The 230,686-nt window shown below is 45.3% G+C and carries 193 protein-coding genes, 1 other RNA gene, 3 pseudogenes, 1 riboswitch and 1 other annotated feature (2 of these 199 running past the window's edge); of the genes and pseudogenes, 116 read left to right on the plus strand and 81 right to left on the minus strand.

Translation table 11 applies throughout. From position 1 onward, the window contains the following. The 4 genes from KCTCHS21_RS31450 to KCTCHS21_RS01445 all read left to right on the plus strand — a co-directional run. Nucleotides 1–445: the final stretch of an ATP-binding protein gene (locus KCTCHS21_RS31450; protein WP_179952654.1), read on the plus strand. Its footprint begins 797 nt before the window's first position; 445 of the gene's 1,242 nt are visible here — the last part of the coding sequence; its start codon lies beyond the left edge, outside the window; the stop codon is at nucleotides 443–445. Between the two features lie 139 nt (nucleotides 446–584). Further along, nucleotides 585–2,135: an ABC-F family ATP-binding cassette domain-containing protein gene (locus tag KCTCHS21_RS01435; RefSeq protein WP_130604797.1), complete on the plus strand. Its 1,551-nt coding sequence runs from the start codon at nucleotides 585–587 to the stop codon at nucleotides 2,133–2,135. A gap of 298 nt (nucleotides 2,136–2,433) precedes the next feature. Beyond that, a complete protein-coding gene (locus tag KCTCHS21_RS01440; protein WP_130604798.1) occupies nucleotides 2,434–4,065 on the plus strand; it encodes a hypothetical protein in 1,632 nt (543 codons plus the stop codon). A gap of 156 nt (nucleotides 4,066–4,221) precedes the next feature. Then, a complete protein-coding gene (locus tag KCTCHS21_RS01445) occupies nucleotides 4,222–5,799 on the plus strand; it encodes an ankyrin repeat domain-containing protein (protein ID WP_130604799.1) in 1,578 nt (525 codons plus the stop codon). 148 nt (nucleotides 5,800–5,947) lie between these two features. On the opposite strand, the gene KCTCHS21_RS01450 is transcribed toward KCTCHS21_RS01445, so the two are convergent. Next, nucleotides 5,948–7,006 carry a 2,3-butanediol dehydrogenase gene (locus tag KCTCHS21_RS01450; protein WP_130604800.1) on the minus strand — a complete coding sequence of 353 codons (1,059 nt, stop codon included), beginning with the start codon at nucleotides 7,004–7,006 and terminating at the stop codon, nucleotides 5,948–5,950. Nucleotides 7,007–7,298: 292 nt separating this feature from the next. Here KCTCHS21_RS01450 and KCTCHS21_RS01455 point away from each other — a divergent pair, with 292 nt between their 5' ends. From KCTCHS21_RS01455 to KCTCHS21_RS01470, 4 genes are all read left to right on the plus strand, one after another. Then, nucleotides 7,299–8,330 (plus strand): LacI family DNA-binding transcriptional regulator, encoded by a 1,032-nt coding sequence (locus KCTCHS21_RS01455; RefSeq protein WP_130616293.1) that lies wholly within the window; start codon nucleotides 7,299–7,301, stop codon nucleotides 8,328–8,330. 258 nt (nucleotides 8,331–8,588) lie between these two features. Beyond that, nucleotides 8,589–11,594, plus strand: coding sequence for an S-layer homology domain-containing protein (locus tag KCTCHS21_RS01460; protein WP_130604801.1), 3,006 nt, complete (start codon nucleotides 8,589–8,591; stop codon nucleotides 11,592–11,594). 172 nt (nucleotides 11,595–11,766) lie between these two features. Further along, a complete protein-coding gene (locus KCTCHS21_RS31880) occupies nucleotides 11,767–13,815 on the plus strand; it encodes a LuxR C-terminal-related transcriptional regulator (RefSeq protein ID WP_269472738.1) in 2,049 nt (682 codons plus the stop codon). A 97-nt stretch (nucleotides 13,816–13,912) separates the two neighbouring features. Next, on the plus strand, nucleotides 13,913–14,599 hold the full coding sequence (locus KCTCHS21_RS01470; protein ID WP_130604802.1) for a stalk domain-containing protein: 687 nt from the start codon (nucleotides 13,913–13,915) through the stop codon (nucleotides 14,597–14,599). Between the two features lie 78 nt (nucleotides 14,600–14,677). Here KCTCHS21_RS01470 and KCTCHS21_RS01475 read toward each other — a convergent pair whose 3' ends face one another. The 3 genes from KCTCHS21_RS01475 to KCTCHS21_RS01485 are packed head-to-tail and all read right to left on the minus strand — an operon-like array spanning nucleotide 14,678 to nucleotide 17,311. After that, entirely contained in the window at nucleotides 14,678–15,481 is an 804-nt protein-coding gene (locus KCTCHS21_RS01475; RefSeq protein ID WP_130604803.1) for an ABC transporter permease, read from the minus strand. Between the two features lies 1 nt (nucleotide 15,482). Next, nucleotides 15,483–16,292 (minus strand): ABC transporter permease, encoded by an 810-nt coding sequence (locus KCTCHS21_RS01480; protein WP_130604804.1) that lies wholly within the window; start codon nucleotides 16,290–16,292, stop codon nucleotides 15,483–15,485. Further along, nucleotides 16,289–17,311: an ABC transporter ATP-binding protein gene (locus tag KCTCHS21_RS01485; RefSeq protein ID WP_130604805.1), complete on the minus strand. Its 1,023-nt coding sequence runs from the start codon at nucleotides 17,309–17,311 to the stop codon at nucleotides 16,289–16,291. Before KCTCHS21_RS01485 ends, KCTCHS21_RS01480 begins: the two co-directional genes overlap by 4 nt. 256 nt (nucleotides 17,312–17,567) lie before the next feature. On the opposite strand from KCTCHS21_RS01485, the gene KCTCHS21_RS01490 reads away from it, so the two are divergent. The 7 genes from KCTCHS21_RS01490 to KCTCHS21_RS01520 all read left to right on the plus strand — a co-directional run bounded on the left by KCTCHS21_RS01490 (nucleotide 17,568) and on the right by KCTCHS21_RS01520 (nucleotide 24,102). Further along, on the plus strand, nucleotides 17,568–18,524 hold the full coding sequence (locus KCTCHS21_RS01490) for a hypothetical protein (protein WP_130604806.1): 957 nt from the start codon (nucleotides 17,568–17,570) through the stop codon (nucleotides 18,522–18,524). An 84-nt stretch (nucleotides 18,525–18,608) separates the two neighbouring features. Continuing rightward, nucleotides 18,609–19,175 carry a sigma-70 family RNA polymerase sigma factor gene (locus tag KCTCHS21_RS01495; protein WP_157993913.1) on the plus strand — a complete coding sequence of 189 codons (567 nt, stop codon included), beginning with the start codon at nucleotides 18,609–18,611 and terminating at the stop codon, nucleotides 19,173–19,175. After that, nucleotides 19,147–19,929, plus strand: coding sequence for a hypothetical protein (locus KCTCHS21_RS01500; RefSeq protein WP_130604808.1), 783 nt, complete (start codon nucleotides 19,147–19,149; stop codon nucleotides 19,927–19,929). The genes KCTCHS21_RS01495 and KCTCHS21_RS01500 overlap by 29 nt, the downstream gene beginning before the upstream one ends. A 292-nt stretch (nucleotides 19,930–20,221) precedes the next feature. Continuing rightward, entirely contained in the window at nucleotides 20,222–21,367 is a 1,146-nt protein-coding gene (locus KCTCHS21_RS01505; protein ID WP_130604809.1) for a serine hydrolase domain-containing protein, read from the plus strand. A 160-nt stretch (nucleotides 21,368–21,527) separates the two neighbouring features. Next, nucleotides 21,528–22,232, plus strand: coding sequence for an aminoglycoside phosphotransferase family protein (locus tag KCTCHS21_RS01510; protein ID WP_130604810.1), 705 nt, complete (start codon nucleotides 21,528–21,530; stop codon nucleotides 22,230–22,232). An 11-nt stretch (nucleotides 22,233–22,243) separates the two neighbouring features. Continuing rightward, nucleotides 22,244–22,948, plus strand: coding sequence for a CD3324 family protein (locus KCTCHS21_RS31590; RefSeq protein WP_232058027.1), 705 nt, complete (start codon nucleotides 22,244–22,246; stop codon nucleotides 22,946–22,948). A gap of 212 nt (nucleotides 22,949–23,160) precedes the next feature. Further along, nucleotides 23,161–24,102 (plus strand): NAD-dependent epimerase/dehydratase family protein, encoded by a 942-nt coding sequence (locus KCTCHS21_RS01520; RefSeq protein WP_130604811.1) that lies wholly within the window; start codon nucleotides 23,161–23,163, stop codon nucleotides 24,100–24,102. Nucleotides 24,103–24,148: 46 nt separating this feature from the next. Here the strand turns inward: KCTCHS21_RS01520 and KCTCHS21_RS01525 are convergent, their stop codons facing one another. Both KCTCHS21_RS01525 and KCTCHS21_RS01530 read right to left on the minus strand, forming a co-directional pair. After that, nucleotides 24,149–25,018 carry a helix-turn-helix transcriptional regulator gene (locus tag KCTCHS21_RS01525; RefSeq protein ID WP_130604812.1) on the minus strand — a complete coding sequence of 290 codons (870 nt, stop codon included), beginning with the start codon at nucleotides 25,016–25,018 and terminating at the stop codon, nucleotides 24,149–24,151. A gap of 166 nt (nucleotides 25,019–25,184) precedes the next feature. Further along, nucleotides 25,185–26,138: an aldo/keto reductase gene (locus tag KCTCHS21_RS01530; RefSeq protein WP_130604813.1), complete on the minus strand. Its 954-nt coding sequence runs from the start codon at nucleotides 26,136–26,138 to the stop codon at nucleotides 25,185–25,187. A gap of 335 nt (nucleotides 26,139–26,473) precedes the next feature. Between KCTCHS21_RS01530 and KCTCHS21_RS01535 the strand changes: the two genes are divergently transcribed. Beyond that, nucleotides 26,474–27,661, plus strand: a complete 1,188-nt coding sequence (locus KCTCHS21_RS01535) for a serine hydrolase domain-containing protein (RefSeq protein ID WP_157993914.1) — start codon at nucleotides 26,474–26,476, stop codon at nucleotides 27,659–27,661. A 102-nt stretch (nucleotides 27,662–27,763) separates the two neighbouring features. On the opposite strand, the gene KCTCHS21_RS01540 is transcribed toward KCTCHS21_RS01535, so the two are convergent. Further along, nucleotides 27,764–30,397, minus strand: coding sequence for an RCC1 domain-containing protein (locus KCTCHS21_RS01540; RefSeq protein WP_130604815.1), 2,634 nt, complete (start codon nucleotides 30,395–30,397; stop codon nucleotides 27,764–27,766). Nucleotides 30,398–30,602: 205 nt separating this feature from the next. Here KCTCHS21_RS01540 and KCTCHS21_RS01545 point away from each other — a divergent pair, with 205 nt between their 5' ends. Both KCTCHS21_RS01545 and KCTCHS21_RS01550 read left to right on the plus strand, forming a co-directional pair. Beyond that, entirely contained in the window at nucleotides 30,603–32,156 is a 1,554-nt protein-coding gene (locus tag KCTCHS21_RS01545) for a histidine kinase N-terminal 7TM domain-containing diguanylate cyclase (RefSeq protein WP_232058028.1), read from the plus strand. A gap of 204 nt (nucleotides 32,157–32,360) precedes the next feature. Then, nucleotides 32,361–32,858 carry a DinB family protein gene (locus tag KCTCHS21_RS01550; RefSeq protein ID WP_130604816.1) on the plus strand — a complete coding sequence of 166 codons (498 nt, stop codon included), beginning with the start codon at nucleotides 32,361–32,363 and terminating at the stop codon, nucleotides 32,856–32,858. Between the two features lie 87 nt (nucleotides 32,859–32,945). Here the strand turns inward: KCTCHS21_RS01550 and KCTCHS21_RS01555 are convergent, their stop codons facing one another. Next, a complete protein-coding gene (locus KCTCHS21_RS01555; RefSeq protein ID WP_130604817.1) occupies nucleotides 32,946–34,061 on the minus strand; it encodes a hypothetical protein in 1,116 nt (371 codons plus the stop codon). Between the two features lie 336 nt (nucleotides 34,062–34,397). Further along, the gene (locus tag KCTCHS21_RS01560) at nucleotides 34,398–35,897 is read right to left on the minus strand and encodes an Ig-like domain-containing protein (protein WP_130604818.1); all 1,500 of its coding nucleotides are present in this window, start codon (nucleotides 35,895–35,897) and stop codon (nucleotides 34,398–34,400) included. A 306-nt stretch (nucleotides 35,898–36,203) separates the two neighbouring features. On the opposite strand from KCTCHS21_RS01560, the gene KCTCHS21_RS01565 reads away from it, so the two are divergent. The 4 genes from KCTCHS21_RS01565 (at nucleotide 36,204) to KCTCHS21_RS01580 (ending at nucleotide 40,614) form a co-directional block, all read left to right on the plus strand. Continuing rightward, a complete protein-coding gene (locus tag KCTCHS21_RS01565) occupies nucleotides 36,204–38,126 on the plus strand; it encodes an AraC family transcriptional regulator (protein ID WP_130604819.1) in 1,923 nt (640 codons plus the stop codon). Next, nucleotides 38,126–39,178: a FecCD family ABC transporter permease gene (locus KCTCHS21_RS01570; protein ID WP_232058029.1), complete on the plus strand. Its 1,053-nt coding sequence runs from the start codon at nucleotides 38,126–38,128 to the stop codon at nucleotides 39,176–39,178. Before KCTCHS21_RS01565 ends, KCTCHS21_RS01570 begins: the two co-directional genes overlap by 1 nt. Then, nucleotides 39,175–40,179, plus strand: coding sequence for a FecCD family ABC transporter permease (locus KCTCHS21_RS01575; protein ID WP_130604821.1), 1,005 nt, complete (start codon nucleotides 39,175–39,177; stop codon nucleotides 40,177–40,179). The genes KCTCHS21_RS01570 and KCTCHS21_RS01575 overlap by 4 nt, the downstream gene beginning before the upstream one ends. A gap of 108 nt (nucleotides 40,180–40,287) precedes the next feature. Next, a complete protein-coding gene (locus KCTCHS21_RS01580; protein ID WP_232058030.1) occupies nucleotides 40,288–40,614 on the plus strand; it encodes a hypothetical protein in 327 nt (108 codons plus the stop codon). Nucleotides 40,615–41,064: 450 nt separating this feature from the next. On the opposite strand, the gene KCTCHS21_RS01590 is transcribed toward KCTCHS21_RS01580, so the two are convergent. Together KCTCHS21_RS01590 and KCTCHS21_RS01595 are read right to left on the minus strand one after the other, a co-directional pair. Then, complete coding sequence (locus tag KCTCHS21_RS01590; RefSeq protein WP_130604822.1) at nucleotides 41,065–42,072, minus strand: cell wall hydrolase; 1,008 nt, start codon at nucleotides 42,070–42,072, stop codon at nucleotides 41,065–41,067. 189 nt (nucleotides 42,073–42,261) lie between these two features. Next, nucleotides 42,262–46,167, minus strand: coding sequence for a discoidin domain-containing protein (locus tag KCTCHS21_RS01595; RefSeq protein ID WP_130604823.1), 3,906 nt, complete (start codon nucleotides 46,165–46,167; stop codon nucleotides 42,262–42,264). Between the two features lie 368 nt (nucleotides 46,168–46,535). On the opposite strand from KCTCHS21_RS01595, the gene KCTCHS21_RS01600 reads away from it, so the two are divergent. After that, nucleotides 46,536–48,065 (plus strand): MORN repeat-containing protein, encoded by a 1,530-nt coding sequence (locus tag KCTCHS21_RS01600; protein WP_130604824.1) that lies wholly within the window; start codon nucleotides 46,536–46,538, stop codon nucleotides 48,063–48,065. A 19-nt stretch (nucleotides 48,066–48,084) separates the two neighbouring features. Here KCTCHS21_RS01600 and KCTCHS21_RS01605 read toward each other — a convergent pair whose 3' ends face one another. Together KCTCHS21_RS01605 and KCTCHS21_RS01610 are read right to left on the minus strand one after the other, a co-directional pair. Further along, nucleotides 48,085–48,702, minus strand: a complete 618-nt coding sequence (locus KCTCHS21_RS01605) for an NAD(P)H-dependent oxidoreductase (RefSeq protein ID WP_130604825.1) — start codon at nucleotides 48,700–48,702, stop codon at nucleotides 48,085–48,087. Between the two features lie 45 nt (nucleotides 48,703–48,747). After that, the gene (locus KCTCHS21_RS01610) at nucleotides 48,748–49,287 is read right to left on the minus strand and encodes a TetR/AcrR family transcriptional regulator (protein WP_130604826.1); all 540 of its coding nucleotides are present in this window, start codon (nucleotides 49,285–49,287) and stop codon (nucleotides 48,748–48,750) included. Nucleotides 49,288–49,523: 236 nt separating this feature from the next. On the opposite strand from KCTCHS21_RS01610, the gene KCTCHS21_RS01615 reads away from it, so the two are divergent. The 5 genes from KCTCHS21_RS01615 to KCTCHS21_RS01635 all read left to right on the plus strand — a co-directional run bounded on the left by KCTCHS21_RS01615 (nucleotide 49,524) and on the right by KCTCHS21_RS01635 (nucleotide 52,198). Further along, nucleotides 49,524–49,787: a VOC family protein gene (locus KCTCHS21_RS01615; protein ID WP_232058031.1), complete on the plus strand. Its 264-nt coding sequence runs from the start codon at nucleotides 49,524–49,526 to the stop codon at nucleotides 49,785–49,787. Nucleotides 49,788–49,994: 207 nt separating this feature from the next. Continuing rightward, a complete protein-coding gene (locus KCTCHS21_RS01620) occupies nucleotides 49,995–50,444 on the plus strand; it encodes a GNAT family N-acetyltransferase (RefSeq protein ID WP_232058032.1) in 450 nt (149 codons plus the stop codon). A 42-nt stretch (nucleotides 50,445–50,486) separates the two neighbouring features. Further along, a complete protein-coding gene (locus KCTCHS21_RS01625) occupies nucleotides 50,487–50,969 on the plus strand; it encodes a VOC family protein (protein WP_232058033.1) in 483 nt (160 codons plus the stop codon). A 151-nt stretch (nucleotides 50,970–51,120) separates the two neighbouring features. Continuing rightward, a complete protein-coding gene (locus tag KCTCHS21_RS01630; RefSeq protein WP_130604827.1) occupies nucleotides 51,121–51,768 on the plus strand; it encodes a DUF975 family protein in 648 nt (215 codons plus the stop codon). Between the two features lie 7 nt (nucleotides 51,769–51,775). Further along, a complete protein-coding gene (locus tag KCTCHS21_RS01635; RefSeq protein WP_130604828.1) occupies nucleotides 51,776–52,198 on the plus strand; it encodes a GNAT family N-acetyltransferase in 423 nt (140 codons plus the stop codon). A gap of 156 nt (nucleotides 52,199–52,354) precedes the next feature. On the opposite strand, the gene KCTCHS21_RS01640 is transcribed toward KCTCHS21_RS01635, so the two are convergent. The 3 genes from KCTCHS21_RS01640 to KCTCHS21_RS01650 form a co-directional block, all read right to left on the minus strand. After that, nucleotides 52,355–53,335: a hypothetical protein gene (locus tag KCTCHS21_RS01640; protein WP_130604829.1), complete on the minus strand. Its 981-nt coding sequence runs from the start codon at nucleotides 53,333–53,335 to the stop codon at nucleotides 52,355–52,357. Further along, nucleotides 53,296–53,871: an RNA polymerase sigma factor gene (locus tag KCTCHS21_RS01645; RefSeq protein ID WP_130604830.1), complete on the minus strand. Its 576-nt coding sequence runs from the start codon at nucleotides 53,869–53,871 to the stop codon at nucleotides 53,296–53,298. Before KCTCHS21_RS01645 ends, KCTCHS21_RS01640 begins: the two co-directional genes overlap by 40 nt. Nucleotides 53,872–54,061: 190 nt before the next feature. Continuing rightward, nucleotides 54,062–54,676: a carbohydrate-binding protein gene (locus KCTCHS21_RS01650; protein WP_197726498.1), complete on the minus strand. Its 615-nt coding sequence runs from the start codon at nucleotides 54,674–54,676 to the stop codon at nucleotides 54,062–54,064. 243 nt (nucleotides 54,677–54,919) lie between these two features. Between KCTCHS21_RS01650 and KCTCHS21_RS01655 the strand changes: the two genes are divergently transcribed. Then, nucleotides 54,920–55,813 carry an alpha/beta hydrolase gene (locus KCTCHS21_RS01655; protein ID WP_130604831.1) on the plus strand — a complete coding sequence of 298 codons (894 nt, stop codon included), beginning with the start codon at nucleotides 54,920–54,922 and terminating at the stop codon, nucleotides 55,811–55,813. 95 nt (nucleotides 55,814–55,908) lie between these two features. Further along, nucleotides 55,909–57,243, plus strand: coding sequence for an outer membrane protein assembly factor BamB family protein (locus tag KCTCHS21_RS01660; protein ID WP_130604832.1), 1,335 nt, complete (start codon nucleotides 55,909–55,911; stop codon nucleotides 57,241–57,243). Between the two features lie 6 nt (nucleotides 57,244–57,249). On the opposite strand, the gene KCTCHS21_RS01665 is transcribed toward KCTCHS21_RS01660, so the two are convergent. After that, on the minus strand, nucleotides 57,250–58,086 hold the full coding sequence (locus tag KCTCHS21_RS01665) for a GGDEF domain-containing protein (RefSeq protein WP_331871680.1): 837 nt from the start codon (nucleotides 58,084–58,086) through the stop codon (nucleotides 57,250–57,252). 171 nt (nucleotides 58,087–58,257) lie between these two features. Then, entirely contained in the window at nucleotides 58,258–59,064 is an 807-nt protein-coding gene (locus KCTCHS21_RS01670; protein ID WP_130604833.1) for an alpha/beta fold hydrolase, read from the minus strand. Nucleotides 59,065–59,196: 132 nt separating this feature from the next. On the opposite strand from KCTCHS21_RS01670, the gene KCTCHS21_RS01675 reads away from it, so the two are divergent. Together KCTCHS21_RS01675 and KCTCHS21_RS01680 are read left to right on the plus strand one after the other, a co-directional pair. Further along, nucleotides 59,197–60,768 carry an ABC-F family ATP-binding cassette domain-containing protein gene (locus tag KCTCHS21_RS01675; protein ID WP_130604834.1) on the plus strand — a complete coding sequence of 524 codons (1,572 nt, stop codon included), beginning with the start codon at nucleotides 59,197–59,199 and terminating at the stop codon, nucleotides 60,766–60,768. A gap of 188 nt (nucleotides 60,769–60,956) precedes the next feature. Beyond that, a complete protein-coding gene (locus KCTCHS21_RS01680; RefSeq protein WP_130604835.1) occupies nucleotides 60,957–61,415 on the plus strand; it encodes a cupin domain-containing protein in 459 nt (152 codons plus the stop codon). A 709-nt stretch (nucleotides 61,416–62,124) separates the two neighbouring features. Here KCTCHS21_RS01680 and KCTCHS21_RS01685 read toward each other — a convergent pair. From KCTCHS21_RS01685 to KCTCHS21_RS01710, 6 genes are all read right to left on the minus strand, one after another. Then, the gene (locus KCTCHS21_RS01685; protein WP_130604836.1) at nucleotides 62,125–63,102 is read right to left on the minus strand and encodes an NAD(P)-dependent alcohol dehydrogenase; all 978 of its coding nucleotides are present in this window, start codon (nucleotides 63,100–63,102) and stop codon (nucleotides 62,125–62,127) included. Next, nucleotides 63,099–63,326 (minus strand): helix-turn-helix transcriptional regulator, encoded by a 228-nt coding sequence (locus tag KCTCHS21_RS01690; RefSeq protein ID WP_130604837.1) that lies wholly within the window; start codon nucleotides 63,324–63,326, stop codon nucleotides 63,099–63,101. The genes KCTCHS21_RS01685 and KCTCHS21_RS01690 overlap by 4 nt, the downstream gene beginning before the upstream one ends. Nucleotide 63,327: 1 nt before the next feature. Next, nucleotides 63,328–63,774 carry a hypothetical protein gene (locus KCTCHS21_RS01695; protein WP_130604838.1) on the minus strand — a complete coding sequence of 149 codons (447 nt, stop codon included), beginning with the start codon at nucleotides 63,772–63,774 and terminating at the stop codon, nucleotides 63,328–63,330. Nucleotides 63,775–63,976: 202 nt separating this feature from the next. After that, on the minus strand, nucleotides 63,977–70,264 hold the full coding sequence (locus KCTCHS21_RS01700) for a phosphodiester glycosidase family protein (protein WP_130604839.1): 6,288 nt from the start codon (nucleotides 70,262–70,264) through the stop codon (nucleotides 63,977–63,979). A gap of 224 nt (nucleotides 70,265–70,488) precedes the next feature. Next, nucleotides 70,489–71,502 carry a hypothetical protein gene (locus tag KCTCHS21_RS01705; RefSeq protein WP_130604840.1) on the minus strand — a complete coding sequence of 338 codons (1,014 nt, stop codon included), beginning with the start codon at nucleotides 71,500–71,502 and terminating at the stop codon, nucleotides 70,489–70,491. After that, a complete protein-coding gene (locus KCTCHS21_RS01710; protein ID WP_232058035.1) occupies nucleotides 71,499–72,044 on the minus strand; it encodes an RNA polymerase sigma factor in 546 nt (181 codons plus the stop codon). The genes KCTCHS21_RS01705 and KCTCHS21_RS01710 overlap by 4 nt, the downstream gene beginning before the upstream one ends. A 338-nt stretch (nucleotides 72,045–72,382) precedes the next feature. Between KCTCHS21_RS01710 and KCTCHS21_RS01715 the strand changes: the two genes are divergently transcribed. Both KCTCHS21_RS01715 and KCTCHS21_RS01720 read left to right on the plus strand, forming a co-directional pair. Continuing rightward, nucleotides 72,383–78,208, plus strand: a complete 5,826-nt coding sequence (locus KCTCHS21_RS01715; RefSeq protein ID WP_130604841.1) for an S-layer homology domain-containing protein — start codon at nucleotides 72,383–72,385, stop codon at nucleotides 78,206–78,208. Nucleotides 78,209–78,421: 213 nt separating this feature from the next. Beyond that, nucleotides 78,422–79,165: a serine hydrolase domain-containing protein gene (locus KCTCHS21_RS01720; protein ID WP_269472759.1), complete on the plus strand. Its 744-nt coding sequence runs from the start codon at nucleotides 78,422–78,424 to the stop codon at nucleotides 79,163–79,165. Between the two features lie 224 nt (nucleotides 79,166–79,389). Here KCTCHS21_RS01720 and KCTCHS21_RS01725 read toward each other — a convergent pair whose 3' ends face one another. Then, on the minus strand, nucleotides 79,390–80,244 hold the full coding sequence (locus KCTCHS21_RS01725) for an ABC transporter substrate-binding protein (RefSeq protein ID WP_232058037.1): 855 nt from the start codon (nucleotides 80,242–80,244) through the stop codon (nucleotides 79,390–79,392). Between the two features lie 115 nt (nucleotides 80,245–80,359). Beyond that, nucleotides 80,360–81,967: pseudogene (locus KCTCHS21_RS01730) on the minus strand (helix-turn-helix domain-containing protein); the annotation flags it as partial. Nucleotides 81,968–82,271: 304 nt separating this feature from the next. Between KCTCHS21_RS01730 and KCTCHS21_RS01735 the strand changes: the two are divergent. The 4 genes from KCTCHS21_RS01735 (at nucleotide 82,272) to KCTCHS21_RS01750 (ending at nucleotide 86,346) form a co-directional block, all read left to right on the plus strand. Beyond that, nucleotides 82,272–82,664 (plus strand): GNAT family N-acetyltransferase, encoded by a 393-nt coding sequence (locus KCTCHS21_RS01735; RefSeq protein ID WP_232058038.1) that lies wholly within the window; start codon nucleotides 82,272–82,274, stop codon nucleotides 82,662–82,664. Nucleotides 82,665–82,774: 110 nt separating this feature from the next. Continuing rightward, nucleotides 82,775–83,053 carry a transporter suffix domain-containing protein gene (locus KCTCHS21_RS01740; protein WP_130604844.1) on the plus strand — a complete coding sequence of 93 codons (279 nt, stop codon included), beginning with the start codon at nucleotides 82,775–82,777 and terminating at the stop codon, nucleotides 83,051–83,053. 679 nt (nucleotides 83,054–83,732) lie between these two features. Then, the gene (locus KCTCHS21_RS01745) at nucleotides 83,733–84,725 is read left to right on the plus strand and encodes an ABC transporter substrate-binding protein (RefSeq protein WP_157993915.1); all 993 of its coding nucleotides are present in this window, start codon (nucleotides 83,733–83,735) and stop codon (nucleotides 84,723–84,725) included. Next, nucleotides 84,718–86,346 (plus strand): AraC family transcriptional regulator, encoded by a 1,629-nt coding sequence (locus KCTCHS21_RS01750; RefSeq protein WP_130604846.1) that lies wholly within the window; start codon nucleotides 84,718–84,720, stop codon nucleotides 86,344–86,346. The genes KCTCHS21_RS01745 and KCTCHS21_RS01750 overlap by 8 nt, the downstream gene beginning before the upstream one ends. Here KCTCHS21_RS01750 and KCTCHS21_RS01755 read toward each other — a convergent pair. Continuing rightward, on the minus strand, nucleotides 86,343–86,909 hold the full coding sequence (locus tag KCTCHS21_RS01755; protein WP_179952679.1) for a nucleotidyltransferase family protein: 567 nt from the start codon (nucleotides 86,907–86,909) through the stop codon (nucleotides 86,343–86,345). The two genes, KCTCHS21_RS01750 and KCTCHS21_RS01755, sit on opposite strands and share 4 nt — an antisense overlap. A 173-nt stretch (nucleotides 86,910–87,082) precedes the next feature. Here KCTCHS21_RS01755 and KCTCHS21_RS01760 point away from each other — a divergent pair, with 173 nt between their 5' ends. Together KCTCHS21_RS01760 and KCTCHS21_RS01765 are read left to right on the plus strand one after the other, a co-directional pair. Further along, nucleotides 87,083–87,973: a DMT family transporter gene (locus tag KCTCHS21_RS01760; RefSeq protein WP_130616302.1), complete on the plus strand. Its 891-nt coding sequence runs from the start codon at nucleotides 87,083–87,085 to the stop codon at nucleotides 87,971–87,973. Further along, nucleotides 87,970–88,491, plus strand: coding sequence for a hypothetical protein (locus KCTCHS21_RS01765; RefSeq protein ID WP_130604848.1), 522 nt, complete (start codon nucleotides 87,970–87,972; stop codon nucleotides 88,489–88,491). Before KCTCHS21_RS01760 ends, KCTCHS21_RS01765 begins: the two co-directional genes overlap by 4 nt. 79 nt (nucleotides 88,492–88,570) lie before the next feature. Here the strand turns inward: KCTCHS21_RS01765 and KCTCHS21_RS01770 are convergent, their stop codons facing one another. Further along, nucleotides 88,571–89,245, minus strand: a complete 675-nt coding sequence (locus KCTCHS21_RS01770) for an MIP/aquaporin family protein (RefSeq protein WP_130604849.1) — start codon at nucleotides 89,243–89,245, stop codon at nucleotides 88,571–88,573. 116 nt (nucleotides 89,246–89,361) lie between these two features. Next, nucleotides 89,362–90,735 (minus strand): MFS transporter, encoded by a 1,374-nt coding sequence (locus tag KCTCHS21_RS01775; RefSeq protein WP_331871689.1) that lies wholly within the window; start codon nucleotides 90,733–90,735, stop codon nucleotides 89,362–89,364. A 188-nt stretch (nucleotides 90,736–90,923) separates the two neighbouring features. Here KCTCHS21_RS01775 and KCTCHS21_RS01780 point away from each other — a divergent pair, with 188 nt between their 5' ends. The 3 genes from KCTCHS21_RS01780 (at nucleotide 90,924) to KCTCHS21_RS01790 (ending at nucleotide 93,758) form a co-directional block, all read left to right on the plus strand. Beyond that, nucleotides 90,924–91,598: a helix-turn-helix transcriptional regulator gene (locus KCTCHS21_RS01780; protein WP_130604850.1), complete on the plus strand. Its 675-nt coding sequence runs from the start codon at nucleotides 90,924–90,926 to the stop codon at nucleotides 91,596–91,598. Nucleotides 91,599–92,170: 572 nt separating this feature from the next. Beyond that, complete coding sequence (locus KCTCHS21_RS01785; RefSeq protein ID WP_130604851.1) at nucleotides 92,171–92,836, plus strand: GntR family transcriptional regulator; 666 nt, start codon at nucleotides 92,171–92,173, stop codon at nucleotides 92,834–92,836. Between the two features lie 73 nt (nucleotides 92,837–92,909). After that, entirely contained in the window at nucleotides 92,910–93,758 is an 849-nt protein-coding gene (locus KCTCHS21_RS01790; RefSeq protein ID WP_130604852.1) for a gluzincin family metallopeptidase, read from the plus strand. An 81-nt stretch (nucleotides 93,759–93,839) separates the two neighbouring features. Here KCTCHS21_RS01790 and KCTCHS21_RS01795 read toward each other — a convergent pair whose 3' ends face one another. Together KCTCHS21_RS01795 and KCTCHS21_RS01800 are read right to left on the minus strand one after the other, a co-directional pair. Continuing rightward, entirely contained in the window at nucleotides 93,840–94,784 is a 945-nt protein-coding gene (locus tag KCTCHS21_RS01795; RefSeq protein ID WP_130604853.1) for a hypothetical protein, read from the minus strand. Nucleotides 94,785–94,824: 40 nt separating this feature from the next. Then, nucleotides 94,825–96,396 carry a histidine kinase N-terminal 7TM domain-containing diguanylate cyclase gene (locus tag KCTCHS21_RS01800; protein WP_130604854.1) on the minus strand — a complete coding sequence of 524 codons (1,572 nt, stop codon included), beginning with the start codon at nucleotides 96,394–96,396 and terminating at the stop codon, nucleotides 94,825–94,827. 202 nt (nucleotides 96,397–96,598) lie between these two features. On the opposite strand from KCTCHS21_RS01800, the gene KCTCHS21_RS01805 reads away from it, so the two are divergent. From KCTCHS21_RS01805 to KCTCHS21_RS01840, 8 genes are all read left to right on the plus strand, one after another. Continuing rightward, a complete protein-coding gene (locus tag KCTCHS21_RS01805) occupies nucleotides 96,599–97,198 on the plus strand; it encodes a TetR/AcrR family transcriptional regulator (protein WP_130604855.1) in 600 nt (199 codons plus the stop codon). Nucleotides 97,199–97,364: 166 nt separating this feature from the next. Then, nucleotides 97,365–97,811 (plus strand): OsmC family protein, encoded by a 447-nt coding sequence (locus KCTCHS21_RS01810; protein WP_130604856.1) that lies wholly within the window; start codon nucleotides 97,365–97,367, stop codon nucleotides 97,809–97,811. 501 nt (nucleotides 97,812–98,312) lie between these two features. Continuing rightward, a complete protein-coding gene (locus KCTCHS21_RS01815; RefSeq protein ID WP_130604857.1) occupies nucleotides 98,313–99,959 on the plus strand; it encodes a helix-turn-helix domain-containing protein in 1,647 nt (548 codons plus the stop codon). Nucleotides 99,960–100,069: 110 nt separating this feature from the next. Beyond that, nucleotides 100,070–101,035: an ABC transporter substrate-binding protein gene (locus tag KCTCHS21_RS01820; protein WP_232058039.1), complete on the plus strand. Its 966-nt coding sequence runs from the start codon at nucleotides 100,070–100,072 to the stop codon at nucleotides 101,033–101,035. Next, complete coding sequence (locus KCTCHS21_RS01825) at nucleotides 101,036–102,064, plus strand: NAD(P)/FAD-dependent oxidoreductase (RefSeq protein ID WP_130604859.1); 1,029 nt, start codon at nucleotides 101,036–101,038, stop codon at nucleotides 102,062–102,064. It abuts the gene before it with no gap. Nucleotides 102,065–102,278: 214 nt separating this feature from the next. Next, entirely contained in the window at nucleotides 102,279–104,156 is a 1,878-nt protein-coding gene (locus tag KCTCHS21_RS01830) for an ABC transporter substrate-binding protein (protein ID WP_130604860.1), read from the plus strand. Nucleotides 104,157–104,330: 174 nt separating this feature from the next. Beyond that, nucleotides 104,331–104,720 (plus strand): BlaI/MecI/CopY family transcriptional regulator, encoded by a 390-nt coding sequence (locus KCTCHS21_RS01835; RefSeq protein WP_130604861.1) that lies wholly within the window; start codon nucleotides 104,331–104,333, stop codon nucleotides 104,718–104,720. Beyond that, on the plus strand, nucleotides 104,717–106,579 hold the full coding sequence (locus tag KCTCHS21_RS01840) for a M56 family metallopeptidase (RefSeq protein ID WP_130604862.1): 1,863 nt from the start codon (nucleotides 104,717–104,719) through the stop codon (nucleotides 106,577–106,579). The genes KCTCHS21_RS01835 and KCTCHS21_RS01840 overlap by 4 nt, the downstream gene beginning before the upstream one ends. Nucleotides 106,580–106,714: 135 nt before the next feature. Here KCTCHS21_RS01840 and KCTCHS21_RS01845 read toward each other — a convergent pair whose 3' ends face one another. The 7 genes from KCTCHS21_RS01845 to KCTCHS21_RS01875 all read right to left on the minus strand — a co-directional run bounded on the left by KCTCHS21_RS01845 (nucleotide 106,715) and on the right by KCTCHS21_RS01875 (nucleotide 114,649). Further along, a complete protein-coding gene (locus tag KCTCHS21_RS01845) occupies nucleotides 106,715–108,841 on the minus strand; it encodes a DNA topoisomerase III (protein ID WP_130604863.1) in 2,127 nt (708 codons plus the stop codon). 210 nt (nucleotides 108,842–109,051) lie between these two features. Continuing rightward, a complete protein-coding gene (locus KCTCHS21_RS01850) occupies nucleotides 109,052–110,332 on the minus strand; it encodes a M56 family metallopeptidase (protein ID WP_130604864.1) in 1,281 nt (426 codons plus the stop codon). After that, nucleotides 110,329–110,709 carry a BlaI/MecI/CopY family transcriptional regulator gene (locus KCTCHS21_RS01855; protein ID WP_130604865.1) on the minus strand — a complete coding sequence of 127 codons (381 nt, stop codon included), beginning with the start codon at nucleotides 110,707–110,709 and terminating at the stop codon, nucleotides 110,329–110,331. The genes KCTCHS21_RS01850 and KCTCHS21_RS01855 overlap by 4 nt, the downstream gene beginning before the upstream one ends. Nucleotides 110,710–110,929: 220 nt before the next feature. Continuing rightward, nucleotides 110,930–112,387, minus strand: coding sequence for an MDR family MFS transporter (locus KCTCHS21_RS01860; RefSeq protein ID WP_130604866.1), 1,458 nt, complete (start codon nucleotides 112,385–112,387; stop codon nucleotides 110,930–110,932). Nucleotides 112,388–112,463: 76 nt separating this feature from the next. Continuing rightward, the gene (locus KCTCHS21_RS01865) at nucleotides 112,464–112,703 is read right to left on the minus strand and encodes a hypothetical protein (RefSeq protein WP_130604867.1); all 240 of its coding nucleotides are present in this window, start codon (nucleotides 112,701–112,703) and stop codon (nucleotides 112,464–112,466) included. Nucleotides 112,704–113,270: 567 nt separating this feature from the next. Continuing rightward, a complete protein-coding gene (locus KCTCHS21_RS01870; RefSeq protein ID WP_130604868.1) occupies nucleotides 113,271–113,489 on the minus strand; it encodes a hypothetical protein in 219 nt (72 codons plus the stop codon). Nucleotides 113,490–113,623: 134 nt separating this feature from the next. Beyond that, nucleotides 113,624–114,649 (minus strand): S-layer homology domain-containing protein, encoded by a 1,026-nt coding sequence (locus tag KCTCHS21_RS01875; protein WP_130604869.1) that lies wholly within the window; start codon nucleotides 114,647–114,649, stop codon nucleotides 113,624–113,626. 397 nt (nucleotides 114,650–115,046) lie between these two features. Between KCTCHS21_RS01875 and KCTCHS21_RS31885 the strand changes: the two genes are divergently transcribed. Together KCTCHS21_RS31885 and KCTCHS21_RS32015 are read left to right on the plus strand one after the other, a co-directional pair. Further along, on the plus strand, nucleotides 115,047–115,232 hold the full coding sequence (locus KCTCHS21_RS31885; RefSeq protein ID WP_269472760.1) for an S-layer homology domain-containing protein: 186 nt from the start codon (nucleotides 115,047–115,049) through the stop codon (nucleotides 115,230–115,232). 218 nt (nucleotides 115,233–115,450) lie between these two features. Further along, nucleotides 115,451–115,750 (plus strand): winged helix-turn-helix domain-containing protein, encoded by a 300-nt coding sequence (locus KCTCHS21_RS32015; protein WP_331871698.1) that lies wholly within the window; start codon nucleotides 115,451–115,453, stop codon nucleotides 115,748–115,750. A 64-nt stretch (nucleotides 115,751–115,814) separates the two neighbouring features. Here KCTCHS21_RS32015 and KCTCHS21_RS31605 read toward each other — a convergent pair. Continuing rightward, nucleotides 115,815–116,569: pseudogene (locus KCTCHS21_RS31605) on the minus strand (ABC transporter ATP-binding protein); the annotation flags it as partial. Nucleotides 116,570–116,897: 328 nt separating this feature from the next. On the opposite strand from KCTCHS21_RS31605, the gene KCTCHS21_RS01895 reads away from it, so the two are divergent. From KCTCHS21_RS01895 to KCTCHS21_RS01925, 5 genes and pseudogenes are all read left to right on the plus strand, one after another. Then, nucleotides 116,898–120,134: a bacterial Ig-like domain-containing protein gene (locus tag KCTCHS21_RS01895; protein WP_130604871.1), complete on the plus strand. Its 3,237-nt coding sequence runs from the start codon at nucleotides 116,898–116,900 to the stop codon at nucleotides 120,132–120,134. A 100-nt stretch (nucleotides 120,135–120,234) separates the two neighbouring features. Continuing rightward, nucleotides 120,235–121,563 (plus strand): S-layer homology domain-containing protein, encoded by a 1,329-nt coding sequence (locus tag KCTCHS21_RS01900; protein WP_130604872.1) that lies wholly within the window; start codon nucleotides 120,235–120,237, stop codon nucleotides 121,561–121,563. 254 nt (nucleotides 121,564–121,817) lie between these two features. Beyond that, nucleotides 121,818–121,940, plus strand: a pseudogene (locus tag KCTCHS21_RS31610) (mRNA-degrading endonuclease); the annotation flags it as partial. 618 nt (nucleotides 121,941–122,558) lie between these two features. Continuing rightward, on the plus strand, nucleotides 122,559–123,731 hold the full coding sequence (locus KCTCHS21_RS01920) for a response regulator (protein WP_130604873.1): 1,173 nt from the start codon (nucleotides 122,559–122,561) through the stop codon (nucleotides 123,729–123,731). 14 nt (nucleotides 123,732–123,745) lie between these two features. Beyond that, nucleotides 123,746–123,985 (plus strand): hypothetical protein, encoded by a 240-nt coding sequence (locus KCTCHS21_RS01925; RefSeq protein WP_130604874.1) that lies wholly within the window; start codon nucleotides 123,746–123,748, stop codon nucleotides 123,983–123,985. On the opposite strand, the gene KCTCHS21_RS01930 is transcribed toward KCTCHS21_RS01925, so the two are convergent. The 3 genes from KCTCHS21_RS01930 to KCTCHS21_RS01940 form a co-directional block, all read right to left on the minus strand. After that, nucleotides 123,958–124,380 carry a VOC family protein gene (locus tag KCTCHS21_RS01930; RefSeq protein ID WP_130604875.1) on the minus strand — a complete coding sequence of 141 codons (423 nt, stop codon included), beginning with the start codon at nucleotides 124,378–124,380 and terminating at the stop codon, nucleotides 123,958–123,960. The genes KCTCHS21_RS01925 and KCTCHS21_RS01930 overlap by 28 nt on opposite strands. Before the next feature lie 43 nt (nucleotides 124,381–124,423). Continuing rightward, nucleotides 124,424–125,194, minus strand: a complete 771-nt coding sequence (locus KCTCHS21_RS01935; protein ID WP_130604876.1) for a ThuA domain-containing protein — start codon at nucleotides 125,192–125,194, stop codon at nucleotides 124,424–124,426. Nucleotides 125,195–125,337: 143 nt separating this feature from the next. After that, complete coding sequence (locus tag KCTCHS21_RS01940; RefSeq protein ID WP_130604877.1) at nucleotides 125,338–126,420, minus strand: LacI family DNA-binding transcriptional regulator; 1,083 nt, start codon at nucleotides 126,418–126,420, stop codon at nucleotides 125,338–125,340. Nucleotides 126,421–127,126: 706 nt separating this feature from the next. Between KCTCHS21_RS01940 and KCTCHS21_RS01945 the strand changes: the two genes are divergently transcribed. From KCTCHS21_RS01945 to KCTCHS21_RS01990, 10 genes are all read left to right on the plus strand, one after another. Continuing rightward, a complete protein-coding gene (locus KCTCHS21_RS01945) occupies nucleotides 127,127–128,107 on the plus strand; it encodes an ABC transporter permease (RefSeq protein ID WP_232058041.1) in 981 nt (326 codons plus the stop codon). A 19-nt stretch (nucleotides 128,108–128,126) separates the two neighbouring features. Continuing rightward, on the plus strand, nucleotides 128,127–129,011 hold the full coding sequence (locus KCTCHS21_RS01950) for a carbohydrate ABC transporter permease (RefSeq protein WP_130604878.1): 885 nt from the start codon (nucleotides 128,127–128,129) through the stop codon (nucleotides 129,009–129,011). Between the two features lie 108 nt (nucleotides 129,012–129,119). Next, a complete protein-coding gene (locus KCTCHS21_RS01955) occupies nucleotides 129,120–130,694 on the plus strand; it encodes an extracellular solute-binding protein (protein ID WP_162309246.1) in 1,575 nt (524 codons plus the stop codon). Between the two features lie 128 nt (nucleotides 130,695–130,822). Further along, entirely contained in the window at nucleotides 130,823–131,464 is a 642-nt protein-coding gene (locus tag KCTCHS21_RS01960; protein WP_157993917.1) for a ThuA domain-containing protein, read from the plus strand. A 40-nt stretch (nucleotides 131,465–131,504) separates the two neighbouring features. Continuing rightward, nucleotides 131,505–132,305 carry a sugar phosphate isomerase/epimerase family protein gene (locus tag KCTCHS21_RS01965; protein WP_162309247.1) on the plus strand — a complete coding sequence of 267 codons (801 nt, stop codon included), beginning with the start codon at nucleotides 131,505–131,507 and terminating at the stop codon, nucleotides 132,303–132,305. Between the two features lie 10 nt (nucleotides 132,306–132,315). After that, entirely contained in the window at nucleotides 132,316–133,401 is a 1,086-nt protein-coding gene (locus KCTCHS21_RS01970; protein WP_130604882.1) for a zinc-dependent alcohol dehydrogenase, read from the plus strand. A gap of 54 nt (nucleotides 133,402–133,455) precedes the next feature. Beyond that, the gene (locus KCTCHS21_RS01975; protein ID WP_130604883.1) at nucleotides 133,456–133,866 is read left to right on the plus strand and encodes a VOC family protein; all 411 of its coding nucleotides are present in this window, start codon (nucleotides 133,456–133,458) and stop codon (nucleotides 133,864–133,866) included. A 73-nt stretch (nucleotides 133,867–133,939) separates the two neighbouring features. Next, nucleotides 133,940–134,896 (plus strand): ROK family protein, encoded by a 957-nt coding sequence (locus tag KCTCHS21_RS01980; RefSeq protein ID WP_130604884.1) that lies wholly within the window; start codon nucleotides 133,940–133,942, stop codon nucleotides 134,894–134,896. 22 nt (nucleotides 134,897–134,918) lie between these two features. Beyond that, the gene (locus KCTCHS21_RS01985) at nucleotides 134,919–137,318 is read left to right on the plus strand and encodes a glycoside hydrolase family 9 protein (RefSeq protein ID WP_170211417.1); all 2,400 of its coding nucleotides are present in this window, start codon (nucleotides 134,919–134,921) and stop codon (nucleotides 137,316–137,318) included. 131 nt (nucleotides 137,319–137,449) lie between these two features. Next, nucleotides 137,450–138,535: an SIS domain-containing protein gene (locus KCTCHS21_RS01990; protein WP_130604886.1), complete on the plus strand. Its 1,086-nt coding sequence runs from the start codon at nucleotides 137,450–137,452 to the stop codon at nucleotides 138,533–138,535. A 269-nt stretch (nucleotides 138,536–138,804) separates the two neighbouring features. Here the strand turns inward: KCTCHS21_RS01990 and KCTCHS21_RS01995 are convergent, their stop codons facing one another. Then, the gene (locus tag KCTCHS21_RS01995; RefSeq protein ID WP_232058042.1) at nucleotides 138,805–139,260 is read right to left on the minus strand and encodes a GNAT family N-acetyltransferase; all 456 of its coding nucleotides are present in this window, start codon (nucleotides 139,258–139,260) and stop codon (nucleotides 138,805–138,807) included. Nucleotides 139,261–139,473: 213 nt separating this feature from the next. Here KCTCHS21_RS01995 and KCTCHS21_RS02000 point away from each other — a divergent pair, with 213 nt between their 5' ends. From KCTCHS21_RS02000 to KCTCHS21_RS02005, 3 genes are read left to right on the plus strand one after another with little or no spacing between them, the layout of a single operon-like run. Continuing rightward, nucleotides 139,474–140,196: an SDR family NAD(P)-dependent oxidoreductase gene (locus KCTCHS21_RS02000; protein ID WP_130604888.1), complete on the plus strand. Its 723-nt coding sequence runs from the start codon at nucleotides 139,474–139,476 to the stop codon at nucleotides 140,194–140,196. A 5-nt stretch (nucleotides 140,197–140,201) separates the two neighbouring features. Beyond that, nucleotides 140,202–140,342: a hypothetical protein gene (locus KCTCHS21_RS32020; protein ID WP_331871704.1), complete on the plus strand. Its 141-nt coding sequence runs from the start codon at nucleotides 140,202–140,204 to the stop codon at nucleotides 140,340–140,342. A 14-nt stretch (nucleotides 140,343–140,356) separates the two neighbouring features. Continuing rightward, complete coding sequence (locus KCTCHS21_RS02005) at nucleotides 140,357–141,211, plus strand: S66 family peptidase (RefSeq protein WP_331872293.1); 855 nt, start codon at nucleotides 140,357–140,359, stop codon at nucleotides 141,209–141,211. 1 nt (nucleotide 141,212) lies between these two features. On the opposite strand, the gene KCTCHS21_RS02010 is transcribed toward KCTCHS21_RS02005, so the two are convergent. From KCTCHS21_RS02010 to KCTCHS21_RS02020, 3 genes are read right to left on the minus strand one after another with little or no spacing between them, the layout of a single operon-like run. Then, nucleotides 141,213–142,277: an LLM class flavin-dependent oxidoreductase gene (locus KCTCHS21_RS02010; RefSeq protein ID WP_130604889.1), complete on the minus strand. Its 1,065-nt coding sequence runs from the start codon at nucleotides 142,275–142,277 to the stop codon at nucleotides 141,213–141,215. Nucleotides 142,278–142,319: 42 nt separating this feature from the next. Then, on the minus strand, nucleotides 142,320–142,805 hold the full coding sequence (locus KCTCHS21_RS02015) for a MarR family winged helix-turn-helix transcriptional regulator (RefSeq protein WP_130604890.1): 486 nt from the start codon (nucleotides 142,803–142,805) through the stop codon (nucleotides 142,320–142,322). A gap of 15 nt (nucleotides 142,806–142,820) precedes the next feature. Beyond that, entirely contained in the window at nucleotides 142,821–143,174 is a 354-nt protein-coding gene (locus KCTCHS21_RS02020; RefSeq protein ID WP_130604891.1) for a DoxX family protein, read from the minus strand. A gap of 207 nt (nucleotides 143,175–143,381) precedes the next feature. Here KCTCHS21_RS02020 and KCTCHS21_RS02025 point away from each other — a divergent pair, with 207 nt between their 5' ends. Next, nucleotides 143,382–143,855 (plus strand): VOC family protein, encoded by a 474-nt coding sequence (locus tag KCTCHS21_RS02025; RefSeq protein WP_130604892.1) that lies wholly within the window; start codon nucleotides 143,382–143,384, stop codon nucleotides 143,853–143,855. Nucleotides 143,856–143,864: 9 nt separating this feature from the next. On the opposite strand, the gene KCTCHS21_RS02030 is transcribed toward KCTCHS21_RS02025, so the two are convergent. The 3 genes from KCTCHS21_RS02030 to KCTCHS21_RS02040 all read right to left on the minus strand — a co-directional run bounded on the left by KCTCHS21_RS02030 (nucleotide 143,865) and on the right by KCTCHS21_RS02040 (nucleotide 147,430). After that, a complete protein-coding gene (locus tag KCTCHS21_RS02030) occupies nucleotides 143,865–144,653 on the minus strand; it encodes a (2Fe-2S)-binding protein (RefSeq protein WP_130604893.1) in 789 nt (262 codons plus the stop codon). Nucleotides 144,654–144,667: 14 nt separating this feature from the next. Beyond that, nucleotides 144,668–145,663 carry an ABC transporter substrate-binding protein gene (locus tag KCTCHS21_RS02035; protein WP_130604894.1) on the minus strand — a complete coding sequence of 332 codons (996 nt, stop codon included), beginning with the start codon at nucleotides 145,661–145,663 and terminating at the stop codon, nucleotides 144,668–144,670. 126 nt (nucleotides 145,664–145,789) lie between these two features. Beyond that, nucleotides 145,790–147,430: an AraC family transcriptional regulator gene (locus KCTCHS21_RS02040; RefSeq protein WP_130604895.1), complete on the minus strand. Its 1,641-nt coding sequence runs from the start codon at nucleotides 147,428–147,430 to the stop codon at nucleotides 145,790–145,792. A 38-nt stretch (nucleotides 147,431–147,468) separates the two neighbouring features. Between KCTCHS21_RS02040 and KCTCHS21_RS02045 the strand changes: the two genes are divergently transcribed. Continuing rightward, nucleotides 147,469–147,675 carry a hypothetical protein gene (locus tag KCTCHS21_RS02045; protein ID WP_130604896.1) on the plus strand — a complete coding sequence of 69 codons (207 nt, stop codon included), beginning with the start codon at nucleotides 147,469–147,471 and terminating at the stop codon, nucleotides 147,673–147,675. A 35-nt stretch (nucleotides 147,676–147,710) separates the two neighbouring features. Here the strand turns inward: KCTCHS21_RS02045 and KCTCHS21_RS02050 are convergent, their stop codons facing one another. Continuing rightward, nucleotides 147,711–148,301, minus strand: a complete 591-nt coding sequence (locus tag KCTCHS21_RS02050; RefSeq protein WP_130604897.1) for a TetR/AcrR family transcriptional regulator — start codon at nucleotides 148,299–148,301, stop codon at nucleotides 147,711–147,713. A gap of 96 nt (nucleotides 148,302–148,397) precedes the next feature. Here KCTCHS21_RS02050 and KCTCHS21_RS02055 point away from each other — a divergent pair, with 96 nt between their 5' ends. From KCTCHS21_RS02055 to KCTCHS21_RS02070, 4 genes are all read left to right on the plus strand, one after another. Then, nucleotides 148,398–148,919, plus strand: coding sequence for a hypothetical protein (locus KCTCHS21_RS02055; RefSeq protein ID WP_130616305.1), 522 nt, complete (start codon nucleotides 148,398–148,400; stop codon nucleotides 148,917–148,919). A 68-nt stretch (nucleotides 148,920–148,987) separates the two neighbouring features. Continuing rightward, the gene (lepB, locus tag KCTCHS21_RS02060) at nucleotides 148,988–149,566 is read left to right on the plus strand and encodes a signal peptidase I (protein WP_408621752.1); all 579 of its coding nucleotides are present in this window, start codon (nucleotides 148,988–148,990) and stop codon (nucleotides 149,564–149,566) included. Nucleotides 149,567–149,778: 212 nt separating this feature from the next. Continuing rightward, entirely contained in the window at nucleotides 149,779–152,928 is a 3,150-nt protein-coding gene (locus KCTCHS21_RS02065) for a hybrid sensor histidine kinase/response regulator (protein WP_232058043.1), read from the plus strand. Further along, entirely contained in the window at nucleotides 152,909–154,042 is a 1,134-nt protein-coding gene (locus KCTCHS21_RS02070) for a response regulator (RefSeq protein WP_162309248.1), read from the plus strand. The genes KCTCHS21_RS02065 and KCTCHS21_RS02070 overlap by 20 nt, the downstream gene beginning before the upstream one ends. A gap of 11 nt (nucleotides 154,043–154,053) precedes the next feature. Here the strand turns inward: KCTCHS21_RS02070 and KCTCHS21_RS02075 are convergent, their stop codons facing one another. Beyond that, nucleotides 154,054–154,821, minus strand: coding sequence for an exodeoxyribonuclease III (locus KCTCHS21_RS02075; RefSeq protein WP_130604899.1), 768 nt, complete (start codon nucleotides 154,819–154,821; stop codon nucleotides 154,054–154,056). A gap of 180 nt (nucleotides 154,822–155,001) precedes the next feature. Between KCTCHS21_RS02075 and murI the strand changes: the two genes are divergently transcribed. Both murI and KCTCHS21_RS02085 read left to right on the plus strand, forming a co-directional pair. Next, nucleotides 155,002–155,796 carry a glutamate racemase gene (gene murI, locus KCTCHS21_RS02080; protein ID WP_130604900.1) on the plus strand — a complete coding sequence of 265 codons (795 nt, stop codon included), beginning with the start codon at nucleotides 155,002–155,004 and terminating at the stop codon, nucleotides 155,794–155,796. A 197-nt stretch (nucleotides 155,797–155,993) separates the two neighbouring features. Continuing rightward, the gene (locus KCTCHS21_RS02085; protein ID WP_130604901.1) at nucleotides 155,994–156,605 is read left to right on the plus strand and encodes a M15 family metallopeptidase; all 612 of its coding nucleotides are present in this window, start codon (nucleotides 155,994–155,996) and stop codon (nucleotides 156,603–156,605) included. Here KCTCHS21_RS02085 and KCTCHS21_RS02090 read toward each other — a convergent pair. From KCTCHS21_RS02090 to fabV, 5 genes are all read right to left on the minus strand, one after another. Next, nucleotides 156,597–157,430, minus strand: a complete 834-nt coding sequence (locus tag KCTCHS21_RS02090) for an HAD-IIB family hydrolase (RefSeq protein WP_179952655.1) — start codon at nucleotides 157,428–157,430, stop codon at nucleotides 156,597–156,599. The genes KCTCHS21_RS02085 and KCTCHS21_RS02090 overlap by 9 nt on opposite strands. A gap of 61 nt (nucleotides 157,431–157,491) precedes the next feature. After that, nucleotides 157,492–158,805 carry a globin-coupled sensor protein gene (locus tag KCTCHS21_RS02095; protein WP_130604903.1) on the minus strand — a complete coding sequence of 438 codons (1,314 nt, stop codon included), beginning with the start codon at nucleotides 158,803–158,805 and terminating at the stop codon, nucleotides 157,492–157,494. 6 nt (nucleotides 158,806–158,811) lie between these two features. Beyond that, a complete protein-coding gene (locus KCTCHS21_RS02100) occupies nucleotides 158,812–160,893 on the minus strand; it encodes a sensor domain-containing protein (protein ID WP_130604904.1) in 2,082 nt (693 codons plus the stop codon). Nucleotides 160,894–160,934: 41 nt separating this feature from the next. Further along, the gene (locus tag KCTCHS21_RS02105) at nucleotides 160,935–161,222 is read right to left on the minus strand and encodes an STAS domain-containing protein (RefSeq protein ID WP_130604905.1); all 288 of its coding nucleotides are present in this window, start codon (nucleotides 161,220–161,222) and stop codon (nucleotides 160,935–160,937) included. Between the two features lie 220 nt (nucleotides 161,223–161,442). Continuing rightward, nucleotides 161,443–162,633, minus strand: coding sequence for an enoyl-ACP reductase FabV (gene fabV / locus KCTCHS21_RS02110; RefSeq protein ID WP_130604906.1), 1,191 nt, complete (start codon nucleotides 162,631–162,633; stop codon nucleotides 161,443–161,445). Nucleotides 162,634–162,858: 225 nt separating this feature from the next. On the opposite strand from fabV, the gene KCTCHS21_RS02115 reads away from it, so the two are divergent. From KCTCHS21_RS02115 to KCTCHS21_RS02125, 3 genes are all read left to right on the plus strand, one after another. After that, the gene (locus KCTCHS21_RS02115; RefSeq protein WP_130604907.1) at nucleotides 162,859–163,899 is read left to right on the plus strand and encodes a hypothetical protein; all 1,041 of its coding nucleotides are present in this window, start codon (nucleotides 162,859–162,861) and stop codon (nucleotides 163,897–163,899) included. Between the two features lie 162 nt (nucleotides 163,900–164,061). After that, nucleotides 164,062–164,787, plus strand: a complete 726-nt coding sequence (locus KCTCHS21_RS02120; protein WP_130604908.1) for an RDD family protein — start codon at nucleotides 164,062–164,064, stop codon at nucleotides 164,785–164,787. Between the two features lie 166 nt (nucleotides 164,788–164,953). After that, nucleotides 164,954–166,249, plus strand: coding sequence for a hypothetical protein (locus KCTCHS21_RS02125; RefSeq protein ID WP_130604909.1), 1,296 nt, complete (start codon nucleotides 164,954–164,956; stop codon nucleotides 166,247–166,249). A gap of 88 nt (nucleotides 166,250–166,337) precedes the next feature. Here KCTCHS21_RS02125 and KCTCHS21_RS02130 read toward each other — a convergent pair whose 3' ends face one another. Beyond that, nucleotides 166,338–167,111 carry an MBL fold metallo-hydrolase gene (locus KCTCHS21_RS02130; RefSeq protein WP_232058044.1) on the minus strand — a complete coding sequence of 258 codons (774 nt, stop codon included), beginning with the start codon at nucleotides 167,109–167,111 and terminating at the stop codon, nucleotides 166,338–166,340. 773 nt (nucleotides 167,112–167,884) lie between these two features. Then, nucleotides 167,885–168,655, minus strand: coding sequence for a 3'-5' exonuclease (locus KCTCHS21_RS02135; protein ID WP_130604910.1), 771 nt, complete (start codon nucleotides 168,653–168,655; stop codon nucleotides 167,885–167,887). 181 nt (nucleotides 168,656–168,836) lie between these two features. Here KCTCHS21_RS02135 and KCTCHS21_RS02140 point away from each other — a divergent pair, with 181 nt between their 5' ends. Then, nucleotides 168,837–169,592 carry a class I SAM-dependent methyltransferase gene (locus KCTCHS21_RS02140; protein WP_130604911.1) on the plus strand — a complete coding sequence of 252 codons (756 nt, stop codon included), beginning with the start codon at nucleotides 168,837–168,839 and terminating at the stop codon, nucleotides 169,590–169,592. 75 nt (nucleotides 169,593–169,667) lie between these two features. Here KCTCHS21_RS02140 and KCTCHS21_RS02145 read toward each other — a convergent pair whose 3' ends face one another. Further along, nucleotides 169,668–170,624 (minus strand): DUF5050 domain-containing protein, encoded by a 957-nt coding sequence (locus KCTCHS21_RS02145; protein WP_130604912.1) that lies wholly within the window; start codon nucleotides 170,622–170,624, stop codon nucleotides 169,668–169,670. Nucleotides 170,625–170,816: 192 nt separating this feature from the next. Between KCTCHS21_RS02145 and KCTCHS21_RS02150 the strand changes: the two genes are divergently transcribed. The 4 genes from KCTCHS21_RS02150 to KCTCHS21_RS02165 all read left to right on the plus strand — a co-directional run bounded on the left by KCTCHS21_RS02150 (nucleotide 170,817) and on the right by KCTCHS21_RS02165 (nucleotide 175,553). Then, entirely contained in the window at nucleotides 170,817–171,350 is a 534-nt protein-coding gene (locus tag KCTCHS21_RS02150; RefSeq protein ID WP_130604913.1) for a sigma-70 family RNA polymerase sigma factor, read from the plus strand. Next, nucleotides 171,340–172,620 carry a hypothetical protein gene (locus tag KCTCHS21_RS02155; RefSeq protein WP_130604914.1) on the plus strand — a complete coding sequence of 427 codons (1,281 nt, stop codon included), beginning with the start codon at nucleotides 171,340–171,342 and terminating at the stop codon, nucleotides 172,618–172,620. Before KCTCHS21_RS02150 ends, KCTCHS21_RS02155 begins: the two co-directional genes overlap by 11 nt. Before the next feature lie 363 nt (nucleotides 172,621–172,983). Further along, the gene (thrS, locus tag KCTCHS21_RS02160; protein ID WP_130616309.1) at nucleotides 172,984–174,900 is read left to right on the plus strand and encodes a threonine--tRNA ligase; all 1,917 of its coding nucleotides are present in this window, start codon (nucleotides 172,984–172,986) and stop codon (nucleotides 174,898–174,900) included. A gap of 89 nt (nucleotides 174,901–174,989) precedes the next feature. Next, nucleotides 174,990–175,553, plus strand: coding sequence for a 5' nucleotidase, NT5C type (locus KCTCHS21_RS02165; protein ID WP_130604915.1), 564 nt, complete (start codon nucleotides 174,990–174,992; stop codon nucleotides 175,551–175,553). Nucleotides 175,554–175,566: 13 nt separating this feature from the next. Here the strand turns inward: KCTCHS21_RS02165 and KCTCHS21_RS02170 are convergent, their stop codons facing one another. From KCTCHS21_RS02170 to KCTCHS21_RS02185, 4 genes are all read right to left on the minus strand, one after another. Beyond that, nucleotides 175,567–176,241, minus strand: a complete 675-nt coding sequence (locus tag KCTCHS21_RS02170; RefSeq protein WP_130604916.1) for a DUF7948 domain-containing protein — start codon at nucleotides 176,239–176,241, stop codon at nucleotides 175,567–175,569. A 111-nt stretch (nucleotides 176,242–176,352) separates the two neighbouring features. Continuing rightward, complete coding sequence (locus KCTCHS21_RS02175) at nucleotides 176,353–176,859, minus strand: hypothetical protein (RefSeq protein ID WP_130604917.1); 507 nt, start codon at nucleotides 176,857–176,859, stop codon at nucleotides 176,353–176,355. 19 nt (nucleotides 176,860–176,878) lie between these two features. After that, on the minus strand, nucleotides 176,879–177,553 hold the full coding sequence (locus tag KCTCHS21_RS02180; RefSeq protein WP_130604918.1) for a hypothetical protein: 675 nt from the start codon (nucleotides 177,551–177,553) through the stop codon (nucleotides 176,879–176,881). Between the two features lie 22 nt (nucleotides 177,554–177,575). Next, entirely contained in the window at nucleotides 177,576–178,355 is a 780-nt protein-coding gene (locus KCTCHS21_RS02185; RefSeq protein WP_130604919.1) for a hypothetical protein, read from the minus strand. Between the two features lie 268 nt (nucleotides 178,356–178,623). Between KCTCHS21_RS02185 and KCTCHS21_RS02190 the strand changes: the two genes are divergently transcribed. Continuing rightward, nucleotides 178,624–180,774 carry a methyl-accepting chemotaxis protein gene (locus KCTCHS21_RS02190; RefSeq protein ID WP_130604920.1) on the plus strand — a complete coding sequence of 717 codons (2,151 nt, stop codon included), beginning with the start codon at nucleotides 178,624–178,626 and terminating at the stop codon, nucleotides 180,772–180,774. 84 nt (nucleotides 180,775–180,858) lie between these two features. Here KCTCHS21_RS02190 and KCTCHS21_RS02195 read toward each other — a convergent pair whose 3' ends face one another. Continuing rightward, a complete protein-coding gene (locus KCTCHS21_RS02195; RefSeq protein ID WP_130604921.1) occupies nucleotides 180,859–181,308 on the minus strand; it encodes an SRPBCC domain-containing protein in 450 nt (149 codons plus the stop codon). 145 nt (nucleotides 181,309–181,453) lie between these two features. On the opposite strand from KCTCHS21_RS02195, the gene KCTCHS21_RS02200 reads away from it, so the two are divergent. Beyond that, nucleotides 181,454–182,260, plus strand: coding sequence for an AraC family transcriptional regulator (locus KCTCHS21_RS02200; protein ID WP_130604922.1), 807 nt, complete (start codon nucleotides 181,454–181,456; stop codon nucleotides 182,258–182,260). Here the strand turns inward: KCTCHS21_RS02200 and KCTCHS21_RS02205 are convergent, their stop codons facing one another. Together KCTCHS21_RS02205 and KCTCHS21_RS02210 are read right to left on the minus strand one after the other, a co-directional pair. After that, on the minus strand, nucleotides 182,261–183,100 hold the full coding sequence (locus KCTCHS21_RS02205; protein WP_130604923.1) for an aminoglycoside 6-adenylyltransferase: 840 nt from the start codon (nucleotides 183,098–183,100) through the stop codon (nucleotides 182,261–182,263). Between the two features lie 83 nt (nucleotides 183,101–183,183). Next, nucleotides 183,184–183,615 carry a universal stress protein gene (locus KCTCHS21_RS02210; RefSeq protein WP_157993919.1) on the minus strand — a complete coding sequence of 144 codons (432 nt, stop codon included), beginning with the start codon at nucleotides 183,613–183,615 and terminating at the stop codon, nucleotides 183,184–183,186. 126 nt (nucleotides 183,616–183,741) lie between these two features. Here KCTCHS21_RS02210 and KCTCHS21_RS02215 point away from each other — a divergent pair, with 126 nt between their 5' ends. The 3 genes from KCTCHS21_RS02215 (at nucleotide 183,742) to KCTCHS21_RS02225 (ending at nucleotide 186,526) form a co-directional block, all read left to right on the plus strand. Then, nucleotides 183,742–184,248 carry a DUF1648 domain-containing protein gene (locus KCTCHS21_RS02215; RefSeq protein ID WP_157993920.1) on the plus strand — a complete coding sequence of 169 codons (507 nt, stop codon included), beginning with the start codon at nucleotides 183,742–183,744 and terminating at the stop codon, nucleotides 184,246–184,248. Nucleotides 184,249–184,383: 135 nt separating this feature from the next. Beyond that, on the plus strand, nucleotides 184,384–186,309 hold the full coding sequence (locus KCTCHS21_RS02220) for an ABC-F family ATP-binding cassette domain-containing protein (protein ID WP_130604926.1): 1,926 nt from the start codon (nucleotides 184,384–184,386) through the stop codon (nucleotides 186,307–186,309). Nucleotides 186,310–186,343: 34 nt separating this feature from the next. Beyond that, complete coding sequence (locus KCTCHS21_RS02225; RefSeq protein WP_130604927.1) at nucleotides 186,344–186,526, plus strand: hypothetical protein; 183 nt, start codon at nucleotides 186,344–186,346, stop codon at nucleotides 186,524–186,526. Between the two features lie 561 nt (nucleotides 186,527–187,087). On the opposite strand, the gene KCTCHS21_RS02230 is transcribed toward KCTCHS21_RS02225, so the two are convergent. The 4 genes from KCTCHS21_RS02230 to KCTCHS21_RS02245 all read right to left on the minus strand — a co-directional run bounded on the left by KCTCHS21_RS02230 (nucleotide 187,088) and on the right by KCTCHS21_RS02245 (nucleotide 190,885). Continuing rightward, the gene (locus KCTCHS21_RS02230) at nucleotides 187,088–187,465 is read right to left on the minus strand and encodes an antibiotic biosynthesis monooxygenase (RefSeq protein WP_130604928.1); all 378 of its coding nucleotides are present in this window, start codon (nucleotides 187,463–187,465) and stop codon (nucleotides 187,088–187,090) included. Between the two features lie 47 nt (nucleotides 187,466–187,512). Beyond that, nucleotides 187,513–188,484, minus strand: a complete 972-nt coding sequence (locus KCTCHS21_RS02235; RefSeq protein WP_232058045.1) for a 2,3-diaminopropionate biosynthesis protein SbnB — start codon at nucleotides 188,482–188,484, stop codon at nucleotides 187,513–187,515. Nucleotides 188,485–188,616: 132 nt separating this feature from the next. Then, nucleotides 188,617–189,570 carry a 2,3-diaminopropionate biosynthesis protein SbnA gene (sbnA, locus tag KCTCHS21_RS02240; protein ID WP_130604929.1) on the minus strand — a complete coding sequence of 318 codons (954 nt, stop codon included), beginning with the start codon at nucleotides 189,568–189,570 and terminating at the stop codon, nucleotides 188,617–188,619. A gap of 94 nt (nucleotides 189,571–189,664) precedes the next feature. After that, a complete protein-coding gene (locus tag KCTCHS21_RS02245) occupies nucleotides 189,665–190,885 on the minus strand; it encodes a phenylacetate--CoA ligase family protein (protein WP_232058046.1) in 1,221 nt (406 codons plus the stop codon). 167 nt (nucleotides 190,886–191,052) lie between these two features. Here KCTCHS21_RS02245 and KCTCHS21_RS02250 point away from each other — a divergent pair, with 167 nt between their 5' ends. From KCTCHS21_RS02250 to KCTCHS21_RS02285, 8 genes are all read left to right on the plus strand, one after another. After that, a complete protein-coding gene (locus tag KCTCHS21_RS02250) occupies nucleotides 191,053–191,844 on the plus strand; it encodes a YheC/YheD family protein (RefSeq protein ID WP_130604931.1) in 792 nt (263 codons plus the stop codon). Between the two features lie 138 nt (nucleotides 191,845–191,982). Further along, nucleotides 191,983–192,321, plus strand: coding sequence for a TFIIB-type zinc ribbon-containing protein (locus tag KCTCHS21_RS02255; RefSeq protein WP_130604932.1), 339 nt, complete (start codon nucleotides 191,983–191,985; stop codon nucleotides 192,319–192,321). Nucleotides 192,322–192,581: 260 nt separating this feature from the next. Continuing rightward, entirely contained in the window at nucleotides 192,582–193,454 is an 873-nt protein-coding gene (locus KCTCHS21_RS02260; RefSeq protein ID WP_130604933.1) for an ABC transporter ATP-binding protein, read from the plus strand. A gap of 104 nt (nucleotides 193,455–193,558) precedes the next feature. Then, the gene (locus KCTCHS21_RS02265) at nucleotides 193,559–194,521 is read left to right on the plus strand and encodes an AAA family ATPase (RefSeq protein WP_130604934.1); all 963 of its coding nucleotides are present in this window, start codon (nucleotides 193,559–193,561) and stop codon (nucleotides 194,519–194,521) included. A 2-nt stretch (nucleotides 194,522–194,523) separates the two neighbouring features. Beyond that, on the plus strand, nucleotides 194,524–195,621 hold the full coding sequence (locus KCTCHS21_RS02270; RefSeq protein WP_130604935.1) for a DUF58 domain-containing protein: 1,098 nt from the start codon (nucleotides 194,524–194,526) through the stop codon (nucleotides 195,619–195,621). Further along, the gene (locus KCTCHS21_RS02275) at nucleotides 195,621–196,904 is read left to right on the plus strand and encodes a hypothetical protein (protein WP_130604936.1); all 1,284 of its coding nucleotides are present in this window, start codon (nucleotides 195,621–195,623) and stop codon (nucleotides 196,902–196,904) included. Before KCTCHS21_RS02270 ends, KCTCHS21_RS02275 begins: the two co-directional genes overlap by 1 nt. A 297-nt stretch (nucleotides 196,905–197,201) precedes the next feature. Then, nucleotides 197,202–197,927 (plus strand): helix-turn-helix domain-containing protein, encoded by a 726-nt coding sequence (locus KCTCHS21_RS02280; protein WP_145988916.1) that lies wholly within the window; start codon nucleotides 197,202–197,204, stop codon nucleotides 197,925–197,927. Between the two features lie 72 nt (nucleotides 197,928–197,999). After that, nucleotides 198,000–198,380 carry a VOC family protein gene (locus tag KCTCHS21_RS02285; RefSeq protein WP_130604938.1) on the plus strand — a complete coding sequence of 127 codons (381 nt, stop codon included), beginning with the start codon at nucleotides 198,000–198,002 and terminating at the stop codon, nucleotides 198,378–198,380. 85 nt (nucleotides 198,381–198,465) lie between these two features. On the opposite strand, the gene KCTCHS21_RS02290 is transcribed toward KCTCHS21_RS02285, so the two are convergent. The 5 genes from KCTCHS21_RS02290 to KCTCHS21_RS02310 all read right to left on the minus strand — a co-directional run bounded on the left by KCTCHS21_RS02290 (nucleotide 198,466) and on the right by KCTCHS21_RS02310 (nucleotide 205,458). Then, nucleotides 198,466–198,963: a hypothetical protein gene (locus KCTCHS21_RS02290; protein WP_130604939.1), complete on the minus strand. Its 498-nt coding sequence runs from the start codon at nucleotides 198,961–198,963 to the stop codon at nucleotides 198,466–198,468. 648 nt (nucleotides 198,964–199,611) lie between these two features. Beyond that, entirely contained in the window at nucleotides 199,612–200,115 is a 504-nt protein-coding gene (locus KCTCHS21_RS02295) for a C40 family peptidase (RefSeq protein ID WP_232058047.1), read from the minus strand. 4 nt (nucleotides 200,116–200,119) lie between these two features. Continuing rightward, a riboswitch (cyclic di-AMP (ydaO/yuaA leader) is annotated at nucleotides 200,120–200,259 on the minus strand. A 209-nt stretch (nucleotides 200,260–200,468) separates the two neighbouring features. Next, on the minus strand, nucleotides 200,469–201,284 hold the full coding sequence (locus KCTCHS21_RS02300; RefSeq protein ID WP_130604940.1) for a hypothetical protein: 816 nt from the start codon (nucleotides 201,282–201,284) through the stop codon (nucleotides 200,469–200,471). Nucleotides 201,285–201,296: 12 nt separating this feature from the next. Next, nucleotides 201,297–203,291 (minus strand): M1 family metallopeptidase, encoded by a 1,995-nt coding sequence (locus KCTCHS21_RS02305; RefSeq protein WP_130604941.1) that lies wholly within the window; start codon nucleotides 203,289–203,291, stop codon nucleotides 201,297–201,299. Between the two features lie 73 nt (nucleotides 203,292–203,364). Continuing rightward, nucleotides 203,365–205,458 carry a HelD family protein gene (locus KCTCHS21_RS02310; RefSeq protein ID WP_130604942.1) on the minus strand — a complete coding sequence of 698 codons (2,094 nt, stop codon included), beginning with the start codon at nucleotides 205,456–205,458 and terminating at the stop codon, nucleotides 203,365–203,367. Between the two features lie 236 nt (nucleotides 205,459–205,694). Here KCTCHS21_RS02310 and KCTCHS21_RS02315 point away from each other — a divergent pair, with 236 nt between their 5' ends. Beyond that, complete coding sequence (locus KCTCHS21_RS02315) at nucleotides 205,695–206,198, plus strand: YwhD family protein (protein WP_130604943.1); 504 nt, start codon at nucleotides 205,695–205,697, stop codon at nucleotides 206,196–206,198. A gap of 85 nt (nucleotides 206,199–206,283) precedes the next feature. Here KCTCHS21_RS02315 and KCTCHS21_RS02320 read toward each other — a convergent pair whose 3' ends face one another. Genes KCTCHS21_RS02320 through KCTCHS21_RS02330 form a run of 3 tightly spaced genes read right to left on the minus strand, consistent with a single transcriptional unit; the run spans nucleotide 206,284 to nucleotide 209,201 of the window. Then, nucleotides 206,284–207,285 (minus strand): SGNH/GDSL hydrolase family protein, encoded by a 1,002-nt coding sequence (locus KCTCHS21_RS02320; protein ID WP_130604944.1) that lies wholly within the window; start codon nucleotides 207,283–207,285, stop codon nucleotides 206,284–206,286. 40 nt (nucleotides 207,286–207,325) lie between these two features. Then, a complete protein-coding gene (locus KCTCHS21_RS02325) occupies nucleotides 207,326–208,309 on the minus strand; it encodes an alcohol dehydrogenase catalytic domain-containing protein (protein ID WP_130604945.1) in 984 nt (327 codons plus the stop codon). 1 nt (nucleotide 208,310) lies between these two features. After that, complete coding sequence (locus tag KCTCHS21_RS02330; protein WP_157993922.1) at nucleotides 208,311–209,201, minus strand: alcohol dehydrogenase catalytic domain-containing protein; 891 nt, start codon at nucleotides 209,199–209,201, stop codon at nucleotides 208,311–208,313. Between the two features lie 274 nt (nucleotides 209,202–209,475). Here KCTCHS21_RS02330 and KCTCHS21_RS02335 point away from each other — a divergent pair, with 274 nt between their 5' ends. Next, a complete protein-coding gene (locus KCTCHS21_RS02335; protein ID WP_130604947.1) occupies nucleotides 209,476–210,315 on the plus strand; it encodes a helix-turn-helix transcriptional regulator in 840 nt (279 codons plus the stop codon). Between the two features lie 681 nt (nucleotides 210,316–210,996). Here KCTCHS21_RS02335 and KCTCHS21_RS02340 read toward each other — a convergent pair. Then, the gene (locus KCTCHS21_RS02340) at nucleotides 210,997–213,045 is read right to left on the minus strand and encodes a transglycosylase domain-containing protein (protein ID WP_130604948.1); all 2,049 of its coding nucleotides are present in this window, start codon (nucleotides 213,043–213,045) and stop codon (nucleotides 210,997–210,999) included. 225 nt (nucleotides 213,046–213,270) lie between these two features. Between KCTCHS21_RS02340 and speB the strand changes: the two genes are divergently transcribed. Then, a complete protein-coding gene (speB, locus tag KCTCHS21_RS02345; RefSeq protein ID WP_130604949.1) occupies nucleotides 213,271–214,143 on the plus strand; it encodes an agmatinase in 873 nt (290 codons plus the stop codon). Nucleotides 214,144–214,232: 89 nt separating this feature from the next. On the opposite strand, the gene argS (KCTCHS21_RS02350) is transcribed toward speB, so the two are convergent. Then, on the minus strand, nucleotides 214,233–215,933 hold the full coding sequence (gene argS, locus KCTCHS21_RS02350; RefSeq protein ID WP_130604950.1) for an arginine--tRNA ligase: 1,701 nt from the start codon (nucleotides 215,931–215,933) through the stop codon (nucleotides 214,233–214,235). 41 nt (nucleotides 215,934–215,974) lie between these two features. Continuing rightward, nucleotides 215,975–216,189 (minus strand) — a binding site (T-box leader). 123 nt (nucleotides 216,190–216,312) lie between these two features. Here argS (KCTCHS21_RS02350) and KCTCHS21_RS02355 point away from each other — a divergent pair. Together KCTCHS21_RS02355 and argS (KCTCHS21_RS02360) are read left to right on the plus strand one after the other, a co-directional pair. Next, complete coding sequence (locus KCTCHS21_RS02355) at nucleotides 216,313–216,735, plus strand: YwiB family protein (protein ID WP_157993923.1); 423 nt, start codon at nucleotides 216,313–216,315, stop codon at nucleotides 216,733–216,735. Continuing rightward, on the plus strand, nucleotides 216,732–218,408 hold the full coding sequence (gene argS, locus KCTCHS21_RS02360) for an arginine--tRNA ligase (RefSeq protein ID WP_130604952.1): 1,677 nt from the start codon (nucleotides 216,732–216,734) through the stop codon (nucleotides 218,406–218,408). Before KCTCHS21_RS02355 ends, argS (KCTCHS21_RS02360) begins: the two co-directional genes overlap by 4 nt. Before the next feature lie 2 nt (nucleotides 218,409–218,410). Here the strand turns inward: argS (KCTCHS21_RS02360) and KCTCHS21_RS02365 are convergent, their stop codons facing one another. Further along, nucleotides 218,411–219,559, minus strand: coding sequence for a S8 family peptidase (locus KCTCHS21_RS02365; RefSeq protein ID WP_232058049.1), 1,149 nt, complete (start codon nucleotides 219,557–219,559; stop codon nucleotides 218,411–218,413). 582 nt (nucleotides 219,560–220,141) lie between these two features. On the opposite strand from KCTCHS21_RS02365, the gene rpoE reads away from it, so the two are divergent. From rpoE to KCTCHS21_RS02420, 11 genes are all read left to right on the plus strand, one after another. Beyond that, entirely contained in the window at nucleotides 220,142–220,732 is a 591-nt protein-coding gene (rpoE, locus tag KCTCHS21_RS02370) for a DNA-directed RNA polymerase subunit delta (protein ID WP_130604953.1), read from the plus strand. A 264-nt stretch (nucleotides 220,733–220,996) separates the two neighbouring features. Beyond that, nucleotides 220,997–222,601: a CTP synthase gene (locus KCTCHS21_RS02375; RefSeq protein WP_130604954.1), complete on the plus strand. Its 1,605-nt coding sequence runs from the start codon at nucleotides 220,997–220,999 to the stop codon at nucleotides 222,599–222,601. A 227-nt stretch (nucleotides 222,602–222,828) separates the two neighbouring features. Beyond that, a complete protein-coding gene (locus tag KCTCHS21_RS02380; RefSeq protein ID WP_130604955.1) occupies nucleotides 222,829–223,224 on the plus strand; it encodes a response regulator in 396 nt (131 codons plus the stop codon). Nucleotides 223,225–223,359: 135 nt separating this feature from the next. Then, nucleotides 223,360–224,214, plus strand: a complete 855-nt coding sequence (gene fba / locus KCTCHS21_RS02385) for a class II fructose-1,6-bisphosphate aldolase (RefSeq protein WP_130604956.1) — start codon at nucleotides 223,360–223,362, stop codon at nucleotides 224,212–224,214. A 114-nt stretch (nucleotides 224,215–224,328) separates the two neighbouring features. Continuing rightward, nucleotides 224,329–225,579: a UDP-N-acetylglucosamine 1-carboxyvinyltransferase gene (locus KCTCHS21_RS02390; protein ID WP_130604957.1), complete on the plus strand. Its 1,251-nt coding sequence runs from the start codon at nucleotides 224,329–224,331 to the stop codon at nucleotides 225,577–225,579. Between the two features lie 39 nt (nucleotides 225,580–225,618). Beyond that, on the plus strand, nucleotides 225,619–226,938 hold the full coding sequence (gene rho, locus KCTCHS21_RS02395; RefSeq protein ID WP_130604958.1) for a transcription termination factor Rho: 1,320 nt from the start codon (nucleotides 225,619–225,621) through the stop codon (nucleotides 226,936–226,938). A 38-nt stretch (nucleotides 226,939–226,976) separates the two neighbouring features. Beyond that, on the plus strand, nucleotides 226,977–228,221 hold the full coding sequence (locus KCTCHS21_RS02400) for a radical SAM family protein (protein WP_130604959.1): 1,245 nt from the start codon (nucleotides 226,977–226,979) through the stop codon (nucleotides 228,219–228,221). Nucleotides 228,222–228,358: 137 nt separating this feature from the next. Further along, nucleotides 228,359–228,556, plus strand: coding sequence for a 50S ribosomal protein L31 (gene rpmE, locus KCTCHS21_RS02405; RefSeq protein WP_130604960.1), 198 nt, complete (start codon nucleotides 228,359–228,361; stop codon nucleotides 228,554–228,556). A gap of 157 nt (nucleotides 228,557–228,713) precedes the next feature. After that, entirely contained in the window at nucleotides 228,714–229,118 is a 405-nt protein-coding gene (locus tag KCTCHS21_RS02410) for a hypothetical protein (RefSeq protein ID WP_130604961.1), read from the plus strand. A gap of 71 nt (nucleotides 229,119–229,189) precedes the next feature. Continuing rightward, nucleotides 229,190–229,455: signal recognition particle sRNA large type (gene ffs / locus KCTCHS21_RS02415), an RNA gene on the plus strand. A gap of 191 nt (nucleotides 229,456–229,646) precedes the next feature. Beyond that, on the plus strand, nucleotides 229,647–230,686 hold the 5' portion of the coding sequence (locus tag KCTCHS21_RS02420) for a two-component system sensor histidine kinase NtrB (protein WP_130604962.1). It continues 91 nt past the right edge of the window; 1,040 of the gene's 1,131 nt are visible here — the first part of the coding sequence; it begins with the start codon at nucleotides 229,647–229,649; its stop codon lies off the right edge, out of view.

A 230,686-nucleotide genomic window follows, 5' to 3' on the forward strand; every position in this document is an offset into this window, starting at 1 on the left:
GACTGATCAAGTGCTTATTATTGGCGCAACGAATATGCCCTGGGACGTGGATAATGCGTTAAAGCGACCGGGACGCTTTGATCGCTTGGTTTTTGTAGCTCCGCCTGACGAAGATGCGCGGGAAAGCATATACCGGCTTAAGCTCCAAGATCGATTGGCCGAAGGCGTCAATTACGCTGCTCTAGCGAAGAATAGCGAGTTTTTCTCTGGGGCGGACATTGAGCACGTGTGCGAGAGAGCGGTTGAGAGGGTGCTGGAGGAAATTCTCGACACAGGCGTGGAACGTCCGGTCCAGATGGCTGATTTAGAGTACGCTCTCGGAAGTATGACTGCATCTACTCTAGAATGGCTAAAAACCGCAAAAAATTACGTTCGATACGCAAATCAGAGCGGTGTTTATAATGATATTGAAGATTATTTAAGGGTATATGGGAAAAGACTTTAGAAGCGACTGAATCCAGAGTGTGGCGAGATAACCGCTATTGCTCTGGTTTTTTATATTTGAAGTTGTGATACAATGATTCGGGTAATCGAGAGATTTGCAAGTAATAATTAAGGTTCATAATGAATGGAGATATAGAAAAATGAGTTTGTTGACAGTTGAGAGCTTATCGCACTCGTTTGGCGATCGGGTATTGTTTAAAAATGTGTCCTTCCGTTTGCTTGCGGGGGAGCATGTCGGGTTGGTTGGTGCGAATGGCACAGGAAAATCGACACTTATGAATATTTTGACAGGAAAGCAGTTGAAGGACGAAGGTAAGGTGGAATGGACGCCGCATATTCGTTACGGTTACTTGGACCAGCATACGAAGCTTGAAGCAGGTAAAACCATTCGTGATGTTTTGAGAGATGCGTTTCTACCTTTACTCGTATTAGAAGAAGAGCTTAACGATGTTGCTGTGCAGATGGGCGATGCCGATCCGGATACGCTGGAGCAGTTATTGGTCCGTATGGGAGAGATTCAAGAGGAGCTTGAAATTGGTGACTTCTATTTAATCGACGTGAAGGTTGATGAAATGGCAAATGGTTTAGGTCTGAATGCGATTGGGCTTGACCGAGATGTTACGGCGCTTAGCGGTGGACAGCGGACGAAGGTTCTGCTTGCCAAGCTGTTGCTAGAGAAACCGGGCGTTTTATTGCTGGATGAGCCGACGAACTATTTGGATGAAGAGCATATTAATTGGCTGACGAACTATTTGAAGAATTATCCCTACGCGTTCGTTCTTATTTCTCATGAAACAAGCTTTATGAACCAGATCGTTGATGTTATTTATCACCTTGAATTTACGAAGATGACGCGATATTCGGCCAATTACGAGAAGTTTCTGGAGATGGCTGATCTGAACAAAACGCAGCATATCGACGCCTACGAGAAGCAAAAGGAATATATTAAAAAGCAAGAAGAATTCATTAATAAAAATAAGGCGCGTGCTTCTACCTCGGGACGAGCGAAGAGCCGCGAGAAGCAGCTCGACAAAATCGATCGCATCGACAAGCCGGAGGAATCGGCAAAGCCGACCTTTAACTTTAAAGAATCTAGGCCGAGCGGTAAGACTGTATTTGAAACAGATGGAATGGTGATCGGCTATAGTAAGCCGCTTCTACCCAAGATGAACATGGTCGTTGAGCGAGGCGATAAAATAGCGATCGCAGGCTGCAACGGTGTCGGTAAATCAACTCTCCTGAAGACGATTCTAGGCGTTATTCCTCCGCTCGAAGGCAAGACGTATCAGGGCGATTATTTATCTCCCGCTTATTTTGAGCAGGAGGCTAAGGCTCCAACGATGACTCCGCTAGAAGACGTATGGGATGAGTTTTCCTTTATGAAACAGCATGAGGTACGTGCAGCGCTTGCTCGCTGCGGTCTAAAGAATGAGCATATTACGCGCCCTCTCAATCAGCTCAGCGGTGGAGAGCAAGCGAAGGTTCGTCTTTGCAAGCTGATGATGCAAGAAAGCAATTGGATTCTGCTTGATGAGCCGACGAACCATTTGGACGTCGTCGCCAAAGCCGAGCTGAAGCGAGCGCTACAAGCCTACAAGGGTACGGTTGTTCTCGTCTCTCACGAGCCTGATTTTTATGAGGATTGGGTAACAAAAACGTGGGATGTAGAAGCCTGGTCTATGCGGGGCTAGAGGGCAAGGAGTAAATCCGCGCCGAATGCGGGTTTTGAGGGCTGTGACAGGTTGCCGATGGGCAGGTTGTTGCAGCCCTCTTTGGCGTTCTGTTCTTGTTCGACAGCTAGCAAACAAGAAACACGGTGAAAGTTAGTCGTAAACCCAGAATATTGACAGATATAGGTATTAGTTGTAGATTTATGGCGATACATAACTCAATAAACTAGAGTTCTGCAAAGGGGAGTAGCTGAGGAGCTGCGGCAGAGCTTGAGGGGACGAAGTCAAGTTAAGTTAGCCAATGATTAGGGGCGATAAAATGGGCACTACCTTTGCTAACCTGCAGGTACGAGAATGTTCAACCGATGAAATCGAGAAAGCATTACCCGGTAGCAGGGCAACTCAGTTATCGGATTATTGGACTACCGTCGTAAGTGAGCAATTTCAGGTCGGCACTCTTGAGAAAATGGCGAAAAAACTATCGAAAGAGATCAACCGAAGCGTTCTATCCATCGAATATTTCGACGATGATGTGCTAAGGATTGCGGTCTACAGAAACGGAAAAGTTATTGACAGCCATATTAATGAAAATGGATATGGATTGCCTAAGAAATCCGGCAAGCCTAAACTGTTTATCGAAGAACTTGGATTCGATTCGGTCGAGGTTAAGTATCTTAAAGAGATATTCGCTTGCGAGGATTTAGGTAAAAAGTTGCAATTACTTCAATATTTCCTGGGGGTTACGCTCTGGATCGATCATCGAATGATTTCCGAGGTTAAGGAAACCGATTTTCGATGTGAACGAAATCTCTCCTTAATAGATGAATATATCGCCGAGACTAACAAGAGAAGCCGTATTAAGAATCAAACGAAAGCAACACTGTTGACAGAATTCGAGGGTGCATTAATTCGATCCTTAGGCGACAATAAATACTTAATTGGCATACCTCCATATGATAGGAGCAGCGGGGCCTATAAGGAAGAAAGTATCTATACCTATCTTCCGAACTGCACGCTAGAGTATAACTTTGATATAAGCTCATTCCAATATAACAGTCATACAGGCAATTTAAGTGCATCCGACGGCTATCTCTTGTTTTTCTGCTTTATTCGGTCAAAATATTATGTGTTCGATTATGAAGGAAACAGGATTTCCGAGACGCCCTTGAATGGCGCAAGGTTGCATCCAGTTCATCTACTTGAGAATGGAGCTTTTCTTGCATTTAATAATGCGTGGAATAAGCTCAGGGCATATGAACCAGGCTTGAGTAAAAGGTGGGAGATTTATTGCACGACTTTTCTCTGTAGTCGAAATCAATCCTTTTATGTGAGCAAAAGTACTGAAGGACAGTCACCCGAATTCTTTAAAATAAATAGTAATGGAGAGATCGAAGCAATCTTCAAGTTGGAAAATAACGTTCCAAGCGGAACAATCATATTTGATGAAATCGGAAGGAGCTTTTATTTTTCAACAGTTTTTTCCCCCGGAGTCATTCGTACTAGGGTAATATATTTGACCGAAAATTTTGAGCGGGTAGCGGAAATCGAGTTGGAAGGCTGGATTACTTCTTCGGCAGTAGATACTAAAAATCAAAAGTTGTTTCTGCATCTCTCTGAGAGGGAACTTGTAGTAATAGATACTGCATCCTTTCACATTGTGGCGAGAAAGAAGCAGGAAGCAGAATTAACTTTATTAACTGTAGATTCTTTAGGGAGAGTCGTGATTCAATTTGGATTAAGCAGCATCGCGATCATGGATAGTAAGTTAAACGATATTTCACGCCATCGGCTAAAAGGAGACATCGTAAGCTATATGATAAATGAAACAGGCACACTCTCTATCCTTACATCGACTCTTGGTGCACACGAAGAAGGAGGGGGAGCAAGCAAGATGATGATAAGATTATATGAAATCCGAGATATGGGCGATTACAGGGCTCAGAGAACTTGAAAGCAGCCAACGAGCCCAAGAGAACGAAAAATTCGTTTGCGGTGGCATTGGGCAAAAGGAAATTGCACAGGACATAAGCTGGAGGCGTCCCTTATAATTGAATGAGAACTCGGTGAATGTATGCCGGAAGCATGGATTTGGGGAGGTCGGTAGGTCATGTCGTCGGAACGGAAATGGATTTCTTGGATCGGAACCGCTTTGTTGGCGATTGTGGTGGTGACGGGAGGAAGCGGTATATCCACCGCAGCTGGGAAAACGCAATCCCCAATCAATGTCATTGTAGACGGGGAGAAAACGAGTTGGCCGGTTAAGCCTTATCTGGAAAAAGGGGGCATCATGCTTCCTTACGCTACTTTGTTTCAAGCGTTGAAGTTAGACGCGAGACTAGATCGCAAAACTCTCGTCGTACGCCGGGCCAATACGGTATACAAGATCGAAATCGGTAGCACGAAACTATTGATCGGCAATCGACAAGTACGGTTGACAGCGGCACCGGTCATCGTGAACGGGCGAGCCTACGTACCGGAACGTTTTGTGGAGTTAGTATTGGATAAAGAAGTTACCTATGACGCAAAGCTTAACCAGGTGACGATCGGGTTAACGGAGAAAGCTAGGCTGGAGCTTCAAAAAATGTTGTTCAAAGCGGCCAGTCTAGGTGATGCGGCGACGATCGAAAAGATCGTAAAGCAAGGTGCTGATCCTAACGGCAAGTTGAAGCAGATTTATTTGGACAACACGGCACTTGTGTACGCGGTTAATAATAACCGGACTGAAGCGGTACGGGCTTTGATCAAGAGTGGAGCCAAGTTGATTGAGTCGGAGCGCTATCTTGGAGCGATGGCTATTTCGCTTCAGAATGCCGAAATGCTTGGTCTTCTGCTTGACGCTGGACTTGATCCGAACTATCACGAACGAGACAGTACGTTATTGGAGCTGGCGTCTACGATATCAGGTACCGTATTGGAAATATCGGAAGTGACCCAAGGACCTTCTCCCGCCGTCGTAGAGATGTTGCTGAAGCATGGGGCCGATCCGGGACTGGACGATTCTTTGGCCCGCGCAATTAGTTCACAAAACTATTCAATTATGCAGCTGTTGCTCCGTGCAGGAGCGAAGACGGACAAGCAGGACCGGTTTGGACGGCTTCCGTATGATATTGCCGCGAGCTATAACTTACAGCGCTGGATGAGCATTCAGGACGTGCAGCCAAAGATCCCAACTTTCGCTATGGAGAACGATCAAGGCATCTCAATCGATAGCGGAGTCGTTTCTTTCCGATCCCTGAGCGCGCCGTCTGCCAGAAGTTATTACACGAACTGGTTGTTAGGGACGATTTACGCGGATGTGCCAGACGGAAGCTATCAAGTGACCGAGCATCATAAGTTTGGCCAGTCGACAGTTTTTCCAAGCTCGATGACGTTTACGGTTAAGGACGGAGTTATCAGTCCCTCCATTCTTCGGCTTCCGACGCCAAACGTAGCCGGTAAAATTGTAGCCGGTCCATTCGGGAAGGCGACCGGAGGTCTTCTGGAGCTGACGAACGAGCAAGCTTCTTTTCGCATCTTAATCGAAGTGGATAGGGATCATTTCAAGCTTAGCATCCCGCCAGGACAGTATAAGCTGGCGCAATACACGAACAGCGACGGCAGAGTTTATCCCTTGAACCAAGCGATCACCATAGAGAATAAAGAAGGCGTACAGGATTTGATTGTTCAGATCGACGAAAATCTCTAGAACGAATGCGGTTAGTCCTTGGGGCTGACCGTTTTTTTACTTCCGAGGGTTATAACTCGATAACTGAACATTGCAAATCAGATGTAAAAGTCGGGAATCCTCTTTAATAGGGATGCCCGACTTTTGTTGTATCGATACAATGCAATTTCTAGGTGTGGCTACCTGGGGAGACAATAATCTTGATCTGGTTCTTTTCCTTAATTAGTGCTTCGAACCCTTCCTCGACAATGTCACCGAGACCAATACGCTTGGTAACCAGCTTCTCTGCTGGGAAGTAGCCTTGCTGCATCAGCTTGATGACCGCCGGGAAAACATTGCGGTAGCCGATAATGCCCGCAATATTGCGCTCCTTCAACACAAGCTGGTTCGGATGGATCGTCGCCTGGCGCTCGAAAATGCTGACAATCATTATTTGTCCGCTGATTTTCGTTGCTTCGATGGCCTGATTCAACACTGCGGGCACACCAGTAACTTCGTAGCACACATCCGCACCTCCATCGGTCAATCGCTGAATCTCGGCGACGACGTCTGTTTCTGCGGGATTGAGAACCACTGCACCAAGCTCGGCGGCTTTGTTCCGGCGTTCGGCGGATAGTTCCACGGCATAAATCTCGGAGGCTCCGGATGCCTTCAGCGCTTCGATCAGTAGCAGACCGATTGGCCCGGTTCCGAATACGACGGCACGATCACCAACCTTGAATTGGCTGGAACGTACCGCGTACAGAACGACTGCGGAAGGCTCTACCAACGCACCCTGCTCATAGGAGAGGCTGTCCGGAATTTTGTGGACCATGTGTTCGTCCGCGGCCACATATTCGGAGAAGCCGCCACCCCCTCCGGCTAGACCGAGGAAGCCCATTTTATCACATAAATTATATTTGCCCTGCTTGCAAGCTGCGCACGTGCCGCATGAGAAGATCGGTTCGACGACGACTCGGTCGTTAATCTGGAATCGCGTAACGCCTTCTCCAACCTCCACGATTTGTCCTGAAAATTCGTGGCCCATAACGATAGGGGCTTGCTCTTTCGTGAGTGGATGGGGGGCTCCCTCCGGTATGAATATTGGCCCGGCTGCGTATTCGTGCAGATCACTGCCACATATGCCGCAGGCTTCGACTTTGATTTTGACTTGACCCCGCTTTGGGGCAGGGGCTTCAATCGTCTCCAGGCGTAAATCCTTCAGACCATGCCATCTTAACGCTTGCATATCGGTCATCTCCCTAATTAGAACTATAGAATGAAAAAATTATTTTCCGGAATAATAGGAAACGTTTCCGGAAACTATCATGTCACGAATTTTACATGCTGTCAATCGCATTTTAAGTCCTGTATTCTCGGAATTTTGAGTGAAATGGCGGATTGCTCGATTATGTTACAGTTTGCTTAGAAATCTGCTAAACCTGCGATCGAGCATGCTGGAGCTATGATATAATAGGTGTAGAGATCGTGCATGAAAGAGGTTTAGGAAACGATTCCGATTTTGAAGGGAACAACGAATGATGAAGAGGGCCAAAAAGGCGACGATTGAGGATGTGGCAAGGGAAGCGGGAGTCGGAATTGCTACCGTCTCCCGTGCACTTAATAATAGTGAAGGCATTAGTACCAAGACCCGGGAAAAAATCATGCGCGTCATTGAGGAAATGGGCTTTACGCCCAACACATCCGCGCAGAGTCTGAAGATTCGCCAAACCCGCCAGATCGCACTGGCCGTCCCGGATATTCGCAATGCAATCATTCCGGATATTGCGTGGTCCGTCGAGCAAGCAGCTAAGCAGCATGGCTATCGCGTGGTGCAGATCAATACGCTTGGCAATGCGATGCAGGAGTTGGAGACGCTGCGTGAGCTGAAGAAGCTGCATGTGGACGGGCTAGTCATCATGCCTCTGGCCTACCCTAAGCAGCTTGAGGGATTGGTTAATCAGGCAGGTATTCCGGTGTCCATTATCAATTATGGCAAGCGGCTGAGCGAAGATATTAAAGCCGATATCGTAGGTATGGCGCGTCAGGAAGGCAGACTGGTCATGGAACATTTGCTGCAGATCGGACGAACCCGGATTGCCTACGCAGGCGCGCCCAAAGACAAGATTGAGGAACGCTATTTTGCTTATGAGCAGTCTTTGGAGCATGTGGACCCGTCGTTGGTCTACTTTGGCGAGGACTTTTCTTTCGAGACAGGCAGGCAAGCGGCTAACTATTTCTATAGTCTGAAGCGGATGCCGGATGCCATTTATGCGGTCAACGACATGGTGGCGATTGGGTTAGTCAATCGTATGAAGGAGCTCGGTGTACGGGTTCCCGAGGACATTGCGGTTGTAGGTATTGATAATAACTTATGGGCTACAGTAACCACACCGCAGATTACATCCGTCTCTATCATGGGTAGCGAGGTTGGACGACTGGCTGCGGAATTGCTGCTCAAGCGGATTCAATATCCAGGCTCCAGCGATTACGAGCGTGTGGAGTTCGAGCCGCGGCTCATCGTTCGGGAGTCTAGCGTCTCCATGAATTCAAATAGCAAGCATGGCAATTAAGAAAGGGCATATTGGTTCGCCATCGACTGGTAAACACGATCAATTGATTGCCGGTATACTAATGAAATTCGATCTATAAGCGTCGAGGAATTCAGGGCTGTAATAGGTTGCCGGAAGGCAAGCTGTTGTGGCCCTTTTTGACGTTCTTGTTCGATTTCTACATCTTTAGGAGAATATAGGTCTTTTTATGGGTGTGATATCATTGGGGCAACTAATTCATTGGGGGGTGTTATTATTTTTAGAAGAGGCTATAAATCATTGATCTGGTTATCCATTTTTCTGATGCTGCTAAGTATAATTTCTCCATATCTTGCCACTGCTGCTGAGAGCGATAACAAGGGAGTGGGGCAAGCTTCAGCCTTCAGAGATATTCAATCTCATTGGGCGCGCAAAGATATTATTGAGCTTTCCGCAGCGAACATCGTGGCGGGTTTCAAGGACGGATCGTTTCAGCCCAATGGCAATGTAACACGGGAGCAGTTTCTGAAGATGCTCGTAGAGCTAAGGAAGCTTCCGCTAAGCTCCAGCGATGTTCCGTTCAAAGACGTTGAACAGGGGCGCTGGTCTGCACCCTATATAGCTGCAGGATTAATGAACGGCGTATTGCTTCCCGCCGATTTTCCAGACGGTTTTAAGCCGAGCCAGCCCATTACGCGTTACGAAATGGCGGTATGGATTGTAAGAGCGCTACAGCTTCCACCCCCAAAGGAAGAGAAATTACTTGGAAAAGTGAAGGATCAGGCGGATATTAAGAACAATCGTGACTTGATCGAAGCAGCGTTAGGAACGGGTATTATTCGAGGGAATCCAGATGGCTCGTTCAAAGGCGGAAATAATTCTACTAGAGCGGAAGCAGCGGTTATGTTAGTGCGAGCGCTTCATTATTCACCTGGGCAATTGCCGACTACGGAGTCAGAAGCGACCCGTAAAATTGTCGAATACAAACCTGAGGTGAAGCAAAGCAAAAGTACGATTTATTCGAAAAGAGATGACGTTACGTGGGTCATTAACGACCCGAATTTGAAATTAGATGTTGGCGATGTGTTCGTCATGCCTCCGAATGATAAATATTATGGCGGGATTGCGAAAAAAGTGGAATCCGTTACTAAGGAGAACGGTGTTCTTGTTGTGAAAACATCCGTTCCGAAGCTTAGAGAAGTTTTTTCCAAGCTCGACGTGCATACGACAGAGGCCATAACTTCTAAGATGCTCGTCCCAGCTAACTCATCTATCCAAATTACGACGAATGATGTAGCCATACAGAGTACAGCCGTAACCTTGCCATGCAGGAATATTGCTTTGAATAATGTAAATTACGAAGGGATTGTTCTCGATGCTCGGATGAATTTCTGTAACTTAGGGGTAATTGCAGATATTGGTCTTGATGTTGATATTGGTTGGTTTGATTTCGATTTGGATTTCTATTCAAAACTTGTACTTACTGGAGATATAACAACTAATGTGACAGTGAAAGCCGATACAGGAAAAGGGGCATTAACTAAGCCCAAGTTTATTCCGTTGACAGCTCCATTTTATGTGCCCGTCTTTACTGGCGTATTCATAAAAGGACAACTGAATCTGAGAATCGATCCTAATTTTAAAGCTTCAGTAGTCATTAAATTTGAGGATCGATTCCATCTTGAAGAAGGCTTCAGCTATTCGCTTAGTAATGGCTTCCGAGCAATTGATAAAACAACGAACACAGCCACGTTAGATGTGAACTCAAAGGCTGATGCCAGTATTGCTGCTGGTCCGGATTTTCAATTGACGCTGACTTTATTAGACATTGCATATGCTGGTATTGAGCTTTATCCCGGGATTCAGGCAGGCTATAATCGGCATTATGAACAGGGGCGATGTGATTCTATCAACGTTGACGCTTTTCTCAAATTGGATGTGATCGCAGGTTATGACGTATGGGTAGCAAAAGATAAAATCTCGAAAAATTTGCTCAACTTGAAATATCCGCTGTATCAGCTAGAAACTAATTGCCCACCACCGCAATCGCCTACTAACTTGAATGCCAAGCTTATTCGTGTGATAGGTGAATTGGGTAAGTATAATGAAGTTCTATTGAACCGAACTGATGTTCAGCTAAGCTGGGCCACGGTTAACGATGCAACGAGCTATAACGTGAAGCGCGCGGATGCTCCTGGAGGACCGTTTAATACAATACGCTCCAAAATAAAAGGTACTACGTATACGGATGTAAAAGCTATCAAAGGGAATACGTACTATTACCAAGTCACAGCAGTGAATGAACATGGCGAAAGTGCATCTTCCCGTACTCTAGCGGTTACTATTGTGGAGCCGCCACCGCCATCACCTCAGAATTTAACCGCAGTAAGAGAGGGCTCAACAGTCACTCTCAACTGGAACAAAATTAGTAGCTTCATCGTGTACAACGTGAAACGATCTGAAGGTTCCAGCAAGCCCTATGAGACGATAGGTTCAAATATTGACGTTACTACATTCACAGATATAACGGCTTCTTTTCTCAAAGGATATAGCTACATCGTTACAGCGGTTGATAAAAGTGGAGAAAGCGAAGGCAGCAATATCGCATCTGTTAAAAAGGGGGAATTCACAGAAATAATCACAGTTACCCCACAAGTTCCTGTAGACCTGTTGGTCATACCTCCTGCTCCGGACAATTTTATCGCTGAGCCGCATAGTGGGAAGGTCATCCTCAGATGGAACACGGTTAGCAATGTTATAGGCTACAATGTAAAGCGCTCGAATGCATTCGACGGTAACTATGAAACAATAGTCTCCAAGGTTACCGATACGACGTTTATAGATACAACGGCTGAAAACGGCAAAACGTACTACTATAAGGTCACAGCGGTGAATAGCATGGGTAAAGAAAGCAAGGACTCCCTTATCAAAGAGGCTAAGCCGCTGGCAAGCGATCTTAAAGACATTATAATATCACCAATTAAGCCCGTAATACCGATAAACCCAATACTTGTGCGAATGCTTGCTCCAGGGAATTTCAATGCGAGTACAGACGTTGGCAGCGGGAAAGTTATCCTCAGCTGGAACTCGGTTGAAGGCGCTACAGGTTATAACGTGATGCGCTCGGGTTCTACGAATGGTACTTACCAGACGATAGGCTCACAAGTTAGCGGTACGAAGTTCACAGATACAACGGCTGCCATTGGTACAACGTATTACTATAAGGTTACGGCAGTGAATAGTAAGGGCGATGAAGGCAACGCTACTTCTGTCAAATCGGCAACACCGAGTAATGGTATAAGGTAAGTATCTATTGAATACAGAGCATGGCGAGAAGACCGCCTTGCTCTGTATTTTTGATTACATACAATGCTGTGATTCTACACCTTTCTAGAAAAAAGTAGTATAAAATAAGTTATAAATAAAGGAAAAGTATGGTTGGCTCTTCCAGATTGTATCGGAAGTGAGGTGAAGTCCTGTGTCCAGAGAAGAAAGGTACTTAAAAGTGGCTGGTGAGAGTGAAGTGACGAGGGAGCTACAAGAATTGCTTGGCAGGGAGCAAGAAATTCTAATCTTCACGAAGCAATTATCAGAAGTATCGGACATAAGACGAATTCTCAACATTTACGGGACGGGCGGCGTCGGGAAGACTACGCTGCTGCACGAGTTCCGGCGCCAATCCGAACTAGCGGAAATCCCATTCCTGCTCTTGGACTGCCGCATATTTTCCTGCACACCCGTCGACTTTTGTTTATATCTGCTCCGCTTGCTTCATTTTCCCATGCCTAGAATTGAGAACTCGCTGGACCTTGCAACCTTAAAGGAGTTATGCCGGAAAGCGATTCAGGAAACGCCAGCAAACGGGAAATGCGTTATTGCGCTGGACACGTTCGAAGAAATTGGGGAGATGGAGCATTGGCTTAGGGAAAGCTTTCTTGAGCTCATGCACCCAGAGGTGCTGATCATCCTATCAGGGCGATCCCCTCTACAGCCTTCGTGGTATGCAATGCCCGTATGGAGGCAGGTGGTTTATCGGCTACCGCTTGCGGACTTGGACTTCGCTGTCACCAAATCTTATTTAGAACGCTCAGGTATCGTTGACGAGGAAATAATCCGTCATATCTGGAGTCGAACAAGAGGGCATCCTTTGTCTTTGGCGCTGCTGGCTTCAACTACGATATCCCAGGTGGAGAATGTACCGCATGCCGCGGATAATGACGTATTGTTCGAGCATATTGTGCGTACATGGTTAAGAGAGGTACCCGATTCGGAAATGCGAGAGCTGGTGGAGTCGGCGGCCGTCGCACGCTACTTCAATCAGGAGTTGCTGAGCATCTTACTTGGAAAGCCAGTTCAGACGGAGCAATTTCAACAATTGGCTTCCTTTTCCTTTGTCCAACGAATCGATCGCGGATGGCTGCTCCATGAATTGCTTCGGGAAGCCATCGCTAACGATTTACGCCTTCGCATGCCTGAACGCTACAACCAGCTCTGGAAACGCTGTGTGTTGTATTACTCGAACAAACTGAAGCAGTCAGCGAGGAAAAAGTCTGTATCGTGGGAAAATGCCGAGTTTCTGTATTATATCGGCAATCAATTCGTTCAATTTTTATTGAAGGGTCATTGGATTTCCTATAGCGTAGAGCCGCTTAGCCAATCAAATTGGATGGAGGCAGAGCAGTACATTGAGCGTAGGCGTCTCACAGTGAAGGCTGCTCAAATTATATTCGTGAATCAAGATACTCACACGCAGGAGAGCTATCTACTAACTGAGCATGAAAGCCTCCAGGTGCTGAACCAAATCAGGTTCAAAGAATTGTACGAATTGGATACGAGCTGCCTGAAGTTGATTCGTAATGCAAAGGGAGATATTAATGGAATCATAGAGATTATTCCTATTAACGAGAGGACCATGGATTATTTGTTAACCGAGCCGCTGTCCTCTCCCTATTTTAATGCTTTATCTGAGACGGTAAGGCAAGACTTAATGGTTACCGAGAACCGAAAATCCGGATTTTTCGTTAAGACGCTCGATGTATTTGATTTTTCCGATATTGCGATGATGCATGCATCCCTAACGACGTTGATCAACCATATTCTCACGACCGGCTATATCGTTGCTGCCCCAATCAGCAATCCGATCTCGCACGCCATCTGCACAAGTTTGGGGCTTGACAAGGTAGAAGGCATCTTCCATCGAGAATATGACGGTATAACGCCTACATCTTATTATTTCCTAGACACTCGCGGGAACAAAGTGCTTAATTATGTGAATAAAATGATCGCTTCGTTCGGATTGCAAGAAGATGACGAAAAAAAGGAAAGTACCTTGGACGAATTGACTCAGCGGGAAAAAGAAGTCGTGGAACGGTTATTAATGGGTCGATCTAATCTGGAAGTCGCGATGGACCTGGTCATAAGCGAGGCTACCGTGAAAAAGCATATTTCTAACATATTCCAAAAATTAGATGTCAAAAGCCGATCACAGCTCATTCATAAAGTATCGCGCCCCTCAACCCTCCAATGATGCGAGTTTAACATGATTTCTACTACTTTCGAGTAATAGGCGTGTTCGTAGAATCATGCTAAATTTGGGAAGAATCAACCAATAGGAGGAGTTCAAAGTGAAAAAATCGATGTTGCTGCTTCTGATCTTTGTCATGGCGCTTGTCGTATTTACAACTGGGGCTTTTGCGGCAACGAAAATAACAGCAATTAAGGCTTTTTTGGACGGGGACCTTACGCTTGTGAAGGATGGTGAAGTCTGGCAGCCGGTCGATGCCAATGGAAAAATTGCTCTGCCAGTCACTTATAACGGAACGACCTATTTGCCGATACGCGCCATATCGGATGCATTCAATATCCCTATTCAATATGAAGGTAAGACGAAGACGATCCGACTTGGAGAGAGTGAAAATGTGAGTTTCTATACGTCTGGAATCAAGCCGGAGACTGCGACCTGGACGTTCCAGGATATTATTGATAAAAAGCAGCTGGTGTTCGGAGGTAAGCAATATAACGGGGCGTTCGCAATGGCAGCTAGCGATACGGAACGATATTCCTTGAGCATTGATTTGGGGAGAAAGTATGCATCGCTGCATCTGATAATTGCCGGAGACAAAGACTTGAAATTCAAGCTATATAACGACAAGCAGCAATTACTTACTCGGGAATTGACGGTGAAAGAAGGCCAAGTGACCGTTTACGATATTGATCTGCAAGGCAGCAAGGGAATCACGATTCATCCTTATGGCGCAGCGATAGGAGCTTCACCGCTGGTTTATATTTTGAAAGACAGTTACCTCAAGTGATCGAATATCGATCACAACAAGAAGGCCAGAATTCCTCGTTAGAGGATCTGGCCTTCTATTCCAATCCAATCGCTCCAGCTAGCTTCCCGTACCTTGATACCGATTCAATCCCGCATTCCAAACCCGATAAGCGATGAAGAACAGGAGCAAGCCGATGATCGGAGTGGCGTAAGGCAGCCATGATGCGAACAGCGAGCCTCCTTCCTTATCGAGGATCAGATGGGATGGATAGAAATTGACGAAGCCGTAAGGAATGATAAAAGTTAATATAACCCGCAAAAACTTACCGTAGATTGAAATCGGATAATCGGCAAAGCCCCGAATGCCGAAAATAACGATATTCACAACCGATCGGGCGCGAACAATCCAGAAGCACATCGAGCCGGTTATGACGATGAAAGAAGCTTGAACGAGCACTGCTCCGAGCAACATAAACACAAAGCTGACATAAGTGCCCAAGTCGGGATGAATATCCAGACGACTGAAGCAGAAACCGAGCATAATGATCGCAATGGCAATGTCACCGAGAAAAAAATGGCCGAAGCTACGAATGATCATATGGATAAATGGATTGATTGGCTTGACGAGCAGACTGTCGAAGGAGCCTTTATGCACATCCTCTTCGACATCATTCATTTGGAAAAAGAAAAATACAGCCGCTATAGCATATGTAAGCATATTAAGCGTGTAAAGAAGCATGACCTCATACATACTCCAACCGTTTATCGTCTGAAACCGGCTCATTAACGCCCAAATGACCGTATAGCTGACGATATGAGTGAGCGCAAAGCCGACAAAATCCATATAAAAGCCAAAGCCGTGCTCGGTTTTACTTTTGAAATAAATCGGGATAAATCGCGCATAAAGCTTCAAGCTTCTCATATTAGCCTCCCTGAACGACAAGCCGGGTAACGGCTTTCGACCACATCCATTTTTGCAACAGTAGAAAACCAGCCATCCAGGCTAATTGCTGGACAATGATTGAAAGCAGGTCCTGCCAGCCAGTTACTTTACCCAAGAAGACAGAGATTGGTTCATAGTAAATAAGGCGGAACGGCAGAAAGTACGAGAGCTTCACTAGCGAATCAGAGAAAAACCAAATCGGAATAAAAGCTCCGGAAAATAGTCGGATCAGCCCATTCAGTACCGTATTGACCTGCCAAACAAGAATGTACCAGAAGGCGATCAGGCCGACCGTATACGTAATCAGGAAATTGAGAATCAGGCCACAGATGACAAGAATAAGGAAGGCAAGACCATTTACCAGAGAGGGTAGCTGTATGTGGAAGAATAGCATGCTGACTATAACTAAAGGAATTAATTCAAACAGCATTCGGTACAAATTCGTGCCGAAAGCCTGACAGAAAATAACGGATCGAAAGCTCATTGGCTTAATCAGATCCATCCCGATTTCGCCCGATGATACTTTGTTGCTTACTCTGAAAATGACGTCATTCGTAGCGAATACCGAGATGACCGAGCTGATCACGACATACGTTATCATTTCTTGAATGGTAACTGTGCCAGATTTCGAGATTAAACTGTCCGAATCGCCAAATAAAGCATACCAAATATACACTTGCACGAAGATTCTAAATAGTTGCCCGAACAGGAATAGTAAAACTTCGGCCCGAAAAGCAAGCAGTGATCGGAAGGCATTCAACGTCATTTCCCGATAGAGTGCGATTCTCATACGATCACTTCCTGCCGCTCGTGCTCTTCCTGGCTAAAGCCGGCATAGAGATTTCGAATAATTTCTTCGATCTCGGTTTCCTTAACCTTGAAATCACGAACAGAATAACGATCCATAATATACTTGATGACCACAGAGGAGTTAACATTTTTCTTGTCGTAGAGGAGCTGGTTTCGGGCATCTTCAGTTCGGCTGAACGTAATCCCCATGCGCAAAAGCGCATCGTCCATGATGAAGTTCTCCTCCGTATCCAGCTCCATTGTTTCCATATTACCGTAATCGCTCTTCAGCGTGTTCAGGTTGCCGTCATACATAAGCTTGCCGTGATCAACGACCATAACGCGGCTGCACAGCTTCTCAATGTCGGACATGTCATGTGTCGTCAGTATGACTGTCGTTCCTCTTTCCCGATTAATCTCGCGAATGAATTCGCGAATTCTTTCTTTTACAACGACATCGAGCCCAATTGTCGGTTCGTCGAGATACACAATTTCAGGATCATGCAGCAGTGCCGCGCAAAGGTCAGCTCGCATCCGTTGGCCGAGGCTTAGCGAACGGACGGCAACATTTTTGAATTCATCCAACCCAAGAATGTCACCGAATAGTGCCATGTTCTGAAGATAACGATCCTCCGGTATATCATACATATACTTCGTTAATCTCAATGATTCGATGACTGGCGTATCCCACCAAAGCTGGCTTTTCTGGCCGAAAACAGCCCCGATTCTCCGCGCATTCTCAATGCGGTTCTCGAAAGGCACGAGCCCATTCACACGCACAACGCCGCTGGTTGGTACGAGGATGCCGACCATCATTTTAATAGTTGTCGATTTTCCCGCCCCATTGGGCCCGATGTAACCGACAATCTCACCTTGATCGATCGAAAATGAAATGTCCTCGACCGCAACCTTCTGCTCATATTCCCTGTATACAAGACTTTTCATCAATGGCCAGAACCCGTCTTTTCGCTTCTGCCTTTTGAATTCCTTACGCAAATGCTCTACTTGAATCAGCGGCATGATTTACCTCCCTCGAATTATCCAATAAGTATAAAATGTGGATGTAAATATAGGAATGAGGTATTCTACTCTTTTTCAGTGTTATACCAATGATTTATGTCATCAAACGCCTGCGGTCATAGGAGATCCCACATGAGTAGCGATGAGGACTACCTTCGTCGTCATACTTCCACCATGTTCATGAGCATTCTTCTCAAACATAATACAGTTAACCAATACGGATGGTGGTTTTGCTGCCCTATAAGGAGGAATGGGCATGTTTGATAAAACGGTGACTCTGAAGCCTTTTGCCGATATTTCAGAGTATACTAGGGGCTACGATGTTGTCTCAGCTCAATTCGGCACCGATGGCTGCATCTATGTCTTGCTAATTAATCATATCCCAGAACGGGAGCGGGGCATGTTCATCCCCTCGGCTCTAAAGAAAGCACATACCTACAAGGTGCTAATTATAGAAGATAAATATAAGGTACTAGTCATGGAGGATAAATATATTGAGGAGTTAGTGATAGAGGATCAGCATTTTAACTATCATTATGTCCAGCCGCTTAAGAGACATCTGCTGTTGGTTGGAGCGCGCTGCTCTTATTATGGCTCAGACAAGTATGACTTGAACGCCAAAGTACTTGATTATAAAGGAAATACCGTTCGAGAGTTTCTGCTTGGAGATGGGATTCAGAGTGTTCAGGTGACGGAAAAAGGGATCATCTGGACAAGTTATTTCGACGAAGGCGTTTTCGGAAATAACGGTTGGAATAAAAAACCCATAGGTGCGCAAGGACTTCTAGCCTGGGATGAGCATGGCAACAAAATATACGAAGATCACGCGGCAAATATTGCCGATTGCTATGCGTTGAATGCAGTGAATGACGAGGAAATCTGGTTTTACTATTATACGGACTTCTTGTTGGGCTGTATCTCAGGCGGACCTCGGCAAGCTAAGGTCACGTTTATGAATCCTGAGATTTCAGGCTCATCCGGGTTTTGTACAGATGGCTATCACTTTTTGTTCGACGGGGGTTACGGGAAAAGTAGAACCTATATACTCAAAAAAAAGGAGAAACCGGGGAGCTTAACCAAAGGGCACACGATACATTTTCTAAATGAAAAATCCGAACCGCTTGTACCACGAACACAAGACTTCCGAGAAGATAGAGTGCTGTTCTGTGAAGGTAACTTGCTGTACCAGGTGTCCGTTGAAGAATTGGTCTAGTCTAATTAAAATATCCTGTTCGGTTTGCAACAAAACATCAAAAATTTGGATATATACTTACGACGGCCGTCAGGAGGTGTTTGGTTGGAAGAGAAAATACTCATTCAACAGTTAAAGCATAAATCTCAACCTGCATTGGAACACTTGATTGACCTTTATTCTGCTTATGTGAGCACAATTGTAAGAAATATAATAGGCGCTCAAATGAGGATCGAGGATATTGAGGAGGTCGTATCTGATGTATTCGTCTTGCTTTGGAATAACGCGACACAGATCCAAGAGAACGGTTCATTAAAGTCATATATTGCCGCGATCGCAAGAAATCAAGCGCTGAAAAAGTTAAGAAACCTTGACCCTCAGTTTTGTTTGCTTGAGGAGGACATATTAATTGTGAGGGACACCAATGATCCTCTTAAAGAATCTGAAAACAAACAAGAGTTGGAATGGATTTTTTCCACAATGGAGAAGCAAGATAGAGAGATTTTTCTTCGCTACTATTTTTTCTTCGAGAAGACAAAGGATATAGCTTTGCAGTTGAAAATGAACGAATCGACAGTTAGAAGCAGACTGCTTCGTGGACGAGCATTTTTGAAGCAGCGCTTAATAGAAGGAGGGTATGAATTTGAAAATAAACATATCCAAAATGGTTGAACATGCAGGAATTTATACGGATGAGATTCAAATTGAAGAGGATACAGAGGTTAACAAAAATAAAATTCGCCAGCTTGTACTGCATAAAATCAATGAACAATCTGCAGGACAAGGGAAGCATTTCTCTCGTAAGAGAAATCCCTCGGCCAGAATAGCTTCTATTATTGCCGTAATTGTAGCCCTAATGACTTCAGCTGTGGTGGTAAATGCGGCTACCGGCGGTAAATTTTTCGGAGCGATCCTATTGAATGATGAAAACAGAAATATTGCTAAAAATTCGAATTACGCCTCTATGGAGGAAGCCACTATTGGAGCTTCGATCCCGAAAAGAACAAGTCCCATTGTGACGAGCAACATTCTGAATGAAGACCAGCTCAAATCTCTTCCAGGCAACTCGGTTACTCCTATTGTGGTGAAGGAGAAGAGTGGGACATACAAGATACCAGAGGTGCTCACAAACAATGGTGATATCGTCATTTTTACTAAGGATAACGAATATGGTTGGCAGTTAAATGAAGGGGAAAAGCTGACCATACATTATGCGCTTGATTTGGAGACAAACAAGAATAGCGACAAAGCTGGAGAACGAATGGAGATTGGATTCGTTCATAATGGAGCGCTAGTTAAAGGCCAGTTCAATAAAAGCAAGGAATTTTCTTACACCATTACGGCACCAGAAGCTGGGGAGTATTACTTCTACATTGAAAATTATTCCGCAGGTTACATTATCATCTCTTCGGGATCAATTGAGTAATTATGGGGACATTCTGTATGACTATTCATATACAATCTTATGATGACAAGCAGGAGATGAAATTTTGGTTCCTTGGATCGTTGCATATGGCTGTTAGCATATCTTCCTGTGAGTTTTGGAGCGAGTGTTCTTGTCCATGACGGATGCGAAGCTGGTGTAATGAATCGGCCAACGGAGCGCGTTAAGCTAAATTCAGACTAGTTAGTTTTGTTTTGCCTCATTACAATTTGCAATCTAGATTCTATCATAGGAGTTAGACTCATGAGTCGGATTGTATTGGAGGAGGCACGTTATGAATTTCGATAAGCTGACAGCTTACTTGAATCGGTTCTACGAAGAGAAGAACATACCCGGCGTCGGACTGGCGATGTATTACAAGCATGAGCCAGTGTTCGAGCATTATACCGGCTATGCGGACGTGGATAATCGAATCGTGTTCGGGCCTGACACGATATTCCGGTTGTACTCCGCGACCAAAGTCATTACATGTACGGCGATGCTGCAGTTGGTAGAGTCGGGCCGGGTGAAGCTTAGCGATCCGCTGTACGCTTATATTCCGGAATATGAACATGTAACCGTGCGTCATCAGCTGCCGGACGGTGCACAAGAGCTCCGACCGTCGACTGTGCCAATTACGATAGAGCATCTGCTCAGCATGACGGCCGGCATCGAGCAATATGACACGCCGGAGGCGCGGCGCGTTATCGCGGAGTCAGGCGGCGAAGGTCGAACACTCGATGTGATTCGGGCGCTGGCGAAGGAGCCGCTGCTGTTCGAGCCGGGAACGCGCTTCAAATACACGGTCTGTCACGATGTGTTAGGCGCGGTTATTGAAGTCGTATCGGGTAAGCCACTTGGTGCGTACATGCAGGACCATATTTTCGATCCGATCGGGATGACGGATACTTCTTTCGACTTGAAGGATGAGACGCGGTTCGCGAAGCTGTACAATCGGTTCAACGGCAAGACGCACAAGGCGGAAAGTATTGGAGAGTCGTTCAACTTGAAGCCCGGTCGGGCGTACGAAAGTGGCGGGGGCGGACTGTATTCGACCGTGCCGGACTATACTCTGTTCGCCGAAGCGCTGTGCAATTACGGACTTGCGCCAAGTGGGGAGCGTATTCTGCGGCCCGAAACGGTGAACGATCTGCGCAAGCGGCGGCTGCACGCAGAGGCGCAGCAGGATTTTGCAAGCTTCGGCGGTGTGAGCAAAAGCGGCTATAGCTACGGACTCGGCGTGCGTACCTTGGTCAACCCAGAGGATAACAATGCGCTCAGTATGAAGGGCGAATTTGGCTGGGATGGTGCTCGCGGCTGCTACGTCGTCATCGATCCGGATGCCCAGATCACGCTATTCTACGCGCAGCAGGAGGCCGGATCTCCATGGTATCAATGGCACGGCTCGGTGCGCAATTACGCGTACGCCAGCGTGTGGTGACACGATCAACGCGATCGCCTTTCAGCGTGGGTTCTACATTGTGCAAAATTCGTTTTAAATCGTGATTGCCTATTTTCCACGAATCTCCAATGCTATGATTTTCCCAGATCAGATGCGCGCCTGAGACTACTGGGATGAGGATCATAAAGGAGATGACAAGATGAGCAGGGACAATTTTCTTAGGTCGATACTGTCCGAGAAGGTCAATATGACGCCCGACGGGTTCGTGGCCGATCAGCTGACCCCGCAACAGTTCTGGGACTGCCACGAATTGTTTTTCGATAAAATTCTCGAGATTCATTCATCGGATATATCGGGAATAGAAGGTTATGGAAACTTCAATGAGGAATGCCGAACGGGAAACGCGACTTATAGGGATTATCTAATCGACGACTTCGCTGACGATAAGGAAGGTTACTGGTACAATTGGAGGGAAATGTTCGATACGACGCTCTTAAAACGGGAGTTCTTCGAACAATATTACAAGGAAATCGAAGACAGAATTCCTTATTGCGAAGATAAGCGTTACTTGGTCAATAACTTCATGTTCTTCACAAACATGATTACGGATGGCAACATAATGGTCGGGTTTCCAGATTGGACGTTTGCCGGCATTGGCGACTTCCTGACGGACATCGCGATTATGGACTTAAATAAGCCTTACATGCGTATACCGGAATTATTTGTCCCGTATTGCAAGAAGCGGGGAATCGACATTCCGGACTTCAAAGAAAGATTCTTATGCGTGGCGTATTGGAACGGGCTTAACGGATTGCGTTGGCATGCATCGATCGACGATGAGGAGTCCTGCACGTCGATTATTAAGTCCGTCAGCGAGCTGAAAGATCGAATCTACGCCCTATAGACGGTGATCGAATGAAATACGAGAATGCCGGCGACTTGATTCCGGCCGAGTTATTGAGGGAAATTCAGAAGTACGCGGCGGGCAAGCTGCTGTATATTCCTTCCGGGGATGAGAAGAGGGCATGGGGGGAAGCCTCGGGGTACCGGGATCAGTTGCATAGACGCAATCGAATGATCCGCAACAAGTACGCCCATGGGCTCACGGTGTCGGAACTCGCGGACGAGTATTTCTTATCGTTGGACTCCATCAAGAAGATTATTTACTCCAAAAAAAATAACCATGGATACGCGACATATACGCCGACGATACATTCGGCCGTCCAATATGCGAACGCGGGGATCCTCGAAGAGTGGATTCACTGCTATGTGCAGTTCACCCGAAAAGCCGGGCCTGATTCACGCGAGTTCGGTAAAGATCATCTCTATTTCGGCGTTGTTAAGTTCCCTTTGCGTCTTATTCAAGCGGAGGGTATTGAGAGCGATCAACGCCAGGTCGACGAAGACAATGAACAGGCATCCGCAAGTCTGCCGCTCCTTATTCAGTATGAGCAAGGAAAGTTTTATTGTGCGGAACAGAAGGAAATGTTGGCGGGATTAAAACAGCGCAAGATAAATGCGTATCCATCCATCATCGTATTGAAAGAGAATGCCGATTATAAACGGTTTATGAATCATTATGGTACGGTTTTGTTTTTCGTTGGCAGTAGCAGTATATAACATTTAGATACATCGCCTTGTGTGGTTATACACTATTGGCGATGTCTTTTATGCATCTGGCACTATTTAATGTAACGGTGGTCACAATAGTTTTCTCATTTTTGTGATAATATCTATTTGCTCAATGACAGATGAACGCTGACAAATACCGATTCTATGATATTGAAAAGCGATGATTTGATATATTATGACAGAGTAAAACGGAGGATAATATGAACATTCTTATAACTGGTGGGACAGGTTACATTGGGACAGTGCTCGTGGAAGAGTCAGTAAAGGCTGGGCACAATACATATGTTTTAACGAGAAATAGAGAAAAATCAGAGGCTTTAGAGAAGCAAGGCGTCAAAGTCATTGTTGGAGATATATTGCAGGATGGACAGTGGCAGCAAAAGATAAATGATATGGACGCAGTTATTCATTTGGCAGCTCCACCAACGTGGGGGAAAAAAGTAACTAAAAAAGTGGCACTTTCCTATGCGGATGGGCATTTGGAGTTAACAAAACGTCTTTTTGCAGCAATTGATCCCAAGCATCTTAAGCGTCTTATTTTTGTTGGTGGTACAAGTTATTTTGGTGATTCAGGTAATGAAGCGCCTAGAACAGAATCCTTCCAAGCTGAGCCAAAGGGTTGGGGACCGTATATTTCACCTTCAATTAAATATGCCAAAGAAAAAATTGCTGAAGGATATCCTGCTTCAATTGTGTTTCCTGCACAAATATATGGACCTTCTTCATGGATGGAGCAGCTATTTTTTCAGCCGTTGTATACTAATAAGCCGATTACATCTTTGAAGGGCTACAGTCCTTATTTTTCACCTATTCATATTGAAGATTGTGCACGTGCCCTTTTACATTTAATTGAGAAGGGTGAGATTGGAGAAGATTATATCATTTCTGATTTACAGCCGCTGAAATCCACAGTATTTAGAGATGAAATTATAAAGCTAATGGGTGTGAGAAACCCTAAATTCCGGGAAGTACCTCGCTGGCTGTGTCAATTATTGTTAGGACCAGTGCTGACAGAATATGCAACAGCTCACACTAACTTTTCAAGTAAAAAGCTTCAGGAAACAGGGTTTAAGTTCCGTTATCCAACATATATAGAAGGTTTGCCTCAAGTAGTTGACGCATGGCTTAAGCTGCAATCATAGCAAATTGACAGTGTGCGGAGTGATTTGGGTAAGAGGGATCAGGCGATTATGATTGATACACAAAAGTAGGCTCACTGTTCTTATGCTCTGTTTCTAGCAGCAGTCTCAGCTTATGGCGAGTATCCGTATCGATCGACGGTGTGTTAACATACATCTTCAGGTTGTTGTCTTCGGATACGAGAAAGCTGGTTAGCTCAAAGCTCAGCGGTCCAATCACGGGATGATTGAGCAATCTGTAAGTGTTCCGGTCTTTATTGAGCTGATGCATAGGCCACCATTGATCGAATTCCTTGCTGGATGCTCGAAGCTCTTGCACGAATTCTGTAAGCCAAGGATCTTCAATATATTGACTGCAATCGGCTCTGAACTTCCCAATCATCGACTGTGCACTAGTATCCCAATCCGGGAAGAGGCTTGCAAAGTTCGGATCTGTGAACATGATTCGCATCATGTTGCGGTTACTACATTCTAATTGGTTGAAATCATAGAACACAAGCTCAGCTGCCCGATTCCATGCGATGACATTCCAGCGATTGTCCACGATCATGGACGGCGATTCCACCAGATCGTCCAGCACATGCTGATGCATCGGGTTTACCTCATTATAGCTAGGAAAATAGGAAGGAGGGACATGCTGGGCGAGGGTATACATATGCACAATCTCTACGCGATTTAGTCTAAACACTCGAGAAAGACTCTCGAGAATTTGCGTAGAAACCTGAATCGGACGTCCTTGCTCAAGCCAGGTGTACCAGGTTACGCCTATTCCCGCCAGAGTAGCAACCTCTTCACGCCGCAAACCCGGTGTTCGACGGCGTAGTCCTGCGGGCAAACCTGCCAGCTGTGGGGATATTTTAGCTCGACGTGTTTTAAGAAAATCCCCCAGCTCTTTATAACGCTGCTTCTCATGATTCATTCAAAGGCCACCAGCCCTTCAGTACGTAATAGCTTTCGTGACAAAATGTAATCCTACATCTTGCCGAAGGATGCTAGTAGTATAAACGAATGGTTTTTCAATAGCAAAAGGAGCAATGCCATCACAGTTAGAATGTGATGGCATTGCTCCTTTATATAATGTTTGCTTAGTAGCGGGAACCGAAGACAATGCCTTGTGGGGCAATAGCATCGATTTGAGCGAGGTCAGCATTTGTCAGTTCAACGTCCAATGCGCCAAGATTTTCCTCAAGGTAAACAGTACGTTTTGTTCCTGGAATTGGCACGATATTGTCGCTTTGAGCGAGTAGCCACGCTAAAGCTAACTGGGATGGCTTACAGTTCTTCTCTACCGCAAGTTCTTTTATTTTGACCACTAGATCAAGATTTTTTTGGAAGTTATCTCCTTGGAATCTTGGTGAAGTACGGCGGAAGTCATCCGGCTCGAGATCTTCGTAGCGCTGAATCTGTCCTGTTAGAAATCCACGGCCAAGTGGACTATACGGTACGAAGCCGATGCCTAGCTCACGGCATGTCGGCAGAATAGAATCCTCGACATCACGATCCCATAATGAGTATTCAGTCTGTAGTGCTGTTATAGGATAAACTGCATGTCCACGGCGAATAAGGTCTGAGGATGCTTCCGACAGCCCGATGTATCGGATTTTCCCTTCCTTAACAAGCTCTGCCATTGCACCTACAGTTTCTTCAATTGGAGTATCTTGATCGACTCGATGCTGGTAGTAGAGATCAATATGATCGACACCGAGACGTTTTAGACTGGCCTCACATGCTGCCTTCACATATTCAGGACGACCACTCACGCTTATGGAACCATCTTCTCCTACGACAGCGCCAAACTTTGTCGCTAAGACAACACCATCTCTGCGGCCTTTAAGAGCACGCCCGAGAAGCTCTTCGTTTTCTCCCAAACCATAGACATCAGCAGTATCAAGAAGAGTCACGCCAAGCTCCAATGCGCGGTGAATAGTACGGATCGACTCCGCCTCATCCCGCCCGGCATAGAAGTCAGACATGCCCATACATCCAAGTCCTAAGGCAGATACCTCCAGTTTGCTGTTTCCAAGTGTTCTTGTTTTCAAGTCAGTCTCCACCTTTCGCATTCGGAAATATCAATATCAGGCTCACGTATTTTACGAGAAAAAATGATCCCTAAAAGCATCATACAGAGTACTACGGGATGTAGACAGAAGCTTGTTTATACTGGTATTCATACTACTATGATGCAGTAGGTGTGTTTTTTGTATGCATAATTTATCCAATAATTAATAGATTAATCCAAAAATAATTATTGAGGCGGCTTCTAGAAAGAATTTTATGTAAATAATTGGATTCATGTTATCCTTTTATATAAATATAGATTATCAATAATGATAGAAAAATTAAAAACAATGGAGGCTCTATGATCCCGAAAAGGTTGAAAGGATATTGGATAAAATCTATTGCGATGATGGTTGCGGTTTTTTTGTTCTTAGTGGTCGGATGTGCTGAAGAGAAAAAAGACATAAGCGAAAGCACGGTAACGCAAATCAGTTTAGCGGAAATAGATCTACCAAAGTTGTTAGAAGAGGAAATCCCAAAGTTGATGAAACAAAATAAAGTTCCAGGCGCTGCAATCGCGATTATCCATCAAGGGCACTTAGAGTGGGCAGAAGGATTCGGATACGCCAACGTAAAAAAGAAAATTGCAGTTGATGAGAAAACTATCTTTCAAGTAGCATCAAATTCGAAGTCCGTAAACTCTTTGGGAATATTAAAGTTAGTTGAGCAAGCAAAGCTTGATCTAGATAAGCCGGTAGAAAGCTATCTTTCCCGATGGCATATTCCCGATAGTGACTATGACAAGGAAAAAGTAACGATAAGAAAATTGTTAAGCCATACGTCAGGTCTATCCTTACATGGTTATCCAGGCTATCCCAAAGGGAAGAAACTGCCGACACTGGAGGAGTCATTAAGCGGTAAGAATAGCGCGAAAGAAAAGGTTAAGTTGATTTTTGAGCCGGGAAAGCAATATCAATATTCAGGTGGGGGTTACACGTTACTTCAATTAGCAATAGAGGAAATAACAAAGCAATCCTACTCGGAATTTATGAAAAGCGAGATATTAGACCCTTTAGGTATGTCCAATAGTTTGTTTGCTTTACACTCCGAAGAGGTGCCGAATCTTGCAGTTGGCTATAAAAAATCGGGAAAAGCTTACCCAATCATTTCTTACCGTGAATTGGCGGCGGCGGGTCTACATACATCAATAGTCGATTTTGCAAAATTCGTCGCTTCTATAGTTGAAGATAAAATCGAGATGAAGCCTGCTGGGAGAGAGGTATTGTCCAATAAATCTTTAGATATGATGTTTACGCCAGTGTTGAATGGGTATGGATTGGGGTTTGTTATTATTTCCCGTCAAGGCAAAGAGCTAATTACCCATGGGGGTGCGAATTTAGGTTACCAAAGCAACTTCTATATTAATAGAGACAGTGGGGATGGAATAGTCATCCTAACGAACAGCGATTCAGGGTTAATTATGATACAAGAAACGATTAATCTGATAAAGAAGTGGGAAACAGAAAACCAGAATAGCTATCAATTTGGTTTTGAGGCGATTTAACTGGAAAGCTGATAAATGGCTGATGCGCCTGATAATGAACTAAGAAATATTAAAAAAAACCAGAAGCCCCTCAGTTTCCTGAAGGGCTTCTGGTTTTCATGCCTATTTTACTTTGAGCGTTGCTCCTTGCGCAGTTTTCACAGCTTGAGGTTGATCATAATAGGACTTCGTGCCGTTGCCCAATTGGCCTGAGGTGTTATTTCTGCCATAGACGTACAGCTTTCCGCCGATGATCCAGTACATATTGCTGTCTTGAGCTTCGGCGAAGGTTACGTTCTGATACAGTTTTTTGGCTTGTAATGGATAGGCTGGGTAGCCCATAAACAGCATCTCGTTGTCGTTGGTCAGAAACAATGCTCCGTTGCGCGAAGCGCTTATGGAACGGTAGTTAAGCTTTTTGCCTACGTAAGTGAGAGTATAGCCGCTGATCCGGAACGGTTCATTCGTAACCTTGACCGGAGAGGTCAGCTTCTGCTTCATTCGATGGCTAATCTGATTAGCTGAATTATCGCCCCAGCCCCAAACATCTCCATTTTTGTCCAGTGCAAGCAAGTATTCGTCATTGGCGGTTGCTGCAGCAAGCTTGGTAATGTTTTTGAATCCGCCAAGCTGCTTTGCAGCAGTTATACCTTCTGTCACAACATTGCTCCAATACCATACGGAACCGTCCTTACGAACGGCATAGCCCCGCAGGCTACCCATGGAGATGGAGGAAGCGTCGGGAATTTGGGCAATAGTGCGAACAAAGTTGTCTTTATTTTCTGCCGCTGCACTGCCTATATAAACAGTTCCGCCAAGCTGATAAACAGTTCCCGATGCGCCTAGCACCGCTACGCTGTATCTCTGTACATCGATATCCTTAATAGCTTCTGGAATAAGCGTGATTCGTTCCGGCTTTGTTGAAGGCTCCATGCCAAGCCTACTTAGGTTACCCCAGCCGTAAAGCTCCCCCTTCTTGTTCAGGTACAAGGAGAAGCCTTGTCCTGCGGCCAGCTTTTTGACGTCCTGCGTCTTGCTGATAAGGATCGGACTAAGGATTTCTGTGTGATTGCTGCCGTTAATCTGCTTGCTTTCATTTTTGCCCCAGCCATAGATGGAGCCGTCGCTACTGAGTGACAGGACATGATCGCTGCTAGTGGAAACGGCAACGGCATTAGCTACCTTCGTAATAACGGACGGAGAGGATGGTAGCGGAGCAGCTGCACTGACACCCAGCTGTCCGAAGGCATTGCCGCCCCAGCCCACAATCAAGCCTTCGGCATTCACAGCCAGCATATGATCGGCGCCGCTTGTCATTGAGCTTCCTGCGGCGATCGTCTGCATCCCATTCAGCATAAGGTCCGGCTTGTAAGAAAGCGCCTCACTGCCAGTGTCCCACTTATAATACTGGCCGTCATTCATTAGTACATAGGGGCTGTTTCTAAAAACAGCAGCGGCTCCTTGCGACACTTTGCCTGGCTTCTTGATAAATGTATCCTCGGTCGATACGTAAGACCACAGCTCCGCCTGCTCGCTGATCATCAGTGGATAACCTCCCAGCAGCGAAATCTGGCGAATAGCCGGAAATCCCTTAAGCTGCTGAGGTTTTTTCGTCTCAACAATCTCGAACATATATTTGCCCAACCCGATCTGGCGCTCTTTGTTCTTGTTTGTATTTCCGGCTTGACTCGAGCTGGATATAACGCTCATGTTACCCCAGGCCCACACATTTCCGTTGCTTTGCAGAGCAAAATAGGTTTGCCCATAAAAGCTTTGACTGGCGGTCATGATGCTGGTTATACCGGACAGCGCGGAAAGCTTCGAAATGGCAATTTTAGGAGCTGGATAGATGCCATTTGAATTGGATTCGCCATAGGTCAAGGTCCAGCTATGGACGGTGCCGTCTTTTTTGAGAATTAGGCCATCGCCTGTATCATCCACGACAATTTCCCGCACTCCCGATATTTTACCGATACGGACGAGCGCACGGTTTTCTGATCTATGGTCCCATTGCCAGATTTCGCCCTGCTTGGTGAGCAGCGCTCCGGTTCTGCCGCCTGTGCTCACCTGCGCTATATCGGAAACTGCGGAAATGATTTTGGGCTGTCTCCATACAGCTTGAGAGCCTTCGGTGGTGGATTTGTCGAACACACCTGGAATACGCCCCCAGCCCCATAGCTTTCCTTGGTCATCTAGGAAATAAGAGACGGAGTCACCGGTGACGACACGCTGCGAGAGCTTAACGGCGGCCTCACCTAGCTTTCGGGAATCCTCCGGAGTAATGGCCAACTGCGAGCTGTCCATGTACTTGGCGTATTTATTGTTTCGGCTAAACAAGTCTGGATCGTTCGCCTTCAGCTTTAACGGAAATTTATCGGTATAGCCTGTTTTTTGACCAGATTGGTCTATCAAGATAATTTTTAGCTCATTATTTTTCAGTAGTTCTGGGTTGATGGGGGGCGTCTGCAAGCGGAAGTACCCTTTGGAATTTGCCGTTCCCTTGGTCTCGGAAAATACGATTTCTACAAATTCCTTTCTTCCGTTTACCGTTTCAAAGTCCCCCGTTGATAGTACGACCTTGACCTCTTCCCCCTCGGTGGCCTTTTCTAACAAACCGTCAATGGTAAGTGAATTATCGTCATGCTGTATAGCTCTGAATTCCATAAATCTCCACTGCTGTCCATTGACCGATGCCTGCCCTATCGGCACGAGCAATAGAACAACCGCTAGTATGATGGATAACCAACCTTTTCTCATCTCTGCCCACTCCAGTTGCGTGTAAATTTTTTTATCTGTTTTATATTGGCATTTGACAGGGGTTTTGGACAGGAAATTTTTAACTGCTTAAACTCTGCTAGATAGCAGAAATGGCACCATTATTTGTGAAAGAGCTCAGAATAGTAAACTGTCGAATTTTGCCTATGTTATAATTATTAATTATAACTTTGAAGGCGGGCATGCCGTGGTTTCGCAAACGACGATGTATATTACACTTGTCGGTCTTTCGGGAGCATTTAACCTATTTTTTTGTTACTATGTATTTTCCAGAAGATCAGAGATCCCTGCTTATCGCACCTATATTCTTTATACGTTAGTACTGTCGATTTACTCTTTCGGTTATGCTTTCGAGTTGGCTAGCGATACGATCGAGCAAGTGAAGGTATGGACAAGAATCGAATATATTGGAATTGCTACCTTTGCTCCATTGGGCTTGGTCATTATTCATCAATATCTCGGGCGTGAAATATCTGGTTTTATAAAAATACCGCTATTCTTCATACCGGCTATTACGTTCATTATGGTCATCACGAGCGATTATCACGATTTGTTCTACAAAGTGTTTGAGTTTAAAGAGGGTGTATCTCCTCACATTCTTTATATTGAGATCGGTAAGTGGTACATCGTACAAGATACCTACATGTTTTGCTGCACGGTAGCTGGAATATTATTGTTGCTCAGCAGGTGGAAGCAAACGCAAAGAGCGTATCGATTGCAACTGATCACATTAATTTGCGGTCTGTTGATTCCGATGATTGCCGGATTTTCTTATCGATTTGGCGTAACGCCCACGGGGCTCGACCCTGTTCCAATCAGCTTGTGCATCACATCTGCCCTGTACATATGGGCCACCATGTCTACAAAAATGCTGACCGTTATTCCGATTGCCAAGGAGACGATTTTCGACAGCATGGAGGAAGGCTTCATTGTTCTGGATTTATCGGACAGGCTCATCGACTACAATCGGGCAGTCAGCCGGATGATTCCTGCACTGAATCCTTGTACGATTGGCAAAAACCTGTATCAATCATGGGCAGAGCTTACGAGTGCTCCAGTTCCCTTCAATCATCATTTGGACCAAAATATTGAGGAATTCAATTGGGCTGATGGTGCGAGTAAGGAAGTTTACGAGGTTCGTTCTTCGGCTATGCGAAATCGGAACGGAGTTGTTGTAGGCAAATTGCTCATGTTCATCAACGTGACTGAACTGAAGCGGCTTCAGCAAGAGCTTGAGCAACGGGCTCATTATGACGGGCTTACGCAGATATTCAATCGTTCGGAATTCATTCATCGCGGTCGAGAGCTACTGGAACGATCTCGGGTGAATCAAAATCCATTCTCTGTTATTTTATTGGATATTGATTATTTCAAGCGGGTGAATGACAATTTCGGCCATGAAACGGGGGATAAACTGCTCATCCACGTTGCCGCCATCTGCCAGGCGATGCTTCCCGAGGGAGGATTGTTCGCTCGTTATGGAGGAGAGGAATTCGTATTGGCACTATCGTCTCCTCTTCGAGAAGCAAGTGAGCTTTCCGAGCGTCTACGTGCCACTTTGGAAAATACACCTCTAAATACCTCCAAAGGAACTGTCGGTGTAACTTCCAGCTTCGGAGTTGTAGAGGCCACTCATCGTCTCGATGAAACGCTAGAAGTTCTGCTTCGGAAAGCTGATGAGGCGTTGTATAGAGCTAAGCGTGAAGGGCGTAATCGTATAAGTATTGCTAATTCCCCTTAGCTGGGGCGATCCCTGCCCAAAAAGAACAAGCTGACGTTATATTGTCAGCTTGTTCTTTTTGATATGATGACCTTTTGCCATAGGACAGTTTCTTCGACTTAATCAGTTTCAATATCTGGATATGAACATCTTGACTTAAAGTACACTTTAAGGGGTATAATTTGAAACTTAACGTTCGAATTATGCGTAGCAAAGGGGATTCTTATGGAAAATAGAGAACAATTAGTGCATGAATTTGAGCAGCTTATTGCATATGCAGAAGGATTAAAATTGTATTCTGAGGCGGAGTTATCAAGTCCGATTGCACCAGGAAAATGGTCCCCTAAGGAAATCATGGCTCATATTATGGTCTGGGATCAATATTATTTTGAGTACGCAATTACTCCAGTAGCAATGCAGCAGGAAAACGCTATTATTACATCAAGCGATTTGATAGATGTTGAGAGTTTCAATCAGAAATCTACGCAAATTGCTAAGGAGCGAGCTGGTAGTGAGCTTTTTGATCTTGTAATTGAAACAAGAGAGCAGTTCATACAAAAGCTGAACCAAATTTCAGAGCAAAGTCTAAGGCATCCTTTCGTGGACGCAGATGGGGCAACCTTTGTCATATTTGATTTTGTTGTTGGCTTGATTGAGCATGATCAGCATCACATAAACCAGATTGAGAATTTATTAACGTCAACCAAAAGCGTAGTTAAGTAGCTGTCCGTATCTTGTTACGTGCCTGTATGTACTCGGCAGATAAAGATCTTCCCTCTGTCGCTTGCAAAGCCATCTTTTATTGAAGCCTTATGCTGCTTTGACCGGTTTGACCTCATTGGAAAAATTGTATTTTACCGGTCTGGCATACACAAACCCCTTTGTCTTGGGGTCGAAGGCGTACACGGTTAACGTTAGCTTCGAAGCGAGAAAGTCTCCGGAAATAACCAGCGATGTTGTGCCTGTCTTAAGCGGTGAAAAGTCGATCCAAGAGTCGTCCTCTTCGTCGGTCCAGTACACGATATACTGCAGACGGCGTGCCACGTCCGGTATTGCAGAGGCTGCGGCGAACGTCAGCTTGTAATTATATCCCCCGCTGCCGTCTGCAAGTGCCTGCACACCTGTAATCTTCGGCTCTTTGAAGACTAGCGGCTGCAGATCCTTGAGCCCGCTTAGCTTGAGCCAGTAGGACCGTACCTCCTGGAGTGACATAACGGGAGGTACGATCGTGTTCTCAATTTCCCCGTAGAAACCGAGACCGTCGTCCTGCCGGAGCGAATCCGCCATGGCCTGCTTGGCCGTAGGGGAGCCGAATAACGCCATGTAATCGTCCGCCATGATTTCGGTTGCATCCCACATATGTGTGTATCCGGGCTCGGACCCATCTTCGGAAAAGACGACCGGGTAGTTCTTGATTCCTCTCAGCGACGCCCATTTGGTGTTCGAACTGCTCGGGAGCTTGCGCTCCTTTTTGATCAGCCAGTAATGGGTAAAATGATGCCCGTATTCATGGCTCAGTGTCGCGGACAAGCTTTCGACCGTCTTCAGGCTGTCGGCATCGTAGAGGACGATCTCGGTCCCTTTGTCCATGACGATGTCGGACATGTCATCCTCCGACCAGGAGTAGGCCATGTTCGCGACGCCCGCTTCGCCTTCCTTTTTCTTCGGGGACAGGACGACCTTGCCTAGGTATGCCAATTCCTCGCCGTGCAAATTGCGCATCAAGTCGGCATACAATGATTTGAGCTTAGTCTGATTCCAGCTCTTGCTGTAGCTGATAAATTGGATGCGCTCGGGCGACAGATATGTAGCAACCGGCTTTGCGGCTGCTGCATCGGCTATCGGAACCCACGTACCTCCTATGGCCGTGACCACGAGAATCGCCATCATGACAACCCATAACTTGCGATAATGCTTCATCCCCACAACATAACGCCCCCTCTACCTTGGTGTACAGAACCTTTGAGAGAATTATCGGTTGAAACGGCAGATAAATGAAGCTTACGATTTCGACGATTCGGCATAGAGTGATTTGTTAGAAATTACGTTTATTTAATGAGCGCCGACCAATCAAGCGGGATAATGCGGTTGGTTCTTACAGCTATTAGCATAACGAGGAGAACCGGTGGCAGCGGTGGAAGAGTAAGGGCTTTACAACGTGGGATGGGGCCTAACTCCCTTTAATAGTAAGCCGAGACACCCAGATTCAACCGAATAGAAAAGACCCGCTATGCATCACACATAGCGGGTCTTCATAATGAGCTATTTTACAGTAACTTCAATGTTTGCAAACTTACCTTTGTATTTTACTGTAATGATTGTTTTGCCTTTTTTCAATGCAGTTAAAGTGCCGCCGTCAATCTCTAATATGCTATCATTTTTAACAGTCCAGACAGCGCGCTCGGTCACATCAATTTTAACGTCATCGATATATTGTGCTTCTGCAATCAACTGTTTCTCGGATCCTTTTTTAACTTCAATTTTTGATGGACTTGAGATAATAGCTTTGACAGCCTTTTCTTTTATTACCTCTACATTGAATGAAAGCTCCGTCGAGCCATGGCTTACATAAACAACTGCCTTACCTGGTTTGCCCGCGGTTAAAATGCCTGAATCTGCATCAACTACGTCACTTTTACTAGTTTGCCACACAACTTCATCTGTGACTTCTACTTTCTGACCATCCTCTGTTAAACCATAAATACGAATTGTTTTCTCGTCACCAGGAAGAAGCTTAATGTTCTTATTAGAAGCTACAAGAGACACATATTGAGTCGCTTCCTCCTCTTCTTCTGAGATAACGGTTACTTCAATAGCTACAGTAAGACCATTGTAATTAGCAGTTATAGTTGTCGTTCCTTCAGACACGGCTTCAATTTCGCCACCATCAATGTCGGCTATGTCACTGTCGTCCGTTGTCCAAACTGCTAAATTCGTTATATCTTTAACTTTGCCATCTGAATAAGTGCCTGTTAGCTTAATTTGCTTCGTGTCGCCAACGGTTAGTGTTGTTTTCTTAGAGGAGGCTTTAATAGATACAGCAGCATCTTTTGTTACCTTAACGGTAATCGTTAACTTCTTTCCTAAATAAGAAACGACCAGATTCGTTGAACCTACTTTGTTTCCGGCAGTGATTATCCCTTTTTTGATATCGGCTATAGCAGCTGATTCAGAACGAACAACTAACCCCTTGTCAGCAGTTATTTCCTTTTCTTCACCGTTCGTATATACAGCATACACTTTTAACTTTTGGGACTTACCTACTCCAAGAACAATTTCTTGCTCGGTAGCTTCCAAGTGATCTAATGTTGCATGACTAGCAGAACCCGGAGAGCCAGCATCAGGAGTGGTTTGTGTAAATTCAATTTTTCCAATGTGATAAGCCAATGGCATGTTATCTGCGTCATACAAGATAGTCATAGGATAATAAGTACCTGGTTGAGTTAACCCGGATCCATATCCTCTTGAATCATCATATAGACTAGACGTGGTAATGAAATCTGCCCATTTATAACGAGAAACATCGGGTTTAACGCCCCCATAGCTAGAAACGCCAATTCGTCTAAAGTTATCTGCCACATCTTTTGGTAGTTCATCTATATTCACATAAGTTACGAAGCCTCTCTCGTTAAGCTTGTACTCTATCCCTTTTGTTAATTCGACAATTTCCTTACCATCTGATCGAGCAGCTGCATTGCTAACACCCGGTAATACACTGAATACTGCTGCAAATAACATCAACATAATAATTGCTTTTTTCAATTGAATTCACTCCTACAGGTATTATGTCTCATAGACTAGAACGATCTGACTATATCATAAAACTGGTAAATTTTATATTTAAATTTGCTGTGAATTTCTATTGAAGGCCATAGATGAATGAGTTGTTATTTTTTCAAGGAGAAACATACCGTGAACTCGTTATAGCTGTACTATTTGCCCTCAATAATACCTTTGAGAACAGGAGCGTCATAAAATCAGTTATAATAAAGCCGTGGAAACGCAACCAATCAGCGGGAGATCATTGTCACTCCCAGCATACGTTCAATAGAAAGGAGATTTTCTTTGTTGAACCTGCACTTTAAAGCGGCGTGGAGCAGCGAAAAATGGGATAAAGCCCTGACCATCTGGGAGAACGCGTCGATATCGATATTGGACATTCGCCATCGCTTAATCGAGGGACAAACGTCATTGCAGGAATTCAAGCTGCCAGCCCATGCGTTCTTATTCGCTCTTAATGGTCCGGGTATCCTGCGTCTTGGCGAAATTGCCTACGAGATGGAACGATTCGCCATGCTTCATCTGTGCAAAGGTACAAAAATCTCGATCGATGCGCTGGGAGGATGGCTTGATTTTTATCTGATCCTATATCAACCTTCCTATAATGCTTCCACCTTTACTAGCGGAAGAAACATAGAGAGCAACCCGCTACTTTATCCCCTTGCTGTTAGTGTGAGCAATCCGCTTTTCTACGCGAATTGCTTCCGCAGCATGCATGATCAGTGGCAACATGCATCAAACCATCGGCAACTCCATGCAAAAAGTGGTTTTTATCAGCTCGTCGAGCAATTAAGCATCGATTGCAAGCATGACCACATCGCTGCATTGCCGTTAGATATCGTTCAGAACGCGATTGCGTTCATGGGTCAGAATTATCACCTGTCATTAACAATACAGGGCATCGCCGAATCGTTCGGCATCAGCAGTAGTCAGCTGAATCGGCTTTTTAAGCAGAAATTGAATGTAGGGCCGCTCGAATATTTGAAAGAACTGCGCATTCAGGCGGCAAAGCGATACTTGGAATTATATCCGGTCAGCTTAAAAGAAGTAGCCAGCGCCACAGGCATTTGCGATGAGTTCTACTTGAGCCGCCTGATCAAGCAGCGATTTAATAGGACAGCCGAGCAGCTGAAGCAAAAATTTACAAGCCGGATGCGCGATATGTACATGGAACAAGAAGATCAATTCCCTTATACTCATTCATTGAGTGAGAATAATTATCATTATCAAAATAAGGGAGAACAGATCATGTTGAACAAATGGAAAAGCAAGCTGCTACTCACCGGTGCGCTCAGTGTCATGCTCACCGTAACTGCTTGCGGAAACAATACTGGCGCCAACAACGCGCAAACTAACAAAATACCAGAGGAAAGCTCTCCGTCCGCAGAAACGCGCATTGTAACTACAGAAATGGGAAATGTCGAAATACCGATCCATCCTCAGCGTATCATTATACCTTACCAGCAGGGAGATCTGCTTGCGCTTGGTATTAAACCAGTCGGTACTTCTTTCAATGATGATGCCGTGTTCCAAGAGGAGATGGGGGATACGGCGATTGGGATTCCATGGGAGACTGATCTAGAGGCGATTATGGCATTGGAGCCGGACTTAATTATTTATACCAATGAGGAAGATTACGATAAGCTCAGCTTGATCGCGCCGACTGTCATCATTCCTAAGCTTTACAGCCTGAACCCGCTGGAGCGCCTCACCTTGCTAGCCGACCTGGTTGGTAAAGCAGAAAAAGCAGAAGAATTAATTGCGCAATTTCATAAAAAAGTAGCGGATAGCAAATTAAAGCTGGAGCAGGGCGGGCTAATGGACAAGACTGTCGCTCTAATTGAATTCAATGAACCCGGCAGCGTCTTTATTTACGGCAATAAATATGGACGAGGCGGAGAATTGCTTTACAATTACCTAGGGATAAAGGCGCCTCAAAAAGTGATTGACGACATTATTGAGCATCCCAAAGATCCACGTTATTTGGAAGTTTCTAAAGAAGTCATGGCTGATTACCAAGGTGATTTTATTTTCTCGGACAAGAATTGGCTTAAGATGGAGAACGATCCGATCTGGAAAAGTCTAACGGCAGTTAAAGAAGGAAAAGTGATTCAGACCAACTCCGGGATGTTCTGGTTCAATGATATTTTGTCATTGAATGCCCAATTAGAATTTATTACGGAGCAGCTGCTGGAACACGCGAAGAAGTAATGGGGAAAGGACTCTCGCATATGCCTTCAACTCACTCTAAAGCCGATCGCCATAGGGGCGGTCGGCATTTCTCGCTATATATGCTGCTTGGAGCTGGTCTACTTCTACTGGGTATGGCAGCCTCTATTTCATTAGGTGCAGCAAGGATAAATATCGCAACTGCCTGGCAGGCGCTGTTCCAGTATAATCATGATTTCAGCGAGCATCAGGTTATTAGGTTCCTACGGCTGCCGCGCACGATCGCCGATATTATCGTTGGTGCAAGTCTAGCTGTCTGCGGTGCGGTTATGCAGGGGTCGACGCGCAATCCACTAGCTGATTCCGGTTTAATGGGTATCAGTTCCGGCGCTGCTTTCGGCATGGCGGTTTGCTTCGCCATTTTCCCAAACTCGCCCTACATGATCAACATTCTCTATTCCTGCATGGGTGCTTCTATCGCTACTTTGCTAACGTATACGATTGCCTCTGTCGGAGCACGCGGTATGACACCACAGCGGCTTGTACTAGCAGGGATGTCGATTTCGATGCTGTTCGGAGCGCTCACAACTGTAATTGTAATCAAGTATCGCATTGGCAAAAGCATGCTCCATTGGTCATCGGGCTCTACAGCAAGCGCTGGATGGGTAGAGCTTGCGGTCGTCACACCTCTCTTCCTTGCCAGTATTGCTGTAGCTATATCCATTTCGCGTTCGATAACGATGCTAAGCATGGGCGAGGAAGTTGCATCAGGGCTTGGGCTACATACGAAAAAAACGCGTCTTATGGCTACCTTAATTATACTTGTACTGACTGGACTCGCCGTTGTCATCGTAGGGCCAATTGGATTTGTCGGGCTTATTATCCCGCATGCTGTGCGATTCTTGATCGGCGTCGACTATCGTTATATCATTCCGATGTCCGCTTTGTACGGCGCTGCGTTTCTCTTAATTGCTGATATATTTGGCCGACTGTATAACCGGCCGAGTGAAACGCCGCTCGGTATTATTTTCGCAATCGTAGGCGTTCCCTTCTTTCTGTATATCTCTCGCAAGATCAGGAGGGATGGGGTATGAGGCGCTCGACCTTAAATGGGCTCTGGATAAATCTCATCATGGCAGCCTTGTTGCTAATTATGACGCTCATCAGCCTAACAACGGGTAAGATGGGTCTGTCAATTGGGGAGATTCTAGATGTGTTCCTTGGAATGGGCACTGGACGCAATGAGGCAATCATCTATCATTTTCGCATGCCTCGCATCGTGCTGGCGATTCTGGTCGGCATTGGCATGGGGCTCTCAGGGGCGGTTATGCAGACGTTGCTGCGAAATGACATGGCGAGCCCCGGAACTCTCGGTATCAGTGCGGGCTCCGGACTGTTCGTCATGCTCGTTATCACGGGCTTTCAGATTACGTCTCTGGCAAGCCACTTTTTGCTGCCTGCGCTTGCCTTTATCGGCGGAATTACCGCAGCGCTGATCATCTTCTTGCTTGCTTATCGACATCGCACTGATCTGTCGCCGACTAGCCTGATTATGACAGGGGTTGCCGCCGGCACGGGCTATAACGCGCTTTCGTTAATGATTACGCTTAAGATGGATGAATATCAAATGGAGTTTGCCTTGCGGTGGAGTGAAGGCAGCTTATGGGGAGATAAATGGGACTTCATTGGCATCATGCTGCCGCCGATTGTGCTGATCTCGCTCTACATATACAAACAATATCGCAGTCTCAATGTGTTCGCGCTCGGTGCGCCTATGGCCAAAAGTCTGGGAATGCGTGTCCGCTTCAAATTTATAACGCTAGCTATCGCTGCGGTCACGCTATCGTCAGTCAGTGTCGCCTTCGGTGGAAGCTTTTTCTTCGTCGGACTGATTGCTCCGCACATTGCCCGCCGCATTTGCGGCAGTAATCATGGCATATTCTTGCCCGTGTCCGCTCTCGCAGGTGCCTTGCTTGTACTCACAGCGGATACGCTTGTTCGCTCCACCTTTCCGACATTCGGTGTCCCCACTGGGGTCATTATCACCTTGATCAGCGCGCCGTATTTCTTGTATTTGCTTACGAGGGCCAGATAGTTGCAGCCAGCTTTCATCATGGTGGTGGGTTAGGAATGCGTGAATTGCTAGTGTCACACCGAAATGGGCTTTCGCATAGGATAAATCAAGTTCCAACTGGAGGTCTGCATGATGAACATCCCAAGCGCGGTTCAGCCCAAGCTGACGCCGATTTATCAATGTCATTCCAAGGTTCGCGAAGTGCTGCGTTCGGTGAATGACCATCTTCATCAGTTATGCGGCAAGTATGCTGATCGGCTAGTGAAAGTCGAGACGGTAGATGGTGATGTCTTCGAGGGGCACATCGTTCATTGCGACAGAGGCATACTCTATCTAAATCTGTCCAACGAGGGCTACGTCCGCGCTTTTTTTCCAGGATTCCCAAACCCCAATGCTAAAAGTAATGTCGTACTGCCTCTGGTGCTATTTAATCTTCTCGCGATTTCGCTACTTTAAGAACGAAGGCCATTTAATTAGATAGGAGTGATCCATTTGGCCATTGTACCTCCTCCTGGACCACCGGGCGGGCCAGGATCGCCATTCGGTCCGTCTGGCGGACCTCAACCGCCAGCTTCTCCTCCGCCACAAGCCATTCCACCTAAGCCTCTTTCAGCTACTCTTGCCGTCGATCCGGGAGCTATTTCAGGTTGCCTGTTTCGCTACACTTACATTTGGCCGCGAGGAGGAGCCGGCTTCTGGTTCTACCCCGTTTTCGTCGGCCGCACGTCTGTCTCGGGCTTTCGATGGAACGGTTTTTTCTGGATGTTCTCCGGCTTGGATCTCCAACGAATTGAGTCGTTCTCCTGTTTCTAACCAGCCACACAGCAAAAACCGGACATTACCGCCTAAATGGAGGTAATGTCCGGTTTTTGTGGTTAGCTATTGAAGACCGGAACGCCTTGCCGCCTATTTCGCAAAGCGATGGCTCCCAACCGTATCGATAACGGTAAGACTGGACCAGAATTCTCCTTTGGACACTTTAGGGTTAAAGAAGTAGACGGCGTCCTCCACGTTGTTTTTGCCGTTCAATGCGTCTTTGGCGGCACGCAGCGCATCGGCTTTCGGCACGCTTTTATCAAGTAGCCCGTTATGCGCCGGAGGAAACTGCTTGCCGGAGTAGATTACATCCCGGATTGTATCGGGAAACCGGGAGTCCTTCACCCTATTCAGAATGACATTGGCAACCGCCAACTGGCTGTCATAAGATTCTTGCCCAGCCTCTACCTGAGTAATCTTGGCCAGCAGCAAAAGATCCTTCTCGGTGAATGGAGCTGCTTTATTGCTCAGAATCGAGGGAACGACGACGCGAAGCTTCGTTCCTGCTTTTATAGCGTCTTCTGCGGTTAGACCGTTGCGAGCCAGTAGCTTGCGATTGCTGCTGTCCACTTGACGACTAATTTCCGTCAAGTCCACTTCTTCCGTCACTACGGCAAGTGGAACGGACTCCAGCGAAACGGTCTGGGTCTTCTTCTCCCAGGCCATCTTAGCGTGCAGCATCTCTACAGCCTCGCGAAGAGGAACGTAAAGCTTTCCGTCTACTTGAAACGGTAACGCTTCCATCAAGTATCGCTCGTCGTTGAAATAGACAACCGGAACGCTATCGCCCAGAACGATGCGATCTCCGTGGGCCGAGCTCACCGTTGCTTCATCGTTTTTGGCGTCCCAGCGGACTTTTGCCCCGAATAGTTTGGCCAATAACGTGACAGGTACATACAGCCTATCCGCCTTTACTTTCACGGAATCCGTCAGCTTAACGTCTTTTCCGTCCAATTTGATTTTTATTTGATCCGCTAAACTTGCTTTTTCTTCAGCAGCCGTAGCCGCAAGCGGTAAGCTTACTGCCAACAGCAGTGCCCAGAATGCTATAAATATAGGCTTGCCAATCCGCTTATTGATCTTATATCCCAGACTCATATCGGACTCCTTTGACAAACTTTGCTTTTCCCAGCGTAGCGGAATCGTAAGAATCTGTAAAGTTTTATGAGAGTTATTTCATTTTCAGCCGGTGTACGAGTAACTGATATAGCCCGTCTACTAATCGCTGAGCAAAAACAGCCCACTCGAGTAACCGAGTGAGCTGCTTGCCATTATAACGCTGTCACATTACCAGTTGTTGCCCGAAACTCTTGTGACTTTAAAGTTCGGGTTTTTGTCTTCGCCATAAATGGCTTTGACACCAGGGTTATTAATCTTCACGTTCGTAAAGCTTGCTCCACCGTATGCTGGTCCTTGCCCTTGTTCTGCACTGGCAACGATTTTGATACCGTATCGAGTTGGATTGTTAATGTTGACGTTCTCGATACGAACGTTCTGCATGACAAGGTTTTCTGGTGATTTGGATTGGAACATTAGACCAAAGTAGACTGAATTATTAATATCCACGTTTTTAACCAAAATATTTTTGAAAACCCTATCTCCTCCGAAGAACCAGATAGCTCCGAAGTTCTGATAGTCGTTGATCTTGTCATCCGCTCCGACGCTGGTCCAGAAATCTCCGCCCGTGCGGTCTAGAGTGATGCCATCGAATACCGTGTCTACATCGCCAAAGCCTAAGGTATTGTAACCGAAGCTCAAGCTACTGATCGTAAGACCCGGATATGTCAGCGTATCTGCAGCGTAAAGGTTCTGGAACAAGTTGTTCGAACCGCCATAAGCAGCAAAAGCTGCAGCGCGTCTTACGGCAACTGCCGTAAGGTTAGTGAACTTATTGCCTACGTTGTATGAACCGCCGGAATCAACTGCACTGAACTCTGCGAAGGAATCATCACCAGTTCCCCTTGCATAGTTGTTGTCGATCACGTTGTTGTTGGAACCATTGGTCATGTTGATTCCATCCGCGAACATGTTTTTAATCCGGTTGTCTTTGAACGTATTGTTAGAAGCGCCGACGCCCCAATACAAGCAGACGAAATGCTCTGACCAAACGTTCTGAATCGTTACGTTCTGCATGCCGTTACCATCGATGAATTTACCAGGTCCGTCTACGCGGTACTGATAGTTGCCCCAAGCGGACAAGTCCTTGATGGTAGATCCGTTCGCAGACGAAGCGATATTAAAGCCGACATCCGTATTAGATTGGGATTGTGGGGCTGTCAGCTTCGTGTGCCATGGACCCGCGCCGATGATTTCGGTTGCACGGCCGTAAATAAAGATTTTGCTATTAATCGTCCAAGTGCCGGCAGGAATGAAAATCCCTTTTTTAGTTGCGTCTTGTCTGAACTCATTCAGTGCTTGCTCGATTGATTTCGAAGCCGAAACCTCTACGTACTTGCTTGGATCGGGGTTAGAGGCCGCTGGTGCGACGTTTTCCGTTTCGATCATGTCTACGTAGATCCAAGAGACGTCACCGGCGTCTTTTTGGATTTTGATCTTCGTTCCCGCCGGATAGACTTGGTCGAGCATCAACTGGGAATCTTCATACAGCCAGTAAGCTTTCGTACCCGTATTATCATAACCGAGTCGTCCAAGCGTAGAAGGCGTTGCATACACGTAAGAGAATTTGGAGGAAACATTGAATTTACCTTTGCTTACTCCATTGGCATAAATACTGACGGTTCCCGTCGTATTTTCCGCTACGGCATTACGCAAGACGAATGCGTTAGCTGGGGCGGTCAGCGTAAACTCAACGTATTGGCCATTTGTGTCTAGATATACAGCGGAACGTCCGGAAGCTTCGCCGGCAAAGTCGCCAGGAGTGAAGTTCGGAGCTAATCTTGTTCCATTCGTAGCGTTGGTAGGTAGCTCTGCCTCAATTACGGTAAAAGGCATGTTAGCGCCACGTCCGGAATAAAGGCTTGTCGTGCTTGTGTTGTTCGCTTGCTTGATACTGACCTCGTTCGCATCGACCGCAACTGTCGTAGTCACCGTGTAACTGCCATTAACAGCTGTCCACGTTCCTAGGCTGACATTGACGGATTGGCCTGGTGTTAATACACCGTTATAGGAACCATTCAAGGTCTGAACAGTTGCGCCGGCAGCGGTCTTAAGAACCAAGGAGACAGCATGAGCGCCGCCTGCGGAAGCGATGTTGCCTTGATTACTTAAGTTGACCGTAAAGGTGACCGTATTGCCTGCGCTTGGATTGCTTGGGTTCCATGTTGCCGTTGTGATCAAGTCGGAGCTTGGCACAGGAGCGACAATAAGCGACGACGTACTCGTAAAGGAGTTGTTCGCTTTGTTCTGCTCGATGATTGCGTTGCTCTCGTCAACCTTGGAGCTGACGGCGTATGTTGCCGCATTAATGGCTCCGATGTTCAGAGATACCGTTGTCAATTGACCAGCTGTAAGCGCAATCACCGGAGCGGTGCCTGCCAGTTGGTTGTTCAGATAGAAGTTGACAGTAGAGGCAGGAGAGCTGGCGGTCCCGATGTTCGATACGTTTGCGTTAAGTGTAATCGGACTCGTTTCGAGTGGAGAAGAAGGAGTCCAGGACATACCCGTGATCGTTAGGTCTGGGTTCGGTGCAGGTGTGCCATAAACTTGGAATTCTGCGACTTGACCAGCCGGAGCACCCGAGTTGGACGTTATGTTCAGCTGCAGACGTTTTACCGTGGCCGTAACCGGAATCGTGACGGAGTTACCGTTAGCCGGATTGAACGTATACGTTTGCGCTGAAACCAAGTTACTGAAAGCTGTTGTATTCTGGTCGTGGCCGAAAACCTGAATAGTTTGGGTCCGCGTCGACCAAGCCGAAGCCGGGTTCAATTTCAGTACTATGGAGGTGATATTATGATTGGCTAACAGGTCGAGCGTCAGTTGGCTTGGATTTCCGCCACCTTCCCAGTAAGTGTTGGTGTCGTTGTCGTTGGCGTTCGTGGCTACGAACGTGAACGTGGAGGAAGATGCGGTAATCGGTTTGCCAGGAGCAATGTTGATGCCGCCCGGTGATGGTGTTGGTGTAGGCGTTGGAGTAGGCGTTGGTGTAGGTGTAGGTGTTGGTGTAGGTGTAGGTGTTGGTGTAGGTGTTGGAGTAGGCGTTGGTGTAGGTGTTGGAGTAGGCGTTGGTGTAGGTGTAGGTGTAGGTGTAGGTGTAGGTGTAGGCGTCGCTGCTGTTGGGTCTAAAACAATTTGGTCAAGGTTAACGTTGGCTGTGTCACCCGAGTCGAATTTGTACGCGATCGTGTTATTGCCAGCATTCAACGTAATATTCTCAACCTTATTGCTCCAGGTGTCCCAATTCGCCAAGCTAGGTAAAGAGGATTGGCGGATTTTCGTTCCGTTGACGTAGAGGCTTATCGTCCTTGCGTTGCCGTTCGCATTACCGTATTTCAGTGTCGCATTGTAGTTTCCTGCAGCTGCTACGTTAACCGTGAAGGTCGTTGTCGCACCTTGCGTCCAGTATCCGTCGACGAATCCCGTCCCTGAATATCCGGTATGGTCCGTGTTTACTTTCGCTCCCCCAGACAATGCTGCGGATTCGGCTTGGTAATCGTTCGAAGGAGAAGGTGTTGGTGTCGGTGAAGGCGTCGGAGTCGGTGAGGCCGTGCCATAAATTTCGAATTCAGATAATTGCCCGGCTGGCCAGCCTGTATTCGCCGTGATGTTCAGACGAACGTAACGCGTGCTCGTAGCGGTAAAATTGATTGTGACGGAATTGTTCGCAACCGTAGGGTTAAATACATAACCAGTGGAGCCTACGATGTCCGTGAACGTTGAGCCGTTTGTACTGCCTTGAACGGCCAGCGTTTGCGTCCGCGTTTCCCACCCGGCAGGGATTTTCAGCACGATCTGATCGATGTTCGTATTTGCGCCAAGATCGACCTGAATCCATTGAGGGAACGAGTTATTCGTGCTTTCCCAGTACGTGCCTTGATTGCTGTCTTTTACATTATTCGGCGTGTAAACGTCGGCATAGCCGCTAGCCGTAATGGTTTTGCCAAGCGTGAGATTAGTTCCGCCTGCAGCTGAAGTCGAGGAAGGATACAACGTAAGCTGGGCTAGAAGTGTAACGAATGCTAAGAACATAATGACGATGGGGTTCCTTTTCAGCGATTCGTTTATTGATAACATAAACAACCTCCTGGTAAGATATTTTACTACATTAATGCGCTTTCATTTTTCCGCAAGGCTGTATGCCTTTTCTTATAACCTCCTTTACTGTGTATTTTGTGAGTCTCATCCAATCATCAAAATCTCTTGAAGTGAACTTAGCATATTCCAGTTGTATTTCTACCTAAAGATGTATTACTACGCATATCGTGTGTAATTATATTGAGAAAAAAACGCTGTGAACGCTCAAAACCAAGGCTGAAGATATATTTATGACATATGGAAGAAGATTCAATTATAATAGATAAAATATATGCCTTTTCGACATATTCACGCCAATTAATGCAAATCCAATAAGAATATATTGTGATATGAGGAGCACCTAACTAATGAATTCTGAGCAGACAACACACCGCCTCTTATATCCAGATGGAAGGACGAAATACGAGGGGGGTTGGAACAATAACCAAGAAAATGGCTTCGGCCGACTCTACTATGATAATGGAAGCTTAAATTACGAGGGGCAATGGCTGAACGGTCGTATGCAAGGATCAGGAAAATGGTATCGTCCGAACGGCAAGCTACAATACGAAGGTCTATTTCTAGATAATCTTCCTCATGGGGAAATTATTGAATATCGCGAAACCGGGAACCGACTGTACATGGGTACGATTGAGCGGGGCGTTTTGAACGGACACGGAACGATTTTCTATGATACAGGAGTCATTTGCTACGAAGGTATGTTTAGCAACGGCCTGATGAACGGAATCGGCAAGTCCTATGATCGTAGTGGAAAGCTAGTGTATGAGGGTCCTTATAGGAATGGAAAAATAAACAGCTCAGGGGCCAAAATAAAGCGGATTTTCTCGGTTTTGGTCATTCTCTTTGTCGTAATCGCATTAGGCTACAAATTCTATCCCGATATTCAGGGTGTACTCGGTCAAGGGGAATCCCATAAAGCGATACGCGCAGCTAAAAAGATCATGGAAAAAAATCTGGACAGCCCCTCATCGGCGAAGTGGGTATCCAGCGATATTGTCGATCAAAGCGACCCTTACTATATGATTCATCTCGTCGTTGAAGCGAAAAACAGCTACGGTGTAACTGTTAAGACGAGCGCACTTGTGTCCGTTACAATGGGATCGGGTAACGAGTTTACTTACAATCAACTCACTTCGATATCGGAGTCTAGCGATCCGCCGCAAGACTTTGAGATTCTAATAATGAAGCAATTTAACCAATGGCCGGGTTTTGTTAGCTTAAAGAACGACCGCAATGTGAAAGATGGGACAGCTTTTAAGGACTCAGAAGCGAATAAAGCCTCTGAAGAAAGTGACGTTGGCGTGCTCGTGCCCGATGTGAAAAAAGCTGCGGAAGAGAAGAGTAGTATTCCTCTTCAAGATTCGCTTGTACGCGGTGGCGGCGGATCTTTAGCTATGGTAGACTGGCAGCGATTTGACGACCCTGATGTCGTGCTTCCGCTCACTTTCGGTAACACCGAACTGGAGCTCGTTATCGGCATGGATCACCCGAATGGGATGAAGAAGCTTATCCGAAATCCTCAGGACGGTACAATACGTACTCTAGATAATGATTTTTCTGGAAGTGGCTTTGATGACTATGGAACGCTTATGGACGATTATCGTGTACAGGCGGGAACCTATGACTTTGACGGCGACGGTGTTGATGAGTTGTGGATCGCTAGCGGTAATTTAATATCTGAAGCTACCATTACGGTGTATGCCTATAAAGAAGCTAAAAATCTAAAAAATGACGTTCCGTTCGAAGAGAAGCTCGTTGCGAAGGGACAAATTGCATTTATTTTTGAAAATAACCAAGTACAGGTTCCGATTGGCTCTGCCGGCGTGGATCATGGCTATGTGTATAAGAATAATAAATTTACGGAAGTTGTTTACTAGAATAAAATTAATCTGATACTTAAAGTGAAACAAATTTTTGTTCTGTTTTCTTTAGAAATTTTGATCTTTCCTCTAAGCTTCGATTTGCCATTGCGGTGTAGTTGTACCAGCGGAGCTTATGGAATCCCATCTTCCGAAAAGTACCACGAAATAAAATCTTAGTAACAGGGTTGCCAAAAATCCATCTATAGAAGAAGTTTGGTGTAGCCATCACCGTAAGCAAAGAAACGCCTTTAAGTTTAGTAAGCTTGTTTACAAAAGGACGACCAGGCTTAGGCTCTTCGTAAATAATACCTTTAGCGAATACCTTATCAATAAACCCTTTTGTCATAGCTGGCATAGCTTCCCACCAAATAGGGAAAATGAAGATGATATGATCCGCTGCCATAAGACGGCTTTGGTATTCCATAGCCAACGGGTCTATCGTCTTCTTTTTGCGCCATGCGGCAAGCTCTTGTGCGGACATAACCGGATTAAATTGGTCCGCATGTAAATCAATCAAATCTATTTGATGCCCAGCCGAGGTGAGTCCTCGTTTGGTGGCAGCAAGTAGAGCTGCTGCGTAGCTTCTTTGATGAGGAATATTTTCGGATGCTTCAGCGCCGTATGGATGGTCAAAAATGATAAGAACATTCATGTGTTTTCCTCCTGTTCAATATTTCTTAGTTGTCGTTAAAGTTGATTATGGATGACGTTTAAAATCTAAGATTAACTGTGCCATTTCTTCTTCGCTTTCGGCCATGCCGCTACTCACCCATTCAATAAGAAGCTTGAACAATCCACCAGTGAAAAAATACTGCATATAGCGAGATTGCTTTTTCGAAAGGTCTTCATCCTGAACGACCTTATTAAATATGACCTGAATATAAGTATCAAAACGATCAAGAAGTAAAAAAGATATTTTAGATCTTATAAGACTATCGATCAGGACATGCTCCTTCTTAAAGTAAGAAAAAAACTGTTTGGCAAACAAATACGTATCCATCTCAGTTAAATCCTTAACATCCTCCAGATAAATTCCAAATAACCGGTCCAGATATTCACTTATAATGCTTTCTTTGGAGTTATAATTTCGATAATAAGCCATTCGAGACACGCCTGCTTTTCTGGTGATTTCCGATACGGAAATATGATGAAAGCTTTTGGTCTCCATTAAAATAATAAGGGCTTGAAAAATACATTCTTTGACCAGTTCATTTGGTGAGTTAGGTGAACTATTCAATGAGTGCCCCCTTATAAATGACGTCAAATGCACGTGCTGGAAATTACACTGACCAATGAAAGTAATATCCCCTTACACATTGCCTTATCATACGTTGTTACATCTGTAACGTCATAGTGGCATTTTAAGAATAGTTAATGTCCCTAGCACTTTCAATAGGGTTGGCCGCTAGTGTGACAAAACAGCCCTTTTTGTATCAGAGGAGAAAAAATATGAAGGGTTAAGGAGATGTTGCTATGACGGTTGTCACAACTAATTTTGCAGTAGTTAAATTACCGATTAAGGATCTGGAGGCTTCAGCTCGATGGTATCAGGATGTTATGGGAATCCCTTTTACCTTTGATTTTAAACCTGGGGATAACGAGGCCTGGTTAGACGTCGGAGGGATAGGATTAGGGCTAATCCGATGTCCTAACGTTCCAATGCTAGAGCCAGATGTACTACTTGCCAAGTGGAGGATACAGCTTCGAGCTTCGAGATCCGGACGGGCATCTATCTAGCTTATGGGGAGGATGGCTATCGGCTGAGGACGAGGCTGCGAATAAGTAACAATGTCCCATTTAAATCGGAGACGATGAGAATTGAAAGGCATGAGAAAATACAGAGCTTTGTGGGCTAACCGCCATTGCTCTGTATTTTTTATTTGCCAGGTAAACACCATATCATGGTAATGTTGTTAGTGACCTTTATTACAGGAGGTAATCGCTTTGAATCCAATAACGATTAGAAAAGCAAAAACTGATGATGTTATTGAGCTTTCCGAATTGTTCTATGAATTTATTGGAGTAGGATCGGATTTAACTGCTATGAAAATCCAAATTGAAATAACATCTAATAACCCCAATTATTATGTTGCAGTTGCGTGTGATGGGAATAGAGTTGTCGGGACAGCAATGGGCATAGTTTGCTATGATTTAGTTGGAAATTGCAATCCATTTATGTTGGCTGAGAACGTGGTTGTTTCCTCTGAGTATCAGGGCCGAGGTATAGGGAAGTTACTGATGCAGGCTCTTGAAGACTTTGGACAAATGAATCAATGTAATTATGTCATTCTTGTATCGGGAAGCAAGCGCGAAACAGCTCATAAATTTTATGAGTCAATTGGTTATTCTCCGGACCATAAAGGATTCAAAAAACGTTTGAAGCAGCAAATATAACAATATCGATAAGAGTATAAATAAATCGTGGGGGTCATACATATGAAAATCGAAGTGGAAGGTGTCTCCGAAATTGTACTCGAAGTAAAATCAATGAATCGTGCTGTTGAGTTTTGGACAAAAACATTAGGTTTTCCGATTGTCGAGCAGTGGGGATACGAAGAAAGGCAATTTACCAATAATGCTGACAATGTATGGGCCACTTGGCTCTACATTGGAGGGAACACAAGATTAGGGCTGTGGCTGCCTAGAGAATTTTCGGAAGAAGATTTAGTAAATAAAGAAATGCCTGTTTCACGGTGGAACGGTTTTTACGATGAAGGCGGGATTCATGTCCACTTTGCTTTACATATAAAAATAGAGAGCTTTGAGAGTGCGATATCCATACTTAAAGAGGAGGGAGTAGACATAAAAATAGTTAAGGATAGTAATGAAAGAAGACTCTACTTTAAAGATACTGAGGATAACGTAGTGGAGTTTTATACTTTGGATATGAAAAAGGATTATCTAAAGAGAATTATCTAATAGAATAAACTAATCAGTAGCATCAGAAAATATGTTGAAAGTTGTATTATTTTGTTAGATTATGGATTGTAAAAAAACGGAATTGGAAGTAGAATTACGGTATTAAATTAACCTGTGGTAATAAATAACATGAAAAGGTGGAATAAAACACGTGCCAACTAGCGCAGAGATTCGAGCAAGAGCTAGAGCAAGCTTGTCAGGTAAATGGACACCTGCGGTACTTCATTTCTTATTGTATTATGTGGTTATTTTCGCAATCGGATTATTTAGCTTAATTCCATTCATTGGCTGGATTGCGAGTTTGTTGTTGACAGGGGCTTTGACATACGGAGTTATGGCTTTCTATTTGGCGCTTTCTCGTGGCGAAATTGCATCTACAGAAACGTTATTTAGTGGATTTTCAAGATTCGTTGAAACCTTTGTACTCTCCTTACTGGTTGGTATCTTTACGCTTTTATGGTCGTTACTGCTTATTATTCCGGGTATTATCGCTGCCCTCAGTTATTCTCAAGCTTATTTCATATTAAAAGATAATCCAGGAATCGGGGGACTTGAAGCGATTCGTCGTAGCAAGGCGCTGATGGTTGGACACAAGGGCAGGCTGTTTGTACTGTATCTTACGTTCATCGGGTGGTTTTTACTGGCAGGTATTACATTTGGAATCGGTTATTTATGGCTTGCTCCTTATATTTATACCTCATTGGGGCACTTTTATAATGATCTCATCAATCGTTCAGCTTCCGTATCGCCTCCGCCTAGTCCTTATGGTAACGATCCTTATGCGGGCATTATTGTTTAAGGTGAGCATGGAATATCGTTATAAGGATTATGTTATTAGTGATGATCGAGGACGAATTCACATACCAACAGTATTAGATTTCTTAGCTACAAGTTACTGGGCAAATAGAAGACCCGCTGAGAAAATCGAGAAATCTATTGAGAACTCTATTTGCTATGGCGTGTATGACAGAGATAAAATGATCGCATTTGCAAGGGTCATTACTGATGGAGCTACTATGTATTATTTATGTGACATTTTTGTCATAGAAGAATACCGCGGACAGGGTATCTCTAAGCGACTTGTAGAGGTCATAACAAATGCCCCAGAGTTCGAGTGGATGACAGGGGTATTAGGCACTAAAGATGCTCATAGCCTATATGAGAAGTATGGTTTTGAGAGTGATAAGGAAAGGTTTATGAAGCGACTACCACAGGCTCGAAAGCTCTAAAATTCATTCGAATAGTCGACAACTGAAGAGCAAGCAGGGTTCAGCCACAGCGAGGTTACTCGCTACTCAGCTTCCCTTGCTTGCTCTTGTTTTTCATTGAATCTATTGGTAGTCATCATGGTAAATAAATGTGGGGATAACCATTCCACTCAGTAGTTAACCCTTCACCAAGTTTTCTACAATGAGCTTAAATTGCTTCTCTGTAAGATCCACTTTCCCTGATGCTGTTACATGATAGTGTATATCTTGATTCTCGTCATACCAGACAGCTTCATAGCTCTTTGAACCAAGCATGCTGGCTTTAGCAAATATGGCTTCTGTCCCGCCAAAAGTCATTGTTTCCTGTGTAAATTCAGATGAGAAGGCAATCTCCATTCCGATCATATTTTTCATTGCCTGAATACGAAGGTTCATTGAGTCCTTCTCGTATTCAAGCTCCGATATATTCGCTTCTGACCACTTCGCTTCTTCTACGAATAAGTTCAGATTCTGCTCAGCCGAGGCCCTCTGTTGGAATAGCTCAAGTAGCCTAGCATGCTCTGCTGAAGTCCGATCGTCATACTCGTTAGGAAGAATAGGCATGACACTGCCATATTTGAATTTAAACCCGTCAGGAAGATTCGTTGGCTCTTTAATAATAGGTGCAGAAGTGCGAAGTAAGAGCTCCTTAAAATCGTTATAGGAAGTGAATATATTAGTATCATGGAGAAACTGTATATTAGGGTTTGAGCCACTGTTTCTCACGTAATAGGCTAGCACTTGTCCAGACTTAACTAATTCCAGCACCTGATCCCTATAAGTCGGTTTAGGCGCAGAATTCTCCTTCTCGTACGGTGTAATTTTAGCTTCTTGATCAAGAACAACGGATTGTATTTTTACATCTCCAGCATGATTACGAATTTGAATGAATTCACTCGCGGCATATACGGATGCGGATGCCAATAGCACAATGAATAGAACAGTCATATAGACCGTTAATCGTTTAGCTGGTCGGAAGCTCCGGTTTACTCCTCCAGATTGCAATGGAACAATTCGAGTCATGATAGAGTCGATTACATTGATTTCTTCAATTTGATGATCAGATATAGAGTGGTGCTTTAAGTTTTTAACTGAATCGGTTCCTTCTCCTCGTCCCATAACATATCCTCCTGCCATTGCTCCATTTTTTTCTTAACCTTTTCCTTAATCCTGTTTACTCTCTTCTTGGCGGCTTCAGGTTTGCACCCCATAATTTCACCCAACTCTTCGTAGGTCCGTTCCTCAAAAATACGAAGTATGAGTAAGGAACGGTTGTCTGGAGACAGCGCAGTCAATGCAAACCCTAATTGCGGACTGAATAGTCGCTTATCCATGGCCTGCTCTGGACCTTCTGTGGTCACTTCAGGACTAAACAATCTTGGCAGCAGAAGACGTTGATATTTTCGCTTACGTAGCAGGTTTAGACAATGACGATATGCAATTTTGTATAACCATGAAGAGAAATTAACGGTGTGCTTGTATTGCATAATGGACTCGAAAGCTTTAATAAAAATATCTTGGACGGCATCTTCCGCATCCTGTCGATTTCCTAATATCCGCAAGCAATATCGGTAAATCGGTTGCTGATAATTCTTAACGACCTCAGCATATTGAATGGCGTGACCGTTCTGTATCTGAGCAATTAATTGTTCTATTTTGTGGTCTTCCGATGAGTTCTCCTCCCTTCATGAATTCTGCTTTCTAATCTATATAACACATGGGATCAGCCAAACGGGACATTCTCTGAATTCGCTTACGGAAAAAAGTAAGAGCAAGCAGGATTCAGCCGCAGCGTGGTTACTCGCTACTCGGCTTCTCTTGCTTGCTCTTACATTTCTATTATTTCTACTCTTTAAGAACAAATTCGAGATAGGCGTAATTCATCTGTCCTTGCTCTACGGTGTGAATAGTGAGAACCTGGGTTCCTTGCTTGAGTTGCAGGTCGACCAGTCCCTTCGCGATGTTCCAATGGTGCCATTGGCGCCACTCTATCTCGTCATCATCGCGGTAAGTAGATAGTATGGGAAGCGGGCCAGTAACGTCTTGGTCGTTAACAGACAGTGAGATCGCACCGCCTTTATTCGAAGTGTACAGAAGATTAACAGTATATATGCCGTCCTGCGCAACCTCGACTGTATATTTCAACCATTCTCCGGGCTCTGTCCAACCGACATATGGGATTCCTAGCTCAGGCTGGACGAGGTTAAAGGAGCTGTCATCTATACCATTCGGCTTCGTATAAGAGATATCTACGCTTTCATCTTTCCGGAACTCGTTTAAGTAAGTACCATCAAGGGGATTGAGCATGCCGCTACCCTGATTTTGCTCAATTGTATCGTGATAAGCGATGCCTTCTCCCCCGAAATCGTAATAGGCGCACATTAGTGTGCCAGGAATACTCTGCGGACCTCCCGAATATTTCGAATCCTTGTAGGGCTGTCCCTTATAATTTGTCGTCAATGCGATCGCTCCTTTGGAATAATCGGCATCGTTGGGTGATTGCCGTGTAAGCTACGTATCTACTTTTTAGTCTACTTTGCTTCAGTGCAGATGTCCATTTCATTTGAATGTATTAACTCATTAAGAAGTGGGGGTAACACTACTTATTTTTACTTTTTTAACCAGTTTACCTACGTGGTAATAATATTTTGGTAAAATAACAATATATATGCTTTTATCCTACTAAAAAAGAAGGGGAAAGCTATGAAGTCTAGATATATGGTAGTTGCCTGTTTTCTGCTGTTGGTTGCTTTGGTGACGGGGTGCGCGAGTGGAAGTAAAACCACAGCAACAACGAGTAAGCCGACTATTAATGAGCCCACTCAGCAGCCGGTGAGTACTCCAGGGTCATCAAGCGTTCAAAAGATTAGCTTTAATAGCGAGTCGCTAGGTAAGGATATGAAATTTAATATTTACTTGCCGCCAAACTATGAGGTAAAGAACAAATACCCCGTACTATACATTATTCATGGATATGGCGGGAACGAAGACTCATGGATACAAGGGCTGGGTATAGATAAATCTGCGGATAAGCTGCTTAGCGAAGGCAAAATAAAACCGCTAATTATCGTTTCTCCTGAAATCGATAACAGCTATGGCTTCAACTCTGCATTGGGTAAATATAACGACTATATTGTCAAAGATCTCGTTCAATATGTAGATAGTCATTTTAGCACTGATGCCACTAGAGGAGGTCGATATATCGGTGGTTTATCAATGGGCGGATGGGCAGCACTACATAGTGCATTCCAGTATCCCGAGCTTTACAGTAAAGTGGGAGGCCATAGCCCGGCTGTATGGATGGACTTCTGGGCGGACACGGGGGGATTGAAGAATTGGATATACCCTTCCGAAGAGATTCGAAAGCAAAGAGATCCTTTGGCGCTGGCGGAAACTCAAAACTTAGATGGTCTATCGGTGTACCTAGATTCTGGAGACCAGGACGGCTACAGATTTTATCAAGGCGCGGAGGCGCTCAACCAACTATTGCTTAGCAAAAAGGTAAACTCACAATATCATCACTCACCGGGCGGGCACGATGGCGACTATTGGAAGAAAAATATGGAGGCTTACCTGCTTTTTTATAGTGGTACATAGAAACGAAACTTTCCATGTCGCCACACGTCTATAGAACCATCAGAAATTATCCAAATAATTCCTAAACAGGATGAATCGGAAGGTGGTTTTTATTGATGTATCGTTATGCCCCAAGTGAAGGCGTAGCTAGACTGCTTCGAAGCACCGTTGTTATTGTTCTTCTGTTAGCTATGGTTTGGGTGACCTTGCCGTTAACTGTAGCTAATGCGGAGAAACCCGTCGTATCGTCTAAGGGCTCGTCATCAAGCTACACTATTCAGGCTCCTGAAGTTACACCCAAGTGGACTGCCGTTGTAGATACAGTCGATGAAGGAGCAACGCTTGCGGAAGATGGCCTCGTTTTTGCCTTCTCAGGCAAAAAATTGATTGCAATCAACGCTACCACGGGAAAGGTTCTTTATCGTTATGGTAGCAAGCTGAAACCAACCGTCTCTTATCAAAAGGGAATCGTATATGGCGCAACTGAGGATGGGAAGGTGTATGCTTTGGATGCCAAAGCTGGTTCCACAAAGTGGCTATCCGTTTCTGGAATCGCTTCGAAAGGGAATCCTCTGCCCTTAGGAGATACAGTCTACGTCACTAAGGATAACCAGACCTATGCATTAGAGGCAGCGACAGGTAAGGTTCTGTGGAAATCTGAGGAGCCGCAAGCGGATGGAGCGGGAATCATCAGTGAGGAAAATAACGGGATTGTGTACCAGGTGTTTTCGGTCCAGGGAGCGCTTAGCTCTACTCAATTGGACGCCTTTGATAAGAAGACGGGCAAGAAGCTATGGGGACATTTTGCCCAAAGTGCGCCGTTAACCATTCGGAATGGAATCGTGTATTCCGTGGCCGACTCCTATCAGATTCCGGACGCTGGTGATCCCAATCGTAATATTACCATTAACGCGTACAACAACAAGACCGGGGAACTGAAAGAGTCGAGAGTGTATTCCTGGTCCTTGTCTGGCCAGCCTCCCTACAGTCCTTGGAGCGGTTCCACGGTATTGAATGGAAACGATTTGTACATCGCTACCGACAGTAATGTAGTGAAGTACGATTTTAATGCTTACGAAAAAGGCGGCAAACCACTTAAGCAGTGGGTTAAGCCTTCAAGCACAGAAATCACAGGCTCCGTATATAGCGAGAGGCTGTTCCTTGTTGATCAGAGCTCCGGCATTGTACAAGGACTGAAGCTATCAACTGGTCGATTGGTAGGGTGGTCGACAGATAACCCCGCAGTACAGACGGACATTTATGGAAATGGTGTGTTTATCGGTCAAAGCGACGGTGTTTTTCATGGTTATAATCTACAGACCGGGAAGCCGATATTCACTGTTCATACCGGCTCGCGGCAATACGGTCAGACGCTCAAAAGCGGAAGCACCCTTATTATTCAGACAGCAGGCAAGCTAACAGGGGTAACCATTCCAAAGTCTATATTGTAAAGTGGTTTATACCATATCGACCGCATGTGTGACTCGATTTCTTCCATTGGTCTTAGAGAAATAGAGCGCTTGGTCGGCCTTGCTGATCAAGGTTTGATCCGTATCCTCTGACTTAAACGTCGCGATGCCGATGCTCGTCGTAATACTGAGGTCTCCCATAGGTGTGGCTTCGATCTTGGCACGGTAACGCTCCGCAATAAGCTTAGCATTCTCTTCGGTCGTATTTGGAAGGATAAGCACGAACTCTTCTCCACCGTACCGAGCAACGATATCGACTTCCCTCGATTCGGCCTTAAGCAATTGAGCTAGCCCATGTAGAACCAGATCACCGACAGGATGTCCATAGGTATCGTTAATGAGTTTAAAGCGATCAATATCGATAATGAAGAGGGAAAAAGGTAATTGCGATAGCTGGAATAAGGCGATGTTAGCTAACAAGCTCTCTTGGAAAAATCGGCGGTTGTTCAGTCCGGTTAAGGCATCAGTTAATGCCATCGTCTCCAACTGGTGATTGACGTTGATGAGCTCCTGCTGCTTGATCTCGTATTCCTGGTGCAGGAGCTCAAGCTTTTTATTCGCTTCGTTCGTCGCTTGATAGAGCTCCTCCAGCTTTTTTTTCGTCTGGAGGATGTCTTTCTCGTGTTCTAGCCGCTTGCGCATTTCAACAACTACGCAATCCAAATAAATCTCACCGTCACGCTCCTGCCGAATTCCGTTAAGAAGCACGGGCACGTCTAGCTGGGTGCTTGCGCGAAATGAGAGGTAGATCTCGTTCACATGCCCGTATAGCTGAATGAACGGGTAAAAATAGGTATGGAAAAACAGCTTGTTAGTGACGGACATGAAGGATTCTATATGCTTGCCGAGCATATCGTCCCTTTCGTAGGCAAGCATAGTTGCTAGAGTCCGATTGGCGGATTGTATGATCCCCGCGTACCCGAGGTGGAGAAGTACCCGCAGGGAGCGTAATCTAATTGGGTATTCATGAAAGACTGCCTCTCTCCTGATCCTAACTTAATGGCTGGCTAAATAGCTCTTGATTAAATCCGTCGTTTCATCGGGATGGCTGAGCTGTGGGTAATGGCCTTTGGCATTCATCAGTTTCAGTGTGCTATCCTTCAGATGAGCATGCAAGTAGTTGCCCACTTCAATTGGAGCGATGCTATCATCTGAGCATTGCAGAATAAGCGATGGAACCGACACAGCATCGAGATCCCTGCGACAATCGGACATGAAGGTGACCTCTGCGAATTGCCTAGCGATATGAGGGTCTCTGGAACAGAAGCTTTTTTCCAGCTCGTCCGATAGCTCCCGACGCTCAGAGTTCTGCATCGCAATGGGTGCCAGATAGCTGGCCCAGCCGATGAAATTCATCTGCATCATTGTGAGTAATTCATCAATTTCTTCTCTATTGAAACCCCCGAAGTAGTCAGGGAGATCGTTAATATAGCGAGGAGAAGGTCCAAGCATGACAAGGCGTTCGAAGTATTTGGGATCGCGGTTCGAAGCTAGTAATCCAATCATACTGCTGACCGAATGGCCGACGAATATCGCATTCCTTAATTCTAGCGTCTCCATGATCTCGAGCACGTCTTGGGCATATCCTTGTAGATCGTTGTATTTTTCCGCATCGTAGTAGTCAAGCTGTGATCCTCCGGAACCAACATAGTCAAATAGAATGACACGATAGTCGTTCTCGAAGCTGGGGACGATGTAACGCCACATGTCTTGGTCGCAACCGAATCCATGCGCGAATACGATGGGCCGGGTGCCTCTGCCGGATATTTTAACATTATTGCGTTCCAGAATGTTGATCGTCATGGATAGTCCCCTCTCTAATAAAAGCTTGTAGGTTATTGAGATTATTATATTCGATAAAAGTCGACAAAGCATCAGCCTGCTAATCTAGTGTTATAATTACGCTATACTGACAGAGTTAGAAGGGTGATAGCGATGAGCGTAATTCGTTTGGAGAACGTCACTAAGAAATATGAAGATGCTATGATTTTTCGCGATATTTATTTTCGGCTTAGCCAAGGTGAGCGTGTTGGGCTAATTGGACGGAACGGCGCCGGTAAATCGACGGTGTTCAAGCTAATAATGGGCAAAGATGAGCCAACCTCGGGGAAAGTGGAAATAGATCCGCAGGTTAAAATAGGGTATTTCTCACAGTTCTCGGAAATGCGAGGAAGCCTGTCCGTTCAGCAAGAGCTAGAAATGTGCTTTGAGCAGGTTGCTCTTATTGAACGGGAGCTACAGGAGGTTGGGGAAAAGCTTGGTACGGTTACCGATGACGGCGAAATGGATAGGCTGCTCACGAGACAGGCGGAGCTATTCGAACAGATGGAGCATTTGGACGGTTGGAATGTATCCGTTGAGATTAATACAGTGCTTACGAAGCTTGGCTTCAACGAAAGGTCACGCAATCAACCGATAGACGAGCTGTCGGGAGGCTGGAGAAACCGTGCTGCTCTTGCGAAAATGCTGATCGAGCTCCCAGATGTCGTCTTGCTCGATGAACCGACGAACTACTTGGATATCGAAGGTATAGCGTGGTTGGAGCAGTGGCTGTATCGGTTCAAGGGTGCGATGATTCTGGTGTCACATGACCGGCAATTCATCGACAAAGTGGTCACGCGGACGATTGAGATTGAGAATTATCATTTTCAGGAGTACGAAGGGAACTACACCGATTACATCCGCAAGAAGAAGATGCGCAAGAAGGAGCTGGACCGCCAGTTCGAGTGGGAGGAGGAGCTTCTCCTCATGGAGTCCGAAGCGATAGATAGCCGCGCAAGCAGGAAAAACTCTAAGGATCGGCTGTCCCGTCAATTGGCTGATAACAAGAAGCGTATTGAGCCGCACCCTGTAAACGTGCTGATCACCGACATTTACGAGAGACTGCGTTTTCCGGATAAGCTGTGTGAAGTTAAGAGTATCGGGCAGACCTATGACGATCGGAAAATTTTCGAGAATATTAGCTTCGATATTCAGAAGGAAGATCGTTTGGTCATTGCGGGTCCGAACGGAAGCGGGAAATCGACGCTCATTAAGGTGCTAACGGGACAGGAGAAGCCTGAAGCCGGTGAGGTAGTCTGGGAGAAGGGCGTTAGCTACGCGTATTTCAACCGAATGTGGGAGGAGCTTAATCCTAAGGATACCGTTAGCCATGCGGTAAATACTTACGGATTGGGCTTGGACGCTCCGCGGAAAAAGGTAAACAAATTCCTATCGATGCTGCAATTTTCGGAGGCGGATTTAAGCAAGTTTATCGGGAATCTGTCCGGTGGGCAGAAGGCCCGGGTTGCGCTCGCTAAATGTCTTCTTTCAGGCGCTGCCGTCATCATATTGGATGAGCCGACTAACCATCTGGATCTCACCAGTATTCAAGTTATGGAGCAGGCGCTGATTCATTTTCCGGGGGCAGTCATTACAGTTAGCCATGATCGTTTCTTCATCGACAAGATCGGGACGAAAATGCTGACCTTTGACCCGGTAACGGGGATAAGCGAGCAGAGTCTGTAGTTGAAAGTTGGAAGGGAAGTCCCTTCAAGTTAATGAATGGAGCGAAACCCACCTTGGTCGGAAGACTAGGGTGGGTTTTTGTTGCTGGGATTAAGTGTAGGAGTTTATCGTAGAATCGATATGGGAACATATGTTTGATTATGTAAATTGTAGTGATAAAATAGAAGTAAAAAGGAGGTAATGTTACTTTGGGAAATATCTATAATATCAACAATGTTCCGAGTGAGTTTATGAGTGATTTTCTTGGGAAAGCAAGCACACTGTATTTGGGAAACGCTGCTGGAAGTGAGAAGATATACGTCAACGTCGATAAAATTCAGCCTGGTTCGAAGAGCGCAAAGTATCATAGCCATTCCAAACAAGAGGAATTTTTCTTAATACTTAGCGGAAGTGGAACATTGAGAAAGAATGGGGAAGAGTATCAGGTTTCTCAAGGTGATTTCGTAGCCAAGCCAGCAGGGAAAGGGAACACACATCAATTTATTAATACAGGTAGTGATGTGCTCGAAATATTGGATATTGGCACGATTGAGAAGGGGGATGTTGTTCATTATCCGGACGAGAATATGTACTATTTAAGAGATCAAAATCTCATGTTCAATGGACAAGATGCTGTAAGCGACTGGGACACAGAGCCTAACAAATAAAGCGCGAAGCGGCGGAATGGTGGGGAATTAAGCGGAGCTGCCGACTAAATGGGCGTCCACGGAGGCGGAATGGTGGTGAGATAGACGGAGAAGCCGACTAAATAGCGTCCGCGGAGACGGAATGACAAAGAGATAGGCGGAGATACCGACTAAATGGTGTCCACGGAGACGGAATGACGAAGAGATAGGCGGAGATACCGACTAAATGGTGTCCACGGAGACGGAATGACGAAGAGATAGGCGGAGAAGCCGACTAAATGGTGTCCACGGATGCGGAATGGTGGGAAGATAGGCGGAGATACCGACTAAATAGCGTCGGCGGAGGCGGAATGGCGGGAAGATAGGCGGAGGTACCGACTAATTGGCGTCCACGGAGACGGAATGACGAAGAGATAGGCGGAGATACCGACTAAATGGTGTCCACGGAGACGGAATGACGAAGAGATAGGCGGAGAAGCCGACTAAATAGCGTCCGCGGAGACAGAATGGCGGGAAGATAGGCGGAGGAACCGACTAATTGGCGTCCATGGAGACGGAATGACGAAGAGATAGGCGGAGTTGCCGACTAAATAGCGTCCGCGGAGACAGAATGGTGGGAAGATAGGCGGAGCTGCCGACTAAATAGCGTCCGCGGATGCGGAATGGCGGGAAGATAGGCGGAGGAACCGACTAATTGGCATCAAAGGATGAAGATAGGCGAGGTAGTGTGTTAGGAATCATGATGCCCCATTGTGACGACCACATTTCCCTTTTTGTGTCCCTTTTCAACATACTTATGGGCTTCGGCCATCTGTTCCAACGGATAGAGTCTATCGATGACGGACTTTATCTTTCCTGCCTCAGCAAGCTCCGTTAGGAAGACCAGATTTTCTTTGTTCTGCCTCAATCCCGCAGCAGTAAACATGGCCTTTTTACTACCGATCTTTGAAGTCCATAATACTTGAAGCATCGTTCCTAGTGCTGGGACTGTTGTGAGATAGACACCACTTTTCTTTAGCGCGCCCTTACACCGTGAAAATGAACTTTTACCGATCGCATCGAAAATAACGTCGTAGGACTGGTCATTACGAGTAAAGTCCTCTTTGGTATAGTCAATTACCTTATCCGCTCCCAGTGATTTCACTAATTCCACATTCGAGGCACTACATACTCCGGTCACTTCCGTACCATAATATTTAGCAAGCTGTACAGCATAAGCTCCTACCGCTCCAGAAGCGCCATTGATAAGAACTTTTTGTCCCCGCTGAACCTTCGCCTTATCTCTCAGGAAAATCAAAGCCGTTAATGCTCCGTCACAGACGCTGACTGCTTCTTCATAGGTCATATTGACCGGTTTGATAGCGAGAGTGTCGCTTTCGGACAGACATTTGTACTCGGCATAAGCACCGAAGCTTTTGGGACTTACACCATAAATCTGATCCCCCTTTTTGAATGATTTCACATCTTTACCCACGGATTCGATTTCTCCGGCTAGCTCAACCCCTAATATTGAATATTTGGGTTTAGTGAGACCATATATAAATCGGATCATAAAGGGATTCGCCTTTCTAAACGAACAGTCCGATGGAGTTACGACCCCCGCATATACTTTGATCCGCACCTCATTGTCCTTGGGAGTAGGTGTTGCAACCTCTTCGAATTGAAGAACATCTGGTGTTCCGTATCTAGCGCATATTATTGCTTTCATATGATTTCCTCCTTATTCTCGATGAAGAAAATTTCATCCAACGACAAGTTGAAGACGAGAGCAATGCGAAAAGCCAATTCGAGAGATGGGGAGTACTTTCCTTGTTCAAGAGCTACGATCGTTTGCCTTGTTACTCCGGCTTTTTCAGCCAGTTGTTGCTGGGTCATTTCATCATGGTTGAAGCGTAGTTTCCGAATATGATTGCTAATCAGTATTTTACCCATCTCAGACTCCTTTCCGATAAAGGTAGAGCTGAGTGATAACTCCAACCATCTCGGACATAAGCCCAGTTAGTATAAGAATGATAAACATTGCAGAGTGCGGCATATCCACAACCAGTGATCCCATAGCTAAAAGAAAGCCGAGAGTAAACACGTAATGAGAATTTTTGGTTGCTTTTAATTCAATTAGTTTGTCTAGCTCATCAGAAAAGGAAGGCTCTTTTTCATTAGTCGTTATTCTAAAAATGATATTAAACACAATAGTGATGATGATTTTGGCAACAATCGATACCGGGATTAAGATTAAGATGAAAGCACCCCAGAAGCTGAAAATATCTGTTGACTCAACGCTCCCAAATGGGTGCTTTTGAAATACATACAAGCTATACAATCCAAAAACCAATAGCGAGCCAATCAAAGACATAATGCTCTTTTTTTCTTGATAGGACATTTATTGCTCCTCCTGTACGGTAATTTATACTTTTAGTAAAATAATATATACATAATGTAATATAAATCATACATTGTGTCAATTAAACATTACATTATGTAGGGACACAATACACAAAATAAAAAGACCCGAGAGAGGTCACTTTTCTTAAAGTGTCCATCTTTCGGGTCTTATTTCGGAATCTGATGCTTGATCGTAATGATTATTTCGAAGAAAGCTTCACAAACAAATTGTATATAGCTTGCGCGCTCTCTGCTCTGGATGTGATACCTCTCGGGGAGAACGCAGTCTCGCTTCGGCCCTGCAAGAGTCCGAGCGTGTTTGCTGCAATTATTGAATCTCTTGACCATGGAGCGGCGTTATTCAAATCCTTATAGCTGTTACTATTTGAGGATTTCTGAGCTTTCTGTTTGGTCGCATACTCGTAAGCACGAACCATCATAACGGCCATTTCCTCACGTGTAATGGATGCTTCCGGCTTGAACGATGTCGAGCTTACGCCGCTGGCGATCCCTGCTTTCACAGCTGCTACAACTGCTTCTGCATACCAGATATGCTCAGGTACGTCGATAAAGCTGGTTGAGCCCTGATCTTCAATTCCTAATATACGGACAAGCATGGAGATAAACTCTGCTCTTGTCACAATTCCCGCCGGGGAGAATTCGGTTGAGCTAACGCCATTGACTAGCTGTTTCGCAGCAAGCTCATTTATGACGTCCTTCGCCCAGAAGTCGGGTTTAATATCGGCGAAGCTTTTGTTGAATTCAAGTACGACATATTTACCAGCGCGGTCTACATTAGCCAGAATGTGACCTTCTTTTATCGTACCACCAACGTAGAGAAGCTTGCCGTTGTCTAGGATTTCATAAATACCTACCAGCTTCGAATTCTGAGAACGATCGACAGAGAGCTTTAGCTGTAGTGAAGGTGAATAAGACGTTATTGCTTTGGTCTTACCGTCTTTAGACTTCAATTCCATTCCGACTGTGAAAGCCTGTCCAGATGCATGAAGCTGTGCAAATGCTTGTTGGGATAAACTTGAAATAGTTTGCTTAGTTGTCTCTGCCGTGTCTTGATTAAAGCTAAGTGAAATTAAACCATTCTGGGATTGTTCTTTAATGAAAGCGAATGGAATGGTTAAAGTGACATTAGGTGCAATGAGTTGAAGCGGCGCACCATTCAAAATATCCCCAGCATCCACTGGAAGCTGTATTCTCTGAAGCGGGTTATCTGTTGTCAGAGTCGCAACTCCGTTCTGCAGCGATTCCCTTAATTCATCAGACGTCACGATCGAATCCTTATCCCAAGGAACGGGAGTACTGACAGGAGGCAAAGCTCCAGAACCAGCAGGATAATCGTTAACGGTTATCATTTTTTCACCATACACGCTATCAATTACGCTAGTTGCACGAACAATCGCTGTTCCTGGTCGTACGGCAGTTAAGCTGCCCTCTGCACTAATTGAAATAGCGCTAGTATCAGATCCATTTACGATAGACCATGTGACGTTTTTATTAAACGCATCCTCAGGCATAACTGTCGCTGTCAGTTGCATCTGTTGTCCTGCGTACAAGCTCTCGCTAGGGGAGTTAATAATAACGTTGTTAGGATTAATCACCGAAGGTGCGGTAACCGTAATGTTACTCTCGCCATATACGCTGTCAATGACACTTGTTGCACGAACAATGGCCATCCCCTCGCGTATGCCAGTAACTGTACCGTCTTGGCTTACCGTTACTGCGTCATCGGGCGAGCTATCGACAACAGACCAAGTGACGGCTTTGTGAGTTGCATTATCTGGAAGTACCGTTGCTGCAAGCTTCACCTTGCTGCCGACGCTAAAGCTTAGGTTTTCTTGATCAATCTTAACCTGAACAGGATCCGTAACTGGATCTGTTATCGAACTGATGACGATACTGCTTTCACCGTATACATTATCTAAAACACTTGTTGCTCGCACAATTGCTGTTCCTTTGTGAACACCCGTTACTTTACCATCTTGGCTCACAGTAACTGCGTCATCAGGAGATGCCTGAACAACGGACCAAATGACATTCTTGTTGACGAGATTGTCCGGCTTAACAGTCGCTCGGAGCTGCAACGATTCTCCCTCAGTAATGGTGGCATTCGGTGTATCGATGGTTACCTCAGTCGGTACTACTGTCTTTTGAAGTGTGAACTGGTCTACAATGCGTCCTTGAACGGTTTTAGTAATAAACGTTAATTGATTGCCCACAATTTCAACAGAGGAATACATTTGAGTTTGTTCCTCGTCGGTTTTGTCGTGCCATGGTCGAGCTGTTAAGGAGTAGAATTTGGGCCCGGTGGATCCGCCAACGACATAAGCTGTTCCGCTGCCCTGCTCTACCTTTTTACCATTTTTCATTTGAGTCCTCAAGTAGATATGATCATGTCCGTTCATGACCAAATCAACGCCATTTTCCTCGAAAACAGGGGCCCATAATTTCCTTACGATCTCCGTATCGTAAATACTGCCGTAAGGCCCACGATGGAAGAAAGCAATTTTCCACTTTTTATTCGTGCTTGATAGATCCTGCTTTAACCAATCTGCCTGTTCTTGGTACTTCTCTTCACTGTTCAATACGACAAAATGTGCATCTCCGTAGTCGAAGGAGAAATTGCTACCCTTAAGTGAAGGGAGTCCGTTTCCGGGCTGATTGAAATGGGACATGAAATCGTTATTGCCATTCTGCATAGCTTCATGGTTACCTATCGCCGCTACAAGCGTCGTATTCAGTAATTGCTGCTGAACGGCACCGAACCACATGTTCCATTCCGTTTCCTTAAAGCCACTGTCGACCATGTCGCCAACATGCATCATAAATTTTGAATCAGGATTGTCTTCAAGAGCCTTCTTTACGGTATTTCCCCACAGAGTGTAACCCGCTTGATCTGCTGCTTGCGAATCAGTAAAGTATAAGAACTTCAAAGGGTCTTCTGCACTTCCAGCGGTATGGAATGCTCCTTGTTGGCTGTAATTTCCTTGACCGTCGCCGACTCGGTATACATACGTGGTACCAGGCTCAAGCCCTATCGCTGATGCTTTATGAACGCGAACAGTACCAATGTCATAAGTATTGTACAAGCTGCTCGTCCCTGAGAATGACTTAACGTTCGGCTGGTTGAAATCCGTGAATTCAGATTGCTTTACAATATCCACGACAGTCCCGGTAGTTGTTGGAATGGTCTGCCATGTAAAAGCACGGGATACAGAAGGGTCCTCGCCCATTGAAATATTAATGTTTTTTGGGTTTGGAGTACCGGATAGAGCTGATACTTTGAAAGGCATGACTGAGCTGTAAGAAATGCCTTCATTCGCTTGCAGTTGGTAGCTTTTAACGACTTTAGTTAATGCGTCAGTCGTAAGAATACCCTCAGCATTGGTCGTGCCTATGTCTACGCCATCAGCACTTAGCTTGGCATCGGCCACTGGCTTCCCGTTCTCGTCAATGACCTTAAACTCAGTGTTAAAGCCCTGAACAATGCCATCATAGTTCCAAGATAACTGTAGCTTATTCTTGATAGTTGACTGAATTGGCAATCCGAAGAATGGGAAAATAGTATTACCGGTATTCGTAAATGCGATGTTGCCCGCTTTAAAGCCAAGAACATGCATTTCAGTGGCATTTGGTTTCACAAGGTATTTAATTTGTGCGAGATTATCTTGATCCGTTAATCCTAGTGAGCTTAAGTCATTGATATTCAACGAGACTGTGCCTGAGATAGAGTCTACTGTGGGCGTTAATTCCCCACTGGATAATTTGTTTCCGATGACGACTTGCAAATTATCTACTTTCGAAGGATCAAAATTAAATGAAATATTCGCGCTCTTAATCATTGAAGCATTCTTTGCTTTAATATCAACCGTATACGTTTCACCTGTATACAGCGCAGTCGGCGTCGTATATAGAAGCTTTGAAGCACCAGTGTCGACTTGGAAGGTCCATATTTTAGTAGTTTGGTTGCCCGAAAGATCCTTCACCTGAACTTTCGCCTGATGAACGCCATCAGCAAGAGGGACTGCTGGTGTATAAAAAATACGACCTTCTGGTGGGTATAGCGTTGGATGAACCTGACTACCATCTATATACATACGAATTTTATCCGGATCGATTAAAGTCGTTCCGGGATGCTTAGATTTGTCGTAGCCAAAGTCCTCGGCAATAACGGAAATCTCCGGTTGATTTTTTGTAATAATAGCTCCTTCAGCAGGTGTTATATTCCTAATAATCGGCGGATCCATATCATCGTTGGCAGGCCCGTACAACGCACGAATTTGGTCAATATAGATAGTTCCTGCATCCTTCTTAGCAGCAGAAGTTTCCATATAACGAACCGGCATATCCATCGTCAGCGGAAGCTCTCTTCCTTTAGGGACAGCCGCTTCTAAATACTTCCACCCTGTAAAGTTGATGCCTGTTGTTTGATCTACAAAATCAAGAGCTATCGCACCCTTGGCGTCTCTAATCTGAGAACGTAACCAGTGTTTTTTGCCATCCCCGTACACCCACATACTTATTTTTTCGGGGTAACCCTGAATTTCGATGTTGTTAGCTGTACTGCTAGTTTGTAAATAAGAGCCTGAAGTTCCCGGTGTACCGGTAAAATCATAATCCAGCTTCAAGGATCCCTTACCAAATCGAATGAAATCTTCATTTTCTGTCTCGATGCTTGCGATCGATTTTACATATTGTGCACCGGAAGTTATTTTATATCTGTCCAGACCTTTCTCGAAATCCTCTAGGATAACGGGCGGAATTCCGACATTGACGTCCAGGCTAGCCGAAACTCCTTTATAGGCAACTGTTATTTTACCTGTTTTCTCAGTGCCAGTAGTGGCAGTGAATACTCCATTTGAATCGATGGTGCCAATGCTTGGATCGGCACTCCATTGAAGCAGGCTGTTGTCGGCTTGAATGACTTGACCCTCTTTTAATGCGGCGACTTTAAGCTTCTCTGATTTTCCTGGTGAGAAGGTTTTAAGCTTATCAGGGAATTGAAGCTCCGTCAGATGGTCCACGACTTCGACCTGAGCTGTGCCAGATATCCCGTTAGCGGTTACGGAAATAGCTCCGATTCCTGGCAAATTACCTGCTGTAAGCCGCCCTGTAGTAGAATCGATGGTTCCGATAGCTGGGTCGGCCGACCATACGGGCGTGCCCGTTGAAGTAGCGGGGTGAATATTATTATCTACTCCAAGAGATAAAAATAAGACAGAGGTCGTTCCAGTCAGGACGCGTTCCAGATTCGGTGTGACAACAAGCTTGGTTGCTGGACCTTCCGCAGCCTTGTTGACTAATAAAATACCGTTGGAGGTAGAACGTTCTCCGCCGTCTGAGGGGCTGTTCATTATTTTACGCATGATCTCGCCTGCTGGGCGAACGACCATGGTGGAAGATCCACCTCCATCCAGATTCATAGCGGTAACGGCACCCATATCTTTCATGAGTTGTCCCAGCTGTTGTAAAGTAACCCCCTCGCTGAAGCCTGGCTGTCTGCCATCAACCTCGAATAAGATAACCTTCCCATCGGCTTTCGTTCCAATTGCTGTACGTGGAGCAACAGTGGGATCTGCTATAGCTGGAACGACGCCATCTATGACCAGCATTGTACTACCACCAATTGACATGATTACATCATTCCAACTGGAGCTAAGCTGCAGGCTTATAGTCACCTGATCTCCAGGCTTTAGAGCATCAAGGAAGGAGCGCGAGGTTCCTGCGGCAGACAGAACAACTTGCCCAGCTACCAAAGGAGTATCTCCTTTTCCCTTTTTAACACTAGCAACTTCAAGTGCTAACGTTTGACCGCTTCTCATATCTCCGCTAACAATGTTCAGAACGACTTCATCGCCAAGGTCGGAAGTCGCAGTTGAGCTGTTGTAATCGAAAGTGTATAAATTAAGACTATTGGTCCCGCGAGTACGGTTTATATCAGTAATGGATTTAGTTTGGCCATTAATCTTTACTGTGCGGGTTAATGTAGGACTTGGACCGTACATTGTCGTACCATCCGCTTTTACGGCGAATGCATTCCAATCAGAAGGGGGACTGATCAGGATTCTGCCGTCTCCCATAAAGAACCCGAGTGGTACACCGTTAGCTAAATCGTAGAAGTCACCATTAATACCGGCAATGACTTTGTTGCCAGGCTTATCGGCATTGTTCGCCATTTTGGTGACACCTGTCATGCCATACACTTTACCATTGCTCTTCAAGCCAGGCTGTAGCTGAAGGGCAGGGTTAGCTGGATCGAATTCAATAGTTTCTATCTTTTGTAGACCATTTGAGTCTTTCAGATTATACCAATTGTAAGTAGCCCCTGGACCAATCTCAGAGCTTCTCTTGTCTAAGATTTGACCGTAGCTTCCACTCGAATCTGCAAAAGCTTGCCCAAATGGAAAAAATACGGACAGCATCAATAGTGTGGATAGGAGTAAAGCGAATTTTCTTTGAAGATTTCTAATCATTGTTGTTAGTTCCTCCTCATGAGATCATCAAGAAATTTAAAACCAACTTTTAACAATCGGTCTCTGGACTAACAAATTATAGAATTACAGTGTTAAATCTAGTGGAACAATTTCAAGATTTTGTGTTAAATTTTTTTTCAATAAAATGGAATAAAGTGGAGGGGCGAAAGAAAAGACCGAGTGCAAATGCACTCGGTCTTTGTGTGTCACTCAGTATAGATCCGTTAATCTTCCAGCTTAATAAGCTTGTTCTCTCCTTCTGCATAACGGTACATAGTGACAGATTTCTCTTGTCCCGTATCGGAAGATTGTACGGTAAATATTCCTCGGGAGTCATCGTAGTTAATAACGTCTTCTTTGCCGACGTTCAAAGCTTTTCTTACACTAGACCACTGTAATTTTCCGTCCTGTTCCTTAAATATGTAAATCTGATTTTCTTTATGGGTAATAACAATAGCCTCTTCCCTTCCGTCACCGTCCAAATCCTTCTCGTAGCTAGCGGATTCAAATGTGAGATACGTCGACATTCCTTTTCCATCCTTTTTTATATACCACACGCATGCTTCGCCATCTGTTCTGCATACTTGCATGTCAACCTTTAACACATCTTGGCCAGACAACCGCGTTGTACTAAGCTCTGCATCGTACAAAGGGCTGAAACCATAATGAAAGAGTGTATTTGCTTGTGAAATACCATCAGCGATAAAACCAAAGTACTCAAACTTCTCGTCGCTTCCAGGCTTGGTCTCTTTATCATGCACTAGTGTATAATGTAATGCCGTTCCAAAGCCTATGATCTCCTTCTTATCTATAAGATTGATATCCGAAAGTGGAATCTGCTCAATGAAATCGTTGGTTCTTAGTGGGTTGTACTGGTTAGATAATCCTGGAAGAATATTGGCAATTTGATATGGCGAATCAAGGTCCTTCATGTTATCTCCTTCTAGAAGCTTGAACGTAAGGGGTAACTCCAAACCGAATCCCTCTGTTCCTTCAGTCAGGGCAGGGTGATTGGATGGCGATGTCACTGTGTTATCACCTGACCAATAAAGCATCATTATTCCAGCAGTTATACAAACCATGACCGCTCCCGCAAGCTTCTTCCATCTTCGGAAAAAATAATTTGGTTTATGATCTACTGCCTCTAGCACCGACATCCGCATCTCATTAGTAAAAGTTTCTTCTCCAAACAAACCATCCTTAACTTTGCTTTGCCATTGTGATTGATACTCACTCATTGTTCCGTCCCCTTCCATTTATTGTCAACAGCTTTGCGCGCCCGATGTAATCTTGATTTGACCGTGCCTTCCGAAATATTCAATAGCTTTGCTATCTCTACCATTGTCAGTTCATGCTCCAGTGTTAGAATCAGAACCTCTCGAAGCTTAATGGAAAGGCTCATAATAATCTCTCTGATCTCTCGGGTGGATTGCTCTCCAAGAAAGACCGACTCTGCCGACTCTCCCATCCCTTGCGGCTTTACCCAGTTAAACAGAACAATACGGCGCATATAGCTCGACTTCATCTCATTAATAGCTAAGTTTCTTGTAATTGTGAAAAGCCAAGTTTTAAGAGAGGACTGGCCTTTGAACGAGCCTACATTATGAAATACTTTAATGAATACTTCCTGTGCAATATCCTTTGCCTGCTCTCGGTTTTTGGTGATGGCATACGCATACTTCCTCACATCGTCACCATACTGCGTCATCAAATTATAAAGCTCGGTCTTATCAAGGTGCTCCGTAAACGCCAAATATTGAAATTCCGGTTGAGACTCCATCTTTTCACCTCCACCCTATTAGACAGGAGTCAATAATGAATCGTTCCCTTTTTAACTCCATGGTGTCATATTCTTCTCGCAGCATCCAGTAAATTGTGGAAAAAATGTTCGGTTGTGTGGGGTTAAAATAGAGGGGGTGTCTCAAATAAGCTATGGTCGAGTGGCTGTAGTGGTTTGAAGCCACTTTTTTTCTCGTATTGTGCGAAAGTTGGAGAAAAATTCAGTTTTTCGGCAGAGTATGTCGGAATTGTTCAGAAGTTGTATAGAATTACCTGTTAAAATTTGTTAGATAGGGTTTTCTAACATTACAAATATCAAGAAAAGATGGAGGTTTACTAATGAAAGTATGGTTTAGAAAGTCATTAGTCCTACTGCTAGCGATACTCGTTCTTGTGTCGGGTTTTCCATTCGCGAATCAGTTAAAGGCGGAGGCAGCGGGAGTTGTCGATACAGTGAAGGATAGTACCTATCTTTCATTAAAATATGACAATTTCTTACCGTCTCATCCACTGAAGGATCAGATTCAGTATAATTCGAACGTGGTCAAGCCTGATCTGGGCTGGATCGAGGAGAGTGGACAAGGGAAACTGCGTCTAGCTGGACAGTACAATACTACAGGTGGATCTGCCTTTAATAAGGAGCGGATATCTTTATCCAATGATCGCTCCTTTAGTACTTATTTTAACTTTCAGATGAAACGAACGATTAGTGGAGGCCGAGCAGCCGATGGTATCGTGTTTGTTGTACAAACGGCTTCTAACGCAGCGGGATCTACTGGCGGCGGACTTGGTTATGAAGAAGTAGGAAGAAGTATTGGTATTGAGTATGACACTTATTATAATCCAGAGAAAAATGATCCACTAGCAATAGGTGGAGACGATAAAATTGCGAGCCATATCGCATATGATAAAAATGGGATCGTGACACATCCAGATGCTAGCAATGTTGCTGGCAAAGCGGAGCGTAACGAGATTCTGGCGAATTTGAAATCTAGTGATATGGATCTATCTAATGGGGTTTATCATTCATGGATTGAGTATGACGGGGTAGCGGATAAACTTCGTGTCTATTTGATCAAAGAAGAAGCAAATGGAAAATATCTTGTTCCAATTATGGGGCCAGGTACTAATGAAAAGGAACAGGATACAACTGTCACAATTCAAGGATTCCCTACATTGGGTACTAGTAAGGGATTAGTAGGTGTTAGAGCAAGCGATAGCGCAAGTATTGATATTAAGCCAGTATTAGATATTTCGGGTGTGGATCTATCAAGCATACTAACCCAAGATGAAGCTTATGTCGGTTTTACTGCCTCAACTGGGGGGATGAACCAAAACCACGATCTATTGAAGTGGTATTTTAATAATGACAGTGGATTAATTGTTCCTAATAGTGGCGGTACTAATATTGAGCAGGCACCAACAAAAATAAAAATACTTAATAAAGAAGCGTTTGAGTATCAGACCCCGTATCAAGGAAAAGACCATCAAGGAATTAAAGTAAATGAAGCTAAAGCATCGGTTACTGCTCAGGTGTATACGGCTGAAAATGAAATGATTAAGGGTTACCCAGTCACATTCTCGCTTTATTTAGTTGACGGAATTGTGAATGTTCCGATTGGGACTGGTGCTCCGGTCCGAACTGAAGTCAGGAAAGACGACCCTGAGATTCTCATGAAAGCCCTTGGCTATACTAGAGTCAAAAAGTCTTTTGTGCATAGTAGTGATGACGAGACGCAAGAAGTATGGGAAATTACTGTTCCTACGGACGAGAATGGACAAGCAAGCATCGATCTTTACAATCTCGGTATACCACATCTCACTAACGTAAAAGCACGTATCGGCGGCGATTTGAAGGGGTATAGCGCTCCACACGGCGGTGGACGTTATGATGAGGCCCCCGTGTTGTTTGGTGCTGAAGAGCCTAAGGTAGTTAAGTCTGAAGTCAGTGACGATCGCCGTAAGGTGATTGCCGATTTCGACATCCCGGTTAAATATGATCCGACTAAACCAGGCGGGTTTTGGCTTGAGATTCCGGGCTCAGATCCAATCCCCCTTATTATTGAGGATTATGTTATTACAAATGGAGATAAAGATCCGTTTAAGCTTGTTCTGAAGCTGGATCCAGATAAAGTATCTCCAAATACGATTATTCCGCCTAATGTCGTTCCAGTTCTACATTATGACGGAGATCCGAAAGACCCAACAACTCCGGGCTCAGGATCGGTAACAGACCGCTCGGGAGAAAAGACATTGAAAAATTTTCCTGACGGGAATGGAACACCGATCTCTGTTATTAACCGTTTCGCACCAGAAAGTCAGACCGTTGTTAACGATGCAGGGCGGAACACGATTAAAGTGACGTTTCCGAATAAACTTGTTAATCCCGATCTCGGTGTTAAGGCTGCGTTTGAAGTGGTAATAAATGATGGTAAGAATCCGCCGGTTAAAGTTGGCGTGACTAACGTGGTTAAAGATTCATCTGACGGCAAGATATTAGACCTGACAATTGATCCGAATAATCTTAACTCAGCTTGGGAGGGCAAGATTCCAGCAGATGCCGTAGTAAGCTTAAGTTATGATCCAGCTAAATTGCCTGCTGGTGTAACAGGTATTAAACGTGAGCCGATTCTTGGTGAAACTAATGAAAATCTGGACAGATTCATCCATCCAGTTGTGAATCAAATAGAGCCATTATCAGCTAATGTTATCAATGATGAAGCACGTAATAAAATAACAGTGAAGCTACCGTCAGCATTAAAGCAGCCTGCCAACAACATTAAAACAGCATTTAAAATTTTTTCCGATGGTAAACCTATCAGCGTGGATAGTGTTGTTTGGGATCCGCTACATCCAGACGTTCTGGTGCTTGCTCTTGATCAGCAGGATCTGAATACCGTATTCAAAGATGGAAAAATTCCATACGAGGTTAGTGGCTCTCCTACATTAACGTTGGAATATAATCCAGCACAAACAGGCACTACTCCGATAGTTGATATTCATAATCAGCAATTACGAGCTCTTGGTTCAGCTGTATACACTGGGGACTACGCAATTAATAATCAGACGGCTTTCGAACCGACAAGTGCTACGGTCAACGACGATAACCGTAAGCAAGTAATTGTTAAGTTTCCAAATAAGAAGATTATTAGCGGTCAACCTGAACTTCAGATTGTCGTGGGTGGAGATTTTAACAATCCGATTGACGTCACCGATATTGGTGGCAGCGGATCGGATACGTTTATCCTGACGTTAGATACGAAAGTTGACTATAACAAAGAAGTACAGCTTATTTACAAGCCTTCGGTAAACGGAAGTATTGTAGATCAAGTTAACCCGAATGGAAACGTACTCCGCCCACTTGGTCCAACAACAGCTGATTCTAAAGATTATCCAGTTCAAAATCAGTTCGGTCCGAATAAAGCGGTTGTTATTGAAGATAACGGTGGACGTAATAAGGTGGAACTGACGTTCCCAAGTGCCATTACGAATCCGCAATCGGTACCGCCGGGCAGCTTTACCGTCGTTATTACACCTGATATTGCCCACCCAGAAATTTCTGTTACAGCTACCGTCTACCATTTAGACTGGAATGGAACAAGCCCTAGTAAATTAGTACTTAAATTTGATCCTACTGATTTAGCGAATCGTGGGTTAACTAATGGTATTCCGCCAGAGGCTGATGTAAAGCTTAACTATACGCCTCCAGGCGCTAATCCCGTTACGACTGGTACGCAAAACCTTGGTAAACTCGTTCTATTCCCCGTAGAGAACGGAGACTATGACAATGCCAAGCTCAAGCTGACTGCTAGTCCAGATTCTATCTTGGGTGATGGACAATCATTCTCGACGTTGACAGCGAAGGTGACGAAGCAGAACGGAGATCCCGTCGCTAATACGAAGGTTGTATTCAATGTACCTCCGAGTCAATCAGGCTACTTCGTTGATCCAATAACCAGTGCGCATGTGACTTCAATTGAAGTGCTCACGAATGGTAATGGTATTGCAACAATTCCTTATTACTCGGAGAAAATTATCGGTACGAATGAAGTAGCAATTACAGTTACGGCTAAAGTCCGGGATCATGTCCTGAAACTGAAGGCAGAGGATGATATTACCGTTACTTTTGCACCAGCGACAGTTAGTGGTGTCGTCATTCATGAAGGTGTTAAAGTGGCGGGTGCCATAGTAAAGATCACTGATCCGGCCACGGGTTGGACGAAGAGCTTTACTACAACTGCAGATGACAATGTGGGCAGCTATCGTTTTGTTGTTCCAGAAGGCGACAAACAGTATAAAATTGAAGTCACAATTCCTATTCAAAGTAGCGGACAATCAGTACCAGTCAAGTTTACACAGAACGTTAATGTTGGAACTGTGACAGGAGCTGGTAGCCAGGAATTCCCGTCTACGCAAACTGTTACCGGTTTGGTCGGACTTAATCTTCCAGTAAACGGAGAGTCCAGATGGTTCGGCAACAGCGCGGTGAGTAATCTGAAAGTAAAATTGAAGGATTCAACTGGCGCTTATCTGCACAACGATGCTATCAATCAGGATTGGTTCCTGCTAGAAGGAACCGGTACAGGAATATTCACAGCAGACAACCTCATAACCAACAAGGATTACCAAATGGAAGTTTGGTATCAAATGGAGATTTACGATAAGAATGGACCTACAGGTGTGTTTAAGGAAATCCTGATCAACGGCAAGCCAGACCCGCTTGATCCTTCGAAGATTAAGTATCCTGTTATTAAGGTTACGGAATCGGGTGAGCTGAACATTGTTCAAGATCTGGTAGATCCTTACGGAACAGTAATGAATGGTTCCGATGGCAATAAGCCAATTCCAGGAGCCAAAGTTACATTGTACTATTGGGGAACGACCAATGAAGTGTATTTGCCCCCAATTGCAGGGTTTGAGCCTAATGATAACGCAAGCCCTACCCAGTATACGGATGTTCTAGGTAATTACGCGTACATGGTATATCCGAATACGGACTACGAAGTAGTTGTTGAGGCTCCAGGCTTCCCTAGATATTCAAGCGGCAAAATATCCGTTGGTACTGATATTGTCAGACATGATGTGGTGTTATATGCGTTCTCTAACAACGGGCCATACATTCCGGCGATCCCACCAGTAACACCGCCTACAGAAGGTAAACCTAACTTGACGGTTAATTTGACGACAAGTAGCAGCCAGTATGAAGAAGAAAGCACGGGTACGATCGTAGTAGACTATAGTAATAATGGAAATCTACTATTAAAGTCAGGAGAAATTTCGATCACGATTCCTGCTGGAGCTGAGGTAATTGATGCTGACGGAGGGAAGGTTTCAGGCAATACGATTACTTGGCTAGTTAAGGATTTAGGTATTAATCAGCAGGGCTCTTATAAGGTCAAGCTCAAATTCCCTAAAGCGAATGCAGCTGAGAAAATCGTCCAAGTTACAGCTCAAGCCAAATCAGCAGACGGCGAATGGGCTAACCCAGAATATGCGAAGTCTTCCTTAAAGCTTCTGATTTTCTCCAACAGATACGGAGATGTCGAGCATATACGCTATATTCTTGGTTATCCAGATGCGAAATTCAAGCCTAAAAATACGCTATCTCGTGCAGAGCTTGCGGCAATCGTAGCCCGTTTAATTAATGGAGGAAATACGAATGATAAAGCAAATTATTCAGATGTTCCGTCCAAGCATTGGGCAAGCGGGTATATTCGAATCGTGACCGATAACAAAATCTTTACAGGCTTTAATGACGGAACATTCCGTCCTGAAGCTCCGGTTACACGTGAGGAATTAGCTGTCGTTATGCTTCGTTTCCTGGAGATAGATGGTTCAAATCCGATTAAGCCACAATTTGAAGATGTTAAAGGACGTTGGTCCGCGGCGGCAATTGAGGCCTTGTATCGGAATGGATTAATTAATGGATATCCGGATGGTACCTTTAAGCCGGGCAGTAACATTATCCGTTCAGAAGCTGTTTCATTAATTAATAAAATGCTGTTCAGAGGACCACTGACGAATGTAACGCCTTCGTTCCCTGATGTATCAAGCAGTCACTGGGCATTCGGGCAAGTTGAAGAGGCTTCCCACTCCCATAAGGCGACCCGCAAAGAGAACGGAAGCGAAGTGTTTGTGAAAACTCTGGACGACACAGTGAAATAATAAATAGATATAAACACAAATATTTTCGCTGTAACAAGTAGAAAAGCAAACTCACATAGCTGGTCAAGCCTTCGTCCAAAAAGACAGGGCTTGACCAGCTTTTTTCTAATCTATAAGCCTAACCAAAAGAGATCGTGATACATTGAGCTAAGAGAATATCAATAAGGGGGAAGGTATTCTGAGCAAGGGCTAATCCAAAGTATTGATCATGAGATTGGTTTCTATTTGAATGAATTCAAGTCTATTGCGGCAGGAGTAACTCTGCGACATTTACTTACTCATACCCATGGTTTAATTGAAAAGGATGGAGAAATCATACGAGAGTTTAGGCCCGGGGAAGATTGGGCTTACAGGAATGTGGGCATAAACATGCTTATCCAATTAGTCTCACATGTGTCGGGGCAGACCTTGAGTGTTTTTATGCAAAATCAGCTTTTTGAAAATTGTAACCTTAATGAAACAGGATGGAGAACTAAGCAACATGAGCACCTCATCTACAGCTACTACGAGGAGAAGGACACTTGGGTAGGGCCTAATAACAGTGATGCTGGAGATCAGGGGAATCTCTTTATAAGTGCAAGAGATTTGGCGAAGTGGGGTAATTTACATTTAAGAAAAGGTTATGTAGAGGGTAGACAGATAGTGTCCCAGAAGGTGTTCGAACGTATAACGACCTTTCAAACACCAGATAACATTCCGGCTCATCAGCCAAGAAACGGATTTATTTGGTCGTTACAAAGCGACTCCCCTCTAAGCCAGCTAGGGGGACGATTACCGAGCTGCTCTTACCAAACACTCGGAATTACAGGATGCGCTTGCTTAGTAATTCCGAAATATGAGGCAGTCGTAGTTAGAATGTTTAATCAGTTAAGCAATCCTATTGGCTACGATTATCTAAGCGATATCAGAAAATTTGGAGATCTGGCTAATGATCTTCTAATGAGTAATGAGAAATAGAGTTATAAGAAGGTGGCTGATCTGGAGGTTAATCCAATTCAGCCACCTTATACTCATTTCTATTTCCCCAATTGGGAGAGCCAGTTGGCTAGCTCTTCGGTCTGGGCAAGAACAGCCATAGGGTCATAATACCAGGAGCGTTCTTCTGGCCATGTGTATATTTGCCCCTTCTTCACGGCAGGGATATTTCCCCAAATTGTATCAGCTTGAAAATCCTCAGCTTTTCAATTGTTGGAGGTTATAACAATATAATCCCCTGAGTATTTATCAAGCAATTCGGGTGATATTTCAGCCCACTGCTTGGTCATGATTTCTTCGGCAACTCCAGAAGGGGGCTTACGCCCTAAAGCTTGATAAATCGGCTGACCACCTCGACCAAAATTATCACCATATGCCCAAGTAGTCTTACCACCGTCCTCCATAATAGAGAAGGATGCATCGGCTGGGATGGCGGCATCGACTTTAGCTTTGGCTGCAGCAATGCGGCTATCAAATTCAACTAGCCATGTCTTGGCTTCTTCTTCTTTACCGAGCAGGGAGCCGAAATAAGTCAGCTCTTCGTGAGCATTTTTCAAATTACCATAAGGAATGACCAAAGTTGGTGCAATCTTACTAAGCAACTCGTAACTATCTCCGTTGGCGGTAATGATGAGATCTGGATTCAGAGCGAGAATGCTTTCGGCAGAGGGCTTTCCATAAACACCGGTATCCGCCACGCCAGTTAGTGCCTCTTTGTAATAATAATTTTGCAATGTTAGTCCTGGAGCGCCTATTGGAATAACATTCAAGACAATTAGGCTGCCCAAATATTCTTCAGCCACAATCCGCTTCGGGTGAACTGGGATTTCAATATCTCCGTTAACGGTAGAGACGGTTTTAAATTTTGCCGTATCCGGTGAAGCCTGTCCAGTCTCTTCCGATGGAGCGACGGAGGCACTTGCCGAAGGCGGCAAGGTGCTTGAATTCTCGCTGCTATTGGAGTTGGTAGCTCCGCAAGCGGATACTATAATGGTGAGCAGGAGCAATAATGAAACCATAACGGATAGGCGACGCTTGTCGTGCGGTTGTCTAGAAAACATTTTTTAATCCCCCTTAATATGATAACGATTATCATTATCAAAATAACTTTACAATATAAAGAGGGAAATTTCTATGCCTTGAAATGATACGAGGTTATGCAAATTTGTGATGTTATGTCAGCGCCTTTAGTAACTCCTTAAGCTGCGCCTGTGAAGAAATCGGATCGTAGCCATAGAACATTTCAGGCTGGTTCAATAGGTATACCCGATTATGTCGGACAGCCTCTAAATTTGCCCATTTTCTAGAGCGGAACAGTCGATTGATACGTTGTTGGCCGCTAGGATAGGAAGGTAGATCGGTAATAAAGATATGGTCAGCTGGGTAGGAGGCTATGGATTCAATCTCGGCTTCTATATACCCACGGAAGGCTATTCCTTGATCCAACAGCTGGGATGGAGGACGAAAACCGATGTCATCATATAGGATTTGGCAGCCTCTGCCGTAATTACTACTGAAGCAATAGGCTGATTTCGGACCGATTTCCCAGACAATAGCTGTTCCTCGATTGCCGAGCTCATGGTCAAGTTTTTGATTGATTTGGCCGAGTAGTTCATCGTATTCTGCTAAGCGGTCCTCTGCTTTATGTCTTCTTCCGACCATATCTGCGATTAAGCGGAACTGCTCGCGCCAGTTCATGGTCATATGTGGCAGCTCCAGTACAGGAGCGAGTGGAAGTAAGCTCTTATTTTCTTTCGCCTTGCTATAGCTGATAATAACATCCGGTCGGGCGGCGGCGATTACTTTATAGTAGGCAGATGGTGTGTGTTCGTAGGGATTAAGCTTTTGATCGATATGAATAGTTTTACTGCTTTGTGTATTTTCCAGCCACGGCGTGTAGACGCCAAGATCGGGAATGATGCCTAGTGCCATTAAACTTGCTGTATGATTAAAGTTTAGTGCAACGATTCGTTTAGTCTTTTGCTGATAGGCGGTGGGTGACAGTCCGGTAAGCTCCTTAAATCTGCGGCTTAAATAGGAGCCTTCCTTATAGCCAACCTCCTGCGCAAGAGTATTCAAATCGGGGGGTGCTCCGGATAAAATACTGCGCTGAGCACTACGAATCCGAAGGAGAGTCAGATGAGCATTGAAGGTACGCCCAGTATGCTTACGGAACATACGTGAGAAATGCTCAGGGCTTATGTTGGCTATATCGGCCAGCTGTTCCCGTGTTAGATCTTTGTGGTAATGAGTTTCTATATACAATAAAGCCTGATCAAGCCATGAAAGGGTCTGCTCTTTCCTGGCAGCCTGCTCATTGTGCAGCTCTGTAAGAAGCTCAATAAAGAGCTGCTGTACCCGGAAGGGTTCACTGAGCTGTGGCTCTCGCCACATACTTTCTAATTCGCTTGCCAACCTCAAAGTCCCAGCTGGACAGCGATGCAGAGGGGAGGAGCACGTCAGTCCATATGGTTTAGAGCCATTAGAGGTCAAGCACTGGTACTCGATTTGAATTCCCCGGAGTGGGGATAGTGACTTCTGCTGTATTTTTAAGTAGGGCAGGGAATCGCATAGAAATACACTTCCCCGGGATATCTCATGCGGCTGGTTATTAATATATAATGTTCCTTCTCCACCCCAAACGATAAGAACACGATAATACGGTGTAGCTTCTTCCCATGTATTGTTCGCGATTAATTGATCTAAAGTGGTCAGGCGAATGGGCATAAAGAAGGAATGGGGATAGGGGTATGCTTGTGCGCAAGCAGGGCGGGACGATGGCATAGTTATCTCTCCCATTTAATGATAATTTCTTTAATAGAGCTAAATAAGCTTATTACATTCTATCACGTTAAACCGCCTCCTTCCGTACTGGGAGAAATTCATATTTTCGTAAAGAACACATGACTTTTAGTAGATTGAACATTGCAGTCGTCCTTTGAGCCGCGACAGATATTTAAGTTTGGTTAGCTTTGAAAACAAAAAATGGTTATAGTTAATGAGGATACGAAGAATGTCTTTTTCTGGAGGGATGCGGTTTTTATACGGTCCTGCTTAGTATTTATTTTCCGTCAGGGGGATGTAGTAAATGATTATCGATAGAGCAGCCCTATCTGATGCAGAAGAGATACGTGCACTTCAAAAAATCGCTTATGTAAGTGAAGCAGAAATATATAATGACTATAGCATCGAGCCAATGGTGCAGCCTCTGGCGGAAGTTCAGGAGCAATTCGAAAATTATATCTTCCTTAAAGCTGTTGTGAATGGTTCTATTGTTGGTTCAGTGAGGGGTCTTTTAAAAGAGAGGACTTGCCATATTGGTAAGCTTATCGTTCATCCTAATCACCAGAACTTGGGAATTGGCGAACAATTGATGTTAAAGATCGAATCGTTTTTTGATAGGCCTATAAGATATGAATTGTTTACTGGAAACAAGAGCGAAAAAATCTTCGACTATATGAGAAAATTGGCTACAAAATAGTAAAGACGGAAATAATTAATACGCGGTTGAGTATGATCTATTTGGAGAAACTTGATCTTTAATAGCAATTTAGAATGATACAACGAGTAGCCACCATGGAGGTTTTTTTGATGAAAAGCAAGAAAAGCATTTTTTATAAGCTGGGGCTTACCCTTATTATCGTGTCTATGCTACTATGGATCACTCCTGTTGTAGTTCCCTTTATTCCAATTAGCGTTAAAGCAAGAACGGGAATCATCACTGTCGCTCTCATTGTTTCAGAAATACTGTTCTGGACCGGCGTTCTGCTAGCAGGAAGAGAAGTTGCCAAAAAAATTAGAGGCTACATCAACCCTAAGAACTGGAGAAAGAAGCAGCCAAGCGAAGAGGGTAGTCATAAGGAAGAGTGACTCGTCGCGGGCCTCATTATGCGAAAAAACCGAGTAACGCACCTCAAGAGAGCCACGAGAGGATCTCGTTGTACGAAAAAATCGAGCAACGCGCCCCGAGAGAGCCGCCAGCAGACCCCGATGTACGAAAAAATCGAGTAACGCGCCCCAAAAGTGCGACCAGCGGACCCCATTGTACGAAAAAATCGAGTAACGCACCTCAAGAGAGCCATCAGGGGAGCCCGTTGTAAGAAAAAATCGAGTAACGCGCCCCAAGAGAGCCACTAGTGGACCCCATTGTACGAAAAAATCGAGTAACGCGCCCCAAGAGAGCCACTAGTGGACCCCATTGTACGAAAAAATCGAACAACGCGCCCCAAGAGAGCCACTAGTGGACCCCATTGTACGAAAAAATCGAGCAACACGCCCCAAGAGAGCCATCAGAGTACCCCGTTGTACGAAAAAATCGAGCAACGCGCCCCAAGAGAGCCATCAGAGTACCCTGTTGTAAGAAAAAATCGAGCAATTACACCCCAAGGGTACCATTTTCCACCAGTCGTGCCCTCCAAACAGCCACAGAAAACAATTATGCTGTGAAATTAAAAAAGAAAGCACGATCCATTATTCACAATTAGGCTGAATACCCCTATAATCAGTAGAGATAATGATAATCAATATCAACGATAGGGGTCATACAAAAATGAAATTAATTACACGCTTTACGCAATTGGCACTAACTGTCGTACTCATTTCCTTCTTAGCCGCCTGTGGCAACTCGAACAACGATGCTAAACCAACCTCCTCGGCTGCTGTAGAAGAGCCGTCGAATACTGCTGAGACTGGCGCTTCACCTTCCGCTTCTGCAGAAGAAGAGGCTTTCCGTATATTGACAGACGCAGTGGGTCACGAGGTTAAAGTGCCTACTCACCCACAACGTGTTATTGCAGCATTTATGGAAGATCCACTTTCCGCAATGGGTATTAAACCCGTAGCCCAATGGGGAGTAGCTGGTGTGCCTCAGCAATATTTGCAAGATAAGCTGGGAGACATACCGGTTCTGGATATGAACGGTGGTTTGAAGCCTGAAGAAGTACTCTCGTATTCCCCGGACTTGATTATTTTCCTAGCGCCTACATATATACCTAATGACAGCTATGATCAATTCTCCAAAATTGCTCCAACATTCGTGTTATCTGATAATGCGATGGATTGGCGGGGAAATGTTCAGAAGCTTGGTGCTTTAATGAATCAAGAGGATGCGGCTAAGCAAGCGTTGGAGCAATACGATAAGAAGCTTGAAGAAGCGAAAAGCCAACTTGGTAGTCTCCCAGCTGAGAAGACAGCTATTCTTATACAAACGGGTGATGAGAAAACCTTTAAGCTGTTTGGTCCGAACTTTTACGGTGGTGAAACGCTCTACAATACACTGGGCTTCAAGCAGCCAGCTTTACTTAATGGTGATTATGAATCCTACTCGATGGAAATGCTTGAGCAGTTGAAGGAAGTCGACTATATTTTCGTCCTCTCTGGTAAAGGCCGAGGCAAGCCGCCAGTTGACAATCCTCTCTGGAAGGCACTACCAGCTGTGAAAGCGGGTAACGTATTCGAAGCCGACTCCGGTCATTGGTTTAACGCCAACGTGATTGCTAGCAAGCTCATGATAGATGATGTTCTGAAAAACGTTCATGAATAAAAAGCATACTTTAGACCTGCAGCCTATGGCTGCGGGTCGTCTTTGTTATCGGCTGCTGGATGTTCAGGTTCTAAGAGACACAACGAATACTCGACAATCCGAAAGAAACTTCATCGAGACGAAGTCTCATCTCCTAATTCTCTCGAATGCGCATGGCGGACGGCTGATTATTGATGGGCGATTGCATGTCTTACGTCCCGGATCGTTATTTGTATGCGTCCCCGGTCAACTCGTTGAACTAACGAATTACACGGGACACCCGCTTGAAATACTGCTGCTTTATTTTCAAACGTATGCTATGCCTTCTGATGAATTAACTATTCCATCGACTCCGTCATCTGATTCCTTTCCGTTTCCAAGCGAAGCGATAATCCCATCCGTAATGACAGTTGGTTATCTCTTCAGTACGATCAGCTCCCACTGGGGCAATGGTACTCCTTCGGCATGGCTTCGTTGTGAAGCTGGATTGCTAGAGCTACTGGGCTTGGCACTTCATTATCAGGAGCAGCAGACTGAGCTGGCACTTGAGGCTTCACGAATGGAGCTAGAGAGGCATTACAGAAGTGAGATTACAATAGATGCATTAGCCAAAATTGCAGGTCTGAGCCGATTCCACTTCATGCGTTTGTTCAAAGAGCGATACGGCAAAGGCGTCATGGAATATCGAACGGATTTACGGCTTAGGGATGCCAAGCAATTAATGAGCGAACCGGATTCCTCATCTCTCGGAGACATATTCTATCAAGTCGGATACAAGAACGAGAGCTATTTCAGCAGTCTGTTCAAGAAACAGACAGGGATTGCTCCAGCTATCTATCAACGAAATCAAAAACGTAAAATCGCCGCCTATAGCTGGGTTAACTTTGGGCAGATAGTTCCACTGCAGATCATTCCATTCGCGGCGGCGATGGACCATTACTGGACCGATCACTATCGTAACAAATACGAATATGAGGTCAAAGTGCCTCTGAGTCATCAATATGAGTTTAACCTGAACGCTTTGGAGCAGTCTAAGCCGGAAAGAATTATCGGTATCCATGAGTTTATTCCCATTGAAGAGCAGGACAAGCTAAGACAAATCGCTCCATCCTTGTTTCTGAGTTGGGAGGATGAATGGCGCAGTCACCTATTGAGCGTGGCCGAATTTCTATCGCAGGAGCAGGTTGCGAAGGAATGGCTTAAAGATTACGAAAGAAGAGTATCGGTCATTAAAGCTGATCTTCATCCGATTGTGGGTCGAGCAACGCTCCTCGTTCTCATCGTCGGTGGCAATCAGTTGACAATATGGGGACATCGAGCAGGGACGGTTTTGTACGATGATCTGGGGTTCGTAATGCCAGAGGGGCTTAGTGAGGTTAGATGGGCCAAGTCAATTGAACCAGACGAGCTAGCCGAATGGAATGCCGATAGAATATTAGTCTATGTGAATGACAATCCAGCCTCCCAAACGAGATGGAACAGCTTGAGACAGTCAGAGGGATGGAAGAAGCTTCGAGCCGTACAGAATAATAAAGTTCACTTGGCTTCCAATTGCAGCTGCTTCGAGGCTCCATGGAATGATTATTCAGCCGACGCTATCAGCCGCTTTTTGAACGAAATTCCACGGTTATTTAGTAGCTAGGGGGCAACTTGGAGCCTATTCCAAATCGCCCTCCAATTTTTCTTTGCAATGCGTTCTTCATAAATCTTTGTTCTTTCGGTCGTTTCTTCAAAAAATGGTGTGGGCCTTATAATGAAGTTTAAAACATCTTCTACTCCACAAGGAGCTACTAGGTGGACTTTGTTGTGTTCATCTATTGTGAGACCCAATGCTGTCGCTGTTTCCGGAAACTTTGAGATCGCATCTACGGAAGATGAATAAGGCGGTATGTTATTTGCTACGTGCATTCTTGCTTCATTTTTGACCGACCAAGGAATGTTAGGATTAATACTTCTAAGCTTCTGCTCCCATTTCTTTTCTACTTCTTCATTAACATTACCTTTATCAAAAAAGATCACATCTACATCAGGCAGTGGTGTTCTATTAGTAAACCCGTGAAGCACATCCCAAACTTTAGAACGTACAAAGCCTGCACAAACCCACCAGTCAGGCAGATTCAAGCCTTGTACTGTTTTTAGTATCTCCATCATCCAAATATCCTTTTTAACAAGCTGAATAATGTCTTCCTCTTTGTTTATTTTCATCATCTAAGGTTACTTACCCCCTTCCATAAAGTCGAACGTCCACTCTAATATAAAATAGATTACTTAAGCTGTAAAATTCGCTTTGCCTAAAGGCTGTTGAATATCCAAGACAAGGTGTAAGATTGAATCATATCAGCAGGAAGCTTCGACAACGTAAGGAAGAAGGAATTTATGTGCCTCGTCTACTCGTTACCGCCTTAATTGTTCTTAGTCTCATCTGGGGTGGCTCATTTTTCTTTATTAAACAGCTGCTTGAGGATTTTGGTCCGTGGACGATTGCTTTCCTCAGATCAAGCTTCGGTTTAGTTACAATTGTTATCATTATGCTCATTTTGCGCAAGCCATTTGAATTGAAGAGAATACCATGGATTCCAATGGCCGTTATGGCTTTAGTGAATACTGCAATTCCTTGGGCACTTATCGGGCTAAGCGAAACGAGATTGACCAGCGGAATGGCATCGATATTAAATGCGACTACACCGCTGTGGACAATTGTTGTCGGAACACTGTTTTTCAAAGCAGTTACGAACAGAATGCAATGGATTGGTATGGGAGTTGCTTTTGTCGGCTTGCTTGTTTTACTGGGTATTAACCCAGTTTCGATTATTTCAGTGGATCTATTTGGCTTTGTATGTATGATTACAGCAACGTTGTGTTATGCATTTGGCTCTCAGCTGTCCAGACGGTTTAAGGAATTATCGATGTATCAAATCACATTCGGCACGTTGTTGTGTGCGATGCTTGGTAGCGGTGGGATGGCCTTTTCTGTTGAACAAGTTTCATGGTCCCATCTTGCTTCGTCCAGCAATATGGCTATGATCATCGGCTTAGGTGTATTCGGCTCAGGTATTGCCTATATCCTCTTTTATTATATGGTGCAAAAAGGGAGCCCAGAGTTTGCTACAATGGTCACTTATCTTGTCCCAGCAAGTGCAATTATATGGGGTAGTACACTGCTGAATGAACAGATTCATTGGAATTTATTATTGGGACTGGTCTTCATTCTTGGGGGCGTGTTCCTTGCAAATCGCAAACGACGTTCTGTAGAAGGAGGTATAAAATGACTTTAGTAGCGATGAGTAAGCAGAATTTCGATTCATTAAATGATGAAAGACTTGGGTGGGCGTGCATGGAGCCAACCTTCCTGCAAATTCGTGGGAAAAATGAATCCGTGAAAACAGAGGTTATAACACAGCTAAGCAAGGGGCAACAAGCTTTATGCATGTTTAGGGTATTGCACGATCATGCGATAAATTCGGCGGGGGAGTATTATGCCTGGGTATGCTACCTGCTGGATAAATCGGGATATTGGTCGGGAGTAATGGGCAGCTTGAGCTTTTTTGAAGATACCTCGATGATACGTCTACTTGAGGAAACGAAAGAGACTTTAGAAATAAGAAACAGCGAGCTAGGTGTTCAATGGAGTGATGCTACTATCCCGGATTTGGATCATGACAATGAGCTCCGGCGTACTGTAAGTGTCTTATTTGGGCGTTTTTTGGAAAATGCTCGAGAAAGTCATACACGAATTAGCGTGTACATTCGGTCGAATCCGCAGGAATTTGTGAGCCTAGAAGGCTGAAAAAAGGGCTATCCCCTGGTCTTGGTAGACCTTAGGGATAGCCCAAGCTGCAAGATTAAGGAGATATAGTTACCTTTTCTTATCGTTTAAGGGACTTGAAAGTCAAGGCAGCTAATCCTGCGCCCACAAGCGGAGCGACAATAAACACCCATACTTGGGAGAGAGCGGTATCTCCAAGGAGTAGCGCCGGAGCTAAGCTCCTTGCCGGGTTTACAGAAGTGCCCGTTAAAGAAATACCTAGGATATGTACGAATGCGAGTGTAAGACCAATGATTAGACCTGCGACTCTACTATTACCCTCGTCCGAAGTGACACCTAGAATGGTAAAGACGAAAACAAAAGTAAGAATGACCTCTACGACCAGTGCCAATAAGAGTGAAATCCCAATCCCATAGCCCTCTCCATAGCCGTTGGCGCCTAGATTTGTTACGGCACTTCCCGTTGAATCAATGATGGCATACAGAATGCCTGCACCTGCAAGCGCACCAGCTAGCTGTGAAATCACATAAACGAAGAAATCCTTGCTTGAAAGCTTACGTTTGATCCAAAAAGCGAAGGAAACAGCTGGGTTGATGTGACAGCCCGAGATTGGCCCAATCACATAAGCCAAAGCGACAATGGACAAGCCGAAAGCAAAAGCAATTCCTAAATTTCCTAGATTTCCTCCAGCTGTTGCAGCACTTCCGCACCCGAACAGTACAAGCACAAACGTTCCAATAAACTCCGCAATTCCCTTTTTCCAAGAAGCTCCCATACACAACCTCCATATCTTCTCATCATTGAAGATAGTTCTTTGATGTTCCTCTATGGAAATTATATGCAAAGGATATGAATTATTTCTGAACAATAGGGAAATTTACAATTTAATATTTAGATATGATCGGCTGCTGGGCTAGTTTTAGTTCGTGTGCTAGCAAATAAACATAGAAGAATCAATAACAGATTACATCCCATGGTAATGATAAGACCGTTTTCCATCGACACTCCAGATGCTTGGCTAATGGCGATGATCGCTCCACCGACACCAATGATAACGCCAGGTGTAAATGAATCGGCAAACTGAAGGCTCGCGGACACCTCTCCGGATCCACCTTTTCCAATATTCGAGAAGGCAACTGCACCGCTAGTAGGGTGGGCAAGTCCCATTCCAATACCTGCAATGACCTGGCCAATGACCGCTATGGCAATATTGACAGCTGGAATCCAGAAAACAGTCGTAAATCCAACAACAAGCAGCAGTATGCCAATGACGATTCTTGCATTGCGGCCTCGACCATTATCTGCAGCATCCCATCGTGCTTGTAAAATGGCCACAACACTCCAGCTAATGGCTGCGCTAGCTACAATTAAACCGGCGGTATCAGCAGTCAGACCCTTGATATCCGTTAAGGCAAGGACGAGGAAGTTCTGGGTGCTAACATATCCGGCGAAAAATAATCCCCGTGTCGCCAACACAGAAGGTAAGCCTCTTCGAAGAGTCAAGGTTCCTGCTGGCAGTAGCTTGCGTAACGGCTGCACCATGAGTGCCACACCCACAATAACTAATATAATTCCTAGTGTTTCAGGTAACATCCCTAGGCCCCTCAAGAAAATCCCAGTACCTATGGCCAATAACACGGCTAGCCAAGTAGATGTCATTCCGCCGCTTGTTGCCTTAACAGCCGGGGATTGTATTTTCCGAAAAGCAGGTAAGCTAAGGAACGAGGAGATAAGTAAGATTGGCAGAACGCCCCAAAAAACATACCTCCACGAGAACTGTTGGGAGATAACGCCTGCCACATAAGGGCCAAGCATTGAAGGTAGAACATAGGCGGTACCGAAAGCACCTAGTATTTTAGTACGTAGCTCGTCGGGGTATTTTAACGAAATAGCCGTATATACGCACGTCATCATGGCCCCTGCTCCAAGTCCTTGTAGTGCGCGAGATGCTATTAGAAGGAACATGCTATTCGCAAGTGCTGCCAATACGAGTCCAATTACAAAGATAAGGAGTGCTATTGTAAAAGGTTGTGCGGGACCTTTGCGGTCAATTAGACGACCTACTACGAGTGTTCCAATAATTTGGGCTAGCAAATACGCGCTAAAAATCCATCCGTACAAGTGAATCCCGTTTAGGTCACTCGCGATAGCGGGAGCCACCGTTGTTATGGCTAAGCCTTCAAATCCAACGGCCATAACCGCTAATATAATGCCAAGTGATAATAGGAGATACGGTGGACTAAATATGCTTTGTTGTTTAGACATGATGTTGCCTCCAGCTTCTATATGTATTAAATCTAGGTGCGTTAAATCTATGTTCATTATTGTATCCGGATACTTTATAAACATAAATCTTTACTAAGTAAATGTACGTTTGCATTTTGACTTTGTCAACATTTTTCTTTACAATCTCCGTATACCTATATTTGATTTCGGGATGAGGTGGTATGGGGATGAAGGAAGAGAAGCAAACCAAACAGGAAGTTGCAGCCGTAAGAACGAGGCGTGCGATTATCAATTTATTGAAACAAGAAGGTGCTGCGGACGCCATCCAGCTCTCTAAGGAGCTTGGAGTTTCGGGGATGGCGGTAAGACAGCATTTATATCATTTAGAGGAACAACAATTGGTCACTTTTGTAGAAGAGCCGAGATCGATGGGCCGCCCTGCGAAAATGTGGAGGTTAACACCGAAGGCTAATCGGTTTTTTCCGGATGGGTATGCCGATCTTTCGATTCACTTAATCGAATCCATGAAGGAAGCGTTCGGAGATGCTGGGTTAGACCAATTGTTAGAAGTTCGTAACAAGAAATTGATTAAAGAGTATCTGGATAAGGCTCCTACGACCCTTCCGTTAAACGAACAGTTAGTCGCTCTTGCGGAGTCTCGTACGAATGAAGGCTACATGGCCGAAACAATTGAGAACCCCGATGGTTCCTTTAGCTTTATAGAGAGACACTGTCCCATCTGCTCAGTTGCGCAGGTGTGTGCAGGTATTTGCAGAAAAGAAAAGGAAATGCTGGAGCAGGTACTTGGTGATCAGGTAGAGGTAAAAAGAAGCGAGCATATTCTAAGCGGCGACTTCAGGTGTGTTTATTTGATTAAACCTAAGGCCACTAATGCTCACTAAGTATACAATGACCTTGGAAGCCTGATTTTATGAGGGGACCAACCGCCCACCAAGGCACATTTTGCGAAATAAGGCACTGAGGGCTACTAAGAACGGCGAAGCAAGGTACATTTTGCGGAATAACGCACTGAGGGCTACTAAGAACGGCGAACCAAGGTACTTTCCCCGGAATAAGGCACTGAGGGCTACTAAGAACGACGAATCAAGGCACATTTTCCGAAATAACGCACTGAGGGCTACTAAGAACGCCGGACCAAGGTGCTTTTTACGAAATAAGGCACTGAGGGCTACTAAGAACGACGGATCGAGGCACATTTTACGAAATAAGGCACTGAGGGCTACTAAGAACGCCGGACCAAGGTGCTTTTTACGAAATAAGGCACTGAGGGCTACTAAGAACGACGGATCGAGGCACATTTTACGAAATAAGGCACTGAGGGCTACTAAGAACGCCGGATCGAGGCACGTTTTATGAAATAAGGCACTGAGGGCTACTAAGCTGTACCTGGGTTGCATTCAACATAGTTATGCGATATATTGCATGTAAAATTAATATGTTAAGGATGATTGAAATGCCTGTACCTAAAAATTTTACCTCCCCGATTCGATTGTCTGCTAAAGAACGAGCGCTATCCCAAATCCAACGTTGGATCATTGAGGGAACTCTGCTACCGGGCGAAAAATTACTGGATGCCGAGCTTGCAGAATCTCTAGCTGTCAGTAGAACTCCAATAAGGGAGGCGCTTCAGCTGTTGGAGGTACAGGGACTGGTTTCGATGCATCCCGGAAAAGAAACAAGAGTGACGAGCATTGAAAAAGATGATGTTCTGAAAATGTACCCAACTCTCGCGGTGCTCCATGCCCTGGCAGCTGAATATGCAGCAGAACAGATTTTGCCGGAACAGATTGAGAAGCTGAAGCAGTTAAATGCAGAATTCTCTAGTGCCATAGAGAATGGTGAACCTTATCAGGCGATGGAGCTAGATGAGCAGTTCCATAATCTTATTGTGGAGGCGTCTGATAACGCGTATATTGCATCATTTAGTGCATCGTTGCAGATTCACATCAGAAGGTTTAAGTACGTCTTCTTGAAGCAGTCTATTACTGAAACGCTAGCATCAGTGGAAGAGCATGTTTTGATCATAGCAGCCTTGGAAAAACGCGATAAAAACGAATCCTCGGCTAGAATGAAACAAAATTTAATTAGGCCAATGAATGAGCTGTACGCTATGATATAAGAGCAATAAGCAATAAGCAATAAGCAATAAGTATAATAAAGCTCTAATAAAAAGAAGCCGGGGGTATCAAGCGATGAGTCGCCGATTATACATACTGGGATGTGTAACGATTCTACTGGTACTATCTATGACAGCTTGTTCTAGCGGCAATAACAATAAAAATAATAATAACAACAGCACTAACAACACCAGCACGCCCAGCAGCAGTCCCACCAGCACCCCCACCAGCAGTCCCGCCATTTCGCCGCCTCATAATGGGGAGCTATCGCTTGTACAAGAAACCGAGCACGGCTTATTTTACAGTCCTGATGCCACTGAAAAGGTTAGTGATATGATTCAGACTTTGGCGAATTCATTCGAAGCCAATTATCCGCGCATCGTTGGGCTTTTTAAATATGAGCCATCTGGCAAAACGGTTGTTCACGTGTATTCCAATAAAAATCAATTTCAGAAGATGATAGGTCGGAGTACGGAAGGGACATACGTCGCGGAGGAAAATATCATTAAAGTGTACACACCTTCAAGCTTCAGCAATCAAAAGAATGAAGATGAATACACTTTTCAAGTTATACATGAATTTATTCATGCAGTCATTCAACAGATTAACCCCGCTATTGGACAGGTGAAATTCTTAGATGAAGGCATCGCCTATTATGTCTCAAACCAGCTCGAGGCTGAACTACAGACCCGCACGAATTTCGCAGACATTCCCACTTTTGAGCAATTGAGTAGTCCTGAATATTTTGATAAATCCGGTCATGAGGCTTATTTTTTCAGTGGGACAATCGTGCGTTATATTAGTAATAAGTATGGGGTAGATGCACTGAATGAGCTTATCAAAAACCCTGAGCAAATCGAACAAATACTGAATATCTCGCTAAATCAATTGTATGAACAATGGAGTGAAGATTTGAGGAAGTAAGTTAAGAGCTTATTTAGTATGTTTGCGCCTATTGATCAGAAACGCTGCGCGCTATAGCCGCCACTGGGGTAGAAAGCTATCTTAAAAGTCTATCACCTTTGGTTTGGTAGCCGATGGCTGGTGAGGTGTATCAGAAGCTGGAACAACAGGCTCATTATGAAGATCTATAGGCCGGAACACCGGATGGTTTAGAATAGGGGGATGTTCTTCCGGACGTACACGTAAATTCTGAGCGGATTCCAGAACTCCTTCTTGTCCGGCTGACCGCTTGTCTAACAACTCCAGAAACTGCTGAATGAACTGCTCAGGAGAATAGTGGAAAGATTGCCCGAGCAGCATAAACCGAATGATTGAACCGTTTGACACTCCTACTGATAACAGCAATCCTTCCCCTTTCTTTCCTTGACCTACAAGTCCAAGACGATCGATGTCCATTAACGGAATTTCCGTACGTTCGCCCTCATTCGGATTTATCATGCGAATCGCTATCAAACGTTCGGGCGTTAATAGAAGTATTTTGGCTCCTCCGTTAGCAGTGGTCCAGCTCTGGAAATCTTGGTACAGGCCGATAACGGATTCACTTGGCTGGATAACGCCTATATCCTCTAACTCGAACAGCGATGCCTGATCTACTGGAGTATGATGACTAATTCGGCTTTTAAACATAAATTGAATTGTAGAAATAAGGACGAGAGCATACATAACGGAAGATATCTTAAACCCCTGTAACCCAATAATAACAAGAAAAATAACCACTTGACCGACAGTCAGTACATGGATTTTCCGACTTCGTGAAAGACGATAGAACCAGAAGCCTTTGCCCGGCCTGTAAGGTGGAATAGCATCTAATTGGCGATTTATTGCTGATAGGGCAGCAATGCAAGCGATTGTGATGCCTCCTGCTACAAGCGCCATACGCCAATCCCCCATTGATATGCCTACTAGGGTAAGGAGCGCGCAAAGGATTAAAGCCAACCAAATTATTACTTTTTTCTTCTCAATTTCTCTAGTGGACTGATCTATCATCTCCGACACCCCTTTAATTTCTAATCCTACTGGACCTCCGTTAGCTATGGGAGTACTCCAGAGTCGAGCTATATAAGCTGACTCGGTTGCGTCCGCTACGTTTGGACGTATATAATGCTTCATCTGCTTTTCGTAGCAATGTATCTAATGTATCATCGAGTCTGCCTGAGGCCTCAGCAACCCCGAAGCTGGCAGTTACGACAATAGCTCCTTTATCTGTTAGTAGGGGCTCATCTTCCATTGCAATTCGCAGGCGATCGGCAATTACTTTCCCTTCCTGAAGCGAAGTGTATGGAAGTGAGAGTACGAATTCCTCACCTCCATAGCGAGCAAATAGTGTTTCTTTGGAAAGCAGCTTTCGGCAGGTGTTGACGACATGAACGAGCACTCTGTCACCCGTTTCATGACCTAAGTGGTCATTAACACGCTTGAAAAGGTCGATATCGAACAGGACGACAGTGAACGGATGCTTCTCCATACGGGATGCTGCCAGCATTTCACGGCTGCGTTGAATAAATTGCGTCCTATTGAAAATATGGGTTAGTCCATCATAGAATGCTTGATGCTCAAGCTCGTTCTGCAGGCGCTTTAGCTCGGTTACATTAATGAGCATAAGCAGGCTACCAGCTTGTTCTCCGTTCCGATGACGTAGGGTGGAGGAGCGAACTTGATAGAATTGCTTGCTATTTGAAAGCCACGATAGCTCTTCCACACTTCCATCTGGTAGGTGATAAAAAGGGAACGGTTCACCTGTCACTTCTGTCCATACTTGATCCAGCGTTCTGCCAATCATTGATGGATTCAGGGAAGGAATCATCTGCCCGACGGACTGATTATAGTCAATGAGCCGTTTAGCCGGATCAAGAACGAGAACGCCTTCTCCCATGCTGTCGAAGATTGTTTCTTTAGCAATTGGAACGACAGTGAGCATCTTGGTGGATAGAATGGCCCATATGAATAATCCTGAGCTAAAGCACATGCCCATAGGCACAGGATCAATGCCTGTAGGTGTCACGCCAAGCAGGTACAGTAAGCCAGTGATCATAGGCATCAATTGTCCGCAAATCAGGGTAAACAGCTGAAGTCGGTAAGATTTGCGGGTTTGCTTCCAACGACTGAACAATAGAGAGACAGCGGCGAGCCAGCAACAGAAGGTATAGATGGAAAAAACGATATACCATTCCCCAGCTTCGATTTTTAGAGTGTGGCTATTCATGCCTTCTTGAAACGTAAACACTTTGTAGAAAAGATTGTGGTAATCATTGGTTGCAACCATTAACCATGTGATAAGTGGAACAACAAATAGGGCCACAGTAGCAGCCCGAGAAATCTTTATTTTGAGGTAGTTGAGAATAATCATTAACCCGAGGGGTACAGATAAGGGCATACCAATATACTCAATCAAGTTCCATAGCTTGACTTCCCATATTGTATCGCTAGCCAGCTCAAAGGCATAGCCAAAGCTGTAAATAGTTAATGCTAGTGTATACAGAATAAAGGATAGAGAACCCGGAATCTCATTTCTTCTGAGGAAAACGTATACGCTAAGAAACAAGTTGAAAATTCCTGTTAGGCTAACTAAGGTAATGTAAATCGTCAGTTGCGAATCCATAGATTCCTTGCTCCCTGCTTGTTGACTTGCTGATATATTATCATATGTGTTATGAGATTGAATATAGGTGCCGTTATCCCCCGCCCGATAACAATCAGCTCATTGCTTTCGGACATCTCTTAACACATAACAAAATAACGATATTGTCATTATAATTGTGCTTTGTTATGATAGTGCCATTGAAAAGGAGTTGTTATGTCAAATGGCTCAGGATCTTCCTTTAAATAAAGAAAATATTTTAGATGCTGCGGAACAGGTGCTTAGGCGTTATGGACCGGATAAAACGTCAGTTGTAGACGTAGCGAGAGTGTTGCAGGTTAGCCACGGTACGCTTTACCGGCACTTTGCTAGCAAATCCGCTTTGCGTGAAGCGGTAACTGAGCGTTGGCTGGAAAGAAGCATTACGGCTCCTCTAGAAACGATTGCGAACCAAGCTGGTGGGAGCTCATCAGGACGTTTGCGGTTGTGGCTAGAGACCCTGATTAGAAGTAAAAGAACCTATTCAGTTGATGATTCAGAGATGTTTGCGATGTATGCGGCTGTCACGTTAGAAGCGGTTGAGATGATAACGGTACATGTCGATCGGCTCATTCAGCAGGTGGCACAGATTGTCGAAGAAGGAATTAAGTCTAAAGAATTTAAGTCTGGATCGTCGTCGGAGGGCGTTGCCAAAGCTATTTTCATCGCCACCTCGCGCTTCCACCATCCCTCACATGCCTATGAATGGGTAGAAGAGAAAACGAATGAAGAGTTTGATGCAGTATTTAATCTGATTCTCTCTGGAATTACAAAGTCTAGTTAGCGAGGCTGATATCTATTTATTTATCTAGTTATTTATGAATTGACACTTTCCCAATTTAAACCTATAATTCAAGAATACCCAGTGAGAAGGTTGGTTTTAAAACTGGGGAACCACGCAATGAAAATTAAACCTATTATCTATAACTTAATTAAAGGGGATTTATACAATGGCTGCTGTTCAAACATTCAAAGCAACTGCACAACTGCTAGACGGCGTTAAAGTTAAAACGACTTCCAGACAATTCGAGTTAATTATTGACGAGCCTAAGAGCTTGGGTGGAACAGATACAGGAATGAATCCCGTTGAAGCTCTGCTTGCTTCTTTAGGGGCATGTCAGGCTATTGTTGGTAGAGTTTATGCACCTAAATTCGGCGTAAATCTTGAAGATTTCCGTGTAGAGGTTGAAGGCGAGCTTGATCTAGACGGATTCTTTAACAAATCCGACGTTCGTCCAGGTTATTCCGATATTCGTTATACATTCCACATTAAAACCGATTCACCACAAGAAAAGGTTGAGGAATTCGTACAATTTCTAGAATCCAAATGCCCAGTTGGCGATACGATCGCAAACCCGGTTAATCTTAAATTAAACGGTATCGTTATCGAAAATTAAATCTGTGCCTTACTTCTCATATAGCAGCATGCTCGAAGGGACACTTTGTGTCCTTTTTTTTATATTGATTCAATCAGCAGTCAGCCACCTCCAAGCTCCCGAGTATCACCGCGACCGCCACATCCGTTCATCAAGCCTCGTGAGATCAGAAACATGAAAGATCCAGCCCTTCACTACTAAGCCTCATATGTAACTCGCTAATCCATCGGCATGCTGTTAATCTGTATGATATTTCATATAGAATAGTCTAAATAACCACTAAATGCTCCATTCTGTATGATTATTAGTACAGATTCCTTTACTTTGCCTTTTTCATGGAAAATCTATATGATTTTTCATACACACTCACACTCACACTCACACTCACACTCACAATCACAATCACAATCACACGAATCAAATGTTCAAACCAAACTTAGATATGAATGAAACCTACACATGTTCACCTATGTCTCTCGTCACAAAGCCTAAAGCCTAAATCAATTGTCCGGAGGTTAAAACATGTTGAATGGGGTACAATCGCAACCAAACCAGAGGAAATGGATCGCTCAGTGGGAGTCAACAAAGCCGTTAACGGATAAGTGGATGTACGCGGGTGAAACTCATAACATTACGATAAACACACTGATTATCATAACGGATGGTCAAGCTATGTGGAATATTAATGGAAATAATATTCATGTAGCGTTTGGTAATTTGATTGCCGTTGAAGAGAATTCGGTTATCGAAGTAGTAGAGGGTGGGAATCTCGATTTAGCAGGCTGGCAAATTGGTTTTGACGCCTATTCCTTTTTCGATAAAGAACGAGGACTAATGAAATTTGAATGGCATGTGCCGGTTGGAGATACCTATCAAAAGGTGCAATTAACCGGCGGGTTTTTATCAAGTATTAGTGATCGTTTATCTGAAGGCTTACCTGATGATTCTAGCAAAACGGTAGTTGATACCCAGCTTTTTTTATATGGATTATTAAAAAATTTATATCATAAACAGGCGAGCGAACAGCAGACGATTGAAGAAGGGGTCATGCGCTCAATTGCCTATATGCAGGAGCATTATGATGAGGTGATAACACGAGCACAATTGGCACAAATTGCAGGGATCAGTCAGTGGCATTTTTCTCGGAAATTTAGTGAAATATGTGGTAAACCACCCCTGGACTATCTAGCGAGCTATAGGATTTATCGTGCGCAAGAAGAGATGTTATTAACCTCAGCCAAATCCCAAGATATTGCTAAAAAAGTAGGCTTTGAAGATGCTCATTATTTTAGTCGTCGCTTCAAACAGTTTACAGGAGTGTCACCGAGAAATTATGTTCACACCTTGCACCGACGAAATGTTTTATCGATTTCTCCCCAATATGCTGAAAATTTAATCCAATTAGGCATAATACCGCGTGCTGTCATAGTAACACCCATACTCCTAGCCCAGCATCAACGGCTGCTATTTAAGCAACATAATGTTGAGTTATTGGAAGCAAAGCAATTCGTTATTCCTATAGAATTAATACAACAACAGAAGCCGGAATTAATTATTGGACATTTTGTAACAGAAGATATTAAGAAGAAATTGCGCACAATCGCACCCATATTAACAGGTCTAACAACCGATAAGGATATCCTTCTTAATCAACTCGCCGCTATATTTGATAAACAAGAAGAAGCGAATAAAATCCAAACTCAAATGGACAATAAAGTGAATGCGGCACGAATAGAGTTGAAATCATATATTCAATCAGCAGCTACAATCATGGTTTTGCGAGTAGAGCCTTTTGGGTACCGGTATTTAGGTGGACACTCTAGTGGGGTTTCCCAATTACTGTATACGAAATTAGAGCTATCACTTCCGGAGCCATTAAAGGCAGGAGAGGCATGGTTTAACCCATGTTCAATAGAGCTCTTGTCTATTGCAAATCCAGATTATCTATTCGTGGAGAAACGCGTGATGGAGAACTTTAGTGCAGAAGAAAACATGAGGAAATTAATGGAGAGTAGTCAATGGAAAAGTTTGAAGGCGGTAAAAAATAATCGAATTTTTTATATTGATACAAGCCTTTGGGTAGATGGAAATGGAGTTATCGGGCAAGCTCTTATCATTGATGAAATTGTTAGCAGTCTATTGAGGCACACTAGTGATGAAGCACAATAATCCAACTAAATGCGCACCATTAGCCATAGAATAACATCCTCATATTTGATACTATCTGATAGTGATAATCATTATCAGATAAAAGGGGAGAGCTCATAGTGTCGAAAAGATTGATTGCGTTGTTTGGAATAGCTTTATTGGCTTTTGTTGTCGTGGCATGCTCGAATTCATCAAATAAGAAAGAAGAGGAATCTTCTACAGAAGCTATAGAGAAGAATGAAACTAGAAAAATTAAAGATTTTTATGGAGAGGTAACCATCCCGGTTAATCCGCAAAAAATACTCGTAACCAACTCAGCCTATGCCGAATTTTTGATCGAGATGGGAGTGCCGCCACAATTTGCTGTAGTGGTTCCTGAGCTTGAACCCGACTACCGTGCGCCTTATTTACAAGAGCATGGGGTTGAAATAATCAAGAGTACGCAATATGAATATAATTATGAACAATTGCTCAGCTTATCCCCGGACATCATTATTATTCCAGGAATAGGCCCTGAAAAGAAAGTGTATGAAGAGTTGTCGAAGATTGCACCGACGGTTGCTTTGAATACAAATACCGCAATGGATAAAGCGATGCCTGAATTAGCTGAGCTATTCGATAAAAAAGCACAATCGGAAAAGGTTTTAGCTGAATTTGATCAGAAGGCGAAAGAGGCAAAAGAAAAAATCCATCAAGCCATTGGTGACAAAACCGTACTCGTTCTTCGAGTTGAGCCCAAAAGATACCGTTATTTAGGACCAAAAGCGGATGATGATGTTAGCCGATTTTTCTATGAGACACTTGGACTAAAAAGTCCTGAAATTTTTAAAGATGCAACAGATTGGTTCGTGCCATTTTCATTAGAGATATTGCCGGATATTAAAGCGGATTACATTTTCCTAGAGAAAAGAAGTATGGAAAACTATGATAGCTCCGAATCATTGAAGGAGTTAGAAGAAAATTCATTGTGGAAGAACATGGATGCCGTTAAAAATAATCATATCTTCCCGTTGGTCACCAATAATTATATTCAAGCTAAAGGTCCCATCGGATCAAGCCTTCTAATAGACTACATAGTAGAAAAGCTGGTCCCTTAAGTGAATACAGAAAAACTCGATATTTATGACATTACGATTATTGGCGGTGGACCTGCGGGTATGTATGCGGCTTTTTATAGTGGGATGAGAGCCATGCGTACAAAATTAATTGATGCAAAAGAGGAATTAGGGGGATTCATGCGGACATATCCTGAGAAGCTAGTTTGGGATGTCGGCGGAGTAGATCCGATTCATTGTGAAAAATTGATTGATTCTCTAATCAGACAGGCGAAGACATTTGATCCAACCATTGTATTAGGCCAGGAAATTGCTCGTATGGAACGCCGTGACGATAACGTCTTTGTTGTGACCTCCAAAACGGGTGAAAGTCATTATACACGTACAATATTGTTATGTGCTGGGCGAGGAATGACGCAAATTCAAAAGCTGCATATTGAAGGTGCGAGTCGCTATGAATTGAATAATCTCCACTATACGATTACGGATTTGTCGAGGTTTAAAGATAAACGAGTGCTTATATCAGGCGGGGGAGATTCTGCAGTTGATTGGGCGAATGAAATTGTAAAATTGGCGAAACAAGTCACGGTTGTTCATAGACGAGATGAATTTACTGCACACGAGCAGCCTGTAGCGCAAATGAAAGCATCAGCTAAGATAATGACACCTTATATTATCTCTCGCTTATATGGTGCGGGTGATCGAATTGAAAGTATTGCTCTTGAACATTCGGAGACCGGTGCCATCGAACATATTGAAGCAGATGAAGTTGTAGTAAACCATGGATTTGATCGTGATTTTGGCGATTTATTAAAATGGGGATTAGACAAAGAGGATTATGGTGTGTCTGTTGATCCACGAATGCGAACAAGCATCCCAGGTATTTTCGGAGCTGGCGATTTTATCACCTATGGAAGTAAAGTTCGTTTAATCGCAGGCGCCTTTAATGATGCAGTATTAGCTGTTAATAGTGCGAAGCTTTATCTAGAACCGACAGCATCAGATATGGCTGGTGTTTCTTCTCATAATGAACGTTTTAATGAGAAAAATAAGGCGATTATGCATGAGTAAGTAAGAGTCGAGAGACTGCAAGGGACGCAAATTTGGGGGCTGTGACAGGTGAGTTTTGACCTGTTGCGGCCCTCATTCGCGTTTTACCGAGCAATAGCTGGACAAATACTCTCCCGTTCTCGTATGGTTGAAAAAGTAAACCGATAACTGCTAAGCAGGTGTTGTCCTGCTAAGCCCCTCTGCTGGTATCGGAAATACATAGCGAGGTGTTGTTATGGAGTCATCAGAAACGATCAGATTATGGGCTAAAACACCAGTTAAAGTGATAGATATCCGCCATTTTTCGTTGAAGCCGGGAGAGCAATTGCAAGCCTATAACCTTCCCACAAGCGCTTTTCTATTTATTAATCATGGAGAAGCCAGGCTGAAGTTAGATGGAATGGAAGCTACGCAAGCTCATTTTCAAGTCGCGCATGGCGGTAAAAACGTATGTCTGAATATCTGGTGCTTGGATCATCCCGTTGACTATTACCTGATTTTATACAAACCTGTTTATGACAGATCAGGCCCGTCTATGTGTAGCCAAGTAGACCGGCTGCTTCCCTATGCGCACCCCTATGTATTCCAAGCTAGATATCCAATATTTCTGACTTCACTTCTCGAGCAGATGCACCAATTGTGGACGACTGGAGAAGAGCTGGATAAACTGCAAGTGACCGGATTGTTCTATCAATTTGTTCATGAACAGTTTCGTCAGCTGCAAATAGCTGGGGATGAAATAGCTGAGCCAGATTTAGCTACACAGATCGCTCAGTACATTCGAAAGCATTATCGCCAAACGATCTCTATGGAGACCATGGCTAATTTGTTTCATTACAGCACGCACTATCTCTCAAGGGTGTTTAAGCGTAAGTTTGGATGCAGTCCAATCGAATATGTCCTTCAGACTCGTATTAATCGAGCGAAATCGTTATTAACCGAATCAGATACTCCCATTCGGGAGGTTGCTGAGGGCGTCGGATATACAGATATGTATTATTTTAATCGACTTTTCAAAAAGCTGGTCGGCGAGACTCCGGCGCAATTCAAAATGCACAGCATTGCGCTAAAAGGTTCAATTCGTACTAATTTTATGCCCGAATCGTTCATTGCTCCTCGATCAGTAATTCGTCATACTGACAATAATGAGAATCATTATCACGAAGAAGCCTGGAGAGTGAATGAAATGAATGTTAGATTTAAACCTTCTTTTGCAGTGACCCTTTTGTTTAGTTTGTCTCTGCTGCTGGCAGCCTGCGGTGGCGGGAATGAGAATGTGCAATCATCAGAAATGAGAGAATATACGGATGGACTAGGGCGACAGGTCAAAATCCCCGTTCAACCAAGCAAGGCCGTCGTTCTGTCTTACGGAGGTTACCTACTCCCATTAGGATTAAAGCCTGTAGGCGTCAATGAAGAAACCCTAGATCAATATCCGGACAAGATGGCCGATGTCGAAAGCATCGGAAAAGGTACAGGTAATTTAGAGGCTATCTCGGCACTGCAGCCGGATCTCATTATACTGCCTGACTATTATAAGAGTGACATCTTTGATGCCTATTCGAAAATCGCCCCAACGATAGCCGTGCCATGGGGAGGCGATCCAGATGTTGTAAATACGCTAAGAACGATGGGCGATATTATGAATCGGAAGCAAGAAGCCGAAGCTTGGATTACGAAATTCGAAGAAAAGCTGCAGCGCCTAAGGGACAAGATTGATATTAAAATTGAACCGGGTACGACTGCGATATCTTTCATTATATATAATGGAGAAGTGCTGCTGGGTGGCGAAGGTGGAACATTGGGTAAACTAATTTACCAAGATTTCGGTTTCCAGATGCCGGCGCAATTCAAACAATTTGCCGATGGCGGTACAGCTTTATCCATGGAGGAGCTTGTTAATAAACCTGCTGATTATTTCTTTACTCAGATGACAGATGAAGAGATGAAGGCGATGACGGAATTGTTTAAGGAGCCTCTTTACCAATCGATCCCCGCCATCAAAAATAATCGAGTGATTAATGTTTCCCGCGACAAATGGAATTACGGGCCCTACCTAGTAGATGAAGGTGTCGATATCTTGATTGAAGAGGTAACGAAGCTGTTAAAATAAAATGAGTTACGTATTTAAATCGTGCAACGATAATATCTGTACAGAGCATGGCGGGATAAACGCTATTGCTCTGTATTTTTTTGTGTTAATAATCATGCAAATCAAAAAGGTTTACATCAGTAGTACGAATTGATAAAATAGGTTTACAACAGTAGTACGAATTGAGGTGCTGAAATGGCAGAAGATAAAAGTACGATATTATCGGGCAGCGAGTGGCGTATTATGGAGTGCCTATGGGAAGAGACTCCACGCACCGTGATGCAGATCGTTAACCGTTTAAAAGAGGAGACCGGCTGGGCTAAGAGCACCATCACTACGCTGGTCAGCCGAATGGAAGCGAAAGGGTTGCTCTATTATAAGGATGGCCGCAAAGCCAGAGAGTATTATCCTGCTATCACTCGCAATGAGGCGGCAATTTCTGAAACGGAGTCTCTTCTGAGCCGAGTTTACAGAGGTAGCGTCGGAATGATGATGAACACGCTAGTGGAGAAAAAGCCACTCACAAAAAATGAGATAGAAGAGCTGTATGCGATACTCCAGAAAGCAGAGGAGGCGAGTGAATGATCGAAGCCATTGTTACCTCCTCGGTGCTGATTGTTATGATTATCGTTCTGAGGCGCTTTCTAATGGGCAGAATCAGTTTGCGCCTGCAATACGCACTGTGGGTATTGGTAGCTATTCGGCTGCTGCTTCCGTTCTCACTTCTGTCGAGCCCTGTTAGTGTTATGAACGCAATGAGTCATAAGCTGGAGCAAAGCGTGGCGAATCCCTACCCTCCGCTCGTGGATCGTCCCGATTCGATTTATATGTATACAGAACATTCAACGAGGGACACCGTAAATTCCTCTGAAGGAATTGGAAAACCTGATTCGAATGCAGCGGCTTCCTACATAAAGTCAGATTTGATGAAGAACTTGCTTCACCTGTTCTGGTTCATTGGTTTTAGTTTTGTTGTGCTTTGCCTGATTGTGGCAAATATTAGCTTCTACCTTAGGCTAAAAAAGCAGGCGATACCTGTGAAAGTCGATGACTGCCCGTTACCGGTATACCTTGCACAAAATCTGCCATCTCCCTGTCTGTATGGAATTTTTAAGCCGGCTATTTATGTGACAGCGGAAAGTCTTGAAAGCAAGGAGCGATTGCGTCACATCCTCGCTCATGAGCTGACCCATTACGCTCATAAGGACCACCTCTGGTCTTTCGTACGCGGGATATGTATCGCAATCCACTGGTTTAATCCGCTGGTTTGGGCTGCTGCGGTCCTATCGAGACGCGATTGTGAGCTTGCTTGCGACGAGGGCACGCTCCTCCGTTTGGGAGAGGACAGCCGCGTGGAGTATGGTCGTACGTTGATCGGTATGATGACAACACAGGGCAGCCCGATGGATTTGCTTCGTGGTGCTACGACGATGACTTCAGGCAAGTCCAGCATTCGAGAACGAATTATTTTAATCGCCCAAAAACCCAAGATGAAAACGGTAACTTTGATAACGGTGTTGCTCATAGCCACTATTATAGCCACCTGCACCTTCACCGGGGCCGTAAGCAGGAGCAGTATGAATAAGGCGATAAATCTGCCCATTAACGAGAGTAACACCAAAGTGTTACCGGATGTGGAGAATACAGCCGCTCAGTCCACTCTTGACACCGTTGTATCAGAAGCGATATTGAACCATAATGCAAAAAGCTATAGGGGTGGCGAGTTTAAAACCGAGTCCCATGTCACACTAAAGACGGTAGAGGACCAAAGATCGGCTGTCGTCTATTTGATGGCTTACTATGCGGAGTTTGATTTTCCCGATCGGAAACCAGTGGATGTCAGCGGAAGCCATATTCCCGTAGCTCTGACATTCTCTAAAGACGATAACGGTGCCTACCACCTTAAGGAATATTGGGAAGCGTCGGACGGCTCCTATTACTTTTCATCCATTAAAAAGAAGTTTCCCGCAGATTTATTAGAGGGAGTATCTCAAATGCAGTCAAACGCCGAGCGGCACTATGCCGTTTGTTTGGAGAAAGCGAAGGAATATTTAAGGGGCAGATTGTCTGAGGAGGAATTGTTTTCTGAGATTATTAGCAGCCCGAAGCAGGCCTCCAGCCCGAATGCGTATATTGCTGAGCATCAGGAGGAATACAATACGCTAATCTCTCGGGGGGATACTACTCTGAGATATATCTTCAGCCGGTTTATAGAGGGCAGACAGAACGGACTAGAGGGCTGGATTATGCTGTCAGTCGGCCGTGAGATCTTAGGGGACGAAGATAAGCCGGATTCAATTGGAGATTTTCCTCAAGAATCGTTTAATAACTATGTTAAGTTAGTAAAACAGTTAAGAGATGCAAATTCTATGGAATATATGGAAAAATATTACCCGGGAGCTTATATTCTTCTGGCAATGCTTAACGAGTCGAGTAACGCTTAGTGCCAATTATGCAAGGATAAGTGATTGAACGGATTACCACAAAGTATGGAAAAAACGAAGGCGACAGCGAAAATCTCGCTGTCGTCTCGTCAGTTAATACGTATTTAAGGTTTATGATGTTCGTTCCGTAAAGCGCTACTTATTCTTTTTTTCCATTGCCGCCTTGAGCAATTCTCCAAGGTTGGACCCGGCGGACTCCTGCTTATTGGAGTATTCCTGAACAAGCTTTTGTTGTTCACGCTTATTGATATGCTTGCTGTCTTTATTGACCATCTCCGTGATTCCGCAAGGCTTACACTGCACGTATAATCCGGCCTTGCCTTCTTTCATCTCCATCTTTTTCTTGCACTGAGCGCAGCGGCGGTTGGACAGTTGGACTCCGTCTGAACGTCGGTAACCGCAGTCCTCGCTTGGACAGGTCAACACAAGCCCCCGTTTAGTCTTCTTCTCCAACAGCCGAGTGTTGCAATCAGGGCAATGACGGGTGGAAATGTTGTGCGGGACGTAGGCAGCTTCACTATTTTTTACGCCGGATACAAAGCCTTGTGCCATCTCTCGAATGCCATTAAGAAATAGCTCTGGTTTGCCTTGCCCATATGCGATCCGTTCCAGCTCCGCTTCCCATCGGGCTGTCAGCTCAGGTGTTCGCAGATTCTCAGGAGCCAGCTTGATCAGTTGCTTGCCTTTACCGGTTGGATGGAGCAAATTTCCTTGCCGCTCAATAGTGTCAGAGCTGACCAGCTTCTCAATAATGTCAGCTCGAGTTGCCGGTGTGCCGAGTCCGTGCTTCTCCATTTGGGTCAACAGAGCTGCTTCCGTATATCGTTTCGGTGGTAAAGTCCGTCCACCCTGAATCCGGCATTGCTTTACAGTGAAGGATTCGCCTTCGCGTAGCTCAGGCAGCACGGCAGAGCCTTCCTCAGCGCCGTCTTCGGCTTCATCGTCATCCAGTGTCTGTCCACCATAGACGACACGCCAGCCGTTATCCTTGATTGTTGTACCTTTAGTAAATAACGTCTCAGCCGCAATGTTAATCGTAACGTCTACTTGATCCAGCCTAGCAGGTGGATAGAATAAGCTAATGAAGCGTTTGACGATTAGATCATATAGCTTACGCTCTTCCGTGCTGAGTGCATTCAGGAGCACAACTTGCTCCGTCGGGATAATCGCATGATGGTCCGTAACCTTACTGTCATCAATAATTCGTTTACCAAGCGTAAGCTTTGCTCGCAGTAAGGGTCTTGCAAGCGGGGCATAGGGGCCTATAGCAATACTAGACAGCCGTTCCTTCAGTGTGTCTGCCATATCCGAAGTGAGATAACGTGAGTCGGTTCGCGGATAAGTGACCAGCTTATGTTGTTCATAAAGCTTTTGCAGGACATTGGAGGTTTGTTTCGCCGAAAAGCCAAGCAATCGATTGGCGTCCCGCTGTAGCTCTGTCAGATCGTAGGCCAAGGGATGCGGAATTGTTTTCTCGCTTTTTCTTAGCTTGACGATAGAGCCTGTACGACCATTCAGCTTCTCTTGTAATTCCTTTGCCTTTGCAGTGTTGAATATTCGTGATCCTCCATTTGCATCTCTCCATATTGCTTCAAACGTTCCAAGATCGATGCGAAGGACGCTGTACTCCTCCGAACGGAACGCTATTATATCGTTCTCTCGCTGCATAATCATTCCCAGGGTGGGGGTCTGAACACGTCCGGCTGATAGCGGAGTGCCGAATTTGCAGGTCAGGGCACGTGTTACATTAAGGCCAATCATCCAATCCGCTTCAGCCCGGCAGCGAGCAGATTGATATAGCCGTTCGAATTGACTGCCCGGCTTCAGAGAGGCAAAGCCTTCTTTAATTGCCTTATCGGTTTGAGAAGAAATCCATAGCCTTTGAAATGGCTTTTTCCATTTGGCTTTATCGATAATCCATCGCGCCAGAAGCTCGCCTTCTCGGGCAGCGTCGGTGGCCACAATTAGCTGCCCAACATCCTGTCGCTGCATGAGCTGCTGCACAGCTTTAAACTGATGATTGCTTTCCCTCAACACCTTCAATTTCATCTGGCCAGGCAGAATCGGTAGATCCTCTAGCGCCCATGTGCCTAGCTTCGAGTCGTAATCTTCCGGCTCGGCCAATCCAACCAGATGACCCAGTGCCCATGTCACCACATATTTCGGCCCCTCTATGTAACTCTTATGCTTAACGCTGCTCCCCATTACACGCGCAATTTCCCTTGCGACCGATGGTTTCTCCGCTAATATTAAAGTTTTCATCTAGATGAAATAACACTCCTTCTTCTATTAAATAGACGATCACGTATCCATTGCTGATCGTTCAACGTTTCTTTTGCCCTAGAACCAATATACGGGATTTAATAGAAAAAGAAAAAGAATTCCAATAAAAAATGCCTTAGTCCAGTGAGCTGAACTAAGGCTAAAATGAACTCATATAACGTGGGATTTGCGAATATCTATTGTTTTTGTTTATTTTGACTTTTGAAGCTTTAAGCCATAAGTATCATTGATCGCATCCAAGCTTTTTTGCGGAAGCTCATCTATATATCCTTGCGGGACAGCAAGTCCCTTTGCAATATGTTTATTAACACGATCCACTATTTCTTCAGTGGTAAGTTTCTGCGGGACATCGTTTTTCTTTGGATCCGCTAGCAATCGATTACCATCTTTATCGTAGAATACAGTGGTTCCATCCTCATATTGGAGGGAAATATTTCGCCCCTCAACTTGTTTCCCCGTCGGAATTTTGACCGGCACAGCTGATCCCGCCGCATACGCAGCAGTCCCGCCACCACCTAGCAAAGCCATTGCAGCAACAAGGGACAGCGCCAACACCGGTTTTTTCATTTTTTTCTCATTCATAAGATTCATAAGCCTCCTTTTCATAGCTTTTTTAGGACCGCATAAACTGCTAATGAAAACTATATTTCTCTGTTTTACCCCATACTCCAGCATGGACAATAGCGTTTCGCCGTAATATCTTCGGTTTTCCATATCCATTTCCTTAACGACCTTTTCATCGCAGGATAGCTCGCATAGGATATTGATCTGTTTATTGAGCGAATAAGCTGCCGGATTAAACCAGTGAATCGCATTTGCGATAAGCACCAACAGCTTCACAAGCAAATCGCCACGCTTTAAATGAATAAGCTCATGGGATAGGATCATAGCCAGCTCTTTTTCACCAAACCTGATATCTGGCAATACAACAATTGGCTTCCATAACCCCATAACCATTGGCGTTGTTGCGCGAGCACTTATGATTACTTTTACAGGACTTTGTACCGTGTCACATACTCGGCTTTCTTGTAAGATCGAACGCCTGAATGCTACATAATTTTTGACATTCACAGCAAGAAAAACGATGGTTCCAATAGCCCAAATTACGGTTGTGAATAGTACAATTCCCTTTGTGTTATTAAACCGTAACAGATAGTCAAACAGCTGGTTCATGAATAGTGAGCTGTTTGTTCCCGTTTGCTCCATGGGAATGATGTGTGCATTTTGTTCCGCAATCATTCCCGATTCCGAGATTGTGCTTGTGTCTTGTAAGACGGAGCGTATAAAAGAGACGAGTCTGATCATAATCTCCGAGCCATCAAGAAGAAAAAATACGGGAATTAAAGCCGAATAATAATGCCACGTCTGAGAAAAAACTTTTTGCGTGAAGGGCTTTATACTGTTTTGCAAAATCCAAATGATCGTTCCAACGGATGAGGCAATGATAAGCGATAAGACTAATGTCATCATTTCTTACCATCCTCGCGGGTGAACCACTCTTTTAACTCCGCTATGTCATCTTTACTGAGTTCATCCTCATCAACCAGGGCAGCAATAAAGTTTTTAGCTTTCCCGTTGTATAAGCGGCTAAGAAAGCTTTGCGTTTCGGATTTTTTATACTCACTCAATGTCAAAGCAGGGTCGTAATAGTTCACCTTGCCGTTCAGTGATTTAGTCAAGAAACCTTTCTCAATCAGCCGGTTCAATATAGTTGATAGTGTCGACGTTTTCCAACCCTTAGTTTTGAAAATGTCTAAAAGCTGGTTAACCGTTACGGATGTTGCTAATTCCCATATCACCTCCATGACTTCCATCTCGGTTTCAGACAGTCTTCCTAAATTTTTCATTGGGCGCGCACCTCTGATTATTACTGCGACAACTTGTCGTAGGTAAAATATACGACAAGTTGTCGCAGTTGTCAATAAGTGGATTGGCTCACCCGAGCCAACCACAGATTTATACCTCAAAGATAACTAAGGACTGATAACGGTAGTTGAATAAATACAGTTTAAGATCAATCGCGGGGAACCATACCATAAGTGACGGCGAAATAAGTGTTTCAAGACCCTAAGGCAACAAGTTTTGGGGTTCTTTCTTTTGAGAAAAATCGGCAGAAAGACGGCCATTTATAAACCAACCCAGTACCAAAGCAAGTATCGCGAGAATAAATTCAATCCCAAAAACCGTTTGCAAACCGCCAACGATACTTTGTGTTTTATCTTGAAACGCAGCGGGATCGAGGGAATGGTGAAGATAACGATTGGCTCCGGAAGACATGATGCCGACGAACAAAGCGATGCCAATTCCCCCAGCAATCTGTTGGAGCGTATTGTATATGGCTGTGCCATGGGGGACCAGGTGACTCGGAAGTTGATTCATTCCTGCCGTCTGAGCCGGCATGACGACAAACGATATGCCTAAGAATAAGAGGACATGATTGAACAGAACGGAGCCTCGGGTTGTATCGCTGTCGATACCGGCAAACAGCCACAGCGATAGGGCGATCATGACCAGTCCGGGCATTATGACGAATCTCGGCCCGAATTTATCGAATAATTTTCCCGTCACAGGCATCATCATTGCGTTTAAAATACAGCCTGGAATCAGAAGTAAACCTGTCGCGAATGCTGTCAACTGCATCACATCCTGCATATAGATCGGCAGCAAAGTCGTGGTGGCGAATAAAACCATCATCAGCATTACTATCAATACCGCTACCAAAGAGAAAGCGGGATACCGGAATACGGAAAGATCAATCAAAGGCTCTTTAATCTTGAGCTGCCGCCAAATAAGCAAGAGCAGGAAGAGGCCGCCTATGGCAATTAAACTGTAACTCCCAGGACCAGCCCAGACACCAGTCTGGCTGAAACCGTAGGTGACACAACCAAACCCGACGGTTGACATAACAATGGATAAAAGATCGACCCTTGGCTTGGTTATTTCTGTCACATTTTTCAAGTAAATGAATGCATAAATAATCGAAAACAATGTGACAGGAATCACCATGTAGAACAGCCATCTCCAGTGTAAGGTATCAATAACCAACCCCGACAAAGCTGGTCCGATTACAGGGGCGACCATGATGACAAGCCCCATGAGACCCATGGCAGCCCCCCTGCGTTCCGGAGGATAGAGAGCAAGAATTGTATTCATCATCAACGGAATCAATAATCCTGTCCCGCAAGCCTGAACAACTCTGCCTATCAGCAAGACTTCGAATCCAGGGGATACTGCACACAAGTAGGTACCTGCTAAAAATAACGCCATCGCGGACATAAACATCCGGCGAGTCGTGAACCATTGCTGCAGCAATGCGGTCACCGGCACCAGTATGCCGATCATCAGCATATAACCGGTCGATAACCATTGTATGGTCGAAGCAGCAACGTTGAACTCACGCATTAATCCAGGAAATGTATTGGTAAGCAAATTTTCGTTAAGATACGCGATAAATGCACCGATGAGCAGGGCGGCTAACATCGCACCTCTCTTTATTCCGCTTGCCTCTTGAACCCGTTTGTTCATCTTCTACCTCCAGAGCATATTCATTGCGTTCCGCGTAGTGTCTTGACACTGAATCTTCACCTGTCTGTCGTGCAGGTTATCCTACACCATCACTTTCTAACAAGGAGTAAAAATTATCGCGGTCTTCATTATCGAATTTGCCAAGCGCCCGTACCCTGACAAATTCATGTCCGCCAAACATGTCGATTTCCTCGCCGCAACTATTGTAGAGCGCGATCATATTGCCATCCCGATTCAGCTCCATATACCCGTAACAAGTTGCCTCGGGCGCTTCGCCGTAAAAGAGCAAAAATCTGATTTTGTCCACGCTGTTCATGCAGATCTCCTTTCCTTATTCCTCATTGATCTGAAGAATATTTTACGTGACACCAGATGAATTGGAAAAAGCGATATGGCCCTGCATACTGGGAAATTCATTCCTATTTAGAAAGCATGAGGGGGGGATCCCTCGCTATGTCGCTCATTCTCACATTATCTCTTGACGAGATGCGATTTGGGGATTATGATAACGTGCCGGTTAATTCAACAATGTAAATCAATAAAAAAGCTAACTTTTCGAAGTGCCTTTGCACCGAATCGTCAGCCTGTCGTGCAGATCATGAAAATAAAAACCCGTAAGAACATCAACTAAGGAGCATGCCATGGCAGCTCTTTTCGTATTTTCGCCGATAGACCCGTTAAGCTGAACCGTACCACAAGTAGGGCGAAATCTTCTTCGCTCTGAATGACTTTCCTTAGCTACCACAAACAAAAAATAACGGTGAAGGGTTAATCTCCCTTGCACCGTTATTTTTCTCGTATAAATTATTTTCTCGCTTGAGAGCTACCTTCAACTCAAGGTTGAATAAGTAAACCATTTGCCGTGTTACGAGTATAAGCTTCCTTAAGCATTAGGTTCGTCTAAGTAACGATTAATAGCATCCTCGATAACTTGTTTATGAGGAGACAGAGGTGTTGATCCCTCTTGACCGGAAAGACCATACTCATAGGCAGATACAAGGGCAGATAAGACATCTGGTAAGTTCAAATCTGTTACTATGGTTAATCCAGCACGTCGGAATACTTCTAGGTCAAGAGCAGTTCCTAGACCATTTGATTTCAAATAATCAAAGATTACATTTATCGCTGCATCTACGACAATTGCTTGTTGCGCCTAGACAACAATCTCTTGAATTTGAGAGACTGTTCTTTGAAGTGTGTAATCGGTCTCCAATGCGATTTGGATTTGGAAAGTTACTAGAGTGCAGCTAGAACAGCTGATAAATTGAGTGACGAAACGCTCTCAATGCCTGCTGTGGAGAAAGTCGTCTCATCAACATTGATCCATGTTCCAACACTATTATTAATCTTATTTAGTGCGATGGTGGATGGAGCTGGTGTTGGTACTGGTGTTGGTACTGGTGTTGGTACTGGTGTTGGTGTTGGTACTGGTGTTGGTACTGGTGTTGGTACTGGTGTTGGTGTTGGTACTGGTGTTGGTACTGGTGTTGGTGTCGGTGTCGGTGTTGGTGTTGGTGTTGGTGTTGGTGTCGGTGTTGGTGTCGGTGTCGGTGTCGGTGTTGGTGTTGGTGTTGGTGTTGGTGTAGGTGTTGGTGTAGGTGTAGGTGTAGGTGTAGGTGTTGGTGTTGATTCTGATGCTTTAGCTTTTACTGCTGCATCTGCTGCAAAAGATCCGACTACAAGATCGCCACGGGTAGCAAGCTTCGATCCATCGCTGCCTAGATCAATTCCGGCCGCTTTGGAAACATCTAAGTAACCTTGGTACCATGGAGTCGTCGTTTTCACATCGGCTCCTTTACCAAACCCTTTAACCAGCAATGTAGCAAGCTGCCCCAAAGTTACGTTATCCTTTGGTGCAAATGTGGTGTCCGTCATGCCATTAATGATTCCAGCTTTTTTTGCCGCTTCAATAAACGGAATTGACCAAGCTACAGAAGCATCCGTACCATCTACATCTTTGAAGGACGAAGTGGTTTCTGACGCGATGGTTAAGCCAAAAGTTTTAGCTACAAGTTTAGCAGCTTCCGCACGCGTCACGTTTCCCGTAACATCAAATTTGTCTGTGCCATTGCCTTCCATAAATCCCTTGGCTAGCAATGCATCAACTTTGGCAAGAAGAGCCTTGTCCAGACCTGCTAAATCTTTGAAATCAGCAGAAGTCTTTACAGGTGGCGAAGTCTTTTCTGTTGCGGCAACTACACTTGGAATAAGTAAGCAAGCCACTAACGACAGAAGAATCCATTTTGAAACTTTCCTTTTCATAGAAAAATGCTCCTTAATTTATATTTTTAAGTGTACATCGCACTTAAGACCTATATCGGCATTTAAATCAATTCTATGTAGATTTTTGAGGGAATAATTTACACTCTGGGATTATTTAGCGGATGGCGACTTTAAGGATAGTTGGACACCCTCAACAGGAGCCCTCAAAAATCCTTATCAATGCCGAATCTCGATCTCAGAAATTTTGCGGCTTAGAAATTGTCGAACGAGAACGCACGGCTATAAGCAGAACGGACATCTTCTTGTCGGTTCACTTGTTGTACAAATGACCCGCAAGCGCCCAATAGGGCTGATAGTTCACCGCTTATTCAGATGGGACTGCTGTGCATGCACTAATTGAATCGCGACCATAATCTCTAACGCGCTAGGACAGTCCATTCAAGCGACTGTTACAACCAGCTTCGCGGATGACAAGGATATTCTGGCATGGGCAGTTACGGCCATGAACAAGCTGGGTATTATCGAAGGCAAAGGTGCGAAACAGTTTGCTCCAGAAAATAAAGCTACAGGCGCAGATGCTGTAATAATATTGTTAAAAATGTTAGTGCAAAAGAAAAAGTAAAGGACACATAGACAAGGTTGCTTTGAATTTAACTCAACGCAACCCTGTTTCGATCTAAATTGAAGTGCATCTAGCGGAGGAACTGATAAGCCATGGCCCTTATTTTTTGCCGATAGACCCGTTACGGTGAACCTTATCACAAGTAGGGCGGAAAATTGGGGGTTTATTTTGCCCGGCTCGGGTTTGGGATAATTCTTACTATGTGGAAAAAATGGGTCATGGCGTTGGGGCATCGCGTGTTCCCTATCGAAGGTGGCGGCAATACGAGTGTTGTACTGAAGGACATTGGTGATAACTGGGCTAAAGAGGCTATGAAATTGACACTGATCGTGTTCGACGATGCCGACAATGCCTGTCTACTGTCCTATCTGGCACAAAACGTGAATCGTGTCGTCAGTGTCGATGCGTTGTTTCAGTTTACTTGGGGAACGGAGAGTCTAGAGGACACGAGAACGGTCGCTGTACACATCAGCAATTCACGCAAAAAAATCGAGGCTGACAGCGTCATGTGCAGATAGACCGGCGTGAAGCAGGACGATCCATAAACTATAAGGAACGAGATATAGATTACTCACGCTTCTGCTAGCTTTCATAGGCGGCCTCTTCGTAAGCCTCCAGACGTTTGTCGAATTCTCCTTCGGTTTCTCCGAAGCGCATGACATGAATCGCTTCCGGATCAAAGCTGAGTCCGATCTCCGCTCCAATCTCAGCCTTCCGCGCCAAATGGACGAGTCACTTGTTGCCGGACTTGTCCGTATATCCAATCTCACAGTGGACGCCGCGGAATAAATGCGTGCCACCCGCACTTTCAGCATGCACTTCTCGCTGTCTGTTAACTCCAGATGTTCCGGCCGGATCACAATCACGACCTCCTCGTTCTCATAGAAGCCGCCGTCCACACACTCAAACGGCTGACCCGGAACTCGACTTCTTAGTCGCGTATCATCCGTCTTGGAATAATATTCGATTCTCCGATGAAATCGGCCACAAATTGGCTGATCGGCTCGTCATATATATCGGTAGGTGTTCCGCTCTGCTCGATTTTGCCTTCGTTCAAGACGAAGACCTCGTCCGACATCGCAGGCGCCTCTTCCTGGTCATGCGTAACGAAGATGAACGTAATGCCAAGACGCCGCTGCAGCTCCCGCAGCTCATATTGCATCTCGGTGCGCAGATTCAAATCCAGCGCTGATAAGGGCTCCTCCAAAAGCAAAAACCTCCGGCTCGTTCACAATCGCCCGAGCGATCGCCATCCGCTGCCGCTGACCGCCGGACATCTCCGGCATTTCCCGATTCTCGTATCCGGATAAGTTGACGAAGCGAAGCGCTTCCCGCACACCGACGGTCCAAGCAACGTGTAAAACTTGTCGAATGATCGGCAGTTCGTTAATCTTCGCTTATCGTCTTCTTTGTCCTGCCTGGAATAAACCTCCACCGCATTATGAAAAAAATAACATATTTTTTACATGAGTATGGCATCAGCCTTTACAAACTGCCTTTATAATAGGCTTGGTATATTCGTTGGTATATTCGTTAGGTATGCTTTTGAAATCTTCTTTGGACAAGGGGGATGGCAGGACAATATCTATATCTTTGCTAGCTGTTGATATAGACAGGCTTTATTCCAACTAAATAATATCATAAATATGAAAAGGGGAATCCCCAATGTACTTACTCAAAAACAAGGCAACCAAATCGTCCTTGACCAGGCGGGCATTTTCATTTGTGTTAATGCTCTCTATGATCCTTAGTATGATGATACCCACGCTCGGTGTCAGTGTGGCGGCAGCAGATACCGGGTCTGACGTCGTACTCATGTCGCTGACTAAGACATCGGCTACCGTAGCCGAAACAGGTAATCAATTTACAACAGAATCCGGTGTTTTCGCGGGTGTATCCAACTTGACGGCATGGAGCAACAACACGCAGAAAGTGGTCGGTGGCGCGGGAAAGACGCCCATTGTATTCAACAACGCACAGACGACCGGTGGGTGGAAACCGGTCAGCGTGGCGGGTCTTGACAACGCCGATGCATTCCAGATCAAGTTTTCAACACTCGGCTACCAAAACATCCGCTTCACTAGTAAGCAGAAGTCTACCGGAAGCGGTCCCGACGCATTTTTACTCGCGTATAGTGTAGGCGGCCCAACAGGATCGTACACCGTGATACCGAATTCCGCGACAGGCACGAGCGGGATACCGGCAATAAGTAGAGTGAGTAACGATACCTATGATGCCTTGCAGGCGACCTATGATAATTTCGTTCTCCCCTCTGAAATGAACAATGTGAGTGAGATCTATCTTCGCGTCGTGTTCAACGGTTTAACAACATTAGGAGCAAACGGAAACACATCTATCAACGATATCGTTATCATCGGCGATAAAGCCGCGAAGGCTGATGTTTCCTTAATGTCGCTGACTAAGACATCGGCTACCGTAGCCGAAACAGGTAATCAATTTACAACAGAATCCGGTGTTTTCGCGGGTGTATCCAACTTGACGGCATGGAGCAACAACACGCAGAAAGTGGTCGGTGGCGCGGGAAAGACGCCCATTGTATTCAACAACGCACAGACGACCGGTGGGTGGAAACCGGTCAGCGTGGCGGGTCTTGACAACGCCGATGCATTCCAGATCAAGTTTTCAACACTCGGCTACCAAAACATCCGCTTCACTAGTAAGCAGAAGTCTACCGGAAGCGGCCCCGACGCATTTTTACTCGCGTATAGTGTAGGCAACCCAACAGGACCGTACACCGTGATACCGAATTCCGCGACAGGCACTGGCGGGATACCGGCAATAAGCAGAGTGAGTAACGATAACTATGATGCCTTGCAGGCGACCTATGATAATTTCGTTCTCCCCGCTGAAATGAACAATGTGAGTGAGATCTATCTTCGCGTCGTGTTCAATGGATTAACAACTTTAGGAGCAAACGGAAACACATCTATCAACGATATCGTTATCATCGGCGATGAAAAGGGTAGCGGAAGCGCCACAGTGAACAAAACTGCGTTCAACGCGGTCCTTGCAGAGGCGGCTTTGAAAATCAAAGGAGATTATACAGCGGGCACTTGGGCGGTATTTGCTGATGCATATCAGAGCGCGCTGACAGTCGCGGGCGATAACATGGCAACCCAGCAGGAAGTAAACGCTGCGAAAATCAGTTTGCAATCAACCATGAATGCGCTGAAACGTCTCGACGAAGTTGTTGATATTATGGATTGGCCCGGAAATGGCGGCGTGACAGCTTGGGATACAACCGCAAAATTGTTGCAAGATGGATCAGGACTTGATTTCCACGACGGCAAGTTGTATGTAGTAAACAACAAAGAAGGTAAGTTCTGGGCATTAGACGTTGCATTGGATGGAACCTTGAGTTATACACCGGGCTTTGAGAACGGCAAGGTAGTCAGATTCAAGAGCAACAACGGCGAGCCGGATACCGAGGGTATAACCGTGGACGGCCAGGGGCATGTATATTTCGCCTCCGAGCGAGATAACAACAATAAAAACGTGAACTTTAACTCTATTCTGCAAGTTGAGAATCCATTATCGGCTGCGACTGTTTTTACGGCCACGAGACAATGGGATATAACAGCGTCATTGCCAAACGTTTCGGCGAATCTCGGTATTGAGGCGGTGGAGTGGGTTTCTAACGCGGATGTCGCGGGAAAGCTGTTTGACGCTAACACAAACGCGCCATTCGACCCGGCTAATTATCCAAACGCAACCGCGGGCGGTGTGTTTTTCGTGGCGCTCGAAGACAACGGTCATGTTTACGCGTTTGTTCTATATGATAATGAAACCTTTGTGCGAATTGCCGATATCGATCCTAAGCTTGGCACGGCGATGGCTCTTAATTATGACGAGGAAGAGGGCGTTTTGTGGGTAAAAGCGGACGACACAAAGGGTAACGTCGCAGCAATAGTCACATTCACAGGCACCCCCACAGTGAAGATTACCCATGTCAATCCCCCCAGCGGATTGAATAAGGGCGGCAATTACGAAGGCTTCGCAATCGCGCCCTCGAGTTATGCAGTGAACGGACAAAGGCCGGTGTATCATATTGAAGATGGCCTCAAAACCAACTCGCTGATGATCGGTAGCATTTCAAGCGGCTATGTTACCGGTGTTGTTGTTGATTACAGCAAACTTGCCGAAGCAATCGAATTAGCAGCCGTAAAAGTTGAAACTTCATACACAGAAGAGACTTGGTCACGTTTCGCAGCTATGCTCACAGAAGCACAAAGAGTTTTCGCCGACGCCAAAGCCACGCAGCAGCAGGTAGACGCCGCAAAGGTCAATCTGACCAGTGCGATGAATGCCCTTGCGTTCAAGATCGTAAAAAAGAGCTTATCTGGAATTGCAATCACAACGCAGCCTACGAAGACGCAATACTTTGTAGGTGAAAACCTTGATCTGGATGGTATCGCCGTAACCGGAACGTATGATGATGCAAGCACGGAAGCCCTCACGGTAACGGCGGCCAACATCACTGGATTTAACAGCACCGCAGCGGCGACCGGCCAAGTAGTAACAGTGACTGTGAATGGCAAGACAGCAAGATTCACCGTCGATATCGTAGCAACTACGGATTACATCATCGGTACTCCTATAGTTTCGATAACGGGACTTTCTGCAACAGTATCTGCAAAAATTAATATTCAACAATCTGTTACTGCACCAGCAACGGTGATCTTCCAATTGATGGATGGGAAGACTCCGGTGCAACTGATGGCAATCAAGAGCACGATTCAAGACGGTCAGGAAGTGACAGCACAATTCAACCTGCCTTCCGCCAAAAACTATACCGTCAAAGTATTGATATGGAATGATTTGCATGGTCAGGTATCCAAAGCAACGCCGCAAACGAGCACTATAACACCGGCAAAACCGTAATGCATTACTGCTGATTCGTTCATAGAAGGGCTTGCAAAAGTCCTTCTATGAACCTCATTAATTGTAAAAATAGAAGTGTAAAGAGAGCGGGGAAATCCTTTTGAAAAGTAAATGGTTAGGACTCTTGTTAACGATTGTACTGATGCTTACCATTCTCCCTGTGCATGCTTTTGCATCGGATATCTATCATATTACGGTTTCCACGAATGCCAACCAGGTAACGGTCACTGGAGGAAACCCCTCCTTCGCTGGCCAAACTGTAACTGTGCGAATAGTAGATAGTTTTAGCCGTAATATTTTGGCAGATGAAATGAAAGCACAGTCTAACGGCAACTATGCCTTCGGACCTTATATACTAGAGAATGGCTCTTATACTGCTTTTATAGGGGGTATAAGTACACCGGAATCCAAAGCATTCACAGTAAATTCAGTTACACCGCCAAGTTCAGGTGGCGACGGAGGCGGCGTTGCTCCATCGAATAGCTACACGATAGCAGCTTCCAATAGTGCCGAGTTCACTCTAAATGGTGTCAAGTTCTTGGTTCCAGCAGGCGCTACGGAAAAATCGATTTCAGTTACCGTGGATAAAATCGCCGACATCTCAGGTTTACCTAAGGATGCCATCCTTCAAATACTTGGAGATGTCTTTGAAGTCAAGAAAAATAGCGAAATGGATTTCCTCAAACCCATAACTATTGTTCTGCCCTTCGACAAGTCTAAGGTAGACTTTGATAAGAATACGGTTGCGGTTTACTGGCTGGATGAAAAAACGAACAAATGGGTTCAACTGAACGATACTAAGGTCGATCGAGGAACTGGTAACGTATCCGGAAATACCACGCATTTTACGAAGTTTGCCGTGATGGTTTCGGAACGTATTCAGGTACCAACACCGTCCACGAATGATTCAGGTTTAATCGATATCAAGAGTCACTGGGCGGAAGCCAACATTAGAGCATTAGTCAAATTGGGAGCCATCAGCGGATACCCGGATCAAACCTTTAAACCAGATAATAATATTACAAGAGCAGAATTCGTTTCGATTTTGGTGAAGGCGCTTGAATTGACTGCACCGGATAGTAAAGTCTTTGTCGATACGAATGGTCATTGGGCCAAGGATTCAATCGGAACGGCAGCGGCGTTAGAAATTGTTACTGGTTATAAAGATAATACCTTCCGCCCGAACGATCTGATCACTCGTGAGCAAATGGCCGCGATGGCGGTTCGTGCTGCTAAACTGAATTCTTCGACTAACGCCATTGTCTTTAAGGACAGCTCTTCGATTTCAAACTGGGCAGTTGAAGCATTATCAGCAGCGGCTGATAAAGGGCTTATCTCCGGCTATACAGATGGAACGGTAAAGCCTAAAGCCAACACTATTCGCGCGGAGGCCGCTACGGTTATTCTGAGAACGATTGGTCTCAAGTGATTCAACGACTCAGTTTAAATGAAATTCTCGATAGTGCAGAGACATAAGTAAACTTCAAATAGCCCCCGGCCTTTCACAAAGGCGGGGGGGGGGGAGTGATGATCATACACTCATCGTAATACCAAAGAAGAAAAGGCCAACATTAGAACACTTGTTGGCCCAATGTAAATCGGATACTCGCCATGATGAAATTGATTTCGGAATAGAAGGGAAGGAATCGATTTAGATGAGTGCAGATCGAGGAGATTTAGAATGGAGTAATTTTGACGGATCAGATTAAAAATCTTGATTGGCGAGTTAGACGCATTGACATCGTTGGAAAAGCCCCGAATGAAGTCGTTATTGAGTGCTTAGATAAAATACTCACATTTTTATAGCAATTATTAAACTAATAATAACGCTTATAAAGTGACTGATATTTATAAAGAGTTACTGAATTTGTAATGAGTCTGGTCGTTTGTTGATTAGAACGTGTACGCTCAATATGAGGCGTATTTTTTTTCGCCTTTGAAAGGTTACGGTGAACCTTATCACAAGTAGGGCGAAAAAATGGGGGTTTATTTTGCCCGGCTTGAGTTTGGGATCGTTCTTAATCGGAGGAAAAAATGTGGTCATGGCGTTGGGGCATTACTTGACGCTATTGACCCTTTTTTTGTTCTTTTCGCTAGGTTCGTAATCGGCCCAATGTCTTGTACGGTCAATTGGTCTAAGAAATGCTCGCGTATCGCCTTTGCGACTATGGGGCGGGCATCATCCAATGCAGATTTCAGCTCTATTAAGATCGAACTTAAAGTTTTCTTTGTAATTCACAAGTGGCCCCATCTAACATGATAAAATTGGAGGAGAAAAATCGGAGGCACAAGAGGAGTCGGACTCGCCAACATCGAAGGGCGCTTAAGAACACTCTACGGAACGGGGCTTAAGATCGATAGCACGTCCAGACAGGGCACGGAAGTCATGATTAGCATTCCGAATTCGATTCAATGAGGTGACTTATGGTGCGAGTAATATTAGTCGGCGATGAGCAACCAGCACTGGATTTGCTTGAAAAGCTGTTGATAACGATCGGAAACATCGAGATTGTCGGGATGTTTACGAAACCGGATGAAGCGATAAATAAGTTATTGCAAGAGCGCATAAATGTTGTATTTTTAGATATTGAAATGTCTGGTTCGAACGGTATCGAAGCGGCCAAACACATCAAGGCGATTGATCCTGGAATCGATGTGGTTTTTGTGACAGCATATCATCATTATGCAGTCGAAGCCTTTGAACTAAATGTCATCGATTACGTGTTGAAACCAACCACAGCAGAACGATTAAGCAAGACTATCGCACGGATTACGTTAAAACAGAGCGCCGGTAAGCCAGAAAAATTCAAAAAGGAGAGGCAAACTAGGAAGTCCCAATTTATCTGTTTTGGCCGTTTTGAATGGATAAGAGATGCGAACGCGGAACTAACTTTTCCGGTAAAATGGCGAACATCCAAGGAACGCGAACTGATGGCGTATCTCGTTCATCATCGGAATACGTTTGTCACGAAAGAGAAAATTCTGGAGGATATTTGGCCTAATTTAAATATGGAGAAAGGTACCAGATTTTTGCATACCTGTATCTACAAAATCAGGAGAAAGATAGCGAGTGACGGTGACAACTACAAGCTGGAGTTTCATAACAACTGCTATCGTTTGGAGACGCGCGGGAGAGAGAGTGATGTCGCCGAATTTGAGCGGGTTATTACTAGCGGTGAAATGGTAATAACGCCGGATTCTATCGGCGAATTCGCTAAGATAGCAAACCTATATAAAAGCAATTATTTGGAGGAAGATGGTTTTGCTTGGGCTCGTCAAGCGCAGGAAAAATTCAAAAGCGATTATATTGAGTTAATGAGACGAATGGCGGACTATTATCTCTCCGTACAAAATTACCGCGCGGCGGAGCATTGTCTGCGAAGCACCCTACTTCAAAATCCTTTCCTTGACGACATCAATGAAAGGATGCTTCGAATCTACGCGAAGATGGGCGACCGCTTGTCCATGCAGCAGCATTACGAACGATTTACTAAGCTGCTGCAGGAAGAGCTGGGGACCACCCCATTAAAATCCACCGTTCAATTATTTTCCGAGTTGTACTACGGCGATGACAACGATGATGAGTCGAAGGCGTAAGCCGTTTTTTTGCAGTGGGCGGTGGCACGAAGAACGACAAGTGGATGAGGCTCGTTGCGGATATTACCGGCAAAGAGCTGTTATTGATGTTCACCATGGACATTCGTAACAGCTCTTTTGCATGCGGCTCTGCTCTCCTGTACTTCATCTATTCAAGGAATCCAGATATTTTATTGAATCAGATTTTCAGGAATGTTCTTTCGGGTTCCGTCCAGACCCAGTTTCTTCAATGGGCATCTGCATCCACATCCTGAATCAACTCTACGGTTTCTCCACCGGGAGCATTAAGAAAGCCGTATTTCATATGAACGATCTGGCCGGAGCGGGTAGGAATGTGGGAGATGGCAGGCTTGGTGGCGACAGTGGCGCCGTTGGCAATCGCTCTTTCGTAAGCAGCTTCCATATCGTCGGTCCAAATGGCAACATGCTGCCATTTGCCAAGGGAAAACGGTTCGGGACTGCCGAATATTTCCAATAAATCACCGGTGCCCAGATCCAGAATAAAGGCGTGGTCCTCTTTCCCTTCTGCACCCCATTCTGCAACAAGTGCAGCATCAAAGGCATTTATATAGAAGTTTGCGGCAGTATGTAAATCAGGCACGCGCAGACAAACGTGATGGATACCCTTTTGTTTTAATTTAGAATACATAATTTTAACACCATACCTTTCTTATAGTCGTGAAATTTTGTTTTTATAGTCTGTGATCTAGATTTTCGCGAGCATCACGGCTGAGGTAGCCGTCGTCTGATGTCGGAATAATCATATCGGGACTCGGCGCCATCCATTTTGCGGCATTGCGCAGTACCTGGTGGATTTCCTTCTGATACAGGATAGGAAATGTTTCATGTCCGGGGGTGAACTGGAACAGTTTTCCCCTTCCGCGGAAATAAACGTTGCCGCTGCGGCAGACATCGCCGCCCTCCCACCAGGCAATAAAGACGGTTTGATCCGGTTCGGGAATCAGTTGCGGTTCACCGTACATTTCATCTGCGGGAATTTCGATGCATTCGTTTATGCCATAGGCGATGGGATGACCTGGATTGATGACCCAGACTTTTTCCTTTTCACCCTTGGGCATGGTGCGAAAGCGCCCCCAAAGTCCCGCATCATAATAAATGCCAAGCATTCTCTGCCAGGGTTTCGAAAAGATAGAGGAATGGAGGGCGACAAAACCCATTCCGCGGTTGACGACATGATAGCAGATCCGGTTTGCAACTGTGTCATCAAAGGCAGCATTGTCGATGTGGCTCCACCAGATAAGAACATCGGTAGCCGCCAGGACTTCTTCGGAGAGTCCGTGAGAGGGCATATCCTGAGTGGCAATTGTTACTTCAAAATCATCATAGCCATGAAAAGCCTGGGCGATAGCAGCATGAATACCATCGGGATAGATTGATTTCACGGGCTCACTGCGGTCCTGATTGTGCTCGTTAAATATGGTGATATGGATTTTTCGTTCCATTAGGAGTATCCCCTCTCTGTAGGTTTAGTCCTGAAAGCCGTGATAGTCGAGGATTGCACAGGGCTTTTTCAGCTGTCTAGCCGCAATCGTAGATTCTTTTTAAGTTCCTCTGCCGTTGTAAGCAGACCTATTCAAATCGAGTGCTAGTGTTCGAATGGAAAACCCTGACGGGCACCACAAGATTCCCGGATGATTAAATGAGGCTCATGGGAAATGTTGATCCCTTCGGAATCTTTGTTGATAGCGCTTATCAAGGTCATGATGGACATGCGTCCCAGGTAACTGTTCTGCTGATCCAGCGTTGTCAGGCGAGGGCACGTATATTCGCCTGAAGGAAACTGATCACAGCTGACAACAGATATATCTTCCGGTACACGTAGTCCTTTATCTGCTATCGCCCGGATGGCACCCTGCGCTACTGCATCGTTCATGCAGATAATTGCGGTAGGGGTCGTTTCCGTTTGTTCCAGCAGTTTTGCCATGGCTCGATAGCCGTCTGGTGCGTAATAATTGCTTAAAGAAATCATGGAGGGGTCGAAGGGGATAGCGAGGTTCTTCAGCGTCTGTGTATACGCAGCCAGTCTGGCTGTGGTCGTACGAATCCCTTCCTCGCCTCCAACAAAGCCTATCCTGCGGCGACCCAGCGCCAGTAGATGATGGATCAGGCCAGATATACCGCCGCTTAAATTTCGGTTCAAGAAGGTACAATTGCAGTCTGGAACGGACTGTCCCAGAATGACTACTGGAATCTGTCTGCCCATACGATTTAAGGCTTCTTTATAGGAATCAGAAATATTATCTCGGTCGATTTCACCACCCAGAATCAATACACCATCCACCTTTTTATCCAGCATCATCTGAAAATAGGTTTTTTCCGGTATGGCATCGGAAACGCCATGGTTGGATCCACCATAGAAGGTGTTGCATAAAATGATGGAATACCCGAAATCTACCGCGTAGCGTTGGATCTCCAGATATAGCTCACTAAAGTATGGATTTGTAATGTCGGATACGATAATTCCTAGTGTTTGGGTATGGTTACTGGTCATAGCACGTGCCACGGAGCTTGGTGAAAATTGGTATTTGTTGATGATGTCAGTCACATGTGCCTTTGTCTTTGCGGAAACATAAGGACTGTTGTTGATAACGCGAGATATTGTGGAAACAGACATCCCGCTCAACTCTGCGATTTTATAGATGGTAAGGCTTTTCTGATCATCTGACATGATAAAATTCCTTTCTAAATATCATCTATATAGGAACACCCACATATGAAATTGAAACCGGTACCAGGATGTCGTATTAAGTGTACTATATGCTTTAAAAAACAGGAAAAAAAAGCAATTTAACATTTTTCTTAATTGTAGTATGGGAAAAATTAAAAGTCAACGTAAAACGAACGGTTTTGGTACCGATACCAAAACAAAGTGAGTGCACAGAAAAAACAAAATTTATGTTAAAATAATATTGACAAAGTCGAATGAGTTAATTTATAGTTCAATTCAGGAAGTGGAATTGCCAAAAATAATAAGTGGAGGTTGCTATTATTTTTTTATTTCATTTTGGTACCGGTACCAAAAGTGTGTTGAGGTGAATTTAGATTTGAGAAAGTTCAAAAGTTTAATTTGCAGTTAAGGTTAGGGAGTCAAAATGACGAAAAAGTGATAAACGAAAGATGCATTCATTTTTTTATTCCATTTTGGCACCGGTACCAAAAAATGTTAAAGTAAATTTTACTCTAACAAAAATGAAAAGTTTAATTTGCAATTCAGGTTAAGAAGTAAAATACCAAAAATGATAAAGGGAGTTTTCTAAAATTTTTTGCTCCATTTTGACACCGCTTTCAAAAACTCGTTAAGGTAAATTTGATATTAAGAATGCCCTTAAAATAAGGCTTTGGTATCAATACCAAAAGTAAAGGGAGAAGTTGCGATGCGAAAGGACAGCGAGATGAAAAAGACAGCGCAGAATCAGCTGATGAAACAAAAGAAGGGTGGTGTATTCAGTGAGCTGAACAGACACAAGACTTTATATGTAATGACGATTCCAGCTTTGTGCTTCTTCCTGATTTTTAGCTATATTCCCATGATGGGTGTGTATTATGCATTTATTGATTATGACTTTGGCAAAGGTGTTCTTAATAGTCCGTTTGTGGGTCTGAAGAATTTTCAGTATTTCGTTTCCGGCGGATGGGACGCACCAATCATTTACTTAACCAAGAATACGATTCTGTATAATCTGGTGTTCATTCTCTTAGGAAATATCATGCAGGTTATGTTTGCCATCATGATTACGACGATTGTAGGAAGGTTCTTTAAGAGATTTGCGCAATCGGTGATGCTACTGCCACACTTTGTCTCTTACGTAATCGTGGGAACGATTGCCTACAATATTTTCAACAGCAACTACGGCGTGCTCAATTCGATGCTTAAGGCTTTGGGCGGAAGCGGGATCAGCGTGTATATGATCGAATGGATATGGCCGTTTATCATCACATTTTTCTTCCTATGGAAAGGTACCGGCTTTGGTATGGTTGTGTATCTTGCTGCAATCACGGGCTTTGACCGGGAGGTTTACGAAGCAGCAAAAATCGACGGTTGTAACCTAGTTAAGGAAATCAGGTACATCACGCTGCCGATGTTGAAGCCAACCTTTATTATGCTTGTGCTGTTCAGCCTTGGCGGAATCATGAAAGGCCAGTTTGAATTGTTCTATAACCTGATCCAGAGAAACGGGCAGCTATTCAATGTAACAGATGTTCTGGATACCTACATCTACCGCGCGATGACCGTTAATTTCAATCTCGGGACCTCTACGGCGGCCGGCGTTTACCAGTCCGTATTTGGTTTTATCCTTGTGGTTACAGTTAACAGGATCATACGCAAGACGAGTCCGGAGAATGCCTTATTCTAAATAAGGGGAGTTGAGAAAGATGCATACACATAAAGTATCCGCTAGTGAACAAGCATTAAAAGTATTTTTCTATACCGTTCTTACAATTGGGTCTCTTGTCTGCGTACTACCCTTTATTCTGATCATTTCCGGTTCTTTTTCGGATAGCGTACAGATATTGCAAAAGGGTTACTCTATTCTGCCCAGGGGATTCTCGTTGGATGGCTACCGCAGTATTTTCCTGTTTCCGATTCAGATAATTAAAGCCTATGGCGTCAGTATCTTTGTAACCGGCGCGGGAACAGGCATTGGTCTGATGGTTATGACCCTCTGCGGTTATGCCATTTCCAGAAGCGAATTAAAATATCGCAATGTCATTTCTTTCACCATTTATTTTACGACTCTTTTTTCCGGCGGTTTGGTACCCTGGTATATCGTAGTTACCAAGCTGGGATTAAAGAACAGCATCTGGGCGTTAATCATTCCGTCCATCTGTAGCTCGTTCTATATCTTGCTCATCCGTAATTTCATGAAAACAATTCCAGAAGCCCTTGTGGAATCCGCTAGGCTGGAAGGAGCAGGGGAGTTTCGTACCCTGTTACAGATTGTCGTACCGATGTCAAAGCCGATTCTGGCCACCATTGCCTTGTTTCTGGCACTTGCCTACTGGAATGACTGGTACCTGGCTTCCCTTTATATTTCAAAAGCCGATTTGTGGCCTCTACAATACCGGTTATACAACATCTTGAATGCTGCCTCCAAGATCGCGTCGGTCGGAGCGGAGAACTTTACCAGCAAAATTCTGCCGACAGAGACTCAGAAGCTGGCGAACGCGATTGTGGCCACAGGACCGATCATTTTCTTATATCCTTTCCTGCAGAAGTACTTTGTTCAGGGTATTTCCATCGGCGCAGTAAAAGGATAATTCCAATGCGGTAGTAATGCAAATTACTATATATACCTACTTTTTGAGAATTGGGGCAAGGGTCAAAAAGCAGGAACATTTCCTATCCAAATGAGGAGGCAACTGAAGATGAGAGAAAGAGCTAAGAAACTGACGGTAGGGTTATTGGGAGTAGCGATGGTTTTTGGCAGTGTGGCGTGCAGCAGTAAGGAAGTGACAGAAAGTAGCACTAAGGCACCGACAGAAAGTAAGGCTAGCTCGGGATATACGGGTGATTTGGATTACGTAAAGCTCAGAATGTATGCGATTTCAGATGCGCCCAATAATACGGACCTGGCAAAGAAGTATTGGGAAAAGCTCAATGAAAGATTAAAAAAGGAACTGAATACGACGATTGAGTTCACTTATGCGGCAGGCAACGATTACAAAAACAACTATGCTCTGGCTATTGCCTCGGGAGAAAAATATGACCTGATGCAAGCCGCTCCCGGCTGGTTGGATTATGAAAGCTATGCATCGAAAAACGCGTTTAAGCCGCTTGATGATCTGCTGCCGAAGTATGCACCGTACATTTGGAAGACTCTTCCAAAGACGACGTGGGATGCAGCATCCGTCAAAGGAAAGATCTTTGGTGTTCCCGTTCTGGAAACAGGGATAACAGCACCCGCCTTCGTATACAGAGAGGATTTAAGAAAGAAACACAATCTGCCTGAAATCAAGTCCATGGATGATATTGAGACCTATCTGCAGGGGATCAAGGACAATGAGTCGGGAATCGTCCCGAGCGATGATTATCAGAGTCAGGTATATGGTACTTCTTGGATTTACACCACGCCTTTTGTCGGAATCGATGAAGTTCATGACAGAATTTACAACTTTGTATACGACCCTAGAGACGGTCAAGTGCTCAGTGTTATCGAGACCCCTGAATTCAAAAATTATATGTATAAAATGAAAGATTGGGCTGACCGTGGCTTCTGGTCTTCCAGCGTACTTACCAGCACGAACTGGGGTGTATTCCAGGTACTCAACGGAGTAGCGGCGGCATCCTTCAATGAGCAACTGCCTGGCTATAACAACCATGCGACACAGGTAGAAAGGGAACATGGCACCGAGGGCTGGGAATTGAATTACTTTATGTATTTTGAAGGAAATCCGGACTCCGTTCTTTCTGGCAGCACAACCAGAAATATGACGGCAATCTCAACGAACGCTGAGAATCCTGAACGAGCACTGATGGTGCTGGATTATATCCAGCAAAATGAAGATCTCTGGAATACCATTACTTATGGTACAGAAGGTATCAACTACAACCTGACTGCAGATGGAACGATCGATACGGCAAACATTGCAGAAGGTGCAGCCTTTAACTATTTCCCTAGTAGTATGTTCGCAAATGCTAACTTCAAGAAGCGCAAAAGCGATGCTTGGGTAAATTATGAAAAGATGATGGAAAAGATCAACAACAAGGTGGTACCAGACATTTTTGAAGGCTTTGTACTGGATAAGAGCAGCATCGAAATCGAGTATACAGCACTTAATGATGTAAATAGCCAATACGGAATCCCGCTAGAGGCAGGTCTTGTCAGCGATGTGGATAAGGCATACCAGAAATATCTGGAGAAAGCCAAAGCTGCAGGTCTGGACAAGGTTAGGGCAGAAGTCGAAAAACAAGTCAGTGCATGGCTCGCATCTAAAAAGTAATGAAAGACGGATGGACAGCCCCGTCCTTTCCCCAAGGGAAGGGACGGGATTAGAATACCAACGACATCCTGATTATGTATGCCGGCGTGGAAGCTTATAACATCGTAACGGTGAGGAGTGCAGGTACTATGAAGAATGTAGTGTATATTATTCGCGATGATATCAACCATCCGAAGGAAGTCATAGATCCGGTTATGGAAAAGGTGTTCGACGCGGAGCGGTGGGAGGTTATCCTCACTGACCGGGCGAAAGATTTGATCGAGACCGAGGCAGTGGTAGATCTGACTTTGTTCTTTACTAACGGGCGTCCTGAAGGGGAAACCAATATGACCCTGGAAGAGCAGCGGCAGATTGTCCAAAAGGTGAGGAACGGCATGGGTATGATGTTCATTCATGCTGGACTTGTTCTCATCGAGTCCGACAGCCCGTTCTATACGGAACTAAACTCCGGCCGATTCATTGAGCATTCTCCCCATCACGTAGAGGTGACGAATAACCCGGTAACCAGCTTCAAGCATCCGATTATCGAGGGCATCGAGCCGTTCACTGCGGTCGACGAGCATTACTACTGTCAAGTGGATACGACGAAAACCGATGTGATTCTGTTCAGCACTTCTCAGCATGTGACGGCAGTAGGGGGATGGGCACATCAGGTTGGGGCAGGTAAAATCGTGGCGCTGACTCCTGGACATAATCCGGAGGCGCTGGGCCATCCTCAAATGATTCAGCTCATGAAGAACGGTGTGGACTGGGCTGCTCGCCAGAGCTAGAACATAACGAGGGAGCGATGTGTCAGTGGGTTCGATATCAGTGGCATTAGGATTGTATTCGGTATACAAGGAGTTTCAGCGCGACCTGGAGTCGACGCTGCGCAGAGTCAAGGTAATCGGCTATGAAGGGGTGGAATTCTACGGCCCGTTCGTTCATGAGCCGGAGAAAATTAAAAATCTGCTGGAGGAAATCGGACTCGTCAACTGCGGCTGGCATACGGAATGGAAATTGCTGCAGGCAGATACGATTGACGCAACGCTGGACTACCACACCCGCGCCGGAACGACCAATATTATTATCCCGGCCTTGGGCGGGCCTTGGCAGATCGGACATAAGCAGAGCGAGGATTGCGCGGAGGTGTGGGTGCAATATGCAGTCCGCATCAATGAACTTGCGAGGCTGGCGGAAGAACGGAATTTCCGCATCGGCTACCATACCCATGCGCATGAATTTAATACGCATTTTGGCGAGTCGACGCCGTGGTCGCTTCTTAGCGAACATACCCATTCCGGCATCATACTGGAGCTGGATACAGGCAATTGCATTGAAGCGGAAGCTGATCCGGCCCAAGTTATTGCAGATCACCCGGGAAGAGTACAGCTTGTGCATTGCAAGCCCTTCTCCCGTAATTTTGGCCACGAGACATTCATCGGCAGTGCTACAGATGACAATGATTGGTCGGCGATTCTTGAGGCATGCAGCCGCTCAGGAACCGAATGGCTGATTGTAGAGCATGAATCGGAGACGGAGTATCCCCAGTTTCATGGTGCGGAACGGTGTTATTCCGGGATGCTGGAGCAGCTCGGGCGGCTTAAGCCGGCTGTAGATAGAGAAGATTAGCAGAGCACAGATGCGACATGCAGAAGCTGATGAGCTGCGCATGAAAGCCAAGCGGATTTTCTGCTGCCCATGCATCGGCTTTGTTACTAAACCAGTGGGAGATGTTACTGTGATACAGATAAATCAGGGGATAAGATTCACAGGCAAGCAGCAAGCATCGCTTGTGCAGTGCGATTGGGAGCCATCGCCGCTTGCAGCGGATGAAATTATAGGGCGAACGATCGTATCTCTCATTTCGAATGGCTCGGAGATGGGCGCATATATGGACTTTTCCGGGGGAATGAAGTATCCGGTAGAGACTGGCTATGCCGCTATTCTCGAGGTGCTTGAGGTGGGGGAAGAGGTTACAAATGTGAAAGTGGGCGAACGTGTTCTTGCGTTGTCCCCGCATCAGGCATACAGCCGGGTCAAATTCAATGATTATATTCCTGTCCCGGCGGGAATGAAGCCGGAGCATGCCGTCATTGGCCGATTCCCGGCAGTCTCGATGACCTCCATGATTCATTCCCGAATCCGCCCGACAGAATCGGTTATGGTAATGGGGCTTGGTATCGTGGGCCTCATGTGCGCGCAAGTGATGCAGCATTGCGGTTATGAGGTCTATGCCTTTGATCCGAACGAGGGCCGCAGAGCAACAGCCCGCTCTTGCGGATTGCGCCATGTATATACCTCACCAGATGAAGTGCCGGGACTGAAAGGAACGGCTGGATTGGCGATAGATTGCTCCGGCAGGGAAGAGGCGGTATATTCCTTGCTTGCCAATCTGCGCAAGGGCGGGGAACTGTATCTGGTCGGCGTGCCTTGGTTCCGTTCGACGGACAAGTTCGCACATGATTTGCTGCGCAGCATTTTCTATGGATATGTACAGGTAAATTCCGGCTGGGAATGGTCCATTCCTAGACATTCTTCTGAGTTCCATCCTAACAGCAATCATGGGAGCATCAGGAAGGCTATGGAATGGATTCGCGACGGGCTGCTCCAGGTAGAGAACATTTATGATATCTATACACCAAGCGCATGTGGAGAAGTGTATGCGGGAATTGCTGACAGCACATTGACGAAACCCTGCGTTATTTTTGATTGGAGCTCGGTTTAATACGGCTTGCCGCCGACAGCTAGCTCATCACAATTCCAGGAAGCGAGTGAGACGATGTATACGACAACTAAAAAGCAGGGTATCCATCATGTTTGCCTAAAGACACGGGATATCGAAAGTACAGTCAAGTTTTACATGGAAGGTCTTGGCGCTCGCTTTGTTGTGGAATGGGGCAAGGATGGGGCCGAGGATCATGCGGTGCTGGTGGATCTTGGCGAGGGCGATTTCCTGGAAATCTACGAGACGAAGAGGGAATTTGTCGATGGAATGTGGGAGCATCTGGCAGTTCGAACGATGGATATCGAGGAATCGGTGCGTCGGGCCGTAGCGGCGGGAGCAACGCCTCTTGGCGTTCCGCGCCATAGTAATATTCCGGCCCGCTCGGGCGAAATCGTCAGCTTGAGCTTCTCCTATGTTCGTGCGCCGGGCGGTGAGCTCGTTGAGTTCATTCAGGATGACAATTAATAACAGGCCTTCGCACCATGATTTGTCTTCAGTTCCTACGCCAAAAAAGCAAGTGCTATCAGGAGGAACCACGATGGAGAAGTCTGTACTGGCTGTTGATTTGGGAGGAACGAAAATCTTGATTGGGGAGGTTTCGCTGGACGGCGAGGTGCTCGGAAGCAAGATTTATGAATCGACAGTAATATCGCAAGAACAAGCATTCGAGACGTTAGCTGCAGGCCTCAGAGATTATATCAAACATGTGGGACTGCGGCGTGAAGCGGCGGCTATCGGTATCGGTGTAGTAGGACGGGTCAATACGAGAGAGGGCATCTGGCTCGAAATTGATCCTTCCAGAAGTCAGCCGATCGAGCTCGCCCAGAAGATTAGCGAGCTGTTCGAGATGCCGTGCACAATCGGCAATGATGTCTACTGTGCAACGCTCGCGGAGCAGAAATGGGGCTGCGGCACCTACTCGGACAATTTTATTTATATGAATATCGGTACGGGGATTGCCGCCCGCTGCGTAGTAAACGGCGAGCCGATTATCGGCGGACATTTCAATGCGGGCGAGGTTGGGCATCACGTAGTAGATTATGACAGCGATGTTCAATGCCTATGCGGAAGGAAGGGCTGTGTGGAGCCGTTGGCTTCCGGGCTCGGGATGCACAATCGGATCGTTGCACTGAAGCCGTCCTATCCCGATTCGGCCATTGTCATCCCGAATGAAGGCCGCGTAGGCGTCGAAGAAATTTTTGCTGGCTACGATCACGGCGATCCGCTCTGCACAGAGGTTGTGGATACTGCGCTGCAGGCTGTAGCGGAAACGATTATGAATATGGTCCGCTTCTCCGATCCAGACACTGTCGTACTTGGCGGCGGCGTTGTTAGCGGGAGCTGGTTTATGGATAAGCTGCAGTCACGGCTGCAGGCGAAGACGATGCGTTTCGTTATTAACGGCGTGAAGAAGACGGCGATCGACGAGGCTTATATCGGATTGAAGGGCGCTTCAAGGCTGGCTATACGAACGATGTCCAAGCTGGAAGCTTAAAAGGGGGAGGGATAACGAAATTATGGCAACGAAAATAGCACGTGAACTTGAACGGTCCAATCTGATTCACAGACCGTTGAAGGTGGACGAGAGCGCGTCCTTGGAAGCGGACAGCTTGAAGAAGGAAGTATTGGATCGAGTCGTCATTCTCGATGGGGTCACGGGCGGCGATCGGTGGATGCATCGCGGACTCGGAGCGTCAAGCGTGCTGGAAGGAGGTCAGTTGCAACTGACCTCTCCGTTTGTTATGGATGTATGGCCGGAGGGTTCGTCTAGCGACGGAGATTACAGCACTTATGGGCATGTAGGCATCTATCGGACGTTCGAGCAAGAGAATTGGGAGAAATTCAACCGGATTTCCTTCGAGATTTACCCGGATTGCAGCGGGATGTCGAACCCGCATATTAAGGTAGCCGTTAAAAATGACGGTACGATCAAAATTCCCGATATTTATCACCGTGAAGGCTCCAATGTCATTAATTTGAAAGACCGCCAGTGGAATGTATGCTCGATGGAAATCCCGGACTTGCCGAGGGACGGGATTACCGAGCTTGAGTTTGGCTACGATATGTACGGCAAAGACCGTGCAAGCGGCGATACGATGAAATATCTCATTCGTAACGTCTCTCTGGAGAAGGTAGCCTACCCGAACATTTCGAAGGGATGGCAGCCAAGAAGCAAGGATATTATTTTTTCCCATAACGGCTATAGCGTAGCGCAGCCTAAAACGATGATTTTGGCGGAGCAGCAGACATCGTCTTTCGCCGTTATTGAGCTTGAGACGGGAGAGGAGAAGTTTGCCGGTCCCGTTAATCGCGTGAGCACTTCCATCGGCAGCTTCTCCGTCGTGGACTTTTCTGTGTTTAAGGAGAAAGGGAAGTATATCGTCCGGGTGGGCGAGCTGCTGACCAAACCGTTCGAGATTGGCGACGCGGCCGACCGATGGGAAGATTCCATCTGGAAATCGATTAACTTTATCTATTGCGAGCGCTGCGGATGTCCGGTGCACGGCATTCACGGCAGTTGCCATGAGGATATTCTCGCTCGGCATAACGGCGGAACGATCATTTTCAATGGCGGATGGCATGATGCGGGCGATGTATCCCAGCAACTGGTGCAGACGGCGGAGGTGGCAAGCGCCCTCTACGAGATTGCCCATCAGGTGAAGGAGAGCAACTATCCGCTGTACCTTCGTCTTGTCGAAGAGGGGGAATGGGGCGTGGACTTCATTCTGAAGACCCGATTCGGCGACGGCTATCGTGCCACAAGCGCTGGTATCCGAATTTGGTCGGACGGCATTATGGGCAATATGGACGATATGACAGCCCGCGTGCACAACAATCCGTATGAAAACTTTATCCTCTCCGGCATAGAGGCGCAGATCGCCTTGTTCACGGAGGACGGGGATATGCTGAAGGATAAATTAACGCTCTGCGCGATCCAGGATTTCCAATATGCGGTCGAGCAATTCGAGCTCAGAGGCTTTGCGCCCAAGCCGATCTTCTGGGAGCACACCTATATGAGCTCGGAAAGCTTGTTCATGGCGACGGCTTCATGGTCGGCATCGCTCCAATACCGGCTGACGGGCGAGGCTTCCTATGCAAGCAAGGCGGTCCAATATTTAGACTATGTGATCGATTCGCAAGAGCTTAGCGGCATTTTAACCGATGATGGCAACACCGTAGCCGGTTTCTTCTACCGGACGCCGGAGAAGAAGGTCGTTCAGCACTTCAACCATCAGGCCAGAGAGCATATGTATTTGCAGGCATTCGACGAAATTCTCAAGACGCAGCGCGAGCATGCCAAGCGCGACGCTTGGATGGAATCCGTCCGGAGCTACGGGGAATATGTCAAGTTTCTGACCGCCTTTACGGCACCGTATCCCATGATTTCAAGTGGCATCTACCATGTGGATGAGAATGAGGACGGCGAAAGCTTCAATCTCCAGCATTTGTTGGTCGGAGAGGAAGCGAAAGCGTTATATACGGAGCAATTGAGGCAGGGTGTCCGTCTGAACGATGACTATTACTTGAAGCGGTTCCCGGTCTGGTTCTCGTTCAAGGGCAACACGGCGATCGCACTTTCTACAGGCAAGGCAGCATCCCTGGCAGGCATGCTGCTTGACGATCAGGAGCTGATCTCGATTGCCGAGAGCCAGCTGCAATGGGTAGTAGGCAAAAATCCGTTCGGGCAATCGCTGATGTACGGCGAAGGCTATAACTTCGCCCAGCAGTATAGTGTGCTTAGCGGCGAAATTGTAGGTGAAATTCCGGTAGGCGTGCAAACCTTCGAGAACGAGGACGTGCCCTACTGGCCGCAAATGAACAATGCCACCTACAAGGAAGTGTGGGTCGGTCTTGCAGGCAAATGGCTGTCTCTGCTCTCCGACTTGTACGCGTACGACAAGCAGAGCGAGACTTGAGCAACCAATATTGCGACATTATGAACCGGCAGCGTGATCTGCCGGTTCATAATGTCGGTAGGAGTAGGTAGGCTGCCATGAAAAGCAAGGTGAAGTCTGGCGGCATAAGCCATGTATAGGAGGAAGAATCGATGAAACCGACAATGATGACCTATATTCAAGAAGAGCAGGCGGTAACGGAAGGCATTCTCGGCAGCTACCCGGGCAATGTGGATGCCTTCGCGGAGCTGGCGGCGGACAATAAGACGGAATGGCTTATTTTGGCGACCGGTTCAAGTATCAATGCTGCGCTAAGCGCCAAATATTATATCGAGAAAGTGGCGGATGTGCGGATTGACGTCAGAGAACCGTTCAATTTCACGCATTACGATAAAATCAGTCCGCATTGCGATCTGGTCATCGGCATTTCGCAAAGCGGCCAGAGCACTTCGACGATCGGCGCCCTGAAGCGGATTCGCAAGGAAACAGGTCTCAAAACGGTCGCTTTCACGAGCGATGTGACGACGGCTATTTCCGAAGCGGCTGATGTGACGCTTGACATCGGCTGTGGCAAGGAAAGAGTCGGTTACGTGACCAAGGGGTTTATCGCAACAGTATTGACGCTGATGCTCGCCGGCCTTAAGACAGCAGTAGCGAAAAAAACGCTGACGGAACAGGAGGAGCAGGACCATCTCGATAAATTCCGCGCTGCGGTAGCCGCTATACCGCAAACGATCGCCAAAACAGAGGTGTTCTTCGAGCAGCACAAGGAGGATTTGGCGAGTGCGCCTAGATTTTCCGCTGTTGGTTACGGCCCTACCGTCGGAACGGTGAAGGAATTTGAAACAAAATTTACAGAAACGGTTCGCATGCCGTCGCAGGGGATCGATCTGGAGGCCTTCATGCATGGACCGTATCTTGAGGTCAATCCGGAGCACCGTATTTTCTTCGTTGAAACAGAAAGTCCGATCAAGGAGCGGATGGAGCTGTTGATTGCGTACGAGAGCCGGATTACGAACTACACCTATACCGTCACGTTAGGTAAAGCGGAGAATGACCGTACGATTGGTCTGGAGGTGAAGCTGGACGAGTTCATGGCTCCGTTCATTATGATTATACCGTTCCAGATTTTGGCTCATCATATTTCGGGAGCAAGAGGAATCGATTTGACCCAGCGGATTTATACCGACTTCGGGGTAGCTATGAAGAGCAAGACACAGCCGGGAGACTACGCATAAGAGCGGAATAGCCGGGCGTGCGCAGCTGAGCAATGAGTAGATAGAATGTTTTTAAAACTTCATTTTTAATAGTCGGAAGAGACTGTGAGCTTTACGCAGTCTCTTTTTTGCATCTATTAATCTACTCTTAAAATGATCGTATCAACATAAACCACATTGATTGAATTGGTACATACTGATAGAAAAAATGTCGAAAAAATAGATGCAAAAAGCCGCCAAAAGCGATGGCGGCAAGAGAATCGAATTTATGATACCAAGAATGCTGGTCATCATTTATTAAATTTTAACTCACGTATAACTTCACGTTCGTTCTGGCTTACTTCTTCAAAGCCCAGAGAGTCGTACAAGCGGGATGCTCGCTCGTTCTCAGGCCGATGCCCAAGTACGATTTTGTCGCAGTCGTACTTCTCTTTAATAGTACGTACAAGCTCCTCCATGCCAGCCCATCCCAATCCTCTATGCTGGAACTTATGATCGATCATGTAGGCCATAATCCAGTGGCTCTCATCGTCCGGATCGATGGCGTAAACCGCAAATCCCACTAATTGTTCGCCAGCGTAAATAGCTAGAGGAGTAAACCCGCAATACGCTGACTCTGCAAGCCAATAGACTACTGGTATAGGAAAAACTTCTTTCTGCTCGTCCGTCACTTCCAGTAGGGTGCAGGCATACCAATTATTTTGATCGATTGAACGGAGCTCAACTAATCCATGTGCGATAGACATTATTTTCTGTTTGCCTCCCATTACCTAATGAGAGATGTTTTTGTTTACGAATAACGACCTCTCATAGGCTCTTTTGTGTTTTTGTTTGTATTCAAACATCATCACTCCTTCAGTCGTTGTAGGGAATATAAATATTGTGTGTACGAAGAACTCTCCCCCATGTAATATTATTGAATAATCATCCATTTTTTTCAAGCTGTAAAGGAGGGTTTTATGAAAGCCTTTATTGTAACAGGTGCGTCTCGTGGATTGGGATTTGAGATTTGTAAGCAGCTTATAAGGCGCAATCATCTTATCTTTTCTATAGCTAGGAACAATAATGAGTTTCTTTTAGAGCTAGCTACCCACAACGACTGTAAAATACATTCTATAAAATATGATCTACAATACACTGAAGGCATCCCAGATTTAATTCAAGAGGTACTTAAACTAGTGTCTAATACGGAGTTAGATTCAATTACATTGATTAATAACGCCGCTCAAGTAACCCCATTAGGTCCTGCGGATTGCTGCACAACTGAAGAAACAGTAAGAAATGTACAAATAAACTTGTTAGCTCCAATCGTGGTGTCCCAATCATTCATACAGCAGACGAATCAGTTGAATATTCATAGAGCTATAGTAAATATCTCTTCAGGCTCAGCAAAGCATGCAGCAGCTGGCATGAGTGTGTATTGTGCTTCCAAAGCTGCATTAGATATGTTCACATCCTGCGTACAGCTTGAGAGCCATAAATTATTAACGATCTATACTGTGGATCCAGGTATGGTTGATACCGATATGCAGGCTTTGGCCCGCAACGAAGAGCTCCTACCCATGGCAGCTTTTTTTAGGGAGGCTAAAGTGACGGGGTCTCTAAAGTCTGCGGAAGATGCTGCGAGAAAGATCGTTAGAAGAGTCTTAGCTTCATCGGATGCTACGGAAAGGAAGGGGTGAGTAGCTTGGGGAAAATAATTTATCCTGAACCGCTTCGGAGAGGCGATAGCATTGCTATTACTGCACCATCCAGTGGTGTTGAGAATGAGCTGCATCATTTATTAGAGAAATCAAAGGCCAATTTGAGGACCTTGGCTTTACTATAGTCGAAGGCCAATTCATTTGGACCAATGATAAATGTGTTAGTGCCGATAAAGAGGCAAGAGTACGGGAATTAGAAAGCTTTCTAACGAACGACAGTATAAAGGCGATAATTCCTCCATGGGGAGGGGAGTTTTTAATGGATATCCTTCCCTTGGTCAACTGGGACTTATTAAGGAATCAAACCCCGAAGTGGATTCTTGGATATTCTGATATCAGCACTTTTACATTTGCATATACTTTATTAACAGGACACGCTACTGCGCATGGCCCCAATTATGTTGATTTGGGTGCGGAGCAAATAGACAATACGACCGCCCGATGGCTAGATGTACTTAGCACCGAGCACAACAAGCATGTGAGACAAACCTCTTCCTTGCTACATTGTTCTTCGTGGGGAAACCCACTCGATAGGGAAACTAGATGGGAGATACTTGGTGATAAGGCTAGCGAGCGTTATAGTGGTAGGCTAATTGGTGGTTGCCTAGATACGATCTCTATACTAATAGGGACCAAATTCGCTCCAGTAGAGCAGTTTACAACAACATACTGCCAGAGCAGTGGACTAATTTGGTATTTAGAAAGCTGTGAGATGAATGCTGCGGATATTTACAGGCACTTATGGCAAATGAAAGAATCCGGCTGGTTTCATCACACGAATGGTGTTCTTATTGGAAGAGCAGCAGGTTACTCGCATAGTAAAAATTTTGAATTGATTGATGCTTTAACGAGCATATTTGCCCCTCTCCATATTCCAGTTATTTATAACGTGGATATCGGTCATGTTCCACCCCAGATAACAGTGATTAATGGCTGCTTGGCTGAGGTGAAATGTTCTGACGGAAAAGGGGAAGTTTCTCTGATTCTATCTTGACCTAATTCTTAATTTTTTCTTCTTCGGCTTCCATTTTTTCGACCTCTTCCCGAACTCGCGGGGCGACTTCCGTTCCCAATAGTTCGATGGCTTTCATAACATCGTCATGCGGCATCGTGCCAACAGGTAAATGCAGAAAAAATCGGGAGAAGCCTAAATGTTTGCGCATGAAAATAATTTTATTGGCCACCGTTTCGGAATCGCCTACGTAAAGTGCGCCTTCTAAACTGCGTGAGGCATCAAAGCTTGAACGGGTATATTGTCCCCAACCGCGCTCCTTACCAAAATAATTAAACGATGCCTGCGTGGGTGGGAAATACTTGTCCACCGCAAGCGACGTACTCTCCGCCACGAAACCCAGTGAGTGTACGGCTATTTTTAATTTCGATACATCATGTCCTGCTCGAGCAGCAGCTTTTTTATAGAGTGGAACTAGCGGAGCAAATTGTAACGGACTCCCGCCTATAATGGCTAAAACAAGAGGCAGTCCAAGTGTCCCCGCTCTTATGACTGATTCCGCGTTCCCACCACTGCCAATCCAAATCGGTAAAGGGTTCTGGACCGGACGCGGATACACACCAAGATTCGTAAAGGCTGGTCGATGCCCTCCTTTCCAAGTGACTTTCTCCGAATCCCTTAATTTTAGTAATAGTTCTAATTTCTCCTCGAATAGCTCTTCATAATCTTTTAAATCGTATCCAAACAAGGGAAACGCATCGACCATAGAGCCACGACCCGCAATAATTTCAGCACGTCCATTTGAAATTCCATCGAGTGTGGCAAATTGCTGGAACAATCGTACGGGATCCGCAGCGGAGAGCACTGTAACCGAACTGGTTAAGCGTATATTTTTTGTCCTGGATGCCGCGGCTGCTAGCACAACGGCAGTTGCCGAATCCGCAAATTCCTTACGATGATGCTCTCCGACGCCAAATATATCCAACCCGACCTGATCGGCGAGGACGATTTCTTCCACAACCTCACGCAATCGCTGCGAATGACTTATAGTTTCACCCGTATGAACATCCGGAGTCGTTTCAACAAACGTGTCTACACCTATTTCCATTTTATATCCCCCCTAAATGTAAAATTGAAGTAAATCCTTCTCTTAGAAAGAATTCGACTCATCCTTTGTAGCAATGCCTTCACGGTTCTTGATGCCATAACCAATTTTCTTCAGCACATGAATAAGTTCGAGCTTCTCCTCATCTGTCGCAAAGGACATATTGTCAGAGATTAACTGAACATGCTTTGGGAAGATATTATCGAAGTAGCTTCGTCCTTCCCCCATTAGTGCTACATTCGTTTTGCGTCGATCTCCCGGTATTGGAAGTCGTTCTACGAACCCCTTCTTCTCCAGCTTATCTACCACATAAGTGATGCTCCCGCTTGGAATCGCAAAGGTTTCGCTTATTTTCTGGATCGGATGCGGACCTTTATTGTATAGAAACTCGAGAATTTGGAAGGTTTCTCTGTCAAGGCCATAGCTCTCAATATCGCGTTCTAAGCTCCCGTAGAGAGCATTCGCCATGTTCCTAAATACGCGTAAAAGTCTTAAATCAAGAGCGTTACCCTCAGCATCACGTTCAGTCATTCTACTACCACCTTCTTATAGTGTGTTCCAGTTCAAGCTTATTACAGCCAGTGCAAGGACCAACAGAATGCAAGGCATCAATGCTTTGGCTGCTGGATCTTTGACAAGAATCAAATGAACAAGAACCGCAAAAAACATCGTAACTGCCATTAATATTCCGCCTATTGCAGCATAGGGATCAATCCAAATTCCAATAATAATAATAGCGGCCGAAATGACTTCGACCAATCCCGTAAAGATTCTCGTCGAGGGTGACAACTTATATCTCTTAAATTCATCTACCATCTGTTTACTGCCGAATTTACTAAGACCAAATATCAAAAACCCAATTCCTAAAAAACTCTGTAGTATGACTGATAAAATATGCATCTAATTACCACTCCTTTTAAACTATTATTATTTATCCTAAAATTATTTAATCTAACAATATGAAATATACTATTATGATTTCTCTTTGTCAACATAAAAACCATCCTCCTTAGATATTTCACTAAAAAGGAAAAGTGCCATTCATTACAGAATTAAAAGAGTCATAATAGTAATAAACTGGGAACGTTAGTAGGAGGGATGATCCAGATGTCAGAAGATTCACATATTCTGCCGAGCAACACTTTGAAATGTATTTGTTCGGTATATGTACCGGTAAAGAAACCTTTACAATCGGTAGAGTGGTGGCAACAGAATTTTGGGCTGAAATATGCGGTGCCTTACAACCCGGCGGAATCTCAAGCGATACTAAAGCTTGCCGACGGGCAATGGCTGCATTTGGTGGAAACCGAAGGGGAGATCGATAACCCATTTCCTAATAAGGCAGGTTATCCAATGTTCAGATTTACGTTCGAGGTAAGAGAAATAGAGCTGGTATACGATCGTTTGCAGTCTAATGGAGTGAAAATAGAAGATCTCGAGGATAGAGGAAGCTGTGGTATTAACTTTGTATTTTACGACCTTGATGGCAATAAGTTTGATGTTAATGAAGTCGTTAATGTACATCGAACGCCTGAAGAAGCGGACAAGGTAAAGGCTCATTTATTCCATACTGCTCAATAAAATCATATTTCAGCTGCCACAGCTTACCCGCATAGACTCCCTATCCTTTTCCTTTAACCGTGGGCAAGTATAACAGTAGTCGGATCGTGCACCCAAGCGATAAGCAAGGCAACAGGCCGTTTTTACTAACAGCTTTTGATCCGGGTTGACCGGGTCGTCAATGAATTTTAGTTTAATATCGAATGGGTTTTTGCGGAGCCCGAACGCACTAGCATCAACGTCATGAGAAAGAATGTTAAATTGAGAAATGATATTTTCTTTGTATGCATTATCTGAAGCTGTTGCCAGCTCGTTTTCCCTTTGGTCATATAGAGCATAGACGAGCTGTCCCCATAGTGGAATGACTCTCATTTGGGCTGCCTGGGATAAGATGAGCATTAAAGGTGTTACTTGTTCCTTGTAAAAGGAGCTTAGCAAGGCTTTGCACCAAGTGTGACGGTCCGTGTCTGGTGTGTCGATATACCGTGTTTCGATGATTTTAAACGAAAATAGGGGGTAATGTGTACCGGCATATAGCTGTACGGATAAATTCGATAATGATAAATCTAAAATCGGCCCATCGCTGTGGTACAACATCTGCTGTAGGGCACTGCACACTCCTGCAAACCAAGTACAGAAAAAGGCTGCACCTGTAGACCGTTCGCTTGCTGTAATAAGTGGGGCGTACGTGTCAATTAGGCGCACCATATTTTCTATGTTTAATAGTTCGGATGCTTGCATGGTGAGCACGATGTTCTCAGGCTCATATAAAGTCAGAAAAAAGCTCTCTTCCAGCTGCTGAAAATCAATCGCACCCACTGCAAATCCTCCCATTATTTTTTATTATTTTCAAAGGTATGAACGACATCGTCTATTGCGTTAATGTCTGCTAATGGAGACATACCTAGATTAAACCATTCATTGCCGCCCATGATGTGCACCTGATTGTTCTTAACGGCTGTCATGTTCTTCCATAGCGAGCTATCCATCAATTCCTTATATCTATTCTTAACTTCTGCGTTGTCTTCATTGTTGAGCTGTAGAATGATATGGTCTGGATTATATTCAGGTATTTTTTCCAGAGAAATCGCAACGCTGAGTTCACTTTGTGGAAAGTCTTTAACCGGCTTCAGACCTAACGTCTTATGGATGAAGCTACCGCGATCAATATTTTCACCGTAAATAATCAGATCCTTCTCCATAATCATCATGTACATGACTGTCTCATCCCCAACAAGGGTATGAAGCTTTTCTTTAGCTTCAGCTTCTTTGCGTTTCAAATCTTGAATGACCTGCTCTGCCTTATCTTGCTTACCGAGAACCTCAGCAATATCCCGCAATTCATCACGCCAATCATCTCGTTGCGGTAAAAGCACAGTAGGGGCGATTTTGGAAAGCTGATCATAATCCTTATCGGCCCACCAAGTGGGAGCGATAATCAAGTCTGGAGTTGAGGCTAGAATCAATTCGAAATTAGGCGTTTTGGCAATCCCCATCTTTAACGTATCCTTCATCGCTTCTTTAATATAGGCAGGAAACTCTTCATGATAGTTTTGCACCGCAACTGGGACCACGCCCAGTGCATACAAAAACTCTGGATATACAACAGAAAGTCCAATGATCCTTTGAGGGTCAGTTGGTATGCTGATGTCACCCTTCAAGGTTTGTATAACACGCTGCTTATCGGATGCACCTTCACTGGGTTTACTGGAATCTCCAGATGCCGCGCTGGTGTTATTAGGCTCTTTGTTAGCAGATGAACAGGCAGAGCTAATTATCAGTAATAATGCGATAGCTATTCCTACAATTAAATGTGTGTTTCGGTTCATTCTCTGAAGTCCTCCTGAATATCTAATTATGTATGATAATCCCTTATTAAAAATGATTCTCATTATCACATAACAGGAGTATAGTTGAATTTTGCTTTTCAGAATATTGACGATCACGACATTATTTTATGTACGATCCCGCCATAGCTTCAGTGCTTCGTTTAACATTAGATCATGGGTGAAAGCTGTATATTCTATCCAAGGATACGAGGGAAGAAAGTCAACCCGTCTATTCCTGAATGCTTTCAGATCGCGCCATAGCTCAGAATGCATCAGTGTGTGCCAGTGTGATTGTGACAGGGCATCTTGATCCACGATGAGCAATAGTCGATCCGCATCAAGAGCCGTCAGTTGAACAGGCGTTATTTGCTGATCAGTTTTCATAAGGTCGACACCTTGCGTGGGCACTACTTGTAGATCATCGTAAAATACCGTCCCTAAGCTTCTGTTGCCTAGAACGTGATACCGATCTCCACTAATTCTTAGGATAAGGAGGCTGTCATCCTTGATGGTGTATCTCACTTGCTCTCTTACGAAACGGGCCTTACGTTCATATTTGTCTATCCAGATTTCCGCTGCGGCTGTTTGGTCCAGAAACTGTGAAATTGATCGTAAATGCACGCGCCAATCATTTTCCAGCCAAGGCACTAAGAACGTAGGTGCAATTTCTCTGAGCGCGGCCTGTTCCTCGGCAGAAACAAGGCAGTCAATACCTACAATGAAATCGGGATGTGCAAGCCTAAGCTCTTCCCTTTTTATTGAATCATTTGAACTGAGAGCTAATACCGAATTCGTGTGATACTTCCTCTGGTAATAGCCAGTCCATGGATGATCAGCGGGTGCGGCGCAGGGAGTGACCTGAAGAGCAATGAGTTGTCCAATGTTGGAGGGATGGTATGCAACGACTTTTTTTCGACTGTATTTCATGAAGGCAGCGGGAGGTATACCTGATACCTGTTTGAATTTGCGTCGGAAATAAATATCATCATGATAGCCAACATGTCGTGCAATATCTCGCAGACGATGCTCTCCACCCGTTCTCATAAGCTGTTGGGCTTGCTCAATGCGATAGGCTGTCAAATAGTCTATGGCACTGTAGGCAAACCTCTTCTTAAATAATCGCATAAAATGACGGGAGCTTAGCCCAGCTACCTTGGCAAGATGCTCTATCGTCAGTTCTTCTTGGTAATGCTGCTCGATATAAGCTTTCACATATTCGAGGGCTCTTTCAGAATCATTTCCTTGCACCAGAAGGGCATCATGCAAGATCGTATGTAGTAATTCGTGAAAGAGAATTTGACTACGAAATCGTTCTAAACGATCCTCGTTTTGTAGGTTATGGCATATCGTTTCGCACAGAGCGTTAACGGATACTGGAGATGAAACGATAACCTCATCTTTAACCGGGAACTGGCTGTCTCGCTTAACAATCGGCCTATCATCTACTGATAATCCTGTATCTTCAATGACGTCGAATCGCAAATAATACAGCCCACGCTCATCAAACGAGTGCGCCGAGGTTTCGATAAGCTGACCGGGGGTACAAATATACGCACTACCTTGTCTCAGCTCAATAAAGCGCCCGTCAACAGTTAACCAACCTTGACCGCTTCCTGCTATAATAAGAATATGTGATTCAATAAACTGAAGCCGTAATCCCCATTCAGTTACAGTATTATTAATATGTTCAATTTCCCGAAGCTTAAAGCACATGCTCTCGAGTGAAATATATTCCGTAGTTTTACTGTCCTTTTCCGGATTATGCAAGAATAACTCACCATCCTTTAAAGAAATGAAGTGTAGAGATGAGCAAAAAGAGTGTATGGAATAAAGGCAAGCATAACGGTGGGGGCGGGGCAACGAAAAGTGGCAAAAGCTTTGTGCAGGCTCCTCCAACTGTTTCAACGGAAAGGAGCGCGAGTCCAACAATTAACAATAGTCCATTAAATAGCGTTAAACGGATGAATCGTGATAATTGGGTAGGAAGGCAGACTCGAGAAACTCCTAAATAATAATTGGCAATGGAAATAAGTGGGCTAGTGAAGAGTTATTTCATAATATGGTCCAAATGATAGGATACGGCTTGCATGAACTCTTCCTTACTCCTGCTTTCGGGGAAAGTGGTGTAGTGTAAGATTAGGCCATCTGTAAGCGCATGAAGCCTTTTGGCCTCGTATTCTGCATTAATGCCTTCCTTCGTCAGCTTCATGGACACCAGAAGATCAATCATTCTGCGAAACCCAGCATAGAGCTCCTCATGAACCTCACGGCTTAATGCACGAATGGTCGCATTGGAGACAGCCTTCCCCGCAAAAGCTAGCCATACCTCGGCTTCGGCTAGACGTTCCTCGTCAAGCGGTGAGAGCTCGGCGATAATCATTTCGATATCGTGACGAGGCTCCCCGTTGAATGGCAGGCGTGCTATCCGCTCATTCACCCGTAGTGATACAAGCCTCATGGAGTAAGCAAGAAGCTCTTCTTGTGTATGAAAGTAATATCGAAGAGATCCCAGAGAAATCCCCATCTCATCAGCCACCTGACGCACGGATACGCCATCCAGTCCATCCCGGCGTATTACGCGCCAGGTGGCTTCTGCTATTTTTTCTTTCCGTTGGTTATGGTTCACGATTTTTGGCATGGCATTATTATAGCATGATTGCGTTTTAATACAATCGTGCTATAATAACCCTAATTAATACAGTCGTTTTAAAAAGGGGTAAATAGCTTGACCGTTATGATTATAGGCTGCGAAATCGCATTCTGGGTATTCGTATTGGCAGGATTGGTGTGCCGCTACATCTTAAGGCTAAAAACCGTGGGGGCAGCCCTCCTGCTCTGTACACCGATTATAGATCTGATTCTCTTAGTGGTCACCGTAATCGATTTGAGAAATGGGGCGGATGCAAGTATCACCCATGGTCTTGCTGCGGTGTACATTGGAGCATCCATCGGCTATGGCCATTCTATGATTAAGTGGGCAGACGTTAGATTTGCCAACCGATTTGCCGGAGGTCCGCCGCCGCAAAAAAAGGCCAAGTATGGAAGGGAACATGCTCGTAACGAAAGACTGGGCTGGCTAAGGCACTTACTATCGTGGGCTATAGGGTGCGCCATTCTATATGGAATGATATGGTTTGTAGATGAAGATGGTCGCACAGAAGGACTTCTTCAATTGACTCGCATATGGTCAATGCTACTGGGTTTAGACTTTCTGTATAGCTTTAGCTTCACATTGTGGCCTCGGAGACAGAAATAGGTCGCAGTAAACATGGAGTAGCGTAAGTTGGGGTTCCTTGTGTGCTTTCATAGTTTGGTTATGATAAAATGTTTGAAAAACGTAAGGGACGTGTGCATATGGTTATATTAAAAAAGGTTCGCGGATGGATAAGTTCAATAGTGATAGCCTTTGTTCTGTCCCTTATCATTGGCATTTTTATCATTCAGCCCTATAAAGTAGATGGGCACTCCATGGACCCGACCTTACAAGACAATCAAAGAGTGTTTATTTCTAAGCTGTCTCATACCTTCTCCTATTTACCTGAATATGGCGATATCGTCATTATTGATAGCCGCGTTAATCGTAATCGTACTTTCATGGACGATGTAATGGACAACCCAGTATTCCAGCTGTTCTCCAATAAAGATGAGCGTACCTTTTATATTAAAAGGGTCATAGGCAAGCCTGGTGATGTACTGGAATTTAAGAATAGTAAGGTTTATCGTAATGGTGAGCTATTAAATGAACCTTATATTCAAGAAACTATGAGCTATACTTCTGATGAGCAATGGGTCGTGCCGGACAATCATGTGTTCGTAATGGGCGATAATCGCAATCATAGTGAGGATAGCAGGATAATTGGATTTATTCCGTTAAACCATGTTATTGGCAAAAAGGTTCTATAGGACAGCGAACCGTTGCTTACGATTCAGAATGGGTTCAGAAATTCAAAATATACTGGAGTGAGATAGCCTGCGCTTTTTCGCTTCGTAGTGGATAGCCTGTTGAGACAATGACTCTCAATAGGCTTCTTTTCTATATCGTTCTGAGCGGACAAGCTCTATAATTTCTATGAAGATACAAAGGCAACGTACGATTATACCTACCGAGGAGTCGGATGATGAATAAACGAAAGCTTGTTATCAGTTTCATTTTGTTAACACTGTTCCTCGTATCTACTGTCATCATTATTTTTGTGGAATCTGGGACGAAGGATAAAGTACTAGCTAAGGGTGGCATTATCGATTTGAGGGATTGGGATTTCCCTACATCCGGAACCGTAAAATTAGACGGTGAGTGGGAGTTCTACTCGAACCAGCTGTTAACGCCTGATGATTTTTCTGTAAGAGACGAGGAGAGCAGCTCTCCATCCCATCTGGCTGACGGGCAAATCGTCAACATTCCTGGTAAATGGAACAGCTATTTGCACCCTGGTGGCAAATCCAACGGAATAGGCTACGGGACTTACAGGTTGCTTATTAAGCTTCCTCAGAATTCAGAAGGAATTTACGGCATTAAAACTTCAAATATAAGAATGTCTAACAAGATATACATGAACGGTCAGGAAATCGGAGCGAGTGGGATGCCTTCCGCCCGTCCATCCGAAGGCGTGCAGAACAATGTACCCTATGTTGGCGTTGCTCCTGTTAAGGGAGACAGCGTTGAACTGATCGTACAAGTTGCCAATTATAGCTACGTGACCGGAGGGATCATCTACTCGATTGCCTTCGGTGATCAAGCAAATATCATACATACCCAGGAGCTTGCGATTCTGAAGGATGCACTGCCTATTGCTGGGTTATTAATCTCAGGTATATTCGGTCTTATGTTATTTGGATTTAGGAGGCAGGAGAAGGGACTGCTCTATCTTGGCTTGTTCTGCTTCGCCAGTCTAGTCTTTATGATCTCGCAGGGAGAGAAGCTGATTGTTCTCATCCAGCCAGGAATCCCCTATTGGATTGTGCTTAAGATTCAGCCCATCTCTTCAACACTAGTGTATTACTTTCTCTTGCGTTCGATAGCTGAATCCAATCCAGGAGCTACCAGTAAGCTTGCAACTCGAATTGCTATAATAAGCACGACGGCAATACTTACCCTCTTTATTGTTATGCCTACGACATTTATATCACGTTGGGAATTTCTTATTCTATTCAATGGTTTTATTCTGGTTGGCTTCTGCTTGTATCTCATGCTTAAGGGAAGAAATCAATGGGATAAAGTTGATTTCTATTGGCTATTGAGCGCTCAGAGTATCTTCGTAATCATCGTTATCTATTTGCTTTATGTGTCTGGTATTTGGCCAGGGTTATATGTCATTACTTACGAGATGATTATTTTCTTCTTCGCTCAAGCTGTTCTGTTAGCCAAACGATTCACGAAATCAGCTCGGGAAGTCGAGAAGTTGTCGGAAAAGCTTCTCACACTTGATGGATTGAAGGATGAGTTCATGGCTGATACGTCCCACGAGCTAAGAACCCCGCTGCATGGGATGATCAATATCGCTCAGTCCATGCTGGAGGGGGCAACAGGCTCGCTTGCGAACGAGAAGCAGGCCGAGCATCTGTCTATGATCGTAACAACAGGCAAGCAATTGTCTTTGATTATTAACGACATCCTGGAGTTCGCTGAGCTGCGTGGCGGTGCATTAAAGTTGGATAAGCGTGCGGTTCATCTTCAGCCTGTTGTTCATGCGGTTGTTGAGGTCATGGGGCATATGATAACAGAGAAGGAGGTACGGTTAATACAACGAATACCTGCCACATTACCTTTACTGAATACGGATGAGGATCGATTACGCCAAATCCTTTATAATTTGCTAGGTAACGCGGCTAAAGCGACAAGCTTTGGGGAGATTATCGTCTCTGCAAGAACAGAGAACGGTTATGTAACAATTGAAGTTACAGATACAGGAACAGGGATTTCTAAAGAGCTTCTCTCCATGATTTTTCCACCTGGTCACCGGAAACTACAAAACCGTTCCTTCAAGGGCTCAGGGCTCGGCTTGCGCATTACGAGGCAGTTAATTGAGCTAAGCGGGGGACGGCTTTGGGCCGAGTCGGAGCTAGGCAAAGGAACAACCTTTTCTTTTACGATACCTATAGCCGAAGAAGCGAAGTCCTCTGTCTACGCAACAACCTTACAGGAAACGGCGGCTACAGCAGCTACATCAGATTTAGGCTTTACCTTGGAACCCCGCCCACATTCCGTACCTTTGCCTAAGGAGTTTCGGATACTGGTCGTTGATGATGATCCAGTGAGCTTGCAGGTTCTCATTCACTTGTTATCCATCGAGCAGTGCGAGGTTATTCCGATAAGCAGTGCTACTGATGCGCTAGAGGAGGTTATGACTCGAGGACTGAGCTATGATTTGGTCATTACGGATTGGATGATGCCGAATATGTCAGGAATTGAGCTCTGTCGAAAGATTCGGGAGCGATTCATGCTTTCTGAGCTTCCGGTGCTCCTCTTAACAGCGAAGAGTAGGCCTGAGGATATTCGAATCGGGTTTGAGGCAGGCGTAAACGATTATATAAGCAAGCCGGTAGATGCGGGAGAGATGAGAGCGCGTGTAAGAACGCTACTAGAGCTACGTCGATCAGTAAAGGTTGCTGTTCAATCGGAGATGGCCTTTTTACAAGCGCAGATTAAGCCACATTTTCTATATAACGCGTTAAATACCATTATTGCAGTCTGTCCCGTTAATCCTTATAAAGCGATGGATTTGCTCATTGAATTAAGCCAATTTCTACGGAGTAGCTTTGATTTCCATAACCGGGACAAGCTGACGACGCTTGAAAAAGAGCTGGAATTAGTTAAATCGTACTTAACACTAGAGCAGGCACGGTTCGAGGAGCGGTTAAAAATTGAATTTGATGTAAAATGTGATCTGAAGGTGCTTATACCGCCTTTGACCATTCAACCCATCATCGAAAATGCAGTAAATCACGGTGTAATGAAGAAAGAGGAAGGCGGAACAGTTAGACTGATCATTGAAGAGACGGGGGATCACACCGTTATTAAAGTGGAGGACGACGGCGTTGGCTTCACGAGTAAGCGGTTATCTGAGGTCGTGTCTGAGCAAGGCACGGGTCGAGTTGGGTTGAGCAATATTCATAGAAGGCTTATTAATCTTTATGGAAGTGGGCTAAAGATTAACAATGGGGAGAAGCAGGGCGCGGCAATTAGCTTCCAAGTTCCCAAGAGCGTCTCTAAGCCTATAGGTCCTTCAACGATGGGGAGTGAGCATAGTGAAAGCGATAGTAATTGACGACGAGAAACCAGCGTTGGCACAAATCGAATGGTTAATCGAGAGGGATGGTCGTCTTGTAGTTGCGGGCAAGTTCACATCTGCCAGAGAAGGAATTATGCATCTGGAGAAGGAGCGGGCAGAAATTGTATTTCTAGACATCGAGATGCCGGGCATGAATGGTCTAGAAGCAGCGGAGCATATTCGGGGGATTAACCCGGAAATCCGAATTGTGTATATTACTGCTTATTCTAACTATGCTATCGAAGCCTTTGATCTGCATGCGCTGGATTACTTGCTGAAGCCCGTTCATCCCGAGAGATTTAAGAAAACTGTAGCCCGGATTATAGACGATCTAAGTCGAAGGAAGGTTGAGCACGTATCGCCAGTCGCCCAGCCAATGCTGTCCAGCTTCAGGCGATTGGAGTTCCAGAGCGAGGGCAAACCAAGTATAGCGCTTAAGCAGCTGCGAACATTAAAGGCTCAGGAGCTATTCGCCTATCTCCTCGAATATCAAGATCAGTGGGTATCCAAGGAGCGGCTGCTCGACACCTTGTGGCCTGGGGGAATCTATGAGAAAACGACAGTGCTGCTGCATACATCCGTGTATCAAATCCGCAAGCTTATTAAAGATTGGAACATTGGGGCTGTCGTCGAATATGCCTTAGATAGCTATCGTCTGACAAGTAATGGCTTGTTGGTGGATAGAGAGTTATTTGAACGAGGCACAGCATCTGCTCAGGTAGAATCTGAGGCTGATAGAGAGGCTGCTTTAGCTACGCTTGCTCTATATGTCGGAGATTATTTGCAAGAGCATGATTACGAGTGGGCAAGGCCGCGAAGGGAAGCACTGAGATCTAAGTATGTACTTCTTATGCAGAATGTAGCGAAATACGAGGCAGCGACGGGCCGCCAGCATGAAGCGCTTAAGCGGCTCGTTGCTATTCATGAACAAGATCCCTATTCAGATGAAATTTGCCTGCTAATTCTCAACATATACGACCAGTTAAACGATTATGATGCGCTACTTACTTATTATGATCAATTCGCCAAGCTTCTGCGTGATGAGCTGAATTCAGAGCCGGAGCCTCAAATCCAGCTTCTTGTGCAAGCTGTACGGGAATATGGCCTGTAAGCTGCAGAGTTCTACGAGCTGATATCGCCTGCAATCTCCAGAACGATAGGGCAATGGTCACTGCCTAAAATGTCACAATCGATGGATGCGTCAACGATCGAAGCAGCAAGTCTTGTTGATGCGAGGAAATAGTCAATTCTCCATCCTACGTTTCTGTCTCTTACACCAGGCATATTAGACCACCAAGAATAAATATCTGTCCGCTCGGGGTAGAGGTGTCTAAAGGTGTCAACAAATCCGGCGTTCAGAAGCTTAGTCATCTTGTCCCTTTCCTCTTCTGTAAAGCCGGAGTTGCCGCGATTAGCTTTGGCGTTCTTAATATCAATTTCCTGGTGTGCAACATTCAAATCGCCGCAAATAATTACAGGCTTAAGCTTATCTAACTCCTGAAGATAGCCACGGAACCGATCCTCCCATTCCAGACGATATTCTAGTCTAGAGAGGTCGCGCTTGGCGTTAGGTGTATATACGGTGACGAGATAGAAGGCATCGAACTCAAGCGTCAGGATCCGTCCTTCAGGCTCGTGGTCCTCTTCTATACCATACCTTACGGATAGCGGCTTAACTCTCGTTATTACAGCCGTTCCCGAATAGCCCTTCTTAACGGCATAATTCCAATATTGTTCATATTCCTCGCCATAGCTTAAAGTGATTTGACCTTCTTGTAGCTTAGTCTCTTGAAGACAGAATATGTCGGCATCCTTATGTTTAAAATAGTCATTAAACCCTTTATTCACGCACGCTCTCAGCCCATTCACATTCCAGGACACCAGCTTCATTATGGTCTATCTCCTTAGTGGTTGCGATAATTTGTTTTCACCAGTTTACCATAGATCATTGTCTGTCAAATTTTTAATCAACATTCTATCAATTTGGTAAATACTTACATTGCAGTAGAGGCTCCAGAAGCGATATGCTAGAGGTATCTTTTATTACATAAAATTAGGAAAAAATAACCTATGACTATTGGTGTATTTGACTCAGGAATCGGCGGGCTCACAGTATTAGAGGAATTGCTTCGGCGGCTCCCCCGTCACGATTATCTGTACATGGCGGATACGCTCCATGTACCTTACGGAACGAAGCCTAAGGATGATGTAAGAAGATTTATTCTTAGCACTGTCGACACGATGATTAATGAGGGTATTGACGCTCTTGTTGTGGCCTGTAACACGGCTACAAGCATTGCAGTGGCTGAATTGAGGGAGTTATATTCCTTGCCGATTGTAGGCATGGAGCCAGCGGTTAAGCCAGCGGTGGAAATGAATCGTGCAACGGGGAAGAGGGTGCTGGTATTCGCAACTCCCCTGACCCTGCAGCAGCCTAAGTATTACGCCCTTGTATCCCGTGTGGATGAGGGTGGAATCGTGGATTCATTGCCGCTGCCTGAGCTGGTAGAATATTGTGAAGGCCTTCAGTTCGATAAGGAAGTAATGGGAGAATATTTCCGAGAGAAGCTTGCTCGATATGATCTCGACAATTACGGAATTGTCGTACTTGGCTGTACGCATTATCCTTTCTACACAGATATTCTTCGCCAAGTTCTGCCACCACACATTCAGATCGTTAATGGAAACGCAGGGACCGTGAAACGGTTGTCCGCTTTGCTTAGCCGTTATGGGATAGCGGAAGGCCGCGGGAGCGGTGACGTGAGATTTATGTGTACAAGCGGCGATCCCTCATATGTAGATAAAATGCAGATAGCGCTTGAGTTCGTTCAGGAGAGCTACAGGAAGAACGAGGAAACACTTTAATGGATGCCAAGTAAGTACTGAAAGGTCGGGTACCTCCTAGAGGTAGCCCGGCTTTTGCATATATAGTCTTCTAATAATAAGACCATTCAATAGAGTAGGGTACGAGGACGTTATAAATATTGCTAGAATGGGATAGGCTATTAAAGCTATTGAGAGAGCAAATAGATCACAAACCAAACAAGAATGGAGATACAGAAATGAGCACAGCCGTTCCCAAAGCCCAATCCCAAGTAACGGGGAAGAAGCGAGGCAAATGGCTTATATTGGCGGTTCTAGCACTGCTGGTTATTTATTTGCTAGGAGCAGAGAGTCGTTTGTTAGGACGTTGGGTGCCGATAGGATGGTTTCGAGACATACCTGAGGTAACACAACTGCATCCTATAGTGGACAAAAATAAAGAAAAGCTAATCGAACGGAGTAAAAAGGCAGGAATCAAGATTCTAATAACGAGTGATTTTCGCAGCTCAAAGGAACAGGATGCTCTATACCGTCAAGGTCGGAGTGATAAGGGAGCCATTGTTACCCAAGTAAAGGGGGGCCAATCCTTTCACAATTATGGCTTAGCCATCGATTTTGCGCTGCTAACCCCTAAAGGTAAAGCGATATGGGATATGAAGTATGACGGGAATAAGAACGGCAAATCAGACTGGATGGAGGTCGTAGCTATAGCGAAAGAGCTGGGGTTTGCATGGGGTGGGGATTGGAAAGGCTTCCCTGACTACCCCCATTTGCAGATGGACTTCGGCTATTCCATTGGGGAGCTCCAGCGGGGATGGAGGCCTCCCTATCAAGTTGCAAAATCAGGATAGCACCTTGCTAATATAATGTGCTACCGCATCTTCATCGTTGCATCCTAGTTTTCCAGTGGCTATATCTAACAGCTGAGGATGGGCATTCGCCACAGCGAGGCACGTCCCGGCTAATTCAAACATACCTAAGTCGTTCAGGTTATCACCGAATGCGGTTACCTGCTCTGGGGTGCAGTGGATAAGTTGAGCCCATTTTCGAAGGCCTTCCTTCTTATTTGCTTTTCTATGGCTGAACTCAAGGAAATAGTGGTTGTCGATGTACGGGTCCTTCATGAAGTGGATATGGACCTTATCATGAAAGGCTTGTTCTACTGTAGCTTTTAGAGGTTCTAGCTCCTCAAGCAGTCCGATGTAGGTAATAATGAGTGTTCTGTTCGCATCAGGACATTCCAGCGGGGTGCATTCTGCAAAGCGAGGATCATTAGGGCGACTTTCGTAGAATTGCAAGTCACCTGTTCTACTTAATTTCTCATGCCATACACGCTCTTTATCTTCGTTATCCAAGGTGAATAAGAATGGAAGTAGCTTTGCCATTCTACCCATATCAATGATTTCATTCGTTATCTCTCTTTCTAACCAATGTCCGTTTAATACCTTCTGAGTAAGGGGGTCTAATATAACGGCCCCATTATAGAGCACAATAGGATATTTCCAAGGAATAGCAGACACAATTCTGTTGGAGCTCGAGTAGCTTCTAGCCGTCGCATAGCTAATAACGATTCCTTGCTCGAGAGCTTTAGTGAGTACGTCAATCGTATAGGCAGATAAGGATGCATTTGATTGAAGCAGGGTTCCGTCAAGATCGGTCAGAAAGGCTGTCTGCATGATGCTTTACACCTCCAATGTCCATTGAAAATAATGACCTTCTCAGTATAATACATTTTGCTTAGAAGTTCTGGGTTGCTGCGTTTAAATCCTCGGCTGAGCTGGCAACCTTTGTGGTGGAAGAGCCGACCTCTTCAATAACTCGCACCAATTCCTCTAACTCTAACTCCACCTTGTTCATTTCGTTCATGCTGCTTTCTAGTGACAGCAGAATATGGTCAAACCTTTCTCTGGTTTGCTCCGATTCATGCTGTCCTAATTCGACGAGATGCTTGACCTCTTCAATGGATTGCACAACCTCTTGCGTGTGTGCGTTAGATAGCTGAACTAATTCACTAATTTGTTTAACTGCCTTGCTGGAATCCTCAGACAGCTTCTTCACTTCTCCTGCTACGACTGCGAAGCCAGCGCCATGCTTGCCTGCTCTTGCAGCCTCAATGCCGGCATTGAGGGACAGAAGCTTGGTTTGACCGGATATCTGCTGAACAATGCGCACGATCGAGGAAATCTGCTCTGAGGAAAGAATGAGCTGCGCGACCGAGCTTTCCATCTGCAGAGAGCGTTGATAGATAGACTCGATTCGTCGTTTGAGATCGCTTATTTTCTCTGAACCTATTAAAGCAAGCTGACGAGATGCTTGAGCCATGTTAGCGCTGTGCAGGAAAGATTCATTAACATGGCTGCTGCTGGCAATCAGTTGCTCGGTTGAAGCACTTGTCTGTTCGGTAAGAGCGGCGAGCTCTTGGCTTACAAGACCGATTTTATGCTTCACTTCTTCCCGAATTTGCTTGTTATATCGTTCCATTTGCTCGATATTTTGCTTCTCGTAAGCCTCGATGACAAGCTGCTGCTCGAAGTTAAGCAGCTTGGTAATGGCCTTTCCGTAGGTCAAGCTCTGCTGGTTATCTTGGGCATAGTGATGAATGATTTTGAGAAAGGTATTTTGCAGGTTCTGAAAGCTTCCAATATACCATTTAGGCTCTAACCCGATGCGCTGATGAACCTCGGCAATGCGAAGCCGTTTCTGAATATACTCGCTATTAATTCGACCGCTAAATATTTCGATAATATGCTGCTTTAAGGTGCCTCGGAGTCTTTCAACCGTACTATGCTCGATAATAATATTTTTAAGAACGGATACGTCAACGATTGTCGTGTAGAAAGCCTCTATAATTTCATCGATATGCTCGACAATCATAGGCTGAATGGCGTGAATGATTCTTAAATCCTCTGATGTTAAATCTATCATCTTCAGCTGTGTAGTTAGCTGTTGATTAGAAACATCAATTAAAGCCTCATCTGTTGACTGAACGGATTGAATTTTACTCGAACGTACAGCTTTAGAATTGGGTGCTTTTCCGAACCATTTCGCCATGCCAGCTCACTCCCTTAGGTAGCGCATCTCAAGCTGCTCAGAAGACATAGGGCGATCTTTGAGATACCCTTGTACAATATCGCAGTTCATTCCTCGTAGACATTCCAACTGTTCTTCCGTCTCGACACCCTCTGCAATGACCCGAAGATTCATGCCGTGAGACATGTCGATAATCGCTTTCGTTATGACCACACTTCTAGAGTCGCTGGTTAGCTCCCGGACAAAGCTCTTGTCTATTTTGAGAATATCAATGGGAAACTGCTTCATGTAACCTAGTGCCGAGTAGCCTTTACCAAAATCGTCTATCGCGATTTGAAAGCCAAAGGACTTGAATTCGTGAAGAATAGGCAATACCGATTCAATATCGTTCATACTGCTGCTCTCGGTAATTTCAATGACGATGTAGTGCGGATCGACGTTGGACTGGGTCACAATGTTGCGAATGGTGGACGCTAAGTCAGGCGCCATGAACTGTCTAGCTGATAAATTAACGGCAATAGGCGGCACAACATAGGATGAGGAAAGCCAGCTATTAATCTGTGAGCAAACCTCCTTCAATACCCACTTGCCGATCTCCATGATGCTACCGGTTTCTTCAGCGATAGGGATGAATTCTCCAGGAGAGACTGCGCCGAGCGTAGGGTGATTCCAACGAATGAGCGCCTCCATTCCTTCCATCTGGCCGGTTTCTACACTAATCTGTGGCTGATAATGAAGAGTTAGCTGTTTCTTGGAAATCGCCCAACGCAGCTCGTTCTCTAGATCAAGCTTACGCAAGAAGGTGTTAATAATGCTCTCGTTGAAAATCTGGTAGCCGCCGTTCTGGATTTTGGCCTGATACATGGCTAAGTCCGCGTTCTTGATCAGTGTTCCGAAGTCACCGCCATGGGTAGGATACATACATATGCCAATGCTTGCGTTGATATAAAGCTCATTGTCCTCCACCCAGAAAGGCTTCTTAATGCTGGCAATAAGATGATTGGCAATCAGCGTCGCTTCTTCAGGGTCCTGTAAGTCCTGTAGAACGATAATAAACTCGTCGCCCCCTAACCGGGACACAATATCATCCTTACGTACAACGGAGGTCAGACGCTCGGCGACTTGCTTGAGGAGCTTGTCTCCCATGTTGTGTCCCAAGGAATCGTTGACCATCTTAAACCGATCAAGATCAATAAAGAAAACAGCGAGCTTTCGATTTGTTTTCGTAGCCTTGGCAGATGCTTCATGGACTAATTCGCTCAGTAAGGTGCGATTGGGCAGTCCTGTCAGCTTGTCGAAATGAGCCAAATACTTTAGGTTCTCCTCAGACTGCTTACGCTCAGTAATATCCGTGAACATGCCTATGTAATTCGTAATAAAGCCATTCTCATCCCGCAAGGTTGTTATGGACAGCCACTCGGGGTATAGCTCGCCCGTCTTTCTTTTGTTCCAAATTTCACCTTGCCAGAAGCCGTAAGCATGAATTTTCTCCCACATTTTGACGTAAAAAAGTTGATTCTGAAGGCCAGAGTGCAGTAGCCTTGGCGTGTGCCCAATAGCTTCTTGCTCTGAATAGCCTGTCATCAACGTAAAGGCTTGATTAACAGATAGAATTTTCAGCTGTTTATCTGTAATCATAATTCCCTCGCTAGCATTACTGAACACTTGCGCGTGTAATCGAAGCTTAGAAATCGTGTTTTTACGATTTGTAATGTCAGAGAACATACCTACGTAATTGATTAGCTCTCCATTCTCATCCTTCACAGAGCTAATGGAAAGCCATTCCGGATAGATTTCCCCGTTCTTACGACGATTCCAAATCTCACCTTGCCACTTGCCATCCTTATGAATGGAAGCCCACATATTAATATAGTAATCAGAGTCTTGAAAGTCTGATTTCAGCATGCTAGGCTTCTGCCCAATAACCTCTGATTGCTCATATCCGGTAATGGATACGAATGCAGGGTTTACACTCACTATTTTAGAATAGCGATCTGTGACCATAATGGCTTCCTGCGAATCATGAAATATTCGAGCAAATGGCAAAGCCAGATTTTCTACTGCTTCCCTATCCTTAAAGGGATCCGTATGCTGTGTATGTGAATTCATATATGAACCCCTCTCTGCTGCTATGCCGGTGTAGCTATAAGCTACAAGTCTATTCCAACTGCATATAGTCGTTCTTTTATTTGCTCAGGGACATTGTTAAATGCAATAGTGGCATCGCAATCATTAGCCATTTTTTGTGAGGCTAACAATAGACCAAGCCCTGAGCTATCCATATCTGTAACCATACCAAGATGAAAGGTGAGGCTGCGAAATCCTTGCTGTAGGAGAGGGAATAATTTCTGGCGGATGGCGGTTGCTTCTCTAACATTAATAATCCCGTTTAGAATAACTTCGATATTGTAATCAATATTTTTGATTTCATAACACATACGCGAACCTCCCCTTAGAGTTCCAAACGAGAATAGATTGATAATTTTGTTAAACAAGCACCATCGTTGTCAGAATAGCGATTTTTGATGGTTAGATATACCTATCTATACCGCATTTTCCCATTTTTTTCTGTGACAAAAATCACATACAGCGCTCACAACAATAGGATCAGGCATCCCTTGTGGGAGGCCTGACCTGAATTGTTTATTGTAAATAGCGTTAACGCAGGTTAGGTATGACTACGCTCGGATTGACGTCCGCTCCATAATCAATTCCATCCGTTTCGAACCCGAACAGCTGGAAAAATTCACGACGATATCCTTCGAGATCAGCTAACTGATCAATATTGTCCGTCGATATTTGTTCCCAAATTTGCGCAACCTCTTCTTGTACATCATCGCGCATTTCCCAATCATCGATTCTAATGCGGCCCTCTTCGTCAACGGCAGTTCCGTCCTCCGTGTATAACCGGTCAGAGAACAATCGATACATTTGCTCGATACAGCCCTCCTGAAGTCCTTTTTCCTTCATAACTTTGTACAAGGCAGAGATATATAACGGCACGACAGGAATAGCTGAGCTGGATTGCGTCACAAGTGCCTTGCCTACCGTTACGAATGCCCGACCACCGCCTGCGCTGAGCTTATCATTCAGTTGCTTGGCAGTTGCCTCGAGATGATCCTTGGCTTGTCCGATTGTACCTTCTCGATAGACGGCCTGCGTTATTTGTGAGCCGATATAGGAGTAAGCGACAGTCGTTGCATCATCAGTTAACACGCCGCCTTCCTTAAGCGCATCCATCCACATCTGCCAATCCTCGCCACCCATTACATCGACCGTTTCTTGTATTTCTGTCTCTGTAGCGGGCTCTATTGTAATCATACTTACTACTCCGTCGTGAAAGTTGACGGTTTTATTGGTATAGGGCTGTCCAATAGGCTTAAGCACCGAGTTGGAGGTTTCACCTGTACGGGGATTCGTTCTACGAGCCGTAGCAACACTATATATGACCAAATCGACGTGTCCCAGCTCGCTGCGAATCACATCAATTGTTTTTGCTTTTATCTCATCGGTAAGTGCATCTCCGATAACGCTGAACGATTTCAGCCCGGCTTCCTGAGCCGCAATTTCGAAAGCAGCAGAATTATACCAGCCCGCAGATGCCGTCCGTCCTTCGCCGCGATCCCCTGGCCGATAGACACCAATTGTGTTGGCACCGGCTCCGAAAGCAGCCACGATTCGGGAAGCAAGACCGTATCCCGCTGAAGCTCCGATGACTAGCACGTTGCGGGGGCCCTTAATTGGCGGTTTGTCTTTCACGTAATTAACTTGCTCCTGTACTTGCTGTGCGCAGCCTTGCGGATGAGCTGTTGTACAAATAAAGCCACGTGCTCTTGGTTTAATAATCATGTAATGTAAATTCCCTTCTTCAATCGAATGCACCATTCATTATGTCTATTTTAACGATTTTTCTATGAAACGGAAACTGTGACCACCAAAAGAGTGAATGCGTCTAATTGTGTCATTGATAAAAAGCTCGAACGACTTTCAATAATTTGACAATTATGAGCATGACAAACGGGAGTGTTTTCCAGATATAATTATGCTGTAAGATTAAAGTTGAGGGGGGATTGTATGGCTATTCAGAAGCTCCAACGCTCGTATTTCTGGTTCCTTGCCCTTACTATGCTCATCTTGCTTACGGATACACTTACCGTTCGTTCCTTTTCGCTTGCTGATCAGGACCCCGTTCTCGTTTATGCCCTCATGTTCGATTTCATGCTCGTCATTCCTTTTCTATATTGGCTATTTATTCTGAGGAAAAAGGGGAAATCAATAACTAAGATCATTCCCTTGCCTTTGCTAGGTGCACTCGTTGTGTGGCTTGTCCTTCCCGTTCATCTAAGGGGCTCGGTGTGGAGCGCTGTATGGCCTGTTGAATTGCTACTTCTGGCAGTTGAGCTTGCCTTTGTTGGCTATGAAATTCGCATTATTTATCGAGTGGTCAAAAGATTTCGGAGGATTGCCAGCCAAGAGCCGAATACCGGTGAGGCTTTACGTATAGCCGTGCATGAGGAGATTGGACAAAGGAAATTAGCTTCTCTTTTATTGCATGATATCAGTTGGGTGTACTTTCTTTTCTTCTCGTGGAGAACTAAACCGAACATAGACGTGGATGGCTCTCCAGTATTCACCTACCATAAGAAAACTAATCAGGTTCTATACTCCGCCATTTTAACTAAAATCATCATACTTGAAGGTATTGCTGTACATCTGTTGCTCCAGCAATGGTCTCATTGGGCTGCTTGGGTAATGACGATTGCCGATATATGGTTACTTGCTTTAGTCTGGGGCGATTGCCGTGCATCAGCCCTTCAGCCCGTCAGTATTAAAGGTAATTATGTTCGTTTGAGATATGGGCTAAGAATTCAAGCTGACATTCCTCTAGAGGATATAGCCAATGTAACGAGTGCGCTCGAATTCCATCCGGATACTAAGGAGTTGAAGAACTCTGCGACTTCGCTAATTCCGGCTAATATTCGAATAGAGCTTAAGCAGCCCACTAAGGTTGAGGGACTATTATTCATGCCTCGGCAGGTTACTACGATCTATATGGCACTTGATGAGCCGGAGGCATTTGCCCAGGAGCTGAGAAAGTACGCAGGACACAATTAGGGGGAATTGTTCATCTGTCGCCGTCGACGGCTACTTTAATTTATTGCTGCATTTAAGAGGGTTATGATAACATTAATTTATGGAAACGTTTCTAATGTTTTCCGTAAACTTACATAAGAGGATGGCGCAGCATTTACCGTCAGATTCGGAAAGGAAGATTCCTTGAGTCTAGTTTTGGTTCCGGCTACTCCTACTGTTCGCCTTCTAGCATCTGTCGTTAATTATTTTCCATTCTTCGCGTTAAACTTGAGAATTTTCTTCTATGATGGCGATTTAACAGGCTGGGATATGGCGCTTTTCACATTTGTTTTCATTTTTACAATTGTCCAGTTGACTCTATATTGCGTGCAAGGTCAGACGGTTGGGAAAATAATATTCAAGCTGAACATTTATTCGTATGATGGACAGAAGGCTAAGCTAGGTAAGCTACTCTTGCGGTTGATTGTCGGTCCGCTATTAAGCTTCATTCCTCCTTATATGTTCATTAATTACGGTGCCATTCTTATGAAAAACAAACAATGCTTGCACGATAAGCTTACCCACACATTCGTGGGTGTCTGGCGCGAGGAAGCTGAGCTGGCCGCCGCAATTCCTGTGGACCCGGCAACGGTGAGACGCCGCTGGGCGCTGGTGCTGGATATTGTGTTTCCGGGTTTTATTGCGTTGGCGCTATGGATTCTCTTCTATTTCTTACAGTTTGTTTATATCGTCTTATTCGCAATTTCGATGGGTCTTTTGGCGTTTTTGTACGAGCCTTATCTTAAAATTATACTAGATAATATGTTCAATTTTGGTATAGTGCTGACGGTCGTATTCTATCTTATTACGGCATATCTTATCATCCGACGCCGGACCTCCATTGGCAGAATTCTCTTGAAAGTCCGGTAACGTTAAATTGTAACCCGAAAGATAGACACTTTTAAAAAGTGCCTATCTCTCGGGTTTTTGTTTTCTAATAAAAAAGGGGAATGTCGGAGGCTGTCGAACACTAAGTATAAGGGTATATTTCCCAATACATTATATGATGATATTTTACAGAAGCAGGAGTGAGGAAATGATAACTTATTTGTCAGCGAAGCGTACATTACTACTTACACTAATTGGAGTTTTCATTTTTTCCACATTGAATTGGACTGCTGTGAATGCAGCCTCTAGTAAAAAGCCGGCTGAGGATTCATTTCAGAAAAATTTAACTCAGGCAACCTCGCTGCTTAAAGAAGCGGTGAAATATAACAACACGGTATATTCCAAAAATCCTTCCTATGACGTTTTTTCTGAGCTGTCCAATAAGTGGGATAAAGGCAAATCCTTTTTGATAGCGACGTTGAAATCAAATAAATCTACGGATACTGCATACCTGTCCCAACTACAAAACTTGGGTTACAAGGTAACAACTACGCTGCATTCAGACAATTCGGGAGTACAATTCGTGCGTCGATATGAAAGTGTTATTTCTGTATTTAACGAGACTCTTCCTTATCACACCATTCTACAAATCAAGTACAACGACGGACGAGTTGAGTTGGTTGATAATTCGAGTGAATCATTGAACGTGTACACAGTGAATGATTCAGACATAGGCTTCTACCAGAACAATAAGAAGGAAGTTCTAATGCTGGTTACCTACATGAACTACCGTGGCGGTGCTTGGAATCTGCGACTGCTGAATATGAGCAAGTCTCAGCGGCTTGAGGCGATTACCAGTATTATTCCTGTCAAAAGCTTGCCAAAAGGCTTCGAACGCTATGGGGATTCTAAGAAAACAGGCTTCTCTAATATTTGCGGAGAGGGTAGCTGCTCAGATGCTGAGGAATCGCAGTTCTCGTTGGTAAAGCAAGATGAATCTGCGGGTGTTGTGACCTTCGGTACTAAGGCTATTAAGCTCCAGAATGTGATTGTGAGTAAAACGGCTAAGTCGAATAAGCAGAAGCTTATTGAGCAAATGAACCACATCGCAGCTAATGGGACTGTGTCAGGCTTGAAGGTTGGTTTGACTACACCATATGAGGATGTCGTAAAGCTGTATGGCAAGCCTCTTGAGGAGGGCGGGACAAGCTTCTTCAAGAATTTTGCAGTGGCAACGGATGGGAAAGAAAAAGGAGAAAAAGTTACTTGGTTATCTTTTAACTCCAAAGCTATTGGACTTCAAGGCGTGACTATGGCTCAGCTTCAGCAATGGTATGGTGTCAAAGCGGACAAAGATGTGAGCAGGAAGAATAGCTATTCCTTAACTATTCAATTGAAATATGAAGGAAGCACGCTTTATGATACCCATCGTTTTAATGTTGAGTTTTGGAGTGAAGGGGCGAATAAGCCGATCACTAGCATGCTCTTATCGGTTCTAGACTGAGCAAGTGTTACTATAGATGAAGAGAGCCGAGAACCTCATTTTTTGAGGAATCTCGGCTTTCTTCATGTTAGTGGCGATTAGATTAGGGTTAGAGAAGGTCTGCCTCGTTTAGAGTTAAGAGCTCTGAGATTCGTTCATTGACATTTCCTCGGAACAAACCGCCGTGGTAACAAACAACCGTATCGATATTGAAAGAGGAAAATTGATTTAACGATTGCATGGCGGTCAATTTGTCGAGTGTCGATACAGGGTCGGGGCCGTGAAGCTGACCATCACGAACGACGAGAGCATCTCCGGCAATCAAAGTCCGCGAGGGCTCATGGTATAGACTGATATGTCCAGGCGTGTGGCCGGGAGTATCTATGATGGTCAGGAATTCAAAACCAGGGAGTTGCTCACCGCCAGCGATTGTATGGTCTACAGGAGCGCTGGGCGGATTGAGCATCAACGCTTTAAGTCCTATTTTAAAAGCTTCAGGAACGTGGTCAGGCATGTGGTTAATGCTTTCGATAGCCTCATCAGTAAAACGCAGAATTCTTTGCTCTCCTTGAATGTAGGGCTTCTCTATGATGTGGGCCATGACTTCTATTTTTGTTGAGGCTTGTTGAATGATATCCGGGAGGTTTCCGATATGATCGATATCTTGGTGGGTTAGAATAATGCGGTTGATCGTGTCGAAAGAAACTCCACAACCATCAACTGCCTCCCTAAGCTTATTAAGCTGTCTGGGGAATCCAGTATCCACGAGAATAACCTGTTGTTCGTCCCATAGAAGGACAGGGTGGACTGTGTCGATACGGCCTAGTACAGAAGCGGATATGTCCAGAACGGCAATGCCAGTAGCAATAAGCAATGATCTCACTCTCCTAAAGGATAGGGATACCCGGCCGGGATATCTTTTCACTTTCATCATAAGAGAGTACAAGGGGTATGTAAATAGTAAAATATTATATTATAACACAAAAATATTTATTTGTCAATATATTATTGGGGTAATGAGGCGGATATAATAGTCTGTATCTAAGGGGTAGGGTTTGCGCTGCTAACTCGCTTCGTTTCTCGAAAGTATCGCATAGCTCCAACTAAACAGGCCTCTTACTAACCACTTAGCTCGAACAAATCGTACAACACCGGTCATCGCGCGCCTCATGAAAGTTCCAGTTGCTCGAAAGTATCGTATAGCTCCAACTAAACAGGCCTCTTACTAACCACTTAGCTCGAAATACTTACACCACCCTTCAGTCGTGTCTATCACCAGCGGCGTTGTTCGAACAAATCGTACATCATCCAACAAACATGCCTCAATAAATCTCCCCCAATGGTGGGCGTTCATTCTCGGGGAGGTTACTCGGAGAATGGACGATTATAGTTGCATTTTGCGACGATGGCGGGAGGTTACTGGAGGAATGGGCGATTATAGTCGCATTTGCGACGATGGCGGGAGGTTACTGGAGGAATGAGCAGTTATAGTTGCATTTTGCGACGATGGCGAAGGGTTGCTGGAAGAATGAGCGATTATAGTTGCATTTTGCGACGATGGGGAGGGGTTACATAGAACGACTAGATGCTATCCCATAGCCTTTTAAGACAAGGGATAGCACCTAATTGCCGCTACTAGCTAGGGTCAAGCGTATTCTAACCCTCTGCCTTAGGCTGCTTTGTTTTTGCAATCTCTGAGGTGTAATATTGTTGTAATTCCAGACGTTTCTTATCGTCGGTTAGGTCGATTTTAGCTCCTAAGTAGCTTTCTACGAACACATCCCATTGTTGGAGCTTTTTCTGAGTCATCATGCCGCGAACGGCATTTTTGATCAGTCTGCGTTCCTTGGAGTTGGAAAATTGGTCTTTATACTGCTGCTTCTGGTCGAAGTCCAATTTACTAATAACCTTTCGGAACACTTCAGCTGTCATTCGAGCATCGTCCAATGCCCTGTGCGCCGTGCCCTCTGCGGTAATTTCTAGCTCTTGCAACGCACCTTCGACACTAATGTCATTAGTGACATTCTTGTAGCGGATATATCCCTTCAACAAATCATAATAATAGGCGGACATCCAATATGTATCATCCAGCTTGTGCATTCTCGTATCGAAAACGATACGCTTCAAATCCTCGCCGCCCCATGTGACAAGCAGAAAAGCTTCGCTGCGATTGAGCCAGCTCGTAAAATCACCAATGACCTTCCGAAAGCCTTCGGCGACATCAATGTCTTCTTGTGGGATCCCCGTTTTTTTCTTAATAAATCCATTCAGCTTGGAAAAGTACACCGGCTTAATCAATGATGAGAACTCGTCCACTATTTGCATGGATGGATTCAACCTTACGGCCCCTATTTCAATGACTTCCATCGGTAAATCGCTGGCAAACTTACGGCCGTTAAACTCAATGTCGAGAATAATATAATCCAATGATGTGACCCCCGCTCTATAACTCGTGCTCTCCATTGTATCAAAAAGTAGTAGGTTTGGAAAAACAGTAATATCATCTTCTAATTGTGGAATTCATAAGGGATTTGCTTTATGATAAGAATATAAAATGAAACTTAGTTTCACAGAATGAAACAAAAAAGATGTTAGGGAGTGATCAGCAATGAACAGCAAGGAAAGATTTTCGAGCAGAGTGGATACTTATAAGAAATATCGCCCGAGCTATCCAGACAAAGCAATCGATTATTTACTTGATACTGTTGGCTTGAACTCGCAATCCGAGGTGTTAGATGTTGGAGCAGGAACGGGTATTTTCTCAGAATTGCTGTTGAAGCGTGGAATCTCTGTGACCGCCGTCGAGCCGAACGAAGCAATGAGAGAAGCGGCCATAGCAGCTTTAGAAGGCTATCCTAATTACAAAGCGGTGCAAGGATCAGCGGAAGTAACAGGATTGCCGGATCATTCTTACGATTTTATTGTTTGCGCACAAGCCTTTCATTGGTTTGATCAAACGGCTGCGAAGGCTGAGTTTCAGCGTGTTCTTAAGCCGGGCGGCAAAGCCATATTGATCTGGAATACGCGTTTAACTGGGGGAACCCCATTTCTCGAACAATACGAGCAGCTGCTGCATTCGCTAGGCACGGATTACGGTGCTGTTAATCATAGAAATATCTCGCGAGACATGCTGGAATCCTTCTTTAAGCCTGATTGGCTGCAGGAAGCCAGATTCTCGATTCGGCAGGTATTTGATTTCGAAGGACTGAGTGGTCGATTGCTGTCCTCCTCTTACAGCCCTGAGCAGGGGCATCCCAATTACGAGCCAATGATGGCAGAGTTAAGGGAGTTATTCGCTAGGAACGAGCAGAATGGGACAGTGAACTTCGATTACGAGACAGAGATTTATTGGGGCGAGGTATAGTAAAGCTCAAGAAGGGGACGTTTGCCTAGAGTAGGAATACTCCAAGGCGACGTCCCCTTTCGTTAAATTATATTTTTACTTAGCAGCCCTCGTAATTTTACCTTCAGTAGTTACCGTATACAATTTGCCTTCAGGGGCTTTGTAAACGAATGAGGTACCTTGTAGTCCAAGGAACTGATCCGGTGCTCCAAGCTTAGCAATAACCTTTTTCTGAGTGCCATCGCGTTTGATCTTAACTAGCACCAAAGCGGTTATATTTCCATTTTTACCATAAGTAGCTTCTTCATAATAAAACCACTGATTCTGGTAGGAAACTGGCCGAATACTAGCCTTGGAAGGCAAAGTGACTTTGTTTTTACCATTCAGATCAGTAAGATTGCTGCTCCCATTAAATCCATTTGCATCGGACTCACTGTAAAAGAGAGTGTCACCATAAATCTTGTAGCCCTCGTAAGGGTCGACTGAGCCTTTGGAAATGGCGGTTTTGCCTGTTCCGTTGAGCTTCATCTGGTACAAGCGTGAATTATCCTCAGTATCGACATAGTATACTAGTCCATTAGCGATTTCATAAGACCAGAAGGAAAGCTTCTTGAGTAGAATCTTGCTGCCTGTACCGTCAAGCTTCATCGAGCAAAGCTGAGTATTGTAATCGTCGTCGTATGAGGCATAGTAAAGGGTCTGGCCATTGATTGAGAATCTCGACACCTTGTTTCCAGTAGTCACTTCTTTTGATCCCGTGCCGTCTTTTTTCATCCTAATAATGTTACCCGCAATGACTTCAGAATCGGGGTCCTGCTGTAGAAAATAAACCCAGTCACCAGCAACAGTAAGAAAACGAGCATCTCCCTTAAATAGTCGTTTAGAGGCATTGGTTTTCCCATCTAGCGTTGAAGCGTTGACGCCTGCCCAATTTTTATCCTGATAGTCTCCAAGCCAGAAAAATACGTTACTTGCTTTAGTTGCAGCTGTTGCCGGGATGCTTCCTATCAGAAGTGCTAGAGTTATTCCGAGTGCAAAAATTGTCTTTTTCATAGGAGTCCTCTTTCGTAATTTGTCATATAACCCACTTCATACTAAAGAAAATACTGGAATTGATCAACGGGGAGTGTCTATTCTTTAGCGTCTTTTTAGAAAACGATGCACAAAGTATGAATATGGTAAGCTCCTATTAAAGCTAAATGCTGGAAAGCTCCGTCTAATGAGTATAAGTTCAAAGGCGAGTAGGTGAGGGGAATATTAAAGCTGGTGCTGAGAGCCCGTAAGGGTGATGAAAAAGCCTTTATAGAGCTGTTCCAGCAATATGAAGAAGATATTTACCGAACGGCTTATGTCTATTTGCGCAATCAGGAGGATGCACTGGATGTCGTTCAGGAGACAGCTTATCGTTCCTTCAAGTCTATTGCGACGCTTGCGGAGCCTCAATATTTTAAAACCTGGTTGATCAGAATTTCCATAAGCTGCTCGATAGATCTACTCCGTAAACGCAAGAATGTGTTGCAGTTTAAGCCGGAATACCATGAATTGATGACAAGCGGCGAAGAGGAGAACATTCCGCTCTCCCTATCCTTGAAGGACTTAATTGATTCATTGGATGAAGAAGAGAAGAGTGTCATTATTCTTAGGTTTTATCATGATTACACGATTAGAGAAACGACTGAAATCATGGAAATTCCGCTAGGAACGGGGAAAACGATACTGTATCGTGCACTCAGCAAGCTTCGGAAAAAGGCCAAGGAGGAGGATTTGTATGGACAATAGAGTTAAACAGGAGATGGCCAGCATACCTATTCCTTCGGACCTCCATCGAAGAAGTCGATTAGGTGTCGAGCTAGCAATAGCAGAAAATAAACCCGCTAGCAATCTCGCTATTAATCCCGCAAGAAAGCGACGCAGGACTCTCCTGGTTCTAACCGCATCCCTACTAGGGCTTGTTTTGCTTACTGCTGTTTTGTCCAATTCTCAGGTCAGGGCAGCTATTCAAAAAGCACTTCAATTCGTTCCTGGTATAGGGATTGTGAAGGAAGAGGAGCTGCCTGCTGACAGATATGTGCTCAAGAATCCAATAACCCAAACGGTGGGGAGCGGAACAATTGTCATTACAGGTGTCATGGTGGATTCAAGAATGACTCTTGTCAGTATTAATGGAGAAAATACGGCTAGGCTGGACAAAATCAAAATCATAAATGATCAAGGCGCAGAGTTTATCATAAAACCGTCATTATCAACGTGGAGCTCTGGCCAATGGCAAGCGTCTTACGGGCATCAAGGTGAGCTTGATCTTAAGGGCTCGGTGTCTATTGTCGTTGGAGAGGAAGGTAAGGAAACAGTCATTCCGATTACCCTGATAAAGGCTGAGACTTTCACGAATTATGCCGACATGGGAGCAACGTCAACTGTAAACGGTGTAACTATTACCGCAATAACTAATCGGGTAGATGAGAAAGCGAGGATTTCGCTAATCGCACAGCATCCTAAAGAAATAAGAATTACCGATTATGGTTTTTTTGGTCTCTACGCACATGACAATCTGAAAATGAATGTAACGGATAACATAGGCAACAGCATTCCACTTGAAATCATCCGGGGAATATTGGCGCCTGCAAGTGACTTTTATTTTAAGCTATCGGATAAGAGGAACATCACCTATAAGCTGACCCTGCCCGAAATCTATACCGAGACACAAGACGAGGCCACTATAACAATTCCTACGGAAACGACGGATAATCTAAACCAGACTTTCGAAATTGCGGGTTTTCCAGTCACGATTACTGGTGTTGAACGCTTGGACGAGAAAAACCTTAGAGTATACGTAGATATGCACTACAGCGAGAGCACAACCAAATCTCTGCATATGTTTAACTTAGCTGGTTTAAGTAATATGGGTAGACTTAACGAACGAACGGGTGAGCTTGTGTATCTTGAATTCGAAGCCGAGTCTAATCGCACGAAGCAAAAGATAACGATAAGCCGACCGCAAATACTAATCCGCGGACCTTGGACGTTTGAGCTGCCGACATTTGACCGTTAACGACTCTGAGCATATAATGAACACTAGAAATACCTATCAGGCGATAATCAAAGACATGATTTCCTTTACGAGCTGTACAGAGAGAGAGGTTCAGGCTGAAAGCCTCTCCAGCAACCGAATGCGGAATTACCCCTTTGTAGCCGTAGCGTTGAACCCACTGATTTACAGTCGTGGCAGTAAATGATACCGTCTTATCCCCGTTAACGGATACCGATTAAGGATCTTGTTCAAGCATGCTTTGGCTTAAAGTCGAAGTATGGCCATTGGCAGGTCGAATTAGGGTGGAACCACGAGCTGAACGCACTCGTCCCTTTGTGGAGAGTGTGTTTTTTTGCGTTCAATAAACCCTAAGGAGGCTATATGATGGTCATCAAAGTTACATTGCCAGATGGAAAAGTTCGCGAGGTTAAGCAAGGGACGACAATCGAACAGATAGCGGAATCCATTGGGTCCAGCTTGAAGAAAAGCGCGATAGCCGGAAAAATTAATGGCGTGCCGGTTGATCTGAACCGTTCTATTCATGAGGATAGTCATGTTGAGATTATTACGCTCGACAGCGAGGATGGACTAGAGGTTTACCGCCATAGCACGTCCCATTTAATGGCTCAAGCAATTAAGAGAATCTATGGCGATAAAGCCGTGAAGCTTGGAATCGGTCCCGTCATTCAGGATGGATTTTACTATGATATTGATATTGAGAAACCATTGTCTATCGATGATCTTGGAGCCATTGAGCGCGAGATGGAAAAGATCGCTCAGGAGAATTTGCCTATCGTTCGCCGCGTCGTTAACCGAGATGAGGCCATAATAATTTTCTCGGAGCTCGAAGATCCTTTAAAGCTCGAGCTAATCCGTGATTTGCCGGAGGCTGCAGTCATAACGGTCTATGAACAAGGAGAATTCGTCGATCTGTGCCGTGGGCCTCATCTACCATCCACTGGCCGGATTAAGGCGTTTAAGCTACTCAATGTGGCTGGAGCTTACTGGCGTGGGGATTCCAACAATAAGGTGCTGCAGCGGATTTATGGTACTTCTTTTCCGAAAGAAGCTCAATTGACTGAGTATTTGCACGTTGTGGAGGAAGCCAAGAAGCGCGATCATCGCAAGCTAGGCAAGGAGCTAGAGCTGTTCATGTTCTCCGAAGAGGCGCCTGGAATGCCGTTCTACCTTCCGAAGGGGATGACTTTGCGTACAGAGCTTGAGAACTTCTCCCGTGAGGTACAGAATAGGCGAGATTACGATGAAGTACGCACTCCCATTATGATGAACAATCGAATTTGGGAGCAGTCGGGACACTGGGATCATTACAAGGACAATATGTATTTTACGCAGGTGGACGAAACTAAATTTGCTCTAAAGCCGATGAATTGTCCAGGACACATGCTTATCTATAAGAACAATCTACATTCGTACCGAGAGCTGCCTATACGCATATCGGAGTTCGGTCAGGTGCATCGCCATGAATTTTCAGGTGCCCTTAATGGAATGATGCGTGTTCGTACCTTCTGTCAGGATGATGCTCATATTTTTCTTCGGACTGACCAAATAGAGGATGAGATGAATCGAGTCATTTCGCTAATTGACCACATCTATCAGGTATTCGGCTTTGAATATCGAATTGAGCTTTCTACTAGGCCGGAGGATTTCATGGGGTTAGAAGCTGACTGGGATGTTGCGGAAAATGCATTGAAAAATGTGCTTGAGCTTCGGGGGATCGATTATCGTCTGAACGAAGGGGATGGAGCCTTTTACGGGCCGAAAATCGACTTTCACATCCTCGATGCGCTTAAGCGAAGCTGGCAGTGCGGCACTATTCAATTGGACTTTCAGATGCCGGAGAAATTCGATCTTTCGTACATTGGAGAGGACAACCAGAAGCACCGTCCAGTCGTTATCCATCGTGCGATCTATGGCTCAATCGATCGATTCATAGGAATTATTACGGAGCATTACAGCGGTGCTTTCCCGCTATGGCTAGCGCCCGTCCAAGTGAAGCTGCTGCCGGTATCGGACATCTTTATTGATTATGCACTTCAGGTGAAGCAGCAGCTTGCAGAAGTGGGCATTCGGGTAGAGGTAGATGTCCGTAATGAGAAGCTAGGCTACAAAATTCGTGAGGCCCAGCTAGAGAAGGTTCCTTATATGCTCGTGCTCGGAGAGAAGGAGCAGCTATCGGGCACTGTGGCCGTTAGAAGGCGTGGAGATGGAGATGGTGGCTCCAAAACTGTTCTTGAAATAAAGGAGCAAATCCTGAATGAAATTCAAATTAAAGGCAGCTAATAGCGGAACTGCCTTGTGAAAGATGACATCCTATTCAATCCCATTTAGAATAAGGGGAGATGTAAATTGTAATGATGAGGAGTTAGTACATGAAATTTGGCTTTGACATTGATGATACGTTGTTGAATCTAAGAGAGCATGCCTTCAGATTGTATAATAGTAAGCTTAACAAGCAAATAAGCATAGATGTTTTCCATGCATTGACAACCATTCCGATACACGATGCTTTTGGACTAACGGTTGAAGAAGGGCGTCAGATGTGGAACAGTCACCGTGAAGAGATTTTCTATTCTGCGCCTCCTTTTGCCGAAGCGGTTCAAGTGCTACAAGAGCTTGTTAGCCAAGGGCACGAGGTCTATTACGTAACTGCACGAACAGTCAATCATTGCGAAAGAACGAAGAACGGATTAATTCAATTGGGTTTTCCGGTGCAGGAGGGAAGCTTTTATTGCGGAATGGGTGATACCGAGAAGGTTCATATTATCCGTGATTTAGGCTTAGACTATTATTTCGACGATAAGCCCGCGGTGCTCGATACGTTAACGGAATTAGATTTAATCGTATATGCCAAGGACAATTCATATAATAGGCACATGGATATTCCTCGGATTATGAACTGGAGCGAGCTACTGGGTATTTTGAAAATAAACTAACCTGATCGACTGTTTAAGCTTTAATTACAATATCCAGATTTGTATCATACCCATCGGGTAGCTCAAAGCCTAATGTTCTGCTTCCCTCTGGTCCGAATAGAATGCGATAGTTACATGCAATCGGCACGTTTCCTTCATTTGTAATCTGGTAAGCGACGGGCTTTAGCCTTGTCATTAATCCGAGTGCCGTCTGAATAAGCAGGTCGCCCTGCTCGTTCAGACGGATCACTTCGGTGCCTCCATAGAGCATCTGAAGATGCTCTAATCTGCCACTGGGATGTATGTGCCAATCGTACGTAAGGGTGGGTTCCTTTTCTTGAATGATAACATCAATTCCTTCCCAAAGCTCGCGGCACCATAACTTACGATAAGATGGAAGATTCGTCAGTTGACTTGATAGCCCCGTCCCTCGATAGTAATGAAAGGTTCCTGTCCCCCGTTCCAAACCTTCCATTTTAGCTTCAGCTCTAGCATCAACGAAATACCAAGTGAGGTTTTGATCACTCCATTGGTCGTTCTGCGAACAGAGATTCAAGCTAATTAACTTTGTAGATATCCCAACATAAAAGCCGAACTTCTGCGCCACGAATGAGAAGCTTGGGTCTGCTTGCCCTAAATTTGGCACGAATAATACAATTTGCTTTCCGTAGGCTGCTGCATGGTTAGTCAAATTCCAGTTTCTCACCATTATACAAATCAGCTACCTTCCGCGATATTCTGATTCATTTAATATTAATTGCTTCTATAAGTTATATGCTGAGAAGTGTAATCCTAACTGTTTTTTGTAGGGCTATGTACACTATTGAAGGCGGATGTCTCTAACAACACTATCCAAGCTTATGGGCTTAGAAAGTAGATTGTGATGGATAGCAGCTATAGTAAAGATAGGTCCTTTGGGAAGCGCGCACCAGCCGAAAATGAGGCAAAAGCTGTTAAAAAGCAAGCTCAGTATGGGAGTAGGATGATATTCTTTAATGTAGTAGCTAGTCTTGCTTTGATAGGTAAACATAACCCAAGAAAAACAGAGTTCATATTGGATGAATACCGTTTCTCTATCAATATAAACGCCATTGAAGGCTAGTCCCGTCGCTCTGACCTGATCAATATTTTCAAGTAACCATGCTGCCAAATTGCGTTTATGAATTTCGTCTTTCTTCATGACAATTGTGAATAGGGCAGCAATGAAAGTAAAGAGAATGAGTAGAGATGACATCTCTGGAGTCGCCTTCTCGAAGCTCAGTGCGCACATGCCGGCCAAGAAGAGGGTTAACACGAGTAAAGCAGCGGGCATTTTCAAGTCACTCACTTTCTTTTTCCTTGGAAAATTAAGACTTCTGATCCGCTCCAAAGTCATTCTCGAGAGTTGTTGATATCCAATCAGTAGGCTTTTCTAATTCCGGAGGAGGTGTTTGGTGATTATCCTTAATGTTTTGTATATTCGTCAGACCTTTAGCAACCCGCATACATATGACTAGATACACAATATTAAGGATGACATCTACCGCAAAGGTTAGGACTAGAACAGTGGAATCCACATCTGGATGATTATTAACTAACTGTTTAAGCCACCTGCCTCCTAGAAAGAAAATGATTAGCGGTGCAGCCAATCCTTTAATAGACAGGCCTTGCTTCTGCGCAGCGGGTATTCTCTTTAAGTGCTCACCTAAAATATTAAAGGTAGAGGGAATGCCATAAAAATTATAAATAGGTAACAGCATACATACCAGTGAACCGCCTGGTGTACGCGGATAGTAACTAAACAGAGTGTTCAAATCCATATGCACGCGATAAATCCATATCAAATATACAATCACAACGATGAAGTAGAAAGGGTAGGAAAACACTTCAATAAAGCCGTCTAAAGAATAAACATACGTAATATAAAGATCTAAATCGCTGACATAGACTATCGTGGTCAGCAAGCTGAGGACGGAGAACGCTGTGAGTATCCAGAGCAGGATGGTTAGAATCTTCGATAGCATTTCGGACTTAAGTGGCATTAGTAAGTAGCTCCTTCTATTATTATTTCAGATTTCTTAAGAAACCAAGTGCATCCTCCATCGTTTCCACGGGAACGACTTTAAGCTTCAGGTTTAACTCCTCAACCACTAGTTCGGCCTCTTCTTCATTGCTCAGGCCCTCATAATAGAAGTGTTCTTTATCTTTAGGTAAGAAAAAATAATCAACTCCGGCATTTTCCGCCGTGCGAAGCTTATCCCGTATACCGCCAACCGAGCCAACCGTATGATCGGACTCCATCGTTCCCGTACCAGCGATAATGTACTGACCTTCATGTGAGAAGTCCTCTCCGTGGGCTTCTTCGACTAATCCAATAGCGAGCATCAATCCTAGTGAGTCTCCATAATAATCGGTGGATTCCTCAATCAACTTTTCAAGTCGCAGCTCAAATTCATCACCTGAAGCCTCGTGGTCGGCCTCCTCCTCAGCAGAGGTTATTGCATTTCGAATCGTTTCATCGCGCAGACCTCCGCCTGTATCCTTGATGGTAGTGAAGCTCTCTTTAATGGATGAGCTAGCGGGTTCGAAGTAAGCTTCAGGAAATGCGCGTTCTGTAGACCACCGTTCATATCGGTTGCTTGTAAAGCCTTGACGAACATAGGTGAAATTAACACTGCCGCTTACACCTAATTTTTGGACCGAAACAATTTCGCCAGGGGCTGAGAAAGCATAATATTGCGGAAGAAAACAATAAGTCGCCAACCCAACGGGGAGGAGCAATAGCAGACATACAATAACAATTTCGGGGCGAACTCGTTTTCTTTTCGTTGTCAGTTCAACCATTGATTTTCAGTCCATTCATGGAAAATATTTCTTCATTGTCTAAATTTCGACGGTAATTGATTCAATTCCTTCGTGGTGAAAAATCATGTAGAAATTTGTCATTTTTTTCAGACAAGTTTATTGAATCGGAGTACCTTTTTTTACATTTAGAAGAGAGAATTCAGTTATTTACGCTAAACTTTACACAACGTTCATCTAAGGATGACTCTGAGTTAAATATTTCCTATTAGAGTTAATCTATGTGCTGTTGACTCTAGGAGGAATAAGTGTGATCCGTAGCGTTAAATGGAAGCAATGGATAGCCGGATTTGGTACGATTCAGAATAAATTCTTACTTATATTCATGTCCACTGTTCTTGTCATCACAATTGCGATGACGGGGGTAAGCTACTTTTTTTCCCGGAATTTAATTACGAGTGGTGTAGAGGAGAAGCTAAAAAGCCAAACGCATCAATATGTGAGTGAAATAGAAAATAAATTGTTATCGAAAGCTCTCACGCCACAAATGCTAACTTCAGTTGTTGAAGCTAATGGTGTGCTTGGTGGGAGTATCTCTTATGAAAATCCTTATTTGGATCAGACTACTGGGGCCGCAATGGTTAAGGCGCTGGCGCCCTATTATGATGAGAATAACAATGTGATAGGCATAGCGACACATGTCATTGACCTCGATAGTCTACAGCAATTGGTTATGAGTATTCCGGTCGGAAGGAACGGCTCGGCTTTCATGATAGATAGTTCGGGAATGGTTATGTCCATCAAAGATTATGTGAAGAACATGAAGGTGAAGCTGACCGAGGATTCCAATGAATCATTGGCCCATTTGGCTAAGCGGATGCTGGATTCTGCCATAGTAGAGGACATCTCAATTGAACCAAGTGCAACAAGTCAAAGCGCTCCGAGTGAGAGTGCATTGAGTGATGATGATGCGGGCTCCTTAGAAGAGGATGAAAGTGGAACGGTAGATGATGAACCAGCAGATGATCTGAGCGATTTAGGATTAGAAATAGATATGGGTTCAGACGAGGAGGAATTGCCTGCTGAAGAGCAACCTACAAATACGGACGTGGAAGCTCCGGTAACTGTGAATCCTGAGAACACTCTTATTGGAAGTGAAGTACCACAAATTCATTTGACTGAAGGTATCGGAGCGTATAAGGATTCTGGGCGCACTATGCGTGTTTACTATGCGACTGTACCTAGTACGGGCTGGATATTAGCCCTTTCTATTCCGGAGAGCGAGCTTTACGGACCACTATTTAAGCTTTTCGAGCCGATGATCTTGATTATTATCCTAGCATGCGTGCTAGTCGCTGTATTTGCCCATCTATACAATCGTTATATTATTAAGAACGTTAGAGATATAGATCGCTTAGCCATAGCCATGGCGGAGGGTGATTTTACGAAGCGAACTGAGCTTAGATCCGGTAACGAGCTTCAGCGGCTCGGGGATAGCTTTAATCGGACCTTAGACGGCTTATGTGATACGATGGACAGCATTTCGCAATTCTCGGTTGAAATGTCAGCTCATGCCGACCAAATGAAGTCCGGTGCCGATGAGACGGCTTCTGCAGCAGAAGAGATCGCAAGCTCCATCCAGAATGTATCGGAAGGCGCGGAGAAGGAAGCTAAAATTGTATTGGAATTCAAGGAAGTAGCACAGGAAGTGCTGAGCAGGGTTAAAGTCATTAACACAAGCACAGAACGAATGACAGCATTAGCATCTAAGGCGCAGAAGGCATCCGAAGGAGGTAATAAATCGTTAAGAAATGTCATCTTGCAGATGGAAACGATTAATCATTCGGTTCAGGCCTCGTCTGAGCAAGTGCAGAAGCTGAAGCAGCATTCTAACGCCATTGACGAAATCGTTGCATTTATATCTTCGATTGCTTCACAGACGAGCCTGCTTTCTCTTAATGCGGCGATTGAGGCTGCTAGGGCTGGAGAATCGGGCAAAGGCTTCTCAGTGGTATCTATGGAAATACGGAAGCTAGCCGATCAATCCGCTCAAGCAGCTGGAGATATTGGCCGACTGCTGGCAGAAATCCAAGGCTCTATTACTCATGCGGCGTATCGCATGGAAGAAGGTACGGGGGCAGTAGAGGCTGGAATCGAGCTCGCTCGCGCTGCAGAGAAGTCATACGGCGATATTGGAAGTAGTATCGAGAAGGTGACGCACCAAGCGACAGGGGTATACGAGTCGATTAAACAAATTGAAGGCAGTACGGAGAACATGAGCTCATCAGTGAAAGATATGCTGGTGCTGACCTCTAAGAACGCTAATGATTCAAGTACAATTGCGGCTTCAGCGGAGCAACAGACCGCTTCCATGCAGCAGGTTGCCGCTTCAGCAACCCATCTCGCAAGCTTATCCTTATTATTGAAGGAAAAAGTGCAGCCCTATAGGAAAAAGAGATAGTCTCCACCTATATATGACGGAGTTAACCAAATAACTCACTCTACGGCAATGAAGCCATAGGGTGAGTTATTGTTAATTTGAGGTTTACCAGCCGAAATCAAGTGTTTTACCGGTTTCTGCAAAAGTCTTGATGTTACTTAGTATCATGGGCCAGCTATCCTCGGTTTTGGAGAGGGAAGGATGGTTGTCTGACCATTGATCATTCACCAAAGTCAGCTTTGTACTAGTACCTACGGCCTCAAGTGTGATCGTAATTCTGCTTTTCAGCTCGGCGTGATTTGGGTAATAGGATGGTCCGGGATGCTCTTCATAGCTAATAACACTATTTGGTTCAAAGCTTTGCACCGTGCCATAGACATGAACCGTCTCATCGCCATTGTTGCCCGGGCCGACATACTCTAACGTGCTCCCCACTTCAAAGGTTGAACGTATGACGCTCCCAAAGAAGGTAGCCTTGGTTCCTTCCGGAGAGATTAGCACTTGCCATAGCTGTTCTGGCTGTACGCCGACGTAAAATACATATTTGAGCTCCATGAATAGGTCCCCTTCCAATCGATAGGTTTTTAGTTTTGTGTACCGCAATCACTCGTTCTGTGTAACAGCTATTATGATAAAATATGAGCAGAACAATGTATTGTAAAAAGGCGTCAGCATCGGGAGTGAAGGGGAGTTAGCGGCTATGGATCCCAAGAAAGATTTTACGACAAAAGGTATATTGCAGGCGGAAGCGGGCAGGGAGAAGTTCAAGCTCTCCCGGTATGAGCCAGCTGAAGAGCTTCGATTGTACATACAGCATTACTGGGCAGTGGAGTGGGATTTAAGAGGACATGAGCCATATCGTCAGAGCGTGCTTTCCCATCCTAACGTTAATCTAGTTTTTGAGCCCGGTCTTACCCGTGTGTATGGGGTTTGGGAGGGAGCCTCGGAGCAGCTGCTTCAAGATCAGGGTAGCGTATTTGCTGTTAAGTTTAATCCCGGCGGATTCCAGCCCTTCTGGAAGCAATCTGTCTCACAATTAACGGGACAGGCTATTCCCATAACGGATGTTTTCGGTAAGTCGGCTGCATCTCTTGAGAAAGAAATTTTTGCCTGTAGTGATGTGCCGAGCCGAGTGGGTAGAATAAATAATTTTTTCCTAGAGCATCTTCCTAAGCATGATAATAACGTATCGCTCATTAACGACATTGTAGCCGCCCTTATTGCAGATAGAGGGATTCTTAAGGTCGAGCAATTAGCTGGTATATTCGATATCAGTGTAAGAACCCTGCAACGACTCTTTAGCAAATACGTTGGCGTGAATCCCAAAGGAGTCATTCAGCGTTATCGTCTTCACGAGGTGGCAGAGAATATCGAAAAAGGCGAAGCCATAGACTGGTTAAAGCTGGCCGTGGATATGGGGTATTATGATCAGGCACATTTCATTAAAGATTTCAAAGCTATCCTCGGTAAATCACCGGAAGAGTACGTGAGGATGGTTGACCACTAGTTATTTCTCCATCTTCCGTAATTGAGCCAAATACTTTGTTACTTTTTCATCCTCAGCCTGAGGATATTGATAACCAAGCGAATCTGCGACAGCCGTTCCGACGATTCGGGTTAAAGCTCCAGTCTTTTCGAGAGCAGCCCAATTTTGGTCGAAATCGCTCCCCGCGTAGGTAGAGATGTACCGATCCCACAGTTCCTCCGGCAAGTACTTTTTGAGCCATCTACCTGCTTTGCCTGTGTTAATATTCCAATCGTTATTCATTCCGGCATACCACGAGAGTAAGGAGATTAGGGCATCCCTAACAACAACATCGAGCATATATTTAGCATAGGGCAGCTCATCTCTCCAAAGCCCCTTGGCAACATTCGTTGAACACCACCATATTTCGTTTAACACTTCGTCGTATTGTTGTTTCGTCGGTTTGCACGTGATATAGGATTTATCGCTTGCAGGTTCAACGGCTCCCATAAGGTTATCTTTGTCTAGAAGGATCTTCGTAAGGCTGTCTGAAGGATCTAGAATATGCTTTACATTTCGAAAGGTAAGGTCAATTCTAACGCCATCGTTAAACAGCATTAAGAAAATCGCCCACTCCTCTGTTCCCTCTTGCAGGTTGTTTTGCTGCATAATCATGATATGTCCGAACTGCTTAATCCATTGTTGATTTTGTACAAACGAGAATACATCCCCAATTACACCGAAAATCAAATCATAATCACACAGGATATCCTTGGTGACTTTAGGATTTACGCGAGAGCCGTTATGGAGAACGACCTTAACCTGTGGGTGGGATTGGGCATAGTCTAATAGCTGAGATAAAATCTCTTGTTCGTTTCTCATTTGACCTCCTGTTGAGCAAATAAAAACACCGCCACTAGGATGAATTCCCGGGATGACGGTGCCTTGCTGTCTGAATTCGCTGCTTATTTCGTTATCATGACTGGAACTTTAGCATGTAGGATAACATTGTGACTTACGCTCCCAAGCATGAATTCCTTTAAGGAGCTCAAGCCGCGACTTCCCATAATAATGGCATCACAATTACTATTTTCAACATAATCTAGAATGGCTTCTGCTGGAGAACCGGCAAGAACAACAACATTCGTATGGGGATGATCACCGATGATCTGTTTAACTTTATCGAGCAGGGCATTTCCCTGTTGCTTCACTTGTTCTTGATAACCTTCAGGCTGGGAGAAGGTCATATCCCCGACAATGACCGGCTGTAAATTGATGACATGCGCTACCGAAATTTGAATATTCGGATCTGATTCTACGAATTGAAGAGCTTTCTCCAGAGCTTTGGTTGCGGATTGAGACCCATCGTAAGGAACCATAATGTGTTTAAATATCATGTCGAACCCTCCATTCATTGTAATAGTTATATTATAACATTTGGAGCGCTGGATAAAAAATGAAGCCCAATGAGCCGAAAAAGGATATAGTTAGACGAGAGATTTATATTTAGGAGGAGCATGACAATGAACAAGGAACAGGTAAAACCGAAAATAACGATTCCCTTAACGAAATTAGAATACTTTATTAACATTATTTGCGTAATTGCTCTCATTGGCCCGATTCTTTATATTGCCAAAGAAATGTCTAGCTTGCCTGCAGAGATTCCCATTCATTTTAATGGTAAAGGGGAGCCGGATGGCTGGGGCGGAAAGCGTATGCTGTTCCTTCTTCCAGCGATTTCAGTAGCTTTATATTACGTATTATCGGCGTTATCCAGGTCCCCTCACGTCTTCAACTATGCTGTGCCCATAACAGAAGCGAATGCGGCAACTCAATACTTGCTCGCTAGGAAAATGATCGTGTGGCTCAAGCTTGAGCTTATCATCATATTCGGTTATATCGAGTGGGCAACTGTTCAGTCCGCCTATAATCATGAGAACGGGCTCGGGATTTGGATGCTGCCTGTTGTTTTAGTTGTTGTCTTTGGTACGTTAGGCTTTTATTTATCTCGGTCATACAAATCCAAATAATTACCGTGCGATTTCGCTTCCTAAAGGCAACAGATTTCACGTAGCTTGGGAAGGTTCCCGGAAACCGAAATAAATATATGATATGATACGGAGGATTGTTACTACTGAATCTTAGCGACTAAGAGGGTTGATTACATGCATTTATTATCGGTTGAAAATATATCAAAGAGCTACAGTGAGAAAATGCTATTCGAGAACGTGACATTCGGCGTTGAGACTGGTGATAAGATTGGCATTATTGGTGTTAATGGAACGGGAAAATCGACGTTACTGAAGGTCATCTCAGGTGTGGAAACTACGGATACTGGCCGAGTATCTATTGGCCGTTCGGTTATTCTTCGTATGCTGGCACAGGACCCGACATTTTCACCTGAGGAAACGGCTTTGGAGCATGTGCTTGGGGGGGATTCTCCGCAGCTTGAGGCGGTTCGCAAATATGCTGAGGTGCTGGCTGAGCTGGAGCTCAATCCAACGGATTCCAAGCTGCAGGAGCGCCTAATTACTGCAAACCAAAGAATGGACGAGCTGGAGGCATGGCAGTTAGAAAGCGATGCTAAGACTGCTCTAACTAAGCTGGGCATTCACAATTATGAGGATAAAGTATCTACATTCTCAGGTGGGCAGCGGAAGCGGGTAGCCATGGCGGCGGCATTGCTGCAGCCCTCGGACATTCTTATTCTTGATGAGCCTACCAATCATATTGATAATGATTCCGTGGCATGGCTTGAGGGAATGCTCCAGAAGCGCAAAGGCGCATTGCTGATGATTACGCATGACAGGTACTTCTTAGATAGGGTAAGTAATCGCGTGATTGAGTTAGATCAAGGTCGAGCACATTTCTATGAAGCGAATTATAGTCGGTTTTTGGAGCTCAAGCTGGAAAGGGAAGAGCGCGAGGTTGCATCTGAGGCTAAACGCAAGAATCTGCTACGCAATGAGCTGGCTTGGATTCGTCGTGGCGCACAAGCGCGATCAACGAAGCAGAAAGCACGGATTGATCGTTACGAGGCGTTGAAGGAGAACGGACCGAAAGCATCTGCGGACAAAATGGACGTATCGATAGCTTCTTCGCGGTTAGGCAAGAAGATCATTGAGATTGATCATCTGACCAAACGGTTGGGAGATCGCGTACTGATCAAGGATTTAAGCTACATCGCGGTTCCTGAAGATCGGATAGGTATCGTTGGGCGGAACGGAAGCGGGAAGTCTACACTATTGAAGCTGATCGCAGGTAAGCTGACTCCAGACGAAGGCCAAGTGGAGCTGGGAACGACGGTTAAGCTGGGATGGTTTAGCCAAGAGCATGAAGAGATGGATGAGTCGCTTAGAGTAATGGAATATATTCGTGAGGGCGCCGATCAAGTCAAAACCTCCGACGGCTCAATGATATCTGCTGGTCAGATGCTTGAGCGGTTCCTTTTCTCACCGGCGATGCAGTGGAGTGTTGTATCCAAGCTTTCTGGTGGTGAGAAACGTCGTCTTCAGCTTCTCCGCGTGCTTATGAATGCACCCAATGTGCTTTTGTTGGATGAGCCTACGAATGATTTGGATATCGCGACACTTACCGTACTGGAAGACTATTTAGATGATTTTCCGGGTGTTGTCGTTATCGTTTCACATGATCGTTATTTCCTTGATCGCACTGTTGATCGGATTCTTGCGTTTGAAGGCGAAGGCGTCGTAACCCATAATGTTGGTAACTATACGGAATACCGAGAGTTTGCTGAGCGGCAAGAGGCACTGAAGCTAGCAGCAGCGGCTCCGGTTAAAACGTCGAATAATACCGCAGCCAAGCAAGATAGCAAAGAGCGCCTTGTTCTCAAGATGTCATATAAGGATCAGAAGGACTACGAGCAAATTGATGGATGGATTGAGAAGGCGGAAGCGGAGATTGCGTCCGTTGCAAGGAAGATGGAAGCAGCGAGCAGTGACTCCGTTCGACTACAGCAGCTTGCAGAGGAGCAGCAAAGCTTGGAGACCAAGCTCGACGAGCTCATGGAGCGCTGGACAGAGCTTAACGAGCTAGCAGAACAGATCGCCGCCAACAAAAGTAACAAATGATGCATGTTGGGGCTATATCTCCGAAGCTTTAATAGTGGTTAAGACCGGGGTATGTTCGCTGAGCGAGATAAGTAGCGGACGATTTGCTCAAGAAACGATACTGGGTGAGCTGCAAGCCGCTGCCAGCGTACTAAATGCTCAAGAACCGAGTTTCAGAGGTCTGCAAGCCGCTGGTAGCGTACTAATTGCTCAAGAACCGGGTCTCGGTGAGCTTTAAGCCGCTGGTAGCGTACTAATTGCCCAAGAACCGGGTCTCGGTGAGCTTTAAGCCGCTGGTAGCGTACTAATTGCCCAAGAACCGGGTCTCGGTGAGCTTTAAGCCGCTGCCAGCGTGCTAAATGCTAAAGAACCGAGTCTTGGTGAGCTGTAAGCCGCTGACGGCGTACTAATTGCCCAAGAAACGAGTCTTGGTGAGCTGTAAGCCGCTGACGGCGGACTAAATGCTCAAGAAACGAGTCTCGGTGAGCTGTAAGCCGTTGCCAGCGTACTAAATGCTCAAGAAACGAGGTTTGGTGAGCTGTAAGCCGTTGCCAGCGTGCTAATTGCCCAAGAAGTGAGTCTCGGTGAGCAGCGAGCCGGCCTGAGCGCGTTAAAGTGGGTTTGGCGGGCCGGCTGAAGGAAATAAGTAGCTCTGAGTATGTTGAATTGGAATGGGTGCGCCTGCGTAGAGTGTGTTGGGGAGTCGACTAACTTTTCTGAAGAGCAAATAAGGGCTGCAAATGGAACTAGGTTCCATTTACAGCCCTTATGTTATGCTCCTTGTGTTTCAGTTAAGAAATCAAGCTTCAGGAAAAGTAAAAGCCACTTCATGAACGCTTAGCTTAGCGCCTAGCATGATACCTGAGCCAGCGGGCTTCGGCGGTTGCTCACCATGGCTAGGGCTTGTCTGACTATCGGAAGCGGCAGCATCTGGTTTAGGGCGGGAATGGGCATGCGCCTGCTTGAATGCTTCGCTGTTCACCCAACCGTCGAAAGCCTCACGGCTCTCCCAAGTGGTGCACACCTTAAGCTCATCATGCTCTTCGCCAGCCTCGGTTAGAAGCTCCATGCGGATGAAGCCCGGTGCATGCTGCACCCCTTTTGGGTTTTTGAAGCGTTCGGCAATCTCGCCGATATGACCTGATTTGATTTTTATTGTATTGATCGCAACTATCATTTATTAATCCCCTTCCATCTGATCGCACCTCCACATTGTAACATTACTCAATCATCTAATCGAACTCCTACGCCTTGCTTTACCGCTTCCCGCCAGTAATAAGCTGCGAGGGTCATGTCGAAAGCGGCCATCCCCATCGGGCTGAACAAAATAGTCTCAGAGGGAGAAAAATTCTCCAATGCTCGTGAATGTGTGACGTCTCGTAAGGTAACAACGTCTTCTTCACAAAGCCCGGACTGCTTATGAAGCTGTTCGATATCGGTATTCTCCCTACATACTTCTTGCCAATTATCGACGACGATCGCTTTAACTGCGCTCAAGCTCTGAGGTATATACTCTCGTAAAGAAATGTTCATTAACAAGGAACCCAACAGAGGGGCTTCATCGATATAACGTGTAGACGAGGAGGTGCAGGTAAAAAGAATGTCGCTCTCCCGGTATACCTCCTGCCAAGTATTTGAAATGTTAGCCTTCAGGTTCAAAGGTCGTTTAAGCGTAGCCGGATCAATGCCCTTAAGATCAAATAGCTTCACCTTGTCTATTTTGTCACCGTGCAAAGCAAGAAGCATCTCCATATGCCGCCGCCCAATTGGACCCCAACCGATCATGCCTACTCTATACCTATGACGACGCTCAAGTGCCATATACTGATGCAACATGACTGCACTGACCGCTGCCGTACGCAGTTCACTAAGCAAGCCGCTGTTAATGACGGCGACGGGAACCCCTGTATCGGGTGAGTTGAGAATAATCGCACTATGAGCCCGGGGCTTTCCGATCTTAATGTTGCCTGGAAAGCTGGCAATCCACTTGATGCCACTAATATCCGTTTCGCCCCCAACAAAAGAGGGCATAGCAATAATTCGGTTGCTGGGGTCCTTGAATCGCAAGTACGGCTTGAGAGGCTGGACTACTTCCGGGGTATCCATGATGTGTAGGGTTGATTCAATCAGGCTCATGAGCAATTGCCAATTGATTCCCAGCTCGCGAATATGTCCATCATTCAAGTAAATCATCATCACACTTCCTCTACGGGTCACCAAAAGTAACGTTCAAGCAGACTGTACCCAACCACTAATCTCTACGCCTAAGTTACATGAGTGCTCACCCAAACCTCGCTGTAGGCTATACCCAGCCACTAATCTCCACATCTAAGTTACATGAGTGCGCACCCATTCCTCGTTGTACACGGTATCCAGATAACGGTCTCCACGGTCGGGCAAAATAGCGACACACTTAGCACCACTTGGGATCTCATCCTGAATGGATCGAATAGCGGCAATGACGCCTCCAGACGAAGCGCCTGCTAGAATCGATTCTAGTCGAACGAGGTCCGAACAACCCACTACGCTTTGTCTCTCCGATACATATACAACTTGATCAATTAAATCCATTCGTCTAATCGGGGGTGGAACCGCAGCACCTAGCCCAGGGAACTGCCGTACACCCTTCATTCCGCCAAAAATCACACTTCCGAGCGCATCCACAGCTATGATTTTCGCATCGTGATTGTCTTCCTTAAGCCTCTCCGCGCAGCCGCGTATCGTTCCACATGAGCTCACGCCGCAGAATAAATAATCTATCTCAGGCAGTACCTCCAGAATTTCCGGCATCGTAGTGTGGTAATGGGCCAAATAGTTATTGGGATTGCCATATTGATTCGTCCAATAACAGTTGCCGATTTCCTGTTGTAGCTGCTTAACGCGGGCAATACGGGCAGGTAAATAATCGCCGCTTACAGCGTCTGGCTGGGAGATCATTTCTAGTTCCCCACCAAGAATTCGTATTAACCGCTGGTGTGCTTCCGTCGTTCGGGGATCAACCACGCAGATGAATCTCAAGCCCACATAACGACAAATCTGAGCCAAGCTAACCGCCATGTTACCGGAGCTAGATTCAATGATTGTCGTATCCTTATTAATTTCCCCTGAACGGATCGCTTCTTTGATGATGTAGAGGGCGGGGCGATCCTTGGAGCTGCCTCCAGGGTTTGTCATTTCGAGCTTGCCAAATACTTGGAAAGGAGCGTCAAGGAAAAGCTGTCGAAGCGGGACGAGCGGTGTTCGGCCAATTGTCCCGAGCAAACCACTATCCGTGATTTCCATGACCATGCTTCCGCCTACTTTCCTTTAGTTAATCATTACTTTTAAGCTTCACAGGTATTACACTAACCCAAAGCGCCGCAACCTCTGTTTATGCTCAGTCGTAGAAAACCCTTTTGTGCTTCAGCACCGACTTATCGAAGGTAATTTCAGATGGAATAACCCTCATAGCACTTAGAATGCCGCCACGGATCATCATGCCGATCTCAGGAATCCGATCCAATAGCTCCAGCTTTATCTGCTCATAGATGAGTGGATCCTTGTTCGCACTGTCGATATGGACGGTAAGCCTATTAGATTGGACATGAATCTTAACGCTGGCATCCTTCAAGTACCGATATACAACATCTTCGATATCATAAACACTAATTTTTTCCCCGTGCTTTAGCTCTGAGCCGATACGCCTGACCAGTGCCTTAAAGCTTTGCCTCCATTGTCCTTGCACAAAAATAGGCTGCAAATCCCGCACGATGTCGTAAGTAACATAACGAAGCGCAGGGAATAAATCACGGCTCTGCGACGTCAGCACCAATACAGATTCTTGATCGTTTAAAGGCTCCATTTCAGGAAACAACACTTCAACGGGCAAGCCTTCCGCCTCAATTCCTTCAACAAACAGGTATCTTCCACGCTCATGCGAGTAATAAGCAATTGTACCAATCTCAATCGATCCGTACGTATCCGTGATGTTTTCTTCTGCAAGCTGCATTCGCTCCGCTACACTCTCAAGCCAAGCAGGAGAGGCGATCTCGCCAACTAGGATGATATGTTGAACGCCATAGGAAGCAGGATCATCAACGGATGCGGACAACAGACGATCTAGAATGGAGGGCATTGTATATAGAATATGTGGTCGCGTTTCTCTAAGCCGCTCAAGGTGCTGTTCAATAGGCTGTTGGTAAGCGATAGAATCAGCTTTTATCCCGATACGTTCAAAAACAGTCAAAGCAGTATTAGCCGCATGTCCAGTACCCATGTCTGACAGGGCAGTAGTCCTAGTGAGGGGGTGAAGAATATGCTGAAATAGCTCAGATTTAAGGTCCAGATAATGCTGCTCATCCTCGGCGGAATAGTATATTGTTTTGCGCCTGAGGGAGCTCGTGCCAGAGGTGCGGTACGATGTGACATGTTCTCTAGGCTCGAAGGGGAGTGTCCCGCTATAATAATGCTGCTCCAGTAGCTCAGATGTAATCAAGGGTAGCTGGAGAAGTGAGTTAATATCCTTCTTGTCCAAGCCATTGTCTGCCAAAAGCTGCTTATACCATGGGAATATATCTTGAACCCGTTGAACCTTTTTCAACAGTTGCAATTTATCCAAGCTGTTTCCCTCCGCTTCCGCCATAGGGTGATACTCATTTATATGTGAAGGTTGAGAGCAGGTTCTTCATTTACTAGTGGGCGATAGCCCTTCCTTCTCGCTAATATTTCCATACAGTATGTTACAGGGTATTGCCTAATGGTGAAGAAAGGTGAGTGGAGCAGCCAATGAGCAAGATGACCGCTGTATCAAGCAAATGGATTAAAACCAGGGTGTTAGCTGGTTCGGGCTTCTTATCCGCCCATATACCGACAACTCTACGGCTTAATCGGGGGTCGTTGATTGAATTATTGAGTCGGCACGGGATGGTGTATGTTAAGCCAGTTTCGGGCTCCTGTGGTGTGGGTGTCATGCGAATAGATCATTCTAAAGTAAAAGGGACATGGAGCGTTCAGTTTGGGACGAAGAGAAGAATCTTTACTAGCTTTCAGAAAATGTACAGTTGGCTTAGAACACGAGTGAAAGACACACCCTATTTGGTTCAAAGAGGTATTCATGTGCTGCGACATAAAGGAAGGCCGCTTGATTTTCGTGTCATGATCCAGAAGGGGAAGCGGATTGGGTGGAGGGTGACAGGAAAGGCTGCACGGGTCGCGCATCGTCTTAAGGCAGTTACGAATGGTAGCCAAGGTGGGAGCATATATGGGGCTGGATCGTTGCTCAAGCGGACAACAGGTCATAAGGCAACCGCTCAACTACTGCGAAAGTTCGATCGATTAGCGAAGTCAACGGCGAAGCGCTTTGCACGAACGTACCCTCGAATGCGAGAGCTTGGGCTGGATATTGCGGTCGATAAGAGGCGTCGTGCATGGATTCTTGAGGTTAATACGAGGCCTGACCCATGCCCTTTTACCAAGCTCGCAGACTCCTCGATGCTGCGTAATATTATTCGTTACGCTCGAGGTTACGGACGGACGTATCGCTTACAATGTGGCAAGGCGAAGAGAGGGGGCGGCTAATCTACCGAGTTGTATCTCAATAACGCATTGTCTCAAAGCCATACCTCCTTGGAAAAATTAATCTTTCTTAACTTTCAGAAACCACATTGGAGATGTGCCGTATGAAAGGTAAGACTAGATACGAGGAGGGAATAGGTAATGAAATGTCCAATTTGTGAAGACTCGCGTATGAGAGAAGTAGAGAAAAATGGTATTCTCATTGATATTTGTCCATCCTGCAAAGGGGTGTGGCTAGATCGTGGGGAGCTGGACAAGCTCATGCAGGACGTTCGGGAGGTTCGCCAAGACTATAACGAATGGTACTACGGGGATTCCCCTAAGCAGCAGGACACTCCGAGGGCAGCCCAACAGCAACAGCAGCCTTATAATCCGCCGCAACAGCAGCATCACAGCTCTCAACAGGGCCATTCTCAGTATCCGCCTCATAAGAAAAGAAAGAAAAGCGTAATGGACGTATTCGGTGATTTGTTCGATTGATTAGCTTCTTACTCAGACCGTCTAGGCTACTGTGCCTGGCGGTTTTTTTGTTTTCCGCCCAAAGGAGTAAGTCTTATAAAAAATCAAACGCTACGCTATAAGTAGCTGTCTAATATGGATATTGTGTGTTTTCTATGGCCCGTCATAAATTTAAAATTTTAAATAAACTCCTTTTTTCATTGACAATGATAATGAGAACCATTATCATCCTTAGTATAAGAAATACCACGAGAATAGTTTACAGTAGAGGTGGATGAGATATGTCACGTTTAAATACAGATCAGTTATCTCTTGGATACGGTAGCCGACACATTGTAAAAGAACTGAACTTAAAGGTACCTGATGGCTTAATTACGGCGCTTGTAGGAGCAAATGGATCAGGTAAATCAACCATTCTTAAGTCACTGGCTCGTATTCTCAACCCGATCAAAGGTGGCGTCTACCTAGACGGTAAGCTTATTCATCGCCAGCCTACGAAGGAAGTGGCTAAGCATTTGGCCATTTTGCCGCAAAATCCAACTTCTCCAGAAGGATTAACGGTTCGCGAGCTCGTATCATTCGGTCGCTACCCCCATCAGAAGGGGTTCGGAAATATGTCCAAGGATGACAACGAGATGATCGAGTGGGCCATGAAGGCCACAGGAATGTCGATGTTCAGCTCAAGAGCAGTTGATGAGCTTTCTGGCGGTCAACGTCAACGGGCGTGGATTGCTATGGCATTGGCTCAAGGTACAGAAGTGCTCTTACTCGACGAACCAACGACCTTCCTAGATATGGCGCATCAGATGGAAGTTATGACGTTACTCGAGAAGCTGAATAAGGAACAGAAACGCACCATCATCATGGTCGTGCATGATTTAAACCATGCTTCCAGATATGCTCAGCACCTAGTTGCCTTGAAGGATGGAACAGTTCTGTATGAAGGTCAACCGGAAGTGGTTATGACTTCACAGATGCTGCGCGATGTGTTCAACATCGATGCCGACGTTATACCAGACCCTCGCTCGGGAGCTCCTCTTTGTCTTCCTTATGGATTGGCGGAGAATCCAGTGGAAGATATACCAGAGATAAGTGCGGATAGAGAAGTTATTTTCCCAAACCATCGTGATAATAGAATTGAAGCTACGGCATAAATTGCACGAGCATGTAACATAACCCGAAAAAGATAGGCTATATTGCCAATTTACGCTCTCCCCCTGCATTGTTAAAATGTAGGAAATAGGGAGGGTGTTTTTTTGTGGACAAACAATCTAGAGAACTGAAGCTTTCCGCTGTTATTAACAATGTAAGCTCCGTTGTTGTAGGCAAGGAAAAGGTGTTGGAGCAGCTGCTAATCGCTCTTCTTGCTTCCGGGCATATCATTCTGGAGGATGTCCCAGGTACGGGTAAAACACTGCTAGCCAAATCACTTGCAAGGACGATAGATTGTCAGGTTCGCCGTATTCAGTTTACTGCGGATTTGCTCCCCTCTGACGTGACAGGTATTAACTTTTATAATCAATTGGATGGTCGATTTGAGCTTCGTCAGGGTCCAGTATTTACGAATATTTTGTTGGCAGATGAGCTTAATCGGGCAACTCCACGTACCCAATCTAGCTTGCTAGAGTGTATGGAAGAAAGACAAGTGACGATAGATGGCGTTACCCATCACTTGGATACTCCATTCATCGTTATCGCTACCCAGAATCCAATTGATAACCACGGTACATTCCCTCTTCCAGAAGCACAATTAGATCGCTTTATGATGTGTGTAACGATGGGTTATCCGACGAAGGACGAGGAGCAATCTATTTTACAAAGATTCTCCGCTGCTAATCCTCTAGAAACATTGCAAACCGTTATAAGCAAACAAGAAATTACCCAGCTGCAAAGCCTCGTGCCTAAAGTTCATGCCAGCTCTGAGCTCGTGAGGTACATTATCGATATCGTAAATGCCACAAGAAATCATCCGGATATTGCATTCGGAGTTAGTCCACGAGGGAGCCTTCAGCTTCTTAAAGCCTCACAAGCGCGAGCGGTGCTGCATGGGCGGGATTACATAACACCGGACGATGTGAAAGCATTGATCAAGCCGATATTAGCGCATCGTATCCTTCTCAGAGATACCTTCCGTGGTGAAAATAATCGAGTCGGTGAGCTATTAGACCATTTGATTGCCGAAATCCCCGTTCCGACGGAAGCCGCTTTGGAGTCGAGGTAGGCATGGCTGTCCTGATATGGGCCGTACTGATTCTGTTCCTAATTTATTTGATTCAAAGGCTTGTCTATCGGGTTTCCGGATTCAAGTCTATTTCATACGACCGTAAGTTTAGCACTTTGCGTATATTCGCTGGCCAGACGATGTGGATGCAAGAAACAATAGCCAACCGTAAGCGTATTCCATTGCCTTGGCTACGGGTGGAATCCCTTCTCCCTGCACAGCTCGTATTTAAGCATCAAGAGTCACATATGTCCATTAACCGGGGAGATCAACTGCAAAATCATGCTAGCCTGTTCAGCATTCCGCCGTTAACCGAAATTGTGCGAAAGCATGAGATTTTGTGTCCTCACCGGGGCAAATATCGGATAGCTAGCTACACCCTATCACTTGGGGATATCATAGGCGGGCCCAGCCGGACGATACAGCTGCCTGCTGATTGTAAGGTTATTGTCTATCCCAAGGTGAAGGAGCTGCGGGACTTCCCACTGGATACGAGGAAATATATCCAGAGTGTACGAAGTATGATTAGTCCGATTATGGAGGATCACTACTACGTCGCAGGAATTAGGCCTTATCGGCAGGGTGATTCCTTCCGAATGGTGAACTGGAACGCCACGGCTAAGGCAGGAGAAATTCTCGTTCACAAGCGAGAGAGTATGCAGGATAACGACTTAATGATTATTCTGAATGCCGAGATGTTTGATTTTGCTAACAATCGGCGGATAATGCCAGCTGATTTTGAAGAGGGTCTTAGCTATGCGGCCTCCGCGATTCAATATATGGTTTCCGGCGGCGGAAAAGCCGGGATGATTTATAACGGGGCTGCAGATGGGAATGAAGGAACGCTATTTCGAGCGCCTGCCAAGTCAGGTACATCCCAGCTTGAATTTTTACTAGATGCCTTAGCGGGTTTTCGAGCAGATGTCACGCTTGGGTTGCCTTATGTGCTTGAGCAAATGATTTCTGAGCGTAAAAATGGAATCAATTATTTGCTTATTACTGGTTTTATAGATGCTAAAGAAGAAAATTTAGTGAAACGATTACGTCAACAAGGGAACACGGTGCAGCTACTGCTCCTCTCTAGGGAGGTGGCTTCCTAATGGCAAAAACTCCATACATGGGAAAGATAGCAAATCGTTTGCTGCTTGAGCTGTTTATTTGGTTACCTATTTGGTTGATTCTCACCGATAGCGAGGGTTCGACCATTAAGCTGGTGGCGTTCATAGCTGCTATCGCGGCTTTTGGGCTGGGGTTTGCGTTGTTTAATCTACCAGTAGCCTGGAGCAGGTTCACGTTGGTAATGATACTTATACTTCTTGTCCTTGTTGGAAGTGTTAAGTATACGAGTGAGTTACCTTTGTTCATCTGGATGGGTGTGTTGTTGTGGAGAGGACGTTATCCTAGAGCCACTGTTAGGCACCATGCTCTTGGGTTTCTCATCTGCACAGCTGCAGTCATCGTAGCTTCTAATAACGAAAACTTGCATCAATATCGATGGGGATTTATTGTTCTGGCGATCATCTGGATGGTGACGTGGTTTGTAGCGTTTAACAGGGGATTGCTCGAAGAAGCTGGTTTGGGAAATTCGATTGTGACTCGACCGGTGAGGCTTACTAGTCGAAGGTATCTGTTTATTTTCCTAACTGCAAGCTTGCTGATATTTGCTTTGACGGTAAGCTATGGGCAGCAGCTACTGACGCCTCCCAAGATAAATACGGATTGGATGCAATCGGGTAAGCAAGAGCCTCCAATGGAGCCTCCGGTGCAGCAACAAGACCCCCTCTCGAAGCTAAAAAATGAGGATCAGGGCCCTCCGTCGCTCTTCTGGAAAATTTCCGAGTGGATCATGGTGGGAGTGGCGGTCATTGTGGGGTTATGGTTTGTAAAGCTGTTGTGGAAGGATCGAGAGTGGACTTGGAGGAGTATGATAAAAGCCATTCGGGAATGGTTTCTCCGTGAGAAGAAGGCTGAGAAGCTACCTTATGTAGAAGAACGTCGGAGTTTAATTAAGGAAAAGAAGAAGGGCGCTGGTTTGTGGGATACTTTATTCCATAGGCAAAAGCATGGTCGGGCTTGGGAGCTGCTCAACAACCCGGAGAAGGTTCGCCGTGTTTACGAAGAAGCAGTTCTTACCAGCATTGAGCAGGGCTATGACTTTAAGAGTTATCATTCGCCATCCGAGACAATCGAGGGAATCCAGCAATGGCGATTGGGTCAGCAGCTTCTGGATAAAAAGGATAAGAATTCAGCCTACTGGAAGCGGCTGCTCCATATCCGGAAATCACTGCTTATGTTGTATGAGAAGGCCAGGTATAGCCCTCACGAGATAACTGAGAAGGAAGTAGAAGGCTTGAAGGAGCAAGATCCGCAAAAAAAGAGCTGATATTAACGGATTACAGAAGAATTTTACACCATAAGTGTTTCTGAGCCGCCAGTAGCCTGGCGGTTTTTTTGGACTATCAGCAAAGTATAAATTTTAAATTTCAATGTCGTTTTACTCATCTGATCGCTCGATACAATCTTGTACTGCCATCCTAAGGACGGTAAAGGCCGTTTTACTTGGTTGCTGTACAAAAGTGTTAAAATAATAAAAACGGCGCATCGGAGGTGGTAGAGGCTGTATACACCTATTCAATACGTAGATTATAGCCAGCTTAATGCGCAATTGAGCTATGTCGAAATGCTGCCATGCGATGAATTGAAGCCTTTTGTAGCATGCTATTGGAGCTTAAAATCAAGAACGACCTTGCTTGAAAAAGTGCCTCATAGAGTACTTCCTGACGGATGCGTGGATATCATATTCAATTTTGTCACCGGGGAAACTTATTTCGTGGGCATTATGAACAATGCAGGTGTGATTCCGTTGCAGGGTGATGTTAATACGATTGGGATCAGATTTCTACCGAACAGTGTCCCGATATTGTTGAGGGGCGAAGCAGAATTTCTAGCTAATAACATGCTGAAGCTAGATGAGGTGTTGGGGAGAAAGTTGGCGTTAAACGATAATGTTTATGAATCGGGTAACTCCATTGAAGCTATAGTGCAGTTCGTGGAAGCTGCATTGATCTCTCTTTTCAGACAGGCTGCTCCGGATCATAAGTGGAATAGTATATTGAATCTGATAACGGACAAAAATGGACTCATCACGATATCTGAGCTGGCGGATTATTTTACAGTTTCGGAGAGGCACATGACGAGGAGGTTTCAGTCTCTGATCGGTGTTTCTACCAAGGAATTTCTGAGCATTATTAGGTTTCAGAGTGTATTGCATAACATTAAACAAACCCAAGTCCCGATTAACTGGTCAGCGATTTCCCTGCAAGGGGGTTATTATGATCAATCGCATTTCATTAACGAGTTTAAGAAACGCTATGGATTAACGCCAGGGAGTATTTTTACAGGATAGTGTCCTATTTTTCCAATACAAGAAGCTGCACAAACGATAAGATTAACTTAAAACCACTAGGAGGTCTCGTCCATGCTATCTGTAACTGCGAATTTGAAAGTAGATAATGTTAAGGAAACTTTAGAGTTCTACAAGGAAGTTCTAGGCTTTGAGGTTGTGGTGACCGTACCTGAATATGATCAGCCCGTATTGAATTGGGGGATGGTTAAGAACAATGGCGCCGAGCTGATGTTTCAAGAAAAGAGCAGCTTGGAGGAAGAGTACCCGGTGTTAAAGAGTAACGGCGGTGTAGGTGGCTTAAGCTTATTTTTTAAGGTAGAGGATATAGGTAGCACGTTTGAGAAAATAAAAGGTAAAGCCACAGTAATCAAGGAGATCCATACAACCTTCTACGATACGAAGGAGTTCGCGATACTAGACAATAATGGTTTTGTGCTAACAATTGCGGAGTAAAGGTAGTTGTGAGCTATAAGTCGCTGTCAGCGGCCTGAATTGGTGGAACACCGGATAGAGGAGAGTTGCAAGCTTTCGCCAGCCCTCAAAAGGCAGCAATAGTGAACCTGCGATCCTCTATCTCCTTCACCAGCGAGTAAAAAGTAACATTAGTGAACGCACGGTTCTCTATCGCCCCCGCCAGCGCGTAAAAAGTAACAATAGTGAACGCACAGTTCTCTATCACCCCTGGCAGCACGAAAAAAGTACCAATAGTGAACGCACAGTTCTCTATCGCCGCCGCCAGCGAGTAAAAAGTAACAATAGTGAACGCACAGTTCTCTATCACCCCTGGCAGCGCGAAAAAAGTAACATTAGTGAACGCACGGTTCTCTATCGCCCCCGCCAGCGAGTAAAAAGTAACATTAGTGAAACCCCAGTGCTCTATCTCCCCAGTCAGCTCGCAACAAGTAACAATAGTGACCCCCCTGTTTTCTATCGCCGCCGCCAGCGAGTAAAAAGTAACATTAGTGAACGCACGGTTCTCTATCGCCCCCGCCAGCGAGTAAAAAGTAACAATAGTGAACCCCCAGTGCTCTATCACCGCTGTCAGCCCTTAAACTAATAAGTGTCTGGCGATGGTCTAAATGGTGGCACCGGTTGGGTAGTGGAGTGCTGCGAGTAGCTGTGATCTAAATGGTGGCACCGGTTGGGTAGTGGAGTACTGCGAGTAGCTGTGGTCTAAATGGTGGCGCCGGTTGGGTAGTGGAGTACTGCGAGTAGCTGTGGTCTAAATGGTGGCGCCGGTTGGGTAGTGGAGTGCTGCGAGTAGCTGTGGTCTAAATGGTGGGGCTAGGTAGTGGAGTGCTGCGAGTAAATGTGTTCTATCTGGTTGCACTGGGTTGGGTAGTGGGAGTACTGCGAATAGCTGTGGTTTGAATTGTGGAATGCCGGGTAATGGTGTACAGAGAGCGGCTATTGTCTAAATGGTGGAATCCCGGATAGTGGTGAGCTGCCAGCTGCTGCAGGTCGCAGCCTGCCCTTGCAAGTCGCCGTAAGCTGTCTAAGCGTCTGTAAATAAGGGAGTTAGCTAGTTAAAGGGCGTAAATTGCGAGTCTAGAGCATCTAAGGAAATACGAAGCTAGAGGCACAGTATAGCGAGGCATAGGCAGTGATCAGGCTGTTGTTAAACCACACTTTAAAACCACGAAGGCCCGCATCGGCGGGCCCTCATAATACTGCTAAAGAGTGATTACGATTTAGCAGCATCTGCTACTTCGACGGCTTCTGGCTCAGTAGCTACTTTCTTGTACGTTTCTGTGTCCATCACACGACGAGCGCCAAGATAGCGTTTCGCGTAGTAGCTCTCATCAAGAGAGGTGATGGTTACACCTTTGGAAGCTGCATGAGCAAATTTGTTGTTACCAACATAAATGCCTACATGAGATACGCCGCTGCCACTCGTATTAAAAAACACGAGATCGCCAGCGCGAAGATCTTCCTGGGCTACTTTCTTGCCCCCATCCCAATTGAACATGTCTTTAGAAGTACGAGGAAGGTCGAGACCAAGTTCATTGAATACATAACCGGTAAAGCCGGAGCAGTCAAATCCCTTCGTTGTCGTTCCACCATACTTATAATCAGTTCCAATTAGGGGTGCAACAGATTTGTCGAGCTTGGAGTCGGCGAATGCGCTGCCTATCTGGAAAGAAAAAAGTAGAGCAAGGGAAAACATGAACACTGAAACTTTGCGCAAAACAGGTGACTCCTTCCGATGCCTACGAGGTTAGCTGGAGGGTTCGGTAGAAGGTTCCCCTATGGCTCCTGTGAAGCAAAGCCAATTCACCCGACTAGATGGTTCCCCCGTTTCCCAGTGACGGGAACTCGGCAGTTTTTTTATTACTTAGACTTATATATTCGGTTATCATGACGAATTTCCTGCATCTTCTAGATTAGAATTCCCTAATCTTAGTCCAAAACTAGGGATTAATACCCCCCTTTCTCTTCATAAATTTACCTCCGATAATAACGCCAAACCCCGGCTGCAGCCATTAATAGGCGCAACCGGGGAATGTCCCAGTAAAAATATTGTCGAAGGGGACGAGAGACTTACGACTCCGTCTTACACCAGACCTGATACTGTGAAGCAGAAATCCACAGTGTTAGTAATGAACGTGCGAAGTGAAAAGCCTGATGCAGCACTACGGCGAGAAATCCAGACCAGAGCAATGATACGGCCCATGCCGTGGCGGATACTGCCAAACCGATGCCGAGCAATATCAATGTGATACATACTAGAGGGAACGCCCGGCGAAGAGCTATTCCTAAACCCTTAAAGATTCCTTCTCGAGAGGCCGCTCCGAACTGCATGAATTGAAACAGCAGGTGTAAGCTTAACCCTAATGCCATCCAAGCTGCGGCATAGGGCAACAGTCCCTGAAGCCAAGCTGTTAAGGAGGATTCTGAGAAAAAGCGGTCTTTGGCTAGTGGCAGCAGCCATACGGCGGGAAGTAGAATGAGCCCGTTCTCCAGCCAATAAAGCAGGGTTACTGGTTTCCAGACGCTCCGGATTCCTAACCATACCCTTGTTCCCTCACCCTCCACCGCGTGATGAAAGGAGTAATATACACCGGCATTGAACAAAGGAGTGAGTACCATCCTTATCAGAAGCAATCCGCCTAGCATCCAGAGAACCTCGTTAGCGAGGTCGGTCTTGAGAAGACGAAATTGGGCTTCGATGAGGAACAGATGGGCAGCGTCGGAGTTTGGATGCGCATCCGGATAACGTGCCAGGATGGGCGTTACGACTGAATCGACGAACCGGTAGAGGAAAAACCCCCACAGTAAGCGATACAGGAAAAGGAGAACCAATACATATTTATGCCGGACAGCCATGTCCCATCCCTTTTTTAATAAACGACGCATTCCCTAATCACCTCACCACACCAATGTGCCGAACAATCCTTCAATAATCTGTGTTATACCGGTTACGAAGCGTGTGCGTTCTTCCTTAGGAACCTCGGTCTTGAGATAGTTGTTGTATCTGCGGTTATCGAGGACGACATTAAGGTTAGGATCGATGGCTACATACTCCAAAGGTGTGGTGGAGCTTAGTTGCAGTTGCGCGTGGTTTTGCACACCATCCCACTTTTTGCGTATTGTCTGACCATCCTGGAACTTAAACAAGACTAATACGGGCTGAGCACTGCCGCCGTTACGCCTTAGAAGCACCTGGCTCTCATAACCGTTTGCGGTCTTGTGTGCAGTAATGGAATCAACAGAGAAATCTGTCATTTGCCCCTGCTGAATGTAAGACTGGAAGAAGTCGTCCCACTTGGTTTTTGTAACACTTTCCACGACCTTCTTAAAGTCCGCGGAGGTAGGATGCTTAAATTTATTTTTTTGAAAATAAGTCCGCATGATCTTACTCATCGTCTTATCACCCACTTGGCGCTCCAAGGAAGAAAGCACGAGCTTACCGCGAATATAGACATTTTCGGCATATCCTTCTGAGGAGCGATAGCGCCATGAAAATTGATTAAGCGGCTCTGGGTTGGTCATATAGCTGGCTTCAATCGGAATATTGGGTAGTACTCCATAGATACTGGCCATTAGCTTATCCTCGGTGTAAGAGGTGAAGCCTTCGTCAAGCCACGCCTCTTCGAATTCATTGGAGGCAACTAAGCCATACCAATATTGATGAGCAATTTCGTGGAGGAGTGTGCGCTCAAGATCATAGCCTGGGTTGTCGGTTTGGGCTGCAGCAGCGGTAACGAGTGTCGGATATTCCATGCCTCCGGCTCCATTGCCGCTAGCAGGTGGAACGATGACAGACAGTGTGGAATAAGGATATTCTCCGTACCACTCTCCAAGCTTGGCTAAAGCAGATTTAGCGGCATGCATATAACGATCCTGCATGTCCTTATGAAGGGGGTCGAGGTAAAGCTTAATCCGAACACCGGGTATTCCCGGAGAGGAGAAGGAATCCTCTACAAATGTGAAATTTGGAGATGCAGACCAGGCGAAGTCATGAACATCATCGGCGTAAAATTGAAAGATTTTACGTCCCCCATTAATAACAGGCGCCTTCGTCTGGAAACCGGTAGCTGCAACCTTGTATGCCGCTGGGACATTGATGCGCACGCTGTAGATCCCGAAGTCCGAATAAAATTCGGAATTACCGTGGTATTGATGTAAATTCCAGCCTTCAGTTGTCCGGTTACCCGTGCCATAAGTTTCGTACACGGCTATTTTCGGAAACCATTGACCGGCCATGATGAAATCTCCTGCTTTGCCCATTCGTGCGAACACATCAGGTAGCTTAACCTTAAATTTCATTCGCAGGGTGACGGACGCGCCAGGCTTGACCGGTTCCGGAAGTCGGAAAGTCGCGAGCGTACGGTCTTTCTTGTTACCATCGTCCGGTTGCACATAATGAAGGCGGGGGAGAAGGGTTTCGCCTTGCTCTGTCGTCAAAGTAGTGATTTCCATGCTCCCATTGCTGCCTGCTTTCATTTTGTCCCCGCGCAATTGGCCCTTGGACTCATTAATAAAAGTGCTGCCAGGTGCAAAGGCGTTCGGATACAGGTGAAAATAAAGCTCAGAGATCGTTTGCCGACCGGGATTTTTCCAGGTGACGGTTTGCTCTCCCGTCAGACCGCCGCCCCCCTCATCCAAGGAAACGGAAATATGATACTCGGTTATCCGGTTGCTAAGCACGGCAGCCTGAGGTATCTGTGGAGCATCCGGAACCGGATCGGATTGTACTTGAATGGCAGAGGGGGTGCTTGTAACCGGCAGCTCGGACAAAGCGTTGCTAGGAAGCGCGTATTGGTCCACCCAAGCGTCGGCAAACCCGAATCGAACAGATAGTACTAGTACAGCAGCGGCAGCGACGAAAAGTAACATTCGCAGCGAACGGCGCTTAGGCATACGGATAACCCTCCCGTTGACAAGCATGTACGAGATATATATGTGGGTTGTCCGCAGATTATATCTGTCTAATTTAATCCGTTTGGACTAAAGCAGTTAATTTCCCTTCATAAAGCAACGTTAAGCGGTGGAGTGCACGGGTGCAGCCGACGTATAGCAGCTTGGCATCCTGAGCAGTTAAGGCATATTGCCGCTCATTCACATCAGCTATCAGCACAGCGTCGAATTCAAGTCCTTTAGCTAAATAGACGGGCACGATAGTTATACCTCCGCGATATTGGGCTTGACCTTCGGAAATAAGATTAGCTTCAATGCCGAATTGCACCATTTCCTCGTGGAGTCGAACACATTCCTCGTCTGTCCTGCCGATAATAGCAATTGTGCGCATACCGCGTTCCTGATTGTCCTTGATGAAGGTGTCGATAAAAGGGAGCCTAGCTTTCTCATGCTCTAACTGGATAACATCAACAGCTTCTCCACTACGGAACACAGGCTCAGCCGGAGGTAGCCCCGTATCGGTATGAGGCAAAATACCGTTGGCAAATTCAATTATTTCAAGCGTAGAGCGGTAGCTTTGCTTTAGAATATGGTACGAGTTCTGATCATCAGTAAAAATGGAAGAGAGCTCTTCCCAACGTTGAACACCCCGGTAGGCATGAATCCCTTGCGCTAAATCGCCAAGAATAGTGAAGGAAGGCTCGTTCATAAAAGTGTTCAACAAAGCGATCTGGAAAGGAGAGACGTCTTGGGCTTCATCAACGACGACGTGATCAAAAACGAGATTCTCGGCTCCGTTTAACTTATAGTGAATCCACACGAGCGCGGCTAAATCTTCTGGTTGGGCAAATCCCTTTTTCAAATAAGCTCGAGTAGTATCAACGACCTTCTTCGGTAGTTGGTTCTCAGCACCTGGAGCAAATATCGCTTGGTAAAAGGTGAGCGCATCAGCTTTCGGTAACTTGTTTATATATGAGCGCAGCCGTTGCTTTCCAGTCTTGCTCTTATCCTTACGTATTTTGGGGTCACCTATATTGGTTAGCTGCATCTCCAGCCAACGATTAATTCTTGCAGTTAACCGTTCTCGGCGGGCGACCAGAGGATAATGCCGATACTCGACTTCAAACCACTCACGTATCATCGTGCTTGGCAAGATGCGACCTTCCCAAGCCTCGAAAGGCTGGTCTATTAGGAAGCTTTCTTCGAAGCTCTGAAGCTTTTCGTCTAATAAGCTTTTGAATGCGAGCGAGCCCTTGAGTCTGCCCGGGGTCTCATCATCGATCGTAGGTCTTGTTCCTTCTAGAGAAAACCAACGGTTACCTTCGGATGACCCTTCTGCCATTCGGACAGTACCACCCAGTCGATCCAATGCCCACTCCGCGAAGGTCGTTTGTTTAACATTTCCTACCCCAAGCTCAGGGAGCACTCCAGAGATATAGTCGAGGAACATCGTATTGGGAGCGAAAATAATCATTCTTTCCGCACGTATTTGCTGCTGATACTGGTAAAGAAGGAAGGCTAGCCGGTGTAAAGCGACTGTAGTTTTACCTGATCCGGCTGCTCCTTGTATGATAAGAGCTTTGTACCTTGGGGCTCTAATAATGAGATCCTGCTCGGCTTGAATGGTCGATACAATGTCCCGAAGCCGATTGTCCTTCTTGTCTCCGAGCTTATATAGAAGAAACTCATCGTTAAGCCCAATGTTGTCGCCTCCACGCTCGTAGCTATCCACGACCCTTTGCAATGTTTTATCCCGAATAGATAGATTTCGTTTGAGATAGATTTGACCTTCAATCGTCCCGTCCGGTGCCTCGTAAGTAACTGGCGCTTCCCCGCCTGTGAAGGAATAGAAAAGGCTCGCTACCGGAGCTCTCCAATCGATAATAAGAGGTTTACTTGTTTGTGGGTCATCCATGCCTCTCTTGCCGATATACAGGGGGAGAGGCTCGTCTTTACCTTCTTCCTGATAATCGAGGCGTCCGAAATAGGGTTCATTTCCGAGTAATGCCAGTCTTTGTCTGATTTCCTCCCGTTTTTCCTCTAGCAGCTGTTCTACGTAATCTTGTCCTCTGTAAATTGGTCCTACATTGGCCTGCTGCCGATCAATCTCCTGAAAGGTATGCTGAAGCTTAAGTTGCTCTTCTGTGTGTAAGGGGTGCTGAGAGTCCATATTGAGGGTGCCTCCTAGTGCGAAATAATAACTTTACACTTATTGTGCAGCATTTTCGAAAAAAACAATAGACTTATGTTTTCCGATTTGTTATGATGTTGAGTACAGGATTGCCTAAAACTGGTAGAACATACGTTCTTATCTATAAGCAAGCAAGATGAAGCGGGTATGATCTCGATTTTAGGGGTCTAGAGCCCGGTTTTTTCATATCTATCGGTATAAGCAGGAGGATGAACATGGATAACCAGGAAAAACCAGTTGAGAAAAAGAAGCTCTCGCTTAACGTTGTTAGTAACAAGGAGCATAAAGGGTTTGGAGCAGGCTCGATTGATTTAAGCCAGGTGGCTTGCGTGATTATCGATAATGGAGAAGCATATATCGATGTTGGAGCCATGCACGCAAAAAGTAAGATCGAGAAGGGAATTAAATTTTCCCCGGATAAAGCTAACGTGCCCAACGGACGTCCAGCATGGATAGTGTGGGTTGCTGTCGATCGTAATGAAGGTGGCTCTTATTATGCAGGTGCGACTTCCTGTGAGATGCTAATTGATAGCGAAGCTCGTAGAGGGTGGAAGATCCTTCCTGATCATGTAAACCGTTTAGACGCTTCACTTAAACGTAAGTATATGCTCGATAATATCGGACCAGTAGAGAAGGAAGCTCTTCGTAAGCTGTTGGAAGAGCACAATTTAGAGTGGTGGAATCATTCTCCCCAAGCATTGAAGGATTTATTAGCATAAGGTTCCATGTATACATAGAAAGCCTTCAATTCCACACTTAATGAGCTGTGGTTTTGAAGGCTTTTTAGCTATCGTCTTTCTGTTATTATGATTTCTTTAGCATAGGAACAAAAGCTTTACTGTAGATCCAATGCCCGTAATCATTGGGGTGGTTAATGTTGTTGAGTAGCAAGCTTGCTGGTGTTTTGCCTGCAGCAAGCTCTAGTATCCATTGGGCATGAGCGTCAACAACGCCGATCCCATATTCTTCTCCCAATCGGCGAATGACATTAGCATAATGGTTAGTCATACCACTCGTATGCTGCCATAGAGGGTTCGGCTCACATGGTGTCACGAGCAGAATGTCACTATCTCCAGCCTTCCGAATTGTGTCGATCATATAACGAAGGTTCTTTTCGAAGTCTTCCAGTGAAGTTGTATTGCCTTCCGGAAATTTATTCTGGTCGTTCATGCCATACCCTATCGAAACCAAGTCAGGCATAAGAGGAACGACATCTTCGTCTATACGGCTTACGCCGCCGTGAGTATCCTCACCACCGATTGACTTATTCTCAATTCGGATGCTAGCTTGCGGATACAAATCTAATAAAGTGCTTTTGATTCTCCCAAAATAGGTCAAGGACTCCTCGCTGGCTTCCCCGCCCGCGCTAATGCTGTCCCCATAAACGACATATAGGGCTTCTTCTCCCGAATTGAGCTTGCTGATCAACCTTTTTAGTAAAGTCGATTTTTCTAAGTCTATGGGGGTCAAACCTTTGTTCCCTGTAATAGATTCTGTAGAGTAGTCGACGTATATTGTGTAGGCACGGTTACTGAAATCAGCAAAGAGCTCGTGGTTGAAATCAATTAATCCGTACAACGGATTGAGCGCTCCGTCGGGAATTTGACTTCCCTCCACACGGCGTATCGTGCCTAGCTCGTAGTCGATAAGATAGTCTTTGCCTTCCACATAATCGATACGATCTACATGATCGAATTTTGATAGGCTTCGTACGGCTACCGGCTCGCCGGATAATGGACGGTATCGTAAGGGCAAAGCTTCCTCTTTAATAAGCACGAACGCTTCTGCAGTCTGCCTGTTCGCCATCGGTAGGGGTCACTCCTGTAAGCTTATTGTTATTTTTAGATTACCACTCGAGCACGACACCAAGGAAAAATTCTGATTTGTCCATGATCATACGCCATGCTTTTTCTGCGTCCTCTGCCTGGAATCTATGAGTAATTAAAGGTGTAGTTTGTAGCCATCCTTCGTGAATTCCAACAAGTGTATCGTCCATTCGCTGTGTTGTCCAGCCCGATGGGCTATGTAGCGTCATTTCCTGCATACGCAATTCTTGAATATCTACCATCCCTGTTGTACCTAGAAAACCGGCTGATACAAGGTGGCTATCCAGCTTCATTGCAGGCTTCAGCTCACGAAACGTATCCATGGCGCCAACTGTATCGACAACGACCGCGATGTCAGTACGATCACCGATCAGATTGGACACGTCGTTCTGTCTAAGGTTATAGGGATGAATTGAAGGTGGAAGCAAAGCTAATCTTTGGTCATGCCTGCCGAGCACCGTCACTTCCGCTCCTCGATATGCGAGAGTCTGTGCGGCCCATTGGCCAACCATACCATCTCCGATAACGACGGCAACGTCTCCTTGGGACACTGAAGGACGAATGCCACAATTGTAGCCGACCTGAGTGAGCACCAAACCGCTATAAGCTATCGGATCAGAGTTCTCAGGCAGCTTCCATACTTGGCTCTTATGAGTAACAGAAGGATTGATATGACCGCCTGTGTCGAACATCATCCCGTTTATTTTGCTAATGGAAGCGAACACTCGGTCTCCTGGCACTAAGCCTTTTACCTCATCGCCTACGCTTCTTACAATTCCAACCTTCTGGTAGCCTGCGACTTGTGGAAACGGTAGGATATCTTCAGGTCTAGTGACTTGTTCTCCGGTTACTCTCTCTCCATATAGAAAAGAGGATTCCGTTCCGTTGCTGATCCAAGAATATTCAAGATCGATAACAACGTCCTCGGCCCCTGGTTCAGGGACATCGACCTCCATGAAGCGAACCTGTCTTACGCCAGTGAATACGACAGCTTGAGCTTTCATATTAGCCTCCAATCTCTGCAACGGAGAAATCAGTCGCGGGGTAAGAATAGACCTTGATAGCTTCTTGCTTATTCAATAGCTTGATCGTTTCTTGATAACGGTACAAAGGGACATGGTGCGTTTGCAAGCATTCCGTGTTCAAGCCTTTGTTAGCCACGAGATCAAGGAGAAGGGCTTGATCGCTTTCCCCGAAGCTACGGTATTTATAGGACTCTAGCTTAATCCCCTTAAACCATAAGTCCCCACCATAACGGACCTCGCCTTTCAGTACACCGAAGATAACTAAGTGTGAATCTACTTTTTCAAGCAGACTTTGTACGGAAGCAGCTGCACCAACACAATCGTAGCCTAAGTCAAAGCGCTCGTCCTTAACATCGTCCGAATGCTTCGCCAAGCCTATTCCTAGGCTGTTAACGTAAGCGATCCGTTCACGGTTAATGTCCACGGCAGTTACGCTTGAAGCTCCCATCAGGCTAGCGGCTTGCATCGCGAGCATCCCAGCTGGTCCAAGGCCAGACACGAGCATCGATTTGCCAGTAATATCGCCGAATTGAAGCAAACCAATCAACACGCATTTTAATAGCTCGAAGGATACAGCTTGTTTCCATTCCACCGAATCGGGAAGCTTGATCAGCTCATGAGTGCGGTAATTTAGGTATTCAGCATAAGCGCCATTTCCGAGGAGATGCTCTAATGCGGCTACACGATCCCCCACCTTAAAGGATTGAACCTTGCTGCCCACCGCAACTACTGTTCCTGCCATCTCGTGTCCTGGAAATCCAGGGAGCAGGGGATAGTCCGGCTTCTTGGACGCATCAAACATGTCTTTACCGCCCATCATGCTAATATCCCAACGTGGGCATGTGGACACAATTTCTATGCGAACCGTCACTTGATCTTCTTGGGGGTCGGTTAACGGGATATCAATAATTTGGAATGCGTTTTCACCAATAATCTGTAGCGCTTTAATAGAAATCGCCTACTTTCATTTTTCTAGTATGGTGCTGGATTGATTGGTTTAAGTGTACAATAGAGATGCGGAATCGTCTTTGCACGCTGTAGTCCTTATTTATATATAATTTCGCTTATTTTATTGGATATTTCGGGGTTTTCATAATACATAGGTTGAACAATATTGACATTGTGTTGTGGGAGGGCTGAGGTCAATGAAGATTAGATATTGTGGTGCGGGAACCTTGTCACGATCGGCAGAAAAGCCAGGCGGGGGAATGCACACGTTGAGCCATGAAATTCTCTATATTACTGGGGGGAAAGTGAGATTTAAATGGCGGGGGAATGCTTGTGAAGCGGAAGCGCCAGCCGTATTTATTCTTTCTGCTTCGACTCCACACGAGCTGGAGAGCCTGCACGGAGAAGCTAAGTATCGTTTTCTGGAGTTAGTCGAGATGGAGGATTTTCCTTTTAGCGAGAAGCAAGTGGATGAGTGGAATTTCATGCAAATACGTAAGGATATTTATTCTAGAACGGTATTAGGTTCTTCTATTGTTCAATCTCTCGATTTCGTCTACCATCTTCAATCGACAGGTGAAGCTTTGCAAGATTCGAACCTCGGAGAGGTGTGCCTGCTCGAAGTCCGTAAAATGTACAAGCTTATCGCACATCTTCTAGAGGCAACCAGTAACCAGATTTCCGTAAGCAAGCATCAGGTGAAGCACAAGTCCCGGGCCGCGGTTGATTTGTTGATCGATTACATGGATTGGCGTTACAAGGAAAATATTACGCTAGAAGCTCTTGCTGGATGTGTATCGCTCGATCCTTCTTATCTTGTTCGGTTATTTAAGAAGCACGTTAATATGACGCCATTCGAGTACCTTCGAGACCTTCGTCTGAAAGCCGCCGCTAGCTACTTGTCTGGAAGCGATATGCCGATTAGCGCTATCATCCAAGAGACAGGGTTCACGAGTGTACATTACTTTACCCGCTTATTCAAAGCGAGGTATGGACAAAGCCCTGCTGAATGGCGCAAGCAGTTGAAGGGACATTAGTGGTAATAGGTAGGAATTAAGCGGAGATGCCGCATAACTCAGTCGTAAACGCGCCCCGGTGGAGGTAATTAGTAGGAGGTGCCGCGCAATTCAGTCACGAACGCACCCCAGTAGAGGTAGTTAGTAGGAGGTACCGCGCAACTCAGTCGCAAACGCACCCCAGTGGAGGAAGTTAGTAGGAGAAGCCGCGCAACTTAGTCGCAAAGGTGCCCCAGTGGAGGAAGTTAGTAGGAGAAGCCGCGCAACTCAGTCGTAAACGCGCCCAGTGGAGGAAGTTAGTAGGAGAAGCCGCGCAACTCAGTCGCAAAGGTGCCCCAGTGGAGGAAGTTAGTAGGAGAAGCCGCGCAAATCAGTCGTAAACGCGCCCCAGTGGAGGAAGTTAGTAGGAGAAGCCGCGCAACTCAGTCGTAAACGCGCCTCAGTAGAGGTAATTAGTAGGAGGTACCGCATAACTCAGTAGCAAACGCACCCCAGTGGAGGAAGTTAGTAGGAGAAGCCGCGCAACTCGGTCGCAAACGCACCCCAGTGGAGGAATTTAGTAGGAGAAGCCGCGCAACTCAGTAGCAAAGGTGCCCCGGTCTAGAATAGTGACAGTGAGAGTGCCGTCCTCCCCTCGCACTTACAATCTGCAAAAAAAGGACTTAGGCAGAGACAAGCTCCGCCCAAGTCCTTCCTCCTCAATTACCTGCCCACCCACCGGCGGAACCGTGACCAGAGGGAGTGACCTGTTCCCTCACCGCTATCCTCCAAGCCCTTCTTTTCAGAACCGTGTAAAGAGCATGTTTCTGTCGGTTCTGTCCCTGCTAAGAAGGTTTCGAGCACCGAATTGGGGCATTCCGGTGAAGCGAGCAGGCCAGTAGTGGGATCAATATTTACGCTAACAGCGCCTTCTGGAACAGGGAATAGAAGCGGGGGAGACCCCTCGAGAGCAGCTTGCGTAAATTGAGCGAATATAGGCGCTGCACGGTGAGCTTCACTCGAAGTAATAGCTCTACCCCGGTCATACCCGACCCACACTGCAGTTGTCAGATCAGGTGTATAGCCAACGAACCAAGCGTCCGAATCTGTAGTTCCCGTCTTACCCGCAACCGGTCGTTTGAGCATATGTTCTACACGGTGTCCTGTACCTCCTCGGTCAAACACGCTCTCCATTAGCTTTGTCGTTACGTACGATAGAGCTGGACTCAGTACTTCTACCAGATGGGGGTGGGCCTCATATAACAGCTTTCCATTGTGGTCTTGAATACTTGTTATCGCAATGGGTTCTGCCCTGCGCCCCTCGTTAGCGAAGACAGAGAAAGCAGATGCCATCTCAAAAGGGCTCACGGGAAAAGTTCCTAAAGCCAGAGAGGGCACTGATTTCAATGGAGCTTTTATGCCGAGCTTGCGTGCCATGGAGATTACACTTTCTGGCCCGACCTGCATAATCGTGTTGACAGCAAAAATATTGTCAGAAGTGGCAATAGCCTGACGCATACTGATTTCACCATTGAAGTAATGGTCATTATAGTTTCTCGGTCGATAAATCTTGCGGTCGTTATCGTAATAAAAATAGGTAGGCTCACTGCGATATCTAGTTGCCGGAGTGACAGAATGCTTCTCTAAAGCAGATGCGTACATGATAGGTTTAAAGGAAGAGCCAGGCTGACGAGTATTTGCGAATACACGATTAAACTGATTACTGCGGTAATTTCGCCCACCAACCATAGCTTTAATGTAACCGTTGCGAGGGTCAATGGCGATTAGTGCTGTTTGAAGCTCAGGGTTACCGCCTTGAAGTCCCTTTTTTACCGTGTTCTCTGCTATTTCCTGCATATGCGCATTAAGTGTTGTGCGAATAATCAGACCTTCCTCATTCATAATCCGCTCGTCCATCCCTAGCTGATCAAGAGCAACTTTTTTGACATAATCGACGAAATAAGGAGCTGATCTATCCTCCTCCTCAGGCAGAGGGCGGATGCTCAGACGCTGAGTGGCGGCGCTCGCAGCCTGCTCCTTCGTTATTTGGTCGGTGTCCTGCATCGCTTGAAGCACCTTGTGCTGTCTAGCTTGCGAATTAGCTAGATGAAGATGTGGAGAATAATATCGGGGACCCTTAGGGATCCCGGCTAATAGGGCGCTCTCTGCAAGGGTGAGCTCCTTTGCTGGCTTATCAAAATATAACCTGGAGGCGGCTTCTGCGCCGTAGGCTCCATGACCATAGTAGATTTGATTCAAATAGAGCTCTAGAATTTCATCTTTAGAATAAGCTCGCTCTAGTCGTGCTGCGTACCAAGCTTCCTTTAGCTTACGTGTCCAAGTTCTGGCATGGGAAAGATAAAGGTTGCGAGCAAGCTGTTGGGTTAATGTGCTTGCACCTTCCTGCTTGGACATATGTCTAATATCAATCCATGCCGCTCGTGCAAGCCCGTGTAAATCTACACCTGCATGCTCGTAAAAGCGGCGATCCTCGACGGCCAGCGTTGCCTTGACGAGCCATGGGGAAATATTAGAGAGCTTAACGATTTGCCGATTTACTCCACCCTGTAGAGTGGCTAGAACTTGTCCGTCTGCATCGAGAATTTGTGTAGATTGCATTGTTGCTCCCACAGGGAGAGGGGCATACTGAAGCAGCAAGCTTCCCGTAATGGTAAATGCCAGTAAGGCAAGCAGCGTCATCCAGCCAAGTCTACGTCTTATCTTTGTCCATTTGGATGGGATAGGCTTTACTTTGCTTGTTGTTTCGTCCATGAGGTCAGCCCCTTTGTATTCTAGGAGGGAATAGTTGCCTCTTTAGTATGGAAAAGGAACCCAATGGCTATTCCTTCAATAATGAATCTACATTGTTAAGTAGAAATTAAAGGTTGCTTTTTGGTACAATATAGTCGGTAATTGAGGATTTGACGAAATAAGGTCGACAGCTGGCGGAGATTATACTGGTGGCAAGGTCGTAACTATGACAAAAGGGGATTCATCATGCGATTAAATCAAGCGTACTCCGGCAACGTGTTTATATGTAGCTCAGATGATTATGCAGCTTCCAAAGCTGTTATTTATGGAATGCCTATGGATTATACGGTATCCTTTCGCCCAGGCTCTCGATTCGGCCCTGGTAGAATTCGTGAAGCTTCCGTTGGGTTAGAAGAATATAGCCCTTATCTCGACCGTAGTATCGTTGATCTGGCTTACTTCGATGCTGGTGATCTAATGCTGCCATTCGGTAATGCAGCGAAGAGCCTTGATATTATCGCAGATTTCGTTCGTGGTGTGCTCGCTGACGACAAGATTCCTGTCGGACTTGGTGGGGAGCACCTTGTTAGCTGGCCGGTTATTCAAGAGGTGTACAAGAAGTATCCGGATCTCGCTATTATCCATTTCGATGCCCACACCGATCTGCGTGAGGATTATGAGGGTGAGCCGCTTTCCCACTCCACCCCGTTGCGTAAAGCGGCGGAGCTGATGGGTCCTACGAATATATACCAATTCGGTATTCGTTCTGGATCGAAGGAAGATTGGACATATGCTCAGCAATCGGGCATTCATTTCCATCCGTTCGAGGTGGCTGAGCCATTGAAGCGGGAGCTACCTTCGCTCGAAGGTCGTCCTGTTTACGTGACGATTGATATTGACGTTCTTGACCCATCAGCCGCTCCGGGAACGGGCACAACTGAAGCTGGAGGCATTACCTCGAAGGAGCTGCTTGAGGCTGTTCATGCGATTGCTCGTTCTGGAGTAAATGTTGTCGGCTTCGATCTAGTCGAGGTTGCTCCCATTTATGATCCTACAGAGATGACACCTATCGTCGCTTCGAAGATCATTCGGGAAATGCTGCTAGGATTTGTGAAGTAATCGGATATCTCTATTGAAAATAGCCTCTGAGCACCGCGCATAATGCGGGGGTTCAGAGGCTATTTATTATTTATATAGATCCACTATGGTTACATTTCCTCTGGAGCTTTGATCCCTAGCAAGCTAAGCCCATGCTTTAAGACGTTTGCTACAGCTGCGGCTAAGCTTAATTTGGATAGAATCTCAGCTTCATCTGCGTCGTCGGTGATGATTTTACCGGAATTGTAGAAGCGATTGAAGTCTTTGGCCAGGTCCAGTAGAAATCTTGCCACGGAGAAGGGTTCATTTTCTTTAACTGCTTCCTGCAGTACAGATTCGTAGCGCGATAACGTCTTTAAGCATTCCCACGACGATTCTGATGACAGGTGAGAACCGTCTATGGAATATTTACCGCTTAAAACGTCATAATTCCCTCTCCTGAGCAAAGTACATATACGTGCATGGGTGTATTGAAGATAAGGTCCCGTCTCTCCGTCAAAGCTGACGGCATCCTCCAGATTGAAATCTACGGATAGCTGGCGATGATGCTTCAGATCCCCGAAGATAATAGCGCCAACCCCGACTGCTTCTGCAACCTGCTCTTTATTGGGCAGCTCTGAGTTTTTCTCGTTAATGATCTGTAACGCTCGTTGAACGGCCTCATCCAGAACCTCTTCAAGGAAAACGACCTTCCCTTTGCGAGTGGACATTTTCTTTCCATTAACGGTCATAAGCCCGAATGGGACATGCTGATATTGTCCAGCCCAATCAAAGCCCATCTTGTGTAGCACACTGAATACTTGTTGGAAATGGAGACTTTGTTCCGAGCCGACGACATACAGAACAATGTCAGCATGCAAAGCCTGCTTCCGATATAGGGCGGTAGCCAGATCACGAACTGCGTAAATGGTGGACCCGTCTTTCTTAAGGATGAGGCAAGGTGGAAGTCCTTGATCATCCAGACGTACAATCTGTGCTCCCTCATCTTCTTCTAGTAAAGAGAGCTCCCGAAGCTGGTGAACGACCGGATCTATTTTATCGTTATAGAAGCTCTCACCAGTGAAATGGTCGAAAGACACGTCCAAGCGAGCGTACACGCGGCGAAATTCTTTCATGCTTTCATCGACGAAAAACCGCCACAGATCGAGCGTTTCTGGATCGCCCTGCTCTAGCTTTACGAAGGCCTCGCGGGCTTCATCTTCAAGTTCCTGATGATTTTCTGTTTCCTCATGGAACTTCACGTATAGCCGCAAGCTTTCTTTAATAGGCTCTCGTTCGAGTGCATCCTGCGTGCCCCATCTTTGATATGCGACAATCAGCTTGCCGAACTGAGTACCCCAATCCCCCAGGTGATTGACGTTAATGACCTCATGCCCGGTCGCACGATAAATATTAACTAAGGCATTGCCGATCATGGTAGAGCGCAGGTGTCCAATACCGAACGGCTTGGCGATATTGGGGGATGACATATCGACGACGACACGTTTACCCATCCCGATGCTCGAGTGGCCATAGTTCACTTGGCTTGCGGCTGAAGCAATATCGCTTTTTAATTTCACAGATTTGAAGTTAAGGTTCAAATAACCGCCTGTAGCCGAGGCAACAATATCGGTTTGGCTGGCATTAATCCGTTCAGCAATCTCTCCAGCAATCTTCTGAGGAGATTGTTTAAGCTCCCGAGCAAATGTAAAGCAAGGCAATGAAACGTCGCCCATTTCCTTCTGTGGAGGATATTCTAGCCTAGGAGACAGCTCAGATGGGGATAGACCAACATGCGGTGCGATAAGCTGAGCAGCGATATTAATGAGCATAATGTACAAACCTCCTTGAAAATATAAAAATCCCCCGTCTCGTAAGAGACGGAGGATGATTCCGTGGTACCACTCTATTGGTATTCCCATAGGGAATCCACTCATAGGGTTAACGGCATAAGGCCGGGCTTCCCTACTTCATGTTCAGGAAGCCAACTCCCGAGTGCGCTTCACCCATAACCCGTTGTCGGCTTCCACCTACCCGACTCGCTGAATTCCGGATTTTATGAGCTACTCTCTCGTTCATCGTCTTTTAATTATTTCATTCATTATAGCCATCTCTTCTATTTCTATGCAACAAACAAAATCATCATTTGAATTGACCAACCGATCTGTATATAGTTATAACAAGAGTAAAGGGATTGTGGGAGATGAGAAAATGCCGGACAAACGAAGCGTGACCGTTAGCTTCCAAAGCTGGCAGCAGGAAGGCGCGCAGCAATCCATCCTATCAGGAGAGCTATACAAGCTTCGCTCGGGATGGACGCTTATTTATCGGGAGCCGCCTGACGAGAATGGGATTGAAACGATTAACACCCTTTTCGTCCACGAGAATGAAATACGGCTCAGGAGACGAGGAACCATTTTCCTAGAGCAGAGCTTTCGTGAGGGAGCTACCCTACCGGGTAAGATGGAAACCCCATATGGTTCTCATGATGTAGAAGCTTTAACGTCACTTCTGGAAATAGAACTATCGGATTCCGGGGGCGTTATTGAATGGAAATACGACTTGCTCATGCAAGATCAAGAAGTCGGTAGCTTTCATGTCCGACTCGATATTCAGGAGGAACAAGCAGGATGAGTATATTAGAACAATTGCAGGTTGCCGTTAAAGAGGCACTTGCGGACGCAACTTTGGAAGCGGGACTCGTAGCGACGAAGGATGAGCTCCCAACCATTACATTGGAAGTGCCGAAAGACAAAACACACGGAGATCTAGCGACTAATCTAGCTATGCAATTGACGAAGATCGCTAAGAAAAATCCTCGGCAAATCGCAGAGGCTATTATTGAAAAGCTGGGCACTGGACGAGCGTCCATTCAGTCCGCTGAAATTGCGGGACCAGGATTTATTAATTTTCGACTAGACAAGAGCTATTTGTATCCCATCATTGGTGAGGTATTAACTCAAGGTAAACAATATGGGAACGCCGCTACTAAACAAGGTAAGAAGGTTCAGGTAGAGTTCGTAAGTGCAAATCCGACAGGAAGTCTGCATCTAGGTCATGCCCGGGGAGCGGCAGTAGGGGATGCACTATGCAACGTACTCTCGGCAGCGGGCTGTGATGTTACACGCGAATATTACATTAATGATGCGGGCAACCAAGTCAATAATCTTGCTAAGTCTATAGAGGCTCGGTATCGCCAAGCGTTGGGACAGGCAGTTGAGATGCCGGAGGACGGCTATCATGGTGAGGATATTGTCGGATTTGCCAAGCAATTGGCGGAGCAGGAAGGCGATCGCCTACTCAGCTTGAGTGACGAGGAACGCTTTGATTACTTCCGGACATATGGACTTGAGAAGGAATTGGCGAAAATCAAACGCGATTTAGCGCGCTTTAACGTTCAATTCGACGAATGGTACAGCGAAAGCTCGTTATATGAGAATAATCAAGTAACCGTTGTGCTGGATGCGTTGAAGGCCCAAGGTCACGTCTATGAGCTAGATGGTGCAGTTTGGCTGTCCTCTACGACCTTTGGCGATGATAAAGATAGGGTTCTCGTGAAAAATGACGGAAGCTACACTTATCTGACACCAGATGCTGCGTATCATATGGGGAAATATGCGCAGGGTTATGATGAGATGATTAATATTTGGGGCGCAGACCATCACGGCTACATTCCCCGGATGAAAGCGGCTATGGCTGCACTAGGCAACGACCCAGAAAAGCTCACCGTGCTTATTGCGCAGATGGTTAGTCTGTTCCAAAATGGTGAGAAGGTTAAGATGTCCAAGCGGACGGGTAAGGCGGTAACGATGGAGGATCTCATGGATGAGGTTGGTGTCGATGCCATCCGTTACTTCTTCACTATGCGGAGTATGGATTCCCATCTAGATTTCGATATGGATCTCGCGGTGTCGAAGTCCAATGAAAACCCCGTGTTCTATGTTCAATATGCGCACGCACGTATTTGTAGCATTTTCCGTCAAGCGGAGGAGCAAGGAATTGTTATACGGCCATGGCAGGACGCGACAATATCCAAGCTCGTCACTGAGCAGGAATTCGATCTATTGAGGAAAATAGGTGAGCTGCCAGAGACGATAGCAGAAGCAGCTCGCATATATGCACCACATACCATTATTCGATATGTTTACGAGCTAGCCTCTCTGTTCCATAGCTATTACAAGGCGGAGCGGGTTATCACTGAAGATGTAGAGCAGAGCCAAGCTAGACTGCAATTGCTGGCCGCACTTCAGATCACCCTTGCTAATACGCTTGCCCTTGTAGGGGTATCAGCACCAGATAAAATGTAATTTCAGAGAAGATCTGCAGCTTTAATCATACGCTTCACGTTAAGCTCCCCGGCCATTCGGGGGGCTTTTCTGCTATTTCGCAAAGGCTTGGCAGACCTTTTGATGATGGATTTGATTTGTCCAGGCGTCAAACCAGGCTTAAGAGATAGTAGCAGGGCTATAGCTCCAGTAACATGGGAGGTTGCCATAGAGGTGCCGCTCATCTCGCGATGCTTGCCCCTTAACCACGCAGAAACGATGCGGTCACCGGGGGCATAGATATCTATGAGACTGCTTCGATTGGTAAAGGATGCAATCCGACTTTGTTGGTTAGTTGCGCCTACTGCAATAGTCTTAGTGTAATGAGCCGGATAATCAATCGTTCCTATGCTGCCGTCATTACCTGATGAAGCAACGATTAATATGCCTGAGCGATAGGCATTGTTTACAGCGTTAAGCAGAGATCTACTTTTGGTTTTCATGCCAAAGCTCATATTAACGACATCCATCTGATTGTGAACGCACCACTCAATACCGAGAATAATGTCAGATACGAATGCTGTCCCATTGTGGTCGAATGCTTTGATGGGATGGATTAAAGCGCGAGGCGCAACGCCGATCATTCCTTGCAGCTCATTTGCCGCCGCGATTGTGCCAGAAATATGGGTTCCGTGTCCATTGTCGTCTTGGGGCAGAGCCATTCGATGCAGCAGGTTAATGCCTCGCTCTAGGGAATGTCGTAAATCAGGATGAGTGAAGTCGACCCCTGTATCAATAACGCCGACTTTAACGCGATGTCCTGTTGTGCGGTTCCAAACCTGAGGAGCTTGTATATGCTTTACTCCCCATGGTATTCCCTTCTCTGTAACGACAGAGCCTTTGGGTAAGGCGTGAACGCGCACAGGTATATCCTCCTCCCATAACAGTCTGCCGTTTAATGACGGGGGTAAGTCCCGTGGCTCAGCAGGAAGGGATATTGCCTGAATTAGGTCTAAGTGACGGATGATCGGACGTTTCTGCAAATCAGAGCAATTAGCTTGTTTAGCTTGCATCGTCAGCAGGAATTGTTCGTAATCATCGGGATTTGAGAAACGGAGTATGCCTCTTCGGCTTGGCTCCTCTGCAGAGTAGGGGGAACTCTGGAGCCACTCCACGATATCGCTTGCATCCAATGCGACTTCCCTCCCCGATGAATGTGCAGTCCAAGTGAGCGCGAGTTCATGCTCCCTTTCTGCCGTGTTCTCTACTGTATGAACAGAGGATAATAAAAGCTTGGGAATGTGGCCTTTTTTGGCAGGAAATAGGCGGCGTTCCGTGTCATTTCTGTGCTTCTGACATAGGATGGATGGAGAGTTTCCCGGCGAGACTCTTGGTCATGCCGGTTCCTCCGCCCGCGGAGTGGCCGGGAAGGGATACAGTCGAAAAGCGAAGGTGTTGTCCACTGAGGACACGCCTTCGCTTTTTCGGTTATTCGGAAATGATAAAATTAGTATAAAATCGTAAAAGTCTGTTTCTGCGACTTGCATTTTTAGGCAAAATACGGTTTACTAAAGGTTGACAAATCAAACGTGAAGGTTTTTACCGGCGATTCAAGAAGGTTACGCTATCTGCTTAACTTTCTTTGAGTCACCTGAGCTTAATGTATACCCGTCCAAAGTGAGATGATCGCCATCGGTGCTCGTGCCGTACGCAATCGTTAACATTGACGGCAAAGCTGTTAAGCTTGGTTCACATACAGAGAGGATGGAAGTCACGTGAGCGCCGACTACGTGCTGAAACTCGACTCCGAGAAAATTCGCGAAATGCCGATGGTTGATCTTGCTTATGAATTGCTTAAATCAGCCAACACTCCGTTTTACTATCGCGATCTGATGATTGAAATTGCCAAGATGCGCGGTCTTACCGACAGCCAGGTTACAGACGTAATTGCTCAACTGTATACAGAAATCAATATTGATGGTCGTTTTGCATGTGTTGGAGGTAATGTTTGGGGTCTCAAACGCTGGTACCCTGTAGAACGTTCCGACGATCCAATGAACGGTGGAGCTAAGCGCCCTCGTATCATTAATGATGATGACGACGAAGATGATGATGATCTGTACGGTGAGGAAGAGGATACTGCATCCGCGGATGAAGGTCCTTATGGTCTGTTTGACGAAGAGCGTGAGGAAGTGTTCGAGGAAGGCGAAGAAGCGGCCGAAGCCGATGAGGAAGTTATCATCGAAGAGGACGAGGATTCTGATATCGAGGAAGATCTCGGTGGAAAAGCTGGAGACGAAGACGACGATTTTGATGACGAAGATGATGATGACTTGGCTGACGATGAAGACGAGGATGAGTCATAAAAACGTCATCTAAGAGCTTGCTTTAAGAGTATACGAACGTCCAAAAGATGTGTGTTCGTTTTACTTGACACCGCCCATCCGAGACGGTAAACTTATGCTTGGGCTTTAGAAGCGGGTTTTTCCATAGCATAGGAATTTAAAAAGTGCCCCCATTTATTGGGTGACACTTTTTTCTTTTTTCGCCCTGTTTTTATCAGGGTAAGGCTTAGAAATGTAACGACAATAAGATGCCGCAAGGGCATTACGTGGGAGGTTTCGTACAGGGTGACCAAATATATTTTTGTAACAGGCGGTGTAGTTTCATCGCTCGGCAAGGGCATTACCGCCGCCTCTTTGGGACGGCTGCTTAAGAACCGTGGACTGAAAGTAACCATTCAGAAGTTCGACCCTTATATCAACGTAGATCCAGGTACTATGAGTCCTTACCAGCATGGGGAAGTATTCGTAACCGACGACGGAGCGGAAACCGACCTTGACTTGGGACATTACGAGAGATTTATCGATATTAATCTATCGAAGAATAGCAACGTAACGACTGGTAAAATTTATTCAACTGTTATTAGTAAGGAACGCCGCGGAGAATACTTGGGTGGAACGGTACAAGTTATTCCGCATATTACCAATGAAATTAAAGACCGTGTATTCCGTGCAGGTAAAGAAGCTGGATCCGACGTAGTTATTACGGAAATCGGCGGAACAGTCGGCGATATCGAGAGTTTGCCTTTCCTTGAAGCCATTCGTCAAATCAAGAGCGACATTGGTCGCGATAATGTTATGTATATCCATGTTACGCTTATCCCTTATATTAAGGCTGCCGGTGAAGTGAAAACAAAGCCGACCCAGCATAGCGTTAAGGAGCTTCGTAGTATCGGTATTCAGCCTAACATGATCGTATGTCGGACAGAGTATCCTCTTGCAGAAGATTTGAAGCGGAAAATTGCTTTGTTCTGTGATATTGATGCCAATGCTGTTATTGAATGCCGCGATGCCCCTACATTGTATGAAGTGCCGTTAAACCTTCGTGAGCAAGGCTTGGACGATTATGTCGTTAAGCATTTGAACTTAACGGTTGGCGCTCCTGATATGAAAGAATGGGAAGCGCTCGTTGCCCGTGTGAAATCGCTCAAGAAGACGACTGAAATTGCCATCGTCGGCAAATATGTCGCGCTGCATGATGCTTACCTGAGTATTGTTGAATCCCTTGCGCATGCGGGTATCGACGCAGATGCGGAAGTTAATATTCGTTGGGTTAATGCTGAAGAGATTACTCCAAGTAATGTGGACAAGCTACTCGGCGGTGTTCAAGGTATTCTTGTTCCTGGTGGCTTCGGTGATCGGGGAATCGAGGGTAAGATTACAGCTATTCGTTACTCCCGTGAGAATGGAGTTCCGTTCTTCGGTATTTGTCTTGGTATGCAGGTTGCTGTCATTGATTATGCTCGTAACATGGCTGGTCTTGACGGTGCGAACAGCTCTGAAATCCATCCGGCAACACCTTATCCTGTTATTGATCTTCTGCCTGAGCAGAAGGATATCGAGGATCTTGGCGGAACGATGCGTTTGGGCTTATATCCGTGTAAGCTAGTGCCGGGAAGCTTAGCTGCTCAATGCTATGGGGATGAGCTTGTTTATGAGCGTCATCGTCACCGGTATGAATTTAATAACGAATACCGTGAGCGTATTGAATCCGCTGGGTTGAAGATTTCAGGAACTTCTCCAGATGGACGTTTGGTAGAGATGATCGAGCTTCCGGGACATCCTTGGTTCCTTGCCGTACAATTCCATCCAGAATTTACTTCTCGTCCGAATCGCCCGCAACCATTATTTAGAGAATTCGTTAAGGCGGCTCTTCGTCACTCCGAAGCTTAATTATAGGTATTAAAGAATTTTAATAATGTTAGCTATCGAACCGTTCCGGCTTAGTGCTGGAACGGTTTTTAGAATCCATATCCATTTAACGGCATGATATTAAAGTTGTTTGTAATGGAGAATAATATATATTACAACTCTTCTACATAATTTTTACATGGAAAGAGAAGGAATTTGCACTCTGAATCACGAATAAGGCTACAATAGTGAATCGAGGGGATGAGCTCTTGGATAAAAAGAGATTGTTGATTGTTGATGATCAAGTGGGCATCCGTATTCTATTGTTAGAAGTATTTGCCACAGAGGGTTATGAAACCTTCCAAGCAGCGAATGGTCGAACGGCCTTGGAAATTGTGAGAAGCCATCGTCCGGACCTCGTATTGTTAGATATGAAGATACCGGGAATGGATGGGCTAGAAATACTGAAACAGATCAAGGAGCATGATCGCAGCATTAAGGTGATTATGATGACAGCATATGGTGAGCTTGACATGATCAAGGAAGCAACCGACTTAGGAGCTTTGATGCATTTTACAAAACCGTTCGATATTGATGAAATGAGACTTGCTGTTAATATGCAAATGGGAGAAGGCTCGTCGTCGCGATTTGCTACTGGAAGCTAAGCGATACTGATGCTTCTGTAAGCTCATGGGCGGAAACACCCGTTCGGTTTACTTCGCAAAGTCATTTTGTGTTATAATAACGCAGTATGTACGAGTCGTGAGAAATCGAATGAAATTGCAGGAGGAATTGTAATTATGCCATTAGTATCGATGTCCGAGTTTTTGCCGCAAGCCAAAGCAGGTAAATATGCAGTTGGCCAATTTAACATGAACAATCTTGAGTTTGCTCAAGCTATCACAGATGCAGCAATCGAAGAGAATTCCCCATTTATTTTCGGTGTTAGCGAAGGCGCATTGAAGTATATGGGAATGGAATACACAGTTGCAATCGCTAAGGCAGCGGCTGAGAAATCCGGTCTTCCTATTGCTCTACATCTTGACCACGGTAGCAATTTTGATATTGCAATGAAATGTATCCGTGCTGGTTTCTCTTCTGTTATGTTTGATGGCTCGCACCACAGCTTCGAAGATAACATTCGTTTGACGAAAGAAGTTGTTAAGGCTGCACATGCAATGGGCGTTTCCGTTGAAGGTGAGCTGGGAACAATTGGCGGCGTTGAAGATGATCTTAGCGTTGATGAGGCTGATGCTTCCCTTGCTAAGCCAGAAGAAGCGATCCGTTTCTATGAAGAAACAGGCGTTGACTGCCTAGCTATTGCTGTAGGTACTGCGCACGGTATGTATAAAGGCGAAGTGAAAATCCACTTCGATATCATTAAAGAAGTTGTTGCTGCTATTCCAGTTCCAATCGTTCTTCATGGCGGTTCTGGCGTTCCTGACGAAATGATTCGTGAGGCTATCCAGTCCGGAGCAGGTAAAATCAACGTGAACACCGAGAACCAAGTTGCTTGTACAGAGGCAATCCGTGCAGTGCTTGCTAAAGATGGCCAAGTGTTTGATCCACGTAAATACTTGACACCAGCTCGTAACGCAATGAAAGCAGTCGTTCAAGAGAAAATCCGCTTGTTCGGAAGCAGCAACAAAGCTTAATTCAAATTAACTATCGTTGATATCTTGCGCGGGAAAACGTCTAAAGGCGTTTTCCCGTTCCTTCATGTGTCGATCATTTTCGTCGACACCAACACGAGGAGGAAGACGGCATTTATGGAAAAATTGATGGTCCGGGGAGGCCGACCGCTAAGAGGTACGGTCGGAATCAGCGGCGCGAAGAATAGCGCTGTCGCTCTTATTCCCGCAGCAATACTGGCAGAATCGGAAGTGAGGCTGGACAACCTTCCTCAGTTAAGCGATGTGGCGGTTTATGCGGAGTTGTTAGAAGAGCTTGGAGGTAAGGTTACTTGGAAAGATGATACGATGTCTATCGATCCATCTGCCATGAAATCAGTACCTATGCCTAATGGAAGAGTTAAGATGTTACGGGCATCCTATTATTTAATGGGTGCATTATTAGGGAGATTTGGGGAAGCGACGATTGGACTGCCTGGTGGCTGTAATTTCGAACCGCGCCCGATTGACCAGCATATTAAAGGCTTCGAAGCATTGGGAGCGGAAGTGACCAATGATCATGGATCTATTCGTATCAGAGCTAAAGAATTACGAGGCGCCAAAATTTATTTAGACGTTGTTAGTGTTGGAGCTACGATTAACATTATGTTGGCTGCTTCAAGGGCCAAAGGATTAACCTTGATTGAGAATGCGGCTAAAGAGCCTGAGATTATTGACGTGGCAACCTTGCTAAATGCTATGGGAGCTAAAATAAAAGGCGCTGGAACGGAAACAATCCGTATAGAAGGCGTTCAAGAAATGCATGGCTGTCGGCATTCTATTATTCCCGATCGCATCCAAGCTGGAACATACATGATAGCCGCTGCGGCAACTCGCGGCGATGTCCTTATCGATAATATTATTCCTAAGCATTTAGAAGCTATGACTGCTAAGCTGCAAGAAATGGGTGTCCATGTCTATGAGATGGATGAAGCCATTAGAGTTGTTGGTCAATCTCTCTATGAAGCAGTTGATGTTAAGGCGCTTGTTTATCCGGGATTTGCCACTGACTTGCAATCTCCGATGACTAGCTTGCTTACACAGGCTCGTGGAGTTAGTGTTTTGTCAGACAATGTGTACAACAATCGGTTTAAGCATGTTCCTGAGCTGGCCCGAATGGGCGCGCACATAAGGGTAGAGGGTCGCTCTGCCATTATTGAAGGCAGTCGGCTTAATGCGGCGAAAGTAAGGGCAGCCGATCTCCGTGCTGGAGCTGCGCTTGTTGTTGCTGCTCTAACAGTTGAAGAGGGTACGACTGAGATTACCGGAGTAGAGTACATTGACAGAGGGTATGAACGTCTTGTTACGCAGCTCAGTAACTTGGGTGCGGAAGTTTGGCGCGATGGTTAGAAGTGAATATTTTACCTTTGGAGTAAAAGTGGGGTTTCTATGACCGATTTAATGATGGCCGATTTGGAAGGGATGAAGCTGACGGAGCTATACAAGCTTGCGAAGCAGCACCAAATCAATAATTATGCACAGATGAAAAAGAAGGAACTCATTATCGCCATCCTCCGCGCACAAGCGGAGAGGAGCGGCTTGATGTTCATGGAAGGCGTTCTGGAGGTATTATCTGAAGGCTTCGGGTTCCTAAGACCTATTAATTACTTGCCGAGTGCGGAGGATATTTATATCTCTGCTTCACAGATCCGCAAGTTTGATCTTCGGACAGGTGATCTTGTCTCCGGTAAATGCCGAGCGCCCAAAGAAAGCGAAAGATATTTCGGGCTACTGCAGGTAAATGCCGTTAACGGCGTGACACCAGAAGCAGCTGCTGAACGTCTTCATTTTCCTGCTTTAACCCCGCTGTATCCGCAATCGAAGATTAAGCTTGAAACGTCACCCACCCATCTATCCACTCGCATTATGGATCTTATTGCTCCCGTCGGATTAGGTCAACGTGGATTAATCGTTGCTCAGCCTAAGGCAGGTAAGACTTTACTGCTTAAGGAAATTGCTAACAGTATCTCGATTAACCATCCAGAAATTGATTTATTCGTGCTTCTTATCGACGAGCGTCCGGAGGAAGTGACGGATATGCAGCGTTCGGTCAAGGGGGAAGTTATTGCGTCCACCTTCGACGAGGTTCCGGAAAATCATATTAAGGTTGCTGAGCTGGTATTGGAGCGGGCACTTCGTTTAGTAGAGCATAAGCGTGATGTCGTTATTCTATTGGATAGCATCACGAGACTTGCGCGGGCGTATAATCTCGTTGTTCCACCATCTGGACGCACATTGTCTGGGGGAATTGATCCGGCTGCATTCCATCGTCCTAAGCGGTTTTTTGGCTCGGCGCGTAACATTGAAGAAGGTGGAAGCCTGACCATTCTTGCTACAGCGCTAGTTGAAACGGGATCACGTATGGATGATATTATTTATGAGGAGTTTAAGGGTACTGGTAACATGGAGCTGCATCTAGATCGTAAGCTCTCAGAACGCCGGATTTTCCCTGCTCTCGATATTAGACGTTCGGGTACAAGACGTGAGGAATTGCTGTTGGATAAAGAAGCGCTCGACAAGCTATGGGCGATTCGTAAGAGCATGAATGATTCCATGGAGTACGTTGAAGGGTTTCTTAAGAAGCTTTCCAACACCAAAACAAATCAAGAGTTTCTTGATTCGCTGGACACCAGCGGGGGACCGGTTTCACCTAGCCCTTCACCTAGCTCTGGTGGAGGACGCCGCCCGCCGCGCAGCAGCTCCTCTTAGAGTGAGCTCTTAAGCGGAGATAGAGGAGGGCCTAGCATATGCATCTGGTATACGCAGACGAACAAGGTAATGTATTCGACCATCCTGAGCTGTTCGGAATAGCTCGTAGCGGTAATGATCTCGTGGAGCTTCTCGAAGAGGAGCTAATTCCTTTGCCAGCAGGAGCGACTCTAGTTGGTCTTCCGTTTACCCGACCGATCGGAATGGATCCGGTTAGCGGTGAAATGAAATTAATTCCTGGTGCTTATCAGGCGGTAGGGGCGTTGCTTCCGCAAGGCTTCACCCGCTTTTATGTTCCAGGATATTCTAAGACGGATAAGACGCAGAAATTTCCTTTATTCGGATATACGGCTGTCGTGTGGAAAGACGACGGCTTCTACGTGGCTGCGGGGCAGAGTGATGATCCTGAGCCATGGAATCCGGAAAATTGTGATCGAGCAGACTTGGAAATTCAAGTCGATCGTCTGCTTAAAACCTATCCGGACAATAAGCTATATAAGCACCTTTCTCACTGTGCACTAGAGTATGAATGCCTAACAGCTTCAAATACTTTTTTGCAACGCTTGGAGGGTGCCGTGCCTGTGTCCTTCTCCTGTAATGCCGGCTGTTATGGCTGTATTTCGGAGCAACCCGATGATAGTGGGTTTGTGGCGCCGCAGACTCGTCTTAAATTTAAGCCAGATGTTGAAGAAGTCGTCGAGATTATGCTTGAGCACTTAACGGAGCCTCGTTCGATAATCAGCTTCGGCCAAGGCTGCGAGGGAGAGCCCTCTACGCAAGCTCGAACAATTATCGAGGCGATTAAACGCGTACGAGAGAAAACCTCTCTTGGCTACATTAATATAAATACAAACGCAGGATTGTCGGATCATATGAGGGCTATAACCGATGCGGGCCTAAATCTTATGCGTGTAAGTACAATCAGTGCTTTAGACGAGCATTATAATGCTTACTATAAGCCTCGTGGCTATACGCTTAAGAATGTAGAGAAATCACTGAAATACGCAACAGATAAAGGCGTATACACTTCAATTAACTATTTAATTTTCCCTGGTGTAACCGACCGTGAGGAAGAAATTGAAGCAATGATTGGCTTTGCGCGTAGAACGGGTTTGAAATTAATTCAAATGCGGAACCTTAATATTGATCCGGATGCTTATCTCGCGCTAATCCCACCCGCACAGGGCGAAATCTATGGGATGAAAACATTGCTGGATATCTATCGTCAGGAGCTTCCAGATGTAGTCATTGGCTCCTATACTCATGTTCCGCCACTGGTGTAGTACTGCTCGTGTTCCTGGCTTGGCAATCCTGCCTAATATCGGATAGTTGTCAGCATGAGAACACCGTGATACAATGTCATCATGTGTCTATTACTCTGGATCCGCATGAGATTCAGGGCAGAAAGAAGGTGAACCCTTTGAAACCATCCATTCATCCGCAATACAATGTGATTACGGCATCTTGCGCATGCGGAAACACTTTCGAAACTGGTTCGATTAAATCGGCCCTTAAAGTAGAAATTTGTTCAGCTTGCCACCCGTTCTACACAGGTAAACAGAAGTTTATCGATGCAGGCGGTCGCGTAGACAAGTTTAAGAAAAAATACGGCATTTAATGATTTTACCGATAGCATGTGTCAATTCACATGCGGTAGTCAGATCAGGTGTGGCTGCAAGCTAATGCTGAAAGGCACGCTCAACCCACTTGAAAAAATGGCTGTATAGAGATAAGCCTCCCTAGGTATCCTACCGGATAAAGGGAGGTTTTTTTTCATGCGGAAGCACTGGAAAATAATGATTTTGATGGTTACGGCGTTATGCGCATTAATGGCTATATCCGGCTGCGGAAGCCATTCTGCGAAAGGAACGAATGGCGTGAAGACCCAGTCTTATCGCAATGACGGCCAGCTAGGAACAATGAGTAAAAATTCAAAGCTTCCCGGCCATCACATAGTGACTAACTATGAGACGGATACAGTTACCATGAAGCAAGCGATTAAGAAGGTTCCCGGAGTAGCAGATTCTAACGTTACATTTAATGGTGCTGATGCTTACGTGACGATCAAGCTGGAGAAGGATTTAAGACCTCAGCAAGTCCCAACGGTAGAGCAACAAGCAGCTACAGTGCTAAGATTTAACTATCCTAGATACACCATTCATGTATATTCAATGAAATAATGCGGATTTTTCTTGAGGGAACTGCTTCCATCGGTTGCACTTCCTCCTGCAATTCGCTATACTTAGTTTTGCCGTGCTAGACGGGGAGGTAGCGGTGCCCTGTAACTCGCAATCCGCTCCAGCGAGGTTGAATTCCTGTTTTAGGTTTTGTGATGCAGGTTCCGGTAGGTTTCGTGTCGTGTTGACGGCAGGGTCCTCCGCGAGGGACGGCCATGAACCCGGTCAGGTCCGGAAGGAAGCAGCCATAAGTGGTTTAGTTCTTGTGTTGGAGGGTAGCTCGGCCTGAGCGACTCACTCTTATTCGGCTGGATCACAATTATCAAGATCAGGTGCACGGTCCTACTAAGCAAATACGCATATTGATAATAGCGTGAATAAAGCATTCTGCGGAAGAATTAGCCCGCAGAATGCTTTTTTTTATGCCGTTTAGCAGAAAATACTTCTAATGTCATAGGTCCGAAGGAGGGAACACAACCTGATATACCGAATATTTACATTTGTATTGGCTCGTCGAGCGGAGGTGAATAAATGATGGACGAATCCAAGCAAGAGTTTTATATTCAGCAGTTTGCGAATCGTTTTCTTGCTTTGGAAGGTACTGGGGTACTGATATTGGATTCTGAATTTCGGATTGTGGAAATCAGTGAAATGGTTTGTGCAGTGTTCGGATGTAATCGAGCGGATCTAGTGGATAAGCCTGTTGAAGAATGGTTCGAGGGGCTGTCTCTTAAGCCTAAACCATTTGACAGAAGCTTGCTTCACGGCGCGACCTTTCGAAACCGAAGCTTGAGCTGGAATCGGAATAAGATAAGTCATGAGCTTATGCTGGATGGTGAGGTGCTTGAATTTAATGGGGTAACGACAGGAGCGTTCGTCCTCTTTCGGGATGTCTCTCATATGATGACCTTGGAGGAGCAAATAAGACGCTCGGATCGGTTGAAAACAATTGGTCAGATTGCAGCAGGCACCGCTCACGAAATTCGCAATCCTCTAACAGCTATCAAAGGATTCATGCAGCTACTGAATAAAGCCCTCACAGATCGAAGTATGAGCAAGGAGCAAAAGTTTGTTGGCATTGTATTGTCTGAGCTTGAAAGAGTAAATGAGTTGGTGAGTGAATTCCTATTGCTGAGCAAGCCAAAGGAAATTAAACGTGTTCCTTTAAGAATTGGCCAAGTGCTGCAGGAAATTCTCCCTATGATTCGAAATGAAGCTCTGATGTACAACGTGACCGTGCTTTATTATCCTAAACCTGAACTGCTCCCCATTTTGGCCGACAAAGAACTGCTAAAGCAGGTATTTCTTAATCTAGGAAAAAATGCAATTGAAGCGATGGTCGGAGGAGGGACATTAATAATTCGCGAATGCAGTCATCCAGATGAGCCTAACAAAATTGCGGTAGAGATTTGTGATACAGGGACGGGAATAGAGGCAGATGTGCTAGAGAAGGTGTTTGATCCTTTTTTTACGACAAAGTCACAAGGGACTGGCTTGGGTCTTTCGGTGTGCCAGCGGATCGTTCATGATTTGGGCGGGAGCATTGAGGTGTCGTCGGACGTGGAAGGGAC

Source organism: Cohnella abietis (genome assembly GCF_004295585.1).
In the GTDB taxonomy this organism is placed as follows: domain Bacteria; phylum Bacillota; class Bacilli; order Paenibacillales; family Paenibacillaceae; genus Cohnella; species Cohnella abietis.

Excerpts from the sequence above, each read along its gene's own strand:
- KCTCHS21_RS02200 (WP_130604922.1), top strand. The coding sequence starts at position 181,454 with ATGGATCCCAAGAAAGATTTTACGACAAAAGGTATATTGCAGGCGGAA.
- KCTCHS21_RS02115 (WP_130604907.1), top strand. The coding sequence starts at position 162,859 with ATGGCTATTCAGAAGCTCCAACGCTCGTATTTCTGGTTCCTTGCCCTT.
- KCTCHS21_RS01635 (WP_130604828.1), top strand. The coding sequence starts at position 51,776 with ATGGAATATCGTTATAAGGATTATGTTATTAGTGATGATCGAGGACGA.
- KCTCHS21_RS01640 (WP_130604829.1), bottom strand. The coding sequence starts at position 53,335 with ATGGGACGAGGAGAAGGAACCGATTCAGTTAAAAACTTAAAGCACCAC.
- KCTCHS21_RS02235 (WP_232058045.1), bottom strand. The coding sequence starts at position 188,484 with ATGATGATTTACTTGAATGATGGACATATTCGCGAGCTGGGAATCAAT.
- KCTCHS21_RS01755 (WP_179952679.1), bottom strand. The coding sequence starts at position 86,909 with ATGAAAATAAACAAAGAGGAAGACATTATTCAGCTTGTTAAAAAGGAT.
- KCTCHS21_RS02055 (WP_130616305.1), top strand. The coding sequence starts at position 148,398 with ATGATTATAGGCTGCGAAATCGCATTCTGGGTATTCGTATTGGCAGGA.
- KCTCHS21_RS02165 (WP_130604915.1), top strand. The coding sequence starts at position 174,990 with ATGAAATTTGGCTTTGACATTGATGATACGTTGTTGAATCTAAGAGAG.
- KCTCHS21_RS02180 (WP_130604918.1), bottom strand. The coding sequence starts at position 177,553 with ATGCCACTTAAGTCCGAAATGCTATCGAAGATTCTAACCATCCTGCTC.
- KCTCHS21_RS02250 (WP_130604931.1), top strand. The coding sequence starts at position 191,053 with ATGAGCAAGATGACCGCTGTATCAAGCAAATGGATTAAAACCAGGGTG.
- KCTCHS21_RS02155 (WP_130604914.1), top strand. The coding sequence starts at position 171,340 with ATGGACAATAGAGTTAAACAGGAGATGGCCAGCATACCTATTCCTTCG.
- KCTCHS21_RS02310 (WP_130604942.1), bottom strand. The coding sequence starts at position 205,458 with ATGGACTCTCAGCACCCCTTACACACAGAAGAGCAACTTAAGCTTCAG.
- KCTCHS21_RS01580 (WP_232058030.1), top strand. The coding sequence starts at position 40,288 with ATGATGAACATCCCAAGCGCGGTTCAGCCCAAGCTGACGCCGATTTAT.
- fabV (WP_130604906.1), bottom strand. The coding sequence starts at position 162,633 with ATGATTATTAAACCAAGAGCACGTGGCTTTATTTGTACAACAGCTCAT.
- KCTCHS21_RS01685 (WP_130604836.1), bottom strand. The coding sequence starts at position 63,102 with ATGAAAGCAATAATATGCGCTAGATACGGAACACCAGATGTTCTTCAA.
- KCTCHS21_RS01725 (WP_232058037.1), bottom strand. The coding sequence starts at position 80,244 with ATGTTTTCTAGACAACCGCACGACAAGCGTCGCCTATCCGTTATGGTT.
- KCTCHS21_RS02025 (WP_130604892.1), top strand. The coding sequence starts at position 143,382 with ATGTCAGAAGATTCACATATTCTGCCGAGCAACACTTTGAAATGTATT.
- KCTCHS21_RS02125 (WP_130604909.1), top strand. The coding sequence starts at position 164,954 with ATGATAACTTATTTGTCAGCGAAGCGTACATTACTACTTACACTAATT.
- KCTCHS21_RS01805 (WP_130604855.1), top strand. The coding sequence starts at position 96,599 with ATGGCTCAGGATCTTCCTTTAAATAAAGAAAATATTTTAGATGCTGCG.
- KCTCHS21_RS01985 (WP_170211417.1), top strand. The coding sequence starts at position 134,919 with ATGGCAACGAAAATAGCACGTGAACTTGAACGGTCCAATCTGATTCAC.
- KCTCHS21_RS01795 (WP_130604853.1), bottom strand. The coding sequence starts at position 94,784 with ATGATAGATCAGTCCACTAGAGAAATTGAGAAGAAAAAAGTAATAATT.
- speB (WP_130604949.1), top strand. The coding sequence starts at position 213,271 with ATGCGATTAAATCAAGCGTACTCCGGCAACGTGTTTATATGTAGCTCA.
- KCTCHS21_RS01690 (WP_130604837.1), bottom strand. The coding sequence starts at position 63,326 with ATGGGTAAAATACTGATTAGCAATCATATTCGGAAACTACGCTTCAAC.
- KCTCHS21_RS02355 (WP_157993923.1), top strand. The coding sequence starts at position 216,313 with ATGCCGGACAAACGAAGCGTGACCGTTAGCTTCCAAAGCTGGCAGCAG.
- KCTCHS21_RS01605 (WP_130604825.1), bottom strand. The coding sequence starts at position 48,702 with ATGAATGTTCTTATCATTTTTGACCATCCATACGGCGCTGAAGCATCC.
- KCTCHS21_RS01505 (WP_130604809.1), top strand. The coding sequence starts at position 20,222 with ATGAATTTCGATAAGCTGACAGCTTACTTGAATCGGTTCTACGAAGAG.
- KCTCHS21_RS02220 (WP_130604926.1), top strand. The coding sequence starts at position 184,384 with ATGCATTTATTATCGGTTGAAAATATATCAAAGAGCTACAGTGAGAAA.
- KCTCHS21_RS01945 (WP_232058041.1), top strand. The coding sequence starts at position 127,127 with ATGCGAAAGGACAGCGAGATGAAAAAGACAGCGCAGAATCAGCTGATG.
- KCTCHS21_RS02305 (WP_130604941.1), bottom strand. The coding sequence starts at position 203,291 with ATGCCTAAGCGCCGTTCGCTGCGAATGTTACTTTTCGTCGCTGCCGCT.
- KCTCHS21_RS01490 (WP_130604806.1), top strand. The coding sequence starts at position 17,568 with ATGTTTGATAAAACGGTGACTCTGAAGCCTTTTGCCGATATTTCAGAG.
- KCTCHS21_RS01445 (WP_130604799.1), top strand. The coding sequence starts at position 4,222 with ATGTCGTCGGAACGGAAATGGATTTCTTGGATCGGAACCGCTTTGTTG.
- KCTCHS21_RS02285 (WP_130604938.1), top strand. The coding sequence starts at position 198,000 with ATGCTATCTGTAACTGCGAATTTGAAAGTAGATAATGTTAAGGAAACT.
- KCTCHS21_RS02410 (WP_130604961.1), top strand. The coding sequence starts at position 228,714 with ATGCGGAAGCACTGGAAAATAATGATTTTGATGGTTACGGCGTTATGC.
- KCTCHS21_RS01850 (WP_130604864.1), bottom strand. The coding sequence starts at position 110,332 with ATGATGACATTAGTCTTATCGCTTATCATTGCCTCATCCGTTGGAACG.
- KCTCHS21_RS02010 (WP_130604889.1), bottom strand. The coding sequence starts at position 142,277 with ATGGAAATAGGTGTAGACACGTTTGTTGAAACGACTCCGGATGTTCAT.
- KCTCHS21_RS01770 (WP_130604849.1), bottom strand. The coding sequence starts at position 89,245 with ATGGGAGCTTCTTGGAAAAAGGGAATTGCGGAGTTTATTGGAACGTTT.
- KCTCHS21_RS02140 (WP_130604911.1), top strand. The coding sequence starts at position 168,837 with ATGAACAGCAAGGAAAGATTTTCGAGCAGAGTGGATACTTATAAGAAA.
- KCTCHS21_RS01740 (WP_130604844.1), top strand. The coding sequence starts at position 82,775 with ATGAAAAGCAAGAAAAGCATTTTTTATAAGCTGGGGCTTACCCTTATT.
- fba (WP_130604956.1), top strand. The coding sequence starts at position 223,360 with ATGCCATTAGTATCGATGTCCGAGTTTTTGCCGCAAGCCAAAGCAGGT.
- KCTCHS21_RS01700 (WP_130604839.1), bottom strand. The coding sequence starts at position 70,264 with ATGATTAGAAATCTTCAAAGAAAATTCGCTTTACTCCTATCCACACTA.
- KCTCHS21_RS01980 (WP_130604884.1), top strand. The coding sequence starts at position 133,940 with ATGGAGAAGTCTGTACTGGCTGTTGATTTGGGAGGAACGAAAATCTTG.
- argS (WP_130604952.1), top strand. The coding sequence starts at position 216,732 with ATGAGTATATTAGAACAATTGCAGGTTGCCGTTAAAGAGGCACTTGCG.
- KCTCHS21_RS02000 (WP_130604888.1), top strand. The coding sequence starts at position 139,474 with ATGAAAGCCTTTATTGTAACAGGTGCGTCTCGTGGATTGGGATTTGAG.
- KCTCHS21_RS01450 (WP_130604800.1), bottom strand. The coding sequence starts at position 7,006 with ATGCAAGCGTTAAGATGGCATGGTCTGAAGGATTTACGCCTGGAGACG.
- KCTCHS21_RS01780 (WP_130604850.1), top strand. The coding sequence starts at position 90,924 with ATGAAGGAAGAGAAGCAAACCAAACAGGAAGTTGCAGCCGTAAGAACG.
- KCTCHS21_RS01990 (WP_130604886.1), top strand. The coding sequence starts at position 137,450 with ATGAAACCGACAATGATGACCTATATTCAAGAAGAGCAGGCGGTAACG.
- KCTCHS21_RS02085 (WP_130604901.1), top strand. The coding sequence starts at position 155,994 with ATGAGCACAGCCGTTCCCAAAGCCCAATCCCAAGTAACGGGGAAGAAG.
- KCTCHS21_RS02260 (WP_130604933.1), top strand. The coding sequence starts at position 192,582 with ATGTCACGTTTAAATACAGATCAGTTATCTCTTGGATACGGTAGCCGA.
- KCTCHS21_RS01815 (WP_130604857.1), top strand. The coding sequence starts at position 98,313 with ATGTTGAATGGGGTACAATCGCAACCAAACCAGAGGAAATGGATCGCT.
- KCTCHS21_RS02075 (WP_130604899.1), bottom strand. The coding sequence starts at position 154,821 with ATGAAGCTGGTGTCCTGGAATGTGAATGGGCTGAGAGCGTGCGTGAAT.
- KCTCHS21_RS01590 (WP_130604822.1), bottom strand. The coding sequence starts at position 42,072 with ATGAGTCTGGGATATAAGATCAATAAGCGGATTGGCAAGCCTATATTT.
- KCTCHS21_RS01840 (WP_130604862.1), top strand. The coding sequence starts at position 104,717 with ATGATCGAAGCCATTGTTACCTCCTCGGTGCTGATTGTTATGATTATC.
- KCTCHS21_RS02195 (WP_130604921.1), bottom strand. The coding sequence starts at position 181,308 with ATGGAGCTCAAATATGTATTTTACGTCGGCGTACAGCCAGAACAGCTA.
- KCTCHS21_RS01920 (WP_130604873.1), top strand. The coding sequence starts at position 122,559 with ATGGTGCGAGTAATATTAGTCGGCGATGAGCAACCAGCACTGGATTTG.
- KCTCHS21_RS01600 (WP_130604824.1), top strand. The coding sequence starts at position 46,536 with ATGAATTCTGAGCAGACAACACACCGCCTCTTATATCCAGATGGAAGG.
- KCTCHS21_RS01745 (WP_157993915.1), top strand. The coding sequence starts at position 83,733 with ATGAAATTAATTACACGCTTTACGCAATTGGCACTAACTGTCGTACTC.
- KCTCHS21_RS01790 (WP_130604852.1), top strand. The coding sequence starts at position 92,910 with ATGAGTCGCCGATTATACATACTGGGATGTGTAACGATTCTACTGGTA.
- KCTCHS21_RS02065 (WP_232058043.1), top strand. The coding sequence starts at position 149,779 with ATGATGAATAAACGAAAGCTTGTTATCAGTTTCATTTTGTTAACACTG.
- KCTCHS21_RS01785 (WP_130604851.1), top strand. The coding sequence starts at position 92,171 with ATGCCTGTACCTAAAAATTTTACCTCCCCGATTCGATTGTCTGCTAAA.
- KCTCHS21_RS02090 (WP_179952655.1), bottom strand. The coding sequence starts at position 157,430 with ATGCAGACAGCCTTTCTGACCGATCTTGACGGAACCCTGCTTCAATCA.
- KCTCHS21_RS01480 (WP_130604804.1), bottom strand. The coding sequence starts at position 16,292 with ATGAGAATCGCACTCTATCGGGAAATGACGTTGAATGCCTTCCGATCA.
- KCTCHS21_RS02390 (WP_130604957.1), top strand. The coding sequence starts at position 224,329 with ATGGAAAAATTGATGGTCCGGGGAGGCCGACCGCTAAGAGGTACGGTC.
- KCTCHS21_RS01940 (WP_130604877.1), bottom strand. The coding sequence starts at position 126,420 with ATGTCAGATGATCAGAAAAGCCTTACCATCTATAAAATCGCAGAGTTG.
- KCTCHS21_RS02015 (WP_130604890.1), bottom strand. The coding sequence starts at position 142,805 with ATGACTGAACGTGATGCTGAGGGTAACGCTCTTGATTTAAGACTTTTA.
- KCTCHS21_RS01835 (WP_130604861.1), top strand. The coding sequence starts at position 104,331 with ATGGCAGAAGATAAAAGTACGATATTATCGGGCAGCGAGTGGCGTATT.
- KCTCHS21_RS02185 (WP_130604919.1), bottom strand. The coding sequence starts at position 178,355 with ATGGTTGAACTGACAACGAAAAGAAAACGAGTTCGCCCCGAAATTGTT.
- KCTCHS21_RS01830 (WP_130604860.1), top strand. The coding sequence starts at position 102,279 with ATGGAGTCATCAGAAACGATCAGATTATGGGCTAAAACACCAGTTAAA.
- KCTCHS21_RS01950 (WP_130604878.1), top strand. The coding sequence starts at position 128,127 with ATGCATACACATAAAGTATCCGCTAGTGAACAAGCATTAAAAGTATTT.
- KCTCHS21_RS02100 (WP_130604904.1), bottom strand. The coding sequence starts at position 160,893 with ATGAATTCACATACACAGCATACGGATCCCTTTAAGGATAGGGAAGCA.
- KCTCHS21_RS02300 (WP_130604940.1), bottom strand. The coding sequence starts at position 201,284 with ATGCGTCGTTTATTAAAAAAGGGATGGGACATGGCTGTCCGGCATAAA.
- KCTCHS21_RS01800 (WP_130604854.1), bottom strand. The coding sequence starts at position 96,396 with ATGGATTCGCAACTGACGATTTACATTACCTTAGTTAGCCTAACAGGA.
- KCTCHS21_RS02280 (WP_145988916.1), top strand. The coding sequence starts at position 197,202 with ATGCTGCCATGCGATGAATTGAAGCCTTTTGTAGCATGCTATTGGAGC.
- KCTCHS21_RS01665 (WP_331871680.1), bottom strand. The coding sequence starts at position 58,086 with ATGTCCGTCACTAACAAGCTGTTTTTCCATACCTATTTTTACCCGTTC.
- KCTCHS21_RS01775 (WP_331871689.1), bottom strand. The coding sequence starts at position 90,735 with ATGTCTAAACAACAAAGCATATTTAGTCCACCGTATCTCCTATTATCA.
- KCTCHS21_RS02035 (WP_130604894.1), bottom strand. The coding sequence starts at position 145,663 with ATGAACCGAAACACACATTTAATTGTAGGAATAGCTATCGCATTATTA.
- lepB (WP_408621752.1), top strand. The coding sequence starts at position 148,988 with ATGTTTGAAAAACGTAAGGGACGTGTGCATATGGTTATATTAAAAAAG.
- KCTCHS21_RS02400 (WP_130604959.1), top strand. The coding sequence starts at position 226,977 with ATGCATCTGGTATACGCAGACGAACAAGGTAATGTATTCGACCATCCT.
- KCTCHS21_RS01875 (WP_130604869.1), bottom strand. The coding sequence starts at position 114,649 with ATGAAAAGGAAAGTTTCAAAATGGATTCTTCTGTCGTTAGTGGCTTGC.
- KCTCHS21_RS01865 (WP_130604867.1), bottom strand. The coding sequence starts at position 112,703 with ATGAACAGCGTGGACAAAATCAGATTTTTGCTCTTTTACGGCGAAGCG.
- KCTCHS21_RS02105 (WP_130604905.1), bottom strand. The coding sequence starts at position 161,222 with ATGTGTTATGAAATCAAAAATATTGATTACAATATCGAAGTTATTCTA.
- KCTCHS21_RS02145 (WP_130604912.1), bottom strand. The coding sequence starts at position 170,624 with ATGAAAAAGACAATTTTTGCACTCGGAATAACTCTAGCACTTCTGATA.
- KCTCHS21_RS02020 (WP_130604891.1), bottom strand. The coding sequence starts at position 143,174 with ATGCATATTTTATCAGTCATACTACAGAGTTTTTTAGGAATTGGGTTT.
- KCTCHS21_RS01960 (WP_157993917.1), top strand. The coding sequence starts at position 130,823 with ATGAAGAATGTAGTGTATATTATTCGCGATGATATCAACCATCCGAAG.
- KCTCHS21_RS02315 (WP_130604943.1), top strand. The coding sequence starts at position 205,695 with ATGGATAACCAGGAAAAACCAGTTGAGAAAAAGAAGCTCTCGCTTAAC.
- KCTCHS21_RS01595 (WP_130604823.1), bottom strand. The coding sequence starts at position 46,167 with ATGTTATCAATAAACGAATCGCTGAAAAGGAACCCCATCGTCATTATG.
- KCTCHS21_RS01540 (WP_130604815.1), bottom strand. The coding sequence starts at position 30,397 with ATGAGAAAAGGTTGGTTATCCATCATACTAGCGGTTGTTCTATTGCTC.
- KCTCHS21_RS01855 (WP_130604865.1), bottom strand. The coding sequence starts at position 110,709 with ATGAAAAATTTAGGAAGACTGTCTGAAACCGAGATGGAAGTCATGGAG.
- KCTCHS21_RS01575 (WP_130604821.1), top strand. The coding sequence starts at position 39,175 with ATGAGGCGCTCGACCTTAAATGGGCTCTGGATAAATCTCATCATGGCA.
- KCTCHS21_RS01715 (WP_130604841.1), top strand. The coding sequence starts at position 72,383 with ATGAAAGTATGGTTTAGAAAGTCATTAGTCCTACTGCTAGCGATACTC.
- KCTCHS21_RS01935 (WP_130604876.1), bottom strand. The coding sequence starts at position 125,194 with ATGGAACGAAAAATCCATATCACCATATTTAACGAGCACAATCAGGAC.
- KCTCHS21_RS02275 (WP_130604936.1), top strand. The coding sequence starts at position 195,621 with ATGGCAAAAACTCCATACATGGGAAAGATAGCAAATCGTTTGCTGCTT.
- murI (WP_130604900.1), top strand. The coding sequence starts at position 155,002 with ATGACTATTGGTGTATTTGACTCAGGAATCGGCGGGCTCACAGTATTA.
- KCTCHS21_RS01860 (WP_130604866.1), bottom strand. The coding sequence starts at position 112,387 with ATGAACAAACGGGTTCAAGAGGCAAGCGGAATAAAGAGAGGTGCGATG.
- KCTCHS21_RS01895 (WP_130604871.1), top strand. The coding sequence starts at position 116,898 with ATGTACTTACTCAAAAACAAGGCAACCAAATCGTCCTTGACCAGGCGG.
- KCTCHS21_RS01670 (WP_130604833.1), bottom strand. The coding sequence starts at position 59,064 with ATGACGATCAACATTCTGGAACGCAATAATGTTAAAATATCCGGCAGA.
- KCTCHS21_RS01975 (WP_130604883.1), top strand. The coding sequence starts at position 133,456 with ATGTATACGACAACTAAAAAGCAGGGTATCCATCATGTTTGCCTAAAG.
- KCTCHS21_RS31590 (WP_232058027.1), top strand. The coding sequence starts at position 22,244 with ATGAAATACGAGAATGCCGGCGACTTGATTCCGGCCGAGTTATTGAGG.
- KCTCHS21_RS01485 (WP_130604805.1), bottom strand. The coding sequence starts at position 17,311 with ATGCCGCTGATTCAAGTAGAGCATTTGCGTAAGGAATTCAAAAGGCAG.
- KCTCHS21_RS02045 (WP_130604896.1), top strand. The coding sequence starts at position 147,469 with ATGAGCAAAAAGAGTGTATGGAATAAAGGCAAGCATAACGGTGGGGGC.
- KCTCHS21_RS02270 (WP_130604935.1), top strand. The coding sequence starts at position 194,524 with ATGGCTGTCCTGATATGGGCCGTACTGATTCTGTTCCTAATTTATTTG.
- KCTCHS21_RS02320 (WP_130604944.1), bottom strand. The coding sequence starts at position 207,285 with ATGGCGAACAGGCAGACTGCAGAAGCGTTCGTGCTTATTAAAGAGGAA.
- KCTCHS21_RS01570 (WP_232058029.1), top strand. The coding sequence starts at position 38,126 with ATGGGGAAAGGACTCTCGCATATGCCTTCAACTCACTCTAAAGCCGAT.
- KCTCHS21_RS02325 (WP_130604945.1), bottom strand. The coding sequence starts at position 208,309 with ATGAAAGCTCAAGCTGTCGTATTCACTGGCGTAAGACAGGTTCGCTTC.
- sbnA (WP_130604929.1), bottom strand. The coding sequence starts at position 189,570 with ATGGAAATCACGGATAGTGGTTTGCTCGGGACAATTGGCCGAACACCG.
- KCTCHS21_RS01435 (WP_130604797.1), top strand. The coding sequence starts at position 585 with ATGAGTTTGTTGACAGTTGAGAGCTTATCGCACTCGTTTGGCGATCGG.
- KCTCHS21_RS01475 (WP_130604803.1), bottom strand. The coding sequence starts at position 15,481 with ATGAGAAGCTTGAAGCTTTATGCGCGATTTATCCCGATTTATTTCAAA.
- KCTCHS21_RS01510 (WP_130604810.1), top strand. The coding sequence starts at position 21,528 with ATGAGCAGGGACAATTTTCTTAGGTCGATACTGTCCGAGAAGGTCAAT.
- argS (WP_130604950.1), bottom strand. The coding sequence starts at position 215,933 with ATGCTCATTAATATCGCTGCTCAGCTTATCGCACCGCATGTTGGTCTA.
- KCTCHS21_RS01955 (WP_162309246.1), top strand. The coding sequence starts at position 129,120 with ATGAGAGAAAGAGCTAAGAAACTGACGGTAGGGTTATTGGGAGTAGCG.
- KCTCHS21_RS02170 (WP_130604916.1), bottom strand. The coding sequence starts at position 176,241 with ATGGTGAGAAACTGGAATTTGACTAACCATGCAGCAGCCTACGGAAAG.
- KCTCHS21_RS01765 (WP_130604848.1), top strand. The coding sequence starts at position 87,970 with ATGACTTTAGTAGCGATGAGTAAGCAGAATTTCGATTCATTAAATGAT.
- KCTCHS21_RS01455 (WP_130616293.1), top strand. The coding sequence starts at position 7,299 with ATGAAGAGGGCCAAAAAGGCGACGATTGAGGATGTGGCAAGGGAAGCG.
- KCTCHS21_RS01810 (WP_130604856.1), top strand. The coding sequence starts at position 97,365 with ATGGCTGCTGTTCAAACATTCAAAGCAACTGCACAACTGCTAGACGGC.
- KCTCHS21_RS01750 (WP_130604846.1), top strand. The coding sequence starts at position 84,718 with ATGAATAAAAAGCATACTTTAGACCTGCAGCCTATGGCTGCGGGTCGT.
- KCTCHS21_RS01695 (WP_130604838.1), bottom strand. The coding sequence starts at position 63,774 with ATGTCCTATCAAGAAAAAAAGAGCATTATGTCTTTGATTGGCTCGCTA.
- KCTCHS21_RS02205 (WP_130604923.1), bottom strand. The coding sequence starts at position 183,100 with ATGAGAAACGAACAAGAGATTTTATCTCAGCTATTAGACTATGCCCAA.
- KCTCHS21_RS01660 (WP_130604832.1), top strand. The coding sequence starts at position 55,909 with ATGTATCGTTATGCCCCAAGTGAAGGCGTAGCTAGACTGCTTCGAAGC.
- KCTCHS21_RS02230 (WP_130604928.1), bottom strand. The coding sequence starts at position 187,465 with ATGATAGTTGCGATCAATACAATAAAAATCAAATCAGGTCATATCGGC.
- KCTCHS21_RS01995 (WP_232058042.1), bottom strand. The coding sequence starts at position 139,260 with ATGTCTATCGCACATGGATTAGTTGAGCTCCGTTCAATCGATCAAAAT.
- KCTCHS21_RS02255 (WP_130604932.1), top strand. The coding sequence starts at position 191,983 with ATGAAATGTCCAATTTGTGAAGACTCGCGTATGAGAGAAGTAGAGAAA.
- rho (WP_130604958.1), top strand. The coding sequence starts at position 225,619 with ATGACCGATTTAATGATGGCCGATTTGGAAGGGATGAAGCTGACGGAG.
- KCTCHS21_RS01970 (WP_130604882.1), top strand. The coding sequence starts at position 132,316 with ATGCGACATGCAGAAGCTGATGAGCTGCGCATGAAAGCCAAGCGGATT.
- KCTCHS21_RS01930 (WP_130604875.1), bottom strand. The coding sequence starts at position 124,380 with ATGTATTCTAAATTAAAACAAAAGGGTATCCATCACGTTTGTCTGCGC.
- KCTCHS21_RS01525 (WP_130604812.1), bottom strand. The coding sequence starts at position 25,018 with ATGAATCATGAGAAGCAGCGTTATAAAGAGCTGGGGGATTTTCTTAAA.
- KCTCHS21_RS01735 (WP_232058038.1), top strand. The coding sequence starts at position 82,272 with ATGATTATCGATAGAGCAGCCCTATCTGATGCAGAAGAGATACGTGCA.
- KCTCHS21_RS02340 (WP_130604948.1), bottom strand. The coding sequence starts at position 213,045 with ATGGACGAAACAACAAGCAAAGTAAAGCCTATCCCATCCAAATGGACA.
- KCTCHS21_RS01520 (WP_130604811.1), top strand. The coding sequence starts at position 23,161 with ATGAACATTCTTATAACTGGTGGGACAGGTTACATTGGGACAGTGCTC.
- KCTCHS21_RS01550 (WP_130604816.1), top strand. The coding sequence starts at position 32,361 with ATGGAAAATAGAGAACAATTAGTGCATGAATTTGAGCAGCTTATTGCA.
- KCTCHS21_RS02095 (WP_130604903.1), bottom strand. The coding sequence starts at position 158,805 with ATGGCGAAATGGTTCGGAAAAGCACCCAATTCTAAAGCTGTACGTTCG.
- KCTCHS21_RS01845 (WP_130604863.1), bottom strand. The coding sequence starts at position 108,841 with ATGAAAACTTTAATATTAGCGGAGAAACCATCGGTCGCAAGGGAAATT.
- KCTCHS21_RS02215 (WP_157993920.1), top strand. The coding sequence starts at position 183,742 with ATGAACAAGGAACAGGTAAAACCGAAAATAACGATTCCCTTAACGAAA.
- KCTCHS21_RS01705 (WP_130604840.1), bottom strand. The coding sequence starts at position 71,502 with ATGAGTGAGTATCAATCACAATGGCAAAGCAAAGTTAAGGATGGTTTG.
- KCTCHS21_RS01655 (WP_130604831.1), top strand. The coding sequence starts at position 54,920 with ATGAAGTCTAGATATATGGTAGTTGCCTGTTTTCTGCTGTTGGTTGCT.
- KCTCHS21_RS01625 (WP_232058033.1), top strand. The coding sequence starts at position 50,487 with ATGAAAATCGAAGTGGAAGGTGTCTCCGAAATTGTACTCGAAGTAAAA.
- KCTCHS21_RS02210 (WP_157993919.1), bottom strand. The coding sequence starts at position 183,615 with ATGATATTTAAACACATTATGGTTCCTTACGATGGGTCTCAATCCGCA.
- KCTCHS21_RS01440 (WP_130604798.1), top strand. The coding sequence starts at position 2,434 with ATGGGCACTACCTTTGCTAACCTGCAGGTACGAGAATGTTCAACCGAT.
- KCTCHS21_RS02335 (WP_130604947.1), top strand. The coding sequence starts at position 209,476 with ATGAAGATTAGATATTGTGGTGCGGGAACCTTGTCACGATCGGCAGAA.
- KCTCHS21_RS01710 (WP_232058035.1), bottom strand. The coding sequence starts at position 72,044 with ATGGAGTCTCAACCGGAATTTCAATATTTGGCGTTTACGGAGCACCTT.
- KCTCHS21_RS02050 (WP_130604897.1), bottom strand. The coding sequence starts at position 148,301 with ATGCCAAAAATCGTGAACCATAACCAACGGAAAGAAAAAATAGCAGAA.
- KCTCHS21_RS01615 (WP_232058031.1), top strand. The coding sequence starts at position 49,524 with ATGACGGTTGTCACAACTAATTTTGCAGTAGTTAAATTACCGATTAAG.
- KCTCHS21_RS32015 (WP_331871698.1), top strand. The coding sequence starts at position 115,451 with ATGGCGTTGGGGCATCGCGTGTTCCCTATCGAAGGTGGCGGCAATACG.
- thrS (WP_130616309.1), top strand. The coding sequence starts at position 172,984 with ATGGTCATCAAAGTTACATTGCCAGATGGAAAAGTTCGCGAGGTTAAG.
- KCTCHS21_RS01675 (WP_130604834.1), top strand. The coding sequence starts at position 59,197 with ATGAGCGTAATTCGTTTGGAGAACGTCACTAAGAAATATGAAGATGCT.